This window comes from Bradyrhizobium sp. I71, from assembly GCF_022354745.1.
GTDB classification, from domain to species: domain Bacteria; phylum Pseudomonadota; class Alphaproteobacteria; order Rhizobiales; family Xanthobacteraceae; genus Bradyrhizobium; species Bradyrhizobium liaoningense.
The window spans coordinates 6,517,387-6,748,072 of record NZ_CP059398.1 but is presented as its reverse complement, the minus strand read 5'-3'; the positions used below and the strand labels follow the sequence as shown (position 1 = coordinate 6,748,072).

Annotated in this window: 184 protein-coding genes and 2 pseudogenes (1 of these 186 cut by a window edge); 72 read left to right on the top strand and 114 right to left on the bottom strand. The window is 63.2% G+C overall.

The window, feature by feature from the left end; all coding sequences use genetic code 11:
* The first annotated feature begins 33 nt into the window (after positions 1-33).
* From FJV43_RS32000 to FJV43_RS31975, 6 genes are read left to right on the top strand one after another with little or no spacing between them, the layout of a single operon-like run.
* Complete coding sequence (locus FJV43_RS32000; protein WP_239629706.1) at positions 34-840, top strand: ABC transporter ATP-binding protein; 807 nt, start codon at positions 34-36, stop codon at positions 838-840.
* On the top strand, positions 837-1,634 hold the full coding sequence (locus tag FJV43_RS31995) for an ABC transporter ATP-binding protein (RefSeq protein ID WP_239622985.1): 798 nt from the start codon (positions 837-839) through the stop codon (positions 1,632-1,634). Before FJV43_RS32000 ends, FJV43_RS31995 begins: the two co-directional genes overlap by 4 nt.
* Positions 1,634-3,568: an AMP-binding protein gene (locus FJV43_RS31990; RefSeq protein WP_239622984.1), complete on the top strand. Its 1,935-nt coding sequence runs from the start codon at positions 1,634-1,636 to the stop codon at positions 3,566-3,568. The genes FJV43_RS31995 and FJV43_RS31990 overlap by 1 nt, the downstream gene beginning before the upstream one ends.
* Complete coding sequence (locus FJV43_RS31985; RefSeq protein WP_239622983.1) at positions 3,569-4,441, top strand: branched-chain amino acid ABC transporter permease; 873 nt, start codon at positions 3,569-3,571, stop codon at positions 4,439-4,441.
* 4 nt (positions 4,442-4,445) lie between these two features.
* On the top strand, positions 4,446-5,492 hold the full coding sequence (locus FJV43_RS31980; protein WP_239622982.1) for a branched-chain amino acid ABC transporter permease: 1,047 nt from the start codon (positions 4,446-4,448) through the stop codon (positions 5,490-5,492).
* A 49-nt stretch (positions 5,493-5,541) separates the two neighbouring features.
* A complete protein-coding gene (locus tag FJV43_RS31975) occupies positions 5,542-6,687 on the top strand; it encodes an ABC transporter substrate-binding protein (RefSeq protein ID WP_239622981.1) in 1,146 nt (381 codons plus the stop codon).
* Positions 6,688-6,719: 32 nt separating this feature from the next.
* Here the strand turns inward: FJV43_RS31975 and FJV43_RS31970 are convergent, their stop codons facing one another.
* The 11 genes from FJV43_RS31970 to FJV43_RS31920 all read right to left on the bottom strand — a co-directional run bounded on the left by FJV43_RS31970 (position 6,720) and on the right by FJV43_RS31920 (position 18,181).
* A complete protein-coding gene (locus tag FJV43_RS31970; protein ID WP_239622980.1) occupies positions 6,720-7,829 on the bottom strand; it encodes an enoyl-CoA hydratase-related protein in 1,110 nt (369 codons plus the stop codon).
* A 104-nt stretch (positions 7,830-7,933) separates the two neighbouring features.
* A complete protein-coding gene (locus tag FJV43_RS31965) occupies positions 7,934-9,127 on the bottom strand; it encodes an acyl-CoA dehydrogenase family protein (protein ID WP_239622979.1) in 1,194 nt (397 codons plus the stop codon).
* Entirely contained in the window at positions 9,124-10,059 is a 936-nt protein-coding gene (locus FJV43_RS31960; protein ID WP_239622978.1) for an alpha/beta hydrolase, read from the bottom strand. The genes FJV43_RS31965 and FJV43_RS31960 overlap by 4 nt, the downstream gene beginning before the upstream one ends.
* A 1-nt stretch (position 10,060) precedes the next feature.
* Positions 10,061-10,813 carry an SDR family oxidoreductase gene (locus FJV43_RS31955; protein WP_239622977.1) on the bottom strand — a complete coding sequence of 251 codons (753 nt, stop codon included), beginning with the start codon at positions 10,811-10,813 and terminating at the stop codon, positions 10,061-10,063.
* A 2-nt stretch (positions 10,814-10,815) separates the two neighbouring features.
* Entirely contained in the window at positions 10,816-11,610 is a 795-nt protein-coding gene (locus tag FJV43_RS31950) for an enoyl-CoA hydratase-related protein (protein ID WP_239622976.1), read from the bottom strand.
* 15 nt (positions 11,611-11,625) lie between these two features.
* Positions 11,626-12,120, bottom strand: coding sequence for an aromatic-ring-hydroxylating dioxygenase subunit beta (locus tag FJV43_RS31945; protein ID WP_239622975.1), 495 nt, complete (start codon positions 12,118-12,120; stop codon positions 11,626-11,628).
* Positions 12,120-13,379: an aromatic ring-hydroxylating dioxygenase subunit alpha gene (locus FJV43_RS31940; RefSeq protein ID WP_239622974.1), complete on the bottom strand. Its 1,260-nt coding sequence runs from the start codon at positions 13,377-13,379 to the stop codon at positions 12,120-12,122. The genes FJV43_RS31945 and FJV43_RS31940 overlap by 1 nt, the downstream gene beginning before the upstream one ends.
* A 1,164-nt stretch (positions 13,380-14,543) precedes the next feature.
* Positions 14,544-15,287, bottom strand: coding sequence for an SDR family oxidoreductase (locus FJV43_RS31935; protein WP_061879152.1), 744 nt, complete (start codon positions 15,285-15,287; stop codon positions 14,544-14,546).
* A gap of 14 nt (positions 15,288-15,301) precedes the next feature.
* On the bottom strand, positions 15,302-16,096 hold the full coding sequence (locus FJV43_RS31930) for an SDR family oxidoreductase (protein WP_061879153.1): 795 nt from the start codon (positions 16,094-16,096) through the stop codon (positions 15,302-15,304).
* 32 nt (positions 16,097-16,128) lie between these two features.
* A complete protein-coding gene (locus FJV43_RS31925; protein ID WP_061879154.1) occupies positions 16,129-16,467 on the bottom strand; it encodes an NIPSNAP family protein in 339 nt (112 codons plus the stop codon).
* Positions 16,468-16,477: 10 nt separating this feature from the next.
* Positions 16,478-18,181, bottom strand: a complete 1,704-nt coding sequence (locus tag FJV43_RS31920; RefSeq protein WP_061879173.1) for an FAD-dependent oxidoreductase — start codon at positions 18,179-18,181, stop codon at positions 16,478-16,480.
* Between FJV43_RS31920 and FJV43_RS31915 the strand changes: the two genes are divergently transcribed.
* Positions 18,102-19,292 carry a helix-turn-helix domain-containing protein gene (locus FJV43_RS31915; protein ID WP_239629704.1) on the top strand — a complete coding sequence of 397 codons (1,191 nt, stop codon included), beginning with the start codon at positions 18,102-18,104 and terminating at the stop codon, positions 19,290-19,292. The two genes, FJV43_RS31920 and FJV43_RS31915, sit on opposite strands and share 80 nt — an antisense overlap.
* On the opposite strand, the gene FJV43_RS31910 is transcribed toward FJV43_RS31915, so the two are convergent.
* From FJV43_RS31910 to FJV43_RS31895, 4 genes are read right to left on the bottom strand one after another with little or no spacing between them, the layout of a single operon-like run.
* A complete protein-coding gene (locus FJV43_RS31910) occupies positions 19,276-20,106 on the bottom strand; it encodes a sugar phosphate isomerase/epimerase family protein (protein ID WP_239622973.1) in 831 nt (276 codons plus the stop codon). The genes FJV43_RS31915 and FJV43_RS31910 overlap by 17 nt on opposite strands.
* Complete coding sequence (locus FJV43_RS31905) at positions 20,103-20,996, bottom strand: SDR family oxidoreductase (RefSeq protein WP_239622972.1); 894 nt, start codon at positions 20,994-20,996, stop codon at positions 20,103-20,105. The genes FJV43_RS31910 and FJV43_RS31905 overlap by 4 nt, the downstream gene beginning before the upstream one ends.
* 21 nt (positions 20,997-21,017) lie before the next feature.
* Positions 21,018-21,884, bottom strand: a complete 867-nt coding sequence (locus FJV43_RS31900; protein WP_156504988.1) for an IclR family transcriptional regulator — start codon at positions 21,882-21,884, stop codon at positions 21,018-21,020.
* Positions 21,881-22,936, bottom strand: coding sequence for a Gfo/Idh/MocA family oxidoreductase (locus tag FJV43_RS31895; RefSeq protein ID WP_239622971.1), 1,056 nt, complete (start codon positions 22,934-22,936; stop codon positions 21,881-21,883). The genes FJV43_RS31900 and FJV43_RS31895 overlap by 4 nt, the downstream gene beginning before the upstream one ends.
* Before the next feature lie 189 nt (positions 22,937-23,125).
* On the opposite strand from FJV43_RS31895, the gene FJV43_RS31890 reads away from it, so the two are divergent.
* The 9 genes from FJV43_RS31890 to FJV43_RS31850 all read left to right on the top strand — a co-directional run bounded on the left by FJV43_RS31890 (position 23,126) and on the right by FJV43_RS31850 (position 34,349).
* Positions 23,126-24,388, top strand: coding sequence for an ABC transporter substrate-binding protein (locus FJV43_RS31890; protein WP_239622970.1), 1,263 nt, complete (start codon positions 23,126-23,128; stop codon positions 24,386-24,388).
* Between the two features lie 78 nt (positions 24,389-24,466).
* Positions 24,467-25,336 carry a branched-chain amino acid ABC transporter permease gene (locus FJV43_RS31885; protein WP_061879160.1) on the top strand — a complete coding sequence of 290 codons (870 nt, stop codon included), beginning with the start codon at positions 24,467-24,469 and terminating at the stop codon, positions 25,334-25,336.
* Positions 25,333-27,864: a branched-chain amino acid ABC transporter ATP-binding protein/permease gene (locus FJV43_RS31880; protein WP_239622969.1), complete on the top strand. Its 2,532-nt coding sequence runs from the start codon at positions 25,333-25,335 to the stop codon at positions 27,862-27,864. The genes FJV43_RS31885 and FJV43_RS31880 overlap by 4 nt, the downstream gene beginning before the upstream one ends.
* Positions 27,865-27,882: 18 nt before the next feature.
* Positions 27,883-28,692, top strand: coding sequence for a ThiF family adenylyltransferase (locus tag FJV43_RS31875; RefSeq protein WP_239622968.1), 810 nt, complete (start codon positions 27,883-27,885; stop codon positions 28,690-28,692).
* A 5-nt stretch (positions 28,693-28,697) separates the two neighbouring features.
* Positions 28,698-30,422 carry an FAD-dependent oxidoreductase gene (locus tag FJV43_RS31870; RefSeq protein ID WP_239622967.1) on the top strand — a complete coding sequence of 575 codons (1,725 nt, stop codon included), beginning with the start codon at positions 28,698-28,700 and terminating at the stop codon, positions 30,420-30,422.
* Positions 30,423-30,444: 22 nt separating this feature from the next.
* The gene (locus tag FJV43_RS31865; protein WP_239622966.1) at positions 30,445-32,172 is read left to right on the top strand and encodes an FAD-dependent oxidoreductase; all 1,728 of its coding nucleotides are present in this window, start codon (positions 30,445-30,447) and stop codon (positions 32,170-32,172) included.
* A gap of 17 nt (positions 32,173-32,189) precedes the next feature.
* On the top strand, positions 32,190-32,804 hold the full coding sequence (locus FJV43_RS31860; protein ID WP_061879176.1) for an NIPSNAP family protein: 615 nt from the start codon (positions 32,190-32,192) through the stop codon (positions 32,802-32,804).
* Positions 32,805-32,814: 10 nt separating this feature from the next.
* A complete protein-coding gene (locus FJV43_RS31855) occupies positions 32,815-33,645 on the top strand; it encodes a TIM barrel protein (RefSeq protein ID WP_061879164.1) in 831 nt (276 codons plus the stop codon).
* Complete coding sequence (locus tag FJV43_RS31850) at positions 33,642-34,349, top strand: SDR family NAD(P)-dependent oxidoreductase (RefSeq protein WP_239622965.1); 708 nt, start codon at positions 33,642-33,644, stop codon at positions 34,347-34,349. The genes FJV43_RS31855 and FJV43_RS31850 overlap by 4 nt, the downstream gene beginning before the upstream one ends.
* Before the next feature lie 632 nt (positions 34,350-34,981).
* On the opposite strand, the gene FJV43_RS31845 is transcribed toward FJV43_RS31850, so the two are convergent.
* The 18 genes and pseudogenes from FJV43_RS31845 to FJV43_RS31760 form a co-directional block, all read right to left on the bottom strand.
* Positions 34,982-35,164, bottom strand: coding sequence for a hypothetical protein (locus FJV43_RS31845; protein ID WP_239622964.1), 183 nt, complete (start codon positions 35,162-35,164; stop codon positions 34,982-34,984).
* Positions 35,165-35,216: 52 nt separating this feature from the next.
* The gene (locus tag FJV43_RS31840; RefSeq protein WP_239622963.1) at positions 35,217-36,332 is read right to left on the bottom strand and encodes a WD40 repeat domain-containing protein; all 1,116 of its coding nucleotides are present in this window, start codon (positions 36,330-36,332) and stop codon (positions 35,217-35,219) included.
* 25 nt (positions 36,333-36,357) lie between these two features.
* A complete protein-coding gene (locus tag FJV43_RS31835; RefSeq protein ID WP_239622962.1) occupies positions 36,358-36,666 on the bottom strand; it encodes a hypothetical protein in 309 nt (102 codons plus the stop codon).
* The gene (locus FJV43_RS31830; protein WP_239622961.1) at positions 36,663-37,109 is read right to left on the bottom strand and encodes a hypothetical protein; all 447 of its coding nucleotides are present in this window, start codon (positions 37,107-37,109) and stop codon (positions 36,663-36,665) included. The genes FJV43_RS31835 and FJV43_RS31830 overlap by 4 nt, the downstream gene beginning before the upstream one ends.
* Before the next feature lie 14 nt (positions 37,110-37,123).
* The gene (locus FJV43_RS31825) at positions 37,124-39,172 is read right to left on the bottom strand and encodes a sigma 54-interacting transcriptional regulator (RefSeq protein ID WP_239622960.1); all 2,049 of its coding nucleotides are present in this window, start codon (positions 39,170-39,172) and stop codon (positions 37,124-37,126) included.
* A gap of 119 nt (positions 39,173-39,291) precedes the next feature.
* Positions 39,292-39,786, bottom strand: a complete 495-nt coding sequence (locus FJV43_RS31820) for a hypothetical protein (protein WP_239622959.1) — start codon at positions 39,784-39,786, stop codon at positions 39,292-39,294.
* A gap of 264 nt (positions 39,787-40,050) precedes the next feature.
* Positions 40,051-41,682 carry a molecular chaperone GroEL gene (locus tag FJV43_RS31815; RefSeq protein ID WP_239622958.1) on the bottom strand — a complete coding sequence of 544 codons (1,632 nt, stop codon included), beginning with the start codon at positions 41,680-41,682 and terminating at the stop codon, positions 40,051-40,053.
* Between the two features lie 84 nt (positions 41,683-41,766).
* Entirely contained in the window at positions 41,767-42,603 is an 837-nt protein-coding gene (locus FJV43_RS31810) for an iron-sulfur cluster assembly protein (protein ID WP_239622957.1), read from the bottom strand.
* Between the two features lie 5 nt (positions 42,604-42,608).
* On the bottom strand, positions 42,609-43,631 hold the full coding sequence (locus tag FJV43_RS31805; protein WP_239622956.1) for an amidohydrolase family protein: 1,023 nt from the start codon (positions 43,629-43,631) through the stop codon (positions 42,609-42,611).
* 119 nt (positions 43,632-43,750) lie between these two features.
* On the bottom strand, positions 43,751-44,122 hold the full coding sequence (locus FJV43_RS31800; RefSeq protein WP_212433623.1) for an MmoB/DmpM family protein: 372 nt from the start codon (positions 44,120-44,122) through the stop codon (positions 43,751-43,753).
* Positions 44,123-44,128: 6 nt separating this feature from the next.
* Positions 44,129-45,199, bottom strand: coding sequence for an aromatic/alkene monooxygenase hydroxylase subunit beta (locus FJV43_RS31795; RefSeq protein WP_239622955.1), 1,071 nt, complete (start codon positions 45,197-45,199; stop codon positions 44,129-44,131).
* Between the two features lie 56 nt (positions 45,200-45,255).
* On the bottom strand, positions 45,256-46,296 hold the full coding sequence (locus FJV43_RS31790; RefSeq protein ID WP_239622954.1) for a 2Fe-2S iron-sulfur cluster-binding protein: 1,041 nt from the start codon (positions 46,294-46,296) through the stop codon (positions 45,256-45,258).
* An 82-nt stretch (positions 46,297-46,378) separates the two neighbouring features.
* On the bottom strand, positions 46,379-48,049 hold the full coding sequence (locus FJV43_RS31785; protein WP_239622953.1) for an aromatic/alkene/methane monooxygenase hydroxylase/oxygenase subunit alpha: 1,671 nt from the start codon (positions 48,047-48,049) through the stop codon (positions 46,379-46,381).
* Positions 48,050-49,629: 1,580 nt separating this feature from the next.
* The gene (locus tag FJV43_RS31780; protein WP_345946209.1) at positions 49,630-50,682 is read right to left on the bottom strand and encodes an NAD(P)-dependent alcohol dehydrogenase; all 1,053 of its coding nucleotides are present in this window, start codon (positions 50,680-50,682) and stop codon (positions 49,630-49,632) included.
* A gap of 561 nt (positions 50,683-51,243) precedes the next feature.
* Positions 51,244-51,507, bottom strand: a pseudogene (locus FJV43_RS31775) (branched-chain amino acid ABC transporter substrate-binding protein); the annotation flags it as partial.
* 129 nt (positions 51,508-51,636) lie between these two features.
* The gene (locus tag FJV43_RS31770) at positions 51,637-52,446 is read right to left on the bottom strand and encodes an N-acyl homoserine lactonase family protein (RefSeq protein WP_239622951.1); all 810 of its coding nucleotides are present in this window, start codon (positions 52,444-52,446) and stop codon (positions 51,637-51,639) included.
* A gap of 27 nt (positions 52,447-52,473) precedes the next feature.
* The gene (locus FJV43_RS31765) at positions 52,474-52,863 is read right to left on the bottom strand and encodes a carboxymuconolactone decarboxylase family protein (protein ID WP_239622950.1); all 390 of its coding nucleotides are present in this window, start codon (positions 52,861-52,863) and stop codon (positions 52,474-52,476) included.
* 28 nt (positions 52,864-52,891) lie between these two features.
* Positions 52,892-54,244, bottom strand: coding sequence for an MmgE/PrpD family protein (locus tag FJV43_RS31760; protein WP_239622949.1), 1,353 nt, complete (start codon positions 54,242-54,244; stop codon positions 52,892-52,894).
* A 252-nt stretch (positions 54,245-54,496) separates the two neighbouring features.
* On the opposite strand from FJV43_RS31760, the gene FJV43_RS31755 reads away from it, so the two are divergent.
* From FJV43_RS31755 to FJV43_RS31700, 12 genes are all read left to right on the top strand, one after another.
* Complete coding sequence (locus FJV43_RS31755; protein ID WP_239622948.1) at positions 54,497-55,390, top strand: NAD(P)-dependent oxidoreductase; 894 nt, start codon at positions 54,497-54,499, stop codon at positions 55,388-55,390.
* 31 nt (positions 55,391-55,421) lie between these two features.
* Positions 55,422-56,816 carry an MmgE/PrpD family protein gene (locus FJV43_RS31750; RefSeq protein WP_239622947.1) on the top strand — a complete coding sequence of 465 codons (1,395 nt, stop codon included), beginning with the start codon at positions 55,422-55,424 and terminating at the stop codon, positions 56,814-56,816.
* Between the two features lie 113 nt (positions 56,817-56,929).
* Positions 56,930-57,865 (top strand): branched-chain amino acid ABC transporter permease, encoded by a 936-nt coding sequence (locus FJV43_RS31745; protein ID WP_239622946.1) that lies wholly within the window; start codon positions 56,930-56,932, stop codon positions 57,863-57,865.
* A gap of 2 nt (positions 57,866-57,867) precedes the next feature.
* The gene (locus tag FJV43_RS31740) at positions 57,868-59,637 is read left to right on the top strand and encodes a branched-chain amino acid ABC transporter ATP-binding protein/permease (protein ID WP_239629703.1); all 1,770 of its coding nucleotides are present in this window, start codon (positions 57,868-57,870) and stop codon (positions 59,635-59,637) included.
* The gene (locus tag FJV43_RS31735) at positions 59,624-60,331 is read left to right on the top strand and encodes an ABC transporter ATP-binding protein (protein ID WP_239622945.1); all 708 of its coding nucleotides are present in this window, start codon (positions 59,624-59,626) and stop codon (positions 60,329-60,331) included. The genes FJV43_RS31740 and FJV43_RS31735 overlap by 14 nt, the downstream gene beginning before the upstream one ends.
* A gap of 34 nt (positions 60,332-60,365) precedes the next feature.
* Complete coding sequence (locus FJV43_RS31730; RefSeq protein WP_239622944.1) at positions 60,366-61,613, top strand: ABC transporter substrate-binding protein; 1,248 nt, start codon at positions 60,366-60,368, stop codon at positions 61,611-61,613.
* A 34-nt stretch (positions 61,614-61,647) separates the two neighbouring features.
* Entirely contained in the window at positions 61,648-62,886 is a 1,239-nt protein-coding gene (locus tag FJV43_RS31725; protein WP_239622943.1) for an ABC transporter substrate-binding protein, read from the top strand.
* 40 nt (positions 62,887-62,926) lie between these two features.
* Positions 62,927-63,307: a carboxymuconolactone decarboxylase family protein gene (locus FJV43_RS31720; protein WP_239622942.1), complete on the top strand. Its 381-nt coding sequence runs from the start codon at positions 62,927-62,929 to the stop codon at positions 63,305-63,307.
* A gap of 15 nt (positions 63,308-63,322) precedes the next feature.
* A complete protein-coding gene (locus FJV43_RS31715; RefSeq protein ID WP_239629701.1) occupies positions 63,323-64,093 on the top strand; it encodes an SDR family oxidoreductase in 771 nt (256 codons plus the stop codon).
* 24 nt (positions 64,094-64,117) lie between these two features.
* Entirely contained in the window at positions 64,118-64,858 is a 741-nt protein-coding gene (locus FJV43_RS31710; protein WP_239622941.1) for an SDR family oxidoreductase, read from the top strand.
* Between the two features lie 23 nt (positions 64,859-64,881).
* A complete protein-coding gene (locus FJV43_RS31705) occupies positions 64,882-65,598 on the top strand; it encodes a GntR family transcriptional regulator (protein WP_239622940.1) in 717 nt (238 codons plus the stop codon).
* Positions 65,599-65,622: 24 nt separating this feature from the next.
* Positions 65,623-66,597 (top strand): tripartite tricarboxylate transporter substrate-binding protein, encoded by a 975-nt coding sequence (locus tag FJV43_RS31700; protein WP_239622939.1) that lies wholly within the window; start codon positions 65,623-65,625, stop codon positions 66,595-66,597.
* Between the two features lie 439 nt (positions 66,598-67,036).
* Here the strand turns inward: FJV43_RS31700 and FJV43_RS31695 are convergent, their stop codons facing one another.
* Positions 67,037-67,279, bottom strand: coding sequence for a flavin reductase (locus FJV43_RS31695; RefSeq protein WP_239622938.1), 243 nt, complete (start codon positions 67,277-67,279; stop codon positions 67,037-67,039).
* On the opposite strand from FJV43_RS31695, the pseudogene FJV43_RS31690 reads away from it, so the two are divergent.
* Positions 67,197-67,514, top strand: a pseudogene (locus FJV43_RS31690) (flavin reductase); the annotation flags it as partial. The gene FJV43_RS31695 and the pseudogene FJV43_RS31690 overlap by 83 nt on opposite strands.
* A gap of 61 nt (positions 67,515-67,575) precedes the next feature.
* On the opposite strand, the gene FJV43_RS31685 reads toward FJV43_RS31690, so the two are convergent.
* The 5 genes from FJV43_RS31685 to FJV43_RS31665 form a co-directional block, all read right to left on the bottom strand.
* Positions 67,576-68,829 (bottom strand): Zn-dependent hydrolase, encoded by a 1,254-nt coding sequence (locus FJV43_RS31685; RefSeq protein WP_239622937.1) that lies wholly within the window; start codon positions 68,827-68,829, stop codon positions 67,576-67,578.
* A gap of 3 nt (positions 68,830-68,832) precedes the next feature.
* Complete coding sequence (locus FJV43_RS31680; protein WP_239622936.1) at positions 68,833-69,714, bottom strand: alpha/beta hydrolase; 882 nt, start codon at positions 69,712-69,714, stop codon at positions 68,833-68,835.
* Positions 69,715-69,725: 11 nt separating this feature from the next.
* Positions 69,726-70,871, bottom strand: a complete 1,146-nt coding sequence (locus FJV43_RS31675) for a pyridoxal phosphate-dependent aminotransferase (protein WP_239622935.1) — start codon at positions 70,869-70,871, stop codon at positions 69,726-69,728.
* Between the two features lie 7 nt (positions 70,872-70,878).
* Positions 70,879-71,658: an SDR family oxidoreductase gene (locus tag FJV43_RS31670; RefSeq protein ID WP_239622934.1), complete on the bottom strand. Its 780-nt coding sequence runs from the start codon at positions 71,656-71,658 to the stop codon at positions 70,879-70,881.
* A gap of 67 nt (positions 71,659-71,725) precedes the next feature.
* Entirely contained in the window at positions 71,726-72,439 is a 714-nt protein-coding gene (locus FJV43_RS31665) for a GntR family transcriptional regulator (RefSeq protein ID WP_239622933.1), read from the bottom strand.
* A gap of 227 nt (positions 72,440-72,666) precedes the next feature.
* Here FJV43_RS31665 and FJV43_RS31660 point away from each other — a divergent pair, with 227 nt between their 5' ends.
* The 6 genes from FJV43_RS31660 to FJV43_RS31635 are packed head-to-tail and all read left to right on the top strand — an operon-like array spanning position 72,667 to position 78,246.
* Positions 72,667-73,530 carry an ABC transporter ATP-binding protein gene (locus tag FJV43_RS31660; RefSeq protein ID WP_239622932.1) on the top strand — a complete coding sequence of 288 codons (864 nt, stop codon included), beginning with the start codon at positions 72,667-72,669 and terminating at the stop codon, positions 73,528-73,530.
* Positions 73,527-74,318: a class II aldolase/adducin family protein gene (locus tag FJV43_RS31655; protein WP_239622931.1), complete on the top strand. Its 792-nt coding sequence runs from the start codon at positions 73,527-73,529 to the stop codon at positions 74,316-74,318. Before FJV43_RS31660 ends, FJV43_RS31655 begins: the two co-directional genes overlap by 4 nt.
* A 23-nt stretch (positions 74,319-74,341) precedes the next feature.
* Positions 74,342-75,358, top strand: a complete 1,017-nt coding sequence (locus FJV43_RS31650) for an ABC transporter substrate-binding protein (protein WP_239622930.1) — start codon at positions 74,342-74,344, stop codon at positions 75,356-75,358.
* A 56-nt stretch (positions 75,359-75,414) separates the two neighbouring features.
* Positions 75,415-76,170 (top strand): ABC transporter permease, encoded by a 756-nt coding sequence (locus tag FJV43_RS31645; RefSeq protein WP_239622929.1) that lies wholly within the window; start codon positions 75,415-75,417, stop codon positions 76,168-76,170.
* Positions 76,167-76,925: an ABC transporter permease gene (locus FJV43_RS31640; protein WP_239622928.1), complete on the top strand. Its 759-nt coding sequence runs from the start codon at positions 76,167-76,169 to the stop codon at positions 76,923-76,925. Before FJV43_RS31645 ends, FJV43_RS31640 begins: the two co-directional genes overlap by 4 nt.
* A 16-nt stretch (positions 76,926-76,941) precedes the next feature.
* Positions 76,942-78,246: an LLM class flavin-dependent oxidoreductase gene (locus tag FJV43_RS31635; RefSeq protein ID WP_239622927.1), complete on the top strand. Its 1,305-nt coding sequence runs from the start codon at positions 76,942-76,944 to the stop codon at positions 78,244-78,246.
* Here the strand turns inward: FJV43_RS31635 and FJV43_RS31630 are convergent.
* The 10 genes from FJV43_RS31630 to FJV43_RS31585 form a co-directional block, all read right to left on the bottom strand.
* A complete protein-coding gene (locus FJV43_RS31630; protein WP_239622926.1) occupies positions 78,243-79,169 on the bottom strand; it encodes a dihydrodipicolinate synthase family protein in 927 nt (308 codons plus the stop codon). The genes FJV43_RS31635 and FJV43_RS31630 overlap by 4 nt on opposite strands.
* A gap of 18 nt (positions 79,170-79,187) precedes the next feature.
* Positions 79,188-79,979: an amino acid ABC transporter ATP-binding protein gene (locus FJV43_RS31625; RefSeq protein WP_275973691.1), complete on the bottom strand. Its 792-nt coding sequence runs from the start codon at positions 79,977-79,979 to the stop codon at positions 79,188-79,190.
* On the bottom strand, positions 79,976-80,707 hold the full coding sequence (locus FJV43_RS31620; RefSeq protein WP_239622925.1) for an amino acid ABC transporter permease: 732 nt from the start codon (positions 80,705-80,707) through the stop codon (positions 79,976-79,978). The genes FJV43_RS31625 and FJV43_RS31620 overlap by 4 nt, the downstream gene beginning before the upstream one ends.
* Positions 80,708-80,726: 19 nt before the next feature.
* The gene (locus FJV43_RS31615) at positions 80,727-81,563 is read right to left on the bottom strand and encodes an ABC transporter substrate-binding protein (protein WP_239622924.1); all 837 of its coding nucleotides are present in this window, start codon (positions 81,561-81,563) and stop codon (positions 80,727-80,729) included.
* A 121-nt stretch (positions 81,564-81,684) separates the two neighbouring features.
* Positions 81,685-81,987: a DUF4286 family protein gene (locus FJV43_RS31610; protein ID WP_239622923.1), complete on the bottom strand. Its 303-nt coding sequence runs from the start codon at positions 81,985-81,987 to the stop codon at positions 81,685-81,687.
* Between the two features lie 16 nt (positions 81,988-82,003).
* Complete coding sequence (locus tag FJV43_RS31605) at positions 82,004-82,954, bottom strand: dihydrodipicolinate synthase family protein (RefSeq protein WP_239622922.1); 951 nt, start codon at positions 82,952-82,954, stop codon at positions 82,004-82,006.
* Entirely contained in the window at positions 82,951-83,382 is a 432-nt protein-coding gene (locus FJV43_RS31600) for a MaoC/PaaZ C-terminal domain-containing protein (protein WP_239622921.1), read from the bottom strand. The genes FJV43_RS31605 and FJV43_RS31600 overlap by 4 nt, the downstream gene beginning before the upstream one ends.
* 3 nt (positions 83,383-83,385) lie before the next feature.
* Positions 83,386-83,793: a MaoC/PaaZ C-terminal domain-containing protein gene (locus tag FJV43_RS31595; protein ID WP_239622920.1), complete on the bottom strand. Its 408-nt coding sequence runs from the start codon at positions 83,791-83,793 to the stop codon at positions 83,386-83,388.
* Between the two features lie 10 nt (positions 83,794-83,803).
* On the bottom strand, positions 83,804-84,967 hold the full coding sequence (locus FJV43_RS31590) for an acyl-CoA dehydrogenase family protein (RefSeq protein ID WP_239622919.1): 1,164 nt from the start codon (positions 84,965-84,967) through the stop codon (positions 83,804-83,806).
* Positions 84,964-86,154 carry a CoA transferase gene (locus FJV43_RS31585; RefSeq protein WP_239622918.1) on the bottom strand — a complete coding sequence of 397 codons (1,191 nt, stop codon included), beginning with the start codon at positions 86,152-86,154 and terminating at the stop codon, positions 84,964-84,966. Before FJV43_RS31585 ends, FJV43_RS31590 begins: the two co-directional genes overlap by 4 nt.
* A gap of 193 nt (positions 86,155-86,347) precedes the next feature.
* On the opposite strand from FJV43_RS31585, the gene FJV43_RS31580 reads away from it, so the two are divergent.
* Positions 86,348-87,250, top strand: coding sequence for a LysR family transcriptional regulator (locus tag FJV43_RS31580; protein WP_239622917.1), 903 nt, complete (start codon positions 86,348-86,350; stop codon positions 87,248-87,250).
* A 5-nt stretch (positions 87,251-87,255) separates the two neighbouring features.
* On the opposite strand, the gene dapA is transcribed toward FJV43_RS31580, so the two are convergent.
* Complete coding sequence (gene dapA, locus FJV43_RS31575; protein ID WP_239629698.1) at positions 87,256-88,167, bottom strand: 4-hydroxy-tetrahydrodipicolinate synthase; 912 nt, start codon at positions 88,165-88,167, stop codon at positions 87,256-87,258.
* A gap of 184 nt (positions 88,168-88,351) precedes the next feature.
* Here dapA and FJV43_RS31570 point away from each other — a divergent pair, with 184 nt between their 5' ends.
* From FJV43_RS31570 to FJV43_RS31545, 6 genes are all read left to right on the top strand, one after another.
* Entirely contained in the window at positions 88,352-89,437 is a 1,086-nt protein-coding gene (locus FJV43_RS31570) for a LacI family DNA-binding transcriptional regulator (RefSeq protein WP_239622916.1), read from the top strand.
* A gap of 3 nt (positions 89,438-89,440) precedes the next feature.
* Complete coding sequence (locus FJV43_RS31565) at positions 89,441-89,809, top strand: hypothetical protein (RefSeq protein ID WP_239622915.1); 369 nt, start codon at positions 89,441-89,443, stop codon at positions 89,807-89,809.
* Between the two features lie 13 nt (positions 89,810-89,822).
* Entirely contained in the window at positions 89,823-90,965 is a 1,143-nt protein-coding gene (locus FJV43_RS31560; RefSeq protein WP_239622914.1) for an acyl-CoA dehydrogenase family protein, read from the top strand.
* Positions 90,966-90,981: 16 nt separating this feature from the next.
* Entirely contained in the window at positions 90,982-92,565 is a 1,584-nt protein-coding gene (locus tag FJV43_RS31555; protein ID WP_239622913.1) for a CoA-transferase, read from the top strand.
* A gap of 9 nt (positions 92,566-92,574) precedes the next feature.
* Complete coding sequence (locus FJV43_RS31550) at positions 92,575-93,057, top strand: MaoC family dehydratase (protein ID WP_239622912.1); 483 nt, start codon at positions 92,575-92,577, stop codon at positions 93,055-93,057.
* A gap of 71 nt (positions 93,058-93,128) precedes the next feature.
* Complete coding sequence (locus FJV43_RS31545; RefSeq protein ID WP_239622911.1) at positions 93,129-93,965, top strand: ABC transporter substrate-binding protein; 837 nt, start codon at positions 93,129-93,131, stop codon at positions 93,963-93,965.
* A 430-nt stretch (positions 93,966-94,395) separates the two neighbouring features.
* Here the strand turns inward: FJV43_RS31545 and FJV43_RS31540 are convergent, their stop codons facing one another.
* Positions 94,396-94,767: a hypothetical protein gene (locus tag FJV43_RS31540; protein ID WP_239622910.1), complete on the bottom strand. Its 372-nt coding sequence runs from the start codon at positions 94,765-94,767 to the stop codon at positions 94,396-94,398.
* A gap of 18 nt (positions 94,768-94,785) precedes the next feature.
* Complete coding sequence (locus FJV43_RS31535; RefSeq protein ID WP_239622909.1) at positions 94,786-95,385, bottom strand: hypothetical protein; 600 nt, start codon at positions 95,383-95,385, stop codon at positions 94,786-94,788.
* 45 nt (positions 95,386-95,430) lie between these two features.
* Between FJV43_RS31535 and FJV43_RS31530 the strand changes: the two genes are divergently transcribed.
* The 18 genes from FJV43_RS31530 to FJV43_RS31445 all read left to right on the top strand — a co-directional run bounded on the left by FJV43_RS31530 (position 95,431) and on the right by FJV43_RS31445 (position 115,590).
* On the top strand, positions 95,431-96,207 hold the full coding sequence (locus tag FJV43_RS31530; protein WP_239622908.1) for an ABC transporter ATP-binding protein: 777 nt from the start codon (positions 95,431-95,433) through the stop codon (positions 96,205-96,207).
* On the top strand, positions 96,204-96,926 hold the full coding sequence (locus tag FJV43_RS31525) for an ABC transporter ATP-binding protein (protein WP_239622907.1): 723 nt from the start codon (positions 96,204-96,206) through the stop codon (positions 96,924-96,926). The genes FJV43_RS31530 and FJV43_RS31525 overlap by 4 nt, the downstream gene beginning before the upstream one ends.
* Positions 96,927-96,928: 2 nt before the next feature.
* Positions 96,929-97,843: a branched-chain amino acid ABC transporter permease gene (locus FJV43_RS31520; RefSeq protein ID WP_239622906.1), complete on the top strand. Its 915-nt coding sequence runs from the start codon at positions 96,929-96,931 to the stop codon at positions 97,841-97,843.
* A 3-nt stretch (positions 97,844-97,846) separates the two neighbouring features.
* Positions 97,847-98,917: a branched-chain amino acid ABC transporter permease gene (locus tag FJV43_RS31515; RefSeq protein WP_239622905.1), complete on the top strand. Its 1,071-nt coding sequence runs from the start codon at positions 97,847-97,849 to the stop codon at positions 98,915-98,917.
* 28 nt (positions 98,918-98,945) lie between these two features.
* Positions 98,946-100,133: an ABC transporter substrate-binding protein gene (locus tag FJV43_RS31510; protein ID WP_239622904.1), complete on the top strand. Its 1,188-nt coding sequence runs from the start codon at positions 98,946-98,948 to the stop codon at positions 100,131-100,133.
* Between the two features lie 89 nt (positions 100,134-100,222).
* Positions 100,223-100,951, top strand: coding sequence for a LamB/YcsF family protein (locus FJV43_RS31505; protein WP_239629697.1), 729 nt, complete (start codon positions 100,223-100,225; stop codon positions 100,949-100,951).
* A 38-nt stretch (positions 100,952-100,989) separates the two neighbouring features.
* Positions 100,990-101,232 (top strand): acetyl-CoA carboxylase, encoded by a 243-nt coding sequence (locus tag FJV43_RS31500; RefSeq protein ID WP_239622903.1) that lies wholly within the window; start codon positions 100,990-100,992, stop codon positions 101,230-101,232.
* Between the two features lie 16 nt (positions 101,233-101,248).
* Positions 101,249-102,649 carry an acetyl-CoA carboxylase biotin carboxylase subunit gene (locus FJV43_RS31495; RefSeq protein ID WP_239622902.1) on the top strand — a complete coding sequence of 467 codons (1,401 nt, stop codon included), beginning with the start codon at positions 101,249-101,251 and terminating at the stop codon, positions 102,647-102,649.
* A 43-nt stretch (positions 102,650-102,692) separates the two neighbouring features.
* The gene (locus tag FJV43_RS31490; protein ID WP_239622901.1) at positions 102,693-103,568 is read left to right on the top strand and encodes an allophanate hydrolase subunit 1; all 876 of its coding nucleotides are present in this window, start codon (positions 102,693-102,695) and stop codon (positions 103,566-103,568) included.
* The gene (locus tag FJV43_RS31485) at positions 103,558-104,535 is read left to right on the top strand and encodes a biotin-dependent carboxyltransferase family protein (RefSeq protein ID WP_239622900.1); all 978 of its coding nucleotides are present in this window, start codon (positions 103,558-103,560) and stop codon (positions 104,533-104,535) included. The genes FJV43_RS31490 and FJV43_RS31485 overlap by 11 nt, the downstream gene beginning before the upstream one ends.
* 234 nt (positions 104,536-104,769) lie before the next feature.
* Complete coding sequence (locus tag FJV43_RS31480; protein ID WP_239622899.1) at positions 104,770-105,735, top strand: LysR family transcriptional regulator; 966 nt, start codon at positions 104,770-104,772, stop codon at positions 105,733-105,735.
* Between the two features lie 128 nt (positions 105,736-105,863).
* Positions 105,864-106,826: a helix-turn-helix domain-containing protein gene (locus FJV43_RS31475; protein ID WP_239622898.1), complete on the top strand. Its 963-nt coding sequence runs from the start codon at positions 105,864-105,866 to the stop codon at positions 106,824-106,826.
* A gap of 168 nt (positions 106,827-106,994) precedes the next feature.
* Positions 106,995-109,019: a hydantoinase/oxoprolinase family protein gene (locus FJV43_RS31470; protein ID WP_345946208.1), complete on the top strand. Its 2,025-nt coding sequence runs from the start codon at positions 106,995-106,997 to the stop codon at positions 109,017-109,019.
* A 3-nt stretch (positions 109,020-109,022) separates the two neighbouring features.
* A complete protein-coding gene (locus tag FJV43_RS31465; RefSeq protein ID WP_239622896.1) occupies positions 109,023-110,984 on the top strand; it encodes a hydantoinase B/oxoprolinase family protein in 1,962 nt (653 codons plus the stop codon).
* Between the two features lie 26 nt (positions 110,985-111,010).
* Positions 111,011-111,865, top strand: a complete 855-nt coding sequence (locus FJV43_RS31460; protein ID WP_239622895.1) for an FAD binding domain-containing protein — start codon at positions 111,011-111,013, stop codon at positions 111,863-111,865.
* Positions 111,866-111,881: 16 nt separating this feature from the next.
* Positions 111,882-112,340 (top strand): (2Fe-2S)-binding protein, encoded by a 459-nt coding sequence (locus FJV43_RS31455; RefSeq protein WP_239622894.1) that lies wholly within the window; start codon positions 111,882-111,884, stop codon positions 112,338-112,340.
* 14 nt (positions 112,341-112,354) lie between these two features.
* Positions 112,355-114,724 carry a xanthine dehydrogenase family protein molybdopterin-binding subunit gene (locus FJV43_RS31450; protein WP_239622893.1) on the top strand — a complete coding sequence of 790 codons (2,370 nt, stop codon included), beginning with the start codon at positions 112,355-112,357 and terminating at the stop codon, positions 114,722-114,724.
* Positions 114,725-115,275: 551 nt separating this feature from the next.
* The gene (locus FJV43_RS31445; protein WP_239622892.1) at positions 115,276-115,590 is read left to right on the top strand and encodes a hypothetical protein; all 315 of its coding nucleotides are present in this window, start codon (positions 115,276-115,278) and stop codon (positions 115,588-115,590) included.
* Positions 115,591-115,919: 329 nt separating this feature from the next.
* Here the strand turns inward: FJV43_RS31445 and FJV43_RS31440 are convergent, their stop codons facing one another.
* A complete protein-coding gene (locus tag FJV43_RS31440) occupies positions 115,920-117,113 on the bottom strand; it encodes a serine hydrolase domain-containing protein (protein WP_239622891.1) in 1,194 nt (397 codons plus the stop codon).
* Between the two features lie 56 nt (positions 117,114-117,169).
* Entirely contained in the window at positions 117,170-118,810 is a 1,641-nt protein-coding gene (locus FJV43_RS31435) for an NAD(P)/FAD-dependent oxidoreductase (protein ID WP_239622890.1), read from the bottom strand.
* 378 nt (positions 118,811-119,188) lie between these two features.
* Between FJV43_RS31435 and FJV43_RS31430 the strand changes: the two genes are divergently transcribed.
* Positions 119,189-120,079: an AraC family transcriptional regulator gene (locus FJV43_RS31430; RefSeq protein WP_239622889.1), complete on the top strand. Its 891-nt coding sequence runs from the start codon at positions 119,189-119,191 to the stop codon at positions 120,077-120,079.
* A 112-nt stretch (positions 120,080-120,191) separates the two neighbouring features.
* Here the strand turns inward: FJV43_RS31430 and eutC are convergent, their stop codons facing one another.
* The 13 genes from eutC to FJV43_RS31365 all read right to left on the bottom strand — a co-directional run bounded on the left by eutC (position 120,192) and on the right by FJV43_RS31365 (position 133,939).
* On the bottom strand, positions 120,192-120,950 hold the full coding sequence (eutC, locus tag FJV43_RS31425) for an ethanolamine ammonia-lyase subunit EutC (protein WP_239622888.1): 759 nt from the start codon (positions 120,948-120,950) through the stop codon (positions 120,192-120,194).
* A gap of 1 nt (position 120,951) precedes the next feature.
* On the bottom strand, positions 120,952-122,343 hold the full coding sequence (locus tag FJV43_RS31420) for an ethanolamine ammonia-lyase subunit EutB (protein WP_239622887.1): 1,392 nt from the start codon (positions 122,341-122,343) through the stop codon (positions 120,952-120,954).
* Positions 122,344-122,347: 4 nt separating this feature from the next.
* On the bottom strand, positions 122,348-123,136 hold the full coding sequence (gene hisN, locus FJV43_RS31415) for a histidinol-phosphatase (RefSeq protein ID WP_239629695.1): 789 nt from the start codon (positions 123,134-123,136) through the stop codon (positions 122,348-122,350).
* On the bottom strand, positions 123,136-124,071 hold the full coding sequence (locus FJV43_RS31410; protein ID WP_239629694.1) for a choline/ethanolamine kinase family protein: 936 nt from the start codon (positions 124,069-124,071) through the stop codon (positions 123,136-123,138). The genes hisN and FJV43_RS31410 overlap by 1 nt, the downstream gene beginning before the upstream one ends.
* A gap of 17 nt (positions 124,072-124,088) precedes the next feature.
* Positions 124,089-125,054, bottom strand: coding sequence for a phosphotransferase (locus tag FJV43_RS31405; protein ID WP_239622886.1), 966 nt, complete (start codon positions 125,052-125,054; stop codon positions 124,089-124,091).
* Positions 125,051-126,331, bottom strand: coding sequence for a Zn-dependent hydrolase (locus tag FJV43_RS31400; protein WP_239622885.1), 1,281 nt, complete (start codon positions 126,329-126,331; stop codon positions 125,051-125,053). Before FJV43_RS31400 ends, FJV43_RS31405 begins: the two co-directional genes overlap by 4 nt.
* Positions 126,324-127,085 carry a DeoR/GlpR family DNA-binding transcription regulator gene (locus tag FJV43_RS31395; protein ID WP_239622884.1) on the bottom strand — a complete coding sequence of 254 codons (762 nt, stop codon included), beginning with the start codon at positions 127,083-127,085 and terminating at the stop codon, positions 126,324-126,326. The genes FJV43_RS31400 and FJV43_RS31395 overlap by 8 nt, the downstream gene beginning before the upstream one ends.
* Before the next feature lie 67 nt (positions 127,086-127,152).
* A complete protein-coding gene (locus FJV43_RS31390) occupies positions 127,153-128,997 on the bottom strand; it encodes an ABC transporter ATP-binding protein (RefSeq protein ID WP_239622883.1) in 1,845 nt (614 codons plus the stop codon).
* Positions 128,994-129,914, bottom strand: a complete 921-nt coding sequence (locus FJV43_RS31385) for an ABC transporter permease (protein WP_239622882.1) — start codon at positions 129,912-129,914, stop codon at positions 128,994-128,996. Before FJV43_RS31385 ends, FJV43_RS31390 begins: the two co-directional genes overlap by 4 nt.
* Positions 129,914-130,894 carry an ABC transporter permease gene (locus FJV43_RS31380; protein ID WP_239622881.1) on the bottom strand — a complete coding sequence of 327 codons (981 nt, stop codon included), beginning with the start codon at positions 130,892-130,894 and terminating at the stop codon, positions 129,914-129,916. Before FJV43_RS31380 ends, FJV43_RS31385 begins: the two co-directional genes overlap by 1 nt.
* Before the next feature lie 70 nt (positions 130,895-130,964).
* Positions 130,965-132,548: an ABC transporter substrate-binding protein gene (locus tag FJV43_RS31375; protein ID WP_239622880.1), complete on the bottom strand. Its 1,584-nt coding sequence runs from the start codon at positions 132,546-132,548 to the stop codon at positions 130,965-130,967.
* A gap of 528 nt (positions 132,549-133,076) precedes the next feature.
* Positions 133,077-133,337: a 2Fe-2S iron-sulfur cluster binding domain-containing protein gene (locus FJV43_RS31370; protein ID WP_239622879.1), complete on the bottom strand. Its 261-nt coding sequence runs from the start codon at positions 133,335-133,337 to the stop codon at positions 133,077-133,079.
* Positions 133,337-133,939, bottom strand: a complete 603-nt coding sequence (locus tag FJV43_RS31365; protein ID WP_239622878.1) for an FAD-binding oxidoreductase — start codon at positions 133,937-133,939, stop codon at positions 133,337-133,339. The genes FJV43_RS31370 and FJV43_RS31365 overlap by 1 nt, the downstream gene beginning before the upstream one ends.
* 116 nt (positions 133,940-134,055) lie before the next feature.
* On the opposite strand from FJV43_RS31365, the gene FJV43_RS31360 reads away from it, so the two are divergent.
* Positions 134,056-134,646: a hypothetical protein gene (locus FJV43_RS31360; RefSeq protein ID WP_239622877.1), complete on the top strand. Its 591-nt coding sequence runs from the start codon at positions 134,056-134,058 to the stop codon at positions 134,644-134,646.
* 167 nt (positions 134,647-134,813) lie between these two features.
* Here FJV43_RS31360 and FJV43_RS31355 read toward each other — a convergent pair whose 3' ends face one another.
* The 3 genes from FJV43_RS31355 to FJV43_RS31345 all read right to left on the bottom strand — a co-directional run bounded on the left by FJV43_RS31355 (position 134,814) and on the right by FJV43_RS31345 (position 139,073).
* Entirely contained in the window at positions 134,814-136,112 is a 1,299-nt protein-coding gene (locus FJV43_RS31355; RefSeq protein ID WP_239622876.1) for a lysine N(6)-hydroxylase/L-ornithine N(5)-oxygenase family protein, read from the bottom strand.
* Positions 136,113-136,134: 22 nt separating this feature from the next.
* Positions 136,135-137,196 (bottom strand): GNAT family N-acetyltransferase, encoded by a 1,062-nt coding sequence (locus FJV43_RS31350; RefSeq protein ID WP_239622875.1) that lies wholly within the window; start codon positions 137,194-137,196, stop codon positions 136,135-136,137.
* 179 nt (positions 137,197-137,375) lie between these two features.
* On the bottom strand, positions 137,376-139,073 hold the full coding sequence (locus FJV43_RS31345) for a cyclic peptide export ABC transporter (protein WP_275973690.1): 1,698 nt from the start codon (positions 139,071-139,073) through the stop codon (positions 137,376-137,378).
* 304 nt (positions 139,074-139,377) lie between these two features.
* On the opposite strand from FJV43_RS31345, the gene FJV43_RS31340 reads away from it, so the two are divergent.
* Positions 139,378-140,439 carry a siderophore-interacting protein gene (locus FJV43_RS31340; protein ID WP_239622874.1) on the top strand — a complete coding sequence of 354 codons (1,062 nt, stop codon included), beginning with the start codon at positions 139,378-139,380 and terminating at the stop codon, positions 140,437-140,439.
* The gene (locus FJV43_RS31335) at positions 140,436-141,290 is read left to right on the top strand and encodes an ATP-binding cassette domain-containing protein (RefSeq protein WP_239622873.1); all 855 of its coding nucleotides are present in this window, start codon (positions 140,436-140,438) and stop codon (positions 141,288-141,290) included. Before FJV43_RS31340 ends, FJV43_RS31335 begins: the two co-directional genes overlap by 4 nt.
* Before the next feature lie 21 nt (positions 141,291-141,311).
* Here the strand turns inward: FJV43_RS31335 and fhuB are convergent, their stop codons facing one another.
* From fhuB to FJV43_RS31215, 24 genes are all read right to left on the bottom strand, one after another.
* The gene (gene fhuB / locus FJV43_RS31330) at positions 141,312-143,318 is read right to left on the bottom strand and encodes a Fe(3+)-hydroxamate ABC transporter permease FhuB (protein ID WP_239622872.1); all 2,007 of its coding nucleotides are present in this window, start codon (positions 143,316-143,318) and stop codon (positions 141,312-141,314) included.
* Positions 143,305-144,141: an ABC transporter substrate-binding protein gene (locus tag FJV43_RS31325; RefSeq protein WP_239622871.1), complete on the bottom strand. Its 837-nt coding sequence runs from the start codon at positions 144,139-144,141 to the stop codon at positions 143,305-143,307. The genes fhuB and FJV43_RS31325 overlap by 14 nt, the downstream gene beginning before the upstream one ends.
* A gap of 161 nt (positions 144,142-144,302) precedes the next feature.
* Positions 144,303-145,283 (bottom strand): alpha/beta hydrolase, encoded by a 981-nt coding sequence (locus tag FJV43_RS31320; RefSeq protein ID WP_239622870.1) that lies wholly within the window; start codon positions 145,281-145,283, stop codon positions 144,303-144,305.
* A 4-nt stretch (positions 145,284-145,287) separates the two neighbouring features.
* Positions 145,288-161,730 (bottom strand): non-ribosomal peptide synthase/polyketide synthase, encoded by a 16,443-nt coding sequence (locus tag FJV43_RS31315; RefSeq protein WP_239622869.1) that lies wholly within the window; start codon positions 161,728-161,730, stop codon positions 145,288-145,290.
* The gene (locus FJV43_RS31310) at positions 161,723-168,163 is read right to left on the bottom strand and encodes a non-ribosomal peptide synthetase (protein ID WP_239622868.1); all 6,441 of its coding nucleotides are present in this window, start codon (positions 168,161-168,163) and stop codon (positions 161,723-161,725) included. Before FJV43_RS31310 ends, FJV43_RS31315 begins: the two co-directional genes overlap by 8 nt.
* 125 nt (positions 168,164-168,288) lie before the next feature.
* Positions 168,289-178,038, bottom strand: coding sequence for a non-ribosomal peptide synthetase (locus FJV43_RS31305; protein ID WP_239622867.1), 9,750 nt, complete (start codon positions 178,036-178,038; stop codon positions 168,289-168,291).
* A gap of 57 nt (positions 178,039-178,095) precedes the next feature.
* The gene (locus FJV43_RS31300; protein ID WP_239622866.1) at positions 178,096-179,064 is read right to left on the bottom strand and encodes a TauD/TfdA family dioxygenase; all 969 of its coding nucleotides are present in this window, start codon (positions 179,062-179,064) and stop codon (positions 178,096-178,098) included.
* Positions 179,033-179,788 (bottom strand): alpha/beta fold hydrolase, encoded by a 756-nt coding sequence (locus FJV43_RS31295; protein WP_239622865.1) that lies wholly within the window; start codon positions 179,786-179,788, stop codon positions 179,033-179,035. The genes FJV43_RS31300 and FJV43_RS31295 overlap by 32 nt, the downstream gene beginning before the upstream one ends.
* 20 nt (positions 179,789-179,808) lie before the next feature.
* Positions 179,809-180,036: an MbtH family protein gene (locus FJV43_RS31290; RefSeq protein ID WP_061882183.1), complete on the bottom strand. Its 228-nt coding sequence runs from the start codon at positions 180,034-180,036 to the stop codon at positions 179,809-179,811.
* Between the two features lie 372 nt (positions 180,037-180,408).
* A complete protein-coding gene (locus FJV43_RS31285) occupies positions 180,409-182,748 on the bottom strand; it encodes a TonB-dependent siderophore receptor (RefSeq protein ID WP_239622864.1) in 2,340 nt (779 codons plus the stop codon).
* Positions 182,749-183,286: 538 nt separating this feature from the next.
* Positions 183,287-184,216 carry an urease accessory protein UreD gene (locus FJV43_RS31280; RefSeq protein ID WP_239622863.1) on the bottom strand — a complete coding sequence of 310 codons (930 nt, stop codon included), beginning with the start codon at positions 184,214-184,216 and terminating at the stop codon, positions 183,287-183,289.
* Complete coding sequence (ureG, locus tag FJV43_RS31275) at positions 184,213-184,863, bottom strand: urease accessory protein UreG (RefSeq protein ID WP_239622862.1); 651 nt, start codon at positions 184,861-184,863, stop codon at positions 184,213-184,215. The genes FJV43_RS31280 and ureG overlap by 4 nt, the downstream gene beginning before the upstream one ends.
* Positions 184,860-186,566, bottom strand: coding sequence for an urease subunit alpha (ureC, locus tag FJV43_RS31270; protein WP_239622861.1), 1,707 nt, complete (start codon positions 186,564-186,566; stop codon positions 184,860-184,862). Before ureC ends, ureG begins: the two co-directional genes overlap by 4 nt.
* 2 nt (positions 186,567-186,568) lie before the next feature.
* Positions 186,569-187,321 (bottom strand): urease subunit beta, encoded by a 753-nt coding sequence (gene ureB, locus FJV43_RS31265; protein ID WP_239622860.1) that lies wholly within the window; start codon positions 187,319-187,321, stop codon positions 186,569-186,571.
* Positions 187,284-187,964, bottom strand: a complete 681-nt coding sequence (locus tag FJV43_RS31260; protein WP_239622859.1) for an urease accessory UreF family protein — start codon at positions 187,962-187,964, stop codon at positions 187,284-187,286. The genes ureB and FJV43_RS31260 overlap by 38 nt, the downstream gene beginning before the upstream one ends.
* The gene (gene ureE, locus FJV43_RS31255; RefSeq protein WP_061020436.1) at positions 187,954-188,406 is read right to left on the bottom strand and encodes an urease accessory protein UreE; all 453 of its coding nucleotides are present in this window, start codon (positions 188,404-188,406) and stop codon (positions 187,954-187,956) included. Before ureE ends, FJV43_RS31260 begins: the two co-directional genes overlap by 11 nt.
* Before the next feature lie 33 nt (positions 188,407-188,439).
* Positions 188,440-188,742, bottom strand: coding sequence for an antibiotic biosynthesis monooxygenase (locus FJV43_RS31250; RefSeq protein ID WP_239622858.1), 303 nt, complete (start codon positions 188,740-188,742; stop codon positions 188,440-188,442).
* Complete coding sequence (locus FJV43_RS31245) at positions 188,742-190,256, bottom strand: amidase (protein ID WP_239622857.1); 1,515 nt, start codon at positions 190,254-190,256, stop codon at positions 188,742-188,744. Before FJV43_RS31245 ends, FJV43_RS31250 begins: the two co-directional genes overlap by 1 nt.
* An 84-nt stretch (positions 190,257-190,340) precedes the next feature.
* Complete coding sequence (locus FJV43_RS31240; protein WP_239622856.1) at positions 190,341-191,042, bottom strand: ATP-binding cassette domain-containing protein; 702 nt, start codon at positions 191,040-191,042, stop codon at positions 190,341-190,343.
* Positions 191,039-191,767, bottom strand: a complete 729-nt coding sequence (locus tag FJV43_RS31235) for an ATP-binding cassette domain-containing protein (protein ID WP_061882174.1) — start codon at positions 191,765-191,767, stop codon at positions 191,039-191,041. Before FJV43_RS31235 ends, FJV43_RS31240 begins: the two co-directional genes overlap by 4 nt.
* Before the next feature lie 2 nt (positions 191,768-191,769).
* A complete protein-coding gene (locus FJV43_RS31230; protein ID WP_239622855.1) occupies positions 191,770-192,834 on the bottom strand; it encodes a branched-chain amino acid ABC transporter permease in 1,065 nt (354 codons plus the stop codon).
* Positions 192,834-193,700: a branched-chain amino acid ABC transporter permease gene (locus FJV43_RS31225; protein ID WP_061020378.1), complete on the bottom strand. Its 867-nt coding sequence runs from the start codon at positions 193,698-193,700 to the stop codon at positions 192,834-192,836. Before FJV43_RS31225 ends, FJV43_RS31230 begins: the two co-directional genes overlap by 1 nt.
* A 62-nt stretch (positions 193,701-193,762) precedes the next feature.
* Positions 193,763-195,001 carry an ABC transporter substrate-binding protein gene (locus tag FJV43_RS31220; RefSeq protein WP_239622854.1) on the bottom strand — a complete coding sequence of 413 codons (1,239 nt, stop codon included), beginning with the start codon at positions 194,999-195,001 and terminating at the stop codon, positions 193,763-193,765.
* Positions 195,002-195,066: 65 nt separating this feature from the next.
* Entirely contained in the window at positions 195,067-196,116 is a 1,050-nt protein-coding gene (locus tag FJV43_RS31215) for a substrate-binding domain-containing protein (RefSeq protein WP_239622853.1), read from the bottom strand.
* A gap of 246 nt (positions 196,117-196,362) precedes the next feature.
* Here FJV43_RS31215 and FJV43_RS31210 point away from each other — a divergent pair, with 246 nt between their 5' ends.
* Together FJV43_RS31210 and FJV43_RS31205 are read left to right on the top strand one after the other, a co-directional pair.
* Positions 196,363-196,818, top strand: a complete 456-nt coding sequence (locus FJV43_RS31210; RefSeq protein ID WP_239622852.1) for a MarR family transcriptional regulator — start codon at positions 196,363-196,365, stop codon at positions 196,816-196,818.
* Positions 196,819-196,933: 115 nt separating this feature from the next.
* The gene (locus FJV43_RS31205; RefSeq protein WP_131873151.1) at positions 196,934-197,833 is read left to right on the top strand and encodes a LysR substrate-binding domain-containing protein; all 900 of its coding nucleotides are present in this window, start codon (positions 196,934-196,936) and stop codon (positions 197,831-197,833) included.
* Between the two features lie 177 nt (positions 197,834-198,010).
* Here FJV43_RS31205 and FJV43_RS31200 read toward each other — a convergent pair whose 3' ends face one another.
* The 9 genes from FJV43_RS31200 to FJV43_RS31160 all read right to left on the bottom strand — a co-directional run bounded on the left by FJV43_RS31200 (position 198,011) and on the right by FJV43_RS31160 (position 208,040).
* The gene (locus FJV43_RS31200) at positions 198,011-199,501 is read right to left on the bottom strand and encodes an amidase (protein ID WP_239622851.1); all 1,491 of its coding nucleotides are present in this window, start codon (positions 199,499-199,501) and stop codon (positions 198,011-198,013) included.
* 15 nt (positions 199,502-199,516) lie between these two features.
* The gene (locus FJV43_RS31195) at positions 199,517-200,314 is read right to left on the bottom strand and encodes a xanthine dehydrogenase family protein subunit M (RefSeq protein ID WP_239622850.1); all 798 of its coding nucleotides are present in this window, start codon (positions 200,312-200,314) and stop codon (positions 199,517-199,519) included.
* An 11-nt stretch (positions 200,315-200,325) separates the two neighbouring features.
* Complete coding sequence (locus tag FJV43_RS31190; RefSeq protein WP_239622849.1) at positions 200,326-202,713, bottom strand: xanthine dehydrogenase family protein molybdopterin-binding subunit; 2,388 nt, start codon at positions 202,711-202,713, stop codon at positions 200,326-200,328.
* 2 nt (positions 202,714-202,715) lie between these two features.
* Positions 202,716-203,207 carry a (2Fe-2S)-binding protein gene (locus tag FJV43_RS31185; RefSeq protein WP_197488783.1) on the bottom strand — a complete coding sequence of 164 codons (492 nt, stop codon included), beginning with the start codon at positions 203,205-203,207 and terminating at the stop codon, positions 202,716-202,718.
* A 21-nt stretch (positions 203,208-203,228) separates the two neighbouring features.
* Positions 203,229-204,335 carry an ABC transporter ATP-binding protein gene (locus FJV43_RS31180; protein ID WP_239622848.1) on the bottom strand — a complete coding sequence of 369 codons (1,107 nt, stop codon included), beginning with the start codon at positions 204,333-204,335 and terminating at the stop codon, positions 203,229-203,231.
* A gap of 2 nt (positions 204,336-204,337) precedes the next feature.
* Complete coding sequence (locus FJV43_RS31175; RefSeq protein ID WP_239622847.1) at positions 204,338-205,243, bottom strand: ABC transporter permease; 906 nt, start codon at positions 205,241-205,243, stop codon at positions 204,338-204,340.
* Positions 205,240-206,118, bottom strand: coding sequence for an ABC transporter permease (locus tag FJV43_RS31170; protein WP_131873139.1), 879 nt, complete (start codon positions 206,116-206,118; stop codon positions 205,240-205,242). Before FJV43_RS31170 ends, FJV43_RS31175 begins: the two co-directional genes overlap by 4 nt.
* A gap of 83 nt (positions 206,119-206,201) precedes the next feature.
* Positions 206,202-207,551: an extracellular solute-binding protein gene (locus FJV43_RS31165; protein WP_239622846.1), complete on the bottom strand. Its 1,350-nt coding sequence runs from the start codon at positions 207,549-207,551 to the stop codon at positions 206,202-206,204.
* Between the two features lie 159 nt (positions 207,552-207,710).
* A complete protein-coding gene (locus FJV43_RS31160; protein ID WP_239622845.1) occupies positions 207,711-208,040 on the bottom strand; it encodes a hypothetical protein in 330 nt (109 codons plus the stop codon).
* A 968-nt stretch (positions 208,041-209,008) separates the two neighbouring features.
* Between FJV43_RS31160 and FJV43_RS31155 the strand changes: the two genes are divergently transcribed.
* Positions 209,009-209,236 (top strand): cold-shock protein, encoded by a 228-nt coding sequence (locus FJV43_RS31155; protein WP_239622844.1) that lies wholly within the window; start codon positions 209,009-209,011, stop codon positions 209,234-209,236.
* Between the two features lie 40 nt (positions 209,237-209,276).
* Here the strand turns inward: FJV43_RS31155 and FJV43_RS31150 are convergent, their stop codons facing one another.
* The 4 genes from FJV43_RS31150 to FJV43_RS31135 all read right to left on the bottom strand — a co-directional run bounded on the left by FJV43_RS31150 (position 209,277) and on the right by FJV43_RS31135 (position 214,150).
* Positions 209,277-210,044 carry a hypothetical protein gene (locus tag FJV43_RS31150; protein WP_239622843.1) on the bottom strand — a complete coding sequence of 256 codons (768 nt, stop codon included), beginning with the start codon at positions 210,042-210,044 and terminating at the stop codon, positions 209,277-209,279.
* Positions 210,045-210,433: 389 nt separating this feature from the next.
* A complete protein-coding gene (locus FJV43_RS31145) occupies positions 210,434-211,642 on the bottom strand; it encodes a glycosyltransferase family 4 protein (RefSeq protein ID WP_239622842.1) in 1,209 nt (402 codons plus the stop codon).
* A gap of 17 nt (positions 211,643-211,659) precedes the next feature.
* Complete coding sequence (locus FJV43_RS31140) at positions 211,660-212,793, bottom strand: radical SAM protein (RefSeq protein ID WP_239622841.1); 1,134 nt, start codon at positions 212,791-212,793, stop codon at positions 211,660-211,662.
* Position 212,794: 1 nt separating this feature from the next.
* On the bottom strand, positions 212,795-214,150 hold the full coding sequence (locus tag FJV43_RS31135; RefSeq protein ID WP_239622840.1) for a glycosyltransferase family 4 protein: 1,356 nt from the start codon (positions 214,148-214,150) through the stop codon (positions 212,795-212,797).
* 346 nt (positions 214,151-214,496) lie between these two features.
* Between FJV43_RS31135 and FJV43_RS31130 the strand changes: the two genes are divergently transcribed.
* Positions 214,497-216,638: a type I secretion system permease/ATPase gene (locus tag FJV43_RS31130; protein WP_239622839.1), complete on the top strand. Its 2,142-nt coding sequence runs from the start codon at positions 214,497-214,499 to the stop codon at positions 216,636-216,638.
* A 69-nt stretch (positions 216,639-216,707) separates the two neighbouring features.
* Complete coding sequence (locus FJV43_RS31125; RefSeq protein WP_239622838.1) at positions 216,708-218,741, top strand: HlyD family type I secretion periplasmic adaptor subunit; 2,034 nt, start codon at positions 216,708-216,710, stop codon at positions 218,739-218,741.
* Positions 218,742-219,386: 645 nt separating this feature from the next.
* Here FJV43_RS31125 and FJV43_RS31120 read toward each other — a convergent pair.
* The 3 genes from FJV43_RS31120 to FJV43_RS31110 all read right to left on the bottom strand — a co-directional run bounded on the left by FJV43_RS31120 (position 219,387) and on the right by FJV43_RS31110 (position 222,762).
* Positions 219,387-220,748 carry a DUF4910 domain-containing protein gene (locus FJV43_RS31120; RefSeq protein ID WP_345946108.1) on the bottom strand — a complete coding sequence of 454 codons (1,362 nt, stop codon included), beginning with the start codon at positions 220,746-220,748 and terminating at the stop codon, positions 219,387-219,389.
* A gap of 27 nt (positions 220,749-220,775) precedes the next feature.
* Positions 220,776-221,948 carry a class I SAM-dependent methyltransferase gene (locus FJV43_RS31115; RefSeq protein WP_239629689.1) on the bottom strand — a complete coding sequence of 391 codons (1,173 nt, stop codon included), beginning with the start codon at positions 221,946-221,948 and terminating at the stop codon, positions 220,776-220,778.
* Positions 221,949-222,180: 232 nt separating this feature from the next.
* Complete coding sequence (locus tag FJV43_RS31110; protein WP_239622837.1) at positions 222,181-222,762, bottom strand: dTDP-4-dehydrorhamnose 3,5-epimerase family protein; 582 nt, start codon at positions 222,760-222,762, stop codon at positions 222,181-222,183.
* Between the two features lie 568 nt (positions 222,763-223,330).
* On the opposite strand from FJV43_RS31110, the gene FJV43_RS31105 reads away from it, so the two are divergent.
* Positions 223,331-224,740 carry a glutamate-1-semialdehyde 2,1-aminomutase gene (locus tag FJV43_RS31105; RefSeq protein WP_239622836.1) on the top strand — a complete coding sequence of 470 codons (1,410 nt, stop codon included), beginning with the start codon at positions 223,331-223,333 and terminating at the stop codon, positions 224,738-224,740.
* A 231-nt stretch (positions 224,741-224,971) separates the two neighbouring features.
* Here the strand turns inward: FJV43_RS31105 and FJV43_RS31100 are convergent, their stop codons facing one another.
* From FJV43_RS31100 to rfbF, 4 genes are all read right to left on the bottom strand, one after another.
* Positions 224,972-225,634 carry a helix-turn-helix domain-containing protein gene (locus FJV43_RS31100; protein ID WP_239622835.1) on the bottom strand — a complete coding sequence of 221 codons (663 nt, stop codon included), beginning with the start codon at positions 225,632-225,634 and terminating at the stop codon, positions 224,972-224,974.
* Positions 225,635-226,372: 738 nt separating this feature from the next.
* On the bottom strand, positions 226,373-227,143 hold the full coding sequence (locus FJV43_RS31095) for a response regulator transcription factor (protein ID WP_239622834.1): 771 nt from the start codon (positions 227,141-227,143) through the stop codon (positions 226,373-226,375).
* A gap of 258 nt (positions 227,144-227,401) precedes the next feature.
* Positions 227,402-228,460 (bottom strand): SDR family oxidoreductase, encoded by a 1,059-nt coding sequence (locus tag FJV43_RS31090; RefSeq protein WP_239622833.1) that lies wholly within the window; start codon positions 228,458-228,460, stop codon positions 227,402-227,404.
* Between the two features lie 13 nt (positions 228,461-228,473).
* Positions 228,474-229,316: a glucose-1-phosphate cytidylyltransferase gene (gene rfbF / locus FJV43_RS31085; RefSeq protein WP_239622832.1), complete on the bottom strand. Its 843-nt coding sequence runs from the start codon at positions 229,314-229,316 to the stop codon at positions 228,474-228,476.
* Between the two features lie 339 nt (positions 229,317-229,655).
* Between rfbF and FJV43_RS31080 the strand changes: the two genes are divergently transcribed.
* Both FJV43_RS31080 and FJV43_RS31075 read left to right on the top strand, forming a co-directional pair.
* Positions 229,656-229,937: a hypothetical protein gene (locus FJV43_RS31080; RefSeq protein ID WP_239622831.1), complete on the top strand. Its 282-nt coding sequence runs from the start codon at positions 229,656-229,658 to the stop codon at positions 229,935-229,937.
* Positions 229,938-230,638: 701 nt separating this feature from the next.
* Positions 230,639-230,686 carry the beginning of an Ig-like domain-containing protein gene (locus FJV43_RS31075; protein WP_239622830.1) on the top strand. It continues 2,442 nt past the right edge of the window, so only the first 48 of its 2,490 coding nucleotides appear in the window; its start codon is at positions 230,639-230,641; its stop codon lies off the right edge, out of view.

Below are 230,686 nucleotides of genomic sequence, written 5' to 3'. Positions count from 1 at the left end.
CGGACACCGACCTCCTGCCCTGCGACGCAAGCGATGCCCGCGCCGGATGGCCTGCTCGAATTCCGCAACATCCGCATCGTCTACGACAACGCGATCGAGGCCATTCGCGACGTCTCGATTGCGGTGCCCGAGGGTCGCATCGTCGCCCTGCTCGGCTCCAACGGCGCCGGCAAGTCGACGCTGCTGAAGGCGATGTCCGGCATCCTCTACACCGAGGAAGGCGTGATCGAGAACGGCAGCATCCGCTTCCACGGCGAGGACGTGCATCAGCTCGCCCCCGACGAGCTCGTACGCCGCGGAATCGTGCAGGTACCCGAGGGCCGTCGCGTCTTCGCTGCGTTGACGATCGACGAAAATCTCCAGATGGGAGGCTACACGAGGACCGCTGCGGAAGCGCGCGAGCGTCGCGACAAGGTATTCTCGCTGTTCCCGCGACTCCACGAACGGCGCGACCAGATCGCCGGCTACATGTCCGGCGGGGAACAGCAGATGCTGGCGATCGGCCGCGCGCTCATGACCGATCCGGTCCTGCTCGCGCTCGACGAGCCGTCGCTGGGGCTCGCACCTTTGATCATCGACCGCATCTACGAGGTGATCGCCCGCCTGCGCGACGAATTGAAGATGACGGTGCTTCTGGTCGAGCAGAACGCGCAGCGAGCGCTCGACCTCGCCGACTGCGGCTACATCCTCGAAACGGGGCGCGTCGTGCTCGACGGCACTGCCAGCAAGCTCACAGCCAACGAGGATGTCCAGGAATTCTACCTCGGCGTCTCCTCGGCCGGCCGCAAGAGCCTGCGCGAGGTCAAGCACTACAAGCGGCGCAAGCGGTGGCTATCGTGACCGCGCTCCTCACCGTCGAAAACCTCAGCAAGCGTTTCGGCGGCCTCCAGGCCATTGCCGACGTCAGCCTCACGGTCGCGCCCGGTGAGATCTGCAGCGTGATCGGCCCGAACGGCGCCGGCAAGACCACCCTGTTCAACATGATCTCCGGCGTGCTGCGGCCGAGCGGCGGGCGCATCGTATTCGAAGGCGTCGATGTTTCGACCATCTCGCCCTGGAGGTTTGCCGCCGCCGGGATCGGCCGCACCTTCCAGAACCTCGCTCTGTTCAAACACGGCACGGTGGTCGAGAACATCCTGACCGGCCGCCACACCCACCTGCGTTCCAACGTGATCGATGCCGTGGTCTTCTTCGGCCGCACCCGCCGCGAGGAGATTGCGGCGCGGCAACGGGTCGAGCACATCATCGAGTTCCTCGAGATCGAGCATGTCAGGGACGCCGTCGTCGGGACACTGTCCTATGGCCAGCAGAAGCGCGTCGAGCTTGCACGCGCGCTCGCCTCGGAGCCCAAGATACTGCTGCTCGACGAGATGGTCTCGGGCATGAACCAGGAGGAGACGGAGGACATCGCCCGTTTCGTCCTCGACATCAGAGACGAGCTCGGCATCACCGTATTGATGATCGAGCATGAGATGCGGATCGTCATGGACATCTCCGATCGCGTCCACGTGCTCAATTTTGGCCGCAAGATTGCCGAAGGCACGCCCCACGAGATCAGGCACCACCCGGCCGTCGCCGAAGCCTATCTCGGCGGCAAGCGCCCCGGCGGCGCCATTGCACAGGCGGGATCGTGATGTCGACGCTCGACAGCCTCCGCTCCACACTTCCGCCGCTCCAGGCCACAGCCCCCCGCAGCGCGCCAGCGAGCGACGCGGCGCCCTTCCGCGCCTCGCTCCGGGACGGCGCCATCACCATTCCGCAACTCTTGCGCCAGCGTGCCGCCATGCATGGCGAAGCGCGGGCCTTGCGCGAAAAGGACTACGGCATCTGGAATCCCCACTCCTGGCGCCACTATCACGAGACGGCGCGTGCGGTGGCGCTGGGCCTGCTGTCGCTCGGCATCAAGGCGGGAGACCGCGTCGCCATCGCCGGCGAGAATACGCCGGAATGGTTTTACGCCGATCTCGGCGCGCAGATGATCGGGGCCGTGACCGTCGGCATCTATCCAACCAACCCCTGGGTCGAGCTGCAATACATCGTCAAGCATTCCGGCGCGCGTGTCGTCGTCACCGGCGACCAGGAGCAGACCGACAAGGTGCTGGACGCCATGGCCAACAATGGCGGGCTTCCCGGTGTCGAGGCCATCGTCTGCATCGACATGAAGGGCCTGCGGCACTACCGCCAGCCGGCGCTGATGTCGTTCGACGCGCTGTGCCAGCGCGGCCTTGCCCATGCGCGTGAGACTCCGGACGCGAACGCGACGCTCGACCGCCTAATCTCGCAAGGCGCGCCCGACGACGTCTGCATCCTGGTCTACACCTCCGGCACGACGGGCCCGCCCAAGGGCGCGATGCTGACGCATCGCAATCTCGTCTACGCCGCCTTCACCTACGCAGAAGCCGTCGGCATCGCCGACAAGCCGTTCGAGGCCGTCAGCTACCTGCCGCTGTGCCACGTCGCGGAGCGTTGCTACGGTATGGTGACGCATCTGGTGCTCGGGGGCACGGTGAGCTTTGCCGAATCGATCGACACCGTCGCCACCAATATCCGCGAGATCGCGCCGACCTTCTTCGTCGGCGTGCCACGCATCTACGAGAAGCTGCAGCACGGCTTTCTGTTCCGGCTCGGCGAAAGCGGCAGGCTGCGGCAAGGCCTGACCAGGGCCTGCCTCGCCTGGGGCCGCACACTTTCCGACCGCCGGCAGGCGGGCAAGGAAAGTCTCATCGATCGTGCCGCTTACGGCCTCCTCTATCTCCTGATGTTCCGGAATCTGCAGCGTCACCTCGGCTTCGCCTATAGCCGCCATCGGCTCTGCGCAGGCGCGTCGATCTCACCCGAGACCCTGCGCTTCTTCGACATCATCGGCCGCCCGGTCTCGCAGGGCTATGGGCTCACCGAAAGCGGCGGCGTCGCCTTCGTCCAGTCGGCAGGCCACCACCGGATCGGCGGCTGCGGCCTGCCCCTTCCCGGGACGGAATGGAAACTCGACGACGACGGCGAGATCCTGCTGCGCAGTCCCGGTGTCTTCAAGGGCTACTTCCTCGACGAAAAGGCCTCGACGGCCTCCCTCGAGGCCGGCGGCTGGCTGCGCAGCGGCGACATCGTCGAGGTGCTCGACGATGGCGAGATCGCCGTGGTCGACCGCAAGAAGGCCATCATCATCACCGCCGGCGGCAAGAACATCGCGCCCTCCGAGATCGAGAACGCGCTGAAGGATTCCGAGTTCGTCAAGGAAGCGATCGTGGTCGGCGAGGCCAAGAAGTATCTCGGCGCCATCATCCAGGTCGACTACGACAATGTGGGCCGCTGGGCGCGCGACCGGGCGCTGACCTACACCAATTACAAGTCGCTGTCGCAGCTTCCCGAGGTGCACGAGCTGGTCGAGCGCATCGTTGGCGAGACCAACAAACGCTTTGCCCGGGTCGAGAACGTCAGACGGTTCGCGATCCTGGAGAAGGAGCTCGACCACGATGACGGCGAGCTGACCGCCACGCAGAAGGTACGCCGCGCCATGATCGAGAAGAAGTTCGCGCGCGAGCTCGCCATCATCTATCCCGCGGAGGACTGAATGCAGTATCTCCTGCAGCTCCTGATCTCGGGCCTTGCGATCGGCGCGATATACGGCCTGATCGCGATGGGCTTTGCGGTCATCTACAAATCGACCGGGCTGGTCAATTTCGCGCAGGGCGAGATGACCATGATCACGGCCTATATCGCCTGGACCATCTCGACCACCGTCAGCGGAAACGTCGTCATGGTCGCGTTCGGCGCCATTCTCGCCGCGGTCCTGCTCGGCCTGATCATCGAGCGCGTCGTGATGCGGCCGATGCTGGGCGAGCCGGTGTTCGCGACCGTGATGGTGACCATTGGGCTCGCGGTGATCCTGCGCTCGACGATCAACTTCGTCTGGGACGCCTATCCGCATGGCCTCGACGTCGGCATGGGGCGCGACATCGTCCGCCTGGGTGGAATTGGCGTCCGCACCGGCCAGATCGCCGTCATCGCGACGCTGCTGGCGCTGCTCGCGGCGATCTGGGCGTTCTTCCGCTACAGCAAGATGGGGGTCGCGATGCGAGCGGTTGCGGCCGACGACCGGACCGCGTTGCTGATGGGCATCAGCGCCACCCGCGTCCATGCACTGGCCTGGGCGGCCTCTTCGGTCATCGCCGGGATCGGCGGGGTGTTCTTCGCGCTTTCCTACGATCTGTCGCCGGCCATGTTCCAGCTCGGGCTCAAGGCCTTTCCAGCCACCATTTTGGGCGGGCTCGATGCCGTGCTCGGCTCCGGCCTCGGCGGCCTTTTGATCGGCATCACCGAAAATCTCGCCGGCGGCTATCTCGGCTCCGGCATGAAGGAGATCGCGGGCTTCGCGATGATCATCGTCGTGCTGATGATCCGCCCGTTCGGCATGTTCGGCGAACGCGACATCGAGAGGGTCTAGGACGATGCGCACCGGCGACTACAAGCAGACCTATGGCGAACTCGTCGCCCTGATCGATTCACCCCCGGTCTGGCTGTGGTCGGCGGTGCTGATGCTGGCGCTGATCGCCGCGCCCCACGTGCTGAACGCCTACGCGCTGTCGTTCCTGATGATCATCCTGATCACCGTGACCGGCGCGCTCGGCCTCAACATCCTGACCGGCTACACCGGATTGATCTCGCTTGGCCACGTCGGCTTCCTCGTCACCGGCGCCTATGCTTACGCCATCCTGGTGTCGAAATATCACATGCCGCCCCTGGTCGGCTTCCTCGGCGCGGGGCTCGTCCCGGCGCTGGCCAGCCTGATCGTCGGTGCGCCGTCGCTGCGCCTGAAGGGCCTCTACCTCGCGATCACGACGCTTGCCTTTTCGTTCATCATCAACACGGTGATCCTGGAGATGCGCTGGCTCACCAACGGCGCCCGCGGCATCTCCGTGCAGCGGCCGGAGATTCTCGGCATCAGCTTTGACGGCGACGCGGCCTTCACCTACCTTTGCCTCGGGATTGCCACGCTGACCCTGTTCGCCACGCTCAACATTCGCCGCAGCCGGGTCGGTCGGGCTTTTGTCGCGATCCGCGACAACGACACCGCGGCCCGCGTCATGGGCATCAACCTGCATGCCTACAAGCTGCTCGCCTTCGTCACGTCGGCCTTCATTACCGGCCTCGCCGGCGCCCTTTACGGCATCTACCTCTCCTTCGTCAGCGTCGAAGGCTTTCCGTTCCTGCTATCGATCGAGGCGCTCGCGATCCTGATCGTCGGCGGCCTCGGCTCGGCGCTCGGCGCCGTGCTCGGGACCGTTCTGATCGTGCTGCTTCCCGAGGCGACGCGCCTCGTCTTCAGCGTCTTCAGCGCGCAGCTCGACGCGGTGTTCACGACCGGGGCGCAGGAGCTGAAGAGCATGCTCTACGGCCTCGTCATCATCCTGTTCCTTCGCTTTCAGCCGCGCGGCCTGGTCGGTGCCTGGCACGACATCCGCCGCGCCTGGGTGAACTGGCCACTGCGATACTGAATACAAAGATCAATTTTTGAGGGAGGACAGAGACATGAGAAATCATCCAATGACTGCGTCCCTGCTGCTCGCAGCGGCCCTGCTCGCCGGCGGCAGCGCGTTGGCTGCCGACCCTGGTATCACCGACACGGAGATCCTGATCGGCGACGTCGAACCGCTCACCGGTCCGCCGGCGCTCCTCGGCGTCGCCGCTTCGATCGGCCACAAGATCGCGATCGCGGAAGCCAACAACGCCGGTGGCATCAACGGCCGCAAGATCAAGTACGTGCTGGAGGATGACGGCTACGTCACTGCGCGCACCATCCAGGGCGCCAAGAAGCTGATCGAGGTCGACAAGGTCTTTGCCATGCTCGGCATGTCCGGCTCCGGCCAGTCGATCGCCGTGATGCCCGTGCTCGAGAAGGCAGGCATCCCGACGGTGATTGACGTCGCGCCGGTCAAGCTGCTGTGGGAGCCGCCGCGCAAGAACGTGTTCGTGGTCGGTCAATCCTACGAAGAAGGAATCATTCATCTCGTCAACTACCTCGCGGAAAAGAACCCTGGCAAGAAATGGGGCCTCATCACGCAGGACGACGACTACGGCATCACGGTGCGCGATGGCTTCGATTCCGTGGTCAAGTCGAAGAAGCTGAACGTCGTCTACAGCGGCAATTACAAGAAGGGCCAGCAGGATTTCTCGTCCGACATGCTCCAACTGAAGGATTCCGGCGCCGAAGTATTCTTGGCCGGCGGCATAATCGCGGAGAATATCGCGATGATGAAGGAGCTCGAGAAGCTCAACGTCAAGCCGGTGACCGGCATCTTCTGGCCCGGCCGCGTCGAGCCGGTGCTCAAGCTGATGGGACCGGCCGGCGATGGCATCTTCGCGGTGGACTATGTCGAGCCTTTTGCCGGCGAAGCCGGCAAGGCGTTCCTCGAGAAGGCAAAGCCGCTCGTGTCGGAAGCCGAGTTCAAGGGGATCAATCGCTACACGATGAGCGGCTATGCCGCGGCCAAGGTCCTGATCGCGGCGATCGAGCGTTGCGGCAAGCAGCCGACCTGGGCCTGTACGATCAGCGAGCTGGAGAAGACCAAGAATGTCGAGACCGGCGTGATGGCTCCGATCAGCTTCGGACCCGGCGTCCGCTTCTCAAACCAGAAGCTGCAGATCATGCAGGCCGACACGGCTACGGTCAGCTTTAAGCCGGTGAAGTGATCACCACCGGCGGATGGCCGTGCAGCGCCCGGTCATCCGCCTTTGAAGACGGGCCGACGCCTGGCCGCGAAGGCGGCGATGCCCTCGCGCGCATCGTCGGACTGGCTCGCGCCGACGATGGATTGCATTTCGGCTTCGAGTTGATTGCCGAGGCTCGTTTCAAAGGACTGCCGTAGCATGCGCCGCATGGCGCCAAAGGCCCGCGTCGGCCCCACCGCCAGCTCGCGGGCGATGGCAAGTGCTTCCGCTTCCACCGCATCGTCCGGCACCAGGCGGGAGACCAAGCCGAATTCTAGGGCCTCCTGCGCCGACAGGCGGCGATTGAGCAGGAACAGTTCCTGCACCCGCCGCATGCCGACCATCCGTGGCAGGAACCAGGTGTTACCGCCGTCGGAGGTCAGGCCCAGCGCGCCATATCCGAGCGCAAACCGCGCGTCGGTGGATGCGACCACGATGTCCGCAATGTAGAGGAGGCCCAATCCGCCTCCGGCCGCCGCGCCGCGCACCGCCGCCACGACCGGTGCATCGATGCTGGTCAAGCGATCGATGGCGCGATGGTAGCCATCGATCATGCGACGAAGCTTGCCCGGCAACTCGGCGGACGGCGTGCCGGCGAAGAGAGTGACATCGCCTCCCACGGTGAAGTTCGAACCGTTTCCTGCAATCAGCACGGCGCGCAAGCCCGGGGCTTCGGCAATTCGCACTGAAACTTCCTCAAGATCCGCGGCCATCTCTTCGTTGATGGCATTGCCCTTGTCGGGACGATTGAGCCTAAGCGTTGCAACACCATCCGCGATATCGAGGAGGACGGTCTTGAACGGGCTCGCGGCATCATGCCAGCGAGCCGTATCGGTATATTGCTCGAGACGCGTGATGCGCTCGCCCTCGAACGTGATGAGGTGCGCGAAGGAGGCGTCGAGAGAGGCTCCTCCATGCCTGCCCTCGCCACGATACCGGCCGGTCACGAGCAGGCACGCCTTTCCGACCTCGAGAAAGCGCTCCGGCTCCGCACGTGCCGCAAAATGCCGGGCGATCGCGCCCCACCCATTGCGGCGCATCGCAGAGGAGCCCTCGTGCCGGCCGCCAATGCCGAAGGGCATTCCCTCGGCGATCTCGCCGACGAAATCCGGATGGAGCAGCATCTCGAGCTGCTCCCTGTTTCCGGCCGCCAGCGCCGCGTAGAGCGCCCGCGCGGTGTCGGAACGCGTGTTCTGCATTCTCGTGCTCCCCGTCAGCAAGGGTCCGGCTATATCCGTTTCGCGACTTCTTCCAGCATGACTTCGGTGGCGCCGCCGCCGATGGTCAGGACCCGCGCGTCCCGAACCATACGCTCGATCGGCGTGCCGCGCATAAAGCCACTGCCGCCGTGCAACTGCAGACAGCCGTGCACGACTTCGTGCAGCACCTCGGGCGACAGCGCCTTAACCATCGACACCGCGCGCAAGCACGGCTGCCCGGCCGCGGCGAGCTCGGCGGCGTGATAGGCAAGCTGGCGCGCGGCGGCGGCCTTGGCCGCGAGCTGCGCGAGCTTCAGCCGCACGGCCTGCTGATTCCAGAGCGGTCCGCCGAACGCCTGCCGCGTCTTCACGTAGCTTGCCGTCAGCTCGATCGCCTTGGCGGATTCGCCGGCACAGATGCCGCCGATGCAGATGCGCTCGTTCTGGAACGTCTCCATGATGCCGTAGAAGCCCTTGTTCTCCTCCCCGAGCAGGGCATTCGCCGGTACACGGACGTCCTGGAAGGCGATCTCGGCGGTGTCCGAGCAGAGCCAGCCATGCTTGTCGAGCTCGGTCACGGCGATGCCGGGCAAATTGCGATCGACGATGAATAGCGAAAGACCGCGGCTGCCTTTGGCATGCGGATCGGTACGGGCCGCGACGATCAGGATGTCGCCGTAGACCGCATTGGTGATGAACATCTTGGAGCCGTTGATCACCCAGCCGTCGCCATCGCGGGTCGCGCGGGTCTTCAGACCGGCGACGTCGGAGCCGGCGTCCGGCTCGGTCACTGCGATCGAGCAGATGGTCTCGCCGCGGATGATTGCCGGGAGGTATTTCTGCTTCTGCTCCGGCGTGCCGCGCAGCGAGATGTGCACCGCCGACATGTCGGTGTGCACCAGGATCGACGACGTGAAACCGCCGAAACTCGAGCGCCCCAATTCCTCGGCGAACACCATCGAGGCCAGCGGGCCCATGTCGGTGCCGCCATACTCCGGCGCGTGGCGCATGCCGAGGAATCCGAGCGCCCCCATGCGGCGAAAGATCTCGCGCGGGATCTTGCCGTCGCGCTCCCAGGCGTCGCCCTGCGGCACGACCTCCTTCTCGACGAAGCGGCGTACCTGCTCGCGCAGCATGCGAAGCTCTTCGGGCAGATTGGGCTGCTCCGAAAATTGGAATTCGGCGTCAACCGGCTGGCGGGAACCTGAAGTCATGACGTTCATTGTGCCGCCCTCCCATCTTCGATGTGCAGATGTCCGCGCAGGAAATTTGCAAGCGCGGCGATCGCTTCTCCAGCCTGCGGGATTTCCGGGAACATCTGGAACACGTGGATCATGCCATCGAAGATCTGCAGCTCGACGTTGACGGCGGCAGCCCTGGCTCTTGCAGCGAGCTCGGTCGAATCGTCGCGCACCGTCTCGCGGTCGCCGACCTGGATCAGAAGCGGCGGCAAGCCGGACAGATCGGCGTAGAGCGGTGAGCCCAGCGGATGACGCGGATCGCCATCCCGGCCCAGATAGTTCTTCGCAAGCGCGAGGATCATCGCACGCTGATGGATCGGGTCGGCCTTCGCGCGGCTTTCGTAGCTCGCACCTGTCGCGGCGAGGTCGGTCCAGGGCGACATCAGCACGGCGGCAGCCGGCAGGGGCTCGCCGCCATCACGCAACGCCAGCATGGCGCCCAGTACGAGATTGCCGCCGGCCGAATCTCCCGCGAGCGCGATGTCGGCCGGCCGCAAGCCTTGGTCGAGCAGGTATCGATAGGCGCTCAAGGCATCGTCCAGCGCGGCTGGAAAGCGATGCTCCGGCGCCAGGCGGTAGTTGATCGCCAGGAGGCGGCAGCCGCAGGCGTGAACGATGCGCGCGATCAGATCGCGGTGCGAGGCGATCGAGCCGACACGGAAGCCACCGCCGTGCAGATAGAGGATGGCTCTCTCCTGCAGCGCGGCGGCCGGCACGATCCACTCGCCCTCGACACCGCCGGCGGAGACCTGACGGCAGGTCACCGGCACGGAGCAGCCCGCGAACGCTTCATCCCAATCGCGACGCATCTGCTCGACGCCCGTATCGCGCGTCCATTTGCGGTAAATCGACTGCAGCCGCTCGACCGCACGATCCACGGGGGTCACCGCAATATCGCTGGCCGCATCCTTCATCTCAACCGCCGATCCCCATGCCGCCGGACACGCCGAGCGTCTCACCCGTGATGTAAGCGGCCTGGTCGGAAGCGAGGAACAGCGCGGCCGCTGCCACCTCATCGGGCTCGCCGAGTCGGCCCAGCAAGGTTGCGTCGGTCATCGCGCGAAGAATCCTGTCGCCACCGCGGGCGACCGCCTGATCCAGCATTGGCGTGCGGATCGGGCCGGGCGCAATCGCGTTCGCCGTGATGCCGTAGCGCGCGTTCTCTCGCGCCATGCTCTTGGTGAAGGCGATGACCCCGCCCTTGGCGGCGGAGTAAACCGCCCCGCCCCTGGAGCCGAGCCGGGCGGCTTCGGAAGTGATGTTGATGATGCGGCCGTACCTTGCAGCCTGCATCGCCGGCAGGACGGCGTGGGTGCAGGCCAGAACGGACGTGAGATTGACCGCGATCAGCTTCGCCCAGTCCTGCGGCGTTGTTTCCGTGAAAAAGGCGTGCTGGTCGATCCCGGCATTGTTGACCAGGATGTCGAACGGCCCGTGCTGCGCCATCGCCGCCTGCACCGCGCCCGCATCGCTGACGTCGAGACGAACCGCCACGGCGCCCATCTGCCGCGCTGTTTCGGAAGCCTGAGCCATGTCGAGATCGGCAATCACGACATTGGCGCCCGCGCCGACGAAGTTCTTTGCAATCGCGGCGCCAATGCCGCGCGCGCCGCCCGACACGAAGGCGCGCCGGCCGTCCAGACGTCCGAATGGAAGCGTATCGGCCACGCTCAGCGTCCCGCGAAGACGGGCTTGCGCCGCTCGATGACGGCGGCAAGGCCCTCGCGCGCGTCGGCCATGCCCGACAGCTCCGAGACCGTGCGCGCCTCTTCGGATAGGCATTGCTCGATACTCGTCCCGGTGCCGGCCCAGACCAGGCGCTTGGTCGCGGCAAGCGCCTTCGGCGCGCCGGCGGCGAGCTCGCGCGCCAGCGCCAGCGAGGCCTCAGTGAGTTCGTCGTCAGGAACGACCTTGGTGACGATTCCCATGTGTAGCGCCTCGGCCGCCGTAATCACGGGATTGGTGAGGAGGATCGACATCGCGCGCCGCAGGCCCACCAGGCGGGACAGCGTGACGGATACGCCCGCATCCGGCGCCATCGCCACCCGCGTCGCCCCCGCAAGGAACCTGGCCGACTCGGCCGCGATGACGATGTCGGAGGCGCAGACGAGGCCGAAGCCGCCGCCGCCCGCCGCAAAGCCGTGCACCGAGGCGATGACGGGCGCTTCGAGCCGCAGCAAACCGCTGACCGCATTCTGCAGATAGGCCGTCGCCTGGCGGATATAGTCCGGCAATTTCTCGCCCTTGGATGCAAAGGCACGCACGTCGCCACCGGCGCAGAAGTTCGCGCCCTCGCCGCTCAGCAGCACCACGCGCAGATCGGGGTGGCCGTGACACGCCATGATGGCATCGCAGAGCGCGCCGAGAAGCTCGACGCTCATCCCGTTCGCGGCATCGGGCCGGTTGAGACGCAGGCGCGCGATGCCGTCGTCGATGTCGAGCAGAACGGGTCCCTTGTCGATCATGGCGCGAGAGCTTTCCTAGACCAGGAATGACAGCGTGTAGATCGCCTTGTCGTTGTTGACGAGCACCACCTTCTTGTAAGCCATGCGCAGGTCGCCATCGACATGGCGCAGTCGATACTCGTTGCGGGCGGCCCACAGCGTGTCGTCGCGCAAGCTCGATTCGAAGATCAGGCTGTTGCTGGCCACCGCAATGTCGCCGCCCGGTCGCTCGTCCATCAGCTCGATGTTGGAGACGAGCCGGCGCAGGTTCGATTGCGGAGTCTGGGTGAAATGCTTGCCTGTCATGAGCTGGCGCACGCGCAGGGCTATCCGCGAGCGGTTGTCGTAGATGATGGACATCTCCCGCTCCGGATCGATATTGGCGCCGTTGGCCGGCACCCAGTAGACGCCGTCATCGGTCCAGAGCCTTTCCCAGGCTTCGTATTGATGCTCGTCCTGCAGGCGCGCCTCGCGATTCAGGAAGGCGGTCACCGCGCTCATCAGCGTGGCGCTGCTCTCGCGCGACAGCATCAGGCGGCCTCCATCAGCTTGCGATAGTGGGCCCAGATGCCGCGCGACGGCACTTCGTCGGTGACGTGGCCGACCTTGAAGCCGAGCTCGTCCCGGCGCTCGCGCTTTTCGCCGCGGCCGAGAAAGACCCATTCCGGATTGCGCGCCAGCACGCCGCGATGGCAGCGCTCGTACATCTCGGAATCGTCGGCGAGCAGGAAGCCGGCCGGGCCGACGGAGCCCATGGTCTGCTGGCGCAGGCGGCGGTTGAGGTCGGGCGCCCCCTTGAACTGGAGCGCAGTGACGTGCTGCACACTGTCGTCGACACCGAGCGGCTGAATGACGAACATCTGGATTTCGGCAATGAACAGGTTCGGGAAGATCATCACATGCGGCGTGCCGTCGATCATGATCTCGCGCGCGGACGTATCGCCATAAGCCGCCTTCATGCGCGCCGCGTAGGCGGGCAAGCGCTCTTCACTGGTGCCGAACCAGCTCATCGGCAGGTCGCGCTTGCGGAACTCCGGCCGCAGGTCGATCTCCGTGTGGCCGTTGCCGTAGTCGCGGGTCAGTGCGGTCGAGGTCCCGCCATAGAGCTTGCCGATCATGCTGTCGGCGACGCCGAAGATCGAGGTGTGAACGAAGGCCGGATGATAGCCGTCGCACTCGTTCTCAAGGATGAACTTCCAGTTCGCCTTCACGCGATGCTTGAGGAAGCCCGCCGTGATCTCGACCTCGCCCTCCGGCGACGTGCGCGCCAGCCGGTCGATGGTCTCCGTGGCGCCCCCGAGATGCTCCTTCAGCGTTGGCCCATCGGCGGCGAAGGAGCCGAACACAAACCCGCGGTAGGATTCGACGCGCGTCACCCGACCGAGCGCGAGCTCGGCCCTGTCCTGTCCCTCGTAACCATCGGGGAAGGCATAGCCAACCAGGCGGCCGTCATTGGCGAAGGTCCATGAGTGGAACGGACAGGTGAAGGACCGCGCATTGCCGCGCTCATAGGAGCAGACCTGATTGCCGCGATGGGAACAGCGGTTGAGCAGCAGGTTGACCTTGCCCTGCTCGTCGCGCGTCATGATCACGGATTGCGGGCCGATCGACTTGATTACGTAGTCGTTGGTCTTCGGGACCTCGCTCTCGTGGCCGACGTAGACCCAGGTCCGGTACCAGATGTTCTGCAGCTCCGCCTCGAAGATGGAACGATCGGTGTAGAGCGAGCCATGGACCCGATCGGGGTGGATCAGCTCGTTCCATTGCGCCATCCGTCGCACAACGTTCATCGTCCGGCCCTCGAGCGAATAATAATCCGACTGACCGTTTAACTATTAGCAGAGCTACCGCCGTCAGGCAAGTTCGAATGCACGGTCTGACGCCATTGCCCCCGGCGATAGGGTGCAACTGCCAAGGCCGGTCGGCCAGCGCCGGGGTTCAAACGCCGCTGCCGGCAGCCGGAGCAGAAGCCCTCGCGGAGAGCCGTTCGGCGCGCAAAGGTTCGGGTTGCCGTGTCAGCGGCAACCGAAACTCGAAGGCTGAGTTGCCGGCCCGCTGCCGTTCCATCTTTCATCAGCGAAGACACAGGCCGGATAGCTTACGCTGTTGTCGCGCGACTCCAGCAGAATCCCCTCCGGAGGCGCGGTCGCGCTTGCGCGCAGTATCGAGGATCATCGACTTGAAATCTCGGTCGGGCAGTCGGCGATCATCGCCTGAACAAGTTGGTAGTCCGCGACCGGCTCGCTTCAACTGAACGCGGCTGCTGGTTTGGCGGATCGCCGTGCCGAGCATCCGGAACGCCGCGCTCGAAGTGCGGCCACGTGAACGCGCTGCTCGTTCAGGGCCTTCATGGTTGTTCTTTTCGCGCTCGAGAGCTCTTGGTAGCAGATGTAGCCGGACATACGCTCTCTGCGTCGGGGGCACAACTCAACTAAAAATTGTAGAATTGATCAAATGCGTTTGCCACTCTCGGGCGTTGGGCCGGGCTCGTCGAAATGGAACCGTTGAGCGAATACTTTCGCCCATTCTCGCGTCTTTGACCGTGGAAGAGATGGACATTCTCGAGGGGACAGAACGGATCGACTGACTGACCGTCGGCCCTCCCTCGGCGCTTCTAAGTTTGTGGTCGTCGGCCCGCTCTGGTTTGAGCAATTCATCAGACGCTCATTGAGGCTGCCACATCGGCAGGGCCCCGGCGAAGACATACGCACGTCAATCCTATCGCACGAAACTACCTCCCGAGCCCCATCATCGCTCCAAGGCCGCTTGCCAAAGCTGGCTAATGATGGATTTTTCTTGATCTACCGGTGCACACGTCGTGCACACGCGGCCTTCTAACTGGCTGGAATTACTAAACTCTCGCTCCAATCCATCATGGGCCAATTTGAGCCAATTTGGTCCAGCGAACACCAGAGGGAGCACACGTCATCCATTCTGTGGCGCAAATGAACAGACTAGATCGCCGTGTAGCCCCCGTCGGCGTTGATGCAGGCGCCGGTGATGATCGATGCCTTGTCGCTGGCGAGAAAGGCAACAACCTCCGCGATCTCCTTGGGACGGGCCAGACGGCCGATCGGCTGGCGCACCAGCATCGCCTGCCGGGTCGCTTCGGGAAGCTTGGCAAGAAGCGGCGTATCGACATAGCCCGGCGAGACGCAATTGACCCGAATGCCGCACTTTGCATAGGTCAGGGCGACGGAGCGGGTTAGATTGACGACGGCGGCCTTTGCGGCGGAATAGGCGTTGCTGTTCTCCTGGCCGACATGGGCAAGGATCGACGCCATGTTGACGATCGCACCGCCGCCTGCCGCCAGCATGGCGCCGGCCGCGAACTTGTTGCAGAGTGCGACGCCGGTGAGATCGACGTCGATCACGCGACGCCAATCGGCAAGATCGAGCTCATGGATCGGCGACTTGCGCTCGGGAATGCCGGCATTGGCGACAAGAATGTCTAGCCGGCCAAAGCGGGATGTCGCGAATTGCATCAGCGCAGCAACATCAGCCTCATCGGTCACGTCGAGGCGCTGGAACGTAACGGAAAATCCGTCGTCGGTAAGCTCCGCCGCGAGGCCCGCACCGCTTTCGGCGAGATCGCCAATCACGATTTTCGCGCCCTCGGCAACGAACAGCCGTGCGATCGCCGCACCGATCCCGGAACCGCCGCCGGTGACGACCGCGATCTTTCCCTCCAGCAGCATCGCTGCGCTCCCTATCAATTGTCCTCGAACCCCGGTCGCGGAACGATGCCCATCATTGTCCTGGTGAAGCCGCCATCGACGACGATCTCTTCGCCGCTGATGTAGCTCGCACGTTCGCTTGCCAGAAACACCACCGCATCGGCGATATCTCCGGACCGGCCGATCCTGCGCAACGGCACGAGCTTTTGCCGCGCGGCCTCAACACCTTGCGCCCGGTAGATGGCTTCGGTCATCGGGGTGCGGATCATGCCTGGACTGACGACGTTGCTGCGCACGCAGCATGGTCCCCACTCGGTCGCGAGCTGACGGGAGAGCATGACGACGCCCGCCTTGCTCACGCTATAGGCACCACTATGTCCTTGCGGAAAAGAGGCCGCGATCGAGGCGACGTGGACGATCGCGCCCGCCATCCGCGCCAGCATCGGCGCGCCGAACGCCCGCGCACAACGCAGATAGCCGGTCAGGTTGAGCGCAAGAATCTTGTCCCAATCCGCCATACTGACGGCGTCGAGACCGCCAGGCAGCATAGTGCCTGCATTGTTCACCAGAATATCGGGAGAACCGACCTTCGTCCCGACATGCTCGGCGATGCGCGCGACATCGTCATCGCCAGTGACATCACAGACGAAGAACTCTGCCTGCCCTCCCCCTTGGCGAATCTCTGCCGCGACGGATGCCCCCGCCTCATCGCGATCGAGCACCACCACATTCGCTCCGACCGCGGCAAGACCATGCGCGATGCCTCGCCCGATGCCGGCACCGCCGCCGGTGACGATCGCAATTTTTGCGGTGAGGTCGATCCATGTCATGCAAATCTCCGGGAGTTGAGGACGCCGGCGCGTCAGGTCGTCAAGCCAGCCAGCGACGGCAGTTCGATCCTGCGGATCAGCCGGTTCTCCTGCGCCGTGATGAGATGCTCTGACGCCTTCAGGTAAGCCGGCCAATCCGAGTCCTTGTCGCGCGCAGCGTGCCGGCGCTCGAACTCGCCCATGTCGGGAAAGCCCCAGAGGTGCACGATCTGGTTCAACGGCCCGACCGCGCTCGTGAACATTCCGAGCGGCCGACCGAGATAACGAAGCTGGACCGGCATTGCGAGCCGGTCGAACACATCGATGAACTCCGCCATCTTGCGCAGGCGAATGGTGTAGACGCGCAAATCGACGATCGCAGGTTCGGTCATCGGATGTCCTTCAGGCTTGCTGGCCGGCCAGATGGCGGCCGGTGATGTAACCGAATGTCATGATCGGCCCGAGCGTGATGCCGGCGCCGGGATAGTTGCCGCCCATGATCGAGGCGCGGTCGTTGCCGACGGCGTAGAGGCCCGGTATGGCGGCGCCGTCGCGGAGCAGTACTCGGCCGACCACGTCGGTGGTCAATCCATCGAATGTTCCGAGATCGCCCATGATGATCTTGAGCGCGTAATAGGGCCCGGCACCGATCGGAGCGACATTCGGGTTCGGCTTGTGCTCGGCGTCGCCGAGATAGCGGTTGAAGGCGGTGCTGCCGCGCTTGAAAGCGCGGTCGATCCCCTGGACCGCGCTCTCATTATAGGCGCGCACGGTCTGTTCCAGACCATCGGCATCGATGCCCACTGCCTCCGCCAGCGCGCGCAGGGTCGCGGCGCGCTTCAGATAGCCGTTGCGCACGAAGATCCCGACCGGCACCGGCGCCGGCTTGGCGTAGCCGAGGCCGTATTTCCGAATGGTGGCGTGATCGCAGATCAGCCAGGCCGCGGTCTCCTTTCCGCCGGCGCCATCGGCAATCATGGCCGCGCCGACATCGTGATAGGACTCGGATTCGTTGGTGAAGCGGCGTCCCTGCCGATTGACCGCGATGACCCCAGGCTTGTAGCGATCGACGAGATGGGGGAAGACGCCAGTGCGCTCGCCCAGCGGAACGCGCGACACCGGCATCCAGGCCGAGGCATTGCTGAAGCGGATGTCGCAGGTGCCTCCGGCCTGCTCTGCCATGCGAATGCCATCGCCGGTGTTGGCCGCGGGCGTCGGCGACAGATGCTCGCCGCCCCTTGCCAGGTGAGGATAGGCACGGGCGATACGCGCGGCGTCGTGTGGGAAACCGCCGCTCGCCAGCACCACCGCACGGCGCGCCGTGATCCGGTACTCTCCCTTTGCATCGCGCACGACCGCACCGGTCACGGTGCCGCCCTCGTTGATCAGCCGTTGTGCCGGCGTTGCCGTGAGCAAGGGAATCCGGAGATCCAATGCCGTCTTCGCCAGGCGCGCCGCGAGCGCATTGCCGCTCGTGATCTTGACGCCGCGACGATACAGCAGGAGATCCCAGAGGTGGCTCGCGAGCCGCTTGGCGACATAGACCGCAGAGGTCAGCGAGCGCGTTACGCGGAAGAAATGCTTCAGCTCGTCGTTGGACGAGTTGAACATCATGCCGATGAAGGTGATGGTCTCGAGCGGCGGCCGCAACCGCTTGATGTCCTCTCCCAGCGCCCGGGCGTCGTAGGGAGCCGCCGTCACCGAACGGCCTTGCTGCGCGCCGCCCTCGACGTCAGGATGATAATCGGGATAGCCCGAGAGGATGAATTTCGCCTCGCTCTCCCGCTCGAAGAAATCGAGCATGCGCGGGCCGGCGTCGAGGAACGCATCGATCGCCGCATCGTCGAAATGGTTGCCGGCCTCGTGCTTGAGGTAGGTCCGCGCCGCCTCACGGCTATCGGATACACCGGCATCGCGCGCGTGCCGATTGCCGGGGATCCAGAGCACGCCACCGGAGAACGCAGTGGTGCCGCCGAAATACTCATCCTTCTCGATGATGATCACATCGAGCCCGGCCTTGCGCGCGGTGATCGCGGTGGACAATCCGCCGGCACCGGAGCCCACGACCAGCACGTCGCACGACAGATCACGCTCCTGTCCCGGCATTGGCAGTCCCTCCCGCGACATCCCGGAGCGCTGCTTGCTGCAGGCTTTGCGGATGCGCACGTTCTGGATAGGCGCGCTCAACCGCGACGCCAATGGACGAAACTTGTTTCGTATTGTACTTTTCGTAAGCGCGGCGCAGCGAACGGCACGCGCGCCCGATGCCGCAGAGGGAACCACCGGCATGATCCCGCACTATTTTCTCTATGAGGAGGCCGCTCCCAAGGTCGAACCCTCGTTCCTGCATATCGAGCCTATCCCGGTGCGGAGCGGCCGCCACGATTGGACAATCCGAACGCATACGCACCCGGACCACCACCAGATCCTGGTCATCAGCAAGGGCGGTGGGGCGATCGAGGTTGAGGGCGAGCGCTGGGACTTGAAGCCCCCGGCCCTTGTGATCATCCCTGCGCTCACGATCCACGCCATCCGCTTCAAGCCCGGCACCGACGGCTACGTCACCACCGTGGCCCCGCCCTTCCTGCAGTCCGCGCTCGACGACGATCCTGAACTCGTCGACGGCTTTCACCTCCCGGCCCGGTTTCTTTCGCACCAGATCGGTGACGATATCGACCTTGTCGGCATGGCCGCCTCGCTCGAACATGAATTCGTCTGGTCCGCGCCGGGCCGGCGGGCGGCCATCCAGGCCTATCTGCAATTGCTCGCGGTGGCGGTGCGCCGCCTGCGCGAGCAGGAACGCGAGCGGCCCGTTGCCCTCGCACGCGATGCCGACACGGTGATGCGCTTTCGCGAGCTGGTCGAGCAGCAATATCGCGATCACACCCCGCTCGACCTCTACGCCCGCAAGCTCGGCGTGACGACGGCGCGCCTCAATGCTTGCTGCCGGGTCACGACCGGCCGGTCATCGCTCGAGCTCATCCACGATCGCCTGCTCACCGAGGCCAAGCGCAATCTGCTCTATTCGGACATGAGCGTGAACGAAATCGGCGCCATCCTCGGCTATGAGGACCCGGCCTATTTCAACCGGTTCTTCTCACGCAATGTCGGCATGCCGCCCGGCCGTTTTCGGGAGAGCCTGTTACCAGACGCGTCCCGCGCCGCCCGCAATGGCGGGTCTACACCGCCCGTCGGAGCGATCAAGAGCCGAGCGTGAAGGCCAACCCCTGCTCTTTCAACCTGGCAGTGCCCGTTTCGAGATCTGCGAGCGGCCGGTCGGACAGGATCTCGAGGACGATCTTGCCTCCGTAGCTCCGCTGCTTCAACAGTGCGGCAATGGCCGCGAAGTCGATGTCGCCTGTGCCGATCGGATCGTGCCGCCACTGCCCCTTCGGGCTATCGGAGAGATGAACGATACCGAGGCGCGGCCACAAGCTGTTAAGACCCTCGACCGGATCTTCGCCGATCGCAAGCGCGTTGGCGACGTCGTAGATAACAGGCATGTCGCCATAGCCTTCGGCATCGAGGAAGCGGACGATATCGCTCGCGCTGGCCAGAAGCCCCTGCGGATGATTTTCGAGAATGATCGGGATTCCAGTGCGCTGAGCCTTGTCATGGATGCGGGCGAAGGCCGCGCGAAAGCTCGTCATGAGGCGATCGTTCGCCTTGGCCAGCAGCGCATGCCGCCGTCCGGAGCCGACGCAGATCCAGTGCGCGCCAAGTTCGGCGGCACGATCGATCGCGGACATGTAGGCCTCGACGGCGAAATCGACCACGTCGGCCGACGGGCTCGCCAGATTGATGTCGCTGCTGGCGAGATCGAGTGCCAGCAAGAACAGACCGTGGCGCTCGATGAGCGCGCCGATCCGCTGCGTGCGCCCGGCGTCCTGTCGCCAGGGATCGAAATGCGGTGGCGTCGCCATCAATTGAACGGTGCGATAGCCAGCATTGGCGAGTTGCGCCACGGCTTCCTCCGCGACGCAATCCCAGGCGAAGCCGAACGTGTGAGCACCAAGAACCGGGATCGTCATGACGTCGTCCGATAAAGTTCGATGGTACGGCGAATGCCGTCCCGCAGCGAAGTCGCAGGCAGGTTCGGAAATACGCGCCTGAGGTCGCCCTCTCCGATATCCTCGGCGAAAGGAAGCTCGGGTCCGTCGATGCCGATCTTCGCATCCGGGACCACGGCCCTCACGGCGGCCACGACGTCGTCGTTCGATACCACCTCGCCAGGCAGGTTGAAGACGTGCGCGCCGTCAGGCTCGCGCAACAATGCGGCCTCGTAGGCAGCGACCACGTCGTCGACAAACACGAGACCTGCGGTGCTGGCATAAGGGATCACGTAGCTCTCTCCCCGCGCGGCTGCGCGACAGGCCAGCGATGGCCCCGCGGTCGAGCCGGTCTCGCGGCCGAAGCCATAGACGATGTAGGGCCGGAAGCCGACGCTGGCGATGCCGTGATCCGCCCAATAGGCCCGCGCACTGCCCTCGCAGGCCAGCTTGAAGGTGCCGTAATGGGTGATTGGACGCGGCGTCGTGGCGTCGTCGGGACCGTACACGCCGGCGCTGCTCGTGAACACGATGCGCCGGATGCCCAGCCCCTGCGCCGCATTGAAGACGTTCAGCGTTCCAACCAGATTGATCATCGCGCCGCGAACGGGATCGGCCTTGCATGCCGGCGTCAGGACGCCGGCCAGATGAATGATGCCATCGCATCCCTCGGCAGCCGCGCGCACCGCATGCGCATCGGCGATATCACCGAGGCGCCACTCCACCGCCGCCGCGGCGCCTCCCACGATCGCGCTGAACAGCGCCGTACGATCGACCGGCTCGAAGATTTGAAGCTGATGCCCGCCATCGACAAGACGGCGCGCCAGCCACGCACCAATGAAGCCACCACCGCCCGTAATCAGAATTCGCATCGTACTCGGGACTCACATTGTTCAGGAAGCGTTCGTGTCGAAAAAACTGCCGTGCGGCCGCCCGCCCTGGAGGCCGGGCGAGGCCAGCGTCGCCATCGAAAGCTCCTGCGCGGTCTGGATCAGCGCCGGCGCCAGCTCGAGCATCCGCTCTTCAGTGAGGCGGATATGCGGGCCGGCGATGACGACGGCACCGGTCACCTCCTTGGTCTTGGGATGGCGGATCGGTGCGGCGGACGCGTTCATCCAGGGCGTATAGGTCTGCAGGCAGAGGCTGACCCCGCGCTTGCGGGTTTGGCGTAGATATTTTTGCAAAGCCGGCCAGCTTTCCGGAGCGCGCGGTCCATAGTCCTTGCGCAATCCATACCCCTGCTTCTCGACAAGCGCGCGTGCGTCGTCGTCGGAGAGACAGGATAGCCAGGCGTGACCGCTCGCCGAGCAGGACAGCCGTCCGACCTGTCCCATGTCAGGGTCGTAGCGCAGGCCGGCGGGCGAGCCTTGCGCCTTGGCGACCCAGACCAGCTCGCGCCCGTCGATCATGGCAAGGCGCACCAGCTCGCCGCTTTCCCGCGCCAGGCGATCGAGCAGCGGCTGGGCAAAATCGGTGATGCCGCTGCCGGCGAGGAAGGTGAAGGCAAGCGACGCGATCTTGGCAGTGAGCTGATAGGCGCCCTGCTCGCGCTCCTGCTTGACGTAGCCGTGCTCGATCAGGCTGGTCAGCACGCGGTGCGTGGCGCTGCGCGGGATGTGCAGGGAATCGGCGATCTCAAACAGCAGCATGCCATGGGCGTTGGTCGCGAGCAGCTCGAGCACGCCGAGCGTGCGCTCCAGAAGGCCGCTCGGCGCCTCGCCGGTTTCCGGGTTTTTCAGCATCAGGGCTTCCTGATTCACAATTCGATCTCCTGATCAGGGCGCACTATCTGGCCGGTTTTGGCGGCTTTGTGAACTGCCATTGTGGCCCGCAACGTCAGCGCGCCATCGCGCGCGGTAATCAGCGGCCGCTCCTCGCCGCGAACCACCCGCGCCAAATGGTCGAGCTGCGCGCGGTAAGGATCGCCGCGTTCGAACCTCACGCTGTCACGCGTGATCGGGGCGAACCAGCTTTTGCCCGAGGCGTAGTGCCAATGGTCGAGCGTCGGCAGCGCGAGCGAGCCTTCGGTGCCACTCAGGAAATGAGTCTGCACCGCAACGGGCTGGGGCGGATAATTCGGACTCTCGCCGCTTGCAAGGTCCCAGCTCCAGGGCGCGGCCGCGGTGTCGCTGAGGTTCAGCGTCACCAGCGCGCCATTGGCGAGGCGCAAGAGAACCGCGGCACTGTCCTCGACGTCGAAACCGCGGACCGCGTTCGACGCGATCGCCTGAACCGAGACGATCTCGCCGCAGAGATGGCGGATCAGGTCGATCTCGTGAATGAGGTTGATCAGCACCGGCCCGCCGCCGGGCTCGCGCCGCCACGCCATTTCGAAATAGTCGGCGGGCTTGTAGAAAGTATAGAGCACGGTCGCGTTGGTCAGGCGGCCGAGCGCGCCCTCGGCGATCATCGCGCGCGCCCGGCGGATGATCGGATTGTGCCGCCGGTGATGCCCGACCAGGACCGGCAGGTTCGCGCGCTCGGAGGCGACCGCAATTGCGGCCGCATCGTCAAGCGTGCTCGCGATCGGCTTCTCGACCAGCGGCACGATGCCGCGCTCGATGCAGGCGATGGCGAGTTCGCGATGCGTCGCGTTCGGCGTGGCGATGACGGCCGCCTGTGGCTTCACCTCGCGCAGCAGATCGAGCGGATCCGCATAGCAGGGAACACCGAGCCCCTCCGCATAAGCCCTTCCCGCAGCTGAAGGTTCGGCGATTGCCGCAAGCGCGCAGGAGTCCAGACGACGCAGGGTTTCGACATGCGCCCGCCCGATCGCGCCAGCGCCGAACACTGCCACCGCGACCTCAGACATTCGACGCTCTCCCATCATCAGCATTGCTTCGGGACGGCTTCTAGCACGCGCCTTCTAAAATTGGAATTGGATTCCAATTTTCAATTTTGGATATTGGAATTCAATTCCAGTCGTGTTAGGGCCTCCGGCAAGAGCCGCATGTACGGCCAACCGGCAATGACTGGTTTTTGGGAAAGGGGAGGATCGAAAATGACCGAACAGAAGAAGACGATCGCAACGACAGGGTTACGGATCGGCCGGCGCGGGTTGCTGCTGGGCGCCACATCGCTCGCCGCATCACGCCTCGGCATGCCCTATATCGGCAATGCCGAGGCCGCCGAACCGATCAAGATCGGGATGATCTGGGCCAAGACCGGCTCGATCGTCGATCAGGCGGAATATCTCGCCCAGGGCGGCATGCTCGCGCTGGAACAGCGCAACAACACGCTGCTGGGGCGGCCCGCGGAGATCGTCTGGCTGGACGAACCCAATCCGCAAGGCGCCCAGCAGAGCGCGGAACGCCTGGTCGGCGAGCAGAAGGTCGTCGGCATGGTCGGCGGTGCGCTGTCCTCGTTCGCGCTAGCGATCTCGTCGGTCGCCAAGAAAGCCAAGATTCCCTACGTCGCCGCGAATGCCGCCACCGGCGATCTCACGGGCAAGTCGTGCAACAAGTATACGTTCCGCCTGCAGCCGCCCGTTGACGTACATGCCCGCGTCCTCGCGCCCTATTGCGCGTCGATCGGCAAGAAGTGGTACCTGCTGACCGCGTCCTACGCCTTCGGCCAGGACATCAAGCGCTCCTTCACCGACTACATCACCGCCAATGGCGGCACTGTGGTCGGCGCCGACGAAGTCCCGGTCGGTACACCGGATTATTCGTCGTTCATCCTGAAGATCCGCGCTGCGAAGCCCGACGTCGTGATCGGCGGCATTGCTGCCAGCGACCTCACGACGTTCCTCAAGCAGTGGAACGAACTCGGCATGAAGGGCAAGATCCCTTTTGCTGAGATCGCGGTCGGCAATACCGACTTGTGGGGCGTGGGACCCGAAGCTGCTGACGGCCTGTTCACCCTTAGCTGGTGGTACAAAAACCCCAGCAATACGCCCGAAGAACAGGCGATGGCCGCAGCCTACGAGAAGAAGCACAACAGGCCGGCCGCCGACAAAGCCTGGATGGGCTGGCTCGGCATGAAGAGCCTGCTCGATTCCATCGAGATGGCGAAATCGACCGAGCCGGGCGCCATCGTCCAGGCACTCGAGAACTGGAAGTACCACCGCGGCGACATCGACCTCGCTTACCGGGATTTTGATCACCAGATGATCAGCCGCCTCCTGGTTGCTGGCATTCATCCGAAGATCACCGACAAGTGGGACTATTTCGACGTCAAGGCCGAACTGCCGAAGACGCCGGACGATATCGCCAAGGCCTTCGGTACAAAGGCCGACAGCGCCTGCAAGATGGACACGCTCTGACGTCGTTTCAAAGCCTCGCGCTGTGTCGCGGCCGACGGCCGCGGCATCGTGCGGGGCAAACCAACAACGGATGACGCCATGCTCGATATGATCCTGTCGCAGGCCGTCAATGGCCTGGTGCTGGGCTTTCTCTACGTGCTGATCGCGATCGGCCTGTCGATCATCTTCGGGATGCTCGGCATCGTCAATTTTGCCCATGGCGCCTTCTTCGCGATCGGAGCCTATCTTGCCTATGCCCTGAACAAGGAATTCGGCTGGTGGGCCGCGCTCGCCGCTCCCATCCTGACCGGCCTGATCGGCGTGGTCGTCGAGATGGTCCTGATCCGGCATCTCTATGGCAAGGAGCCGCTGCTCGGATTGATCCTGACCTTCGCGCTCGCGCTGCTGGCCGAGGCCGCGCTGCGGCTGGTGTTCGGTGGCGCGCCGGTTCCGTTCGCCGCGCCAAAGTTCCTCGCAGGCTTCGTCGAATATGGCCCGATCCTGATCACGAAATACCGGATGTTCGTGCTCGCGACGACGGTCCTCGTGCTCGTGCTGTTCTGGGCGTTTCTCGCCTATACACCCTATGGCCGGATCATCCGCGCCGGATCGCGTGACCCTGAAATGGTCGGGCTGCTCGGCATCAACCTGCCGATCGTCTTCACCGGGGTGTTCAGCATCGGCTGCCTGCTCGCCGGCCTCGGCGGATTGCTGGCGGCACCGCTCTGGACCATCACGCCGTCGATGGCCGCCGGCGCCATCATGCCGGCCTTTGTCATCGTGACCATCGGCGGTCTCGGCTCCTTCCTCGGCGCCATTGTCGCCGGCCTTCTCGTCGGCATCACCACGGCCATGACCATTCAGTTCCAGCCGGAATGGTCGGGAGCCGCCATGTACATTCTGATGGCTGCCATCCTCTTGATCCGCCCGCGCGGGCTGTTCGGTGAACGCTGGGAGAGGTTCGAGTGACACATCTGTCTGCGCTACGTCATCCGGCGTTCGTCGCCGCCCTCGTCCTTGCCGCACTGACCGCGCTCTGGTCGCTGCTCGGCTCGCCGATCTCGCTGATCACGCAGATCGCGATCTACACGCTCTATGGCGCCGGCGTGAACCTGCTCGTGGGCTACACCGGCCTCGTGCCGTTCGGCGCGTCGGTGTTCTTCGGCTGTGCGAGCTATGCGGCGGCCTTCTTCATCCTCGGGCGCTACGGCAACGACCTCGTGTCGCTGCTGTTCGCAACGATATTCTCGGCCCTGCTCGCGCTCGCGATTGGGGCGATCATCCTGCGCCGCAAAGGCCTGTATTTCTCGCTGCTCACCCTCGCCTTCTCCCAGATTGCGTTCGAGATCGCGTTCAAATGGACGGCCGTGACCGGCGGCGAGAACGGACTGCAAAGCGTTCAGCGCACCACCTTCACCAGCGCATGGTCGTTCCACGTCTTCGTGGTGGCGGTCACGGTAGGCTGCATCTGGCTGCTGTGGCGGATCGCGCATTCCCCCTTCGGCCGCGTCTTGCAGGCGATCCGGGACAATGAACAGCGCGCGAGCAGTCTCGGTTACGACGTCCACCGCTTCCGTCACGGCGCATTGATCCTGACCGGGACCTTCGTCGGCTTCGGCGGCGCATTGCTGACCCTGATGCTGGAGGGCGTCTACGCCAACAATCTGAGCTGGCAGCATGCCGGCGATTCCCTGCTGATGACCGTGCTCGGCGGCGTTCATCACGTCCTTGGGCCGCTATGGGGCGCCGTTGCCTTCATTCTGTTGGAAGACCGCCTGTCCGCCATCACCGAGAACTGGTGGCTGGTGTTCGCACCGATACTGATGCTGTTCGCCCTGACCTCACCCGAGGGCATCCAGGGTCTCTGGCAGCGGCTGTTCGGCCGCCAGCGCTGGACGCTCGTGCGCCCAGATATCCCGCCGCGTCCTGCCGCGATCGTCCCGTTTGCGAGCAGCGCGGCCGGGTTCGAGCGTGGCAAGCTGTTGCTCCAGACGCTCGGGCTGAGCAAGAATTTCGGCAGCCTCGTCACGGCCAAGAGCATCGACCTAGAGGTCCGTTCTGGTGTGCTTCACAGCATCATTGGACCGAACGGCGCCGGCAAGACCACGTTCTTCAACATGCTATCCGGCGCGCTGAAGCCCAGCGGCGGGCGGATCGTGTTCGACGGCACCGAGGTGACGCAACTGCCGATGCATGCGCGGGCCCGCCTCGGTATCGGCCGCTCGTTCCAGATCCTGTCGATCTTCCCGAACCTGACCGTCTTCGAGAATGTCCGCGTCGCGGTGCAGGCCCAGCGCAAGGGATCGAGCCAGTTACTCACCGATGCCTATGCCCTGGATGCGACCAACGCCCGGACATGGTCCATCCTAGACGCCGTCGGTCTCGCCGACGTCGCGGCCGAGCAATGCGTCAATCTTCCGCACGGCGCCAAGCGGCTGCTCGAGATCGGGATCACGCTTGCGATCGATTCCAAGCTGCTGCTGCTCGACGAGCCGCTGGCAGGGCTCGCGGAAGCCGACCGTGTCATCGTCGCCGACCTGATCAAGAAACTCGCGCAGACCCACGGCGTGTTGCTGATCGAGCATGACATCGACCGCGTGCTCGCGATCTCCGACCGCATCTCGGTGCTGCACCAGGGACGCATGATCGCCGACGGCAAGCCCTCGGAAGTTGCCGCCAATCCCGACGTGATCGCGGCCTATCTCGGAGCCGCCAAGGACGGCGCGCAGGCCGCGCCTCCGGCGATCGAGCGCATCGCCCATGCCCGCGCCGCGGTCCTGCTCGAAGCCACCAGCGTTTCCGCGGGCTACGGCGGTAGCACGGTGCTCGAAGCGGTCGACCTCACCGTGCACGTCGGCGAGGCCGTCGCCCTGCTCGGCCGCAATGGCGTCGGCAAGACGACTCTGCTCCGCAGCCTCTGCGGGACGCTGACCATCAGCAACGGCGACATCGTCTTCGAAGGCAGGCCGCTTGCACGCCTCAAACCCTATGAGATCAACCGGCTCGGCATTTCGCTGGTGCCGGAGGGACGCAGGCTGTTCCCCAACCTCACCGTCACCGAAAACCTGCAGCTCGCGGCGCGCGCGGGCGGCCTCGGACTGGAGGCGGTGTTCGAGCTGTTCCCACGTCTGCGCGAGCGTCGTTCCGCCAAGGCCGAAAGCCTGTCGGGCGGCGAACGCCAGATGGTCGCGATCGCGCGTGCGCTGATGGTTCCGAGCAAGCTGATCCTGCTCGACGAGCCCTTCGAGGGCCTTGCACCAGCCGTGGTCAAGGAGGTCATGGACGCCCTCATCAAGCTGCGCGGCAAGGTCGCCATGGTCATTGTCGAGCATCATGCCGAGCTCGTCCTTCCCATCGTCGATCGCGTCTATGTCCTGGTGAACGGCCAGATCGCCTTCAGCGGCGACGCGACGATCCTCGAACGCGATCACGAATTGCAGGCCCGGCTGCTCGGCGTCGTACAGACCGAAGCAGCTCAGGCCCGCGGAGCGGCTTAACAACAAGAGAAAAAAAAGATGATCAGCCTGAACCTGACCGGGGCAACCCGCCTCAACATCATTGTCGGTGACCCCATCGCACAGGTGAAGTCGCCCGGCGGCGTCACCAAGGCTTTCGTCGATCGCGGCTATGACGGAATTCTCGTCCCCGTTCAGGTCGACGGGGCCCATCTGAAGGGCCTCCTGACGGCAGCAACGGAGATCCGCAATCTCGACGGCATCATCGTGACGGTGCCGCACAAATTTGCCTGCTTCGAGTTCTGCGCCAGCTCTACCGAACGATCCCGCCTGCTCGGCTCCGTCAACATCATGCGCCGGCGGCCCGAAGGCGGCTGGCACGGCGACATCGTCGACGGGCTCGGCTTTGTCGGCGCTGTGCGCGCCAATGGCGGCGATCCCTCCGGCAAGCGCGCGCTGCTGGTCGGCGCCGGCGGCGCCGGTTCGGCCATCGCCATGGCGCTGGTCGAAGCCGGCGTTCGCTCGCTCGCCATTCACGACAACGACGTCACCCGCCGCGACCAGCTGATTGCGAAGCTGACGACCCTGCGCCGGGCTGAGATCCATGCCGGCTCTGCCGATCCGTCCGCTTTTGATCTCGTCGCCAACGCAACTCCGCTTGGCATGAAAGCCGGCGATCCGCTTCCGGTCGACGTCTCGAAGCTCAAGCCCGGCACGTTCGTCGGCTGCGTCATCACCAGCCCCGCGGTCTCCCCGCTTGTCGCGGCGGCGCGAGGTCTGGGGTGTCCGACCTCGACCGGCACCGACATGTACAATGCGCTGCAAAGCTCGATGATCGACTTCCTGCTTGTGCGCGACGGATCGAGGTAAGCGCCATGTTCAAAACCATCGACGCAATCTCACAAAATGCGCGCTACGACCTCATCGTGATCGGCTCCGGCGCCGCCGGCATGGCCGCCGCGCTGTTCGCGGCGATCGAAGGACGCAAGGTCCTCATGGTGGAGCGTACCGAATATGTCGGCGGCACCAGCGCGATCTCGGCCGCGACCACCTGGATGCCGAACTCGCATCACTCCAAAACCGTCAATCCCGACGACAGCCGGGAGAAGGTGCGCAAGTTCCTCGACGGCGTGGTCGGCAACCATTCGCCCGCGGCGATGCGCGAGGCGTTCCTGGACAGTGCACCTGCGGCGGTCGCAACGCTCGAGGCCAACAGCGAGGTCAAGTTCCGTCCCTATGCGACCCATCCCGATTACGAGCAGCAGTTCGAGGGCGCAACCATGCGCGGCCGCGCATTGGAACCGGTCCCGTATGACGGCCGCGGCCTCGGCGCCGATCTCGATAAGATTCGCCCGCCGATTCCGGAGTTCACCATTTTCGGCGGCATGATGGTCGATCGCACTGATATCGGCCACCTTCTCGCTATCAAGAAGTCGGCGCGCTCCTTTGCCCACGCGGCGAAGATTCTCGCGCACTATGCTGGTGACAGGCTGAAGGGTCGGCGCGGATCGCGGCTGGTGATGGGAAACGCGCTGATCGGCCGTTTCCTCGCATCGCTGAACGCCCGTGGCGTCGACATTTTGCTCCGGACCGAAGTGCAGGACATCGTCACCGAGAACAGCGCCGTCACTGGCGTGAAGCTCAGCTCGGGTACCACAACGCGACAGGTCACGGCGACACACGGCGTCGTGCTGGCCGCCGGCGGGTTCAACAGACATCCGCAGCGACGCGGCGAATTGCTGCCGCAGGGCGAGAGCCACAGCCCAGCGGCACCGGGGCACACCGGCGCCATGCAGGACATCGCGTTGCGACTTGGCGCGCGCCTCGGCGAAGGCAATCTCGACAGCGCGTTCTGGGCTCCGGTCTCGATCCGGCGCCGCCCCGACGGCAGCACCGCGAGCTTTCCGCATTTCGTCATGGACCGAAGCAAGCCCGGCACCGTCTGTGTCGACCAGACCGGACGACGCTTCGTCAACGAATCCGTCTCCTATCACCTGTTCGGGCGCGCGATGTTCGAGCACAACAAGACCGTGCCTTGCATCCCCTGCTTCATCATCACCGATGCGGTCGGCCTGAAGAAATACGGCCTCGGCATGGTGCGCATGGGGACGGGCAACCTCGCTCCCTATCTCGCCGACGGTTACCTGACCGAGGGAGCGACGGTTGCGGAACTCGCCGGCAAGATCGGCGTGCCCGCGGCCAACCTCGAAGTCACCATCGCCGCGATGAACCGCTATGCCGCAAGCGGCAAGGATGACGAATTCGGCCGCGGCACCACGCCCTATCACCGGGTCAACGGCGATGCCTCGGTCGGTCCCAATCCGACGCTCGGCCCGATCGCGGCCGCGCCCTACTACGCCGTGCGGCTTTATCCCGGCGATATCGGCGCTGCGACCGGGCTTGTCATCGACGAATGGGCGCAAGTGATGCGAGCTGACGGCCGGCCGATCACGGGGCTCTATGCGTGCGGCAACGAGGCAAACTCCATCATGGGCGGGACCTATCCTGGACCGGGTATCACCATTGGCCCGGCCATCACCTTCGCCTACCGCGCCGTGCGCCATGCCCTCGGCGGTGCACAAGCGCGCAACGCCGCTTAAGCGGGCCGAGAGACAGACTTTCATGGACAACAGTCAACGCCTCGACTGCGACCTGCTCGTCATCGGCTCGGGCGCCGGAGGCCTGTCCACGGCGGTCACCGCCGCCGTGCTCGGCCTCGACGTCGTGGTGGTCGAGAAAGAGGCGCAGCTCGGCGGCACCACCGCCTGGTCCGGCGGCTGGATGTGGATTCCGCGCAACCCGCTCGCGCTGGCCGCTGGCATCGTCGAACCGCATGACCAGCCGAAGCGCTATCTGAGCAACGAGCTGGCCGAGGGATATGACCAGAGCCGGATCGAGATGTTTCTCGATCAGGGTCCGCGCATGGTCGATTTCTTCAGTAGCGAGACGCAGCTCGCCTTCATCGACGGCAACGCCATCCCGGACTTTCACGGCAAGACACCGGGCGCCGCCACCGGCGGGCGCTCCGTCTGTGCCGCGCCGTTCAACGGCCGCGCGCTCGGCCCGCGCATCCGCGATCTCAAACCGCCGCTCGCTGAGACTTCGCCCTTTGGCATGGGGATCGCCTCAGGCGCGGATCTGCGGCACTTCCTCAACGCGCATTCGTCGCTGACCTCGTTCCTCCACGTCGCGCGCCGCCTTGCCCGTCACCTGCTCGACGTCCTGCGCTTCGGCCGCGGCATGCATCTGGTCAACGGCAATGCGCTGATCGCGCGGCTGGTGAAATCCGCCGACGATCTCGGCGTCAGTATCATGACGTCGGCTCCGGCACAGACACTGCTGTCGGAAGGATCCCGCATCGCCGGCGCACGTATCATCCATGACGGTACACCGCTCGACATCCGCGCCCGGCGTGGCGTCGTCCTCGCCTGCGGCGGCTTCCCGCACGACACCGCGCGCAAGGCGGCCATGTTTCCGCATGCGCCGACCGGCCGCGAACACTGGTCGGCCGCACCGGAGAGCAACACCGGCGATGGCATCAATCTCGGCGAGACCGCCGGCGGACGAACGCGAACCGACCTGTCCGACAATGGCGCCTGGGCGCCGGTGTCACTGGTGCCGCATCGCGACGGTTCGGTCGGCCGCTTCCCGCATCTGATCGAGCGTGCCAAGCCGGGCCTGATCATGGTGCGAGACGACGGAACTCGCTTTGCCAACGAGGCCGATTCCTATCACGACGTGATGAAGGCGCTGTTTGCCGCCACGCCTGCGGGCCAGCCGGCCGAGGCCTGGGCGATCTGCGACGCAAGATTCCTCAGGCGCTATGGGCTCGGCCGCGTTCGCCCGATCCCGTTCGCGATCACGCCCTGGCTTCGCAACGGCTATCTGAAGCGAGGCGCGAGCATCGAGGCGCTTGCCAGTGCCTGCGGCATCTCGGCTCCCGGCTTGCGCGCGACGATCGAGCGCTACAACGGCTTTGCCGCACGTGGCGAGGATCCTGACTTCGGCCGCGGCGACACGCCCTATAATCGCGTGCAGGGCGAGATGACGCATCAACCAAACCCATGCGTCGCGCCGATCGAAGCCGGCCCGTTCTACGCCGTGAAGATCGTTGCCGGCAGCCTCGGCACCTTCGCCGGCCTCGACACGGACGAGCACGCCCGGGTGCTCGATGCCGAACACAGCCCGATCGACGGCCTCTATGCCGTCGGCAACGACATGGCGAGCATCATGGCCGGCCGTTACCCCTCCGGCGGAATCACGCTCGGTCCGGCCATGACGTTCGGGTACGTCGCCGCTCATCACGCCAGTGGAATTCCGCTCAAGAACAACAGGTCGGCAGCCGCATGACCGCAAGGAGAAACAACATGCTCTACGAAATAGCAACGCTGACAGTGAAGCTCGGAACCGCGGCAAAGGCTGTAGCCGGTATTGGCGAATATGTCGGGGCATCGGAAGCCAAGGGCACGCTGCTCGGCTGCTGGGCCAGCGAGTTCAGTGACCTCAATCAGCTCCTGGTGCTGCGCTCCTTTGCCGATCACGAAGCCTGGCGCAGCGAGCGCGAGGGGGCGCTGCGCACATCCAATCCCTTTGGCGCCGGCGAAGCCATCACGCAGATGAACTTCGACACCTATGCGCCCTTCCCGTTTTTGCCGCCGGTCGTGCCGGGCAAGTATGGCAGCGTGTATGAAATCCGCACCTATCGGCTCAAGCATGGCGGTGTAGCTCCGACGATCGCGGCGTGGGAAGCCGCGATACCCGAGCGCGTCAAGCTGTCGCCGCTCTCGATCGCCATGTACTCGCTCGACGGACCGCCGCGCTTCACCCATATCTGGCCGTTCGCGAGCCTCGATGCCCGCGCCGCGGTGCGCGCCGAGTCCGTCGCCAAGGGTGTCTGGCCGCCGAAGGGCGGGCCCGATTGGCTGACCGGCGACATGCGCTCGGTTATCGCGCTGCCGACCGCGATTTCGCCGCTGGCTTAAGGCGATCGCCATGACACACATCTATTCGCTCGCCTATCTCACCTCGACACCGCTGGCGCCGCCCGAGGCCGTCGTGCTGGCCAACAAGCTCGGCTACCAGGCGATCGGTGTTCGCATCGCACCCGCGGCGCCCGGCGGCGACTTCTCGCCGCTTCCGACCGACGCCGCGATGCTGCGCGAGACCATTCGCCGGATCGACGACACCGGCGTGCCCATCTTCGACGTCGAGATCGCGCGGCTAAATGCGGACTTCAAGGCCGACCACTTCGCTTCGTTCCTCGAGACCGCCGGCAGGCTGAAGGCTCGCGCCATCCTGGTCGCGGGTGATGATCCGGACGAAGCGCGCCTGACGGAGTCGTTCGCCACCTTCTGCCGCGCCGCGGCGCCTTATGGCTTGACCGCCGACCTTGAATTCATGCCGTGGACCGCGGTGAAGAACGCAAAGGCGGCGCTCCGCATCGTGACCAATGCCGGTGAGCCGAACGGCCGCATCCTGGTCGACTCGCTGCACGCCGGCCGCTCGGCGACCACGCTTGACGACATCGCAAGCATGCCGCGGCAGCTCCTCAGCTACGCCCAGCTCTGCGACGCACCGGCCGGCATTCCCGCAACCAATGAGCAGCTCATCTACACCGCGCGATGCGCCCGGCTGCTGCCGGGAGACGGCGGCATCGACCTGCGCGGAATGGTGCGTGCATTGCCCGGCGATCTGCCGCTGAGCATTGAAATCCCGAATGACGAATGGCTGCCCAAGCTCGGTGCGGAAGAATGGAGCCGGCGTGCGCTTGCTGCGGCCCGCCGGATCGTGGCCGAGACCGCGGAAGGACAAGCCACAGCATGACCAGCCTCGATTTCTTATCACGTGTCGCCGTCATCGCGGGCGGCTGCGGCGGCATCGGTCAGGCGGTTCGCGCGCGGCTGGCTGCCGCCGGCGCAACCGTGGTCGTCTGGGATCTGGCTGACCGGGCCGACGAACGCATCGACCTCACCGACGAGGCCGCGGTCGGTGGCGCAATGGCGCGCCTGCTCGATCGTTTCGGCAGGATCGAGGTACTGGTCAATGCCGCGGGCATCACAGGCCCCACGGTCAACATCGAGCACTACAGCCTCGCCGATTGGAAACGCGTGCTCGACGTCAATCTCACCAGCACCTTTCTGTGCTGCAAGGCGGCCATCGCGCCGATGCGCCGGCAGAACGCCGGACACATCGTCAACCTGGCATCGATCGCCGGCAAGGAAGGCAATGCCGGCATGACCGGCTACTCCGCAGCCAAGGCCGCCGTGATCGCGCTGACGAAATCCCTCGGCAAGGAGCTCGCGAGCACCAACATCCGCGTCAACGCTATCGCGCCGGCGGTGATAGCCACCGACCTCGTCAAGCAGATGTCGGAGGAGACTTACCGCAACGTGCTGGCCAAGATCCCACTCGGCCGCGCCGGTCGCCCCGAAGAAGTGGCCGCCATGGTCGCCTGGCTCGCCTCCGACGAGTGCTCGTTCTCAACCGGGGCCGTGTTCGACCTGTCCGGAGGACGGGCGACATATTAGACGAGAGATCAGCAAGATGAGATGTCGTGGCTTCTCTTTTTGTGCGCATCGCCCGCTCTCACGCAGACGTCACGCGACACCCGACAAGGACTGCAGATGCTGGCTGGTACTGGATTTTTCTTGATCTCCCGGTGCACACGTCGTGCACACACCGCCTTCTAACCAATTGAAAAACCTAAACTCTCGCTCCAATCCATCATGGGGGCCACGGAAAAGCGATAGTCTTGATATCCCAACAACTTAATCCTGCGTCGCGATCGAAAAAGCAATGTCAGCGTATCAATGCTTGCTGCCCTCTTGAACCTGCTCGCCAAGTATCATTCGCCCGAATACGCCTGCCATTCAACTACAATAAAGGTGGTGGCGAGCCAGGAAGCTCAATGCCGAGCACGAATGCCCTAACGAGATGGATCTGGGTCTAGCGTTGGCGCGGATGGTCCAACTGTCAACAGAGTGTGAACGACCCGATCAAATTGGACAAACCTTCAGATCGAGCCGACCGGAAGCCGCCAAACAGGAAATTGAAGCGCAGAATGCCCGCAGGAGAAGTCCATCGTCCCCAAAAAGTCTCTCTAACATATCGTCCCCCCTCAATCGCCCACCACGAATTTCGCCTTTAGCAGAAGCGCGGATCACTGCGTTGCTGCGCTTCGCTCGAAGGGCCTATTTTCAGCGATGAACCTCGCGGCCAGCACCAAAGCGCCCATCGAAAATTCCTTTCCATGCGCAGCGATCATGCGCTCCGAGAGTTCCGCCAGTTCTTGAAAGAATTGATCCTTGCTTTCGGCTTCGTTGAGCGATCGGGTGGCTGTCATAACTTGTCTCCTGATGATGCTGGCAGAGCTCTCCGGCTTGGCACCGGGTTAACTACTTGAAAATGTACGGAGGAAACGTCACGATCGCCGCTTCCCCGTCGCTTGTTCCGATTGCAAGATGCTCGCCGTCGCTGGACCAACGCAGGATGTGGGCGGCGCCTCGACCAGGCGGCCTGACGACCAATTCGTCGGATTGTCCGATCCTCGCGACCGCGACCATGCCGTCGGCGTAACCCGCCGCAACCAGGCGACGCTCTGGGTGAATATCTACCGTCTCGACAAGGACGAACCGGGCGCGCCCCGTAGCGAGGTTCGTCGGCTGCTCGCTTTCGTCGTCAAGGCTGGAAACGTCCCATGCGATCATCCGATAGGCTCCGCTCGTAACAAGGACGCGGGAATCCGTGCTCCACGAAAGGGATGCAACGGTTGCAGGATAGGTCGGAATACGGACGATCCGCGCATCGGCAAGACGCACCAAAACAATGCCTGCTTTCCCGACTGACACCGCCAACCAGTTCCCATCGGGGCTCCACGACAGGGCTGAGACTGAGCCCAACTCAAATGAGGCGGAGGGTTCGGGTCCTGGTCCAAAGCTGCGGACGAGCAGACAACCGTCGGTTCCAATCGCAAAGCGCCGGCCATCTGGCGATACAGCCATTGCCGACGCATGCCCTCCGACCCGCTCTTGGAGCCAGGCGACTTCACCATTGGAATCGTAAAATATGATTGACCCGCCGGATGCTGTCAGGATGTCCCCCGCCGATACCGGGGCAATGACATCGATAGGCGCCCCGTTGCTCGAGACCACCCGTGTGACACCGGACGCCGACACACGAAGCAAGCGGCCGTGATCACTGACCACGAAATCCGAGGTCCCGAGCGGAGCGAGATGAAGCGGGGCATCGCTGATTATCACTTTCGTCAATGGAGGCACCGGTCTCCGTCGCGGTGAAATCGTCGTCCGACCTTCGTCGAGCGCCACGCGACAGCGATCTTGCGCCGGCTCGACGTCAGTTAGCGGAGCTATCGCCAACGCGCCATCGGCGAGCGCAAACGCAACTACCTGTCCCGCTGGATCGAAGGCCGTATTTGTAACGGCCGCACCCACCGTCCAATGCCGCCCAAGCAATTCATAGAGCGTCGCGATCTCTGCTTCCATCGTATCCATCGAGTCGCCTCACGTTCGGGTCGTCTCAACTACTAGCGGCAATCCGCCTGTCCAGTTCTTCAAGGCGCTGCTCCAGCACGGCGCAATGAGCGTCGCATTCTGCCATCTCGGCATTTGCCTTTCGTAAGCGCTCGCGCGCATCCGCGAGGGTTCTGGCGAGTTCACGCGAACAGCCGGAGGCCGCAATCTCTTGCTCGATGCACTGAATCTCGAATTCGGCGCCGCCCCCAAGCTGACGGTTGAGCAAATTGCGCGATTGGGCCGCCGATATCTCCTGAACGACCTGCAGCCGCTGGGTCAGCATTTCGACAACGGTCGGCGGGCCGGCCCTCATGCACCAGTCTCGATCTGGACCAGGATCCGCCGCAGGCCACCCACGCCCGATACAAAGTGACGCTGCGCATCATTGATGTGAGATCCCAGCGAGTCCCATAGATCGATCCTCAGCAACCGCGACGGATCACCAGCCATGTTCTCTAGCGCCTGCAGACCGAACTGATGCCGCAAACCAATGCCTTGCAAAACAAACTCCGTCAATTCACGCGCATGCGTTTCGATGAAAGGACGCAATAGCGGATGCGCGCCATAGCTGATGCCGCGATTCACGAGTTCGGTCTCAATGAACACTACGAAATGCCTAACCAGCATATCTTGGCTTTCGCCAACCAGGTGCACCATGAAGGTTACGTCGCGGTCCGCACGCGAAAGGATCTGCGACGCGAGCGCCGCAGCGGCAGGCTCCTCTGCCCCCATTTTTCCGCCCCAGGCCGTCGCCATGCGTGATCCTGTCCTCATATCCGCGAACGATATTGATGCAATTTGCGATACAGCGTGGCGCGCGAAAGGCCGAGCTTCTCGGCGGCGGCTGCAATGTTGCCACCTGCGTTTGCGACGGCTCTTTCGATGGCACGACGCTCTATATCGTCGAAGCGTGCGATCTCTTCGGCTTCTGGTCCCGTGGTGCCATGCCTTGTCTGCAAGGCGCCCGGACTTGGCAGGACCGATGCTGCTTCCAGGAAATCCTCGGGCAACTCCCTGGGCGTCACCACGCCGGTGAGCGTCATCAGCACCAGGTTTTCGATCAGATTGCGCAGTTCCCGAACGTTGCCCGGCCAGCTATAGCGCCGCAACAATTCCATTGCGGCTGCCTCGAAACGTACCGGTTCGGTGCTATAGGTCTCCGCGAATTGTCGATTGAAATGATCGATCAGAATCTCGACATCACCCAAGCGCGCGCGGAGCGGCGGGATAGTGATCTTGACAACGCTGATCCGGAAATACAGATCCTTGCGGAAACGTCCTTCCGCCACTTCCTGCTTCAAATTCCGGTTGGTCGACGCCACGAGCCGGACGTCCACCGGACGCGGCTTGTTGTCGCCGAGGCGGTACACCGCACGCTCTTCCAGCACGCGGAGCAGATACGGCTGCAGATCCAGCGGCATCTCGCCGATCTCGTCGAGGCTGAGCACGCCGCCATTGGCAAATTCAAAACGGCCTGACTTTCCTTCTCGCGTCGCGCCGGTATAGGCACCTGGGGCATGTCCGAACAATTCACCGCCAAGAAGCTCTTTCGAGACCGCACCGCAATTGAAGGCGACGAAAGGCTCCTTGCCGGTCTTCTGGCTGGCGGCGTGAACGAGACGAGCAAACAGTTCCTTGCCAACTCCCGTCTCGCCCTCGAGCAGAATAGCCGTTCGGCCGAGTGCCGCCCGTTCAACCTTTTCGACCGCTTGCATCAATGCTTCGCTGCATCCGACAATCGCGTCCTTTGCTGACATGAGAGCTGCGCGCGCTATCGGCGAAACTTGGGACGCGGCGGAATTTATCCGCGGCCTCGATGCGAGCACGAGCATTGCCCCCTTCACAATACCGTCGACGAGCAGTGGCTCAATCCGCTGTTCCTGCAATTCCTCCGGCAGCGCATTGGCCAGGTCTTGAGCCAAACGACCATCGCTGCTTGGAAGAATCCGATTTCCGACGCTCAAGTCGCCGGACTGCGCGATCCGTCGCCAACGAACCGACGCCATGTCATTGTGATGAACGACCCTGCCGAAGCGGTCGAGAATCACCACTCCGTCGCCGCTGCCCATCCCCGGCATCCGCGAAATGCTGGCCTCGAGCAGCCGTATTCTTTCAAGGCGTATCTTTTCCGAGAGCGCAAGCTCGATGTGGTTGGCCGCAATCACCGCCAGTGCGACGTTATGCCGGTGAAAGATCGCCTGAGGTCCGGAAAAATCAATGATGCCGATGATACTGCCGTCGATGGGGCTGCGAATGGGGCTACCGACGCAAGTCCAGGCTTTGATGCCTTCGGAAAAATGCTCGGCTGCATGGACGTGGACCGGTTTTCCCGTGATGAGCGCAGTGCCGATGCCGTTAGTGCCTGTCACCGTCTCACCCCAGGCGGCGCCAACCTCGAGGCGAATATCGTGCCCTGCATCAATCGTCCGCTGATCACCGCCCACATCGAGCACGACGCCGTTCCTATCGGTGATAACCAGCATGGTCGCGGCGTCACCAAGCACTTCGGCGACGCGGCGGAACGTCTGAGCGCTCGAACCCAGCAAGTCATCGTTCTTCAGACGAAGCTCATAGAGATGGTCCGGCGAGGCCACGAGATTGCTGCCCTTACAATGGGCATTGACTCCGGACTTGACGCTGCGCTTCCATGATTCCTCAATGACACCGCGCACCAGCGCATTCTCGCGCCTGAGGTCGCCGGACGTCAGAAAATTTTCCCACGCTCTGTTGGTCTCTCGCTCATCGTATGGCTGTCCCTGCTCGACATCCGTGACGCCCGGAACCTTGTAGCCTTCCAGCGAAAACGGCGGCTTAGCCATGAGCGTTTCCGTCAGCATTGGAGCACCATACGTAAGTTGGCAAACAACCCGATCGGCAGAAACGACCTGAACCGGACCTGATCGGGATCGTCATCCCCACAAGGCCCGGCTCACGGAGATCATTCGGCGCTTTTGGCGACGGCATCCAAGCCGAGACGGCCTGCGATGACTTCTTCCAGACTCTGCTCGGACGTCTCGTCGGGCACGCTCACGCCCTCAAGATCGGCGAGGACTTTCCGGATTTCCTCATCCAGCGGATCGAACATCCCGTTCTCCCGCGTCGCCAGGGTGAAGTATCGCGATTGGCCCTTTCCACGCACTTCGCCGACAAAATGGAGTTGTCGCCCCGACCCGAGATCTGCGATCACGACCCGGCCGTTGAGGCTGATCCGCACATAGGGTTCCGCCTCTCTCGGACGGCCCGGCGGCGTGTACCACAGCTTGCCTGATGGCTGGGGCTGAGCAGGAGGCGTGGGATCGCGCAACTCCTGCCAGCGCCCGCCGGTCAGATGATTGGCGACCGCGTCGATCTTCGTGCGGTTCTTCTGAATGAAATCCTTCGCCGCAGCCTCCTCGCGGTGCGGACCGTCGCGCTTCGAGATGATGTGGACCATGGTCTCCTCCTTCCCCGGTCAGTCGGATGGCCATGAAGGCTTGTTGGACCGCCTCCTTCGGCCATGCCGGAGCTTCCAAGATTGTAGCCCGTTCTAGGTCGTTGTCACCGTCCAATCACGCGATCGCGGAGCTCAAGCTGTCGACACCATATTTCGATGTCGAGGCCGTTGATCCGCCCGTCTCTGTCCGGTCTGGTTTGCGATTGATCCGAGTATCCGGCCACGGTATCCAGCGCGGCGGAATACGGACCGCATACACGTGCCTCATGCGCGCCCAAGCTTCTCTGCCCCGCCGCCCAATGCTGGTCCCTGTGTCGGATCGATGTACTCCGGCACGTCTGCAACCAGCGTGTTTGTAGTCAGGACCAGGGTGGCGACGGAAGCCGCGTTCCGAAGCGCCGTATATGTCACTCGGACCGGGTCGACGATGCCGGCCGAGACCATGTCGAGGAACTTGCCGTTGGCGGCGTCGAAGCCGACACCCGCCGGCGCGCCCTGCAAGTCGGCCACGACCTTTGCCGCATCGTGCCCCGCGTTCCGGGCAATGAACGCGGCGGGCCGGGACAGTGTCTCGCGTACCAGTTTGATGCCCTCGCCCAGGTCGCCATTGATGTTGCCGAGCGTGCGGGCGACCACCGGCGCGCATTGTGCCAATGCGGTGCCACCACCCGGCACAATGCCCTCCTCGGCTGCAGCACGCGCTGCACTGAGTGCATCGTCGATCAACTGGATCGTACGCTTTTGCTCGACAGGAGTGACGCCCCCCGCGAAGATCACGGCAGTGCCACCTGAGAGCTTCGCCAGCCGCTCCTTGAGCTTGTCCTGTTCGATATTCGGCGGTGCCAGATCGTATTGCTTAGCGACCTGCTGGCGCCGCGCGGCGATCGCCGCATTGTCGCCGGCGCCGCGAATGATCACCGTTTCGCGGGCACTGGCCCGAACCTGGCGGGCGGTGCCGAGATCGGCAAGGCCGGCCTCTTCCAGTCTGCCGCCAAGCTCGCGAGCGATCACTCGTCCTCCCGTTATGATGGCGAGGTCGTCCATCATGGACTTGCGCCAATGACCATAGTCGGGCGGATTGACTACCAGCACCCTGCCGCGGTTGCCGTCGCCAAGCAGCGTCGGCACGACTTCTGGCGCTATCTCTTCCGCGACGATGACAAGCGGCCGCCCGGTCGAAGCGACCGCTGCGCGCACCGCCGACAGCTCGCCCGGCGTCCTAATCTTCAGATCCGTCAGAAGAATGTAGGGCTGATCGAGCACCACCTCCATCTTCTCGACATCGGTCACCATATGGTGTGAAATGTAACCACGGTCGAACGACATGCCTTCGACGACCTCGAGCGTCGTGTTCGTCGTCAGCCCGTAATCGGAACTGATGATGCCATCCTTGCCGACGCGCTCCACGGCCTCCGCAATCAGCCCGCCGAGATGTGCATCGGTCGACGCAATCGTCGCTACCGCCTGGAGCGTCTTGCGGTCCGAGACAGCAATTGCCGAGCTCTTCAGGCTCTCGACGACGACTTCGACGGCCCGGTCAATACCTTTGCAGAGATCCACGGCCTTGGCGCCGCGCTCAAGGGCAGCAACCCCTCCTTGAATGAGACCATTTGCAAGCACCATCGCCGTCGTCGTACCGTCCCCGGCGACTTCGTTGGTCTGCATCGAGGCCTCGCGCACCACCTGGGCGCCCATGTTCTCGAAGCGATCGGGCAGTTCGATTTCAGACGCGATGGTGACGCCATCGCGTGACACGATCGGTGTACCGATTGGCCTGTCGACCATCGCATTCATGCCCTTGGGACCAAGGGTCGATTCGACGGCAGCGGCGAGCTTCTGGACTCCACGCGCAAGGGCGCGACGGGCCTCTATGTCATGCAGCAGAACTTTTGGCATTGCGTTCACTCCCCACGTGGTCTCGTGTTTGTCAGATCGGGCGGACTTGCTGACCGCTCCGTTGTCGGCAGTCCCAGACGCGTCTCACGCGGGCGCGACGACATGTTTCTCGGCAGTTGCCGCCAGTCCGATGGTCGAGCCGGCACAACCATTGCCACACGCACCGCAGGTGGATGCCCGTTCCGGACTACCACCATCGAATTCGCGATCGCGGGCAGCTAGAAGGCCCCTGCACAGCGAGCTGTTGAACTCCATGTTTATCCGCACTCCTCGCAGCCGCTGCAGATACGAAACGAGCTCCTGAGGAATGATCGCGAAGCCCTCGCAAGTGACGAAGGCGCGATCGTCGGGGAGTTGGGCCAGATGCCGTTCAACCAGGAGCTCGCGGTAGCGCAGCTTCTGGCGCGCGACTTCTCCCGGTCCAAAGTCGACTTCGTCGTAAGCGCCTAGAGTCATTCGGCAGATAGCCGAATCCTCATAACCCAGTCCGCGCAACGCCAGCATCATGCACTCCTGGCGCCGCTCGAACGCCTTCCGGCGGAATTTCTCGCGGAGGTCGTCAAGAGATCCTCCAGGCGCGAAGTCCTTGAGTGCCTCAGCGAATGACTTCCCCTCGCTGACGCCACGATTGATCTCGTGGGCGACCATGTGATCCCGGAGTTCCGGTCGCGCTTCCCGCACCCACGGTAGCTCTGACACAGACTGACGCATGTCGTCGGCCATGAGGAAGGCGAAGCTCGCCGAACACCAGTAGGTCGGCAGGCGAAAGACGATATCGACCCCGCCATCGTCATGGACAGTGACGAGCTCGACGAACCCGAGGTCGGTCACGGACTCGTCTAATTCAGGATCCGTGACCGTTGCGAGGCGCGTCCACACCTCGCCGGTTCTTCGGTCGCGATGTGGGATGACCTCGTCCATCCCCGTCATTCCGCCGCGATCGCGTGAGCTGTATTCCCGAGCTTCGCCTTCTGCGCCTCGACGTCGACGCCATAGAGGCGCGCGGCGTTGAGTCCGAGGATCTTCTTTTTCGCCTGCGGAGTGAGATCGACACCATGCTCCTGCTTCAGATCCTCCGGCAGCTCGAAATTCCAGAACTTTTCGACCAGCCAGCGGGGCGTCCAGATCGCGTAGTCGCTGCCGAAAAGAAGCTTGTCTTCGCCAACCCAGAACAGGAGCTCGCTGATCACTTCGGCGAAATAATGGGGCCGCCCATGGATGAACGGCAGCGCTACCGCCAGGCCGCCATAGACGTTGGTCTCCTGCACTGCGATCCAGCAGAAGTCATCCAGTCGAGGCAGCCCACAATGCTCGATGATGAAATTGAGGCCCTGGAAGTCGGTCGCCGCATGATCCACGTCGTGAACATCGAATGCATCCTTGTCGAGCGGAATAATGGTCGGTCCCTTGTGGACATGAATGTTCCTGATTCCGAGCTTCTCGCAGAGCTCTAAGCAGCGATAGGCGTTGGGATCCGTTAGCTTCCAGCCGCGCGAATCACCCTTCCACTCCGCCGTATAGAGCTTGACGCCCTTGATACCGAACGTCTCCTTCATGTAGTGGATGTATTCAAGCGCCCGCTCGCCATCGCGCGGATCGAACGCGCCATTGACGATGAAGCGATCCTTGTACTTCTTCGCCATCTCAGCGTTGCGATCGATCGTGTTGAAGCCGTTCTTGTAGAAATCCGTCAGGTAGGTCGACTGCACGATGGCCATGTCGTCCGGGCCATCGACGAACAGATCGCGATACATCTGCTCGGCGCTGTACTTTTCGAACTGCTCCTTGGGCCAAAGCTTGTCCTTCGGACTGAGCGACGTGTGGTAGGCATAAAAGCAATCAATGAACTGCTTGCCGTGGATGTTGAGCTGATTCGCCGGGCTACCGTCCCAAAAATGGGTGTGACCGTCGATGACGAACACTTCCTCGCCAGTGGGAGTTATGAACATGAAAGTCTCCAACGTTTATAGGTGCTTTTCCATCGATGTCGGGGAACGACCGTCCGCGCGAGAAGATGGTGGAGCTGCAATCCGGACAGACGCAGCCCACCTAGTCTCGGGAGACAGGTTCACTCGATGTATTCGAAGACCTCGTCCATGTTGCCGAACAGCGTCACCGTGTTGTCGTCGATGCGCACCATTCGGCCGTAGTGGGTAGAGGTGTTCACTTCGAATATCTCGGCCGTCATATCCTTGCCGAGAATTTCGCTGATTTCATCCATCTTGAAGATCAGCTTGCCCTCGCCGTCGATGCGGATCAGGGCCGGCTGATAGGTCACGGTTACGTTCGGCTTCTTCCCCATGAATTCGGCGATGGCGCGCGCCTCAACGCTGTCGTTCATGGTGACCCCGCACTGATGGGAGATCGTCTGTTCGAAACGAAGGTCTCCCATCTTCTGGAAGATGTTCTGGTTGGTGGCAGATCTGGAAGCAACGGACATTGCAATTTACTCCTTGGGAAGGGTGAGGCCGAGTTCGCCGAGAATCTTCTTGATGCGCTCGACCGACTGCGCGCGGGCATCGGCGTACTGCACCGGCTTCGAATGCGGCTGCGACCAGATCGGCTGCAGACCTGCTACCGCCTTGTTCGCGAGCGCCACATGCTTGTTCACCCAGCCCTGGAACAGCTTCTTGTTGTGAGCTGCGTGCTGATTATCGGTGACCAGCAGATGCATCAAGTCGATCGTATTCGCGAGATTGCGCTCATAGTCAGCCTCCGCCGCCGAGATGACGGACGGCGTGATGAAGTCACCGTTCGACGAGGCCGCCTGCATGAGGAAGCCGCTGCGGAACAGCTCGCCGACGAGCGGCTCGAACACGATGTTGGTGGCAAAGTACTGCTCAAGATAATCGGTCGAGCCCATGATCGACTCGATCGCTTCCCGGGTACCCTGCCAGCCCTTGTCTTCGAGCCAGGCGTGCTTGCCAGCTGCGTCGTCGAAGCCCGAAATATCCATTCCGATCTCGGCCAAGTAGAGCGTGATATCTTGGGCAAGGCGGAGCTTGTAGGACGAGTTGGTCAGCGTCGCGTTGTTGATCATCTGGGTGTAGCCGTAGCGCTGAGCCTGCATCAGCGAAGTGCCGAGCCCGAACTCGACGTGCTTCCACGCGCCGAGGTGATGCTGCAGGATCTTGATCCATGCCTTGTCGAACGACTTCGGCGCACCTGACTTGCGGCCGTTGGCGATCACCGCTTGAACCATCGCCTCGATCTTGGACTGCCGCTGATAGTGCGTGCGCTCCCATTCCTGGTCCGGAGCACGGAAGGCATGCCAGTTTGAGCTCAGCGCCGCCGTGTTGTCCTTGGTATAGGCGCCCTTTCCGTTCGGGAAAGATATGATCCAGTCCTGCAGCAGATAGCGCTCCGGATCAGGCTGTACGTCAACGGTCACGTCCTCGTAGTGCGTGGCCCGCTTGCTGCGTGGCTCGAAATAGCGGTACTTGCGGCTGTCGGAGTCAGGAAATACTGCAGCGCCGGCTGCGCCGGATCCGACTGAAACACTTGGAACGGCAGTCATAGTCTCTCTCCTCCCATTGGTGGCTCTACATTCGTTGGGTCGACACGCAGAACGTCTCAGTTGGTGGCCGGTGTGAACTTGTCGAAGAAGACACGCTCCGGTTCGACATCATTCATCTGCAACACTGGCGTCAGCGCCTCGATCATCGGCGATGGCCCGCAGGCATAAACGTCGACGTCCTCGCCATAGCCTGAGCTGCGCAGGTGTGCCCCGACGGCCTCATGCACGAAGCCTTTTTCGCCGTGCCAAGTCGCGTCGTCGGCCGAATGAGAAAGTACCGGCACGAACTTGAACTCCGGATGCTTCTCGGACAGTCCGGCGAAACGATCGAGATAGAATAAGTCGTTTTGCGTGCGAGCCCCGTAGAAGAAATGTACGGGACGCACCTCACCGGAGTTGAGGTGATCATGCAGGATCGACCACAGCGGCGACATTCCGGAGCCGCCGCCAACCAGGATCATGGCTCCGGTTTTGTTTTCTCGTCTGAAGCAGGTGCCGTACGGTCCCTTGATTCCGACCTTCGTTCCGACGGCGAGGTTTCCGTCGAGCCGGGAGGAGAAGCGTCCGTTCGGGTACTTCTTGATGATAAATGAGAGTTTTTGGCTTTCGCCCGGCGAATTTGCCATGGAAAACGAGCGCGTAATCGTCTCTGTCCCCGAGAGCGTGATGTCGACATATTGACCCGCCCAGAACTTCAGAGATTGCTCCAGCGATATCTCGAGGTACCTGATATCGTGGGTCAGCGCGGAGACGCCCGTCACCGTGCCGGTGAAATCCTTTACCGGAATTGATTTGGACAGCACCTCCTCGTCGTAGTTGAGGAGTTCCACCTCAAGATCCGAGTAGGCCAATGTTCGGCACAACAGGATATAGTCCTGACCGCGCTCCATTTCGTTAAGGGCAAAGGTCGAGTATTTCTTCAGCTCTACATCACCGCCGGTGAGCACGCATTTGCACGCCGAGCATTGTCCCTCCTTGCAACCGTGCGGCAGCGCGATGCCCTGGCGAAACGCGGCGTCGAGAACGGTTTCGTTCTCCTCGACCTCGAACTCTATTCCTACCGGTTGCAGGCGAACGACATTAGCAGGCGCGCCCATAGGGGCCTCCTCAAACCAAGGCTAGCAGATTTGCTCAGGGGGGCGGGAAGGAGCCAGCCAGAGCCGGCTCCTTCCGCTTCGCTTAGTTGCAAGGATTGATCGTGAATCCCTTGCGATAGTCGGCGAGGTGCGCCTCTCGGTCGGCCGGGCTCATCTCCCGCAGGGTGAGCAGCGGGCTCTTGAGAATGTGGCCGCGGACATCGTCGAGCGTCCACATCTCCTTCTCGTCGAAGCGCAGGTGCGGCTGGGCGACCAGGGTCTTGCCGTCCGTACGCACGAAGCCGAGATCCTTGATGGCATCGGCGATGTCCACATTGTGATAGACGCTTTCCCACTCGCGACGGCCGCTAAACCGTCCCATCGCCGGGGTCGGACGCCCCTGATACTCGCCGGCGAAAGCTTCCACCGCCGTCCAGCGATCGATCTCATGGGCGAAGGTGTAGAGCTCGCCGTCGATCTCATCTGTGACGATGTCCTCTCGGATCAGACAAGGCACCAGGCACGACCAGCAACGATGCGGATAGACATAGCCGACATCGCCGTTGAACAGAATGTTGGTCTGGCCGCGGTACGACAGCTTATCGTACCACTTCCAGAATTCGCCGAACTGAGCATACCAGCCCGGGTACTTGTGCTCGAACCATTCGAAGTCCTTGTCGGTCTGAGCCTCGATGCGCCAGAAGTTCGCCGACCAGCCGACCGCGAAGAACTGCGCGACTTTGTGGACGTAGTGCTTCTCGGTCAGCCGTTTCCAGGCGGTCTGCACGTCGTCATGATGGATCTTGATGCCGTACTTTTCGAGCGGCAGCATGTAGGTCCGATAATAATCCTCGAAGATCCAGCGGTGCCACATCTCCGCGTAAGACTCTTTGGTCTTGTCGCGGTTGGTGGTTCCATACTCGATGAAGGTTCCGATCGCGGCATCGACGATGGCGTGATTCTGCCAGAACGCATAGCGCATGTCGCGCTCGAGCAGCAGATGGTTCTCCGGCTCCTTCAGCATCGACATCAGCATCGAGTGGCCGTTGCCGATATGGCGGCTCTCGTCCGACTGAACCGAGAGGAAGACGGTCGGCAGCGCATAGTCGCCGTTGCGGGCGGCTTCCGATGGCATCGCGACGAACAGCGTATTGGTGAACGCGGTCTCGGCAACCACGGTCAGGTAAACGTTCGCTGACGTGATCGCGTCACCGGTGATGAAGCCTTCACCGAACTGACGGCCGATGGTGGTGGCGTAGCACTTGCCGAACGCTTCTTCGGTGATGTCGAACCCCGCCGGGTCGATGTAGTTCTCCATATACCATTTCTTCAGGTTCATCTGGATCGTCGAGTGACGAAACTCGTCGACCATCTGCATGGTGAAGCCGGTGCGGAGATCTTCGCCGGGCGCAAGGCGTCCGACCATGGCCATCGACCGGGCAGCGGAGATTTCCGGGAACGGGATGATCGCCAGGAACAGCTTCATCCACTCGACCCATCGAGGCTCGACGTTGCGGAACATGTCGCCGCGCAGGGCAGCATCGAGCGCGCCATAGACGCGGTTGTCCTTTTCTTCCTGCATCGGGAAGTAAGAGCGAAGGACCTGCTTCATCGGATCCTTCGGCGCCTTCGCGATCTTGTAGTCCGTGGGGAAGGTCATCGCTTCCTGGACGTAGGAAGGATTCCACCCGAGGTCTGCAATCTTCTTTGCAGCCTCACCGACGGAAATGCCGCGCTGAGCGGTGATCCTGTTGAGTGTCAAAGTTCCAGACATCTAGCCTATCCTCCTGATCGGGTCAGAGACCACTTCGATATTCCGCCTGCCGAGGACCTCGTCGAGCCGGGCAGTGCTTACCCGTGCGTTACGGGCCACCTCGCGGCCGCTCGCGCGACCGGACGTTTGATATCGGCAAGGGTCTAGGATGACTGCGGAGCCCTCCGGGGATGATCAGGGACGATCTTCGGACCCAGCGGCCTGCCGATCGCAATTGTCCCATCCCGCATGAAGCGCGCCTTCAGCTGAGCATCCCCTTCCCTCGTTCTTTTCGCGGCTCGCCCCGGACGGAGCAGTCTGCGTTGTTGTGCCCAGGAGCTTTGCAATGGGCGTGCCAGCACGTCCTGGGGCCCGGCCAAGTGATTTCTGATTGGGTAAGTGGAAGATCGGGCGAAGGCAGAGGCATCGCATGCTTGGGTCGCAACTGCCTGAGATGCAATTTGCGACACGAATTGCAGAATGAGAATCTCAGCGCGCGCATAGCCAGCGATTTTGCACCGCAACGTTTGCGTCGCAATATCGATCTGTCGGCTCTCTTGGATGCTGAAATTGTTTTTGTTCGCCGTTAGTCGGGACTGGCAACCGGTGCAGCTTCGCACTTGGCGATCGGCGTTATTGTGAGCTGGCTCCTTGTTCGCCCGCTCGAACTAGCGATAGTCTTCCACAACGGTTGAATTCCTTGATTGCCCAGCTCGAGACATCCAGCGGCCGGAATAGAGGGCGTAACAATCATGATCGCAAAAGGGCAGTCCGGTGCTGAATTCTCTCAGATAGCTTGCGTGAATTGGCTCACAGCAAAACATGCAAAACGTTATTTGACATGGCGTCCTGCCGTTTACCAGAATGAACCTCACGTGGCGCCTCCCAATGCGAAGCATGACGATGCCACCATGTCATCGTTGAACACCTAGGCGACTCGCAAACAGCGGAGCCATCTATGGTCGGCCTCCCTACGTACTCTGAACCGGTCGACGCACTTGCCGGAGCAAAGGGCCGTTGGCCAGCAGCAGTAACGGATAAGGTCACACGTTCCGCCGCAGACGGCGCAGCAACTCGCTAAACCGTGGTGTGGATTCTTGGAGCTCTTGCCCATTCCGGCCTCCTGTTGATATCGCGTGAATAGTTCTCCGAGCTTTCACACAGCACCGCGGTCACACGCGAAGTGCGGCGTCGGCGATGGTGCTGGCTTGCCATGTCTCGCGGCGGATACGGACGCCAGGCGCAAGAGTTTGTCTCTGATGTGCGCCTGAAGGCGAAGCGGCTCGTTCTTGGCCGTATCGGTGCGCCTCGCCGGCGAGTACCTGCACAGGAGGTGTGCAACGGCCGTGCCAGATCGTTCGATGGCCTCTTTTGGATGGTCTTCCGAGCAGCGGAAGACGGAGCTGGGCAACATTGGGGGATGGCGATATCGCCCTGAGACCGGTCGCGTTGCAAATTGCGACGACGACGCAAACTGAGACTCTGTGCGACCCTCGCGTTTGCGCCGCAACATGAGTGGTCTGCGCGAATGCTTGGACAGCCAGAGGACGTCAAATCCATCGCGAGGAGCGCATTCTCGCGATGGATGACCTGGTTCTGAATCAAGGAATCAAAACAGCACGTCCGTGGATCTTGCCGGCGTTGAGATCGTGCAACGCCTTGTTTGCATCCGCGAGGCGATATTCGGCGGTGGCGAGTTCGACCAAGCCTCGATCCGCGAGCGCCATCAACTCCGTTAGCTCGGCCCATGTGCCGACCAAATTTCCGATGATGTTCTTCTCGGTAATCACCATGTCGACGGTCGGAACACGGATGTCCTCACCATAGCCGACAACGTAATAGCTGCCCATCGGACGGGTCATCGCCAGGCCTTTGGATGTCGTGCCCTTCTCCCCGACGAAATCGATCACCGCTTCCGCACCGTTTCCGGCAGTCAGAGCCAGCACTGCTGCCACTTCGTTGCCGTCCGCTTTCACAAGATGATCGGCGCCGGACTTTTCGGCCAATTTCAGCGACTCTTCGGACTTGTCGACCACGATAACGTCGGCCGCGCACATCGCCTTGAGACACTGGATTCCGATGTGGCCCAAGCCACCCGCTCCGATAACGACGCAGGATTCGCCTGGCAGAAGGTGTCGCGTGGCCTTCTTGATTGCGCGATAGGCCGTAAGGCCCGCATCCGCGTAGGGCGCCACGTCCTTCGGAGCAAGCGTCCGCGGCAGCGGCACGATGTTGCGTTCCGAGGTGCAAAGGAATTCTGCGTAGCCACCGTTGCAGTCGAGACCCGGAAAAGTGCCGGGACCGTGCATGTCGAAGCCACGGCGACAGGCGAGACACGTGCCGCCGGTGATCTTCGGGTGAACAATGACCGGGTCACCTTTCTTCAGGCCATCAACTTCCTTGCCAACTTCTTCGATCCAGCCCGCATTTTCGTGGCCCATGATGATGGGCAGCAGTTTATCGCCGGTCGGATCCATGTGCGGCTTCCAGACGCCTTCGATGATATGAAGATCGGTCCTGCATACGCCCGCGCCGCCGATACGGACGATGACGTCCGTCGATTTGGTCAGCTTGGGATCCGGCACTTTCTCCTCGCTGACCCACTGGTCGTTGGACAGCTCTTCATCATACGCTCTCAATACTTGGGCTCTCATGTTGTCCTCCGTCTGCCCAGCGAACTTCGTGCTCGCCATCGCCGAGGCGCCTCAGCATTTTTCGTGCCAGCGGATCTATTATTGCAGCGCAAACGACGGTTTCAACGGGCGACAAGCCGCGTGTCGATGTGGCAGCCGTAGATCGCCCGCGCTTCAACGGATGCATCTCGGGCGCCCGCTCGGGATGTCCGGGAGAGGATCTTGAAGCGTTCTGACCGCATCAAGTTGTACGGTGGGTTGAAGCGGGTCTACTCCAGATCGTGCGGATCATGAGTTGCCAGTACGCATCTGGACCAGCGTCTCATGGCGATCGTCGCCTATCCGACTGGCCAACAAGTTCAAGTTGGGAAGGTCTCTATTGGCGATAGCTGAAAGGCGAACGCCATGTCGGATGCTGACTTGCGCCGATACAGGTGGCCAATGCAGTTGAACAACTCGAAAGCACAACGACTACGACGATCTCTCCCAAGGGTTGGAGACAGAACTGGATCTCTGCAGATCACATCCACAGTTTGCCCACCATGAATTTTCTGTATCTCGCGGTGCACACGCCGTCTTCTAGCGGATCGGCTGCCAGCTGATTTTGTGCAGCTTTCGCAGAGCCTGCGAACAGGCTTTGGGAGTTACCCCGTAGATTATGAGTGCGTCCGCGCCGGTCGCTTGCAACGTAAGAATCTGGGAATCGACCGTAGGATCCAACACCTCGAATGACACCGCGCCTGCAATGACTTGGTCTGCGGCAGCCCCGAGCGCTTCTTTTGTTGCTTTAAGATAATCCTTTCCGGCGTCATCATTCTGGTAAAGGATGGCGATGCGCGTGTCGGGCTTTCCTTCTTGCCCCATATAGTGGCTAGTTCCTCCGGAACGCTGCCGACCCCAAGCAGACTTTCGTTGGCCTCGAGCTGCTTGATTGCACCGGACGGCCTCTACCACCGCCGCATCCTTACCAGCGTCCTACGAATGAGCAGCGCCGAACGGCGCCAAGTCGAGGCGAACGGCAACGCCATCCAGGTCCGGGCTTGGCGCCGGATAACGTTTCATCACCAGCGGATCATGGCCGGGAACGATGTGATCTTCGTCCGGCGCTGCGGCTCGCAGCTTGTCAAACCCCACGAGCATGTCTCCGACATGAAACGCCGTCGTGAACGGACGCTCGCTCGTCATATTCTCGTAGAAGTGACTGACGTCGGAGGCGAGCACGACGGGGCCGCGCCGCGTGTTGACGCGCACGAACTGAAGGCCGGCGGAGTGTCCACCGGCCGCATGGACCGTCAATCCCGGCGCAATCTCGGCATCGCCGTCGTAGAACAGCACCCGGCGCGCGTAGTTCAGCCGTACGATCCCACAGACGTCCTCCACCTCGAAGGAATGCGACAGACGCGGATATTGCATGTATCGCCCGGTGGCGTAGGCCAGCTCGCGCTCCTGGAGATGAAACCGCGCGTTCGGAAAACGGTCGAAATTGCCGGCATGGTCGTAGTGAAGATGGGTGAGGATCACGTCCTTGACGTCGGCAGGATCGATTTCGAAGGCGCGCAGCGTCTCCACCGGACAGCGCAGGTAAGTCCGCCTGCGCTGCTTGGCGACGTCCGCGTTGAAGCCGGTGTCGATGACGAAGGTGCGCCCGCCTCCCCGCGCCAGCCACATGAAATAGTCCATCGGCATCGGCCCGTCATGCGGGTCGCCGCCGATGAAGTGCTCGCTGCGCTGCGCCTCGCGCGTGGCGTAGCGGATGGCGAAGAGCTCGTAGTCCGGGTCGGCCATGAGACTTCCAATCGAGCGGACAGGTACTCAGGAGCCGGCCGCGTCGACATCGTTGAAGGCCTCGCGCGCGTTGCGGAAGGCGTCGATGCCGGCGGGCACGCCGCAATAGACCGCGACCTGGAGCAGGATTTCCTTGATCTCCTCCTTGGTGAGCCCGTTCTTCAAGGCGCCCTTGACGTGCAGCTTCAATTCGTGCGGGCGGTTTAGCGCGCCGAGCATCGCGAGATTGACGATCGAGCGCGTGCGCCGGTCTACGCCGGGCCGCGTCCACAATGCGCCCCAGCAGAACTCGGTCGACCACTCCGCCATGGTGCGTGTGAACTCATCGGCACCCGCGATTGACTTGTTGACGTAGTCCTCGCCGAGCACCTCTTTACGAACCTTGAGGCCCTTTTCGAACAGTTCGGTCTTGCTCATGATCGTCCCTTTCAGGTCTTGAGAGATTTCAGTTGGAGATTCTGTGGTGCAATGCCGGCGGCGGCCATAGCGATTGCATGAGATTGCCGACGTCATCGGCCGCATCGAGCCGCCAGATTGCGTCGATGACGCGGTCCGCATCCCAGTCGCTCCGACCGGTGCGCACGCCGTCGCGCAACTTCTCTTCGATGTCGCTGTCCGAGAGCGGCGCAGCCTGGCTGCCGCGCGGCGAAATGACGGCCTCCGTGAGCACATCGCCGGACGACAGGCGCAAGGTGACGCGTGCGGCGCCATCCGGCATCTCGCGGTCGAGCTCTGCCCTGACCTTCCCCCGCAATTGCGCGATATCGGGCCGGACCACGGTCTCCTGCTCGAACTCGGTGACGCCGGCCCTGCCGAGCAACAGGCCGCACGCCACGCAATGATGGATGCTGACGCGCGCATCGCGCGCGTTGTTGACGGGACGGTCGCCACGGGCAAGCAGCAGCGCCGAGCCCTGTACGATCACCGATTCGATCTGGTCGGCGCGCCGACCAATCCGCTCGCGCAATAGCAGACAGGCGTCGATTACCGCGTGAAAGACGATGCCGGCCGGATACGGCTTGTAGGTATTCTCGGCGATCTCCCAGGTCTTGCCGAGACCGTCGAGAAGCCGCGCGAGATCGGGCTCACCCCCCATGGTGCGCGCCCAACCGAGCGGCCCCTCGATGGCGCGGGGCGCGGCCTCAAAGCCCTGCTGCACCAGCAGCGCGGCAAACAATCCGTTCCGCGCGGCGTTGCCGACGCTGACATTCTTGGCGGCACTCGGCAGGTTCTCGACATTGCCGGCCGACTGGCTCGCCGCAATTCCGATGGCGTTCGCAACTCCTTCCGCCGAAAGGCCCAGCAGCTTCGCGCATGCCGCGGCGGCACCGAAAATCCCGCAGGTCGAGGTGATGTGCCAGCCGCGCGCGTAGTGGTGCGGCGACACCGCATTGCCGATTCGGCACTCGACGTCGACACCGAGGATGAAGGCCGTCAGCACCTCGCGCCCGGACATCCTGCGCGCCTCCGCCAGCGCCAGCACCGGCGCCGCGACCGGCGCTGCCGGATGAATGATCGTGTCGGGATGGGTGTCGTCGAAGTCGAGCAGATTCGCCGAGATGGCGTTGAGAAACGACGCGCACAACGCATCCATTCGCTCGGTATGGCCGATGACCGTCGAAGTCGCCACGCCGCTGAATGGCGACAACGTCCGCATCGCGGCCTCGACCACCGGGTCGCGGGCAGAGCCCAGCGCCGTCGCGAAGAAATTGAGAATCGACCGTCGCGCCTCGTGACTCTGCGCCTCCACGTCCGCCCATGACGAAGCGGCGACGAAATCGGCGAGCGTCTTGCTCACACTCGGAATCGGATCTTGCGGCACGCGGGACGTCTTTCCTCGCTTTCTTTCGACCTTAAGCCGATCCGCGGCAAACTGTCGACCCCAAATGTTATGCTTGACAGCTTGTCTGACAATCATAACAATCCTCATCGGTGGCGCGGGATCCCCTCGCCGCAACGACGGCGGTCGGCATGGCCAGCCGCCGAACACGATCGACCAGAAAGTCAAGAAGGCGCGCCCGTCACGGGACCGCGCGACAGGGAGTGAACGATGGCGGGAGAGACGCTCGGCGTGATCGGCACGGGCCGCATGGGTGGTCCCATGGCGGGACGATTGATGGACGCGGGCTATTCGCTCGTCGTCTTTGACACGCAGGCCGAGGCAACCCAGCCGCTGGTCAAGCGCGGCGCGCTGCTCGGCAAGTCGCCGGCCGACGTCGCCTCGCGCGCCGACATCGTGCTCGCCAGCCTGCCGACGCCCGACATCGTCAAGGCCGTCATGCTCGGCGAGAACGGCATCAGCAGCGGCACCCGCGCCAAGATCGTGATCGATCTGTCGACCTCGGGTCCCGGCGCCGCGAAGTTCGTTGCCGAAGGCCTAAAGGCCGAGGGCATGACGCTGGTCGACGCGCCCGTGAGTGGCGGCATCAAGGGCGCCGTCAACGGCACGCTGGCAGTGATGGTGTCCTGCCCGCGGGCGACCTACGAGACGGTGCAGCCGATCCTGAAGAATTTCGGCAAGCTGTTCTACACCGGCGACAAGCCCGGCGTGGCGCAGACCGCCAAGCTCGCCAACAATCTGATGGCGGCCGCAGCGCTGGTGATCACCTCGGAAGCCGTCGCGATGGGCGTCAAGGGCGGCGTCAACGCCAAGGTCCTGATCGACATCATCAACGCCAGCAGCGGCCGCAACAGCGCCTCGGAAGACAAATTCCCCCGCGCGGTGCTGCCCGGCACGTTCGATTTCGGCTTCACCACCGGCCTCTCCTACAAGGACGTCCGCCTCTGCGTGGACGAGGCCGAGGCAATGGGCGTCCCGATGGTCTGCGGCGCAGTGGTGCGGCAGATGCTCGCCATCACCAATGCCAAATACGGCGCGTCATCCGATTTCACCTCGATCGCAAAAGTGCTCGAGGAGTGGGCCGGGGTAGAAATGCGCGGCTGATCGCGCAAGCTGTCAGGGAGAGAAGCCCGCGATGACGATCGGCCCGACGGGATCACGCAAAGTACCGCTCGCGCGCCAGATGGCGCGGAGCACGCTTGCCATCGATCTCGGTGATTTTGGATCGGACGTCGTCGCCAAGGCAAAGCTCTGCCTGCTCGATTTCCTGTCATGTGTCTTCGAAGCCGGCCAGCATCCCTGGAGCCGTCAGGCCGTTGCGATCGCGCATGGCTGCGGCGGCGCGACCATCATCGGCACCTCGCAGCTCTCCTCGCCGGCCGACGCAGCCTTCGCCAATGCCGTGATGGGGCACGGCCTGGTCCGCGAAGACATGCATGCCGCCAGCATCGCACACCACGGCGTCGTGATCTGGCCGACCCTGCTTGCACTGTCCGAGCAGGTGCCGCTGCACGGCGCCAAGCTGCTCGCAGCTGCCATCATCGGCTACGAGACCGGCGCGCGGATCGGCCGCGCGCTGCTGACCTCCGACCTCGCGCGTCTCTATCGCCCGACCGGCCTCGTGGCCCCTCTGGGCGCCGCGCTCGCGGGAAGCTTTGCGCTGGGCCTGTCCGAGGATCAGGCAGTCAGCGCCATTGCGATCGCGGCCAACACATCGGGCGGGCTCAACGAATGGCCGCACGCCGGCGGCTCGGACATGTATTTCCACCCGGGGTTTGCCGCGGGCAACGCGATCAGGGCGATCGGCCTTGCCGCGGCCGGCGCGTTCGGCTCGGAAACGATCATCGAGGGTGAAGCCGGTCTGTTCGCCGCCTATCGCCGCCAGGCCGCGCCCGACAGCATCGTGCTGTTCCCCAACGGCGCGTGCGAGATCATGGCGGTCTACAACAAGCCGGTCCCCGCCTGCAATTTCGCGCAGACTGCTGCGCAGGCGGCGCTTCGCGTTGCGCACGAGCTCGCCAGCACGGAGGAGATCGACCGGATCGTCATCCGCGCGCCGGACGCCGCGGTTCGCTATCCCGGCTGTGATTCCATGGGACCCTATCGCAACGCGCTTCAGGCCAAGATGAGCATCCCGTTCAGCGTGGCGGCGACGCTGGCGCGGGGCGAGATCGAGGAAGAGAACTACGCCGGGCTCGATGATGCCGACATCGTCCGCCTGGTTGCGGTCACGGAGCTGAAGGCAGACGCCGTTTTCACCGCCGCCTTCCCGGGCAAGCAGGGCGCGGAGGTGACCGTGCAGTTGCGCGACGGCCGGACCATTCGGCACGGTTTGCCCGACGTCGTCGCTGCAACGCCATCAGATATTCGCGCGCGCTTCCGCGCCGCCGCTAGCCGCGTGCTTGGCGAGGACCGCGCGCACCGGCTCGAGCAACTCATCGACGATTGCGAGCAGCTCGGCGATGCCGGCGCGATCGCAGCACAATGCCGTCTGGACGCACCGGAACGGGTTTTACGATCGGCATCATAAGAAGTGCCGAAGAGTAACGGGGGAAACATGGTCGACTTCGAGACCAGTCTAGCATCGTCAGCAGCCAGCGATCGCCGGCAAGCCTGCGTGACCGCCGCGTGGAGGCGGGGCTGATGGAAGCATTTCTGCAAGCGCTGGCCGCGGGCCTCTTGATCGGCGCCGTCTATGGCCTGATGTGCGTCGGGCTCGGCCTGATCTTCGGCGTCATGCGCGTCATCAACTTCGCCCATGGCGACTTCATGATGCTCGGCATGTATGCCGCGTTCTATCTCTTCACCGCCGCCGGCATCCAGGCGCTGTTCGGCAACACGGTGGGGCCGTTCGTGGCCATCCTGCTGGCAGGACCCGTGCTCGCCGTGTTCGGCTATTTCGTCCATCTGACCCTGATCTCGCGCGTCTCGGGCACGCGCACCGCGTCGCTGGAAGGCGACGGTCACTACGCCCAGCTCATCCTGACGCTCGGCATCGCGCTGATCCTGCAAAATGGCGGCCTCATCGTTTTCGGATCCGTTCTGGCCTCGATCCGCACGCCGCTTTCGAGCTCGGCGTGGGAGCTCGTTCCCTTCCTCGACATCAGCATCTTCCTCAACAAGGCGCGCAGCATCGACGCGATCGTTTCGCTCGCGATCATGACTCTGCTTTCGCTCCTGATCACGCGAACGCGGATCGGCAAGTCGCTGCGCGCTGCCGCGGACAACCCGACCGCCGCGACCTATATGGGCATCGACGTCGACCGCGCGCACCGAACCGCCTTCGCGCTCGGCTGCGGCATCACCGCGATTGCCGGCGGCCTGCTTGCCACCAACTATCCGTTCCATCCCTTTGTCGGACTCGAGTACGTCATCGTGATGTATGCCGGCGTCGTGCTCGGCGGCATGGGCAGCATCATCGGGGCCTTCTGGGGCGGCATGACGATCGGCCTCGTCCAGCAGATGTCGACGCTGATCCTGCCGACACAGCTGCAGAACGCCGCGATCTTCGCCGTCTTCCTTCTCATCATCTTCTTCCGACCGCAGGGCTTCTTCGGGCGGATGGTGGAGAGGACGTGACCATGCTCCGGATGCGCTCCTTTCTGCCTCCCCTCCTCTTTACGCTCGTCTACGCCGTCGTGTCGCTCGGCGTCACCAATTCGTACTACCAGCTGATCCTGACGCTGGTGCCGGTGTGGGCGGTGTTCGGCCTGTCGTGGAATCTGCTCAGCGGCTATACCGGCCTGATCTCGTTCGGCCACGCCGCCTTCTTCGGCATCGGCGCCTATGTGACCGCGCTCGGCCAGATCTATTTCGACATCTCGCCCTGGCTGCTGATTCCGGTCGCCGCCATGCTCGGCGGCATCGCCGGGCTCCTGATCGGCTTTCCGACCTTCCGCTTGCAGGGCCACTACTTCGCGCTGGCGATGCTCGCCTATCCGCTCGCCATTCTCTACGTGTTCGAATGGCTCGGCTTCCAGGAGGTGACGCTTCCGATCAAGCGCGATGCGCCGATCGCCTTCATGCAGTTCACCGATCCTCACGTCTACACCTTGCTGGGGCTGGCTATCATGCTCGGCACCATCGTGCTGACGCAACTGATCGAGCGCTCCCGCTTCGGCATGGCGCTGCTCGCGATCAAGCAGAACGAGGCCGCGGCCGAGGCCGCCGGCATCGACACGCTGGCCTGGAAGCTGCGCGCGATCACGCTCAGCGGCGCCATTGCCGCCGCGATCGGCGGCTTCTATGCACAGGTGCTGCTGGTCGTGACGCCGCAATCAGTGTTCGGCATGCTGGTGTCGGCGCAGGCTCTGACGGTTGCGATGTTCGGCGGCGTCGGCACGGTCTGGGGACCGGTGATCGGCTCGGTGATCCTGATCCCCCTCGCCGAGATCCTGCACGCCGAAGCCGGCGCTCGCTTTCCCGGCATCCAGGGCGTGATCTTCGGCTTCGCCATCGTCTGCGTCATCCTGATGGCGCCGGAAGGCCTGTTCTGGAAGCTGCGCGATCTCCTGCGCAGGCGCACTGCACCCAAGGCATCGGTCAGCGATACAGCGGAAGCTGTCGCCAACGTCACGACGCTGAAACCGGCTGCGCGTCAGCGCGCCGCCAAGGGTGAAGTGATGCTCGAGGTCAAGAACCTGTCGCGCTCCTTTGGCGGCCTCAAGGCCGTGCAGGACGTCAGCTTCAAGCTGCACAAGAACGAGATCCTCGGCATCATCGGCCCGAACGGCGCCGGCAAGACCACGCTGTTCAACCTCCTCAACGGCTTCCTGAAGCCGAGCCAGGGCGAGGTGCTGATCGACGGCCGCAACATGTCGGGCCAGCGGCCGCATGTGATTTGCGAGGCCGGCATCGGCCGCACCTTCCAGGTGATGCGACCGTTCCTGCGCATGTCGATCCTCGACAATGTCGTGGTCGGCGCCTATGTCCGCGCACGCACCGACGACGAAGCCCGCAAGCTTGCCGCCGATGCGGTCGCCCGCGTCGGGCTTTCCGCCGTCGCCGACCGTGTCGCCGGCGAGCTCTCCACCAAGGAGTTGCGGCTGATGGAGCTGGCCCGCGCGATTGCCGGTCAGCCGCGCATCCTGCTGCTCGACGAGACGCTCGCGGGCCTCGGCCATGGCGAGGCAGACGAGGTCGTCGCCGTGATCCAGCAGCTCGCGCGCGACGGCATGACCATCGCAATCATCGAGCACACCATGCAGGCCATGGTCCGCCTGGTCGACAGCTTCCTCGTGCTCGACCACGGTGCCGTCATCACCGAGGGCCTGCCCGAGGTGGTGACGCGCGACAGTCGGGTGATCGAGGCCTATCTCGGCAAGAAATGGGTGGGCCATGCTGCGAATTGAGGGATTGAGCGCGGGTTATTCGGCCAAGCCCGTCCTGAACGACGTCTCGATCGACGTCGGTGCCGGCCAGTTCGTCGCCATCGTCGGCCCCAACGGCGCCGGCAAGACCACGCTGTTCAAGACCATCTCCGGCATCGTCAAGCCCAGCGGCGGGTCGATCACTTTCGACGGCGTCGACCTGCTCGCGGTGCCGCCGCCGCAGCGCGCCCATCTCGGCATCGCCCATGTCCCCGAGGGACGCCAGGTCTTTCCGTCCCTGACCGTGATGGAAAACCTGGAAATGGGCGCGATGACCGAAAGCGGCCGGCGCGACTGGCAGGCCAATATCGAGCGCATCTTCGAATGGCTGCCCGTGCTGAAGGAACGCTGCAACCAGTTCGCCGGCACGATGTCCGGCGGCCAGCAGCAGATGCTCGCGATCGGCCGCGGCCTCGCCTCCTCGCCGCAGCTGTTGATGCTGGACGAGCCCTCGATGGGGCTCGCTCCCTCGACCGCGGACTTCATCTTCGAGCGGCTGATCGAGATCCGGCGCCAGTCCGGGCTGACCATGCTGCTGGTCGAGCAGCGCGTCGCGGAGGCGCTGGAATCCGCCGATCACGGCTATGTCCTCGAAGCCGGCCACGTCGTGCTCCAGGGCAACAACGCCACGCTGCGCGCCGACGATCGCGTGCGCAAGGCCTATCTCGGCATGTGACAACCATAAAAACAGGGATCAGGGAGCAAACAACATGAACAGGATATCGAAGAGCAAATCGACGGGCCTGACGCGCCGGACCGTGCTGTCCGGTGTCGCCGCCGTCGGCCTCGCCGGCGTGGCGCGCGCGCAAGGACCGGCAGAGATCAAGGTCGGCCTGATCGTGCCGCTGTCAGGCATCTACACCCGCCCCGGCCAGGTGATGAAGATGGGCGCCGAGATGGGCATCGAGCACATCAACGCGCAAGGCGGCATCAAGGCGCTCGGCGGCGCCAAGCTGAAGCTGGTCGTGATCGACTGCGGCGACACCACCGAGAAGGCCAAGAACGCGGCGCAGCGCATGGTGGCGCAGGAGCCCGATCTGGTCGCCGCAACCGGCGCCTATCTCTCCTCCTTCACGCTGGCGGTCACCGAGGTCACCGAGCGCGCCGAGCTGCCGGTGCTGACGCTGTCCTATTCGGACCTTTTGACCGACCGCGGCTTCAAATACATCTTCCAGACCGCCGCGACCGCGAGCCGCCAGTCCGAGCTCGGCCTGCCGACCTTGATGAAGCTCGCCGAGAATGCCTCCGGCAAGAAGCCGAAGACAGTTGCGATGTTGATGGACAATACCGCGACCTCGGTCGCCACCGCCAAGGCGCTCAAGGAGAAGCTGTTCGCGCAGGAAGGCCTCCAGCTCGTGGTCGAGGAGGTCTGGACCCCGCCTTTGTCGGATGCGACGCCGCTGATCCAGAAGGTGCGCTCGGCCAAGCCCGATCTGCTGCTATTCATGCCGAATGCGGTGTCGGACGCCAAGCTCGGCCTGGAGAAGATCAGCGAGTTTGGGCTCGGCCAGGGCAAGATCCCGACCGTGTCCTTCAGCATCACCATCGCCGAGCCCGACATGCTGCAGAGCGTCAGCCCGGAGACGGTGCAAGGCATCATGACCATCGTCGCCAATTGGGGCTCGAAGGGCCACGAGGCGCTGATCGCCGAGCTCACGGCCAAATACAAGGAGCCCTGGATGACGCAGAACGTCATCTCGACCTATGGCGACATGTGGTTGATGAAGGAGGCGCTGGAGAAGGCCGGCAAGGCCGATCGCAATGCGGTCGCACAGGCTTTCCGCACCATGGATGCCGGCCCGTCGAAATATTACCCGGGCGGCCAGCTCAGGTTCGATGAGAAGGGTCGCCGCGTCGGCGCCGGCGTCGTCATCGTGCAATGGCAATCGGGCGTGCCAGTCACCGTTTATCCGCCCGAGCTCGCGCAGGCGCAGCCGTTCTGGCCGAAGAAATCCTAAAGCGTCGCGCGATTTTTCAGGGAGGGGAAACGTCATGACTGCAAAGAGCAAGACCACGATCTCTCGCCGAATGCTGCTGGCCGGCGCCTCCGGCACGCTGATCGCATCCCGTGTTGCCTGGGCGCAGCAGCCTGCCGAGGTGAAGGTCGGCCTGCTTGTGCCGATCTCCGGGCTCTACGCCCGCCCGGGAACGGTGATGCGCGAGGGCGCCGAGATGGCGATCGACCACATCAACGCGCAAGGCGGCGTCAAAGCGCTCGGCGGCGCCAAGCTGAAGCTCGTGGTGCTCGATTCCGGCGACACCACCGAGAAGGCCAAGAACGCGGCGCAGCGCATGGTGGCGCAGGAGACCGATCTGGTCGCGGCCAGCGGCGCCTATCTCTCCTCTTTCACGCTCGCGGTGACCGAGGTGACGGAGCGCGCCAACCTGCCCATGCTCACCCTCTCCTACTCCGACCTGATCACCGAGCGCGGATTCAAATACGTGTTCCAGACCGCGGCCACCGCGGGATCGCAGGCCAAGCAGGCATTGCCGCAGATCATCAAGCTGGCGGAAACGGCCGCGGGCAAGCGACCGAAGACGGTCGCGATCCTCACCGACAACACGGGGGCCTCGATCGCCTCCGCCAAGGCGATGCGCGAGGGTCTGCTGGCGGAAAACCAGTTGCAGCTGATCGTCGACGAGACGTTTACGCCGCCGCTGGCCGATGCAACCTCGCTGGTGCAGAAGATCCGTTCGGCCAAGCCCGACCTGCTTTTCTTCCTGCCGACAGTGATCTCGGACGCAAAACTGCTGCTCGAGAAGATGAACGAATTCGGCCTCGGCCAGGGCAAGGTGCCGACGATCTCGTTCGGCATCGCGATCGCCGAGCCGGACATGCTGCAGACCGTCAGCCCCGAACTGCTCCAGGGCGTCCTGACCTGCGTCGCCAGCTGGGGCGCCAAGGGCCACGAGGCGCTGATCGCCGAACTGAAGACCCGCTACAAGGAGCCGTGGATGACGCAGAACGCGATCTCCACCTATGGCGACATGTGGGTGATCAAGGACGCGCTGGAAAAGGCCGGCAAGGCCGATCGCGTCGCCGTCGGCGAAGCGCTACGCACCATGGATGGCGGGCCCTCGAAATATTACCCGCTCGGCGAGATCAAGTTCGACGAGAAGGGCCGCCGCGTCGGCGCCGGCATGACCATCGTGCAGTGGCAATCCGGGGTGCCGGTGACTGTGTTCCCGCCGGAACTCGCGCTGGCAAAGCCGTTCTGGCCCAAGAGCTGACCTAACAGCTGACAACGCCGAAAGAGAAACGGAGACCACAATGGACAAGGCGACGTACGACCGCGGCCTCGAAATCCGCAAGAGCGTGCTCGGCAACGAGTTCGTCGAAAAGGCGATCGCATCCGCCGACGAGTTCAACCGGCCGATGCAGGACCTCACCACGGAGTATTGCTGGGGCTACGTCTGGGGACGCGAGGGCCTGACGCGAAAGACCCGCAGTTTCCTCAACCTGGCGATGCTCTGCGCGCTCAACCGTCCGCACGAGCTGAAGACGCATGTCCGCGGCGCGCTCGCCAATGGCGCCACCAAGGAGGAGATCCGCGAGGTCTTCATGCAGGTCGCGATCTATTGCGGCGTGCCGGCCGGTGTGGATGCGTTCCGCAACGCGAAGGAAGTCTTCGCCGAGCTCGACAAGAAGTAATCGAGCGTGATCGCGATGAAGGGCAAATGGGCACTCGTGACCGGCGCGACCGCGGGCCTCGGCTTCGCCATCGCGGAAGGCCTTGCCGGAGCGGGCGCCAACATTGTCCTGCACGACCTCGCTCAGCCGAAACAGGCCGCAGATGACCTGCGCGCCCGCTTCGGCGTGGAGGTTATCGCGGCCGGTGCCGATCTATCCCAACGCGAGGCAATCGAGGCCATGATGGCCGATCTGCTCGATCGCTGCGGCGCTATCGATATTCTGGTCAACAACGCCGTTGTCAGGCATTTCTCCGCCATCGAGCTGTTTCCGCCCGAGAGGTGGGAGCAAGCGCTGGCCGTTAACCTGTCGGCGCCATTCCATCTGATCCGCCTGGCGCTGCCAGCGATGAAGCGGCGTGGCTTTGGGCGGATCATCAATCTGGGCTCGATCTATTCGAGCCGCGCGGTCGAGGACCGCATCGACTACGTCACCACCAAGACGGCCATCCTGGGCATGACCCGCGCCGTCGCCATCGAGACAGCGCGCAGCGGCGTCACCAGCAACACGCTCTGCCCGGGCACGCTGCCGACCCCTGCGATCATTAACAAGATCGCCGGCATTGCTGCAAACAACGGCCGTCCCGTCGAGGACGTGACCCGCGACTATCTCGGCGAGCGCCAGCCGACGCAGCGCTTCGTCGAAATGGATGCCGTCGCCGCCATGGTCGTCTTTCTCTGCGGTCCCGCCGCAAACGACATCACCGGCGCCAGCCTGCCGATCGACGGCGGCTGGTCGGTCGCATGAGGACACTGGAATGGGAGTGCTGCGATGACTGAACAATCGGGCCAGACCGCCGTGCTGACGGGCGCCGCTGGCGGCATGGGACGCGCCATCACCAGGGCGCTGCTGGACAGCGGCCGCCGCGTCGTGCTGGTCGATCGTGACGCCAAGGCGCTGCAGGAACTGGCGGCGACGGGCGGAGACGCGGTGTTTCCGATCCAGCTCGACATCAGCGACGCGAAGGCTGTGGATGGCCTGCCAGACGCCATTCCCGGTCATTTCAAACCGTTGGACGTCCTCATCAACAATGCCGGCCACGATATCGGCGGGCGGACCCGCTTCGACATCGGCTCCGCGGACGACTGGTCCAACATCATCCAGACCAATCTGATCGGCCTGATGCGCGTCACCCGCGCGATCCTGCCTGAGATGGTCCAGCGCAACGCCGGCCATATCGTCAACATCAGCTCCATCAACGCGGTGCGGATCGTGCCCGACATGGCCGCGTACAGCACCAGCAAGGCGGGCGTGCACATGTTCACCGAGACCCTCCGGGGCGAACTCGCGGAAACCGCGATCCGGGTCACCGAGCTTCAGCCCGGCCTGACCCGGACCAACATCATCCTGACCCGCTACCGCGGCGATCAGCAGAAGGAAAGGGACTATTTCGACCAGTTCAGGATGGCGCTCGATCCGGCCGATATCGCCCGTTCGATCGTGTTCGCCCTCGACCAGCCCGCCCACGTTCAAATTGCCGAAATGATGATTCTGCCTGTAAACCGGTACTGATTTTTCCCGAACAGGATCAGAACATGGAAAGACGCCGCGAATTGCAGTCGACACTCCGCATCGACGACGTCCCGACCGTCCGGGCGATGGTGGCGCAGAAGCTGCGTGCGGCGATCATGTCGGGAACGCTGAAGCCGGGCCAGCGCTTGGTCGAGCGCGAGCTCTGCGAGATGATGGGCGTCAGCCGTCCCTCGATCCGCGAAGCGCTGCGTGCGCTCGAAGCCGACGGGCTGGTCAGGATGGTCCCGCACCGCGGCCCCGTGGTGTCCACGATCAGCCTCGAAGAGGCGCGGCAGCTCTACGCCGCACGCGCGGTGCTCGAAGGCTTCGCCGGCCGCGAATGCGCCAGGCTTCACGACCCGGACGTCGCGCGCCGGATCGGGGATGCCCTGACACGGCTGAAGGCGGCGGCGGCCAAGCAAGACCTCGTCGGATGCCTCGAAGCCAAGACCGATTTCTACGCGGCGCTGATCGGCGGCTGCCGCAATGCCTTCATCGAGCGCATGCTCAAGCCGCTGCACGACCGAATTCAACTGCTGCGGATTACATCAATGTCGCAGCCTAAACGGATCAACAAGAGCCTGCGCGAGGTCACCGCGATCTGGCGCGCGATCCAGAGCGGCGATCCGGATCTCGCCGAGCGCTGCTGCGTCGACCACATCAATGCGGCCGCCGTGGCCGCGCTCGACATGATCGAAAAATCGTCGACGGCCAAGGAGGCGGCGCCTTCCGACGACTAGAACAATGCCGCCAGGGAGTGTTCGATGACGTATCTCGTACGATCGCTGATCCTGTTTTTCCTGCTCTACCCCTGTGGCGCCGCGATCGCGGATAACTATCCCAATCGCCCGGTCACGATGATCGTGCCCTTCTCCGCCGGCGGTCCCGGCGACGTCATTGCGCGCATCCTCGGCAGCGCCATGAGCGCAACGCTGAAACAGTCCATCGTCATCGAGAATGTCGTCGGCGCCGGCGGCACGCTCGGCACCAACCGCGTCGCCAAGGCGGCTCCTGATGGCTACACGCTTCTGCTGATGCATGTCGGCCAGGCCACGGCCCCTGCCCTCTACGCCAAACTGCCGTTTGATCCCGTCGGTGACTTCGCCCCGATCGGTCTCGTCACTGACGTGCCGATGATCCTGGTGGCGCGGCCGGATTTTCCGGCGAAGGATTTGAGCGAGATGATCACTCGGATCCGAAGCGAGGGTGACAAGATGACTTTCGGCAATGTCGGGCTCGGCTCGGCCTCACAGCTATGCGGCCTGATGTTCATGAGCGCCACCGACACGAAGCTCTCGCAGATCTATTACAAGGGTGGCGGACCGGCGCTGAACGACGTCATCGCCGGCCATATCGACGTCTATTGCGATCCCGCGACAGGGCCGACGCCATACATCCAGTCGAAGACGATCAAGGGGTATGCCATCACCAGCAAGACACGTGTCGCAACGCTGCCTGACGTGCCAACCTCGGCAGAGGCCGGCGTTCCCGAGTTCAACGTCACGACCTGGTACGGCCTCTACGCGCCGCGCGGCACGCCTAGGCCGGTGGTCGACCATCTGGTCGGCGCGCTCCGGACCGCGCTCAAGGATCCGGCCTTGATCGGCCGCTTTGCCGAGCTCAGCATGGCGCCGGTTGAGCCCGCGCGCGCAACGCCGGAAGCTCTCGAATCTTTCCTGAAAGCCGAGATCGGCAAGTGGGGACGGATCATCAAGGCCGCGGGGATCGAGCCACAGTAGATTTCACCATCAAGGGATCGAAGAGAGGCTTTCGGATAAAACACAAGTGACGATAATCCGCGTTGAACACATCAGGTTCGCTATTGGCCAGCAATCACGTTGGCTGCCGCATGATTTTTCTTGATCCCCCGGTGCAAACGTCGTGCACACATCGCCTTCTAACCGATTGAAAGACTTAAACTCTCGTTCCAGTCCATCATGGGCTAATTTGGGCCACCTCCAGCCAAAGATCGCCAAATAGAGCACGCTTCAAGAGACAGTCGCCGTGTGGCCCACGAGATAATGTGCCGACCTTTGCACGTCGATGGCTATTTCTGAAGCGACGATAGCCAGCTGCGACCGCCGACATCCCCCGCAAGGGATAGGCTTGCTCGGGCGATGATCTCTGCCCATGGCGTAGAGGCTGTTGAAACGGTTGGCGATACACACGCGCTCCCCATTAGGATCGGCGAAGAGCGGTTTCGGCTCCAGCCCCAGCCGGACTGGTCACCCCGACAGTGTGGTAGGCTCGACCGAAATTGATCAGATTGTCCGTGCAGCCGGATCTTTGCACGGCTACCACGCGGCAAAACAGCACGTCATGCGTCCCGACATTGACCATGTCGGCAATCCGGCAATCGAACGCAACGGAACAGTCAGCGAGCACCGGCGCCCCTGTTGCGAGTGTCGCTGCCGTCAACATCGTTACGACCGACGGTGTCGCGGGCCGCGCCGGACTTACCGCATCCGCGATCTGCAGCGTCACCGACGATCCGCCAACTCTTCTGGTTTGCATCAACCGCGGCTCCTTCGCCTATGCCAGCGTGATGCGCAATAAAGTCGTCTGCGTCAACGTGCTCCCGGCCCGGCACGAGCCGCTGTCCCGCCTGTTCGGCGGCAAGGCGCCGGCCGAGGAACGCTTCGCCGCAGCCGCGTGGTCGCCGAGACAGGCCATCGCGTCACGATAGTCCCGAGGGGTCACATCTTGCATTGACGTCCTCATGCCTCGATAACAGGCGCGAATGCGAGTTCGCGCAGCACCTGTGCCAGCACGGATGCTCCTGCGGCGACATGATCGGGCTCGGCCCATTCGTGCTCGACGTGGCTCACCCCGTCGCGGCACGGGATGAAGATCATCGCGGTCGGGCAGACCTTGGCGAGATGACGGGCATCGTGACCGGCGGCGGAGAGGATCGCCATAGCGGAATACCCCTGCTCACGCGCGGCCGCCGCAATGCGCGCGCGCAGGCGCGGATCGAATCCGTTCGACGGCGCGTCGACGAGCGGCGTCACCGTAACCGAGCACGGCGGCGCCTTCTCCTGGCAAAGAGCTCCGATGTGCGCGCCCGCGGCATCCAGCACCGCATTGTCGGGATGGCGCAGATCGATGCTAAAGCTGACGCGCAAAGGCACCACTGACGGTGCGTTCGGCACGACGGCGACCCGGCCGATGGTGAACTTGATGTCGGCATCGATTCCGCCGATCTCGGCATGGAGTGCGGTCGCCATCCGCGCAAAAGCCGCGAGCGCGTCTCGCCTCTCCTGTTGCGCCAGCGTGCCCGCATGGCCCTCGGCACCCTCGACCACGACCTGAAACGTCTTCTTGCCCTGGATGCCGGTGACGACGCCGATCGTGCAGGCGGCCGCTTCCAGCAGCGGTCCCTGCTCGATGTGCAGTTCGAGATAGGCCCCGGTGGCAAAGCCGAGCGGCCGGCGCGGCATATCAGGAAACGCCTGGTGCAGGCGATCGAGCGCCTCGCCGACGCTGATGCCGTTTGAATCGCGTGCGATGCGGATCGTGGCCAGGTCGCGCTCGCCGGTGAAGGCCTCCGAGCCCATCATGCCCGGCGCGAAGCGCGAGCCCTCCTCGTTCATCCAGGCGACGACGATGACGTCGCGCGCAGGCTTCTCGTCTTGGCCGGCGAGCGAGACCACCGCTTCGAGTGCCGCCATCACGCCAGCCGCACCATCGAACTTTCCGCCGGTCGGCTGGCTGTCGAGATGACTGCCAAGGAGAAGCGGCGGCACGCCGCGATCGCGGCCGGCCAGCGTCAGGAACAGGTTTCCCGCAGCGTCGGTCGACGGCGTCAGGCTCGCCTCGCATGCCCAGCCGATGACGCGATGCCAAGCGGCGATCTCGCCGTCGCTCAACGCCTGGCGGTTGACCCCGCCGGCCGGCGTCGCGCCGATTTCGGCGAGCGCCATCAGCCGCGTCCAGAGCCGATCGGCGTTGATCAGAGGCAGGCTAGTCATCGACTACTTCGTGCGCATGATCTGGCCCGGCAGCGCGCGGGGATCGCGCGGCAGCCAGTGTCCGGCCTCGACCTGGGCGATGAACTCGGCGAGCAATGCGTTGAACGCCGCCGGCTCTTCGAGATTGAGCGTGTGGCCGGTCTTGGGGAAGACCGAGAGGCCGCAGGCGGGAATGGTCTTCTTCAGGAAGATGCCGGGCTGGAGACAGTGGTCGTCCTCGTCGCCGACGATAACCAGCGTCGGCACCATCATCTCTTTCAAGCCGTCCTCGAGATCATAGAACGACGGCCGCCGCGCCTGGACGCCGCGCATGGTGTTGGCGGCGCCGCGATCGGAATGGGTGGCGAGGCGATCGGCGAATTCCTGCCAGCCGCGCGGATCCTTGTTCTGGAACTGCACCCGGCTCGCACCGAGTGCATAGATCCTCGAGAATTCCCTGGCGCCCTGCTTCTCGAAATTGTCGGCGACTTCGAGCGAAACGTCGCGAAAATATTCCGCGAACTCCTTCTCGCAGCCATAGCCGGCGCCGGCCACCGTGAGAGACAACGCGCGCTCCGGCGTACGCAAGCCGAAATGCACCGTGCAGAACCCGCCCATGGAGAGGCCGACGATGTGCGCCTTCTCGATCTTGAGTGCATCGAGCACGGCGACCGCATCGTCGGCGGCGATCACCTGCGAATAGGCCTCCACGCTGTCGGGCACGTCTGACGGCGGATAGCCGCGTGCGGCGTAGCTGATGCAGCGGTGGCGCCGGCCGAAATAACGCAGCTGCGGCTCCCAGCTTTGGTGATTGCCGCCGAACTCGTGGATGAAGAGGATTGGCGTTCCCTCGCCCGCTTCCTCCACGTGCAGCTTCACGCCATCTTTTGCTGTGATCGTCGTCATCGGCATCGTCCCTAGAATTGCGGCGGCAGGTCGTTGAGCGTGCGCGCCTGCGCGACCATCTCCGGCAGCAGCGTACAGAACTTCTCGACCCAGGTTTGCGGCACCGAAGTGCTGATCTTGACGAAGCGGTCGCCGAAGCGCTGGGTGTGATAGGTGCCCTGCCGGATCATGATGCCCTGGCGGCGATAGCATTCGACCAGCGCCTCCGGGCGGATGCCCGCCGCGATAGTCTCGAGCACGAGGAAGTTACCGTGCGAGGGCATGATCGGCAGCCCGAGCCCGTCGATCGCGGCGGCGGCCTCCTGGATCATCGCCTTGTTGGCCCGGTCGGTGCTGCGGACCTTCTTCATCCATTCGGCCTTGACCGACAACCCCGCCTGCGCCGCGCGTTGGGCGATGACGCTGGCGCCGAGCACGCTGGTGGAGGTGTGCGCCAGTTCCTCGAACAGGTCGGACGCGGCGACGAGGGCTCCGATGCGGAGGCCCGCGAGCCCTAGCCATTTCGAAAAGCTGGTCGAGACCACCGAGCCTTTCGGGGCAACATGCAGTGCCGGAGTATGGCCGTCGGCAAAATCGCGATAAGTGCAGTCGTGCACCAGCAGCGCGCCGCAATCGCGCGCGATCGCTGCAAAGCTCTCGATCTCCTCGCGGGTGTAGCGGATGCCGAGCGGATTGTTGGGATCGACGAGGTAGATGATCGCGGTGCGCTCATCGACATTCGCCTTCAAGGCCTCGGGCGTCAGGCGGTAGTTGCAGGCGGGATCGTAGATCGGAATCTCGATCACCTCGGCGCCTTGCTGGCGCGCGAACAGGCACGGCCATTTCCAGGTCGGGTCGGTCGTGACCAGCGTGGTGCCGGGCTTGCAGCGCGCGCGGCAGATCATCGCCAGCGCGTTGACTCCGCCCTCGGTCACCAGCGCTTCTGCGCCGGGCGCGCCAAGATCGGCGACGATCGCCGCGCGCAGCGCCTCGAAGCCGAGCGGCGGCGCATAGGCATTGAACTCGCCCGCCTCGATCGAGCGCAGCATCGCCTCGCGCACAGCGGGATGGCTCTCGATGTGGTTGGTATTCTGGCCGAGCCAATAGAGCCCCGGCGTCGCCGAGAGCTCGTCGAAATAACGGTTGCGGACCAGCGCGGCGGATTGAGGCTTCGACATCTATGCCTCAGATCACCGAGCCGCGCGCGGCAATGCCGCCGTCGATCGTCACAACGGTGCCGGTGATATAGCCGGACCGCGGCGAGGACAGGAAGGCGACGAGATCGGCGACCTCTTCCGAGGTCGCAGGCCGTTTGCCCGGATATTTGTCGAACAGCTCCTCCCAGCGGCCTTCGTCGCCGAGCATGTCGATCGCCTTGCGCTTCATGATCTTGAGCATGCGGTCGGTGGCAACCGGCCCCGGATTGATGGCGACGACGCGGACGCCGTGATCGAGGCTGCGGCCGCCGAGCGCCTTGGTGAAGGACATCAGCGCCGCATTGCCGGTCGAGCCTGCGATATAGCTCGCGTCCCAGTTCTCACCGGAATTGCCGATGATGTTGATGATAACGCCGTCCTTGCCCTTCATGCGCGGGTAATAGAGACGCGACAGCGTGATGTAGCCGAACACCTTGAGATCGAAGCCGCGCCGCCAGGCGGCATCGTCGAGGATTTCAAGCGAGCCGGCCGGGATGTCGCCGGCATTGTTGATGAGGATGTCGATATCGCCGACCTCGGCAGCGAGCTTCTCCATCGCGGATGTGCTCGACAGGTCGAGTGCATGGATCGTGATCTTCACGCCATGGCGGGCTTCGAGCTGCTTCTTGGCCTTGAGCATTGCCTCGCCGTTGCGGGCGGCGAGATGCAAATGACACCCCTCCGCGGCGAAAAGCTCGGCCACCGCCAATCCAATCCCTTTCGACGCGCCGGTGATGAGGGCGGTCTTGTTCGTCAGCTTCAGGTCCACTCCGGGTCTCCAGGATGCAAGCTAGATATACAAAGTCTAGCAATTTGCATACCAAGAGACCGGAAGGTCACTCGAAGGCGGCCAGAAAGTCCAGGAGGTTGTCGCCGAGCAGGTTGACGTGGTCGCGCATCGCGCTGTGCGCCCGCTCGGGATCGTGGGCCAGGATCGCCTGCATGATCGCCTCGTGCTCGCGGACGGTATCGGCGATCCGGTTCGGCATCCGCGTCACCCGGCGGCGATAGGCCGCGACTTGATTGCGCAGCTTGCGGGTTTGATCCGCGAGGAAGGTATTGCGCGAAGCCTCGTAGATCGCTTCGTGGAATTCCTGGTTGATGTCGTAGAAGACGTCGATGTCGCCGGTCTCGCCTGCGGCGACAAGCCTCTGATGTATCTTGCCAATTTCAGAACCCCAGGCCTGGGACACGCGCCTTGCGGCAAGCCGCGCGCAGAGCCCTTCGAGCTCCGCCATGACCTGAAACATCTCGATCAGCGCCTGCGCCTTGATGCAGCGGACAGTCGCCCCCTGCCGGCCGCGCAGCTCGACCAGATTATTCGCAGCCATCAGGCGGAACGCCTCCCGCACCGGCGTGCGCGAGACGCCAAAACGCTGGGCGATCTCCTGCTCGTCGAGCCGGCTGCCCGGTTCGAGGTGGCCTGCCGCGATCGCCCCTTCGAGCTTCTGGCGCAAGCTCTCGGCGAGCGTCGTACCGGGGCTTGCGGCGAGGGTTTCGTGCCCATTTTTCACGCGCCTGCCGCCGGTATGTGCACCAATATCCGCCATTATGTTTCTCCGACGCCAAAAAACGTATACATAATAGCATTCTCACCCTAACGAAACGACCTACTTTCGGTCGGAGACCCACGTCTCTCCGACCTTTTCACCGTCGATCTCGCAAGTCTTATGCCTGATTTGCTCGGAAATGGCACTGGCACACGAGTTGCTAAGAGATTTCGACGCGGTCCGATTTCGTATGCGAATGACCGCCGCCATTATACAAGGACATGCTGGTGCAGGCCGCCCGCCTCCCCGATCCCGGACCGATCATTGAAGCCCCGCCGGCTCACCCGAAGCCTGAGCCGCTGCTCGAGCTGCGCGCAATCAACAAGACCTTCGACTCCGTCGCGGCACTCTCGGGACTTCAGGCAAGCGTTGTCCCCGGCGAGTTCGTCACCGTCGTCGGACCGAGTGGCTGCGGCAAGAGCACCCTTTTCAATATCGTCGCCGGTCTCGAGGAGCCCGATGCCGGCGGCATTCTGCGCTTCGAGGGCAAGAGTTGCCATGCCGCCGATCTGCTCGGCCGCGTCTCCTTCATGCCGCAGCGCGACCTGCTGTTTCCCTGGCGCAACGTGGTGGACAACGCCATTCTCGCGCTCGAAGTCGAGGGCATGCCGCGCGACCAGGCGCGCGCCAAGGCGCTGAAGATGCTGCCCGAGTTCGGGCTGGCCGGCTTCGAGAAGCAGTACCCCAATCAACTGTCCGGCGGCATGCGCCAGCGCGTCGCCCTGATGCGCACCTTCCTGTTCGAGCGTGACCTGATGCTGCTCGACGAGCCGTTCGGCGCGCTCGATGCGCTGACGCGGGCGATGATGCAGCGCTGGCTGCTCGATGTCTGGCAGAAATACCGCCGCACCATTCTTTTCATCACCCACGACGTCGACGAGGCGATCTTCCTCGGCGACCGCGTGCTGGTCATGACGGCGCGTCCTGGCTCAGTGAAGCTCGAACAGGCTGTCGATCTTCCGCGCCCGCGCCGGCCCGAGATCGTCACCTCCCCCGAATTCGTGCGCCTGAAGCGCACGCTGCTCGATGCGATCGAGGAGGAAAGCATGAAGTCGTTTCAATCCTCCATCGCGCAGGAGAAGTCGCAGTGAACGCGATGCCAGCGAAAGAACCGCAAGCCGCACCGCGCGGGATCGATCCGGCCGAATGGGATGCCCGGATAAAGCTCGCGGCCTGCTATCGTCTGGTCGCCAAGCTCGGCATGGACGATTTGATCTACAATCACATCTCCATGCGTGTGCCCGGCCATGACGATCAGTTCCTGATCAATCCCTATGGCCTGTTGTTCGACGAGATCACGGCGTCGAGCCTGGTGAAGATCGACACCAAGGGAAACAAGCTCGACGACACGCCGCAGGCCGTCAACGTCGCCGCTTTCGTCATCCACGCCGCGATCCACACCTCGAACCACGACGCGGCCTGCGTGCTGCACACCCATTCCGACGCGAGCGTCGCGGTTTCAGGACAGGAGAAAGGCCTGTTGCCGCTCAGCCAGTTCGCGATGCGCTTCTACGACCGCCAGGCCTTCCACGACTACGAAGGCGTCGCCATCGACCTCGACGAGCAGATCCGCCTGGTTCGCGATCTCGGTCCGCACAAGGTGATGCTGATGCGCAACCACGGCATCCTGACCGTCGGCCGCACGCCGGGCGAGGCCTTCATGCTGCTTTATTATTTCGAGCGGGCCGCGCGGATTCAGCTCCAGATGCAGGCCGCCGCAGCAGCCGGCGCCAAGCTGGTGATGCCGCCGCACGAGGTTTGCGAGAAGGCCGCCCGCCAGTTCTGGGAATTGCAGGGCGACATCCTCGTGCCCGGCGAACGCGAATGGCCGGCGCTGATGCGCCAGCTTGACCGCACCGATCCATCCTATCGCAATTGATTTTCACCGTCTGGAGTATGACCATGTTGAGCCGTCGCCACGCCCTCTTCGTCCTCTCCGCCATCGCACTGGCGACCGGCTCGCTTGTCACGGCTGCGCCCGCCGCAGAGTTGCAGAAGGCAAGCCTGCGGCTGAAATGGCTGCCGCAGGCGCAATTCGCCGGCTTCTACGTCGCGGCGGCCAAGGGCTACTACAAGGCCGAGGGCATCGACCTCACCATCAATCCCGGCGGGCCCAACCTGCTGACCGAAAACCTGGTCGCGACCGGCGCCGACACATTCGGCCTGTCCGGCGGCACCGACAGCGTGTTCGCTGCCCGCGACAAGGGACTGCCGATCGTCTGCATCGGCGTGTCGCACCAGATCACGCCCTTCATCTTCGTCACCCGCAAGGACGGGCCGGTGAAGACGATCCAGGATTTCAAGGGCAAGACCGTCACCACCTGGTTCACCGGCGCCAACCATGTGCTCAACGGCATGCTGGCCAAGGAAGGCATCAAGCCGGACGAGCTGAAGATCCAGCCGCAGCAGGTTTCGGTGACGCCGTTCGTCGATGGCAACGTCGACGTCATCACGGCGACCTACTACAACGAGTTCTACACCATCCAGTCGCGCATGCCGAAGGACAGCCTGAAGACCTTCGTCGCCGAGGACTACGGTATCACCTTCCCCCGCGACACGCTGATCGTGGCCGAGGCGACCGCCAAGGAGAAGCCGGAGCTGGTCAAGGCGTTCCTGCGCGCTTCGCTGAAGGGCTGGAAGGACGCCTTCTCCGATCCCAAGGGCGCCGTCGACACCGTGATGGCTGCAGCCCCGACGCTCGATCGGACGCAGCAGGAGTTCATGCTCACCGAGGTTAAGCGCCTGATGACCGCAGGCGCGGCCGCCAAGAACGGCATGTTCTGGATTGACGCCGACGCGGTCAAGACCGCCCACGACTTCTTCCTGAAGTATGGCGTGATCTCCAAGCCGCTCGATCTTGCCGCCGCCTATGACGCAAGCTTCATCCAGAGCGTTCCGGCGGCAGACCGCCTGCCGTGAGCAGCCCTGCCGCGTCATCGATTAGTAGCAGCCGCGCGACCGCACGGCGGATCGCAATGCCGGATTTCCTGCGCAAGCTGATCCGGCTCCTGCTCGGCCTCGCCATCGCGGCAGTGATCTGGGAAGGCGCGGTGCTGCTGTTCGGTATCCGGCCGTATTATCTGCCACGCCTCAGCACAATCCTGATGGCGATGGCGGCGACGCCTCGCGCCTATATCGACGGCTTCCTGCGGACCCTTGCCGAGACGCTGATCGGCTTTGCTTGCGGCGGCGCCTTCGGCGTGCTCATGGGCATCCTGTTCTTCCGCGTCCGCGCGCTGCGTGAGATGATCTTTCCGATCTTCGTGGTGTCGCAGACCATTCCGGTCATCGCCTTCGGCGCGCTGGTGGTGCTGTGGTTCGGCAACACGCTGCTCGCCAAGGCGATCATCGCATTCTACCTGACCTTCTTCCCGGTGACCGTTAATACGCTGCTCGGTCTCGAGACCGTCGATCCCAAGCAGGTCGCCCTGATGCGCAGCTTCGGCGCCTCCAATCGCCAGCTGCTACTGCGCCTGCAGCTGCCGACCGCGCTGCCGCAGATCTTCGTCGCGCTGCGGCTCGCCGCATCGCTGAGCCTCGTCGGTGCCATCGTCGGCGAATGGTTCGGCGACACCACCGGGCTCGGCGTGCTGCTGCTCCAGGCCATGTTTACCGAGAATGTCGTCGCGATCTGGGGCGCCCTGCTCGCCGCAGCCCTGCTCGGCACGGGCTTCTACGCAGTCGTCGCCGCGGTCGAACGACGGCTGGTGTTCTGGAGCGCCGAGCAATGAGCCGCGCGCTCGCCTCACCTTCGCTCGCCGTCCAGCGCGGCATCCTGGGCGCCGTCCTCCTGGTCGCATGCTGGGAGGGCGCGGCGCGCGGACTGCATCTGCCGGCCTATGTCCTGCCCGCCGTCAGCGACATCCTCGCAGGCCTCTGGTCCAAGCGCGCGACGCTCATTGACGCTGCCGGCTACACCCTGCTCGAAGCGCTGGTCGGCTATGGGCTCGGCTGCCTGATCGGGATCGGCCTCGCCGTCGCCATCGCATTGGTCCCGGCATTGCGCAGCGCGATCCTGCCGCTCGCCACCGCGATCAATTCGGTGCCCGTGGTCGGCTATTCCCCGCTGATCCTGCTCTGGTTCGGCATCGGGGTCAGCTCCAAGATCGTCATGGTGGCCATGGCCGTGAGCTTCGCCATCCTGCTGTCGATGCTGGCCGGGCTCGACCGTGTCGATCGTCGCGCTGTCGACCTCATGCGCAGCTTCGGGGCAAGCCGTTTCGGCGTGCTGTGGCGCCTGCGCCTGCCGACCGCCCTGCCGCTGCTGCTCGCCGGCATGCGCGTCTCCACGGTGCGCAGCGTGATCGTGGCGATCGTCACCGAAATGCTTGGCGCGCATGGCGGACTCGGCTGGGTGATCTATCAGGCCGTGCTCCAGATCGACTTCGTCCAGGTCTGGGCGGCGATCTTCGTCGCATCCGCGGCGAGCCTCGCCTTCTTCGGCCTGATCGGTTTCCTCGAACGCAAGATCCTGTTCTGGACGTGACGCCTGGAAACACACCATGAAACGACAGATGCATCTCGGCCTGTTCATCCTCGGCACCGGCAGCCATGTCGCGGGTTGGCGCTATCCCGGTGCGGTTGACAGCTTTCAGGACTTTGCCGCGATCCGGGAGATCGGCCGCTCCGCCGAGCGCGGCAAGTTCGACCTGATCTTCATGGGCGACAACCTCTATGCCGACGCTGCCGCCCATCCCTCCTACACGCTGCGGCTCGAGCCATTGACGATGCTCGCCGCGCTCGCGACCTCGACCAGTCATATCGGGCTCGGCGCCACCGTCTCCACCACCTACAGCGATCCCTTCTCGGTCGCGCGCGTGTTTGCTTCGCTCGATCACATCTCGAACGGTCGCGCCGCATGGAACGCGGTGACAACGGCCAATCCGGCAACCGCGGCGAATTTCGGCACGACCCATCCCGACCATGCCCGGCGCTATGAGATGGCGGGCGAGTTCCTTGACGTCGTCAAGGGGCTCTGGGACGGCTGGGCGGATGATGCGATCGTCGCCGACCGCACAACCGGTCTCTACATCGATCCCTCGAAACTGCGCGCAATCGACCACGAGAGCGCATTCTTCAAGGTCAAGGGCCCGCTCAACATCGGCCGCAGCCCGCAGGGCCACCCGGTCGTGCTCCAGGCCGGCGGCTCCAAGGCCGGACAGGCACTTGCCGCGCGCACCGCGGACATCGTGTTTTCGGTGGTGCAGGATATCGACGAAGCCAAGGCCGGTTACACCTCGCTGAAGATGCGGCTGCCTGCGTTCGGCCGCAAGGCCGAGGACGTCACCGTGCTCCCGGGAGTGATGCCCGTGGTCGGCCGCACCGACAAGGAGGCGTTCGAGAAGCTCAACGTGCTCCAGAGCTTCGTCAGCGGCAGCAATGCGCTCGCGATCCTGTCCGACCGTTTCGGCCGCGACATGTCGGCCTACGATCTCGACGGGCCGATCCCCGACATCGCACCGTCGGACAACTATCACAGCTTCGCCAGCGTCATGCTTGCCAAGGGCCGTCGCGAGAACATGACGCTGCGTGATCTCTACAATCTCACCGCCGCCGCCCGCGGCCATTGGGTGCTGTGCGGCTCGGCCGAGCGCATCGCGGACACGCTCCAGCTCTGGTTCGAAGAGCATGCCGCCGACGGCTTCAACGTCATGCCGCCCTATTTCCACGAAGGGTTCGAAGATTTCGTCCAGCTCGTCGTGCCGATCCTGCAGGAGCGCGGGCTGTTCCGTGCGGACTACGGGGGAACGACATTGCGCGATCATCTCGGCCTCGCGCGGCCGGCCAATCCGTTCTTCGCGGCTTAGAGCACGCCGGCAGTTCGCAGTGCCTGCTCGAGTGCCTGCAACTCGCCGCGTGTCGCTGGCGGCTGCGGCGGCCGCGCCGCATCGCATGACAGGCGTCCGAGCAATTTCAGGCACGCCTTGAGCCGCACGGTCGCCCGCCCTCCGGGCGCCTCACGATAGATCGCGACCGCCAGAGGATACAGCTTCTCATGCGCGGCGCGCGCCCGCTCCCAATCGCCGGCCTCGGCGGCAGTCCAGAGACCGACCACAAGCTCCGGCACGACGCAGGCGAGACTGACCTGGCTGCCGGCCGAGCCCACGATATAGCTCGTCATCAGGTGCTCATCGCCCGAGCCGAGCACGACGAACTCCGGTCGCAGTTTCCGGATCAGCCTGAGATTCTGTTCGTAGGTTGCGACCTCCCAGCTGCCCTCCTTCACCGCAACGAAGCGAGGATCGGCGGCAAGCCGCGTCAGCAGCGGCGGCGCGTAGGCCATCGCGCCCGCGCCGACGGGCGCAGCGTAGAGCATCAAGGGTACCGTCGTGGCATCGCGGATGTGGCGGTGATGTTCGATCACGCAATCATCGGCATGGCCGAGCGCCCAGCTGTTGGGAGGAAACACCAGCAGCCCGTCCGCACCGGCCTGTTCCAGCGCGGCCGCCTCGCGCGCGGCCTCCAGGCTGGATTCATGATTGACCCCGGAGACGATCAGGCATTCCTTCGCGTGCTGACGCGTCAGCTCCACCACGCGCCGCTTCTCCGACAGCGACAGCATGAAATTCTCGCCGGCGTGGCCGTTGACGAGGAGCCCATTGATGCCTGGCGTGGACGAAACCGAGATGACATGGGCTGCGAGTTGCGCCTCGTCGACCTCGAAATCGGGTGTCATCGGCAGGATGGTGGCGGCGTGAATGCCGCGCAGGCGATCGCTGAATGTCCGCATCGTGGCCGACATCGCCAGCTAGCGAATGATCTGGTCGAGGAACGTTCGCGCCCGCTCCGACTTCGGATGCTTGAAGAATTCCTCCGGCGCGGCCTGCTCGACCACCTTGCCCTCGTTCATGAACACGATGCGGTCGGCGACCTCGCGGGCAAAGCCCATCTCGTGGGTCACACACAGCATGGTCATGCCCTCTTCGGCGAGCTTCTTCATGGTCTCCAGCACCTCCTTGACCATTTCCGGGTCAAGCGCCGAAGTCGGCTCGTCGAACAGCATGATCTTGGGGCGCATGCACAGCGCCCGCGCGATCGCAACGCGCTGCTGCTGGCCACCCGAGAGCTGCCCGGGAAATTTCTCCGCCTGGTCCGGAATCCGCACTTTTGTGAGAAAATGCATGGCGAGATCCTTGGCCTCGGCCTCACTCATGCCATTCGCGGTCATCGGTGCCAGAGTGCAGTTCTCCAGCACCGTCATGTGCGGGAACAGATTGAAACTCTGGAACACCATGCCGGTGTCGCGCCTGACCGCGTCGATGTTCTTGCGCTGATGATCGAGCTCGACGCCGTTGACGTAGATCAGCCCTTCATCATGCTTCTCGATATGGTTGATACAGCGAATGAGCGTTGACTTGCCCGAGCCGGAGGGACCGCAGACCACGATCTTCTCGCCCTTGGCGACCTTGAGATCGACCTCGTTCAACGCGGTGAAGTCGCCATAGTGCTTGTAGACCGCCTCCATCCGGACCGCGGGCACCTGGCGGAGCTGCGGTTGCACTGTTGCACCTTCCGTCGTCGTCATCGACGCCTCGCTCATGCCCGGGCCTCCACGCTCGCCTGTGCGACCGGCGCCCTCGTCGCGACCTTCCTGGATTTCGCAACGCTCGATCGACCGAAATGTTTTTCCAGGCGGCGCTGGACCGCATCCCAGACCGATGTGAGGATCAGGTAATAGGCCGTTGCCGCCGCATAGACCTCGAGGATCTGGAAATGCTCCTGCATCAGCATGTCGCTGCGGCGCATGAGCTCCTCGACCGAGATCACGGAGGCGAGCGAGGTCGCTTTCAAGAGCGAGTTGATGGAATTGCCAAGCGGCGGGATCATCAGCCGAAACGCCTGCGGCAGGGTCACGCGGCGGAACGTCACCCAGGGCGACAGGCTGAGCGCCCAGGCGGCCTCACGCTGCCCCGCCGACACCGCCATGAAGCCGCTGCGTACGATCTCGGCGAGATAGGCCGCCTCGTTGAGGATCAGGCCGACGAGCGCGCAGATGATCACGCTGAACTTGATGCCCAGCTGCGGCAAGCCGCTGTAGATCACCACCAGCTGGATCAGAAGCGGCGTGCCGCGAAAGAACCAGATGTAAAAGCGCGCCGCTCCCGCGAGCACCGGATTGGACGACATGCGCAGCAACGCGATGCCCAAGCCGAGGATCAATCCGCCGACGACCGCCGCCACCGTCAAGCCGATGGTGACGAGGACTCCCTTCATCAGGAAGTAATTGAAAAAGTAGCTGACGGCGGCCGTCGGACTGAAATGGCTCATCGGCTCTTCTCCGTGGGTATCAGGCCGGACCGGGGCCGGCGATCGCAAGCGGCTGATCGGCCGGCATACTGGTCAGGCCGAACTTGTCGAACAGGGCCTGGTAGCTGCCGTCGGCGCGCATCGCGTTGAGCGCCTTGACGACGGTATCGGCGACCGTCTTGTTGCGGAAACCAAGCGTGGTCCTGGCCGTGCCGAGCCCGCTCAGGACTTCCTTCACACGACCACGGCCGACCAGATCGCGTGCCACGCTGTCGACCAGCAGCGCATTGTCGACCTGGCCCGCAAGCAGGGCGCTGATGACGTTGGTCGCAGTCGGGAACGTCCGCATCTCGACGGCCGCTCCGCCTTTCGCTACGCTGGCATCGCTGAGCTTCTTGAGCCAGTTCATCTGGTAGCTGCTGACCTCGACGGCGGATGATTTTCCGATCAGATCGTTTTCGGTAGCAATTTTTGTGCCGCTGTCGGGAGCCACCACGACCGAAATGGCCTGAATAGCGTAAGGCACCATGTACATCAGCTTGGAGCGCTCCTCGGTCCAGAACATGCCGGTATTCACGCCATCGATGCGCGCTGCGCCCAAAGCAGGAATCATCGCTGGAAAATCCATCCGAACGAGTTCGACCGGAAGACACAACCGTTTGCCGAGCTCGGCGGCGAGCTCGACGTTGAGGCCCTGCAACTGGCCGTCCTTGTCGACGAATTGCTGCGGCGGATTGGTCGGGTTGATGGAGAGCTGCAATTTGCCGGGCGCAATCAGTTTGTCATCGGTGATTACGGGCGTACAGGCGGCATGCACCGCCGTGGATGCAAGAACGAGTGCGGCGGCCGCACTCAAGCGAAACAGTGTCGAGACCATGGATACCTCCAGTAAGACGCCAATGACCGATGCAGTTCCTCGCCCGGGATTCCCCTCGACATTTCTTGGATGCGGCCGGCCGGATCTCGCGACACGGCAGGCAGCACCGGCTTCGATCTGCTCAAGCCGATCCCGACATCGGCCTGAGCTGAATGCGCATGAAATTCTTCACCAGGGATTCGAACGGACCAAAGCCCTTCACCTTCAGGAACTCCGGCGTCTCGAACGCCCAGCTGCCCGCGACCTCGTACATGGCGGCGTATTTCGGCCCGTCGCCGACGGTGACGAAGCGCTTTGCCGAGAGCCAGCCGGGACAAGCGAGCAGATCAGGAAAATGCTTCTGCTCGTACCAGGCGTTGAACGCCGCCTCGTGCTCGGGATCGATGTCGACCCGCACGATGTGGATGAAGGCGTCGTCCGGCATCGGCTCGCCCCTCATGCTAAGTGCGGATGTCGCCGGCCGCGCGCGCCGCGCCGACGATGGTTGCAATGGCATCGCACAGCGCTGGAAGAACCGGCAGCAGCGGCGGCCGCGGATCGGCGTTGCGGATCAGGCCGAGCGCCTTCAGCCCGACCTTCATGCGGGTGTGCATGTCCATGATCGGGGCAGGCCCGTAGATGGCGCGGACGATCGGATAGAGTCGCTCGTTGACGGCGCGCATCGTCTTGAGGTCGTCGGCGAGCGAGGCCTGCCAGAGCGCTGCGAACAGATGCGGCGCGAGGCTGACAAGGCCGGAGAGAATGCCGTCACCGCCGACGGCGAGCTGCGGCAAGAACCAGTTGAAGTTCGACGGCAGGATCGCGACAGAGCGATCGGCCTGGTTCACCGCTCGCCGGTTCTCGTCATAGGCCAGCATGGTGTCGCTGCCCTCCTTGATGGCGATGACGCTGTCGAGCGCGGCGATTTTCGCGAGAGTCTCCGACGAATAGCCAAACCCGGACGCAAGCGGGTACTGGAAGATCGACACGGGAATTCCGATCGCGGAGCTGACCGCCTGCACGAAAGCCAGCGGCGCGCGTGAGGTCGTCGAGGCGCCGCCGCCTAGCGGCGCAGGCGGGAACAACACGGCGCAATCGGCGCCGGCCGCTTCCGCGAGCTGGGCCTGGTGGATCGCTTCCGCCGTCGAATGCGCGATGATGCCTGAAAGCAGCGGCTTGGCGCCGATCTGCCGGCGCGTCCGCTCGATCACGGCCTGACGCTCGTCATCCGAAAGCGATCCGCCCTCGCCCGCGTGACCATTGACGAACACCGCCGCGATGCCATCAGGGCAGGCGCAATAGTCCAGCACGCGGGCATAGCCGTCCCAGTCGATCGAGATGTCGTCCTTGAAGGGCAGCACGGTAGCCACCGTGACGCCACGCAGATCAAGTTTCTTCATCGGCTTGCTCATGACGGTTTCCGCCGTGGAAATTTCAGGCTTGCGCGTGCCTTCAGCACTTCGAGGCCGCCCTCGTTGCGCGCGCTCGCCTCCCAGATGATGGTGCGGGTCTCATCGTGCTGCTCGGCGATCCAGACATCGAAGGTGAGCGTGTCGCCGTAGAAAACCGGACCCGTGAACCAGAACCGGTCCTCCACGGAGACGCCGATCGTGCCGACGAGCTCAGAGGTGAGGATGCTCGTGCAGAGGCCGGCGACCATGATCCCCGGCGCCAGCCTACGGCCGAAGCGGGTCGCGCCGGCATAGATCTCGTCGACATGGACCGGGCCGAAATCGCCGGTGGCGGCGATGTAGAGCGCGCCATCAGCCTCGGTGATGGTCTTGCTCAGGCTGACCCTGTCATTGACCTTGAGATCGTCGAAGGATTTCGGCTCGTACATGGCTCAGGCCTTCGCGAAGGGAACCAGCGTCGCGGTGCCGTCCACCACGGTGGCGCCTGAGGGCGACAGCGTGCAGGTGACCCGGCAGACTGCGTCGTCACCTGTGACCGAAACGATCTCGGCCCTGGCCTCGACGGACTCGCCAACGATCACGGGCGCCGCAAAATTCAGCGCAATGCTACCGATCCGCCGCGTGGGACCACCGAGCTGGCTCAGGCAGGTGGTGGCGAGACCGCCAACGGCAAGCTCGAAGGCGACCATGTTCGACGCGCCGGCCTTCTTGGCGCGCACGGCATCGACATAGAGGCCGCCGAGATTGCCGCTGATGCCAGTGAACATCGCCTGCTCGGCCACAGTCATGGTCTTGCGGAAAGCGAAGGCGGCGCCGGGGTTGAGAGGTGTGTGGGACATCGATCGTTTCCTAGAGCTGCAAGCCGTTCTTGATGGTGCTGCGCGCGACCAGCATGCGGTGGATTTCGGAGGTGCCGTCATAGATGCGGGTGACGCGGGCGTCGCGATACATCCGCTCCAGCGGCAGGTCTTTGCTGAAGCCCATGCCGCCGAACACCTGGATGGCACGGTCGACCACGCGGCCCTGCATCTCGGACGCCGCGACCTTGATCATCGAGACCTTGTCGCGCGCATCCTTGCTCTGGTCGATGTCCCAGGCGGCGTTCATCACCATCATCTTCACGCCGAAGATCTCGGTGGCGGAATCGGCGATCAGCTTCTGCACCATCTGGAAATCGCCGATCAGCTGGCCGAACTGGCGCCGCTCGCCGGCGTGCCTGCGCATCATCTCCAGCGCGCGCTGCGCCATGCCGACGGCGCGCGCGCCGATATGGGCAAGCCGGATCTGAAGCACGCTCTGCATGATCAGCTTGAAGCCGCCACCGACCTCGCCGAGCACGGCCGTCTTCGGGATGCGGCAGTCCTCGAAGCTCAACTCAGCGTGGCCATAGCCGCGATGGCCCATCATCGGCTGGGTGCGCGCGACCTTGAAGCCGGCCGTAGCTCGGTCGACCAGGAACAGGGTAATGCCGCCGCGGGCGCGCTTGTCCTTGTCGGTCAGCGCCATCAGGATGATGTAGTCGGCGATGTCGCCGTCGCTGATGAAGTGTTTGGTGCCGTTGAGCACCCATTCGTCGCCGTCGAGATGCGCGGTCGTGCTGATCGACGCGGCGTCGGAGCCGGCGCCGGGCTCGGTGATCGCCATGGCGCAGATCTTGTCCCCCTTCACGGTCGGCAGCAGGTAACGCTCGACCTGGTCGCCCTTGCAGGCCATCAGCATCGGATAGACCTGGCCGAACACGCGGCGGATCAGCGCATCCGAGGTCTTGCCGAACTCCTCCTCGACAAGGCAATGCTCGACGCAAGTTAACCCGCCGCCGCCGACATCCGCCGGCATGTTCATGGCGTAAAGGCCGAGCTTTTGCGCCTTGGCCTTGGTGACCGCCAGCGCGTCGGCCGGCACCTTAGCCGTCTGCTCGACGACGTCTTCGAGCGGTTGCACCTCCGTCTCGACGAAACGGCGGACGGTATCGACCAGCAGGCGCGTCTCCTCGGGGAGAGAAAAATCGATCATCGCGCCACTCCCACGGCCTTGCCGGCGATCATCGCGTCAATGTCGGCAGCGCCATAGCCGATCTCGCCGAGCACCTCGCACGTCTGCGCACCCAGCCGCTGCGGCACCAGCCGTACCTCCGGCGTCTGCCCGTCATAGCGCGCGGGATGGGCGACCATCCGGATTGGCGCGCCGCCTGCACTTTCGGCGCTCTTGAACACGCCGAGATGCCTAAGCTGAGGATCGGACTCGAGATCGCGATAGTCCTGCACCGGCGCATGCCAGACCCGCGCGGCTTCAAGCGAAGGCAGCCAGTCGGACGTCGACTTCTGCTTCAGCCTGATAGCAACGATCCGCGTGATCTCCTCGCGCTTCGAGAAGCTGTCGGTGTCGGCGAATTGCTGCAGCTCTTCGCTCTCAAGCGCGACCGCGAGCGCGCTCGGCGTCGCCATGGAGATCGCCATATGACCGTCCGCCGTGGCGTGGACGCCGTAAGGCCCGGGGCTGAACCACGCCGCGATACCGGCCGGACCGCGCGAGGTCGGCGATGGCGCGCCATTCAACCACGCCGTCAGCGGCTCGACCTGGAGATCCAGCGCGGCCTGATAGAGATTGACCTCGACGAGCTGCCCCTTGCCGCTCTTCGTTCGTGCGAACAATGCCGCCAGAATGCTCATGGCATAGAGTGAGGCGGCGTGCTGATCGACGATGACAGCGCCAACCGCCGTCGGCTCGCCGTCCGCCCGCCCGGTCCGCATCGCAAGGCCGGACATCGCCTGGAGCAGCAGATCCTGGCCGGGGCGATCCTTGTACGGCCCCTCCGATCCGAACCCGGTCGCCGCCGCATAGATCAGGGCGGGGTTGATTGCCTTCAGCGTGTCGTAGCCGAGACCGAGCTTGACCATGGTGCCCGGCCGGAAATTCTCCATTACGACATCGGCGGTCGCGACCAGCCTCTTCACCGCGGCGACGCCGTCGGGATGCTTGAGATCGACGGCGAGGCTGCGCTTGTTGCGCCCCGTAGCCAGATGATTGACGCTGTCGCCTGCGACAAAATGGTTGGCGACCGCCCAGTTGCGCTGAAACGCACCCTCGATCGGCTCGATCGCGATGACGTCGGCGCCGAGATCGGCGAGCGTCTGCGCGGCAAGTGGACCCGCGAGATAGTGATTGAAACTGAGGATCTTGACGCCGTCGAGCAGGTTCATGCGTTTACACCATGCTGGCGCTCAGGCTTTCGCATTTGAGAATGCTTCGTCCATCGCGCGATGTCTTCGCATGAAGCGTAAGCTGACACCTGAACGACCGACAACATCGCCATCAATTATTTTCCGAGCGAGGTTGATAACCGAAATCTATGATGCACACTGTCATCGCTCACTCATGACCGGACCATGCGAGATGAATCTTAGACAGCTTGAAATCCTGCGCGCCGTGATGCGCACGCGATCCACGGTCGCGGCGGCGAAGGATCTCGGCATGTCGCAGCCCGCCGTCAGCAACGCCATCAAGCATGCGGAGACCACGCTCGGCTTCCTGCTGTTCGACCGCGTCAACAAGCGCATGGTCCCGACGCAGGAGGCGCAGATCCTGCTCGCGGAGGCCGAGCCGCTGTTCCTGATGCAGGATCTGATCAGCCAGACGGCCGCGCATCTGCGCGCCGGCCGCAAGGGGCGGATGCGGATCGTCGCCACCTCCGAACTGTCGGAATCGCTCCTGCCGCAGGTGGTCGCGCGTTTCAGCAGCGATCACGGCGGGGTCGAGATCTCGCTGGAGACGCAGCGGCTCGACGACCTCCTGGAATATGTCGAGACCGGCATCGTCGACATCGGCTTCGCCATGGAGCCGCATCCGCGTCCGACGCTGGACTATTTGCCGCTGGCCCAGCTCGACATGGTCTGCGCCTGCCCGGCCGACAGTCCGCTGGCGCAATTGAGCTTCGTCAGTCCGACCGATCTGCGCGATATGCCTCTGATCAACGCCCGCACCTCGAGCCGCATCAGCAGCCTGATCCAGGAGGCGTTTCGCCGCAGCGCCGTCAACTTCGCGCCCGCCATTGAGGTGCGCTTCATGAATGTCGCCGGACATTTCGTCGAAGAAGGGCTCGGGGTGACCATCATGGACGAGCTGACGGCGTCCTCGACGCGCTATAGCCGCCTCAGTAGCATACCGTTCAAACCGAAGACCGAGGTCACCATATCTGCCGTCGTGCCGGCCGGCCGCATGCAGCAACGGCTGACGCAATCCCTGATCAGGCACGCGCGCGAGGAGATCGCGGCCCGGATTGCAGTGGCGCGGCAGTGAGGCCTTCATGCGCTCGCCCGCTTTGGTGCATCCGGCCAGGTCAGACCGAGGCGCCCGACCAACGCCAGCGCGGCAGCATCCTGTGCTGCGGGAAGTGGCAGTCGCGGCGGGCGCGGATGGCCGGCTGCAAAGCCCATATGACCGAGCAGCGCCTTGCTGCCGGCGACGTAGGCCTGGCCGCCGACGAACTCGATCACCGGCAGGTATTTGAGATAGAGCTCGCGCGCGTCCTTGATCGCGCCGTGGTCGGCGACGAGGCTGAAGATGCGGGCCATCTCCGCCGGAACCACGTTGGAGGCCACGGCCACCCAGCCCTGCGCGCCCTCGACGAAGGATTCGAAGCCGAGGATGCCGCCGAACACCGTCATCCTGTCGCCGCAGAGGCGGATGATGTCGCGCACGCGCGTCACCTCCAGCGTCGACTCCTTGATATAGAGGCAGTTGTCGATCTCGGCGATGCGCGCCACAAGTGACGGCTTGAGATCGACATTGGCGGTCGCGGGATTGTTGTAGACCATGATCGGCAGCGCGATCGCATCGGCCACCGTTTTGTAGTGATGAACGAGTTCGTCGTCGGTCGGCGTCGAATAGTATGGCGGGATGATCATCACGCCGTCGGCGCCCAGTTTTTCAGCACGGCGACTGAGGCGCACCACTTCGCGCGTATCCTCCGCACCGGTGCCGATCAGCACGGGGACGCGGCCCGCGGCCTGGCGAATGACGACCTCGGCAACCAGCGCCTTCTCGTCATCGTCCATGGAGAGGAACTCGCCGGTCGACCCGAGCGGGATCAGCCCGTAAATGCCCTGCGCGATCTGCCAGTCGACGAAGGCGCGCAATGCCGCGACATCGACCTCGCCCGCTGCCGTGAACGGGGTGATCATGACGGTATAGGTGCCGCGGAACGTCTTCATCAGGGTACTGCCGGGTGCTCGGGTGGATTCAGGCGATGGGAGCCCTCTGCGGAATATCCGCACGCTTTATGCAATCGTTTGCATAAACGGCTCTGCATTGGGCAACACCATCCATTTTTTGAGCTTGATCCGCGTGGAGTATGCTCATAACGTTTCTGCAATCGTTTGCACTCTATCGGCAGGTTTGATGAGCGTCACGCTCAAAGATGTGGCGCAGGCGGCCCGTGTTTCAGTCAGCACTGCATCCCGAGCGCTGACGGGAACCGGCCTGACCAGCGAGCGCACGCAGCAGCGCCTGGCGCGCATCGCGCGCGAGCTTGGCTATCGGCCGAACCCGATCGCACGCGGCCTCAAGACCGGACAGTCCCGGCTCGTCGCGCTGCTCGTCCACAATCTCACCAACGCCTCGTTCCAGGTAATGGCCGAAGTGGTGCAGGCGCGCCTGAAGGCGCTGGGCTATCAGATGCTTCTGTGCATCGGCGGCGACGATCCGCAGCAGGAGAGCGACACCCTCACCACGCTGGTCGACCACCGCATCGACGGGCTGATCGTGGTGCCGACCGGCAAGAACGGCCCGCAGCTTAAGGCGCTGGCGAAGGACATACCGATCGTCTGCCTGGTGCGGCGCGATGACGCGACCGATCTCGAAACCGTGCTTGCGGACGACCCGCAAGGCGCTTATCTGGGCACACGTCACCTGATCGAGCTCGGGCACAAGCGCATCGGACTGATCGTCGGCCGCCAGGACACGACGTCAGGCCGCGAACGGCTGTCCGGTTATGTCCGCGCGCTGCGTGAGGCCGGCATCGCCAGGGACGACACATTGATTCATGCCGGCCACTACGTGCCCGAGACCGGCGCGACCTGCTGCCGCAAGCTGCTCGATCTATCCCGCCCGCCGAGCGCGATCTTCGTCGCCAATCACGAAGCGACGCTCGGCGTGTTGCGCGTCACCGCGGAGCGGAACATCGCCATTCCCGATGATCTCTCGCTGCTCTGCTACGAAGACATGCCATGGTTCGAATGGCATCGCCCGGCCATCAGCATCGTCGACAACGGCGCCCGGGATCTCGCCAATCTCGCCGTCGACCGGCTGCTGCATCGCATGGATGCCAAGGGAAGCAGCAATGACGGCGTCCGCGAATATCGCGTCGGCGCCCGGCTGATCCAGCGCGACTCCTGCCGCCAGATCGACACCCCGGCCCCTGCGAAATCCGCAAAATCCAAATCGTCCTCACCCAAATCGTCTGCGGCCAAATCCGCGAAAGTCTGATCGATGCCCTATGTCGAAGTGCTCGCCCCGCAAGCTCCAGCCCAGCGCAAGGCCGCACTGGCGCAGTCCGTGACCGACGGCCTGATGTCGGCTTTCGGTGTCACCGCCGATACGGTCACACTCTATTTTCTGAACATTGCGCCGGATGACTACGCCCATGCCGGCAGGTTCGGCGCTCAGGTCACCGGCCAGCGCATCCTGCTCAAGGTGCACGCCTTCCGCCGCAGCGAGGCCGAGCGGCGCGCTGCCGCGATCGCGCTGACGCGCGCCGTTTGCAGCGCCTATGGCGTGCCGGGCGACGACGTCGCGGTCTATTTCTGCGATCGCGACCGCAGCGAGGTCTCCCACGATTCCAAGCTCGCCAGCGACTGACGGGAGCACGCCCATGGACCGCTTCTACAGCCAAGACCAGAAAGCCCTGCGCGAGACCGCCCGCCGCTTCGCGGAAGCCGAGATCCTGCCGCGCGCCGCCGCGATCGATCGCGAGGACCGCTTCGATCGAACGCTCTACAAGGGCATGGCTGATCTCGGCCTGTTCGGCATCTGCCTGCGCGAAGGCGCCGGCGGCGCCGGTCTCGATGCGGTCGCAGCCTGCATCGCGATGGAGGAGCTCGCGCGCTGCTCCGGCGCGGTCGCCAATGCCTTCGCGATCCCGGTCGAGGCCGTGCTGTTCTTCGACCATCACGGCACCGAGGCGCACAAGGCGCTGATCCCGCAGATTCTGAGCGGCGACATCATTCCCGCGACGGCGGTCTCCGAGCCCGATCACGGCTCCGATGTAGCTAGCATCCGCACCAACGCGGTACGCGAGGGCAATGGCTGGCGGCTCAACGGCACCAAGGCCTGGGTGACGCTCGGCGGCGTCGCCGACCGCATCATGGTGTTCGCGCGCACCGGCGCGGATGCGGGCCATCGCGCCATCTCGTGCCTCCTCGTCGACGGCGCCCTGCCCGGCATCGCCCGCGGCAAGAACGAGGAATTGCTCGGCATGCACGGCCTCGACGACTGCCAGATCACCTTCTCCGACGTGCGCCTGCCAGCTGACAGCGTGATGGGGCCGGAGAACCAGGCCTTCAAGATGGCGATGAGCAATTTCAACTTCAGCCGGCTGATGATGGCGTCGATGGCGCTCGGCATGGCGCAGGCCGCGTTCGAGGACGCGACCACCTATGCCAGGGACCGCAAGCAGTTCGGTCAAGCCATCATCGGCTTCCAGGCGGTGCAGTTCATGCTCGCGGACATGTCGACCGACATCGCCGCCGCGCGCCTGCTGATCCACCATGCCGCGCGCCTGCACGATGCCGGCGAGCCGATCGCCAAGGAGGCGGCGCAGGCAAAGCTGTTCACCACCGACATGGCGATGAAGCACGTCTCCAACGCGCTGCAGATCCACGGCGGCAACGGCTATTCGCGCGAGTATCGGATCGAGCGAATCTTCCGCGACGTCCGCCTCGCCCAGATCTACGAGGGCACCAACCAGATCCAGCGGCTGATCATCGCCCGCCAAGTCGAGAAGGAGGCCGCGTGATGCGGGAAGCGCCGTCATGCTGAGCATCATCACCGCGGCAGAGGCAGCCGGTTTGATCCGCGACGCGGACACGCTGATCGTCGGCGGCAATGGCGGCACCGGCGCTGCCGAAGCCATCCTCGATGCGCTGGAGCGACGTTTCATCAGTGGCCAGGGCCCGCACAATCTGACGCTGATCAACATCACCGGCGTGGGCGCCGTGACCGAGAAGGGCCTCTGCCATCTCGCCCATGAAGGCCTGATCGCGCGCGTTATCGGCGGCAACTTCGGGCTCCAGGTGCCGTTCATGCGCCTCGTACGCGACGAGCTGATCGACGCCTACAACTTCCCGCAAGGCGTAATGAGCCAGCTCTGCCGTGCCATGGCCGCGAAGCATCCGGGCGTGCTTACCCATGTCGGCCTCAACACCTACATGGACCCGCGCCAGGATGGCGGGCGCATGAACAAGCGCACCACCGCGCCGCTGGTCGACCTGCTCGAATTACACGGTCAGTCCTGGCTGCTCTATCGCGTCCCCGCTCCCCCCGACGTCGCCATCATCCGCGGCACCTCGGCCGATGAGGACGGCTATATCAGCATGGAGCACGAGGGAACGACGCGCGAGGATCTGTCGATCGCGCAGGCCGTGCACAATGCCGGCGGCACCGTGATCTGCCAGGTCAAGCGCATCGTGAAGCGCGGCTCGATCCATCCGCAGATGGTGAAGATTCCGGGCTTCCTGATCAACCACGTCGTGCTCGAGCCCGAGCAGATGCAGACCTATGGCACCGCCTATGATCCGGCGCGCTGCGGCGAGAGCCGCGTGCCGGTGGCGATGATCACGCCTGATCCGCTCACCGAACGTCGTGTGATCGCCCGCCGCGCCGCCTTCGAACTGCGCCCGCGCGACGTCGTCAATCTCGGCGTCGGCATCTCCGCGATGATCCCCAATGTCGCGGCCGAGGAAGGCATTTCCGACCTGATCACGCTGACGGTGGAGTCCGGCGTCATCGGCGGCGTGCCCGGGCACGCCCGCGAATTCGGCACCGCCATCAATCCGCGCGTCATTCTCGACCAGGCCTATCAGTTCGATTTCTATGACGGAGGCGGCCTCTCCTGCGCCTTCCTCTCCTTCGCCGAGGTGGACGAGACGGGCAATGTCAACGTCACGCGCTTCGGCGAGCGCCGCGACGGTTCGGGCGGCTTCATCGACATCACCCAGAATGCGCGGCGGCTGATCTTCAGCGGCACCATGACGGGCGGCAAGTTCGACATCGGCGTCGAGAACGGACGCCTCGCAATCCGGCGTGATGGCGCCTTTCGCAAATTCGTTCCGCAAGTCGCCCAAATCAGCTTCAGTGCAAGCCTCGCTGCCCAGCGCGGCCAGCACGTGAGCTACATCACCGAGCGCGCCGTGTTCGAGCTCGAGAACGGCAGCGTGACGCTGACCGAGATCGCGCCGGGCGTTCGGCTCGAGCAAGACATCCTTGCCCATATTGGTTTCCGGCCGCGCATCAGCCCGCACCTGAAAGACATGGACCCGCGTATCTTCCGCTCCGGGCCGATGGGGATCGCGCAGAGTTTCAAGGCGCTGCCAGCACGGCCGCGCAAAGTCGCCTGAGGAATTCAGATGGTCACGAGCGCTCTCATCAATCTCCGTTACGAGGACATTGCGCTCGGCGCGGAGTTCGAGACCGCCGTGCACACTGTGACGGAGGCCGATATCGCAGTCTTCGCCGATGTCACGCGTGACCATCATCCGCTTCACGTCGATGGCGCCTACGCGCGATCGCGCGGCTTTCCCGCGGTGATTGGCCATGGGCTGTTCGGCTTGTCGCTGATGGAGGGGCTGAAGTCCGAGCTGAAGCTGTACGAGGAGACGTCAGTCGCCTCGCTCGGCTGGGACGAGGTGAAGTTCAAGGGCCCCATCGTTGCCGGCGACACCTTGCGCGTCCGCTTCCGCTTCGACGAGAAGCGGCCGACCAAAAATCCAGAGCGCGGCATCGTCATCGAGACGGTTGACCTCATCAACCAGCGCGACGAGGTGGTGACCGCGGCACGCCACATCTCGCTGATCCTGACCCGGCAAGCCGACGTGACGGCGGCCACCTGACGCGACAACGAAGAAGACGTCGGACCGGAGAACGGCTCCTCTGCCACCCACGATTTGATCGGAGTATTCACATGCGATTTCCCAAGACCTTCTCCGCCCTCACCGTTCTGATCGGCCTGTCCCAGGCGGCCGGTGCGCAGACCTGCACGCCAAAGGTGCCGGCATCGAGCCTGATCGAGGCGCCGAAATGGCAGATGTCGATCAACCCGACGCTGCCGCCGCAGCAATTCGTCGACGACAAGGGCGAGTTGCAGGGTCTCAATGTCGAGCTCGCCAGGGAAATCGCCAAGCGCCTCTGCATCGAGGCTGTCTTCCTGCGCATGGACTTCCCGCCGATGATCCCGGCGCTACGCTCCGGGCGGTTCGATGCCATCAACACCGGCCTGTTTTGGACCGAGGAGCGCTCGAAGATGCTCTACCTCGTGCCTTATGCGCAGCAGGCGATCAGCATCTACACCGATCCCTCCTCAAGCCTGAAGCTCGAAAAGTTCGAGGATCTCGCCGGCCGCGTCGTCGGCGTGGAATCGGCGACCTACACCGAGCGCAAGGCGCGCGAGTTCAGCACCGCGATGGAGGCCAAGGGCCTCAAGCCGATCGAGCTGCGCACCTTCACCACCGTCACCGCCACCTCGGCGGCGCTGCGCGCCGGGCAGCTCGAGGCCGCGCTCAACATCAACGAGACCGCCGACTCGCTCGAGCAGAAGGGCATCGCAAAGATCTGGGTCCGCGACATCGCCGGCACCGACATCACCTTCGCCTTTCGCGACAAGCAGCTCGCGCAGGCCGTCGCCGATGCCCTCACTGCGATCCGCGCCGACGGCACCTATGACAAGCTGTTCGACAAGTTCGGCATGACCAAGCTGAAGGCCACGACGTTCGCCATTCGCGGCGACGGGCCGACGAATTGACAAGCTTGCACTGTCTCATGAGTGGCCGCGCACATACGACCGACCCGATCAACAACAGCCGTTGATGGGGGAACAGCATTCGCCCGCTATACTCATTGGTCGCGGGGAACGCGACCAACCCACACCCTATAGGAACGGTTTGACCTCGGATCGATCAGCACGACCATGCGATTACGTGGCGATTGAGTGACAATTTTCATCTTCGAGAACTGAGGTTGCTCGTCAGCACTCGCACAGTCTGCGGTCACCCCCGAAAGTTCTGGAGGAGAGCGTGAAGACGGAGTCACCCGGCGTCAGCAACAGGCCGCCGAACGCATCGGCGCGGGATGATGCGAAGAGATCATAGGCGCGAGTCTCGCGCGGCGACTGAGAGAATTCCGAAGTGCCGTACAGCTGCTGCAGCACGCCCACCGACCCGATGTCGATCTGGCTATGGCCACGCAGATTGGGTGACCACACCGTTGTAAATGCTGTTGGCATTGGTCGCAGCCGGATTGAGCGCTCCGCCGACACGCAGGTCGAGATCGCCGCCGCCAGTCGATGTCAGGCTGCCGTCTGCGCTGACCCGGCCGGCGCTGCCGACCGCGAGAACGATGCCCTGGGTACGCTGGTTGATCTGCTGATCGTTTTCGCTGGTGAGCGGCGAAAGAATGCCGGCATCGCCACCGACCTCGACGCGCAAATCGCCGCCACCGAGCGTGCCGAAGCCGGTGAAGCCTATCATCTTGTCGTGCCCAGCGTTCACATAGCTACCGAAATTGATCCACCAGGCCGTGGCCTGATCCTGCGATCCGCCCAGCATCGTGACGGTTCCCTGACGTCACAGCCAGTTGCCGACCGCCGCGCTGTTATAGCCCGAATCCGCCGAATTGGGGCGACCGCCGCCCGATACCGGGAGGGTCATGATATTGCCGATGAGGTCACCGCTGGCCTTGATGGTCAGGTTGCCGCCGCCGGTCGGATACCACGCCCGCGCCAGACTGTCGGCGCCGCCATCGACAAACTTCTCATAGGCGCCATCGGCATCGCCGAGGAACGTGTTTTGCAAATTGAGGACACGCGGCAGGTTATACGGATCGCTGCTACTGGTCGCCGTCGACGATGTACCGGCGGTGTAGACGCCGAACAGCGAGGACATATTGAGGCCGCGCGCCGACAGCAGATCGAGGTCGGCCGCCCCTGTGCGCACCACGCTGAAGCGCGTGCTGCCGGGCGTGGGCTCAAACGTATCCTTCGCCGTGTTCAAGCAATAGGCGGGGTTATCCGTGCAGAAGGCAGCGGCGGTAAGGACGGGGCTTAGAGCGTCTAAAAACGCGTCGGTAATCACCGCTCGGCCACAAAACATTCCCGGAACATTAACGTCATCACAATTTCCGATATCGGCGAACGATATTTCGAATTTTACAAGCGCCTCTCCCAACGCAAAACTCCGTCCGTGATGGGTGGCGAGTGAGAAGGCGTTGAGATGACTTCCGGTGGCTTGGAGTTGGGCGCGCGCGACGTCAGCGTCCAATTCGAAGGCTTGAAAGCGCTGTCAAACGTTACGCTCACCATTCCACGGGGACGCATCACCGGACTGATCGGCCCCAACGGCGCCGGGAAGACAACACTTATCAACGTGCTGACCGGATTCCAGCCCGTCAGTACCGGAACCGTCGAGCTGGAAGGCGAGGTGCTCAACGGCATCGCGGCACACAAGCTTCGACGCAAGGGCGTCGCGCGGACCTTCCAGTCAGGCCGACTTTTCCGCGACCTTCCCGTCGTGGACAATCTCGAGGTCACGGGCGTGGGGCTGGGTCAGGCGCGGCGCGAGGCGATCACGGAGGCCGAGCGCGTGATGACCTGGCTCGGGATATCGCACCTCGGCAGCACGATCGCAGGCGCCCTGCCCTACACCGACGAGCGCCGCGTGGCCATCGGCCGGGCCATCATGTGCAGACCGCGCTACCTGCTGCTGGACGAACCCGCCGCAGGCATGTCCGAGCATGAAAGCCACGATCTGGCCGATATTATCAGGCGGATCGCCGGTGAACTCGGCGTCGGCGTCCTGCTGATCGAGCACAATATCGGGCTCGTGCTCGAACTCTGCGAGCGCATCTTCGTTCTCGATTCCGGCGAGATTATCGAAGTCGGCGACCCCGCGCAGATCCGCGGCAGCGACGCGGTCCGGCACGCCTATATGGGCACGCAGCACGACGAAGTGGTTCCGGCGCTCGCGGCCGAGATGGACGCCGCATCATGACGCTGCTCGCCGTCGAGGACATCACCGTCAACTATGGACGCCTGACCGCCCTGCGCGGCGTCACGCTAAAAATTGCCGAGGGTGAGGTCCTGTTCGTGACAGGCCCCAACGGCGCGGGCAAGTCGACCCTGCTGAACGCGATCGCCGGTGTCGTGCCGCCTGGCTCGGGGTCCATCACGATCGACGGCGCGAAAATGACGGGCGCCTCGCCGGAGGACATCGCCCGGCGCGGATTCTCGCTGGTGCCGGAAGGACGCAACGTGTTCGGCGCACTGAGCATCGAGGAAAATCTGAAGGTCGGCACCGGCATGCGGGCCGACAGGCACAAGATCGCCGATGACCTGGAGTCCGTCTACGCCGAATTCCCGATGCTGGCCGATCGCCGTCACACTGCGGCCGGCATGCTCTCCGGCGGCCAGCAGCAGATGCTCGTCATCGGTCGTGCGTTGATGACGGCTCCGCGCATCATGGCCATCGACGAGCCGTCGCTCGGACTTGCACCCAAGATCATCGATCAGGTCTACGAAATCCTCGTGCGGCTGCGGGCTCAGCGCAAGCTGACGCTGCTGATCGTCGAGCAGAGCTCGACGCGGGCCATGATGACCGGCGGCCGCATGATCCTGATCCGCGGCGGGCGCATCATCCTCGAGGGTGCGGCAGCCGACATGATCAAGGACGATCGTCTGAAGCAGGCCTATTTCGGCTTCGGAGACCACTGAGAATGACGGCGGTCCTGCAAATCATCTTCGACGCACTGAGCCTCGGCAGTCTCTATGCCCTCGGTGCGCTCGGCATCGCACTGATCTTCGGAGTCATGCGGCTCGTCAACTTCGCCCATGGCGACTTCATAGCCTTCTGCGTCTTCGCGATGCTGTGGCCGTCGATCGATGCAACGGCGGTCGTGTTCGCCGGCTTGCTGCCGTTCTATCTCCTGATTCCGCTGTTGCTGATCATCGGGGCGCTGCTGTCGATCCTGTCGGAGATCATCGTATTCCGTCGTTTCCGCAACACCAATCCGGCAACGATGATGATCGCCTCCTTCGCCCTCGGCTTCGTCATCCGGCACCTGCTGCTGATGCTCTATTCGAGCCGGCCGAAATCAATCACGCTCTGGCCGAGTCTCGGCTTGCCCGTCGATTTTCTCGGCGCCCATATACCGATGCTTCAAGTCGTGACCATCGTGATCACGCTGGCCGCGCTTGCCGTCCTCGTGCTGTTCCTCAAGCGCACGCGCTATGGCCTCGAAATGCGCGCGGCTGCCGAAAACTTCACCATGGCGCGCATGCTCGGAGTCCGTGCCAACGGCGTCATCCTGCTGGCCTTTGCCATCAGCGGCATGCTGGCCGCGGCGATCGGATTGATTCTGGCCACCATCTCCGGCACCGCCGACATCAACATGGGCGCCAACGTCATGCTGATCGCCTTCATCGCCACCGTGATCGGCGGTCTCGGCAGCGTGCCCGGCGCTGTCGCCGGCGGCTTCATCATTGGAGCCGCCAGCGTCGTCTTCCAGGCAACATTGCCGCACGACGCGCGCGTCTTCCGCGATGCCTTCGTCTACGGCGCGGTGATCGTCGTCCTCCTGGTGCGGCCACAAGGCTTGTTCGCGCCGAAATCCGCCAAGCAGAGGGTCTGATCGATGCCAAAGCGGCCGTCTGTCATCCGGCAAACGATCCTGACACCGATCGTTCTGATCGTCGTACTGCTCGTCATGGCTGCCCTGACCTATCAATTCGGCAGCCGCGCATTCAACCGGACCGCCGTCGAGATGTTCATCAACATCATGGTGGTCGTCGGCCTCTACGTCTTTGTCGGCAATTCCGGCCTGCTGTCGTTCGGGCACATCAGCTTCATGTGCCTCGGTGCCTACATGACCGCCTGGCTCGCGATTCCGCCCGTGATGAAATCGATCACACTCAAGGGACTGCCCACCTGGCTGCTGCATACGCAACTGCCAATGTGGGTCGCCACACCCATCTCGGGTGCGTTCGCGGCCTTGTTCGCGCTCGTCGTCGGGCGCGTCATCATGCGCCTGTCGGGGATCGCCGCCTCGATCGCGACCTTCGGCCTGCTCGGGGTCGTCAACAACGTCTATTCGAACTGGGATTCGGTTACGGGCGGACAGGGTTCGATCGTCGGCATACCACCGACCATGAACGTGTGGGTCGGCTGGCTGGGCGCGGCGGTTGCCATCGTGATCGCCTATCTCTACGCGATCTCCCGCTCCGGGCTCGCGCTTCGCGCCACACGCGACGAGTCTGTCGCCGCCAGCGCCTCGGGAATCGATATTGTACGCGAACGACTGATCGCGTTCGTGGTCAGCGCCTTCATCATCGGCATCGCCGGCGCGCTCTACGCCCACTTCCTGAGTATCGTCAATCCGGGTGCCTTCTATCTGCGGACGACCTTCATCACCCTGTCGATGCTGGTCGTCGGCGGCATGTACAGCCTCAGCGGAGCGGTCACCGGCGTGGTCGCGATCTCGGTGCTGATCGAATTGTTCCGCAACCTCGAAAAGGGCGTCAGCCTCGGCGCGCTCAAGGTCGCACTGCCCAACGGGGTCCAGGAGATCGCGATCGGCATCATCACCATCGTCATCCTGATGTATCTGCCGACCGGACTCACCCGTAATCAGGAGTTCTCCTGGCGCGGCTGGCCGATGCTGCGGCGATGGTCACGCCCCGTGCGGACGGCAAAGGAACTGAACTGAACTTCCCTGCACAACTGGAGGAATGGTTATGCGTCTTGCGAGAATACTGGGCGTCCTGACTGGAGTATCCGCGCTCTGGTTCGCGCCAGTGAAAGCGGCCGACGAGATCGTCATTGGATTTGCGACCGCAGCATCAGGCTTCATGCAGGCCTATGACAAGCCGGCACAAGATGCGGCGATGATCCGCATCGACGAGATCAACAAGGCGGGCGGCTTGCTTGGCAAGAAGATCAAGGCCGTGTTCGCCGACACCAAGACTGATCAGGCTGAGGGCGCGAAGGCTGGCCTTGCGGTCCTCGACCAGGGCGCCGACCTCGTGGTCGTCTCCTGCGACTACGACTTTGGCGCGCCAGCGGCGCTTCAGGCACAAGCGGCCGGTAAGGTCTCGTTCTTCCTCTGCGCCGAATCGATCAAGGCCGGCATCCCGGGCGTCGGTCCTTACTCCTTCTCCGGCTCCGTTCTGGCGGCCGTGCAAGGCGCGACCATGGCGGAATGGGCATACAACAAGAAGAATGCCCGCACATTCTATCGGCTGCTCGACAGCTGGACCGTCTACAACAAGGGTATCTGCGACGGCTTCGACTGGATGATGCCGAAGCTGAAGGAAGCGAAGCTGGCCGGAAGCGACACGTTCAAGAATGACGACGCTTCGATCGCGTCCCAGATCACGCGCATCAAGAGCCTGCCGAAGGAGCCTGACGCCATCATGGTCTGCACGATGATGCCGGGCGCTGTCTCGGCCATCAAGCAGATCCGGGCCGCCGGCATCAAATCGATGATCCTCAACGGCTCGAGCATGGACGGCAGCTATTGGCTGAACGCCATCCCGGATCTGTCGAACTTCTACGTTCCGGTGCAGGGCTCAATCTACGGCGACGATCCCAATCCGAAAGTCAACGAGTTCAACAAGAAGTACAAGGACGTGACGGGCGGCGATCCGTCCAGCCAGTACGTCTATCCCGGCTACGTCCTGATCGAGGTCTGGGCCAAGGCGGTCGAACGCGCCAAGACCACCGACGCCCCGGCCGTCGTCGCCGAGCTGGAAAAGATGAACAACGAAGCCACCCTGTTCGGGCCGCGCACCTTCACGAAGGACATTCACCATCAGAATCAGGGCCGTTACCTGATCATCGACACCGAGGGCGGCAAGCCGAAGATGGTTGATCAGTGGACGATCTCGGAAAAGATCCCGGTCGATTATCTGGTGTCGAAGTAAATCGGCAGTGTGCCGCCCGCGGTGCCTGTCGCACCTACGGGCGGCCCTACCCCTTTGATCGAACGCAAGCCGTTGAGAGGAAGCAGGAGATGGTCATGATTAATTGCGACATGGGCGAGGCTTACGGTCTCTACAAAATGGGCGACGACAACGGGCTGATGCCTCACATCGATGTCGCCAACGTGGCCTGCGGCTTCCATGCATCCGACTTCAATCACATGCGCAAGACGGTGCAGCTCGCCAAGCAATTCGGCGTCAAGGTCGGCGCCCATCCATCACTGCCGGACTTGCAAGGCTTCGGAAGGCGGGAGATGAAGATCGACCGCGAAGAACTGACCAACTGCCTGCTTTATCAGATCGGCGCGCTCAAGGCATTCCTGGATGCCGAAGGCATGCCGCTCAATCACATCAAGCCGCATGGCGCCCTCTATGGCATGGCCGCGCGCAATGAGAACATCGCGGAGGCAGTCGCAGACGCCGCCGATGTCTACAAGGTACCGCTGCTCGGCATGAAGGGCACGCTGCATCAGATGGTCTATGAACGGCGTGGCCACACCTTCGTCGCCGAATACTACGCTGACCTCGACTACAACGCCGATGGCAGCCTCATCATCACGCGCGAGCACGAGGCCAAGGATCCGGCCGATGCGGCGACGCGTTGCACGCGAGCCGTGAATGAAGGCAAGACCCGGTCGGTGGCCGGGAACGACGTCCTGGTCGGCGCCGACTCCATCTGCATCCACTCCGACACGCCCAATGCCGTCGCGATCGCCCATGCCGTTCGCGAGGCCGTCCGCCCCTACCTCACCGCACGGTGAGGGCGGAAGGCGAAAAGAACATCCACCAGGAGGACCCCATGGCAACGCAGCAGATATTCTCGCCCCTACCCGGCATATTCTATCGCAAACCGGCACCCGACAAGCCAGACTACAAGTCCGACGGAGACAGCATCACGGAGAACGACACGATCGGGCTCATCGAGGTCATGAAGTCATTCAACGAGGTGAAGGCCGGCGCGACGGGCAAGATATTGCGCTTCCTGGCCGAGAACGAGGAAGCCGTGATGGCCGGCCAGCCGATTGCCGAGATCGACGTTTGAGACGGCTCGCGCGTCGATGACGATCCAGAAGCTCCTCATAGCCAATCGCGGCGAGATCGCCGTCCGCATCATTCGTGCGGCGCGCGAACTCGGCATTGCGACGGTCCAAGCTTACAGCAAGGCCGACAAGGACTCGCTTGCCGTCCGGCTCGCCGACGAGTCGATCGAGATCGGTCCGCCGCAGGCTTCGAAGTCATACCTCAACCAGGCGACGATCCTCGCCGCCGCCAAGGCGACCAGCGCCGACGCCATCCATCCCGGCTACGGCTTCCTGGCCGAGAACGCCGAGTTCGCGGCCGCTGTCGAGGCGGAGGGATTGATCTTTGTCGGCCCGACGGCGCAATCGATCCAGCTGATGGGTGACAAGGTCGCGGCCCGGAAGGCTGCGGCTGCGGCCGGCGTGCCGACAGTCCCCGGCAGCGCTGGGCGCCTGGAATCTGCCGAGGCCGCCTTCGCACTGGTCGAGAAGACCGGCTTTCCCGTGATGATCAAGGCCGCCGCTGGCGGTGGCGGACGCGGCATCCGCATCGCGCGTTCGGCCGAGGAATTCCATCATCTGATGCCCCAGGCGCAGGCGGAAGCGCTCGCTGCTTTCGGCGATGGCGGGCTCTATGTCGAGAAGCTAATCGAAGGCGCGCGGCACATCGAGGTGCAGATTCTCGGCGACGGACGCGACGTCATCCATTGTTTCGAACGCGAGTGCTCGCTGCAACGACGCCGTCAGAAGGTTTGGGAAGAAGCTCCCTCGCAGTCGCTGACGCCTGCCGTTCGCGACAAGCTGTGTTCGTCCGCCGTCGCGCTCGCCAAGGCCGTCGACTATCGTGGCGCCGGAACGCTCGAATATCTCTATGACGACCGCAGCCACGAATTTTACTTTCTCGAAATGAACACGCGCATCCAGGTCGAACATCCCGTGACGGAGATGGTCACCGGTATCGACCTCGTGGGCGAGATGATCCGGATTGCCGGCGGTGAGCCGCTTCGCATCCGCCAGGATCAGGTTCGCGTCCGCGGTCATTCGATCGAAGTCCGCATCAATGCCGAGGACCCGGCGAAAGGCTTTCTTCCGAACCCCGGCACAATCAGCGGACTCACCGTGCCTGCCGGTGACGGCGTGCGCTTCGACAGCATGCTCTATCAGGGCTACACGGTGCCGCCGTTCTACGACAGCCTGCTCGGCAAGCTGATCGTGCACGACGAGGACAGACCGCGTGCGATCCGGCGGCTCGAGCGGGCCCTTGCGGAGCTCAGCGTCGAAGGCCTGGCGACGACAAAGCCCCTGCATCAGGCGCTCGCACGTGATCCGGATGTCCTGGCCGGACGCTTTCATACAGCTTGGCTCGAGCCATGGCTGGAGAACCATGCAGCGTCGCTCGGCGCTGCAGCGCTGTCACCGACCACCAAGGTCGCATTATGACGGCGAGAGAACCCGCCCCGTCTGCAACAGGAGGCCGCTAGTCGTGCAAACCCGATTTTCCTACGGCGGCGATGAGCACATCTTCGCCGAAGTCGCTGAGTCCATGTCGCTGGAGGCTTTCTTCAAGGGCCTCTTCGTCACCAATGCGGTGCGCGACGCTAGGATCAAGGGCGTGACCGAGATCTGTCCGGCCAACGCATCCTATCAGGTCAAGTTCGATCCGGATCAGATCAAGCCCGATGACTTGCTCGCCGAGCTGAAGCAGCTCGATTCCGCATCCGAAACATCCGCACCGGTCATCAAGACGCGGATCATCGAAATCCCCGTGCTCTACAATGATCCCTGGACGCACGAGACCTTGATGCGTTTCCGCGAACGCCATCAGGATCCGAACGGCACCGATCTCGAATACGCGGCACGCATCAACGGACTCGACGGCGTCGATGCGTTCATCGAGGCGCATTCGAGCGCGCCCTGGTTCGTCTCGATGGTCGGCTTCGTCGCCGGCCTGCCGTTCCTCTATCAGATGGTGGAGCGCCAGCGGCAGATCCAGGCTCCGAAGTATCTGCGCCCACGCACGGACACGCCGAAGCTCACCGTCGGACACGGCGGATGCTTCAGCTGCATTTACTCGGTACGCGGCGCCGGCGGCTACCAGATGTTCGGCATCACGCCAATGCCGATCTACGATCCCAACCAGAAGATCAGCTACCTGCGCGACTTCATGTGCCTGTTCAAGCCGGGCGACATCGTGAAATGGAAACCGATCGACCGACCGGCCTACGACGCTGCGGTGGCCGACGTCGACGCGGGCCGTTTCGCGCCAATCATCCGCGATGTCTCGTTCTCGCTGACCGAGTTCAACAACGACATCGACGCCTACAATCGCAAGCTCGAGGGGGTTCTCCATGGCCATTAAAGTCTTGAAGCCCGGCCTTGCCACAACCGTGCAAGATCTGGGACGCCCCGGCTACTATCACATTGGCATCCCGCTCTCCGGCGGCATGGATCGTCACGCGCTTGTCGCTGCAAACCTGCTGGTCGGCAACGAGGAAGGCGCTGCGGTCCTCGAGGCCGTCTTCATGGGGCCCGAGCTCGAATTCACCGATGACGCCCTGGTCGCGATCACCGGAGCCGAGCTACCGCCGAAGCTCGATGGCGAACCACGCGAGACCTGGACGAGCTTCAAGGTGAAGCGCGGCCAAAGGCTCTCCTTCGATTTCCTCAGGCAGGGCGCACGCGGCTATATTGCAATCGCCGGTGGCATCGACGTGCCGCTTGTTCTGGGCTCGCGTTCCACCTATGCGCTGGGCGCACTTGGCGGCTTCAAAGGCCGGAAGCTCGAGGCGGGTGACGAACTTCCCATCGGCAAGTCCTATGCATCCGTCAAGGATGGCCGCACGGTCGCGAAAGATCTGCGAGGCCTGCCGGCAGCAATGCCAACCGAATTGCGCATGATGCCCGGGCTTTACTGGCACCGCATTACCGAGACGGCCGGCGTTGGGTTTTTCGACGACACCTGGAAGGTGGCACCGGAAGCTGACCGGATCGGCTATCGCTTCAAGGGCGGCAAGCCTCTCGCATTCGTGCCGCGCGAGCCGCCCTTCGGGGCGGGTTCCGATCCGTCGAACATCACCGATGCGTGCTATCCCTACGGCTCGATCCAGGTTCCCGGCGGCACTGAGCCGATCGTGCTGCATCGTGACGCGGTCTCAGGCGGCGGCTATTTCATGGTCGGCACGGTCATCGCAGCAGACATGGATTTGATCGGCCAGCTCCAGCCCAACACACAGGTGAAGTTCGTCAAGGTCGGGATGGATGAAGCCCTTGCGGCACGCAAGAGCCGGGCCGAATTGTTAGGCAGGCTTCGCAGCACTTTGGCGTAACCGCCTTTGCAACCCGGCGCCGAAGGTCGCGCGGTAGCTGGTTGCACCTGGGCTGCCAAGGGCCGAAGCGAAGGCGTCTGGTCGCTCGGACCGCGCGCCGTTCCACGCATTCTATTCCTCAGGTTGTTCATCCTCCCGTTAGGCACGAGAGTTGCACTGAAAAGCTTGCGCTCAAAAACAGCGCTCAACCACTGCTCGTGCGTTAGGCAAAACTAAAATATCGGATCGACCACGATGTCCGTTTCTCTGAAACAAATCCGCTATTTCGTCGCCGCAGCCGAAACTGGACGTATCAGCCAGGCAGCCATCGACCTGAATGTCTCGCAATCCGCGGTTACCGCCGCGATCCAGCAACTCGAGGCCACTGTCTGCGCCCGCCTGCTGGAACGTACGCCGACCGGGGTAACCGTCACCATGGAGGGTAGCCGGTTCCTGTCGCAGGGACGCCAGATCCTTGCTTCAGTCGCCGAAGCCGTGCGCGGGACGCACATATCCGCCGGCCCGCTATTCGGCACGGTTCGCATCGGCGTCACCTATACCGTATCCGGCTATTTCCTGCCGCGCCATCAAATGCGTTTCCAGGCAAGTTTTCCCGGGATCACGGTGGAGCTGTTCGAAGCGCCGCGGGACGTACTCGAACGTGCCGTCGTCGACGGTGCGCTCGATCTCGCGGTTATGCTGGTATCGAACCTGCACAACAACGCCATGCTTGCGAGCGAGACGTTGTTGCGGTCGCCGCGCCGGTTGTGGCTGGCTCCCGATCATCCGTTGACGCGCGCCGAGCGGGTCCATCTTGCTGAGATCGCGACCTACCCTTACGTCATGCTCACCGTCGACGAGGCCAAGCACACGTCGATGCGCTACTGGAACGCATTGTCGCTCGAACCGAAAACGATCTTCCGCACCTCCTCCGTCGAAGCCGTCCGATCCATGGTTGCGGGCGGAATGGGCATCACCATCCTGTCCGATCTCGTCTACCGGCCCTGGTCGCTCGAGGGACAGCGGATCGAGACCCGCGTCATCGAGAACGAAGTGCCCAGCATGGACGTTGGACTGGCCTGGCGCCGCGACACCCAGTTTTCCGAGGCCGCGAAGGCGTATCGCGACTTCATGCGCTTTGCCGTGGCGGGAGTCGGTCCGGCACGTCCCCCGGTCGGCAGCGACCACCGGCAACGATCGGACGAGGCCATCGAAATCTGAGATACCGTCGCCCGTTTAATTCGATTTGACGCCGTCGGCGTCGTCCTCGCCAAGCTTGGAAAAATCATGGCCGTCGGCGGCAGTGAAAGAGAAGGCCCGAACGGGCAATAGCAGGGACGGAGTGCGGCATGCAGGCCACCTACGCGACCAGCGATGTTCCCTCGCAAAATCGGCGGCATTTCTGGCAGGACATCGTCTCCAAGACCTACTTCCCGCTCGATCTCGTCTTTCCGGGCGGCCGCGACTTCCACGCGAGCCTGGGCGCCTGGTCCATGGGCCCCCTCTCGGTATCCCGCAATGTCTCGAATGGCCTGCTCTACAGGCGCCGCGAACGGCACCTCGTGAACGAGCGGGAAGAATGCTTTCTCATCACGGTCCCCGAGCTCGCCGAAATCCGTTTCGAGCAGGACGGCAAGGACGTGCGGTGCCAGCCGGGCGCTTTCGTGATCGAGCGAAGCCATTTGCCCTATGAATTCAGCCATCATGATCCGGCGGCGCTCTGGGTGCTCAAGGTTCCAAGCGCCGTCCTGCGGGCCCGGATATCCCGTCCCGAGCGCCTTGCGACGCTGCAGTTCGACGCCAGCCGCAGCGTGGGCGCGCTTTTCGTCGACACGCTGCGGCTTGCCGGCGAACGCATCGCCGACATGGACGACGCGGCCCGAGCCGTAATGGGCAAGCATCTCATCGATCTGCTCGCGATGGTGATCGAGGCCGACGACCGCGTGCTGGTGGGCCATTCCTCCTCCGTTCGCAACGGCCATCTCCATCGCTGCGAACAGTTCATTCGCACACACCTCGGCGACATGCGGCTCACGCCACAAACGGTCGCGGACGGCTGTGGCATCTCGCTCAGATATCTGCATCAGATCTTTGAGGGAGAAGGTGTCACCGTTTGCACCCATATCAGGAACCAACGGCTGTCGATGTCAGACGCCATGCTGCGTGATCCCGGCTGCCGCAAGAGCATCTCGGAAATCGCCTACCAATGGGGTTTTGGCGACCAGGCGCAGTTCAGCCGGAATTACCGCAGCCGGTTCGGCTGCACCCCGAGCGAAGCCCGCGCCGCTGCGCGCGGAGCCCATCCCCGATGACGCATCCCGGCGCCGCTACCTGACCGATTCCCAGGCATCCGGCGGTCGATCCCGACGGACCGATCGTTCGCGCTCTCTCGCACAAATCTTCCTGCGCTTAGCGTCAAGAAGTGATGCCGCCGATCTGCCTATGATCCGGCGGAGCATATTTGATGAGGCAGGCGCATGGTGCAGAACCTTCGTGTGGCCGTCGACGTCGGCGGAACCTTTACCGACATCTGCATCATGGACGAAGCAACCGGCCTCATCCGTATCGAGAAGACGGCGTCGACGCCCGATCCCATCGACGGGATCATGGGCGGCGTATCCAAGGCCGGCGTCGACCTCGCCGAAGTGGCACTGTTCTCCCACGGCACGACGGTTGCGACCAACGCCCTGATCACGCGCCGCCTGCCGCGCACCGCGGTGGTCACGACCAAGGGCTTTCGCGACGTCATCGAGATCCGGCGCGCCAACAAGGAAGACCTCTGGGATACCTACAAGGACGTCGTCAAGCCTTACGTTCCGCGGCGCGACCGCCTCACCGTGCCGGAGCGGGTCGACGCTGCCGGAACCGTGATCGAGCCGCTCGATGTCGAGGCAGCACGCAACGTCGCACGCATTCTCAAGCGCCGCGGCGTTGCGGCCATCGCGGTCTGTTTCATGAACGCCTATCTCAACGGGGCAAACGAGCGCGCCATGCGCGATATCCTCGTCGAGGAGATGCCCGATATCCCGGTCTCGGTCTCCTCGCAGGTGCTCCCCGAAATCTTCGAGCACGAACGATTCTCGACCACCGTCGCCAACGCCGTCGTGAGCCCGGTCGTAGTCAGTTACACGAGCCGGCTCGGCGATCGGCTCGCCGAAGAAGGCTACACCCGCGATCTCCTGCTGCTGCACACCGGAGGTGGCGTCATGACGCCGGCCAGCGTCAAGGACTTCGCCGCGCGTCTGGCTGGTTCCGGAATCGCCGCCGGTGCCATCGCCAGCCGCTACATCGCCGGGCTCTGCGGCTTTCCCAACTCGATCGGCCTCGACATGGGCGGCACGTCGACCGACGTCTCGCTGGCCTATGAAGGGCAGTCACGCATCACCAAGGACTGGTACATCGAGTTCGGCTATCCTATCCGCTTTGCGTCCATCGAGGTCCTCACCATCGGTGCCGGCGGCGGATCGCTGGCCTGGACCGACTCGGCCGGCTCGCTGCGTAACGGCCCGCAGTCGGCCGGCGCCTTTCCGGGTCCCGCCTGTTACAGCAACGGCAACACGCAGCCCACCAATACGGACGCCAACGTCACGCTGGGCCGGCTCGGCACGAATCTCGCCGGCGGCAAGGTGACGCTCGATCCCGCGCTGGCACGCCAAGCGGTCGAGGACGGCGTTGCAAAGCCGTTCGGTCTCGGCTTGCAGGAGGCTGCTGACGCAATCGTCAAGGTTGCCAACGCCAACATGTCGGACGCGGTCCGGCTGATCTCGATCAGCCGCGGCTACGATCCGCGCGACTTTGCCCTGGTGGCGTTCGGCGGCGCAGGTGCACTGCACGGCGTCGATGTCGCCCGCGAACTGGCGATCCCGGTCGTGATCGTGCCGCCCAATCCCGGCGTAACCTCGGCGCTCGGCTGTCTCTTGGTCGATATGCAGCACGATTTCTCCCAGAGCTGCATGGTCGGCGCCGATGAGGCCGATGCCGCCGACATCGAGGCGCAGTTCGCAGCGCTGGAAAAGGACGCACTCGCCCGGCTTAGCCACGAAGGCATCGCGTCACAGGATATCGTGCTGCAGCGATCGATCGACATGATGTATCGTGGCCAGTGGCGCTCGCTCGCGGTACACGCGCCCAGTCCGATCGGCGCGATCACCGACCTCGTCCAGAGTTTCCACGCCGAGCACAAGCGTGAATACAATTTCCGCCGCGACAGCGCCCCGGTCAGCTTCTTCCGTCTCAATCTGAAGGCCGTGGGCGTCGTCCCCAAGGCCGAGTTCGCCGTCCGCGAACCAACCGGTGTGATCCCTGAGCCGGTCGGACGCCGCAGGGTGTGGTTCGGCGGCAGCGGGTTGGACACGCCCGTCTACGAGCGCAACGACCTGCCGTGCGGCTTCTCCTTTCGAGGCCCCGCGATCGTCGAGCAGGTCGACGCGACGACCGTCGTGCCGCCGGGCGCGAGCGCCGAGGTCGACAAATATCTCAACATCATCATTCGCGTGAAGGAGTGAACCATGGCCGGAGATCTCCCGCTCGACCCCGTGACCTTCGAGGTGCTCAAGAATTCCTTCATTACCAGCGTCGACCAGATGGGCGAGCAGGTGCTCCGGACCTGCTACTCGTTCGTCATCTACAACCGCGATTTCTCCAGTGCCCTGCACGACGCGCACGGCGAATGCGCCGCGCAGGGCAACCAGGACATCGCGGTCCATGTCGGCACCCTGCATTTCACCTGCAAGGACGTCGTGCGTTTCTTCGGCGACGATATGCATGAGGGCGACGTCTTCGCCATCAACGACCCCTACGCCGGCGGCACGCACTTCCCGGATGTACGGCTGATCCGGCCGATCTTCGCCGACGGCAGGATCATCGCTTTCAGCCAGTCCAACGGCCATTGGTCGGATGTCGGCGGCAGCGTGCCGGGATCGTTCGACGTCGCCGCCCGCGAAATGTTCCGAGAGGGCCTGCGCATCACGCCGATCCGCCTGTTCGACAAGGGCCGCTTCTGCAAGGACGTCGCGCATCTGATCGCCTCCAACACCCGCGATCCGGCGTCGATCATCGGCGACATCCAGGCCCAATCCCAGGCCACCCAGGTCTGCGAACGCGAGATCCTGCGTCTCGTCAACAAATATGGCCGCGACACGGTCGAGACCGGCCTTGCTGCCGTGCAGGACTATGTCGAACGTTCCGTACGGCAGCGTATCGCGGCGCTACCCGACGGCGAATGGGAGACAGTCGACTTCATCGACCGCGATCCTGCCGGCGGCGAAGGCATGATCCCGATACGCATCAAGCTGACGATCAGGGGCGACCGCGCCATCTACGACTTCACCGGTAGCCATCCGACCATCAGTTCGATCTACAACTCGGCGTTCGGTACGACATTCTCCGCCGTCGCGGCCGGAATGAAGACTTTCTTCCCGGATCTCCCGCTCAATTCGGGCTTCTACCGCTGCTTCGAGATCATCGCGCCGGAGGGATCGATCGTCGATGCCAAATGGCCGATCGCGGTCACCGGCTTCCTGATGCCGTTCGAGAAGATCATGAACTCGATCTACGAGATGTGGTCGAAGCTGATGCCGGAGCGCGCACTCGCCTGCGCCTTCAATCTCGAATATTTGCTCACCGGGGGGCTCGACGCCAGAAGCTCCGACAAGCCCATCTTCATGTTCTACGACTGGCTGCCGGGCGGCTGGGGCGGACGCAACGGCAAGGATGGCAGCAATGTCACGACGGCTTGCTTCGGCACCGGCCTGATGTCGCAACCCGTCGAAGGCCAGGAGCGCGCCAATCCGATCCTGACCACGGAATGTGAAATTCTCAAGGACTCGCCAGGCCCTGGAAAATGGCGCGGCGGCGCCGGTGTCGTGAAAACCTCCCGCATGCTCCAGGCGGAGAAGACCGTGATCTCCTATATCTGCGACCGCGAGCGCGCCGTCGTGTGGGGCATCGAAGGTGGCTTGCCGTCCATGCCGCACGGGCTGACGTTGACCCGCGCCGACGGCAAAGGCGAAGAGCGACTCGGCTCCATCTTCTCGGATGTCCCGATCGGTGAAGGCGATATTTTCTCGCGCCCGACCGCCGGCGGCGGCGGGTTCGGCGATCCGCTCGAACGCGACCCGGCCCTCGTGATCGAAGACATCAAGGACGACTACGTCTCGGTGGAACGCGCTGCCAAGGACTATGGCGTTGTGGTGCGTACAGTCGATGCCGAACTCTGCGAATATGAGGTCGACAGCGCCGCGACCGCGGCACTTCGCGCCAAAATCAGGGCCGAGCGTGTCGCAAATGTGCGGATCGACCCCGAGGTCGTGGCGGAGAATTATCGCAGCGGGGCCATCGACGCGTTCGACGTGATCCGCCAGTACGCCGTGATCCTCGACTGGGGCACTGGAGCCCTCCTTCCGCAATCCACAAGCCAGTTCCGCGAGGTTTTCGAGCGTCGCTCGGTGGCGAAATGGAGCACAGGCTGACCGATCGAACCGGGAGCGCCGACGCCATGGAGACGTTCGCTTCAGGATCCTTCTATGTCGCGCCATCGCTGATGGCCGCGCTCGATGCACTCGACGAAGGCGGCTCTGAAGCCGCGCCGTTCGCCGGTGGTACCTGGATCATGCGCGCTCCGATCCGACATGAGCCGCTCAAGTCGCGCTACGTCGCAATCGGGAAAATTCCGGAACTCCACGCGATCAAAGTCGATGCTGATGTGGTCGAGGTCGGCGCGGCGGTCACGCACGCCGCATTGGCCGCATCACTGGCGGACCTTGCGGAGTTTGACGTGCTCACGACCGCGGCCGGCCGTTCCGCCAACCCGGCCATCCGGACGATGGCAACCGTTGGCGGCAACCTCGCAACAGCCGCGTTCGCCGCGGCCGATTGCGTGCCCGCGCTGCTCTGCCTCGATGCCCAAGTCGAGATCGCGAGCCGAGCTGGGCGGGAGCGAACTAGCCTGGAGCAGTTCCTAACGATGAGATCGACACTTGCGCCCGGGCGGCTGCTGCAGCGGATCATCGTGCCCCGGCGCGGGCGCAAGACCGTTCACGTCCGCCTGCCGCTGCGGCAGGCCGGAGACTATCCAACGGCCATCGTCAGTCTCGCCGTGAGCCTTGACGATGCCGGGCACGTTCAGACGGCATGTGTCGCCGTCGGTTCAGTTGAGCCGGTCGCGCGCCGATGGCACCGCCTCGAGGCCGCGCTCGCCGGGCGTCCGTTGAACGCGGCGAGGGCTGCGGAAGCCGCGGCCGCATTGGCGGGTGAATTTACAGGCCGCGACGGTGCCGACGTGCCCGGCTGGTACCGGGTGCGCGTGCTATCCGGCCTCGTCCGCCGTGCAGTCGCCGCGCTTGGCTCTTGAACGGTCGGGGATGAACATGCGCCTCAGCCTGACAGTCAACGGCGATCACCTCACCTCCGGTGCCGAGCCCGTCACGCCTCTCGTCGACGTCCTGCGCGAGGAGTTTTATCTGACAGGAGCCAAGCCGGTGTGTCGCGAGGGCTTTTGCGGCGCCTGCATGGTGTTGATCGACGGCAATCCCACACCGTCATGCCTGATGCCGGTCGCCCTCGGCCAGGGCTGCGATATCCGCACCGTCGAGGGCCTGACCGCAAACGGCGGGTTGAACCCGATCCAGGTAGCGTTGGAGGCCTGCGATGCCGTCCAATGCGGTATGTGCTTTCCCGGCATGGTGGTGAGCTTGACGCATCTCCTGACGATCCGCCCCGCCGCAACGCGCGACGACATTCGTGCCGCTCTCACCGGCAACGTGTGCCGTTGCACCGGATACGAACGCATCATCGAAGCCGCACTGCTGGCGCTTGCGACGAAATGACGGGAGAGGCAAACGTGTCCGACGCTTCCGCAATCATGAATTTCGCGCGGCGCGACGCGGCGGACAAGCTGCGCGGCCGCACGCGCTACACTATCGATCGTTACCTGCCCGGCATGCTGCACGCGGCGATATTCCGCGCCAGTGTGCCGTCGGGCCGGATCGTGCGCCTCGACATCACCAGGGCTGCCCGCATGCCCGGTGTGCGCGCCATCGTGACCGCTGCGGATGCGCCCGGCATGATCGGAATTGGCATCGCCGACCACCCCCTCTTTGCCCGCGACGTGATCCGCTATGACGGCGAGCCAATCGCCGCGATCGCGGCGGACACGCTGATGCAGGCTCACGCCGCGCTTGCTGCCATTGACGTCGAGATCGAGCCGCTGCCCGTTGTCCTTACGATGGCGGATGCGCTTGCTGTGGACGCTCCGCTCGTGCATCCCGATTGGCGCAACTACGAAGTTCTGCTCGAAGGCGGTGCCCGCGGGGGCAACGTCGCCTGGGAGGCGACCGTTGTTCGCGGCGACGTCGACGCCGCCTTTGCCCGGCCCGATGTCGAAATCATCGAAAGCTCCTTCCGGGTTGGTCGTCAGAACCATGTCGCCTTCGAGCCGCGCGCGGCGGTCGCAAGTTATGAAGACGGACGCTTCCACATCGAGACGTCCACCCAGGTGCCCTGGACCATCCGAAACGCAACTGCGCGCCTGCTTGACGTGCCAGCCTCCCAGGTTCGCGTCACCGTACCGCCGGTCGGCGGTGGCTTCGGCCTCAAATTCGATCTCGCGATCGAGCCGTTCGCCGCCTTGCTTGCACGGGCGAGCGGACGGCCGGTCCGGCTGGTCAACTCGCGCGAGGAGGAGATGCTTACCTGCCTCTTTCGCGAAAACGCCGAAATCCGCATACGCTCGGCGGTGACGCGCGATGGCAGGATCGCCGGACGCGAGGCCGTCGTCCTGATGGATTGCGGCGCCTATGGTGGCGAACAGATTTTCCTGACCACGATGACCGCCCACACCCTCGGCGGAAACTATTCCCTCGGCGCGGTACGGCTGGTCTCGCGCGCGGTCTATACCAACACCGCCCCGAACGGCGCTTTCCGCGCCTGCAACGGCGTCTACAATACTTTTGCGCTCGAGCGGCATACCGACGAAATCGCAGCCAGGATCGGCATGGATCCCCTCGCCTTCCGCCGCCGCAACGTGCTCGGCGACGGCGATCTCGGCGCCACCGGCCAGGTGTTCGAGGGCGATGTGCTGGGACCGATGCTTGACCGGATAGATACGATGCGGAATGCCGCAACAAAGCCGCCAGCGCGTGCCGATGGCCGGCTCCATGGACGCGCGACCGTTGTCGGCACATGGTTCGTCTTTGTCGGTCCTTCGGCCGCGACCGTGAACATGAATGCCGACGGGACGGCAACGCTGGTGACATCGGGCGTCGAGATCGGCTCGGGCTCCATGATGCAGGGTCTGCCTCAGATCGTGGCCGGCACGCTTGGCCTCAGCCCTCACGATGTGATCGTCCGCGCAGCCGACACGGATGCCGCCGGCTACGATGTCGGTGTCGGAGGCGGCCGAACCACTGTTTCGCTTGGTGCAGCCAGCCTGTCGGCGGCGCAAGAGGTACGCACGAAGCTGCTGAAGGTCGCCTCCGAGATGATCGAGGCCGCGCCCGAGGATCTTGTGATGCGCTCTGGCCGAATTGAAATTGCTGGAGCGCCCGGCTCCGGTCGCCTGATTTCCGAGGTTGCGACGCGCGCCCAGGCGCAGATCGGCCCGATCTCCGGCACCGGCGCCTTCACAGGAGCCGGCGTGCCCGCGATGCCCGGCTGCGTCGCCGGCCATTTCATCGGCGCGATCGACATCCCCGTGTTCGCCGTCCATGATTGCGAGGTTGCCGTCGACACCGAGACAGGGCACGTCGAGGTGTTGAGTTATCGCGTCATCCAGGACGTTGGTCGCGCGCTGAACGCGCGCGCGATCCATGGCCAGATCCAGGGCGGCGTGGTTCAGGGATTGGGTTATGCCCTGCATGAGGAAGTGACGATCGGCAGCAACGGCCGCGTCCGTCAAAATGGCTTCGAGAGCTACCGCTTGCCGCTGGCCCTCGATGTCGTGCCAGTCGAGATCGAGCTGTACGAAGGCGCGCCGTCGATCGGACCGCTGGGGACGAAGGGCGCCGGCGAAGTTCCGATCCTGAATGTCGCAGCCGCCGTCGCATGTGCCGTCGCTAATGCAACCGGAAAGCCGGTCGAGGAACTGCCATTGACTCCGCCGCGGGTCCTCGCGCTTCTCGTCGACCAAAAGCTAGCCCTCTCCCTGCCCCACATTGCCGAGGCCTGGACAAACAATCTGCTGCGCCCGCACGGCGCTGGCGGGTCGAATTGAACGATTTTTGATTTTCTATCCTAAGACGAGCACGCAAGTGACCGCATTATCAGGAAGAGACAGCGACGTGGATGATCCATGACATTGTCCACGCGATGCGTGACGAGACGATCCGTTTCATGATGTTCGATGCCTACCTGATCGACATCCCTTCTCTTTCCTCGTCGGTCAGCCTCTTCTTCTGATCCTCGCTCAAACTTCCGCTGCCGACGACCTGAAACACGCTGTTCGGATCATAGCTCTGTCGCTCCTCGGGTCGGCGACGCTTGGGCGCATCGCCCGAGGACGGTTAAATAGCGGTCCGGCAGGCCCCGCCTCCCTACACTGCAGGTACAACAGCAATCTCTCAGCCGCCGACGCCCGACCTCGCCGCGGGTGGCGGCAGACCTTCTCGGCCCTGCCTGCAACCCTGATCCGCACGATAATGTCATGACCCGGTCCTCGCTACTGCTCCGTCTCCATCCTGCGCCAGGTATTCAGGGCCAGCCCCATGGAACCATTCTCTCGCGAACCTATTGGCTCACTGACACCATTACTTTTGGAGAAATTTGATGAAAGCTCTCACAATCATTCTGGCTGCCACGGCAAGCACGTTTGTTGCGGCCGCCGCATCAGCCGCACCACTTTCCACCAATGCAACAGTTGGACCGGAGAGCCACCTACAGAACGTTCGCATGGTCTGCAACGAGGACGGTCGCTGCTGGCGCCAGCGTGGCGAACGCCGCGTCATCATCCGCGACGAGCGCGATTCTTACGGATATGCGCCCCGCGACCGCTACATCGAACGGCGCGGCTATGAGGACCGTGGCGGCATCGGCTTCAGCGCACCCGGCGTGAGCGTCGGGATCGGAAGCGAGCGCTACTGAAGGAGAACGAAATACCCCAGAAAGATGGCCGCGGAGCAATCCGCGGCTTTTTCATTGGGACCCATCCTCAAATGGCAAAGATCGAATGCGTCAGCGTCGAAGTGATCGACTCGATACCACCGACCAGACCTAACTGACATGCCACGGGACCTATGAAGCGCAGGCGCATGCCAGGCATCCACCGCCCGCTGCATCAATGGGAACTTCACTCATGACAGGAATTCAGGCGCATATCCCGGTGGCACGCAACGACCTGACGAACGGCCTCAGTGCGTGAGCCGTGGCTTACTTGCATACGTGCCCCGGGATGCTACTCCGTCGGCGAAGTCCTAGCTCGCCATTCGCTGCGCAAGACTGCGGTAGAACGCCGTCTCGAAGCTCATGTAGCCGATGAACGACGTCGGATCGCCAAACGGAAGAATTTGGGTGGCCCAGAATCCGCCGAAGCCATTCTGCCGGTCGATCCAATAGAACAGGTTCGCAAGACCCGCCCAGCCCAGCGCGCCGGCCGGACGCCCGGTGGGAGCCTCCTCGTCGTTGATCATGAAGCTGAGCGCCCAGGACTTTGATTGGCCTGGGAAAAACTCCGCATCGTTGCATAACCACGGAATCACGCCGGTGATCGCCGTAACCTTCTTGTCGCCCAGATGGTTCTTTTCCGCCATCTGCACCGTCTCCGCCTTCAGTACGCGGCCGTACTCACCCTCTCCGTCGTTCAGCCACATCCGGATGAAGCGCATGTAATCGCCGACCGTGCCGTACAGGCCGTGACCGCCCATGTGCACCTCGGGCTGGGCCGGAAGCTCGAAATCCATCGGCGTCAGCGAACCGTCGGCGCCGCGCGCATGAATCCCGGCCAGTCTGCCGCGCATCGCTTCAGTGAGCTCGAATGCCATGTCCTTGATTCCAAGCGGCTCGAAAATCCGTGCCTTGAACACATCGCCAAGCCGGTAGCCCGTCACGGCCTCGACGATCTGACCGCACCAATCGAGGTTCGTCCCGTAGTCCCATCGTTCGCCCGGGTCGAACAGCAGCGGCGTCATCAGGCAGGCCTTACTTGCCGTGATCACGCTGGGCTGGCCTTGCTCCTGCGCGAGGCGGTTGTAAGTATGGTTGATGAAGTCGTAACTAAGCCCCGCCGTATGCGTCATTAGCATCCGCGTGGTGATGTCGCGCTTCGGGGCGCGGAGGATTGGATCGCCTGCAGCGTCGAAGCCCTCGATCACCTGGAGCTTGCCGATGTCAGGTGCGTAGCGCTTGGCCGGCGCGTCGAGATCGAGCTTGCCCTGCTCGACGAGCTGCAGCACGGCCGTACCGGTGATGGCCTTTGTGGTGGAGAAGATCGCGAAAATGCTGTCTGTCGTCATGTCCTCCGGACGGTCGAGCCGGCGTTTTCCAGCTGCGCCTTGATAGATGGTGCGATGGCGGTCTGTCACCATGGCGACGACCCCGGGCACGCACGGCGTTGACGTCACGACATCACCGAGAACGGCATCTGCCGCAGCGCTGAAATTGGTGCTCATGTGCTTGCTCCGGTCTGCTTTCATTCTGCTCTCATGGTCATGCGCTTCGTGCGAGCTCAATGCATGGCGAAGCCAGGGTAACCGTTGGCCGCGACCTCATCGCATTTCTGGCGATAGGCACCGACGCCGCCGCAATAGGACAGAACGCGGCGCGGCTTGCCCGCGACGTTGGACCCCAAGTACCAGGAGTTGGTCTTCGCTATCAGCGTCGCGTTGGCGATCTCGTCGTGGTGCGCCACCCAGCCGTCCTCGGCGTCTTTCGTCGGCTCGACCACGCGCAGATTCTTCTCGCGCATATAACCGATGCAGCCATCGATCCATTCGACCTGCTGTTGGAGACAAGTCGTCATGTTGCAGAGCGCCGCCGATGGTGCAAGCGGCACGGCCGTCGTGAAGAGATTGGGATAACCATGGACCTGCAAGCCCATCATGGTGCGGATGTCCTTGCTCCACTCCTCCTTCAGCGATCGTCCATTGCAGCCCCTGATGTCGATGCGCGTCAAGGCGCCCGTGCCGGCGTCGAAGCCGGTCGCCAGGATGATGACGTCGAGTTCGTGTCGCGTACCGTCAGCAGTCTGAATGCCTGTGGGCGTCACGCTTTCGATCGGATTGTTCTTGACGCTGACGATCTCGACATTGGGCCGATGGAAGGTCTCGAGGAAATTCTGCTCGAGCGGCACCCGATGCGTCCCGAAACCATACTCGGTCGGGATCAACGCCTCGCAAAGCTCCGGGTCCTTGAGCCGATCGCACATCTTCCCGCGCACGAATTCGGAGATCTCGGCGTTGACGACCGGATCGAAGAACAGTTCGCCGAAAGAAGAGATCCAGAGCTTCAGCGAGCCGTCGTTCCAGCAATCCTCGATCACGGCCCGGCGGCGCTGCGGCGTGAGGTCTGCCCAGGCGTGCTCGAAATCATATTCGAAGCCGGTGAAGGTGCGCGGCAGGCGCTCCGTGAACGACTCGAATTTGGCTTTGTAAGCGTCGACCTCGGCAGGGCCATATTTGGGATTCTTCATCGGGATGATGTATTGCGGCGTGCGGACGAACACCTTGAGATGACCGACCTCGCCGGCGATGGTCTGGATGACCTGGATGCCGGTCGCGCCGTTCCCGATGACGCCGACACGTTTGCCGGCAAGATCGACTGGCTGCTTCGGCCAGCGCGCCGTATGAAACAACTGTCCCTTGAATGTCTCCTGGCCCGGAAACGACACGTACGGCGCCGATAGCATGCCGCAGCACGTCACCAGGAACTGGGCATCGATCGTTTCGCCTTGGTCGGTCATGACCAGCCAGCGCTGCGTCGTCTCATCGAAATGAGCGCTCTTGACGGCAGTGTCGAACTGGATGTCCCTGCGAAGCTCGAGGCGGTCGGCGACGTAGTTCAGCCAGCGTTCTATTTCCGGCTGGCCCGGGAATTTCTCGCTCCAGCTCCATCCCTTATAGAGCTCCTCTGAGAACAGGTATTGATAGATGTAGGCTTCCGAATCGAACCGCGCGCCGGGATAGCGATTCCAATACCAGGTGCCGCCGACCCCTGAGGCCGCATCGATCGCCCTGACATTCAGTCCCTGCTTGCGCAGGCGATAGAGCGCATAGAGGCCGGCGACGCCGGCCCCGATCACGACGGCATCGAGCCTCGTCCTCGCATGCGCACCATTGCTTCCGTTGGATTTGGTTTCGACTTTCGTCATTTTTTGTCCCTTCTCCTGCGTTTCCTGAGCACGCACGACCTTGCCCGTCCGTTGTGTCATCGGACGGTGCTGCAGTGCGTCATTGTCAGTCCCGGCATCGTGATTGGGCGGATGCGTTCGGCCCGCGGCTCGCCTCCGCTTCGCTTTCACGCCTGTCTGGACGTGAGAAAAGCTAGGCGGAGACGGGCCGCTTGGGCTTGAATGAAATTGACAATCCTTTGGACGTAGCCCGAGGACGCCCGCAGGGCGCGCTCAAGCGGCGCCAGCAGATCGCTTGGCAAATGACAAAACCGGCTTATGCTGCTTCGCACCTGTTCGGCCAATGAGAAGCAGAAGCGGTAAGCCGCGCCCGACATTCCAGGGAGGGAGGCCTGCGCGATGGGCCAATTGATCACGGTAGAGGAGCTGCCGCGTTACGCTCCTGGCGAATTAAAGTTGGACAGCCAGGAGGTCGGCAAAGCCGACTTTCGGCTGCGCGTCTTTCGCTATGCGCCGTCGGACATCTGGGTGCCTCCGTCCGAGAACTATTTGATTGTCGTGTATCGCGACGGCAGGACGGCGATGAATCGCCGCGTGACCGGCGCGTGGAAACAGGACCATGTCGGCCGCGGCGTCACGACGTTGCTCACGCGTGCGGAGGCTTCCAACTGGCGCTGGAGCCACGACATCGAGGTCAGCCATTTCTACATTTCCCCGAATCTGATGGCGAAGACTGCGAGCGAGGCATTTGACCGCGATGCCGAGAGCATCGAACTTCACGACCTGCTCAGGATCGAAGATCCCGTGCTGACTTGGATCAGCGATCGGATGGTCCAGGAAGTGACCGACGGCGGCCCGGGCGGCCGGCTCTGTTACGATGCATTGGCGCTGCAGGCGAGCGTGCACCTCTTGCGAAGATATGCTTCGGTAGAATTCAAGACGCCCTGCTCGCAGGGACGCTTCAGACCAGCGCATGCACGGCTAATCGAAGAGTACATCGAGCAGAACATTTCCAGGAACATCACGCTCGAGGAGTTGGCGAATATCTGTAACTGCACGTCGGTTCAGTTCGCGCGCAAGTTCCACATGCATTACGGCATGAGGCCGCATGCCTATGTCCTGAACCAGAAGGTTGAGCGCGCCTGCCAATACCTGCGCAGGGATCGGCTGGCACTGAAGGAGATTGCGCTCCTCAGCGGCTTTTCCGATCAGAGTCATCTCAATCGGATCTTCCGCCGCCATATGAACATCACGCCGGCGGAATATCGCAGGCAGGTCGCTCTCAGTTAGCCAAACTGGCGATACGCGAAGCGATCGATAGCATTCTTACTGCTGCTACCACCCACCTGCTGGGACAAAGGTTAACTTGAGGCGTTGTCCGCGAGGAAAGACCGTCTGAACGTCAGTCGTGCGACAGTCTCGCCACGGCATCCTTCAATCCAACTCCGCTGATGCTTGTTCTCAGCATATCCGTAACCAGCGATGCCACGCCATCGGCAGCACTGTCGATGGCAAGCCCGCCATTGCGGATGTTGGATATGCAGTTTCGCCTTGAATCGGGCGTGCCCGGCCGCGGCGCGTAGGTCACATAGACCCCGAGACTGTCGGCGGCCGAAAGGCCCGGACGTTCGCCGATCATCGTGATGGAGATTCTCGCGCCGGCGATCTCCGAGACGGGATCGCCGAGCGCGACGCGCGCCTGCGAGGCCAGAACCAGAGGAGCGATTGAAAGTTGCAGCGCTGAAAGGCGCTTGACGATCGCCTGCGTCAACGGCACCGCGTTGGTACCGATCGCGCTCGCAGACAGTCCGTCAGCAACGACAATCAGGATGTCATAGTCCGAACGGATGCCGGTGAGCCGCTCCGCCGCCTGCAACGAGAGTTTTCGGCCAAGGTCCGGACGACGGACATAGGTGGCCCGGTCTGGTGCCTGGCTTTCGACCTCGATGATTTCCAGCTCCAAACCCGCCAGGCCGGCTCGCACCGAGAGCCAATCGACCTCCGACCAGACGGCCTGCCTTGCCCGCGCATGATCGAGCAGGAAGGCCTGCGCTGCGGAGGTCGGCAGTCCCGCGCCGAACCGGCCGAGACGCACCCGAGCCTGGGTCATTTTCCGGAGATCGAACGGCACTGCCGGCTTTCGATCTAGCTCGTGCGTCATGTCACCCTCCGAGCAGTCGGGCATCGGCCATATGATCCAGGAGCCGCGGCGGCGCCTCCAGAAGCCGGCCCTCGCCGTCGGTCAGCCCGATGTCGAAGAGCCAGCGCTCGAACTCCGGCGCGGGAGGCCGTTTCAGGATCTCGCGGCAATAGACGGCATCGTGATGTGACAGCGACTGGTAGTTCAGCATCACGTCATCGGCACCTGGGACGGTAATCACGAAATTGACGTTGGCAGAACAGAGAAGCGTGAGCAACGCGTCCATGTCCTCCTGATCGGCATCCGCGTGGTTGGTGTAGCAAACGTCGACACCCATGGGTAAGCCCAGCAGCTTACCGCAGAAATGATCTTCGAGACCTGCGCGGATGATCTGCTTGCCGTTGAAGAGATATTCCGGCCCGATAAATCCAACCACCGTGTTGACGAGCAGCGGATCGAACTCGCGCGCGACGGCGTAGGCGCGGGCTTCCATCGTCTGCTGATCGACGGCGAAGTTCGCATCCGCAGACAGCGCGGCTCCCTGCCCTGTCTCGAAGTACATCAGGTTGGCATGGATCGCCCCGCGGCCAAGCCCACGCACGGCCTCATGAGCCTCCTTGAGCAGGGAGAGGCTGACGCCGAATCCTTCATTCGCCTTCTGCGATCCGGCGATCGACTGGAACACCAGATCCACCGGCGCGTTCGCCGCGATCGCTTTCATCGCGGTCGTTACGTGACCGAGGCAGCATGTCTGCGTTGGAATGGACAGGCGGGCGCGGAGCTCATCCAGCAGCGAAACAATGCGGATGTAGTCATCCACCGTATCGGTCGCCGGGTTGACGCCGATCACAGCATCTCCTGATCCCATCAACAGGCCATCGATCGCTGAGGCGGCGATGCCGTAGGAATCATCGGTCGGATGGTTTGGCTGGTTACGTGTCGAAAGCCGCCCCTTCAAGCCGATGGTCGACCGGAAGCGCGTGACCACCTCCCGTTTGGACGCCACCGAAATCAGGTCCTGAAGCCGCATGATCTTGGAGACGGCAGCGACCATCTCGGGCGTCAATCCGGGCGCCACCGCTTCGAGCTGCCGCTGGGACGTGTCGGGCTTGAGCAGCCATTCGCGGAATTCGCCGACCGTCAGCGACGAGACGATCGAGAAGGCGTCTCGATCGTGCCGTTCCATGATCAGGCGCGAAACCTCGTCTGTCTCAGCCGGGATCAGTTCCTCCGCGACGAAAGTCTTCAGCGGCATGTCCGCGAGCGCCATCTGCGCCGCCAGCCGCTCGACAGGGCCGTCCGCGGCGATGCCGGCAAGCTGATCGCCCGAGCGCTCCGGCGTCGCCTTGGCCAGGAGGTCCCTGAGGTCGGCGAAGCGATAGACGGTCCCGTCGATAGTGGTCTTGTACGGCATCCCGTTACTCTCGGATCAGCGCCAGTGCTTCGGCATGAAGCCTCGGCGTGGCGGCCGCAAGTACACGTCCCTCCGATCGGAGCGTCAGCGGGCGCCCTGCCCAATCGGTGATACAGCCCCCCGCCCCCTGCACGACCGGAATCAGTGCCATGTAGTCATGCGGCTGGAGGCCAGTTTCGAGGACGATGTCGCAGTGTCCCGACGCGAGCAAGCCGTAGATGTAGCAGTCGCCGCCGAAACGGCGCACTCGTGCGGCCCTCGAAACCCTCTCGAACGCCTCAGCCTCGCGTCCCGTGAACATGTCCGGCGAAGTCGTGTAGAAGCGCGCCTGTGCGATGCTTTCGCACGCGCTCGTCCGCGCCAATCCGCCGTTGAAGAGAGTCCGGCCCGGTCTTCCAACCCACCGCTCCGCAATAAACGGAATGTCGATCAGGCCGCAGAACGGTTGCTCCTCATGGGTCAGCGCGATCAGCGTGCCAAACAACGGAAAGCCCGTGATGAAGCTCTTGGTGCCGTCGATCGGATCGATGATCCAGGTGAATGCGCCGCCAGGCCGTCGCCCGATCTCTTCACCGATGATGCCGTGCTCGGGGAAGCGCTCCGCTATCCGCTCGCGGAGGCGCAGCTCAACCGTACGGTCGGCAATCGTCACCGGACTGCTGTCCGGCTTCGAGATCACGTCCAGCGGGGTGCGGAAATAGGACAGCACGACGGGCCGGACCAGATCCGCAAGCTCCGCCGCAAAGGACACATATGTGTGGGCGTCGTCGGCCGCGACGGCGGGGACTCCCATCACAGATCCTTCAGGAACAGCGGCCATCGCGGATCGTGGATGATGGATCGGGCCCGCATGTGTTTCCATATTCCGTACTTGTAGAAATCGAAATCGAGCGTCGAAACGCGGTTCTGCACCATGGCCCATGTGCTCCACTTGATGTCCGCCAGCGCCTTGTGGACGATGAAGCGCGCGTGCCACTGCTTTCTGTAAGAGCCGAAATATTCTTCGATGATCTCCTGTTCGATGTCCTCGGAGAAGAAATGCTCGCCGCTCCAGATCGCAAGGTCATAGAGCCTGTCGTTGTTGGAGGCATATTCGAAGTCGATGAGCTTGATCGACCTGTCTTCCCCGATCAGGAAATTCCCGGGCATTGGATCATTGAAGCATGGCACGAGATCCAGTCCGGCCGCTTCGAGTGCCGCGCGGGCCTGCCTGTACTGATGATAGAGCCACACGTGATCTTCCGGCGAGTGGCCGCCGAGTTGCCTCACCTGCTCATAGTGTTCGTCGATCATCTCGAAGACGGTCTTGGTGAGAGGAAGCGGCGGGCCCTCGTGGAAACGGCGATACATCTGCACGACGCTCGCACGAAATGACGGATCGACGCAGTCCCGATGCGTGGAGGCTCGCCTGTCATCCAGAAACTCGGATATTTCGATGTCCAGGTGATCCAGATAGTCGAAGGTCCGGGGGCCGACCGCGATCATCTCCGCCTGCTTGCTGGCCGCACGCGCCGCGCGACGGTCTATGAACATCTCGGTCCCACGCCCGGGAATCTTGACGAAATAGCCTACCCCGTGGCCTTCGACGGCAACCCGGAAATTGGTATTGCTGATGCCGCCCGAGACCGGCCTGTAAGTCAGGCGAGATCCTTTCCAGGCATCCACCTGGACGATGGCCGCCTCCAGCGCGCGCTCGGCTTCGGTCCGACCCGAACCAAGTTGCATCATCATTTCGCCCACCTTCGCTAGAGAGACCGCAACCGCTCTTCGAAGCCGGGGTGCCCGAGCAGCATCCGGCATCGAAGAAATCGCCACGACGCGTATTTCAGGAACTCCAATCCCTGAATCGGCGACCGCACATCCTGCAACAGGCTTCGGAGAGCCCAGTAGAGATCGTCCGCGGCTGCGTAGAGACGGCATCGGCTGAACGCCTTTTCGCTGAACCGGCCGTCATGCATTTCCAGAAGCGGCTTCATCTGGCTCTCGAACTGATAGAGTTCGTTCATCTGAACCCCGAGCTGATAATAGGGATCGATATCGCCGGCCATGTCGAAGTCGACCAGCATCATGGCGCCGTCCGGACCGAGCATCACATTGGAGGAGTGCGGGTCGCCATGCGCCGGCTTCAGGTCGACACCGGCCGCCGACACCGCATCGCGGATCGAGCTCATCCAGGCCAGCATCCAGCCGAGGTCGCCGGGAAGGACGGCGCTCGTATTCGAAATCAAGGACCAAAGATGGTCGATGCCATCGAACACGGACCAGGGGCGTCCGAACGTCTGCCCGGCGGCAATCGTCTTCTGCATGACGACGAGCCGCGCCACCGCGTCCTGCTGCATCAGATCATCGATCTTCGCCGTCCTCCAGGCGCTCCCGAGGCGCGTGAACAACACCGCCCTCTCGGCCGGTGCGCGGCCGGCCGGTAGCGGCGAGAACCCCAGTTCGTGAAACCGCTTCGCCGCGGCAAAGGCGATCTCGTCGTCCACCAACTCGACGACCTCGTCATTCGCAAGCCGAAGGAAGAACTCCGCCTCCTGGCCGCGCGGTCCGACATCAAAACTGGTCGACTCGACCGCATGATAGGACGGCGAAGCCACAGGAAACGCGGACACTGCGTAAACCGCCCTGGTCGCGTCGACGACCGGCAGATTTCCGATCGCGCGTTCGATCCGCGCGTCCATGGCCGTTTCCGGATAACCCAGCGTTTTCATGCGGCGGCCTCGATCGCTGCGAGGCCTTCGCTCGCCAGCGCATAGAGCATGTCGGCAAGCACCTGGGTCCCGAATGCCTGGTCTTCCGCGCTCGTGAATTCGGTCGGATGGTGGATCACACCGTCACGCGAACGAACCGCAAGAACGACCGAGGGACAGACGGCGGACAGGGCCACCGCATCGTGACCGCCGATCGTATCGAGGTGGCGTGCCGTCTCGCCGAAGCTCGCGGCCGCTCGCTCGGCAAGCGACACCAGTCCTTGCGAGAATCGGCCTGCCTTGCGGCGATCGATCGACCTCACTTCGAATGAAACGCCGGCGTTCGCCGCTGCGGCTTCCATCCGGAGCTTCATCTTGCGTTCGGCTTCGGCCAGAATCTCCGGCGACCCCGAACGCAATTCGATGAACAGAACGGCCTCGGAGGGGACCGTGTTGGGCGAGTTCGGAAACACCTCGAGCCGTCCGACGGAGGTGTGGAGATCGAGGTCATGTTCGCCGGCGATCTGCCTCAAATCCGCAATAAGGTAGGCAGCGCCCAGCACGGCGTCCTTGCGCTGCGCCATTGGCGTCGGACCGGTGTGAGCCTGCCGTCCGAGGAAGGCGACACGATATTTGGTCGCCCCCCAGTACCTGGTGAAGATTCCGAACCGTTCGCCGGCCTCGAAGAGTTCCTTGTCGCCCTCGATGTGAAGCTCGAGCAGGGCGCTCGGCCGCGCCACGTTGTCCGTGCCGGCATACCCGATCGCCGCGAGGGATTCGCGCACGCTGACGCCGCTCCCGTCCTTGCGATCGAGAGCCCATTCGCGCTCGATCGCCCCTGCAAACAGGCTGCTGCCCAGAAGGCTCGGCTGGAAGCGCGCCCCCTCCTCGTTGGTCCAGTTCACGACCTGGAAATTGCAGACGGGCAGCTTCTTTTCCGCCTTCAGCTTTTCCGCCACGGCCAGCACCGCCTCACACGCAGACGCCACGCCGAGCGCGCCGTCGAAGCGGCCGCCGTTCGGCTGGCTGTCGAGGTGAGAACCGACCATGACGACCGGCGCGTTGGCTCCGGCCACCGAGAGTGTACCGAACTGGTTGCCGATCACGTCCACCGATTGCGCGAAGCCATTCCTGGCGAACCAGCGGCCGAGCCAGTCGCGGGCCGCCCCGTCCTCCTTCGAAAGAGCGAGCCGCATCATGGACCCGTCGGGGCCGCCGCCGAAGGCCGAGAGTTCATCCATCATGGCCTGAAGGCGCGATGGATCGATGGGAGCGCGGGCGGAGGAGACGTCAGGCATAGATGATGTCCACGTGGGATTTGTTGAACTGGTCGGTGAAGTCCCTGGTCAGGGCCCCACCCGTGATGACGGCATGCACGTCCTGCAGGCCGAAGGTGTGGATCGAGCCGAGACGGCCGAACTTGGAACTGTCCGCGACGATGACCGAACGCTTCGCCTGCGCACGCGCGACGCGGCGGATGATCGCTTCGTCTTCGCCGTAGTCCATGAAGCCGCGTTCGGAATGAACGGCGCTGATCGCGATGATGGCGAGATCGAAGAAGTGCTCCTTCATCGCCGCCACCGTTTCGGGACCGAAAGTTGCCTGATAATCCGGCCGCAGCCGCCCCCCGAGCACGCGGACGCTGGGCGTCGATGCGTAGTAGAAATGGGCCGCGACCGCGAGCGAGTTGCTCACGATCGTGAGATCCTTGCGACTATCGAGGTGCTTCAGGCACGCAAGCGCGGTCGTGCCCTCGTCGACGAAGATCTTCATGCCGTCCTTGACCAGGGCCGCCGCCGCCTCGCCAATCCGCCCCTTCTCTCTCGCGCCGACCCGCAGACGGTCGGCGAAGGGCTGGTCGCTTTCCTGGCGGTCGAGCACGGCGCCGCCATAGACGCGGCGAGCGAAACCTTCGGTCTCGAGCTCTCTGAGGTCTCGTCGGATCGATTCCTGGCTGACCTTGAGCTGATCCACCAGATCCTTCACGTGGACCCGCTGATGCTGGCGCAGCAGATCCCGGATCAACTCAAGTCGCTGTTCCGTAAAGCTCATGGACATTCCCTGCATGTCACGGCACTGGCGGCCGCTTTCTGGCATGTGTCCGCTTTCACCACCTGCCTCATACCGCGGTTGGACTCGCTTGGCCGAGGCCACCGGTCGCAGTCGCCGGCAGGACGAGATGGCAGGCAGCGAAATCCTGCCGCGATCGGACCGTGAGGCTCGGCTGGAGCCTGCCGCATTTGTTCAAGGCTTGCGGGCAACGCGATCTGAAACTGCAGCCGTCGGGGATCTCAAGGGGGCTCGGCGGTTCTCCTTCCAGCAGGCATTCCTCGGGATTGTAGCGACGCTGCTCGAGCGTCGGCATCGCGCTCAACAGCGCCTTTGTATAGGGATGTCCGGGATCGAAGAACAGGCGCTCGTTGTCGGCGAGTTCGAAGACCTCGCCGAGATACATCACCGCGACCCGATTGCACGCTTTCCTGACCATCGCGAGATCGTGCGAGATGAAGATATAAGTGAGGTCGTACTCCTTCTGCAGCTTGTCGAACAGGTCGAGGAGCTTGAATTGCTCGGCCTGATCCAGCGCCGAAAGCGTTTCGTCCATGATCAGGATTTCCGGCTCGAGCACGAGGGCACGGGCAATGTTGATGCGCTGGCGCTGTCCTGCGCTCAGGCCGAGCGGAAGCTCCTCATAGAGCTCGGCAGGCAGGCCCACCTCTGCCATGACCTTGAGGACGCGCTCGCGGATCGCGGCCTTGTCGCGCCTGCCATGCGTGCGCAGGGGATCCTCGAGCATCTTGCCGATCGACGTCCGCGGCGGCAGGGAGCCGAACGGATCCTGCAGCACCATCTGGAGCTTGCTGCGAAACTCGAGCAGCGCCCTCCCCTTGAGCGATGCGATGTCCTTGTCCGCGCAGATGATCTGCCCCGAGCTCGGAAGTTCGAGCCTGCATAGCAGCCGCATCAGGGTCGACTTTCCGCAGCCGGATTCGCCGACGATGGCGAAGCTGTCACCGCGACGAATGTCGAAGGTGACGTTGCGGACGGCGCGAACCAGATCGACGCCGCCGAACCCGGTCTTCTTCCTGACCTTGTAGACCTGCGAAGCGTCGCGCAGACTGAGCACAACCTCGCGACGCTCGTTCCGATCGGGCGCCGTCGCGGCCCCATCGCCCCAGATCTTCGGCGTCTGCCGTACGAGCTCGCGGGTGTAGGGATAGACGGGCCGCGCCACCAGATCCTCGGTCGCCTGCTCCTCGACGATGCGGCCTTCGTCCATCACCAGGATGCGCGTGCAGGCTTCGCGCGCGACCGGCAACGAGGATGAAACAAAAAGGACGGCCGTGTCGAAAGTCGCCGTCAACTCCCTCATCAGGCGAATGACCTGCGCCGCGACCGTGACGTCGAGCGGTTGCGTGACGTTGTCCGCGACGAGGAGCGCGGGGTTGGTCACCAGCGCGTCCACGATCAGGGCGCGCTGCATCATGCCGCCGGAGAACTGCGAGGGATAATCGTGAAAACGGCTGCGTGCCGAGGGAATGCGCACGGCCTCCAGCAGCTCGATGACGCGGCTCTCGGCCGCCCGCCGCGACACCCCCGGCACGACGGCGCGCATCTTCTCGACGATCTGCGCGCCGACGGGCAGAGTGGGATCGAGCGCTCCCATGGGGTTGGCACCGACATAGGAAATCCGCTGCCGCAGCAGCCGCATGTCCGCGCCGCGCAACGCGTAGATGTCGCGTTCCTCGAACAGCACCTCCCCGGACCGCTTGGTCAGCGGAGGCTCCAGCCAGTTGACGACGGCCTTCGAGAGCACGGTCTTGCCCGAGCCGCTGGCGCCCACCACGCCCACGATCTCCCGCGGCGCCAGATTGAGCGACACACCGTCGAGGATGGTTCTTGCTGACGCCGCGCGGCCGGCCGCGACGGTGAGGTTCCTGAGCGAAAGAAGTGGCTGCGTCATGCTTCCGCTCCCCCATGGATCGTATTCCGCGCGCGTTCGAGCGAGGCGCCGATCAGGTTGATGCTGGTCAGCGTGAGGCCGAGAAACAGGCCGGGCATGGTGGCGATCCACCATGCGTTCAGCAGGTACTTGCGCCCGTCCGCGATGATGTTGCCGAACGTCGGCGTCGGCGGCTGCACGCCGAGCCCGAGAAACCCGAGCGTCGACTCGAAGATCATCATCCGCGCCACGTCCAGAACGGAGGTGAACAGCACCGGCGGTAGCAGCAAGGGAAGCAACAAGGTCAGGATGATCCGCAGGTCGGTCGAGCCGCCGATTTTCGCGGCACGAACATATTCGCGCTGGCGCTCGGTCATCACGATGCTGCGCATGATGCGCGCATAGACGGGCCAGTTCGAAACTCCGAGAACCAGAACGATCGCCGGGATGGTGGGCCGCGAGACACCCAGCACGGAAATGGCAAGGATGATCATGGGGATCGACAGCTGCGCATCGGTCAGGCGCATGATGACCGAGTCGATGCGCCCGCCGAAATAGCCCGCGATCGTACCCAGCGCACACCCGATCGCCAGCATGACGATGACGGACGCAACGCCGATCAGAAGCGAGTAGCGCAAGCCGACGAGCGATCGAACCAACATGTCACGGCCGATCTGATCGGTGCCGAGCGGATGGGCCCAGCTCCAATTGCTCCCGACAAAAACCGGCGGCAGCAGGCGGGCCTTCACGTCCATCTTCGTCGGATCAAGGCCGCTCAGTTCGGGATACAGCGCGGTGGCGAGGGCCAGCACCACGAAGATGCCGAGACCCACACGGAATCCCGGAGTCGAGACCGCCTTGTCGAAGATGCGCCGGACGATCGAGCGTTGGGCCGGCTTGTGCACGAGCGGCCCGGCCGCGGCGGTTGCAACGGACATCAATATTCGAGCCTCGGATCCATGGTGGTGGCGATGAGATCGACGACGATGTTGATCAACACGAATATGGCGCTGGTGACGATGGCGATCCCCTGGATCAACGGAAAGTCGCGCTGCAGCACCGCATTGATCGTCAATAGCCCGAGACCCGGATAGTCGAAGATGTACTCGACGATGATGACGCCGCCGAGCAGGCTCGAGAACTGGATTCCGAGCAGATTGAGTAGCGGCACCGATGCATTGCGTAGCGCATGGTTGGCGATGATGCGGCTGCGGCTCAGCCCGCGCACCTGTCCCACTGCCACATAGGGCTCGGTCATCTGGGCCGCCACCGAGCTGACGAGGGTCCGTATCAGGACCGGCGACAGTTCGACCGCGAGCACGATCGCCGGAAGGATGGTGTAGGCGAATCCCTTGTAGCCAATGGCAGGCAACCAACCGAGCTTGACGGAGAACAGCAGCGCCAGAACGATGCCGAGCCAGAAGTTCGGCAGGGAGATGAAGATGGAGGAGATGTAGAACGCGAGCTTGTCCGGCCATCGGCCGATCGCGAGACCGCCGGCGATTCCCACCACGGCAGAAAAGACGAGTGCAAACACCAGAGTCACTGCTGCGAGCTGCAGGGTCATGGGAAGGGCTTCCACGATGAGGCTCAGGACCTTTGCGCGTTCACCCCGCGTCGTGTCGTTGAAGGTCGCGCCTCCCGTAGCCGCGCCATTGGCGGGCCGCACGAATGATTGGCCAAGATCGCCTCGCACGACTCCCGCCATGTAACGGCCAAACTGGACGACGATCGGATCGCGCAATCCCATGTCGGTCGCAATCTTCTCGATCAGGGCCTCCGGCGCCATTCCGCCCGCCATCAGGCGCACGGGATCCCCCGGCACGACCCTCAGCAGCGTGAAGATCAGCAGCGAGACGAGGAAGATGATCAAGACGCCCTGAGCCATTCGGCGCATCAGGAAGTTCAGGACGAACATTAGCAGGGCTCCGTGAGCAGCGCGGGCAACCGCGCACCGCAGGAATGCGGTACGCGGCCGCGATCCATGATCAGGCGATGGGCTTGGATGCGTCCATCGATCCATCCGGATAGATGTAGAGGCCTGCGAAGTCCTTTTGCATCGCGTGAATCATCACCGACGTGAATAGCGAGAGCGCCGGCATCTTCGATGCGAGCAAGGGCATCGTCTCGGTCTGCAGGATCTTCTTGCGCTCATCCAGCGTGGGGGCACTGCGCTCCTTGTCGAGGCTGGCATCGATGGCCGGATCCTCGATGCCGCAGATGCGGTGCGACGACGAATGGAAGTGCGTGCGAAGAATCAGGTCCGGCTCTGGCGAACCGGTCGACCACCCGCAGTCGACCATATGGCCCGGACCGCCGCCCGGGCGATGATACAGCCGCTCGTTCCAGGCCGCCGGCTCCAGCACCGTCAGGCTGACATTGAAGCCCTGCTCGTTCAACATCGCGGTGATGATCTCGCCGTATTCCTTGGTCTTGGGATAGAAGCCCACCGAGGTGATGTACTCCAGCGGGGGCAGCCCCTTGCCGTTCGGAAAGCCGGCTTCCGCGAGCAAGGCCTGGCACTTCTTCGGATCGAACTTCGGATAGTTCTGAAGGTCGACATAGCCGAACTTCACCGGAGAGACGAAATTCGAGGAGGCATGGCCGGCCGAACCCAGCACCTCCAGGATGAGATCGCGATTGATGGCGTGGCACGCCGCGAGACGGATGCGCGGATCATTGAAGGGCGGCTTGGAGCAGCGGAACCAGAGGTATTTGTTCTCGACGGACACCACCCGGTTGATGTGGATGTTGGAATTGCCCTTGAGGGTGTCGACTTGCTCGGGCTCCAGCCGCTCGACGATCGAGGCCTGGCCGTTCATCAGTGACAGCATGCGCGTCGTGCTGTCACCGGTGAAGACGAAATTGATTCCGGCGATGGCGGGCTTGCCCTTGAAGTAGCCATCGAAGGCCTTCATCACGGTATCATTGCCGCGCTGCTCGACGAACTTGAAGGGGCCGGTCCCGTTCAGCCTTTGCGACAGCACGCCGCCAGGACCGCCCGCGATGTCCTTTGCCGACATGATCGGCAGGAAGGCCGCAAGGAACATGAAGAGATGCGCGGGATATCCACCCTTCGACGTATCGACGATCACGGTGTAGTCGTCGGGGGTCTCGATCTTGAGGGTTTCGCTGGGCCCGGGATACCATTGCGCCGGACGATCGGCCTTCGGTCCGTATTCGAATGTGGCCTTCACATCCTCTGCCTTGAACGGCTTGCCGTCGTGGAACACCACTCCCTCGCGCAGCTTGATCTGCAGGCGATTGGGATCAAGCAGTTTGATGTCGGTTGCGAGCTCGTAGACGACCTCGCCCGGATTATCGAGCTTCATCGGTGTCCGGGTCAGGAAGCCCATCACGAAGCCTTCGATGTTCTTCTGCGACAGCGTCGTGTGGGCGGTCGGGTCCCAGTTGCCGGTGATGTTCTCGGCCGACAGGAAAGTCAGCGTCTTGCCGGCTTGAGCGCGCGCGGCCGAGATGAAGAAGTCTGGATTGATCTGCGTGTAACCCGCAGCAACCGCGGCTGCTGCCGCACCTTTTAGAAGCTGGCGGCGGTCAAATTTCGAATGCATCGATACTCCCCTTCTTTCAGAACAGCCGGCAAATCGGTCAAAACGGTCATGCACGGGCTGTGCCAGTGCAAAGCGTGGCGATTTTTGCGCACAGATTTGTGGTTTTTGACCGGTTATCTGGCAGAGTGCCTCTCGCGGGAGCTAGCCCTGCGCAATAATGTGCCGTCTGGCGAAACAAGGGCGCCTATGGCGCATGCACTGCGTGATCAACGCGCTGCCTTTTCTGCCGCCGGAAGGCGGGCCTGCCGCAAGCTGGTAGATGTCCGACCGAATGCCGTCGGCTCTTCGCAGCATTTGTCCGCGGCCTGTTTCGAGCAGCTCACGGGAGTGTGCCGCCTAATGGCGCCTGCCCGAATGGCTGGCGCTGTTTACCGAAGATGCCAGATACGAGGTGCCCCGCCGATCTACCGGCGGATGCGTCGTCGGCCGCCAGCCCGTTCCACATCGCGGACGACCTGAAGCAAGCAGCGACGGCCTGTGCAAACTCGGAGTAGCAGCCGAAAATAGACGCGACTTCGGCAGACCACCTCACGCGTCGATGACGACGTCGGAAAGCGGTATTGCCTGACATGTCAGGCAATATCCCTCATCCAGCTCCGGACAATCGATGAGATGAGGAACCTCGCCACTCTTTACTGCCACGGCGCAACTCTCGCATTGTCCGACGCGGCAACCACTCGGAAGTGTGAGACCGGCGCCTTCGGCTGCCGCGAGAATGCTGGTAAGCGGTGCCTGCGGCGACCATGTCAGCGTGCGGCCAGAGCGAGCAAAATGAAGCTGGCGCGGCATCAGGCATCGAGCACAGGTGGCGCGGGCGAACGGAAGCGTTCCCCGAATATCTCGAAGGCAGGCACGCCGCACGCCTCAAGTCCCGCGTTGACTTCTTCCATCATCGCATCGGATGCGCACATGTAAAAGCGCGCCCGCTTGCGCAATAGTTCAGGATCGATGTCCGACACTGTGAATTGGCCCGGCCGGTCGAAGCGGTCGCCGCTTTGCAGCCGGCTCAAATGGGTGACCAGCGTCAGGTTCGGCAGCCTCTGCTGCAGCGCCTCGAGCCGATTCTGGAACGGCCGGCTCCGGTCATCCCGGCAACCATAGTGCAGCGCGATGCGCGGCTGGCCGGCATTCCCCTCCAGCGTTTCGAGATAGGACAGGAACGGCGTGATGCCGATGCCGCCGGCGATGAGAACAACCGGGAATTCGTTGCGCAGCGGCAAGACGAAGCCACCTTTCGGTGACTGCAACTCGACGACGTCGCCGGGCGCGAGCGCGTGCCTGATCGCTGTCGAGACCTGTCCACCCTCGATATGCCTGACCCCGATGTCATAGCCATCGGGCGATGCGACCGCGGCTCCGGTGAGCGAATAGGAGCGGATCGCATCGCCCATCCAGAGGCTGATATGTTGGCCCGGCCGGAAGGACGGAAGCGGAGCGTTGTCCACTGGCCGCATTTCAGCGCCACCATATCGGAGCATTCCTCGCGGCGCTCCGAGCGTGACTCATCGTGAATCGGAAGCGTGATCTCGGCGGCGCGATGGGTATTCTTGCGCAGCAATTGTCTGTCTTGCAATTCGACCGGCCCCTGCGCTTCACCCTGGTGGACGTTCAGGGAATGAGCAACCATCAGTCGCGGGTCACCCAGTCGGGATATACTCCTGGACAGCTACCAGCGATTTTACGGAGCCGCTTCGCGCGATCGCTCATGTACCAAGGTGGTTACCGAGGAGAGACAACGACGACTACCCTTCCGCACGAAAGAACGTTGGAACGCAAAACGGCAGATGACGCTATCGAGACTCTCGTTGACGTCGCGCATGTGATGCCCGTGAAAGGCCATCCACTTCTCGATCCGGCGCACGCCCGTGCGGCCCAGCCCCGGCTGCGCAAGGAGTTCGGCCCTGGTATGGAGCGACGCAATTTCGAAGAGATAGTTCATGCGCGTCGACGGCTCCCTGCCGATCAACGCCGCAAGTGGGCTGTGGACCAATATGACTGCGATCCGCTCCGGCAAATGACTCTGGCTTTGCTTGAGAGCGAAGGCTTTCCTCACGGTCAGTTCCACCCGAACCTACAAACATTCCAAAGATCGTTCTAAGAACATCTCTAGCAGAGCCGTTCGGCGTTGTCCCCGGTGCACATCCCCTGGTTGATCTCGATTAGACAAGTTCTAGATCGAGGCCGCTCCGATGCGGGGTCCTCGCCGGCCGTGCTTGCCGTGCCGGATTCGCCTGGTTCGGCACAGCAATGGCGTGTCACCGCGGGCTAAGCAATGAGTTCCCGGCGCGATATGGTCGAGAGGAGAGACTCCGCAATCTCCTGGGAACGCACGGCAAGAACCGAAAGCAGCGTATCGCTCAGGCCGTGGGAGGACTCCGAATAGCCCTGGAGGTGGATCTGCGGCCGGAACGCCGGGCTGGTCACGAGCCTGTAGTTGCGATCCAACGCCGCATCGCGAATGTAGCAACGGACCGGTTCGAGAAACCTGTGCGGCGCTTCCCTGTCGTATCCCGTCGCCAGGACGACAGCGTCATAGGTCGACCGGCGGCTTTCGCCACGGAACTTGTCGATCACGCCGATATCGATACCGTCCGGTCCCGCGTCCACAGTCGTGATCTCGCTGCGCGGACGCAGCACGATCCTTTCGCCGCCACCAACGCGCTGCTGGTAGAGCAGCCGGTACAGCTGGTCCAGCAGGTCGGAATCGACCACGGCGTAGTTCGTATTCCGGAAGTTGCGGACGATCGCGTCCCGCCGCTCGGCAGGCTGCGCGTAGACAAAGTTGGTATAATCGGGGTTGAAGATCTCGTTGACGAAGGGGCTGCTGTCGGACGGCTTCAGGGCATGGCCGCGGAAGATCAGATCGATGTGCGCCTGGGGACATCTGCCATGGAGATCGACGGTCACCTCGGTCGCGCTTTGTCCGCCGCCGATGATGGCCACGCGCACGGCCCGACCGCGCGGGACGACGCGGTCGATCAGGTCGAGATAGCGGCTGGAATGCAGCAGCCTGCGGTCGTCAGCGGCCGTGGCAAACACCTGCGGGATATTCGGCTGGCCTCCGACCGCGACCACGAGATTTCGTGCGAGCCGCACGGTCTCGCCGCCGGCCAGCGATCGTGAATGCACCCGCAATGACGTCACTGTCTGACCGGCCGTCACCGGCTCGATGGCAACGATCGTCTCGCCGTAGGCAGCTTGCGACTTGAAATGGCTCGCCACCCACTGGAGGTAATCATTGAACTCGACCCGGCTCGGATGGAACGTCCGGCAGTTGATGAACTCCAGCAAGCGGCCGCGCTTGTGCAGATAGTTCACGAAAGTGAAGGGACTGGTCGGATCGCGCAAGGAGACAAGATCCTTGAGAAACGATATCTGCATGTCGCTGCCTGGAAGCAGCATGCCGCCATGCCAGGTGAAGTGCGGCTGCTTCTCCACGAACAGCGGCGTGCATTTCAGCCGCGATCGCTTCGCGCATTCGTCCAGTGCGATGGCGAGCGCGAGGTTCGAAGGCCCGAATCCGACGCCGATGACGTCGTGCTCGATCGCAAGTTGATGAGACATGAAGCCGCACTCCGCTTGCGCTTTAGGACGAGACCGCCGGGCCCGCAGGAGCCGGAAGCCACAGCCGATCGGCGAAGAAGCGTTCGCGCAACAGCATCACCAGGGTCGCCCGTTTGTGAGGAAAGTCGAAATTCTTGATCTTGGCGAACCCCGAGCGTTCCAGATTGCGAAGCTGCTGGGAATGCGCCGCGGCCGGCTCCCCCACGATCCGCTGCGTACGGCAATCGTCGAGGAACATGTAGTGCATCAACGAGGGCAGCCACGCGCTGATATAACGACGGCCGCGAAAAGCGTCCTCGCCCACGACCACGTGCCATCCCCGATCGTAGTCCCCGGCATCATAGAACGGCGCAATCCGATTTTCCTTGGCCCAGTACAGCTCGAAATAGCCAAACGGCTCATCACCGAAGCAGCCTATCAGCGGCAGCATATGAGGATCGGCCAGGATGCCGGCCAGATAGCGTCGATGCTTGTCGAGATCGCCCGCCTCGTTCCAGAACGCATCGACGCGGGGGTCATTCATCCAGCGATGCAACAGATGGAGATCATTCTCGAGAGCGGCCACGCGAAACGAGATGATCTGCGACAGCCAGGGGATGAACCGGCCATATACTTTCCCCGTCGGCTTTGCGGCGCGCCGCGGATGCCGCCGTCCGTCCGTCATGACGTGGAGTTGCGGAAATGGCGGTCGTCCGGGGTTCACCAGCCAATTGTCCCGTCGCTGCATGACAAGTTCGGGAAGCATCACCAATTGTCCTTCGGACAAGAAAGCAAGGCCGCTATCCATCAGTTCCCGTGCAAGCGACGCTCCATCAGCGAGACCGAGAACGAGCCGATCAGCGCCCGGCCTCCAAGCGAACACCGCTTCGGCGGACGCCAACACGGCCCGTGCCGCAAGCTGACTGTCCTCCGACGCATTCAAGACCTCGAGGTGATCGACGCGATCCCGAACACGCAGTTCCAGTGCCGTTACGTCGTCGGCAAGGACGCGAAGGCGATCGGCCTCCTGGAAAACGGTCAGAGCGGAATAGGGGCCGACCGGAAACGCACGAGGTCCGGTCCCGGAATCCGAAGCCTTGTTCATCCGGCCCTCGCATCTCGATCATCGTTGACGCGTGGTGTAAATCACTCGCCTACAGGCTGACAAGAAATGCGCGCACACGCAGATTAGATTCTCTACAAATCTGACAACCTGTCGCAAAGCGGCTCGCATGTCGTCGTTTACATGCGACAGAAAGGCATCGGCACTTCATCACAAGAGATCTAAAGTGGCGCGTTGGTTGGAACTGCGGAAGCCCCCGCGACGTTATCGGCCCTCGCCTCACTTGCGACGATCTTGCCGTCGCGCAGCCGCACCAGATGATCCGCAATCCCGAAATAGCGATCATCGTGGGAAATCACGATGATGGTCTTTCCGAGACGCTTCAGATCCGGCAGCAGCTCCGTATAGAAGATGTGCCGGAAGGCCGGATCCTGATCCGCCGCCCACTCGTCGAACACGAGAACGGGTCTTTCCTCCAGCCACGCATTCATCAGGGCCAATCGCTTGCGCTGTCCGGTCGACAGGTCCGTCGTCGTGAACACGCCGTTCTCGACGGAGACCTTGTGCGCGACCTCCAACCGTTGGAGGTAGCGCTCCGCGACGTCGGGAACCGGGCCCTCTCCACGTATGAGATCCTCGAACAGATAGTAGTCGGAGAAGATGGTCGTGAAGAGCTGGCGGTAATCGTCCCGCGTCTCCGTCAGGACGGGCGAGCCGTCGCGAAGCACCGTGCCGCCATGAGGAGCATATAGGCCCAGCAACAGCTTGATGAGAGTCGTCTTTCCGCTTCCATTCTGCCCCACGATGAAGACGATTTCTCCCTGCCGGACAACCAGATCAACCGGCCCAAGGACGAAGGGGGCACTGCCCGGCACGGCGCGAAAGGCATAGGTTACGCCGCGGAGCTCGATCGATTCGATCGTCGTCTTGCCGGGCGGAGCGGGAGCAGTGGCCAGAAGATTGTGCTCGGGGGTCGAGAACTGCTCCGAGAGTTCCGCAATGCGGCGCATCGCGACCTGGGCGCGGCCCAGCGCCGGCAGGATACCGATGACCTGATCAATGGGTCCGCGCATGTAGAGCAGGACCAGCACGAAGCCACTGGACACCGCGGCAGGGCTGTCGGGCCATAGGAACGGACGCAAGGTCAGCGCCACGCCGATCACGACAAAAAACAGCATCGTGCCGAACGCCCGCGCCGTCACGAACAGATTGATCGACCTGATCTGCACCGAGCTGATCCGGTCGACGGTCTGCTGGAGTTGCTCCGCATAGACGCGCCAACGGCGGACGCGATTGAGACGCAGCTCCTTGGCGCCCTCGGCGATCGCGCGATACTGCTTGTGCAGCTGATCCTCCGCATCGCGCGCCACGTTGAAGCCGTGGACGCCTCTGGTTCTTGCATAGCCATGCGCCAGCGACCCCAGAACGATGACGGCCCCCGTGATCAGGAACAACGGCCACGACAGCACTGCCAGGTAAACCATGCAGCCGAGCGCGATCACGAGCGAGACGAAAAAGGACGAAAGGAAGAACGCGAAATCGCTGATCGTGTCGACGTCCTGCGTGAGGACCGGGATTAGGCGATGGGTCCGGTAGATTTCGAGCTGATCGATGGGCGCGGCCAGGATTTTGGCGGCCAGCGACTTGCGAAGTTCGGCGATGATCCGCTGTCCGACATAGTTTGCGCTGACATCGGCGCCGATGGACCCGATCAGGATCAGGAGGCACAGGCCGGCAAACGCGAGCAGCAGCGTGATGACGTCGGCCTGCGTGGCATAGAGCCCGTGATTGACGACCGCGAGCAACGCCGCGACGCTGGCGCCGCCGACCAGACCCAGAACGATGCCGCCGAACACGAGCGGCCAGTAAGGCCGCAGGAGGTGCAGAATCTGCGCCATCAGGCCGCTTCGTGAGTTCATGATGAGAGCCGCGCTGGAGGAGACCTGAAGCGAACCTATACGGTCCGTCACGATCAGAACAAGCCGTGCCGATGTGATGCGAATACATGATGGCAGCACCGCTCTTCCAGAGCTTATTTCGTCGGCTCTTTCGATGGATTCTAATTTGGGATCGCCAATGCCTTTAATATGATGCGGGTAGTACCGCTTTTGCAGCGCAGCCGGCGAGCGAGCAGGATTTTGATCCAACGCCGTGCCTGGCCGCGACATCCGGACATCGAAGCACTCGAAGGCCAGCATCGGACCGGCCCGATGGAGAATGACTTTGGACCCGCTTATCTCCGAAACCCGCATCGCGCTTCCCGATGCCGCCGGCCTCGCTGCGCGGATGATCGATCATCTGGCCGAGCATGACATCGCCTTTGAGGAACGCGGCGGCCTTATGGTGGCGACACTGCCGTTCGGCACCAGTTCCCTCACCGTCGAGGCCGAAGTGCTCAAGATCCGCGTCGAGGCCGACGACAAGGGCAATCTGGAGATGCTGCGCGCGGTCGTCGCCTCGCATGTGATCGAATTCGCGGGCGATATTGCCCCGACCATCGTTTGGTCCGGTCATGAGTCCAACGGCAGCACGCTGGCCAACTTCCGCGAGGTGCGGCTGACGGCCGCGATCACCCTGACGCCGCACATGCGGCGGCTGACCTTCACCGGCGACGACATCGCCCGTTTCGTGAACGACGGCGAATTGCACGTGCGGCTGTACTTCCCGCCCGAAGGCCTCGCCAAGCCAGAATGGCCGTGGCCGGCGCCGGACGGACGTATCCTTTGGCCGGAGCCCGACCGCAGGCCCGTGACCCGCTATTACACGATCCGCCGCATCGACTTGCAGACCCGCGAGATCGATATCGATTTCGTGGTTCATGATCATGCCGGACCGGGCTCGGCCTTCGCCGTCAACGCAAAGGCTGGCGCCATCTGCGGCATGGCCGGCCCGCTCGGCCGCGGCATTCGTCCGGCACGCTGGTTGCTTCTCGCGGGCGACGAAACCGCCCTCCCCGCCATCGCGCGAATTCTCGAGACGCTGCCGACGACGACAACGGGTGAGGCCTTCATCGAGGTTGCCGATCGAAGCGAGGAAGTTCCGCTGGTCGCGCCGAGCGGCGTAGCGATCCATTGGCTGCATCGCGGGGGCCGTCCGGCCGGAACGACGCAGCTCCTGGTCGACGCCGTCAGGGCCGTGCAATGGCCCGACCATGGCGAGGTCTTCGCCTGGGTCGCATGTGAGGCGCAGGCTCTAAAGGCCCTGCGAAACCATTTGCGCGACGAGCGAAAGCTCTCCCGCGATCAGCATCTGGCCGTCGCCTATTGGAGCCTGCGCCAACCATGACGTTCCAACACGCGCAGACGGGCGAAAGCACGCTCGCGGCGCCGACCAGCATCACGCAGGCCTCGCCGGAATTGCCCGCCTCGTTGTTCGAACTCGACCAGGTCGGCTTCGCGGTGGCAGGGCGCGCGCTGCTCGAACCGCTCACCCTGTCCCTTCCCGCGCGCAGCGTCGTCGGACTGATTGGGCACAACGGCTCCGGCAAATCGACCTTGCTGAAATTGTTGTCGCGCCAGCAGCCGAGCTCGTCGGGAATGATTCGTTTCGAGGGCCGCGCGCTAAGCGCCTGGAGCGATCGGGACTATGCCCGCAAGGTCGCCTACCTGCCGCAGCAGACGCCGCCCGCTGCCGGCATGCTGGTCAAGGAGCTGGTCGCACTCGGCCGCTATCCCTGGCACGGCGCGCTCGGCCGGTTCAGCGAGATCGACCGCGAGAAGGTCGAAAGCGCCATGGCGTTGACCCATATCCAGCCATTCGCGGACCGCCTGGTAGATACGTTGTCCGGCGGCGAGCGTCAGCGGGCCTGGATCGCCATGCTGGTGGCGCAGGATGCCGAGTGCCTCCTGCTCGACGAGCCGACCTCTGCGCTGGACATCGCCCATCAGATCGAGGTGCTGTCGCTGGTCAAGCAGCTCGCCCGCGAGCGCAATCTCGGCGTGGTCGTCGTGCTTCACGACGTCAACATGGCCGCCCGCTTCTGCGACGAGATCATCGCGCTCCATTCGGGGAAGCTGATTGCCCGCGGCAAGCCAGACAAGATCATGACGCCCGCCGAGCTCGAAACCATCTACGGCATCCCGATGGGCGTGATGCCGTCGCCGGATCACGGCCACCTCATCAGCTTCGCGCGGTAAGCGGCATCGCTTGGACCGCAGTCATCGCCGCTGCGGCCCCAGCAGCCAGATGAGGTAGGGTCCGGCGAGCATCATGGCGAAGATACCGGCCGGCATCTGGAACGGAAATATCACCATGCGTCCGGCCCAATCCGCCGTGACCATCAGAATCGCCCCGATCAACGCGGCCAGCGCCGCCTGATGCAGCGCGCGCTGCGCGCCCATCATCCGCGCCATGTGCGGCGCGATGAAGCCAACCAGGCTCAGAAGGCCCACCATCAGTGTCGCCGTTGCGGTCAGCAATGCCGTGAGCAGCATGATGATGATGCGGCTTCTCGCCAGCGAGATGCCGACCGAACGCGCAGCCGTCGGTCCGAGCGGCAGCATGTCGAGCCAGCGCGACAGCAGCGGCACCAAGATCAGCAGAACGAGCGCCGCCGCAGCGAGGACCGCGGCCTCGGCCGGCCCGATCTGGTAAAGCGACCCGGTCAGCAACGACAGCAGCGTGCCGATCCGCGGATCGCCCGTCGCCAGCGCCATGGCGATGATCGCGCCGAACGCCGCGCTCATGGCGACCCCGGCCAGGAGCACGCGCTCCGGACTGAACTCGGACCGCCGGCTGAACAGCAGCACCAGCGCCAGCACGATGAAAGCGCCGATGCCGGCCGCCGCAATCTGCGCCAGCCGCGTGTGCGCGGGAAAGAGATAGAGCAGAACGATCACGCCCATCGCAGCGCCGTAGCTGATGCCCATGACCTCCGGCGCGGCCATCGGATTGCCGGTCATCCGTTGCAGCAGCGTGCCGGCGACCGCCAGCGTCGCGCCCGCGGCCAGCGCCGACACCACGCGCGGCCAGCGCCACGGCCAGAACTCCTGCAAGCCGAACAGACCGCTCCAGCGCCAGCCGTCGGCACCGACGCCGAGAGCGAGTGCGATCCAGACCACGAGCAGCAGCAAGACAATAGCGAACAGGATCACGCGCCAGGGGTGATCGAGACGCGGCGGAGCGGATGGCGTGAGGTTACCCATCGGCATGGCCGCACGCAGCCGCGGCAGCAACAGGAGCAGCATCGGCGCGCCGATCAGGGCCGTCACCGCGCCGGCCGGCATTTCGCGATAGCCGGGCGGAATCAACAGCACGAGCTGATCCGTCAGCCACAACAGCAGGGCGCCGCAAAGAGGCGCCCAGATCAGCCGGTCGCGAAAGCGACGCGCGCCCGACAGCATGACGATAGCGGGCGCGGACAAGCCGACGAATCCCATGACGCCAACCACGCTGACGACCGAAGCGCTGAGCGCGATCGCAATGATGAGCGCGAAGATCCGCGCTCGCGTCAATCCGAGGCCCAGATTGCGCGCAGTCTCATCGTCGAAGCCGAGCAGGGTTAGCGGGCGAACCATCATCGCGATCAGGACGATCGATATCAGGAGCCGCGGCGCCAGGAACGTGACGTTGCTCCAGTCCTGCTGATTGAGGAAACCGGCACCCCAGATGAACAGCCCGATCAGATATTCGTGGTTGAGCAGCACCAGCGCCTGGGTGGTCACGGCGCAGTAATAACTGACGATCAGTCCCGCGAGCACCAGGACGACGGGCGACAGCGCACGTTTCCAGGTCAGCCCGAACACGCAGAGGAACGCGGCGAACCCGCCGAACAGCGCAATCCACTCCCGGCCAAAGGCAAGCAGCGACGGCGCCCACAGGGTCGTCACAGCCAGCGCGAGATACGCGCCGTTCAGGACACCGAGAGTGCTCGGTTCAGCGAGCGGATTACGCAGCACCTGCTGACAGACGGCGCCGGCGAGGCCGAGAGCTGCGCCGGCCAGTAGCGCCACTGCGATGCGCGGAAACACCGTGTAGTGCACAAGCATCTGTTGCGGATCGGTGATCTCCGGCCGCCACAACACAGGCAGCCAGGCGCTCGCGGGCAGATATCCCGACAGGTTCCGCCAGGTGAGCGCGGCCGCCGCCGCTACCAACAACCCGATCAGCATCGCCGGATGCATTTCGAAGCCGGATCGGGTCGGCAGCGCGTCAACCTTGCTCATGGCTTTCCCGCGGCAGCCGTTCGGCGAGAAGACGAGCGAAGCGCTCGGCCGCCGGCACGCCGCCATAGAAGAACTGATTGTCCAGGATCGTGAGCCTGTGCGACCGAAGCGACGGCAGGGTCCGCAGCACCGGGCTAGCCTTCAGCAAGGCCTCGACGTCGGCGACCCGCGAGGTCATCAGGACCAGTCGCGCATCCGGTACCGCGGCGAGCACTTCGAGCCCTACGCTGGTATATCCCCATGGGCCGCTCTGTCCGGTCCAGGCATTCTTCAATCCGAACTGGTCGAGCACCTCCTGATAGAGGCTGTTCGGACCGAACACGAGCGCGCGGTTACGCGCGATCTCGCTGACGAGATAGAGCGGCTTGCCGCCGCGATCGCGAAGCCGCTCGCGGTAGCCAGCCATGGCAACATCGAAGCGCGCGAAATAGGCTTCGCAGGCCCCCTGCACCCCGAGACGCTTCGCAAGCTCCATCGTCGAACGGCGTGCCGTGTCGAGGGGATGGCCGCCGGGTCTGAAGATCGTGAACATTTCGACCGGCGCGATCAGCTTGAGCCGGGGTACGACGGCCGCGATGCTGGGATCAATGATGATGATCTCAGGCGCGAAGCTCTGCAGCAGCTCGAGATTGGGCTCCGAACGCAGGCCGATCTCCTGAACGCCGGGCGGGACAGCCGGCTCGACCACGAGTCGGCCATAGCGCTCGATCTCCGGAATGACCAACGGCACGACGCCAAGCGCCAGTATCGTCTGGGCACAGGCCCAGCCCAGCGCGGCGATCCGGGGCCCGGCTGGCGATCCGCTGGTTTGGGCAAATGCCATCGGCCATGCACCCGCGAGCGCCGTGCCTCCGATCGCCGCGCCCGCGCGGAGAAGCGCGCGGCGGGACAGCCTGTGGTCTGGGACGAACGTGCTCATGGAATGCAGTTCAGGAGAGGACGATGACAGTCATGACATACCCTCGTTCGCGCCGCGTTTCCATATCAAGCTGCCCTTTCGCCACCGGAACGAAATGCATTGGCCAGCGCCTGGCCGATCGCCGCCCTCGCTTGCAAGGCATCGGCCACGACATTCCCCATGCGCAGGAATTCATGGATCATGCCGGGATAGACGCGCAGATCGACCGGAACGCCGGCCGCCGCCAACCGTACCGCATAGTTGCGCCCTTCATCCACCAGAGGATCGAACTCGGCGAGGACGATGAATGCGGGAGCGAGGCCCGACAAATCCGTCGCGGCGAGCGGTGCAAAGCGCCAATCGTCGCGATCTGACTCATCGCGCAGATATTGCCGGAAGAACCAGTCGACGGTGCTGCGTTCCAGGAGATGGCCGGTACCATATCGTTCATAGGACGAGGAGGTCTGCCGCGAGCTGAGGCCGGGATAGGCGAGAACCTGAAGCACCGGTTGCGGAAGGTCCTTGTTTGTCTTCGCCTCGATCGCGAGAGCGGCGGCAAGCGTCCCGCCGGCGCTGTCGCCGCCGACGGCAACGCGGCGGCCGTCGAGCCCTATTGCTCGGCCCTCGCGGCCAATCCAGGTCAGCGCATCGACCGCATCCTCGAAAGCCGTCGGAAACTTGTGTTCCGGCGCAAGCCTGTAGCCGACCGACAGCACAGCCGCGCCACTGTCCTCGGCAAGGCCGCGGCACAATGGCTGATGCGAATCCAGGCTGCCGACGACGAAGCCGCCGCCATGCATATACAGAAGTACCGGCATCGGAAGGCGATCGCTCGGCGCCTCGCTCGCATAGAGCCGCGCCTCGATCACCGCGCCATCCCGCGTCGGCAGCGAGAGGCGGCGCTCATGGGGGAGCGCCGGCGGATCGACATCGAGCAGCGGCGAGGATGCATCGAAATCGGCCCGCGCCTGCGCGGCGGTCAATTGCGGAAACGGAGTTCGCACGCCGCTTTCGGTGCCGGCCTGAACCATCTCGAGCAATGCTGCGATATCAGGATCAAGGCTCAAGGGCTTACTCCGCCGGTTCCGGCACGGTATCTTGTGCGATCGTCGACGCCGTCGCCGGCACGAGCAGATCGCAGATCTCATCGAGCAGGCCGGCCTCCTTCAGGATCGTGAAATGGTTGTGGCCTGCGACGCCGCGATCGGTCGCCTTCGGCAGCTCCAGTTCCAGCCGACCGCGCTGCGCCAGACGAGCCGACGTCCACCAGCAGAGCGGCGTGGCTTCGAGGCCGCGCGGCAGCGTGGTGTTCTGCGCCAGCCTGTTGAGATGTCGTCCGACAGCGAAGGCGGCGGACAAATCGTCCGCGCCTAGCGACGCATCATCTGCCCTCACGCTCCTGCCCTTCTCTACGACGGCCGCGACCAGATCGCGAATGGCCTCAGGAGTCTCCGGCAAGTCAGCTCGCTTCGCTGCCTCGACTTGCGCCTTGATCCGAGAGGCCGCAGCGGCCGGAAGAACCGCCGACAGCAATCCGGCGAGATCATCCGCCCAGTGGGCGATCGCTTCCGGCCGGCTCGATCCGTCCGGCTGCCGCGGCACGAAGCTGTCGACCATGGCAAGACGATCGACACGCTCACCACCGCGCTCGAGCTCGGCCGCAACGAGACCGGCCAGCATCCCTCCCAGCGACCAGCCGACGAGGCTATAGGGGCCGCGCGGCTGCATCCGCCTGATCTCGGCCGCATAGTCCACGGCCATCGCTTCGAGCGAGCTGTCGGTCCAGGTTGGATCGACCAACATTCTCGACTGCAACCCAACCACCTGCCGATACCCTTCGAGGCGGCGCGCCAACGGTCCATAGTCGAAGACCGTGCCGAAGCCACCATGCAAACAGAACACGGGATTGACGCCGGCAACCGCAGCATTCAGCGGCAGCAGCGCCGACGGTGCCGCAGCGACGGCAGAGCCCGTAGAGGCGCTGCCGTCGAGCAACGCACGGATCGTCGGCTTCTGAAGCAGATCGCGCAGCTTGATCTCGATCCCGAACGCCTTGTCCTGGCGGAGCCGCGCCACGACCTTGAGACACAGGATCGAATTGCCGCCGAGCTCGAAGAAATTGTCGGTGACGCCGACCTGCGGCACGTTCAGAATGTCGGACCACAGGTAAGCCATCGCTATCTCTGCCGGACCTTGCGGCGCAACGAAGCTGCGTATCAACTCATCGGGAGCCGGCAACGCGCGACGGTCGATCTTGCCGCTCGACAATGTCGGCAGCCGCTCCAGCACCATGATGCGAGCCGGCACCATATAGGCCGGCAGGATTCGCCTCAGGAAGTCGCTCATGCGGTCGACCAGAGCCTCAGCCGCACCTCGCGCGGCGTCGCGTGCCACCTTCGGCGCGACATAGGCGATGAGCTGGTTTCCGGCCGCGTTTGGGACTGCCACCACCGCCGCCTGCGCGATCGCCTCGTGACGGAGCAGCGAGGTCTGAATCTCTCCGAGCTCGATCCGGAAGCCGTTGACCTTGACCTGATCATCGCTGCGCCCGAGATATTCGACGGTCCCGTCATTGCGCCATCGCGCCAGATCGCCGGTGCGGTACAGCCGGGCGCCCGGCACCGTCGATAACGGGTCAGGCACGAAGCGCTCCGCAGTCATGCCAGCCTTAGCGTGATAGCCGCGCGCCAGCCCGAAGCCGCCCAAATAGAGTTCGCCGGCAACACCCGCAGGAATGATGTCGAGTGCGCCATCGAGAATGTAAGCGCGGCGGTCACCGACCGGAACGCCGATCGGCGCATAGGGCGTGTCGCATTCACCCGCCCCGTCGACCTTCCAGACCAGCGGCGTGACCACGGTTTCGGTCGGGCCGTAGCCATTGATCAGGATACGGGGCTTGAGAACGCGCCTGACCTTGTCGAACGCAGCCTTCGGCATTGCCTCGCCGCCGAACGAATAGAGCTTGACCGGCGGCGGGTTGCCGTTCTGCTCGACGCATTTCGCGACCTGCTGGAGGTAGGCCGGCGGCAATCCGATATGGCTGACGCAATGGGCATGCAGGTTTTCGACCGTCTGCTCCGGCGTCCACAACTCGGCGTCACGCATCAGCAGCTGCGCGCCGTGCGACAGAACCGTCAGCCAGCGCTCATGAGCGCCATCGAAGGCCAGTGACAGGAAATGCAGCTCGCACGAGCTTTCGTCGATCTCGTAGAGACCGCCCGTGACGTGACAGTGCATCGCCAGCGGCCCATGGGCGACAGCGACACCCTTTGGTGTCCCCGTCGAGCCCGAGGTGTAGATCAGATAGGCAAGGTTTTCGCGATGCAGCTCAGGGCGCGGCGGATGGTCGGGTCCCGCGTCGAAGTCGAAGGTGGCCAGCGAGACTTCGTCGATACCATCCAGCCCGCCCTCGATCTCGAGCCGTCTTGTCAGCAGGAACGCGATTGCGGCATCGCGCATGACGAACGCACGCCGCTCCGATGGCAGCTCGGGATCGATCGGAACGTAAGCTCCGCCGGCCTTGAGGACGGCCAGCAGCGCGATCATCGTGGCTTCCGTTCGTTCGGCCACCACGCCGACGCGATGCTCGGGCTTGAGCCCGCGGGCGATCAAATGATGGGCCAGACGGTTGGCCTTGCGTTCGAGGTCCCCGAACGAGAGCACCGTGCTGCCTACGGTCAATGCCGTCCGCTCCGGATGACGCTGCGCGTGACTGCTGATCGCCTCATGCACCAGCGGCAGCGGAGCACTCGCCGCGGCATTCCGATTGCAGCGATCTGCCAGTGCGGCGTCGAGCTCCGTAACAGGATCAAGGTTGCCGAGCAGGGCCATCGCGTCCCGCGTCAGAGCCGTTAGCAAATGCTCGAACTGCGCCTTGATCTGCTCCGCCTGCGCGGCCGTAAAGTGGCTCGGCATATAGGTGTATTCGACCTGCAGCGCATCTTCGACGAGCACCGACAGATCTATCGGATAGTTCGTCACGTCGACATTCTTTAGACCGCTGAATTGCAAAGCGCCGTCGCCGCGATGCATGCTGCGTTCGATCGGATAGTTCTCGAAGACGATGATGCTGTCGAACATCGTCTGGCCGGCGCGGCCGGCCCAGCCCTGGATGTCGTAGAGTGGCGTGTGCTCGTAGTCCCGGATCGCCGAGTTTCGGTCCTGGAGCGCGCGCAGCCATTCTCCGATGGTGCTGGCGGGCGGAAGCGTTTCGATCACGGGCAGCGTATTGATGAAGAGCCCGAGCATCTGCTGCGATCCGTCGAGACTGGCCGGACGACCGGCCACCGTCACGCCGAACGTCACGGTGCTCTGGCCCGTATAGCGCTGCAGCAGCAGCGCCCACACGCCTTGGACGATGGTGTTCAACGTAACCCGCTCGCGGCGCGCGAACGCCTTCAGCTCCGCGGTCGCGCTCTCTCCTAGACGAGTGTAACAGCGTTCGTGGCCGGATGCCTCATGGCGGCGCGGGCCGAAGGCGTCGGCGAGCTGCGTCGGCTGGTCGAAGCTTTTGAGCTGCTCGCGCCAGAAGCCTTCGGCTGCCTTTGTATCCTGAGCCAGCAGCCAGTCGATGTAGTCGCGGTAGCGCGTCGCATTCGCGGCGGGGGTCCCGCCGTAATAACACTCCAGGACGTCTCCGACGAACCTCGCCGAGCTCCACCCATCCATCAGGATGTGATGATAGGTCCAAATCAGCCGGTACAGGTCGTCCTGGAGCCGCAGCAGCCGCACCCGCTGGAGCGGCGGCGCCTGGAGATCGAACTCGGCGGCCCGCTCATCGGCAAGAGCAGCCGCAATCCGTTCATCACTGACCGCCTGCCCACGCCAGTCTTCCTGCTCGAACCGAGCGATGGCATCACGATAGACGACTTGCAGCGGAGAACCGGAGAGCTCCCGCCACAGGAAGCCGGTCCGAAGCATCTGATGACGCGCGCTGACCTCGCGCCACGCTCTGCCGAGCCGTTCCGGATCGAGACCGCGTATCTCGACACTGACCTGGTTGACATAGACGCCGCTGCCGGCATCGCGCAAGCTGTGAAACAGCATGCCCTGCTGCATCGGCGACAGCGGATAGACGTCCTCGATGCGGTCCGAGTCGAGACCGAGCCGTTCGGCTTGCTCGACTGAGAGTCCCGCGAGCGAGCCGCGCTCCGACGCCGCGGCGCCTTTGCCGGGGCCGACATCGCGGCACGACGCAATCAGCGCCTCGATGGTCTGATGCCGGAACACGTCGCGTGGCTCAATGAGCACGCCTTCGCGCCGCGCGCGGCTCACCATCTGCAGCGAGATGATGGAATCACCGCCGAGCTCGAAGAAATTGTCGGTGACGCCGATGTCGGGCTGGCGCAGCAGATCGGCCCAGATCGCAGCCAGTGCCGCCTCGGCCGGCGTGCGCGGCGCGACATGCACGGCGGAGGCCGCAAGCTGATCCGGCGCCGGCAGCGCCTTGCGATCGATCTTGCCGTTCGGCGTCAGCGGCAGGCGCTCCAGCACCATGATCCGCGCCGGGATCATGTAGTCCGGCAGCACCGAGGACAACGCCGTCTTGAGGGCGGCTCCGTCCAGTGCCTCGCCGCTGACATAGCCGACCAGCTGGCGGCCGGCGCCGGCCTCGCGCGCCACCACCACCGCCGCGCGGACGCCCTGCTGCGCCTGTAGCCGCGCCTCGATCTCGCCGAGCTCGATGCGGAAGCCGCGGATCTTCACCTGGTGGTCGGCACGGCCGACATAGTCGAGCACGCCGTCGGACAGCCACCGCGCCACGTCGCCGGTGCGATAAAGCCGCGCACCGGGTGGACCGAACGGATCGGGGATGAAGCGCTCCGCCGTCAGCACGCCGCGCCGCCAATAGCCGCGCGCCAGCCCGGCGCCCCCGATGTAGAGTTCGCCGGCAACGCCGACCGGCGCCAGGTTGAGATCGCCGTCGAGAACATAAAGCGTGGTGTTGCCGATCGGGCCACCCAGCAGCGGACGATCGTCCGCCGCATCGAGCCGGTGGCGGGCCGACCACACTGTGGTCTCGGTCGGGCCGTACAGGTTCCAGACCTCTCCGGCCTGCTCCACCAGCCGCCGCGCCAGATCCGGCGGCAGCGCCTCGCCGCCGCAGAGCACCCGGCAGCTCGCCGGCAGCGAAGGACCTTCGTGATCGAGCAGCATCCGCCAGGTCGACGGCGTGGCCTGGATCAGGGACACGCCGTGTCGCTCCACGATCGCCTTGAGCCTGCCAGGATCATGCGCGGCCGCACGATCCGCCAGCACCACGCAGGCCCCGATCGTCAGCGGCAGCCACAGCTCCAGAACAGCGATGTCGAAGGACAGCGAGGTCAGGCCGAGTACCCGGTCGCTCGCGGTCATGCCGGGCTGCTCCGCCATGGTCGCCAGGAAATTGGTCACGGCGTCGTGGCGGACCATCACCCCCTTGGGCAGGCCGGTCGAGCCCGAGGTGTAGATCACATAGGCAAGGCTCTCGCCGTGAACGACGACATCGAGATTGCCGGCATCCCCGGCCCCGCCGTCCTGCCCGTCGAGCAGCCAGGCCTCGGCTCCGGTCTCCGCCAGCACGGCGGCGAACTGATCGCGCAAGTCCGTCTGCGTCAGCACCAGCGCCGCGCCGCTGTCGCGCAGCATGTGCGCCAGCCGCTCGGGCGGGTAATCCGGATCGAGCGGCAGATACGCCCCACCGGCCTTCAACACGGCCAGCAGTGCAACCAGCATCTCGACGCCCCGGTCGAGCGCCAGCCCGACCACCACGTCGGTTCCGACGCCGTGATCGCGCAAGCGCCGCGCCAGCCGGTTGGCTCGCGCATTCAGCGCGGCGTAACTCAGCTCCGTCTCGCCAAACACCAGCGCCATCGCGTCGGGTGAGTTCCGGACCTGTGTCTCGAATTGTGCGACGATGCCCTTGCGCGGCACATCCCTGCGCGTGTCGTTCGCCCGTGCGAGCAGGACGTCATCCGCGGGATCGCGGGTCGCAATCATGCCGACCGGTCGATCGGCATCAATGCTCAGCGCGTCGATCTGCCGCACAAAAGCCCGCTGTAACCGCGCGATCCGCACCTCGTCGAAATGCTTGCGCTGATAGTTGAAGACGAGGCGCAGGCGCTCGTCGATGCCAATGCTTGCGAACAACGGGTAATTGCTGGTCTCGACGATGCGGGTCTCGCCGACCTGGATCTGCCGGTCCTTTCCGATCAGCGCGCGGTCAACCGGGTAATTCTCGAACACCAGGATGGTGTCGAACAGCGGACGTCCGGGACGCCCCGCCAGGCGCTGGATTTCGTAGAGTGGTGTCGAACCGAACTCGCGCAAGGCCAGATTGCGATCCTGCAGCTCGCGCAACCATGCGCCAACCGTCTGCTGCGGGCTGACGCCGTCGACGACCGGCAATGTGTTGATGAACAGGCCGACCATTTCTTCAGCGCCGCCAAGCTCAGGCGGCCTGCCCGATACCGTGACACCGAAGCAGACCGTCCTCTGCCCGGTATGCTGTCGCAGCAGCTGCGCCCATGCCGCCTGCACCAGCGTATTCACCGTGATCCGCTCGCGCGCCGCAAATTCCTGCAACCGTCCAGTCGACGCAGGATCCAGCTCCAGCGCAAGCGAGCCGTGACCGGACGAGTGCGCCTCCGTCCGTTCGGCCAGGCTTTCAGCCAGGAAACTTGGCTCGTCCAGCCCGGCCGTCACATCGCGCCAGAACCTTGCCGGCGCGTCGCTGTCATGGCCCTTCAGCCACGCGATGTAGTCGCGGTAACGATACTGCAGCGCCGGGAGACGTCCCTCGCCGTTATGCTGCATCACCTCAGCGACCAGCCGCGCCGAGCTCCACCCGTCGAGCAGGATGTGGTGATGCGTCCAGATCAGCCAATGCCGGTCTTCGCCGAGTCGGATCAGCCGGACGCGCTGCAAGGGCGGTCGCGACAAGTCGAACCCCGCGGCCTGCTCCTGCCGCGAGACGTCGGCCAGCGCCGCGTCCAACCGTGTGTGGTCCCACCCATCAATTCGCTCACGCCAGTCGTCTTCGACAAAGGGCACTTCCGCACGGCGATAAACGACCTGTTGCGGCGCGCCGGACAGGTCACGCCAGACGAATCCGGTCCGCAGCACCGCATGGCGATCGCTGGCTGCCTGCCAGGCGCGGCGCAGTTCTCCGGTATCCAGGCCGCGGATATGCGCCGCAACCTGATTGACGTAGAGCCCGCTCTCGCCGTCATGCATCGCATGGAACAACATGCCCTGCTGCATCGGCGACAATGGATAGATGTCCTCGACCTCACGCCAATCGAGCGCAAGCCTGTCGAGCTCGGCCTGACCGAGTCCCGACAACGCCACGTCGGATGGCGTCAGACCGCAGGCGCCGCCGGTGCAGTGTTCGACCAGCTCACGCAGTGCAGCCTCGTACAACGCGGCCAGTCGCTCGACCGTCTCGCGCCCATAGCGCTTGCGGCCGAAACCGAACGACAACCGTAGCCGTCCATCGCGGACCGTGCCGTTCACACTCAGCCAGCGTCTCAGCGGGCTCGATGCATCGCGGGATGGACCGGCGCTTTCCGCCGCCATCGTGAACAGCGCCGCTTCAGCGTCACCGCCGTCGATCTGGCCAAGATAGTTGAAGGCGATCCTCGGCTCGGCAACACGCGACAGCGCCATGCGCTGCTCCTCCGAGCCGAGATAGCGCAACACGCCATAGCCCAGTCCGCGGCCGGGAACGCCACGAAGCTCCTCCTTCACCGACTTGATCAACCGCGAGGACTCTTGCGAGCCACCGGCCAATCGCACGGGAAAAGCTGTCGTGAACCAGCCGACCGTGCGCGAGAGGTCGAGATCGCCGGACAGGTGTTCGCGGCCATGACCTTCCAGCTCGACGAGGACGTCGTCCTGTCCGCACCACCGCCAAACGGCGCGTGCAAGGCCGGCGAGAAGGAGATCATTGATCTGCGTGCGATAAGCCGACGGAGCTTCCGCGAGCAGCCGCCGCGTCCATTCGCTTTCGAACGTCAGCAGGACCTCATCGGCATCTGCAATGCGATCGACGCCATCATGATCGTCGTCGCAAGGAATGTCCGCCTCTGCATGGCGGCTGGCCCAGTAAGACAGTTCCCTCGCGAACTCAGGCGATGTGGCGTAGGCTCGCAAGCGCTGTCCCCACAGCGCGTAAGCGTGGGTCTTGGGCGCAAGCGCGACCGTTGCATCACCTTGCGCGAGCTGCGTGTATGCTGAGGCGATGTCCTCCAGCAGAATTCGCCAGGATACGCCGTCGACCACCAAATGGTGGATCACGATCAGAAACCGTTGGCTGCCATCGGCGACATCAATGCCGACAGCTCGCACCAGCACTCCGCTGGAGATCGACAGGCTTTCCTGCGCCGACGATGCCAGCGCAGTCACAGCGTCGCGGTCGGCCGCGTGCCGGCCCCAGAGCATCTCATCCGCCGCCGGTGCGGCACCGTGCTCAGCATGCCAGCTCCCCCGCCTCCCCTCGAAGCGCAGGCGCAGCGCGTCGTGATGGTCGACCACAGCGACAAGTGCGCGCCGCATCACGTCCCAGTCGAGATGATCTTTCGGCTGCAGCAGCACCGCCTGGTTCCAATGATCGCGATTTTCCATGTCCTCCGCAAAGAAGCGGGACTGAATCGGCAAGAGCGAATGCGGGCCGGTGACCTGCCCTTGGTCGGCGAGCATCTCGCTACGCTGCTCGGCCCGCGCCGCGAGCGCGAGCGCCTCCAGCGTCTGATGCTGAAACACATCGCGCGGTTCGATCAAGTAGCCGGCGCGCCGGGCGCGACTCACCATCTGGAGCGAGATGATGGAATCGCCGCCGAGCTCGAAGAAATTGTCGCGGAGGCTGACGGCGGGCTGACCGAGCAGCTCGGCCCAGATCGCCGCAAAGGCGATCTCGGCCGGCGTGCGTGGCGCCTGGTGCTCCGCATTCCCATGGACCATGTCGGGCGCCGGCAGCGCATGGCGATCCACCTTGCCGCTCGGCATCAAGGGCAGCCGCTCCAGAACCGCAATTCTCGGCGGCACCATGTAATCGGGCAGGACGGCCGACAGCGCCGTCCGCAGCCCAGTCTCTTCCAGTTCACCCGTGCCGGCGACGTAGCCGACCAGCTGGCGGCCGGCGCCGATCTCCCGCGCCACCACGACCGCGGAGCGGACGCCGGGCTGCTCGAGCAGCCGCGCCTCGATCTCACCGAGCTCGATGCGGAAGCCACGAATCTTGATCTGGTCATCCGCACGCCCGACATAGTCGATCGCACCATCGGCCCGCCAGCGCGCCAGATCTCCCGACCGATAGAGCCGCTCCCCCGCTTCGCCGAAGGGATCGGGAATGAAGCGCTCCGCCGTTAGGCTTTCGCGCCGCCAATAGCCCCGCGCCAAACCTGCCCCGCCTATGAACAGCTCGCCGGTCACGCCTGCCGGCACCAGGTTCAGATCAGTGTCGATGATACGGATCGTCACGCCGGGAATGGGCCGTCCGATCGGCACGCGCGCCGCACCTTCATCACGACAGGTCCAGTAGGTCGCGTTGATCAAGGCTTCGGTCGGACCGTAGCGATTGTCGAACCGGACGCCGGGGAACGTCGCGAGCACGCGCGTCATCAGGTCGAGCGACAGCGCTTCGCCGCCCGCGAACAGGCGCTTGAGCGAGGTGCAGCGCACTGCGCCGGGCTCGGCCACGAAATGCTCGAGCATCTGAGGCACGAAATGCAGCGTCGTCACGTCATGGGCGATGACGGCTTCCACGAGACGCCGCGGCTCGCGATGCGCCCCCGGAGCCGCGATCGCGAGCCGCGCGCCGGTCGCAAGCGGCCACAGGATTTCCCAGACCGAGACATCGAAGCTGAACGGCGTCTTGTGCAGGAAGGTCTCGCCGGCATCGAGGCGATATTCCACCTGCATCCAGCCGAGCCGCGCTGCAAGCGCGCGATGAGAACAGGCCACGCCCTTCGGCACGCCGGTCGATCCCGACGTGTACATCACATAGGCGAGGCTGTCCGGATGGAGCGCTGCATCGGGATTGCCAGCGCCGTCTTCGATGCGAGCTTCGTCCTCTCCATCGATGGTCCAGGATTCGGCGTTCGCATCCGCGATCACAGGCTCCAGATGCGTCAAGAGCCGCTCCTGGGTCAGCACCAACGCCGTTCCGCTGTCACGCAGCATGTGAAGGAGGCGATCGGACGGATAATCTGGATCGAGCGGCAGATAGGCGCCGCCGGCCTTCAGAACAGCCAGGACGCCGACGACCAGCTCGATGCTTCGCTCGAGCGCCAAGCCGACCAGCCGGTTGCGACCGATCCCATGATCTCGCAGCCGCCACGCCAGGCGATTGGCGCGCGCATTCAGCGCGCCATAACTGATCTCGCGGCCGCCGAAGACCAACGCGACCGACGACGGCGAAGCCTCGGCCCGTGCTTCAATCTGCACGACGATACTCTCACCAAGCTTCGGAGCCCGCTCAACGCAGCCGCTCCAACCGAGCACCTTCTGGGTCTCGTCGGCATCGAGGCCCTCGAGCACGCCAAGCGGGCGAGACGCGTCCTCCACGATCCTGGCCAGCAGCCGCGACAGCGAGGCTTGCAGATGCCTTATCTGATCGTCATCAAAGCGGCTGCGGTCGTAACGAAAGCCCAGATTGATGCCGTCGGGCTTGGCGAACACCGCCACCGTCAACGCATAATTGGTGATCGAGACCTGCTCGACGCGGCCGAACCGGCTGCCGCTCTCGCTCTCGTCTCGCAGCGCCTGATCGATCGGGTAGTTCTCGAACACGAGGATATTGTCGAACAGCGCTCGCCCGGAGCGCCCGGCAAGACGTTGAATTTCATAAAGCGGCATCCAGCCGTAATCGCGCAGATCCATGTTGCGCGCCTGGAGCTCGCGTAGCCACGCCCCCACCTCCTCCTGCGGGTTGGCCTGATCGACGATGGGCAGCGTGTTGATGAACAGGCCAACCATGTCCTCGACGCCACTGATCTCGGCGGGTCGGCCGGAGATCGTCGCGCCGAAACAGACCGCGCGCTGGCCGGTGTGACGACGCAGCAACTGCGCCCACGCGCCTTGCACCAACGTGTTGAGCGTGACGCGCTCGCGCCTCGCGAACGCTTGCAAGCCTGCCGTCAGCTCCGCCGTGAGAAGCAGGTCCAGCGAGCCATGGCCGGATGCTCGCCTGATTGCTGGTCCTCCCAGCGCGTCCGCGAGGAAACCGGGCTCGTCCAATTCCGCTAGCGCGGTGCGCCAGAACGACGCCGACGCGACACGGTCCTGCTTTTGCAGCCATTCGATGTAATCGCGATAGCGGCCCGTCGCGGCCAGCAAGCGCTCGCCGCGTTCGTGCTGCAGGATCTCGGCCATCAGACGCGCCGCGCTCCAGCCGTCGAGCAGGATATGGTGGTGTGTCCAGATCAGCCAGTGGCGTGTCTCGTCGAGCCTGATCAGCCGCACCCGCTGCAACGGCGCCTGCGACAAGTCGAATGCCCTGGCGCGCTCGGCTTGCGCGGCGCGCGCCAACGCGGCCCGGAGCTCTTCATCGTCCCTGGCGACCGCCTGTGTGCACCAGTCCTCCTCCTCGAACGGCAAATGCGCAGAGCGATAGACCACCTGCTGTGCCGCCCCCGACAGCTCACGCCACGCAAATCCGGTTCGCAACACCGCATGCCGTAAGCTGACCTCGTGCCAGGCTGCGCGCAGCCGGCCAGAATCGAGGCCACGGATCTCCAGGCCGATCTGGTTGACGTAATTGCCACTTTCGCCGTCACGCAGAGCGTGGAACAGCATGCCCTGCTGCATCGGCGACAGCGGATAGATGTCCTCGATCTCGCGACAGTCGATCGTTGCGACCAGCACGTCGAGATCAGCCTGGCTCAAGTCCGACAACGGGAAGTCCGACGGCGTCACGCCGCGCGCGCCACCCGTGCAATGCGCGACGAGTTCGCGCAAGGCCGCAGCATAATGCTCTGCGAGACGCTCGATCGTCGCCCTCCGATAGCGCCTGCGGCCATAGCTGAACGACAGGCGCAATTGTCCTTCACCGACCTGGCCGTTGATGCTGACCCAGCGGCCAAGCGGTGCGCTATCGCTGCGCATCGGCCCGGAGCTCTCGGCCGCGAGCTGGAACGGGTTGCTCCCACCGATGCTGGAATCGAACTGGCCAAGATAGTTGAAGACGATGCGCGGCTCAGGCAGCGCCTCAAGCGCGCTGCGCTGCGTCTCCGTGCCGAGATGGCGCAGGACGCCATAGCCCAGCCCGCGGTTGGGAACGGCGCGAAGCTCCTCCTTGACCGATTTTATCAGCGCAGCGTCGTCACCCGATCCGGTCCGCAAGCGCACCGGAAACGCTGTGGTGAACCAGCCAATGGTGCGGGACACGTCCATGCCTGCGAAGATGTCCTCCCGGCCGTGCCCTTCGAACTCGACGACAACATCATCAATCGCGCCCCAGCGCGCGACCGCCCGCGCGAGCGCCGCCAGCAGGAGATCATTGACTTGAGTGCGATAGGCGGACGGCGCTTCCTTAAGCAGCCGCGTCGTCAGTTCTGCGTCGAATGTCAGCAGGATTTCCTCACCGTCCGCAACCCGGTCGATGCCGCCATGATCATCGTCGCAGGGAAACGCTGCGTGCGCTCCTCGATCAAGCCAGTAACCGAACTCGGCGGCCAGCTCGTCGGTCGCGGCATAGGCCTGCAACCGCGCACCCCAAGATGCATAAAGCTCACTCCTCGCCAGCGCGACCGAAGCCGCGCCTTGGCGGAGCTGATCGTATGCCGTCGCAAAATCCTCGAGCAGCACGCGCCATGACACGCCGTCGATGACGAGGTGATGCACCACCACCAGAAGCCGCTGGCTGCCGTCCACGATGTCCATACCGACCACGCGCAGCAACGGTCCGGCCAGCGAGAGGCTGGCCTGGGCTTCAGAAGCGACGTTCGTGACTGCGGCAGCGTCGCGGACGTTGTTGCGAATCCACAGCAGCTCCGATATTGGCGGCGTTGCGCCATAAATCGCACGCCAGGTGCCATCCATGTTCTCGAAGCGCAAGCGCAAGGCCGCGTGATGAGCGACGAGAGCGCCGACCGTGCGCTCGACAAATCGCCAATCGAGCCGCGACTTCGGTCTCAACAGGACAGCTTGGTTCCAATGATGGCGGTCCCCTGCGTCCTCGCCGAAGAACCGCAACTGGATCGGCAGCAGCGGATGCTCGCGGCCCTCGATATCGCCTTCGACGACGACATCTTTCGCCTTATCTTCACGCCGCGCGACGCGCGCCAGATCCTGCAAGGTCTGATGCCGGAAGACGTCACGCGGCTCGATCAGCAGTCCCGCCTGGCGGGCGCGGCCGACCAGTTGCAACGAGATGATGGAATCGCCGCCGAGCTCGAAGAAATTGTCCTCGACACCGATGACGGGCTGACCGAGCAGTTCTGCCCAGATCGCGGCGAGAGCCGTCTCGGCCGGCGAGCGCGGCGCCACGTATGCGGCGGTCACCAGGAGCGTCTCGGGTGCCGGCAAGGCGTCGCGATCCACCTTGCCATGCGCGGTGAGTGGCAGCCGCTCGAGCCGCACGATGCGGGCCGGCACCATGTAGTCGGGCAATTCGTCCGCGAGTGCCGCGCGCATCGCCGCTTCGTCGAACGGTCCATCACCGGCGACATAGCCGACCAGCTGACGGCTGACGCCGGCTTCGCGGGCAACGACGACAGCCGACTGCACCCCGGCTTGCCGCATCAGCCATGCTTCGATCTCGCCGAGCTCGATCCTGAAGCCGCGGATCTTCACCTGGTGATCGGAGCGGCCGACATATTCGATGACCCCGTCGGCGCGCCACCGCGCCAGATCGCCGGTGCGATAGAGCCGCGCGCCCGGCGTACCGAACGGATCTGGGACGAAGCGTTCAGCCGTCAGCTCGGCACGCCACCAGTAGCCGCGCGCGAGTCCCTCGCCGCCGATGAACAGCTCGCCGGTCACGCCGACCGGCACGATATTGAGATCAGTGTCCAGAATATAGGCCGAGCGGCGCCCCACCGGACGACCGATCGGCGCGTAATTGCCGTCAATCTCCTCGCTGGCATCGACTTTCCAGACCAACGGCGTCACCACGGTTTCGGTCGGGCCATAGCCGTTGATCAATGTCCGCGGTTTGAGCGCACGCTTGACCTTGTCGAAGCCGGCCTTGGGCATCGCTTCGCCGCCGAACGAGTAGAGCTCCACCGGCGGCGGATCGCCGCGCCACATCGCGAATTCGGCGAGCTGTTGTAGATAGGCGGGCGGGAAGCCGGCATTGGTGACGCGTTGCCGGCGCAGGACATCGAGGGTCTGCTCGGCCGACCATAAATCTGCATCGCGCATCAACAGTGCGGCGCCGCAGGTCAGTGCCGTCCAGAGCCGCTCATGTGCTCCATCGAAGGTGAAGGATAGGAAGTGCAGTTCGCGCGAGTGCCGGTCCATGTCGTAAAGCCGGGCCGTCACCTCACAATGCATCGCGAACGGGCCGTGCTCGACCGCGACGCCTTTCGGGATACCGGTGGAGCCCGAGGTGTAGATCACATAGGCAAGGCTGGTCGCAGCCAGCGCAATCTCCGGATCGCTTTCGCTCTCCCCCGCGAGGTCGATCCCACCGAGGTGAACGACCTCGATGCCGGGCGGCGACGGCGTGAGCGCCGAACCATCCGCGTCGATCAGCACGATACGCGCGCCGGCATCGCGCATGGTGCCGACCTGCCGCCTCGCCGGATGCTCGGGATCGAGCGGCAGATAGGCGGCACCCGTCTTCAAGACTGCGAGCAGGGCCACGACGAGATGTGGTGAGCGGCGCGCCGAGATGCCGACGAGGTCGGAGCGCCCGACGCCCAGGCGCATGAGATGGTGCGCGAGGCGATTGGCGCGCCGGTTGAGCTCGGCATAGGTGATTTCATCCCCCCGGAAGACCAGCGCCGGCGCATCGGGCGTTTCGGTCGCCAGCCGTGCGACAGTCCGGTGAACCGGCATGAACGGCGTACCGGTCGTTCCATCAACCCCGTCGTTCCACTGGCGCAGCCTCTCCAGTTCCTGTTCGGAAAGCAGCGCCACATCGGCGATCGATTGCATGTCGTCGGCAACCATCGCCTTCAGTATCGTGGTCCAATGCGTGGCAAGGCGCTCGATCGTGGAGGCCTCGAACAGCGCCTTCGCGTAGGTGAAGATCGCGCGGATTTCGCCCGACGGCCCCTCTTCGGTATCGAGCGCGAGATCGAACTTGACCGTATCAACGTCGGCGTCGATCTTTTCGATCTGAAGGCCGGTCCGATCCGGTGGATTGCCCGACGCCCGACGGTGCTGGTGATTGTAGAGGACCTGAAAAAGCGGGTTCTGGCTCAGGCTGCGCGTGGGCTGGAGGATCTCGAGCAGTCGCTCGAACGGAAGGTCCTGGTTCTCCTGTGCCTCGATCGTGGCCGCATGGACTTTCGCAATGAAGTCCGCGATCGCCGCCCGGCCGTCGATCTGTGTGCGAAGCACCTGGGTGTTGACGAACAAGCCGATCACGCCGCGCGTTTCGTCGCGGTGCCGATTGGCGACGGGTACACCGATGTTGATATCGGACTGGCCGGTGTAGCGATAGAGCAGCAGCTTGAAGCTCGCCAGCATGACAACAAACAGTGTCGTACGGCGTCGCCGCGCCAGAGCGCGCAAGCCATCGGCCAATACCGGATCGAGCGGAATGTGCCGTGCTGCTCCCGCAAGATCGGGGACCGCCGGCCGCGCCCGGTCGATCGGCAGCTGGAGCACGGCCGGATCGGCAAGACGCCTGGTCCAGTAATCGGCCTGCCGCGTGCCGTCGACCGCACTCATCCAGAGCCGCTGCCATTCGGCATAGTCGGCACAATCGATCTCCGGCTCCGGTAGAGCGGGCGTTTCACCGTGTGCGAATGCCGCGTACAGCTTCCAGAATTCGTCGACCAGCACGCCCATCGACCAGCCGTCGGTGACGATATGGTGCAGACTGACGACGAGGAAATGGTCGCTCTCGTCCAACGTCAGCAATGCCGCACGCATAAGCGGGCCGGCTTCGAGATCGAACGGCAGCGAAGCTTCTCGCCGCGCCAGCGAACGCGCCTGCCCCTCGCGGTGATCGCCATCGAGCGACACCTGCCGCAATACGACGGGCTGAGGGTCGCATATGCATTGCTCGGCGATCTCGCCTTCCTGCCGAAATACCGTGCGAAGCGCACTGTGGCGGGCGACGAGCGCATCGAACGCCTGTTGCAGCGCGCGCGGTTTCAGCGTGCCGCGCACGCGCACGGTCGCAGAGATGTTGTATGCGGCGCTCCCCGGGTCCATCCGCCACAGGAACCAGAGGCGCGATTGCGCAAAAGACAACGGTGCCCGCTTGCGCTCCTGGCGCACGATCGGCAGCATGGCGAGATTGACGCCCTTCGCGGCGAGCTGCGAAAGGAACGCGTGCTGCTTGTCGGCATCGAGGCGCATCAGGCGCCGTGAGATGTCGCGCAGCTGCTGCTCTTGCGTGGTTGCCGTGTCACTCATCGGACAGTTCGACTTCCTTCAACATGTCGAGCATCGCGGCGATGTCGTCGCCTCGCTTGTCGGTTTCGCTCTCCTGGCCCAGCGCAGCCGCCATGGTTTCAACGGTCGTCATTTCAAACAGACGGTTGAGCGGCAGGTCGTGGCCGAGATCGCGCTTGATGCGGCTGACGAGCTGGACGGCGATGAGGGAATCGCCGCCGAGCTCGAAGAAATTGTCGGTGATGCCGATGTCGGGCTGGCGCAGCAGATCGGCCCAGATGGCGGCCAGCGCCGCCTCGGCCGGCGTGCGCGGCGCGACGTGCTCGACTGACGCTGTGAGCTGATCCGGCGCCGGCAGCGCCTTGCGGTCGATCTTGCCGTTTGGCGTCAGCGGCAGGCGCTCCAGCACCACGATCCGCGCCGGGACCATGTAGTCCGGCAGCACCGAGGACAACGCCGTCTTGAGGGCGGCTCCGTCCAGTGCCTCGCCGCTGACATAGCCGACCAGCTGGCGGCCGGCGCCGGCCTCACGCGCCACCACCACCGCCGCGCGGACGCCCTGCTGCGCCTGTAGCCGCGCCTCGATCTCGCCGAGCTCGATGCGGAAGCCGCGGATCTTCACCTGGTGGTCGGCACGGCCGACATAGTCGAGCACGCCGTCGGACCGCCACCGCGCCACGTCGCCGGTGCGATAAAGCCGCGCACCGGGTGGACCGAACGGGTCGGGGATGAAGCGCTCCGCCGTCAGCGCGCCGCGTCGCCAATAGCCGCGCGCCAGCCCGGCGCCCCCGATGTAGAGTTCGCCGGCAACGCCGACCGGCGCCAGGTTGAGATCGCCGTCGAGAACATAAAGCGTGGTGTTGCCGATCGGGCCGCCCAGCAGCGGACGATCGTCCGCCGCATCGAGCCGATGGCGGGCCGACCACACCGTGGTCTCGGTCGGGCCGTACAGGTTCCAGACCTCGCCGGCCTGCTCCACCAGCCGCCGCGCCAGATCCGGCGGCAGCGCCTCGCCGCCGCAGAGCACCCTGCAGCTTGCCGGCAGCGAAGGACCTTCGTGATCGAGCAGCATCCGCCAGGTCGACGGCGTGGCCTGGATCAGGGACACGCCGTGTCGCTCCACGATCGCCTTGAGCCGCGCAGGATCATGCGCCGCCGCACGATCCGCCAGCACCACGCAGGCCCCGATCGTCAGCGGCAGCCACAGCTCCAGAACAGCGATGTCGAAGGACAATGAGGTCAGTCCCAGTACCCGGTCGCTCGCGGTCATGCCGGGCTGCTCCGCCATGGTCGCCAGGAAATTGGTCACGGCGTCGTGGCGGACCATCACCCCCTTGGGCAGGCCGGTCGAGCCCGAGGTGTAGATCACATAGGCAAGGCTCTCGCCGTGAACGGCGACATCGAGATTGCCGGCATCCCCGGCCCCGCCGTCCTGCCCGTCGAGCAGCCAGGCCTTGGCTCCGGTCTCCGCCAGCACGGCGGCGAACTGATCGCGCAAGTCCGTCTGCGTCAGCACCAGCGCCGCGCCGCTGTCGCGCAGCATGTGCGCCAACCGCTCGGGCGGGTAATCCGGATCGAGCGGCAGATACGCCCCACCTGCCTTGAGCACGGCGAGCAGCGCCACCAGCATCTCGACGCCCCGGTCGAGCGCCAGCCCGACCATCACGTCGGTCCCGACGCCGCGATCGCGCAAGCGCCGCGCCAGCCGGTTGGCACGCGCATTCAGCGCGGCGTAACTCAGCCTCAACTCGCCGAACACCAGCGCGATCGCTTCCGGCGACGTCCGGACCTGCGCCTCGAATTGCGCGACGAACGACTGGTCTGGCGGATAATGCGCCCGACTCCGATTCCACGCCTCCAGCAAGAGCCGGCGCTCCTCTGCAGGCAGAATGTCGAGCTCTCGGACCGGCGCGCGCGGCGAGCGTTCCAGTGCCTCGGCCAGTCGATCGAGCGCCTGCTGCATCAAGGCGCAGATGCGGTCAGGCGAGAGCGGACGGACGATCTGAGCAGTCAGCCCGAGCGCCTGACCATAGTCCTCTACGGCCAGCATCAATGGATAATTCGTGCGCTCCTCGCCACCAAGCCATTCGATTCCGGCGCCGTCCCTGTCGTCGGCCAAATCGGCCGGCATTGCATTGTGCCGATAGTTCAGGATCGAGCTGAACAGGGGCGCCGGCGCCGCGACGCCGCTACATCTTTGCGCGAGCGCCAGCGAGGCGTGCTCGTGCGCCATCAGCTCGGTCAACCGATCATGTGCATTTCGAACGCTGTCCTCGACCGCCCTATCATCGAGATCGAGCCGCAGCGGCAAGGTGTTGATGAACAGGCCCATGGTGCGATCGCCGCCGGCGCCGGCCTGCATGCGGCCGAACAGGACCGTCCCGAACACGACGCGCTCGCGCCCGCTGGTTCGTGCCACCGCCTGCCCCCAGGCGAGATGACAAAGGCTGGCCAGGCTGACGCCCAGTCGCCGAGCCTGAGCACGAAGCCTTGCGGCCAATTGTTCGGGCAATATTCGTCGAGCTTCCGCAACGCTCCCGCCGTCCCCGTGCACCCGGTCCAGTCCAAACGGCGCGGTCGGCTCATCGATGTCGGCGAGCATGCCGCGGAAGAAACGCTCGTGCTCCGCGCTCGCCGCCGAGCCGCGTGACTGCGCCACCAGATTGCGGAACGGATATGGCCGCGGCAACTCATGACTCCGTCCCGACAAGATCTTCCCGACCTCGTCGTGCATCACCTCCAGCGCGGAGTGGTCGCCGATCAAGTGGTGCAGCAGCACCAAGAGCAGCCAGCGCCCGCCCTCGGGATCGGCGGCAATTGCAAATCGCAGCAGCGGTGGCTGACCGAGATCGATCCGATGGAGACGCGGGTCGAATCGTCGCACGAGCTGTTCAACCGCAGCACCTTCGCCATCCAGCACGACCTCGCTGACAACCAGCGGAGCCTGCCGCCAAACCACCTGTGCCGGCGTGGACAAACCGTTCCACACGATGGACGTTCGCAGAATGTCGTGGCGGTCGATCACCTGCCGGACAGCGTCGAGATAGCGATCGAGCAGGCCGCGGCTTGCAAATGCCATCCGGCCGACCAGCAGATATGGATCGCCGTCTTTCGACAGCAGATGGTGAAAGAGGATGCCATCCTGAAGCGGCGACAGGCCGTAGACGTCCTGGATGTTGGCAACGCCGCCCGGAACGCTGGCCACGATGCTGTCGATGTCGGATTGCGTCAATCCGATCAGCGGCAACAATTCAGGCGTGATCGCCTTCGTCTGCGGAGTGATCCGGTTGACGGGAACGTCGACTGCTCCGTCGCCACCGAGGCCGGCAGCAAAGTCTGCCAGCATCGGCTTTGCGAACAGCGTGCGCGCGTCCGCTCTCAGCCCGTGCCGCTGCAACCGCTCCAGCATGCGGACGGCGAGCAGCGAGTGGCCGCCGAGCTCGAAGAAGTGGTCGCCGCGTCCAACGCGATCGACGCCCAGGAGCTCGGCCCAAACATTCGCGACGATCTGCTCAACATCGCCCCGCGGCGGTTCGAATCGGCGCCGCGCAAATGCATCGTCCTCCGGCGCCGGCAGCGCCTTGCGGTCGACCTTGCCATTTGGCGTGAGCGGCAGTGCATCGAGGCGCACCAACGCTGACGGCAACATGTAATCCGGCAAGCACGTACGCAGGTGATCGCGCATCGCGCCGGCAAATTCACCGGCGTCGAGCCGCGCGCTGTTACCGCGACGCGCGGCCACATAGGCAATCAGCCGCATGTCGCCGCCACGATCACGTTGAGCCAGCACGACGGAATCGGTCACGTCGGCGTGCTCGTTGAGCCGAAACTCGATCTCGCCCAGCTCGACGCGAAAGCCGCGGATCTTGACCTGCTGATCATTGCGACCAACAAACGCGACATTGCCGTCCGGCAGATAACGCCCGAGATCACCGGTGCGATACATGCGCGCATCCGCATCGCCGCGGAAGGGATCGCGCACGAAGCGCTCGGCCGTCAGGTCAGCGCGATTGAGATAGCCGCGCGCAACACCGACTCCGCCAATGCAAATTTCACCCATCGCGCCGAGCGGAACGGGCGCCCCAAACCGGTCCAGAAGATAGATCCGCGCATTCGGCAACGGACGACCGATCGGGGCTACATCACCATCAAAACCCGGTGGCCGCAACCAGCTCGTGGCGCAGACCGTTGCTTCCGTCGGCCCGTAACCATTGAAGACGGCGATGCCAGGAGGCAATCCCTTGATCAGCTCGGTCTTGGGTAATTCACCGGCAAGAACAAGAACCCGCAGCGAGGCCGAGCGGTCGAGATCGGCGCGCCCGTGCAGCATCGCCGGCGGCAGGGTCGCATGCGTGATCGCGTTGTCCGTGAGGTAGCCGAGCAATTCCGAGGTGTCCTGATGCTCGCGCGGGCCAGCCAGAAACAACGAGGCGCCCGAGCACAGCGCCATGACGATTTCCCAGATGCTGGCATCGAAGCTGAACGAGGCAAACTGCACGATGCGGCTGTGCGAATTGACCTCGAACAGCGCCCGTTGCGCCAACGCCAGATTCACCAGGCCGCGATGCTCGACCATCACCCCTTTCGGCCGGCCAGTCGAGCCGGAGGTGTAGATGATGTAGGCGAGGCTACGCGACGTCAGTCCTTCGACAAGGCCGCCCGGATCGCCTGGCGTTGTGACGGCGGAGGCATTCGCCTCGGGATCGACGATCTCAAAGGTCCCATTCGGGAATATCGCCCTTCCCGCCTCCTCGGCTATCAGCACGCGCGGCTCGGCATCGTCGACGATCTGACGCAGCCGCTCTGCTGGATAGGCGGGATCGAGCGGCAGATAGGCCCCGCCCGCCTTCAGCACGGCGAACAGGCTCACGACCATGGCGATGCCGCGCGGCAGACAGATTGCGACGGGCTGATCCGGCACCACGCCTAAGGCCATCAGGTGCCGGGCAAGCTGGCCCGCTTTGGCATCGAGGTCACCATAGCTCAGGCGGACGTCATCGTACACCAGGGCGACGGCCTCCGGCGTCCTTCTCACCTGCTCCGCAAACAATTCATGAATGCAGCGCTCCGAGGGAAATGGCACGGTGGTCTCATTCCACATGTCGAGAACGCGTCTGCGCTCCGCGGCACCAATGATATCGATGCGATCGATCACTTGGTCCGCATCGGCAACCATCGCCCGCAGGAAGGACAACAAATAGTCCCTGTGGCGCCTGATCGTCGCTTCGTCGAACAACGCGGTCGCATAGTTCAGGAAGCCGACGATACGTCCGCCCAGCTCGCCCAGATCAAGCTCCAGATCGAACCTGACCTGTTGGAGCGGGATATCGGCGGTCTCGGCCTTCAGGCCCGGCAGCTCGAGAGTCCCCGTCTCGTTGCTCTGCCAGGCGAACGCGACCTGGAAGACCGGCGTATGCTCCCGTCCCCGCAGCGGCTGGGTGATTTCGACGACCTGCTCGAACGGCAGATCCTGATGATCCTGCGCGGCAAGCGCGGCAATGCGCACGCGACGGAGCAGTTCGGCGACGCTGGGCTCGGCCGAAAGATCGATGCGGACAGCCAGCATGTTGACGAAGAATCCGATCAGGCCCTCGATCTCGGGCCTGTTTCGATTGGCCGTCGGCGTTCCGATGACGATATCCGTCTGCCCGGAAAGCCTCGACAGCACAGCCGCCCAGGCCGCCAGCACGATCATGAACGGGCTGGCGCGATGCGACTGGCTCAGTCGTCGGATGCCGGATGCGAGCTCTGCATCGATCTCGATCGGCAAGGACGCCGCTGTAAGGGACCTGACCGGCGGACGCGGCCGATCCGTCGGCAATTCGAGCACGGCAGGAGCATCCGCGAGCGCCTGACGCCAATAGTCTACCTGCCGCTGCGATCGCTCGCCCGTCAGCCATTGTCGCTGCCAGGCAGCATAGTCCGGATACTGGATCGCCAATGGCGGCAAGAGATCGTCTTTTCCGGCGGCGAAAGCCCGGTAGAGGGCACCCAGCTCACGCACGAGCACGCCGATCGACCAGCCGTCGGAGACGATGTGATGCTGGGTGAGCAGGAAGAAATATTCCCTCTCCGCCGTTCGGATCAGCCGGCCGCGGATCAATGGTCCTCTGGCAAGATCGAACGGCGTCGCAGCCTCCTCGCGACAGAGGCGCACGAGCTCCTGCTCGCGATCGGCCCGGCCGCGCAGATCCTGTTCAAGCAGCGGGACACGTTCATCGGCGGGCAGCAGCACCACGCACGGCTGCTCGTCGATCACGCGAAAGACGCTGCGCAGCGCCTCGTGCCGCGCGAACAACCGGTCGATGCTCCGACGCAACGCGTCGACATCGAGCTCGCCGGAGAGCCGCAATGCTCCTCGAATGTGATAGCTGGAATTGGTGCCGTCGAGTTGCGCCAGCAGCCAAAGCCGTTGCTGCGCAAAGGACATCTCCAGTGAGCCGCCACGCGTCACGACAGGAATCGCATCTGCGCCGCCCCTGTCGGCATTTCGACCGCGTCCCCGGGCCAAGGAGACCAGCCTCCTCATCTGGGCCGGATCCATCTCTCGCAAACTCGGCTTTGCCGTGTCGGCCATGCTCACTGCTCCACTCCAACCAGTTCCCGGAGCTCTTCGGCATCGAATTCCTGTTCGATCAGCCTGATCGACACGACACGCGCAAACGATGCCAGATCGGGATGAGCGAACAGATCCGAGACCGCGATCGATATGCCGATCTCTTGCGAGACGCGGCTGAGCACCCGCACTGCGAGCAAGGAATGCCCGCCAAGCTCGAAGAAGTGATCGTTACGTCCGATCCGGTCGACATCGAGCAACTCCGCCCAGATCCTGGCCAGCGCGAGCTCGATCTCATCCTCGGGCTCTTCATAGGAGTGGCGCGTCAGCGCATCCTCGCCCCGCGCGGGCAGCGCCCGTCGATCGATCTTCCCATTCGGGGTGAGCGGCAGTTGCTCCAGCACCGTGACCGTCGACGGCACCATGTAATCCGGCAGAATGGCGGACAGTGCATCACGTAAATCGCGACCATCGAGCGTGGGTTCACCGCTGGCATAGGCAAACAACTGGCGTCCGGTCCTGCCCTCGCCGGCCACCACGGCCGCCGCACGCACGCCGCGCTGCTCGAGCAGGCGCGCCTCGATTTCCCCGAGCTCGATGCGGAAGCCGCGGATCTTCACCTGCTGGTCGGCACGGCCGACATAGTCGATCACGCCATCGTCGCGCCAGCGCGCGAGATCGCCGGTGCGATAGAGGCGCATGCCGCTATCCCCGAACGGATCGGGGACGAACCGCTCTGCGGTCAATGCACCCCGGTTCAGATAGCCGCGAGCCAGGCCCGCCCCGCCAATGAACAGCTCGCCGGTCACGCCAACGGGAACGATGTTGAGGTCGGAATCGAGAATATGCGCCGATCTCACGCCGACTGGCCGTCCGATCGGTGCGGACTGGCCAGGCTTCAACGTCGTGTCGTCGACGATCCATGCGGTCGGGGCGATCACCGTCTCGGTCGGACCATAGGCGTTGACCAGAAGGTCGACATCGGCAGCACCACGCAAGGCCTTGATCCCGATATCCGACCAGGCCTCGCCGCCGACGATGCAGGCCCTGATCGCGAGCTTTCGCCCCTCCTGCCGCAACGCCGCGCTCAATTGATCCGCATAGGCCGGCGGAAGAAAGATCGAGGTCACCGCATGGCGCGCGATCTCGCTGACGAGGTCGTCGACCAAGAGGCCGGGCTTCGAGGGCAGGACCAGCGACCCGCCCGTCATCAGCGGCACCAGCCAGCGCTCGTGGGCGATATCGAAACTGATCGACGCCGTCTGGAACTCTCGGTCGCGGGAGGTCATGCGATACAGCCGACCGATCGCTTCGCAATGCATCGCAAGCGATCCGCGCGCGACAGCTACCCCCTTCGGCATTCCGGTCGATCCCGAGGTGTAGATGACATAGGCCAGGCTCTCGGGATGGACTTCGACGTCGAGATTGCCGCTGTCGCCGTCAATGGATGGCGATGGCCCATCAATGCAGAGCACTTCGACCCCGGCTTCGCGCAGCACCGGCGCGAGCGGCTCCAGCAGCATGCCTTGTGTCAGAACCAACGTCGTGCCGCTGTCACGCAACATGTAGGCAAGCCGGTCGGACGGATAGTCCGGATCGAGCGGCAAGTAAGCGACGCCGGCCTTCAGAATCGCGAGCAGCGCAACGATCATGTCCGGGCTTCGGGTCAGTGCAATGCCGACCAGCCGATCCGGACCGAGGCTCCAGAGGCGAAGCCGCCGCGCAAGCGCGTTGGCACGCCCGTTCAACTCGCCATAGGCGATGCGCTGGTCGCCCCAGACGATGGCGACGGCGGACGGCGCTTGCGCGGCTTGCACTTCGATATGCGTCACGACGTCGGCACAGTAAGATGCCGCGGTTAGCTGCGCTGCGCCGCTCCAATCGAGGATTCGTCGAGCGTCTTCATCAGACGCCGACCGGAGGTCACCGAGCACGCGCTCCGCGTTCGCCACGATCCGCACCAGCAGATCTTGCAGAATGTCGCGAAGACGCAGGATATCGGCCTCGTCGAACTGGCGCGCGTCATAATTGAACTCGATATTCAGCCTGTCGCCTACGGCAAACACCGCCACCGCCAGCGCATAGTTCGTCGGCGTCACATGCGCCACACGCCCAATCCGAGGGCCGCCCTCCCCGCCTCGCAGCAGTCCCTCGTCGATCGGATAATTCTCAAACACCAGGATGCTGTCGAACAGCGGCTGCCCGGCATGGCCGGCGAGGCGCTGAACCTCGTAGAGCGGCGTCCAGCCGTGCTCGCGTAGTGCCAGATTCTGTTCCTGCAAGGCGCGCAGCCAATCGCCGACGATCGCCTCTGGGTTCGGCGCATCGACGATGGGCAGCGTATTGATGAAGAGGCCCACCATCTCCTCCGAGCCGGGCAATTCGGCCGGACGACCCGAGATGGTCACACCGAGGCAGACAGCGGGCTGCCCCGAATGTCTGCGCAATAACTGTGCCCACGCGCCCTGTATGAGCGTATTGAGCGTCACCCGTTCGCGCTTTGCGAACGACTTCAGCCGTTCGGTCAGTGCCGCATCCACGGCAAGGCCGATGCTGGCGTGGCCTTCGGCGCCGGACGTCTTGGTGGCCACCAGCGCATTCGCGAGTAGCGTCGGCGTTCCGAGCCCCGCCAGCACCTCGCGCCAGAATCTCTCGGAGCTTTCGTGATCGCGGCTCCTTTGCCATGCAATGTAGTCACGATAGCTGCCCTGCTCGGCCGGCAGCGGTTCACCGCTCGCCTGCTGCAACACCTCCGCAATCAGCCGGGCCGAGCCCCAACCGTCGACGAAGATGTGATGATGGGTCCAGATCAGCCAGTGACGGTTTTCGTCGAGCCGTATCAGGCGAATGCGCTGGAGCGGCGGCTGCAGAATGTCAAAGCCCTTCTCCCGCTCGTGTCGGGATATCTCGGCGAGCGCGGCATCCAGCTCCGCAGGTGGGGTGTCGCGCCAGTCCTCCTCGACGAATGGCACGGTCACATGGCGATGCACCACCTGCTGCGACGCGCCTGACAGGTTCTGCCAGACAAACCCGGTCCGCAAGGCGGCATGCCGGTCGCTGGCCGCCTGCCACGCAGCCCGCAGCTTGCTGGCATCGACACCGAACAGCTCGAGCCCGACCTGGTTCACATAGGAATCAGTGGGACCGTCACGCAGCGTATGGAACAACATGCCCTGCTGCATGGGCGAGAGCGGATAGATGTCCTCGACACCGCGAAGATCCAAGGTCGTGGCTAGCCGATCGAGGTCAGCCTGTGCGAGTCCGGACAATGGAACATCCGATGGCGTGAGGCCGACTGCTCCGTTGCAGCAGTGCGCGATCAATTCGCGCAACGCATCTCGATATTGCGCCGACAGGCGCTCGATCCTGGCGTGCCGGTAGCGCTTGCGTCCGTAGCTGAAAGACACTTCCAGCCGGCCCTCGCGCACGAGAGCGTTGATGTTGAGCCATCCGCGCATAGGCGCCGCGGCGCTGCGCGAAGGACCCGCGCTCTCAGGTGCGAAGGAGAAGCGACGTGTGGCGCCAACACTCGCGTCGAAGCGGCCCAGATAGTTGAAGACGATCTGCGGCTCCGCCAGTTGCGCGAGAGCATGACGTTGCTGCTCGGAACCGAGATAGCGCAGCACGCCATGACCGAGCCCGCGATTTGGAATCGCGCGCAGCCTCTCCTTTACCTCCATGATCAGTGAGGCCTCGTCGAAGCCTGCATCTCTCAGTCGGACCGGAAATGCCGTCGTGAACCAGCCGACGGTACGGGATATATCCGCGCCCGGAAAAATATCCTCGCGGCCGTGGCCTTCGAGCTCCACCACCACCTCGTCGTGCTGGCTCCAGCGCGACACCGCTCGCGCGAGACCGGCCAGCAGCAGGTCGTTGACCTGGGTCCGATAGGCGGCAGGCGCCTGTTCGAGCAGCCGCGCCGTCAACTCGGCATCGAACACCAATGATACTTCGCCGGCATCGCCGACGCGATCGATGCCGCCATGGTCGTCGTCACATGGCAAGCGCGCACCGGCACCGCAATCCAGCCAATAGGGCAGTTCGGCCGCGACCTCCGCGGTCGCCGCATAGGCACGCAGCCGCTCGCTCCACGAGCCGTAAGACTCGCTCTTCGGGGGCAGCGTGACGGGACCGCCATGCTGCAGCTGGTCATAGGCCGACGCCAGGTCTTCGAGCAGGATGCGCCAGGACACGCCATCGACGACGAGGTGATGAATCACAAGCAGCAGTCGTTGGCTGCCGTCCGCAAGGTTCATGCCGACCGCGCGCAGCAGCGGTCCCGAAGACAGCGAGAGGCTCTCCTGCGCGGCGCGGGCAAGCCCGACGATCTCCGTCGGGTCGCCGACGTGTGGGTGACTCCACAATAGTTCGGAGGACGCCGGCGGCGGCCCCTGCTCCGCCCGCCAGACGCCATCCACCTGCCTGAACCGCAGACGCAACGCATCGTGATGCTCTACGATGGCAGCGAGCGCACGCCGCAGCGTCTCCCAATCGATCTGCATGTGTGGCAGCAGCAGAACCGCCTGATTCCAGTGATCCCGGTTGCCGATATCCTCGTCGAAGAAACGCATCTGGATCGGCATCAGGTGACGCATGCCGGGATCGGCATTGCCGCCAGCAGACGGCTTCGTGTCCGGCTTCTCCTTCTTCGCGCGCGTCCCGGTCGATATGACGGCGACGGTCGCCAATCCGGCAACCGTCTGCTGGCTGAATATCTGCTTCGGCGTCAGCCGGATGCCGCGCTTGCGCAGGCGGGCGATGATCTGCAGGCTGAGGATGGAATCGCCACCGAGCTCGAAGAAATTGTCATTGCGGCCCACACGCTCGCGACCGAGCACCTCGCACCATACCGCCGCGATCGCGACTTCAGTATCTCCCGCGGGTGCGGCATAGCCGGCGTACACCCCGTCTTCCGCCGGTTCGGGCAAGGTGCGACGATCGACCTTTCCATTGGGCGTCAGCGGCAATCGCGCCAGCATGACGACGTGTGACGGCACCATATAGTCCGGCACGATCGCAAGTAGCTGTTGCTTGATCGTATCGGCCTGCGGACTGGCATCGCGCGATGGTACACAATATGCAACCAGCTCCTGCCGATCGGCATTCGCCCCGATCGCGCGCGGGAGCACTACCGCATCGTCGATGCCCGGCAGTGTCTTGATGACGCGCCCGATCTCTCCGAGCTCGATACGATAGCCACGCAACTTGATCTGATCATCGGTGCGGCCCAGGAATATCAGCCGGCCCGCTTCATCGCAGCGGACACGGTCCCCGGTTCGATAGAGGCGCTCGCCTGCTGCCCCGAACGGATCCGGGACGAAACGTTCCGCAGTCAGACCGGCCGCGCCGCGATAGCCGCGCGCCAAGCCGGCGCCGCCGATATGGAGTTCGCCGGTAACGCCGATCGGCACTTCGTTCAGCGCGTCATCCAGGACATGGGCGCTCAGATTGGCAAGTGGCAAACCGATTGGAACCGGGTTGCTCTCGCGCTCGGCCGCGCATTCATGCGTTACCGCACCGACGGTCGTTTCCGTAGGCCCGTAGTGATTGAGAATCCGGCATTGCGGGCGCAAGCGATGGACTTCGTCCAGCAGCGCCCGGTCGCAAGACTCTCCGCCAAGGATGAGCGCCTCGCGGGGCAGAAGATCGGCCGACCGCGAGGCCTTCAACAGCCCTCGCAGATGGCTCGGCACGATCTTGAGAATGTCGACCTCGCCTTCGCGCATCGCTTGCGCGAAGGCATCCGCGTCGAACACGGCGTCTGGAGACAGCAGATGCAGCGTCCCGCCGGACGCCAGCGCGCCGAACAGGACGGTGTGGCCGAGATCGGCCGCCACCGTCGACACCATCGCCATGTTCGCTGATGGACGCGGCTCCAGGCGTAGCAGCAGGGCCTGAACGTAGTTGGCCAAGGCGCCGTGCGAGATGCTGACGCCCTTCGGCGCGCCGGTCGATCCCGATGTATAAATGACGTAGGCGGTCTGCTCCGGATGAATGATCGTGTCGACCGGCAGGCTCGGGATCTCCCCGCGCGCGGCTTCGGCTTCAGCATCGAGCACCAGGCAATCGAGCCCACGCGCATCCCCGAGCTTCTCACCCGCCGCCAGCAAGATCTCGATGCCGCCGTCCGCCAGGATGCGGCGGACGCGCTCCATCGGCCATTTCGGGTCCAACGGGACGTAAGCGCCGCCGGCCTTGACCACACCGAGCAAGGTGACGACAAAAACCGGCGAGCGCTCGATCCACAGCGCGACCGGCGTCTCCCGCGCCAAGCCCCTGGCGCTGAGCACCTGCGCGATACGGTTCGACCTGCGCTCGAGTTCCGCAAAGCTCAATCGCTCCCGGCCGCATTGGATGGCCGTGGCGGTCGATCGATCTGCGGTCGCCGCACGGTGAAGGCTGATGACATCGGTGAAGCCGAATGCGGCGGTCTCACTTGGAACGGCCTGCCGGTGCCCATCGTCAATGGCAAAGTCCGATATCCGCCGCTCGGCATTGTCGGCAATCTGGCGTAGGTTCGAACCGAACTGCGCCGCCAGCCGCCCGATGGTCGGACGATCGAACAGATCGGTGGCGTAGTTGAACGTCACCTTCATGCCGCCGCCGGCGCTATCGATGACGTCGAGCGCGAGATCGAAATGCGAACCTGCGAGATCGATGATGTCGATTTCGGCAGTGAGCCCTTCGATGCCGGCAAACCCGCCCGGCGCAGTCATGTAGTTGAACTTTGCCTGGAACAGCGGATTGTGGCCCCCGCTGCGTTCCGGCCTGAGGGCTTCAACCAGCATTTCGAAAGGAAGGTCCTGGTGCGATAGCGCCTCGACCACCGATTCCTTGACCTGCTGCAGCACGCTCGGGAAGGTCGCATCGGCTGCAATCTCAGCCCGCAGCACCAGCGTATTGACGAAACATCCGATCAAGCCCTCGAGCTGCGTGTGCCGGCGTCCTGCGATCGGCACACCGACGCGCAGATCACTCTGTCCAGTGTAGCGATGGAGCAGCACCTGATATGCGCCGAGCAGTAGCATGAAGACGCTGACGTGCTGCTTGACAGCGATCTCCCGGAGTCGGGACGCAAGCGCGTCGTCGATGATAAGACCGATCGTCTCGCCGGCATGGCTCTGGATGGCCGGGCGCGGCCGATCATGCGGTAACGCCAAAACGGGATGAAAATCGCCGAGCTTCGCGCGCCAATACGCGAGCTGCCGCTCGGCCTCGCCTGCCGAGAGCCAGTTTCGCTGCCAAGCCGCAAAGTCGGCGTATTGAATTGCCGGAATCGGCGGCGCGCCTCCGCCATGACCAATACCGCTGCGATAGAGCGCGGCCAGTTCGTCGAGCAGCACGTCGAGCGACCTGCCGTCGACGATGATATGATGGGCGAGCAGCAGCAGCTCGTGCGCATCGTCCGCGAGCCGAAGCAACACCGCGCGCAACAGCGGACCGTTCACGAGATCGAACGGCTTGGCGAGCTCGGATCGCTTGAGGCTCTCCGCGCGCTCGGCGCGTTCCCCTACAGAATGGGAACGAAGATCCTCGTCCCGGATGCCGATGCTCATGACATCGTGGATGAGCTGCGTTCCGCGGCCGTCGCTGGCTCTGAACGTGGTGCGCAATATCTCGTGACGGCGGACGATCTCGCCGAGCGCGCGCGACAGGACGGCATGATCGAGCCGCCCCTTCAGACGGATTGTACTTGCGACGGTGTAGGCGGTCCCGGCCGGGTCCATGTTCCAGAGGAACCAGAGCCGCTCCTGCGCGTGCGACAGCATCGCACGATCGGCCGCGGCGGCCCACGGGATCGGCGGCAACGTCCGGCCGGCACCAGCGCCCGCCAGGGCATCGATCCGGCCGGCGAAGGCCGCGAGCGTCGGCGCGTCGAAGAAGGTGCGCAGCTCGACCTCCACGCTTAGGCGATCGCGGATCGCCGCGGCAACCTGGCCGGCTGCGATCGAATTTCCGCCGAGCACGAAGAAATCGTCCTCGCGATGCATTGCCGCGACGCCAAGCGCATCGCACCAGATCGAGGCGACGGTGCGTTCGGTATCGGTCGTGGGCTTCGTCAAGGATGCGCCGCCACGGCGACGCCCCCTCTCGAACACCATGAAGCTGTCGAGCGCATTGTCGGCGAGGCGGGCGGCGCAGGCCGAGCGTTGCAGCTTGCCGCTCGTGGTCAGCGGCATCGCTTGCGGGTTCAGCAGAGCGATCACGGCCGGATATTCCTGCGCCTGCCGGAGGACCGCTTCGCCGATCGCATGTGCGAGCGCTTCCGGATCGCTGAGCCTGAGCACGGCGCGGCTGAACTCCGCCGCCACGCCGATGGCTTCACGCCCGTCCATTTCGACCGGAAAGACGGCAACCCGCCCGCTACGGACAGTCTCGACGTCGGCTTCGATCGCCTGCTCGACGTCCGTCGGATAGACGTTCTGTCCCCGAACGATCAGCAGGTCCTTGAGGCGCCCGGCCACGACCAGCGCGCCATCACGAATGAAGCCGATATCGCCGGTCCGCAGCCAGCGCGCGTCATCCCGCTCGACGAAGGCCTGGTGCGTGGCCTCGGGGTTGTTCCAGTAACCGAGCGCGACGCTGGGACCCGCGACCCAGATCTCACCCACCTCATTCGCCTCGGCCACCGCCGATCCGTCGACACGCATGATGCGAGTGTCGTGGCCTGCGGCGGTTCGACCGCACGCTACGAGATCGGTGCCTGTGCTGGCGCTGGCGATACGACCTGCGGCGAGTTCCGCGGTGTCGAGCGTATAGCTGACGGTGTCAGCGGTGATGTCGCCGGCCGTGACCAGCAGCGTCGCTTCGGCGAGGCCATAGCAAGCGGTCAACGCCCGTCGATTGAAGCCAGCCCGCGCAAACCGGTCACCGAACTTCTCGAGGGTGGTCCGGCGGACAAACTCCGAGCCCGAGAACGCGAACTTCCACCGACTCAAGTCCAGTCGACTGATCGTCTCGTCCGAGATGCGGTCGGCGCAGAGCGAATACGCGAAATCGGGACCGCCGCTCATCGTGCCGCCGTGACGATCGATCGCCTCGAGCCAGCGGCGCGGCCGTTCCAGGAAATTCCGCGGTGACATCAGGACGCCGGTAAAACCCGTGAACAGCGGGTTCAGGAGCCCGCCGATCAATCCCATGTCGTGATAGAGGGGCAGCCAGCTCACAAAAACGTCGTCCGGCGCACCACCGGCAACCGCTTCAATGGCTCGCTCGTTGGCAACCAGATTACCATGGGAAACACAAACCCCCTTTGGCTGCGAGGTCGACCCGGACGTATACTGGAGGAACGCGATCGCATCGGCCGCGGGCCTTGTCTCGCGCCAGTCTGCGGCGAGTTCGGGCGGGATGGTATCTACCGTGACGATGTGCACGTCGCCCAATGCGGGCAGCGTTGCTGCGATGAGATCGTGCAGGGCCGTCTCGCCCAATATGAAGCGCGGCGCCGCATCCCGCAGGATGCCATCGAGACGTCCTGCATAGCGCTCCGGGCCGCCCTCCGGCGGATAGGCCGGAACAGCGATCACGCCCGCATACAGGCAGGCATAGAACGCCACGGCATAGTTGATCCCGCTCGGAAGCAGGATGACCGCCCGCTCGCCTGCACCACCCATCTGCTGCAGCCATGCCGCCAGCGCCCTGATCCGACCATCGAGCGCGGCAAACGTCAGCTCATCGGCGACGTCGTCGCCTTCCAGGAACCGCAACGCCACCTTTTCCGATCGCAAGGTGGCGTGCTCCCGCAAGCGTTCGACGAGGTTGGCTCTGTCCATGTTCTCGAATCCCTGTCCGGCCGCGAGCCGGAAATCACCACCGACGATTGCCGCCGATCACCCCTGCCGATGGGCCTCGGCCATGGCGACAATCACCTTGCGTGGTCCCTTGAATGGCGCGCGCGCATGCGCGGTGAGCATGTTGTCGAGCATCACGACGTCGCCAGCTTGCCAGGGAAAGCTGATCTTGTGCTTCTCAAGAACGGCCCGAACCGATGACAGCGTCTCATCGTCGATGGCCGAACCATCGCCATAGAAGACGTTGCGTGGCAGATCGGCTTCGTCATCGACCACGTCGAGCAGACTCTCGCGGACCTCAGGCTCGAGATTGGAGACGTGGAACAAATGTGCCTGGTTGAACCAGACCCACTCACTCGTGACGGGATGCTGCGCCGTCCCCTGACAGATCTGGCGCGTACGGAGCTCGCCATCCTCCTTCCATTCGCATTCGATGTCGTGGCGAGCGCAGTAAGCCTCCACCTCCGATCTGGAGTCCGTGCCGAACACCTGTTGCCAATCGACGTCGAGGCCGTTGCCGTAGTTCCGCACATACATCACGCCCTTGCCGGCAAACCGTTCGCGAATGGCCGGCGGCATGTCTCGATAGATGGCCCGGCTGTCGGCGATCGGCGTCTCCCCGCCCTCCAGCGCCGGCTGCATGCAATAGAACCAGATCTTCATCGGCCAATCGCGGGTATAGGCCTGCTCGTTGTGCAGCGGAATATGCTGGTGCGGGGGGTATTCCGTGGAGGTGTAGACCCCGGAGGTCACCTGCGAACGCGGCGTCGATCCGAATTCGTATGTGAGCAGCGGGTGACCGAAATCAGCCGCGAAGGCCCGAAACGCATCGGGGCCATCGAGCGAGAAATCGCGGAACACAATGCCGCCAGTTTCGATCAGGTGCCTGTCGATCGTCTCGCGTAGCATGGGAAGTGCTTTGCCGAGCGGCTGCCCGGCCTCACCGGCCTTGAGCAGCAGAGGAAGAGTTCTGCCCTCAATGAGTGGCTGGACGGAGAACGTGCTCATGATCCTCGCTCCGATGCAGATCAATCGATCGCCCCGATCGGCGGGCCAGCGCCGCACCGATCCGCTCGATCAGCTCGGCCTGCTGCGTGTGAATGAAGAAGTGATGGCCGGGCAGCACATCGAGCGTAAATGACGCGGAGGTCTCCCGCCGCCAGGTCTCGAGCGCTTCGCGGCCGGTCTCGTCGTCCGCTCCGGCAAAGACGTGCACGGGGCACGGCAAGGGACGACGCGGTCGATAGACATAGGCCCCGCACATCAGGAAGTCGGCGCGGAGCACCGGCAACGCAGATCGCATCAGCTCTGCATTCGACAGCGCCTCATCGGGCGTGCCCTGAAGATTGCGCAGCTCCTGCATCAGCGCATCGTCGCTCAGCGGCTCGCGCCACCTGCTGCCGTCCCGAACCGCAGGCGCTTCCGCACCCGAGGCGAAGAGAACGGCCGGCGCAGCCGCGCCGCGATCGAGCAGGCCGTGTGCGAGCTCGAATGCGATCACGGCACCGAGGCTGTGCCCGAACAACGCGTAAGGCCCGTCCAGCTGGCCGCCGAGCTCGCCAGCGAGCTTCGCGGCCAATACATGCGGATCGGTAGCCAAAGGCTCATCCATGCGCGCGCCGCGCCCAGGCCACTCCACCGGCCTCACGTCGATCCACGATGGCAGCAGCCTGCGCCACCGCGCGTAGAACATGGCGCTGCCGCCGGAGTAAGGCAGACAAAGAAGCCGCATGGAAGACCAGGCTCCGCCGACTACGCCGACCGCTGAGGCGTCGCGTCGTCCATGAACTTGCGCAGGCTGAGCGGGCGCATGTCGGTCCACACCTGCTCAATGTGGTCGAGACATTCCTTTTTGCTGCCGGTCTTCCCCACCGCCTTCCAGCCCGCCGGAATCGTCTTGAACGTCGGCCAGATGGAGTATTGCTCTTCGTGATTGATGACGACGGTGAAGGTGACGTCGTCTCTGTCGAACACCATCATGGCGCGATCCCCTTTCAGCAAGCGAAAGTAGAGACGTTTGACTAGGTCAGAAGCAGACGATGGTCAAAGCAATATCGACGCGACTTTTTTTAAGACCTCAAAACTGGCGACGCGGAGACACAATGCAACCTCCGCGCTTGCGCGCCAACGCGCGGGAAAATATCGAGATTTCAGGACACGTCGCAGTTTGCTGCAATTCTAACTGGACAAGCAGGAACTTTTCGGATGCAGAATGATCGCGCGGTCTGTCGCGGGCCATCCTTCATCGCATTGTCATCAATTGCGACAAGCGCGCCATTGCTGACGATAGAGCATACAAAAAACCGCCGCGGACAAGATCCGCGGCGGTACATATCTGAAGCGTCGTGGTGCTCAGAAATTGAACGTCGTCGATAAAAGGTATGTACGTGGCGCACCTAGTGAAATCGCGCTGCTGACCGTCCGATAGGAATTCCAGTACGCTTCGTTGAACACGTTCTCGACACTGGCACGAATGACGATCGGCTTGCCGTTCCACGGCGACAGGAAGGTGTATCGCGCACCAAGATCAACCCGCGTCCAAGCAGGAAGCTCCTGCGTATTCGCATCGTTGGCGTAACTTTCGCTAGTGTAGATGACGCGACCTGTCATAGTCAGTCCCGGCAGGAACGGAGTATCCCACTCGGCTCCTAGGTTGAAGTTGATCGCAGATACGCCGACAGGGATCTTGCCGTTATAGCTGACAATGATCGATCCAACCGAGACTGCCTGCCTCACCACCTCGCCGTCAATGAAGGTCACGCCACCCAGCAACCGAAACGTCGGCGTCAGCTCGCCGAAGGCGAACAGTTCAAAGCCCCGATTGCGCTGCTCACCGGAAAGTCGCCTCGCGGGCAAGGCCTGCCCCGGAACGGCGACCGAGATAATATTCGGACTGGTGATGTCGAATACGCTCGCGGTAAAGCCGATCCGGCCCATATCGACCTTCATCCCGACTTCCTTCTGCTTGGTCTGAGCGGGAGGAATGATCTCGCCGACGTTCGAGTACGACGTGGCTCCGACAACGACTTCCGGCGCCTTCAGGCCTTCGATGTAGTTTGCGTAGAGCGCAATATTCTCCACCGGCTTGACGATAACCGCATAGCCGGGGCTCCAGGTCGGAACATCGACACTTGATTTGGCGGAAGTCAGTAGATTCACACTATCTACACCCGCGGTCTGTCGCCTCGCCCCGATGACGAACTGAAGCCTGTTGTCGAGCATAGACATCGTGTCAGCGACACCGACGCTGGTAAGCTTTGTCTGCGTCTCCAAATTTTGCACGACTGTAGCGAAATTCGGATAGGGGATCGGGAGCGGATTATACAGATTCGAATTGATGGCAGCACCTGCCTTGCCGAACGAACTGTAATCCCGTTCGAAGGCTGAGTAGTTGACGGTCAAGAGATGATTGATAGGACCGGTATCCACAGAGGCGCGCAGCCCGACCTCACCCGCGTAGTTGTCATAGACATCGCGTCCACTAAACGGAGCCGCCGTCCAGTTGCCGTTCGCGCTCGTTATGCGAGGAGACGGATAGACGTAGTCTATCTCACTCTTGTGATATCCAGCCGCACCATATGCAGTTAGCGACTCCGTCAGATCGACTTCGCCGCGCGTCATGGCGAACGCATCTCTCGGTTTCCATGTCGCCCAGTCCGGCATGTAGTTTGCGCCGGGCTTCGGAAGGGCTGGAACCGGAATCGTGGTGGCGAAGGGAGGACTGGTGGTAAACGTCAAGAATCGGAGCGGTGGCTTGAGATTTTCAGTTTGGTAACCAATGTCCGTTGAAAAGCGGACACGCTCACCGCGATAATCGAGATTGAGCACAGCGTTGCCGAACTGATCGGTCTGCCGGTCATAAGCGGTCGACCCGCCCCGCGCTTCGCCGTTGAACCGAACTCCCCATTCCTTATGTTCGCCGTATCGCCGGCTCACATCCGTCTGCAGTCCGAATTGCGACTTCGATATATAGAGTGCGGTCAACTGCGTTATGTCGAAGTCGGGTGCGCGTTTCGTCACTAGGTTGATGCTGCCGCCATTAGCTCCCGCAGGGGGCATACCGCTGAGAAGCACGCCCGGCCCCTTCAAAACCTCGACACGTTCGAGGAAGTTCGCCGACGTTGAATAGAACGGCGCCATTCCATACAGGCCGTTCATGGCGTAGTCACCACTGTCGTGGTAGAATCCTCTGATGTAAACGCCATCAATGCCGTTGCCTGCTGGCGTCTTCGTCCGAACCGAGGGATCGTTGAACAGCACGTCGCCGACAGTTCGAGCTTGCTGGTTCTGTATCAGCTCTGCCGTATAGCTTGTCTGATTGAACGGCGTGTTCATCACACCGCGATTGCCGAGAAGACCGAGACTGCCGCCGGTCGCGACCTGGCCGCCTGCATAGGCCGGCGGGACGGTGCCGATCGTTCCGGTCGACGGTACGACATAGGGAACGGGCGCGGCCTGGCGCGGAGCCGCCGCGGCGACGGATCGCTGTCCCCGCGATGCGCGCGTCGACTGGGATCTTTGAACCGACTGTCGTGTTCTCGGCTTGGGTGCATCGACGGTCACCGGCGGCAGGTTCGTTTGCGCAAACGCTTGCTGAAGGTCACCCGACGATTCCAGCGATAGCGCAAGATAGCTCACCGCTCCCAGCGATAGCGTACGCACAATTTTCCTAGCCGAGAGTTCACGCGTCATTCCTGCACCCCAATTCCACTACAGGTCCCCGCGCTTCCTAACATACGCGGGTGCTCCGAGAAGGGATGGAGAACTAGAAGTTATCTAAGGTTGCACGACAAACCGTCGCGATTGGACGATCGTTGCCGGCCTCGAATGACGCCGCTCAATCTTTGAATGTTTCTATTTTCAAATCGTTCTAATCTCAGTCCGCATGCGGCATCTCGGCAAGACTCCGTTGCTCCGTCTCGGATTTCCGACCGTTCCGAGCAGGTTGCGTATCGCCCGTTCCCAGCAAGTCCATTGCCGCCTTGGATCGCACATCAATACACTCGAAGTCCTCAGACTCGCGCAGCGGAGGACCATGCGCAGGATGTCGCACCTCTTTCCAAATCTTGTGCGCTTCTAAGATGGGCAAGCGGTGCGGACATCATTTGCGCAATGATCGAACACGTCGCCATGGGCGATGTCCACTTTCACCCCTGATCGGACACCACATCCCGAATCAAGGCTTCTGCTTCCAGATGGGCTCGCTCCATCATCGCGTCGGTCGCTGTTCTCAGCGTCGCTCACAGCTCGCCGCGCCCCGGTGCGATACCGACGCCGGCTCTTCAAGCCTCGCATCGTGACCTGCATTTCTTTCGGTGATGGACAAGTTCTCGGAACGAAGTCCGTCAATCCATTCCGAGAGCGTTTCGCGGTAGATTAGTTTGATCCTCTCAAAAGCTTGACGGATATATCTTAGGTCCAGGGCGGCGAGACGGATCGAGAGCCCCGCCTGTGCCGGCGACGCGCTCACTGCGCCATAGAGCCCTTTGATTCGCTGTAGCGTTCCTGCCAACTTCCCTTGCAGCTTCCCCAGATCATGTGCAGAGGGCAGCACAATGAATGCCGATCCGAAGGCCCCGTAGCCACGAAAGAGGCTTCGGTCTGGGCGAAATAGGCGCGTCCGCTCCACCAGCAGCGGCTCGCCACCCGATCTTCTCAGGCAGAACGTCGACTCCAGCTCGCGGAAGTAGCTCGTTCTACCACTGGGGTCGTGCATCGTGAATGCATCGACGATCAACGCATAGGCGTCGGGCGCGCAGTCAAGCTCGATCGTCTGTGACAATGCCGCCTCGGGAAACAGGATGCGCGGCTCCGGCAGATATTCGAGACTGGCCCTGCTCGCGACATCAAGCTCCACCGTCTCGACAGCGCGCGCAGCGGGGTGGGCGCGATGAACCGACGTCGCGCCCTGGTTGGTCAGGCAAACGGCTGTCCCGGGGCCAAGCATGAGGCGCTGCGCAAGGCTGTCCTCTCCGTGAACCGCTCCGCTCGCCGTCTGCACAATCACACTGAGGCGATCCGGACGATCCGGATCGACATGAAAGCTGCGCGTCAGCACGAATGGCCAAGCGAAGTTCCGTCGGTCGATCACAGTACGGTTGGCACGCCGAACGAAGCTAAGGTCGAGCCGCGCTGCGTCGCTCGCCGTTGCATCATTCATGTCTTGAACAACACTTCGCGCTCGAGGAGGTCGACGATCGATTCGATACCGTCACCGCGGCGACAATTGGTGAGCAGTACCGGGCGATCTCCTCGGACGTTCAATGCGTCTCGATGCATGCACTCCAGATCTACGCCAACGTGAGGCGCCAGATCGACCTTGTTGATGACGAGAAGATCGGCGCGAATGACACCCGGACCGCGCTTGCGCGGAATATCGTCGCCTCCGGCCACATCGATCACGAACATCCAAAAGTCCGTCAGATCGCGCGAGAACGTCGAGGCGAGATTGTCACCACCACTTTCGAGCAGGATCAGCTCGACTCCCGGGAAACGGCGTTCGAGCTCATCCGCGGCTTCAATGTTGAGTGTGGGATCCTCGCGAATTACGGTGTGCGGACACGCACCCGCCTCGACCGCCGACACCCGTGCCGGATCGATCAGCCCGGAACGCCTGATCCGCTCGGCGTCTTCAGCCGTGACGAGATCGTTGGTGATGACGGCGATATCGATGCCCCGCGCAGTGAGTGCTGGAATCAAGCATTCCACCAATGCAGTCTTGCCTGAACCGACCGGTCCTCCGATTCCAACCCGTGCGGCCGCGATCCGTGGCTGCGCCACTCCATTGTTGAGCGAGAGCCGGCTCATCGGAGCATATACCGTCTTGCCAACGGCACCTTCGTCGCCGGCGGGCACATCAGAAGCTTCCCATCAGCCCGAACCTCGAACGTTTGCGGGTCGACCTCGACATGCGGTGTCGCGGCGTTGCGCAACATGTCTGCCTTCCGCAATTTCCGTACATTCTTGATCTGGACGGGGGCGCGCTCGAGGCCGAGCTTGCGGGTCACATCGGCATCCATGGCGAGCTTCGACATGAAGTTGACGCCCAGCCTTTGCGGTGCTGCACCGAGCGCCCCCCACATCCGCTTCTGGATCATCGGTTCCGACAGGCCGAGGCTGCCATTGCCGTCGCCCATGGCTGCCCAGACGACAAAACCGTTCTTGATCACCATATAGGGCTTGATGCCGAACGAAGCGCGCGGCCAGAGAACGAGATCGGCCATCTTGCCGGGCTCGATCGAGCCGACGAGGTGATCGATGCCCACCGCAATGGCGGGATTGATGGTCAGCTTGGCAATGTAGCGCTTGATGCGCTCGTTGTCCGCACGTGCCGTCTTTTCCTCGGGCAGGCGGCCGATCCGGTCCTTCATCACGCTCGCCAGCTGCCAGCACTTCGCGACGTTCTCGGCGAGGCGTCCCATGCCTTGCGTATCCGTGCCGAATATCGAGATCGCCCCCATGTCGTGCAGAAAGTCTTCCGCCGCCATCGACTGGGCGCGCACCCGTGCCTCGCCGAACATCACGTCTTCGGGCGCGTTGTAATTGAGCTGATGACAGATCATCGTCATCGGCACGCCCTCCTCCATGCCGTAAGACGTGTACGGATTGGTCGGATTGGTCGACGAGGGAATAACGTTGTCCCACGACACGACCTTCAGCAGGTCCGGGGCGTGACCGCCGCCGGCGCCCTCCACGTGATACATATGGATGGTGCGACCCTCGACGGCCGCCATCGTATCCTCGCAAAAGCCGTATTCGTTGATCGAGTCGGTGTGGAGGTGAACAGCGAAATCATTGCGATCTGCCGCAATGAGGCTCTGATCAATCACCGCGGGGGCGGCGCCGAAATCCTCGTGAATCTTCACGGACATGCCGCCGGCCGCAACCGCTTCCTCGATCGCCTCGGGGTTGGACCCCGCACGTCCGAACAAGGCGAAATTGAGCGGCGAGAATTCGATCGCTTGCAGGAAGCGCGCGAAGGTCGAAGCGGCCCCGCTGCCGACGTCAAAAACGGGTCCTGATCCGTTTCCGACCAGGGTGGTCGTCCCGCCGGAAAGCGCATGGTCGGATTGCTCGGGCGAGATGAGGTGCGCGTGGGACTCAATGGCGCCGGCGGTGACAATGAAAGGACCGCCAGCAATCGGCGCCGTCGTGTGACCTACGACCATGTCGGGATGCACGTCCGGCATCACGTCGGGATTGCCGGCCTTGCCGATGCCAACGATGCGCCCGTCACGGATGCCGATGTCGGCCTTCACGATGCCGGCGACTGCGTCGACGATGGTGGCGTTCTTGATGACAACGTCAAGGGCCTTGTGCGAGGCAGTCCTGTAGGCGTTGACGCCTTCGCCATCGCGCAGGTTCTTTCCTGCACCAACCAGCAGTTCGTGCCCGTAGGTGGTGTAGTCGTGCTCGATCTCGGCGAGCAGACTGGTGTCGGCCAGTCGCACGAGGTCGCCCTTGGTGGGCCCGTAGAGTTCGCCGTAGGCCCTGCGTGACAGTGTGGCCATGGTCAGGCTCCCAGATAGCCGCGGGCGCGAGCCCGCTGAAGCGCATCATCCCTCGCCGACGGCGCATCCAACGAACCGTTGACGAGGCCTGCCTGCCCATGCACGACGCGATCACCCGAGATCGGGACCAGCCGCACGGACTTGGTGACCCCCGGCTCGAAACGGATACCGGCCCCCGCGGGACGGTCGATTTTCCTGCCCCAGGCCGCCGCGCGATCGAAGAGCAAGGCGCGATTGACCTCGAAGAAATGGGTGTGGCTTCGAACCTGAACGTCACGGTCGCCGGTATTCGTGACATCGATGGTGATCGCAGCCAAGGTTGCGAAGCTCTCAATGTCTCCGTCACCCGGGATGATCTCACCGGGCACGATATCGTCCACGACAGATGTGTCACTGGGACCGACCGGCTCGAAAAGCGCCATCACCTTGGTCCCTTCCGCGAACATGCATTCGATATAGAGCATCGGAATCATCTGCCCGACGCCGGGCTCGACATCGTCCCATGTCAACAATCGGCCTGCCATGTCGCGGATCTCTGCGTAAGGCATGTTACGGCGCGCCGCGGTCATGACCTCGTCTGTGATGTAGGCGACCGCCTCCGGATGGCTCAGCCGGATTCCAAGCGACCGATTGCGGCGCGCCATTTGCGCGGCATTGAAGATGACGAGGCGGTCCATCTCGGTCGGTGAAAGGCTCATCATGGAAAAGCATCCTCTCTCAAGTCGTGAACATGCGGACGTGTCGCAGCGGTCCACGCGAAACCGCGATGTCGATAAACGGCGTGAAGCTCGCAGGCAGCGCATCGGGCGGCGGGGTTTCCTCGAGCAGTCCCGCCAGCAACATGCGTGCGGCGTCCTGGCTGCGCTGCGCCTCGATGTGGCCGATGATCCCGAGCCTTACGGCTGCGCTGACAAGGCCGGTCACGAGCGTCCAGCCCGAGACCAGTTCTGCGGCCTCCAGGCTGAGCCCCGCGTCCCTGCCGACGACGGCCTGCACGACGGCCAGATGGCCCAGCCTCGTGTCCGACGACACCAGGCCACGGTAGGCGACCGATAGCGGTCCATCGAGCTTGAACCATACCCCGAGTAGCGCCCTGCCCGCCCGCCGCGATCCTTCCCGCATTTCGGCGGAAGGTGTTGCCGCCTCGGCCAGGCGATCCACGCGCGCGATGGCCACACAATCCTCTGCCCGAAAGGCCTGGCGCAGCAGGACACGGTCCATGCTTGCCCAGCGCCGCTCGAGCTGGTCCGCGATAGTCCGGTCGAGCTCGCTGCGATTGGCAAGCATGCCGTCGGCAGCAAGTCCTTCCAGCCCCCAGGAGAATGCAAAGCCGCCGGCCGGGTAGGCACTGTCCCCGAGCTGCAACAAGGCCAGCGTCTGCAATCTGTCAAACAGCATCGCTCTCCACGATCTCGCCCGCCTCGAGCAGCGGTCTGATCCGTGCCCGATAGGTGTCGAGCGGCCCGTCCAGCAGGACAACAAGGAGATCGCCCTCGAAACGGACCCGCCAATGCAGATTTCCGGCATTCCAGCCGAGCTTCAGCGCAGCAGCCTGGTTGACGGGCTTCAATCGCCAGCATTCCTGCTCACCGAAGCGGACGATGATGGCGCGATCATGTGCGAGAAACAGCAGTGCCCCGTCTACCAGGTCCTCGTCCCGGTCCAGGCTGACGGCGCAATCGGTACCGCGATCGGTCGTCAAGCGAAAGCGCTTGCGGCCGACGTCGGACGGCGGCACGAACAGGAGTTCGATCCCGCCATGATGCTCGACGTGGTGGAGACGGCCTGCATAGGCCGCGTCGTCGGATCGTCCGATGATGCCGTGAAGCCGTAACGTCACGATACCCTCCCGCAAATGACAGATGGACCCGGCTCACCGCATCGTTGCCGACACCTCCCTCGAGGTCACCAAAGTGACCTCGCCATCCAGGATGGGCTTGGCAATTCCGAAGAAGGTCGCGACGACCGCCGAACTGTTGTGGCGATCCATCGCGGCCTTGTCGGCAAATCGCTCATACGTCGTGAACACACCCGGGTCCTCCTCGCTCTGCGAGATGAAGAATCCGATCGTATCAGGCTCGTTGGCCGCAACATTCGCGGCGACGGCCATCAACGCGTCGCGCATCGTGGTCTCATGCCCGGACTTTGCCCTGATGACGGCGGTGATGGTGATCATCAGAATTTCTTCCAATCACCGTCGGCTTCGAAGGCGCTCGCCGCCTGGTAGATGGTCGCCTCGTCATAGTCCTTGGCGATCAGCATCAGGCCGACCGGAAGGCCGTCCGACAGCCCGCAGGGAATGGTCATCGCGGGATGGCCGGTTACGTCGAACGGACTGGTCGTGGCCGTCATTTCAAAGGCACGCTGGACAATCTCGGCGAGCGGCGCATCCTTGGCCGGGATCGGCGTGGCGACACAGGGCAAGGTCGGCATCAGCAGCAGATCGTAAGAGCCGAATACCGCATCATAGGCCGCCTTGGCAGCGATCGCGATGTTGCGTGACTTGGCATAGTAACGACCGCGATAGTGGCTGACGCCCCACTGCCCGACCAGCATGGTGAGCTTGAGCGTTTCCGACAGGTCGTCGGCACGGCTACGCCAACCGGAATGGGCGTCGAGCAGGCCCACGTCATAGAGGCCCTTCCAGTTGAAGCCCATGCCGTTGCCGATCATCATCTGGACCAGGAATCCTTCCAGAGTGATCGGGTTCCAGGCCGCGAGTGCATGTAGGTGTTCGGGAATCGAAACTTCCGACACGCTGGCACCGAGCTTCGCGAACCGCTCCGCGCCGGCCTTCACCTTGGACGCAACGCCTTCCTGCATGTTCGCAACGGCAAATCCCTCCTTGAGGATGCCGATCTTCATGCCCTTGACGCCCCTGCGGAGCATCTCCGTGTAGCTCGTGACCTTCGGCGCATATTGGCGCGGATCGAGTCCGTCGGGGCCTGCCAGCACTTCCAGCAACAGAGCGTTGTCGGCGACGTTGGCCGTCATCGGGCCGGTGTGGTCGATGGTCGATTCGATCGGCATCACGCCCGTATACGGCACGAGCCCGTGCGTCGCCTTCATGCCGTAGATGCCGCAATAGGATGCCGGGATCCGGATCGAGCCGCCCTGATCGCCGCCGATCGCCATGTCGACCTCGCCGGCTGCGACCAGCGCCGCACTTCCCGACGAGGAGCCGCCGGCCGAATAGCCCATCTTGAGGGGATTGTGAACCGGTGCAGGATTGGAGGTATGGCTGCCGCCCGACAAGCAAAAATGCTCGCACACAGCCTTGCCGACGATGGTGCCGCCGGCATCGAGTATGCGGGTCACGATCGTTGCGTCGGCGGCGGGAATGAAGCCCTCGAGCGTGGTCGAGCCGTTCATCATGGGGACGCCGGCCAAGGCGACGTTGTCCTTCAGCACGATGGTACGACCCGCGAGCTTGCCGGTGGCTGCGCCCTTGACCTCGGTCTTGATCGCCCACGCGCCGTACTTGTTGTCCTTCGGCATCGGCTTGGAGCCCGGCATGCGCGGATATTTGACCGGCGGCAGCGGGTTCGGCAGCTCGTCGATGACGTCGTAGGCGTCGAACATCCCGCCCATGAGGGCAAGATAGCTTCCGGCTTCTTCGACCGTCATGTTCATGTGCAGGCTCGCGGCGAGCTCGGCGACATCTTCGGCAGTCGGGCGTTTGATAGACATAAGTCATCCTTTCTTGTGAGGACAAGCCGGCAGCAACAGAACCAGCGATCGTAACGACCGGCGCAGCCGCGCCGGAGATTGAACTTAGTTTGGATGCATCGCGCCGTCCCGAGCCAGAAGGCTTTCTCGGTCGAGCTCTCCGGTGATGCGCCCCTTCTGGATATTGAGGATCCGGTCCGACAGTGAGGTGATGAACTCGAGGTTCTGCTCGACGACGATCAGCGACATGTTCCACCGCTTCTTCAGCGCGAGCAGCGTCTCGACGATCTCTTCGATGATCGAAGGTTGGATACCCTCGGTCGGCTCGTCCAGCAGGATCAGTCGGGGCTTCGTGCAGAGACAGCGCGCCAATGCCAGCAATTGCTGCTCGCCGCCCGAGAGGGCCCCACCGCGTCGGTCGAGCAGTCTCACCAGGCGCGGAAAGTCCTGAAGCACCGCGTCGATCACCGATCGGTCCTCCTTCGGCGCCGCCGCCAGGCCCATTCGCAGGTTCTCAAGGACGCTCAGGTCGGGAAATATCTCTCGTCCTTGCGGCACAAGCCCGATGCCAAGCCTGGACCGCTCGTGCGGCTTGAGATGGGTGATCGGCTTGCCGGCGAACGTGACGGTGCCGCCCGTCGTCGGCAAATGCCCCATCAGCGCACGCAGCGTCGTGGTTTTGCCCATGCCATTGTGGCCGAGAATACCGAGATACTCGCCATCCTGAACCGTCATGTCGAGACCAAACAAGATTGGGATGCGGCCGTAGCCCGATCGTAGATCCCGGACCTCGAGAAGCGCGCTCATGCCGCCACCTTCTTGCCGAGATAGACGTCGCGCACGCGCTGATCCGCCAAGACCTTGTCCACGGTGTCTTCGACCAGCACCCGCCCCTGATGAAAGACCGTCACCTTCTTTGCGATCTGCTTGATGAACTCCATGTCGTGCTCGACGACGATGATGGCGCGGGTCTGGTTGATCTCGCGGATGATGGCGGCTGTGTGCAGTGTCTCCTCGTCGGTCATCCCGGCGGCCGGCTCATCGAGCAGGATCAATTCCGGCTCAGCCGCAAGCACCATGCCGATTTCGACCCATTGCCGTTGGCCGTGTGACAGCGTCGCCACGATGCGATCGGCATGATCCGTCAACCGGATCATCTGCAATACCGCATCGACCGCGGGCCCCTGGGCGCGCGGCGTCGCTTTCCGCCGAACAGCGAGCCAGATGTTCTCTCGCACCGAGAGACCGTTGAAGACGTTCGGCACCTGGGTCTTGATGCCGATTCCCATGCGGGCGATCTCGTGCGACAGCTTGCCGGCGATCGGCTGACCGCGAAACGCAATTGCGCCCGAAGTTGGAACCAATTGTCCAGTCAGCGTCTTGAAGAACGTGCTCTTGCCGGCGCCATTGGGTCCAATCAGGCAGCGCAGCTCCATCTCTTCCAAAGTGAAGGTAATGTCGTCATTGGCGACTACGCCGCCAAAACGCATCGTGAGGTGCTCGGCCTTGAGCAGAGGTACGAGGTCCGCCATGGTCATTCGGCTCCGGCCATGTGGGACGCGGCCACTGATGGCGGCACCTGATCATCTACGGGCTGCGCCTTCGCTTCTGGAGCTGGCACGAGCCGCATCAGCAGGTCGCGCGCCGTCGGCACCAGTCCCTTGGGGAGCAGCAGCACAAAGACGACCAGCACGGCACCAAGCACGAGGTTGGAGTTCAGGGCCTGTTGCGAGCCGATATAGGCGACGATGTATTCGATGAGCACACAGCCAACGATGGGACCCAGCAACGTGCCGAGCCCGCCCACCGTGATCCAGATGATGATCTCCGCCGACAATGACAGGCTGAAGATGGTCGGCCCGACGAACGCGCCCCAGTTGACGTAGAGCGCACCAGCGAGCCCAGCGATCGCGCCGCTCAGAATGAAAGTGAGCAACTTGACCTTCCGCGGGTCGTAACCGAGCAGCGAGGCACGAACCTCGTTCTCACGCACCGCCACGATGACGCGTCCAGCCGGTAGAGACAGCAGCAAACGGAGAAGCAGAAATGTCCCGAGCAACGTCCCACCCGTCACCCACCAGGATTGTTCGGGCGACAGGATTTGGTCCGGATAGAATGGAACGTTGAAGGTCGGCACCGCCGGCATGCCATTGAAGCCGCCGAGTAACGCCTTCCCAATCCTGTACTCGTCGCCCGAGGTCGAGTTGACGCAGTTGAACAGGATCAGAGTCACGGTGAGCGTGATCACACCGAGATAGACGTCGGAGATACGGCCGAAGAAGATGAAGTAGCCGAGGATCGCGGCGAACAACGCGGGAATGATAATGGCAAGCAGGATCGACGGCGTGGAATCCTGAAAATTGATCGCTGATATCGCGTAGGCATAGCCGCCGAGGCCGAAGAAGGCCGTCTGTCCGAAGGACAGGATACCGCCGAAGCCCCAGATGAAGGCGAGGCTGAGCGCCAGCACCGCCATTGCCGCGAACAACGTCAACTGCATCATTGCGAACAGCTCGATGACGCTCGGGATCAGCACGATCGCGATGATCGCGATGAGGACGGCAACCGCCTGAGCCACAAGGCGAAAGCGGATGGTCATTACAGATTCCCCTTGAAGAAGCGGCCGGAAATTCCCTGCGGCAGCAGGCGGATCAGCACGATTGCGGCCGTGAACACCAGGACTTCGCCATAGACCGGCGTGGTGAAGAAGGCGCCGACCTGATTGACAGCACCGAACAGGCTCGCCGCCGACATCGTCCCCGACAGAATGGCGGCGCCTCCCCCGACGACGGTCATGAAGGCCTTGGCGACGTAGGCGCCACCCATGCCGGGCGTGATGCCCGAAACCGGAGCCAGCAGGCCTCCGGCGAGCCCTGTGATGGCCGCTCCGACCGCGAACGTACTCATGTAGACCCGCGCCGGATTGACTCCCAGCGTGGCCGCCATCGCCGGGTTCTGCATCGTCGCGCGGGCGATCAGGCCGAAGCGGGTGTAGCTCATCACGCCGTAGACCACGGCCATCATTACCACCGCCATTCCGGCCAGGAACAGCGTGTAATAGCTCGACTGATACGAACCGATGGAGAAGCCGCCAAGCGGGGTCGGCACGCCCTGCTGAGTATTGCCGTAGATCGTAGTGACGATCCCGATGATGAGAAGACTGAGCCCCCAGGTCGCGAGCATCGAATCGACGAGGCGACCGTAGAGAAAGCGAATAAGACACCGCTCGATGACGAGACCGACGAGACCGACGAAGAGCGGAGCAACGACCAGCATCGCGATCCAGATATTGACGCCTGCATTGGCCGATATGACAGTCGCATAGGCGCCGAGCATGATGAACTCGCCATGGGCGAGATTGATGATCTTCATCATGCCGAAGATGATCGCCAATCCAAGGCACAACAGGAACAGCGACGATATCCCATTCAGGACGTCGAGCGCGACGATGAGGTAGATCGCCATTCTTGGATTCTTCCGGTCCCCTCGAGGTCACGGGCCCCGCCGATGGCGAGGCCCGGCAAACGTCAAAGATTGATGATGTACTGCTTGGTGTCGTTCGGATTTTTGACGAGATCGCAGACGCTCGCCGTGTCGGCCGGCTTGACGTCGGAGTAACTCTCCAGCACCGACCATTTGCGATCCTTCACCTCGGCGAGGAACGCATTTCGGGTGGTATGATGGGTCGGCTTGTCCAAGGTGACCTTGCCGCTCGGGCCATCGAAAGCGATCCCGTCCTCCAGCGCGGCAATCACCTTCATGCGATCGATGCTGGCAGCTTTCTTCACGCCGGCAGCCCAAAGCATGACGCCCTCATAGGTGCAGGCAGCCAGCTCGCTGACATAAGGGGAGTCGGGATGGGCCTTCTTGATCTTCTCGACGAAGCTCTTCGAGGCCGGCGTGGTAAGCTCCTCGAAGTAGCCGTAGGCGCCGAGAATGGAATCGCTTTCGGCCGCATCGAGTGTGGTCGGCTCGTTGACGAGACCGAAAGTGGTCGACGCGATCGGAATCTTGCCCTTCATGCCGGCCGAGGTCCATTGCCGGTAGAAGGCCGTATGATTGCCGCCGACCAGTGCCGACAGGATGAGGTCGGGCTTTGCCGCCTGAATCTTCGAGATGGTCGTGCCGAAATTGGTGACGTCGAGCGGGAAAAAGTCGGTCGCCAGCACCTCGCCGCCATTGTCCTTGACGTACTTCGTCATCCACTTCGCGGTGATCTGACCGTAATTATAATCGGCGGCAATGATGTAGGCCTTCTTGCCGGACTTCTTCATCGCGCTCGGCACCAGCTTTTCCACGGTCTGCGCAGGCGTGGTACCGGTGCAGAAGGTGTTGCGATCGCAGACACCCCCCTCGTAGAGAACGTTGTAGAAGTACAGCACCTTGAATCGGTCGAAGGTCGGACGCACCGCCTCGCGCGAGGCCGAGGTGATGCCGCCATGAACGACATCGACCTTGTCTTTCACCGCAAGCTGCTGCGCGAATTGCGAGTACATCTGAATGTTCGACTGCGTGTCGTAGTGGATGACCTTCAGCGGCCGCCCCAACAATCCTCCGCCGGCATTGATCTCATCCACGGCAAGCTGGAGCGCGTAGACCATGGGCGTGCCGGACGCTGCGATCGGACCAGACTGGTCATGAAGGCTGCCGACGACGATCGGGTTTTCGGCGCCAAAGGCGCCGGAGCGGAAGATTGCAGGTGCAGCAATCAACGTGGTCGTTGCAATTGCTGAGCGCTGCAGGAAGCGACGGCGGGAGAAAGTCATAAATGTCCCCTCAATCTTTGAGATGGAAAATATTACTAATACAATATTTGAAAAGGCAAGCGTTTTTATCGCCGCGCGATGATGGAGAAATCGTACCCATCGAGCTGAGCCAGATAGATAGGATGGCGGCCGCCGACCACCGATTGCGCCAGGTCGCCTCGTGCCGTGCGTCGCTGGAACGTCCTTCCGTACAGGCGCGTCAATTTGCGCGCATCGAGACTGGCGGCCTCCTCGATCAGGGACGCGAGCGAGTAAATGCCTTCGTAGCAGGACTCACCAAAGGCATTCACGGGAGGTGGACTATCGCCGAACGCCGTATGATAACGCTCCAGAAACGCGCCATTGTTACGTGAGCGGATCGACCCGTAGTAGCTCGAAGCGGCGTAAAGATTCTCGGTTTCATCTACATGGAGGCCGTATGCCACGGTCTCGTCGATCGCCGAGGAAAACCGCAGCGTGCGCGAACTCAACCCGGCCGCACAGAAGGCGCGATTGAATGCGATGCAGTCAGAGCCCAGGAAATACGGAAGAACGACGTCCGAGCGCGTTGCCTTGATCCGGTCCAGCATCTCGTCGAAGTCATGCTGGCCGACCGGCAGATAATATTCACCCGTCACCGTGCCGCCGAAGCGGGCAATCAACCTGCGCGCAATCTGAAGGGATGAGCGAGGCCATACGTAGTCATTGCCGCAAAGGAAATATCGGCGCGCACGCCTCGTTTCCGAAAGCCATTGAATCGCGGGAGAAAGCAGCTCTTCGGCGGTCTCACCGGTCGCCATGACGTCCAGCGTCGATGAGCGGCCTTCGAACTGCGGCGTATATATAAACGGAACGCGACCACGGGCCGCGCGCGCCACGAAATCGCGCGCGAAGCTCGGCAACATTCCGACGATGCCGTCGACACAATCGATGTCAATTGCATCGCGCGCGGCCCACCCCGCACTTGGGCCGGTTTCTCCGGCGTTCACGACGTGCAATTCGACGGGACAGCGCAGGACACCGGACATGGCGTTAATCTCGTCGACGGCCAAGCGTCCGCACGCCTCGGCTGACGGGGCCCAAAGCCCCGCGGCGCCGCTCTGCGGGATGAGCAGACATATCCGGACGCTACGCAACGATGGTGTCTCCGCACTTTCCGTGCACAGAACACTCACGAATCGTGCCAACGGCAATCCTGTGCCGGGACGGCCCGTTTGACGACGCGAACGCTCGATCCTGAAGGGAACATGCCCTTTTTCAGGGCGCCAGCCGATGCATTAGCCCCTTCCCTAGGCAGTTGCGCGCAAACCTGCTTTTCGCTTGCCCCTCGTTACGTTCCAAGGCAAATATTGAAATATCAAATAATTCGCTAAGGGTGCAACGTGGACCTCCCCGAACTCATCCGAGGTGTGAATCGCCGGCTTGAGCAGATGCTGGAAGCGGAGCTCAAGCCACGAAGCCTATCTCTTCACCAGTACCGCGTGCTCGAGGCGCTGACCGAAGGAAACGGGCTGCCGATGGGCGATCTGGCAACCCGTCTCTTGGTCGACGGTCCAACGCTCACAAAGATCATCGACAGAATGGTCGAGTCGGCGCAGGTCTATCGCGCGCCCGATCCACAGGACCGGCGCAGGGTCCTGATTTTCCTCTCGCAGCGAGGAGCAGAGCAATTCAAGGACATCGGCCCAATCATCAAATCCATTCAACAGAACCTTTTGAACAGGCTGGGCGCATCAGATGCCACAGTTCTGACGAGCCTGCTCTCGGAGTTGCTTAGCGACCGTGCCTCCGCGCATTCATACCCTGTTCGCGGACGAGAAACACTGATCCACGATTGATGGCCTTCGCCCGCGGGCTACTTCGTACGCCGGCGCATTCCGACAAGACCGTCATCGACAAGCTCGCGAGAGGTAGCACGGAACTTGCATAAATTCTGGGCGACATGGACGCCGCATGAACCTCATCAGTCTCGACATCCGCATGCTCCGGTCGCTGATCTCGGTGGTCGAGACCGGCAGCATCACCGAGACCGCGCGCCGGCTTGGCCGCACCCAGCCGGCGATCACCCTTCAGTTGCAGCGGCTGGAGGAGCTGACCGGCAAGCAGCTGTTCGAGCATGGCGGCCGGCGGCTGACGCTGACTGACGACGGCACCACCGTCCTCACCTACGCCAAATCCATCCTGAGGTTGCATGACGAGCTGATCTCGCAGCTGGCGTCACAGGAGATCGAGGGCCAGGTCGTGCTCGGCACGCCCGATCTCTACGCCGCGTTCATGCTGCCGCAGATCCTCAGCGTGTTCCGGAAATCCTTTCCGCGCGTGCAGGTGGAGCTCAACTGCGCCCTTTCGACGCCGCTGGTCGGCCTCGTCAAGCGCGGCGATGTCGACATCGCGCTCGTCACCCGCATGAACGATTTCACCGGCGGCCAGGTGGTTCGCCGAGAGCAACTGGTGTGGATGACCGGCGAGCAATCCGCCGCGCATCAGGAACGTCCGATCCCGCTCGCGCTATTGCCGCCGGGCAACATCTATCGCGACTACGCCATCGATACGCTGGAACGCGCAAACCTGCGCTGGCGCATCGCCTGTGTCAGCGAAAGCGTCGGCGGCCTTCAGGCCGCGGCCTTCGCAGGCATGGCGGTTACCGTGCTCGGGCGCAGCGCGCTGGTGCCGGCGATGCGCGAGATCGGGCCGAACGAAGGCCTTCCACCGCTGCCGAAGATCGAGCTGCTGCTCTACAAGTCGAGCGGCGCGACCTCGAAAGCAGCAACCGCCCTGCACGACTACCTCGCGCACTATCTGCGCCTGGACGAAGAGCTCAGCGGCAGGGGTATGCCGATCGAGCTGTCCTGAGACGACAAGATTGCGCGCGTCCCGCGCTCTCCCACAAAAAGTGGGAAAACAACCCCATGCACAGTAGGCGGAGCTAGTCGGATCAAGGACTTACGCGGGCAGCAAAGAGGCCATCCACTGGCGGCAGCGTGGTTTGACATGTCGGGCAAAACAGCAGCAGGATCCCACCATGGCCCGTCACGCCTTGGTACGCGCTCGGTCCAATTCACGTAAAGCCAGCGGCGGCCAGAACCTGGCCCAGGGTTGCGCCTGCTCGAAGGCGGCGGCGATGCGGAAGATCGTGGGTTCGTCGAGCCAGGGCGCGACGATCTGGAGACCGACCGGCAGGCCGTCGCGGTCGAAACCGCAGGGCAACGTCGCCGCCGGCAGGCCGGCAAGGTTGATCGGCCAGGTGAAGGGCGACCAGCCGAGATGCGAGTCGACCTTGCGGCCGTCGATCGTATCGACACCGATCCGCCCGGCCTCGAACGCGGTCACCGCGACCGTCGGCGTCACCAGCGCATCGACACGCTCGAACAGCTTTACGAACGCGTTGCGCGCCTGGCCGCGGCGGTAGCCGGCCTCGATGTAGTCCGTGCCGCTGAAACGCCGGCCGGCCGTGACGACATCACGGTAGTCGGCCTCCGAGCTTGCGAGATCGGCAGCGGTCTTGGTCGCCACCGCCGCCGCCTGCTCGGTGAAGGCGATCGGCTTCAGCGTGTGCTCCAAAATGCCGGGATCGAGGCCAGGACCGTCCAGGGTGATCTGCGCACCGCAACCGTCGAGAACGGCCAGCGCTTTACTGAACGCGGCCCGCACATCCGGGCTGACAGCGGCGTAGCCGAGATCGGCGCTGGCGCCGATGCGAATGCCATCCAACGGCGCCGCGTTGGTGTCGAAGCGGCGTGGCGACACCGGCAGGCTCGCGGGGTCGCGCAGATCGTAAGCAGCGATGATCTCCAAGGTGAGCGCGGCATCCGCGACAGTGCGCGTGATCGGCCCGGTATGGGCGAGCGAAGCCCAGGACGGCGGCGAAAAGCCCGGCGAGCGCGGCACCAGGCCGAAGGTCGGTTTCAGCCCGACCACGCCACAGAAGGACGACGGCACGCGGATCGAGCCGACGCCATCGGTGCCGATCGCGATCGGCCCGCAACCGGCGGCAACACCGGCTGCTGCGCCGCCGCTCGACCCGCCGCTGGTGCGGCCGGGATTCCAGGGATTCCGCGTCGTGCCGGTGACCGGGCTGTCGGCCGTCAATTTGTAGCCGGACTCGCAGGTGGTGGTCTTGCAGGTGATGATCGCGCCGGACGCCTTCAGCGCCGAGACCACGGCGGCATCGACGTTGGGCACGAACGCCTTGTTCATCGGCGAGCCGGCATAGGCTGGCACGTCCGCGACGAAGACAAGATCCTTGATCGTAACTGGCACACCGGCAAGCGGCCCCTTGGCCTCGCCCGCACTCATATCCCTGGTGAGCCGATCGGCCTCGGCCCTCGCCTGCTCGTACATCGGCGTCACCACCGCATTGCAGGCCTCGTTCGTCGCCTGAAGCGCAGCGATGGTGTCGTCGACCACATCGCGCGGGGTGAACGCCTTGCGCCGGTAGCCGGCCATGATCTCGGCAACAGAGAGCGCACCAAGGCCAGTCGGCGCCGGCGGGAAGGCCGTTCGGCCGGAACCATCAGTCATCATCAATCCTAAAGATTAGCTGAGCGCCGCGTCGACGGCGCGCTTGGCCATGACCGTGACGAGATGCGCCCGGTAATCGGCTTCGGCATGAATGTCGGAGGTCAGACCGTCCGTATCGATCTTGATCGCAGCGATGGCCGAGGGATCGAAATTGGACGACAGCGCGGCCTCCATCGGCGGCACGCGAAAAACGCCAGGACCGGCGCCCGTCACGGCGACGCGGACACCATCGGCGAATTTGGCGACGAACACGCCGACCAGCGCATAGCGGGAGGCTGGCGCCTTGAATTTGGCGTAGCCTGCCTTGAGCGGCACCGGGAAGCGGATCGCGGTAATGATCTCGCCCGGTTGAAGTGCCGTCTCGAAGAGCCCAAGAAAGAACTCGTCGGCAGCGATCTCACGCGTGCTGGTGATGACAGTCGCGCCGAGACCGAGCACTCCGGCGGGATAGTCAGCCGCGGGATCGTTGTTGGCGACCGAGCCGCCGATGGTGCCGCGGCTGCGCACCGCCGGATCGCCTATCATCGAGGCCAGCGCGGCGAGCCCCGGGATTTTCGTCTGGACCAGCTTGGAGGCGGCGACCACCGCATGCGGGGTCATTGCGCCAATCGTAATCGTCGCGCCGCCATCGGTGATGCCCTTCAGCGACCCGAGCTTCGACAGATCGACCAGCGCAGGCGGATTGGCCAGCCGTTGCTTCAGCGTCGGAATCAGCGTCATGCCGCCCGCAACGAGCTTGCTGTCCTCGATCGAGGTCAGAAGCTTGGCCGCATCGGGAATCTGGTCAGGCTGGTGATAGGCAAACGGCTTCATTGTTGTCCTCCCTATTCCGCGGCGACCGGCAGCGACGCGTTCTGCAACAGGCGCCAGATCCGGTTCGGCGTGGCCGGCATGTCGACATGGGTGACGCCGAGATGCGAGAGCGCGTCGACGACCGCGTTGATGACCGCCGCCGGCGAGCCGATGGTGCCGACCTCACCGCACCCCTTCACGCCCATCGGCGTATGCGTGCACAGGGTGGAATGGGTCGCCACCTTCATCATCGGCAGATGATCGGCGCGCGGCATGCAGTAGTCCATCAGCGAGCCCGACAGCAATTGCCCTGAACCTTCGTCGTAGACCGCGTTCTCGAACAGCGCCTGGCCGACGCCCTGCACGATGCCGCCGTGCAACTGCCCTTCGACGATCATCGGGTTGATCACCGTGCCGACGTCGTCCACCGCGGTATAGTTGATCAGCGTCACCGTGCCCGTCTCCGGATCGACCTCGACCTCGGCGATGTGGCAGCCGCCGGGATAGGTGAAGTTGACGGGATCGTAGTAGGCCTGCTCCTCCAGCCCCGGCTCCAGCACTTCCAGCGGATAATTGTGCGGCACATAGGCAGCGCCAGCGATCTCCTCGAAGGTCTTGCTGCGGTCCGTGCCCGCGACCGAGAACTTTCCTGCCTCGAACTGGATGTCGACCTCGGCCGCCTCGAGCAGATGGGACGCGATCTTCTTGCCCTTGGCGATCACCTTGTCGGTCGCCTTCGACAATGCGGCGCCGCCGACCACGAGGGAGCGCGAGCCATAGGTGCCCATGCCGAACTGCACCCGATCGGTATCGCCGAACACGATGTCGACATTCTCGAAGGCAACGCCGAGTTTTTCCGAGACGATCTGCGCAAAGGTCGTCTCGTGGCCCTGGCCGTGATTGTGGGTGCCGATCATGACCGTGACCTGGCCGGTCGGATGCACGCGCACCGTGGCGCTCTCGTAGAGGCCGCCGCGCGCGCCGAGCCTCCCCGCGAAGCGCGACGGCGCAAGGCCGCAGGCCTCGACATAAGTTGAGTAACCGAGCCCACGGAACTTGCCCTTGCTGGCGGAAGCCGCCTTGCGTATGCCGAAATTCTTGACGTCGGCGGCGACCAGCGCGCCGTCGAGACATCCCATGGGATCGCCGGAATCGTACTGCACCAATACCGGCGTCTGGTACGGATAGGCCTCCTTCGGGATCATGTTGCGACGGCGGATCTCGACACGGTCGATCCCCATCTCGCTGGCTGCGACATCGACGATGCGCTCCAGCACGAACGTCGCCTCGGGCCGGCCAGCGCCCCGATAAGCGTCAACCGGCACGGTGTTGGTGAAGACCACCTTCACGTTGCAGTAGATCGCGGGCGTGGTGTAGACGCCGCCAAGAAGCGGCCCATAGAGATTGGTCGGGATGTTGGGCCCGAAGGTCGAGAGATAGCCGCCCATATTGGCGAGCGTGTTGACGCGGAAGGCGAGGAATTTTCCGGTCTCGTCGAGCGCAAGCTCGGCCTCCGTGACATGGTCGCGGCCGTGACGGTCGGAAACATAGCCCTCCGAGCGGCTCGCCACCCATTTCACTGGCCGCCTGACGCGCTTGGCGGCCCAGGTGATCACGGCCTCCTCGCCGTAATGGAACTGCTTGACGCCGAACCCGCCGCCGACATCCGGCGCCACCACGCGCAGCTTGTGCTGCGGGATGTTCAGCACCAAGGCACCCATCAGGAAGCGCACGACATGCGGGAACTGGCTTGTGGTCCACAGCGTGAAGCGATCGGTGCCCGGCTCGTATTCGGCGATCGCCGCGCGCGGTTCCATGGGGTTGCCGATCAGGCGGTTATTGACCAGGCTGAGCTTTGCGACATGCGCAGCCTTCTTGAACGCGGTCTCGACCGCGGCCCTGTCCCCGAGCTCCCAGTCGCAACAGATGTTGTTCGGAACATCGTCGAAAAGCTGCGGCGCATTCGGCCTGATCGCCTCGAGCACACCAACCACGGAGGGCAACACCTCGTAGTCGATCTTCAACAGCTCGGCCCCGACATTCGCCTGCTCCGGCGTCTCGGCGACGACGAAGGCCACCATGTCGCCGACGAAGCGCACCTTGCCCTGCGCCAGCATCGGGAACGGCGGCTCCTTCATCGGAATGCCCTTGGCATCCGAGATGCCCCAACCGCAGGGCAACGAGCCGAGCCCATCGGCCTTGACGTCGTCGCCGGTCAGCACGGCGATGACGCCGGGCGCAGCCAGCGCCGCGCTCTTGTCGACACCACGCAGCACCGCATGCCCGTGCGGCGAGCGCACGAACACGCCTGCGGCCGTGCCGGGGCGCTTGATGTCGGAGACGTAATTGCCGCGGCCAGTGAGAAAGCGCTGGTCCTCTTTCCGCTTCGGCGCGGCGCCAATGCCGATCACATTGCCCATGGTCACTCTCCCTTGGCGGCGTTCATGGCGGCAGCGCCGGCCATCACGGAAACCACGATGTTCTGGTAGCCGGTGCAGCGGCAGATGTTGCCTTCGAGGCCGTGACGGACGTCGGCCTCGGTCAAATCAGGCTTCTCGGCAGCCAGCGCTACCGCCGTCATCAGCATGCCCGGCGTACAGAAGCCGCATTGCAGGCCGTGATGCTCGCGAAACGCCTCCTGCATCGGATGCATCAGGTTCGAGCCCGGCGCGCCTTGCAGGCCTTCGATGGTCAGCAGCGTCGCGCCGTCGAGCGCGGGCGCCAGCAGCGTGCAGCTCTTCACCGGCAGGCCGTCGAGATGCACCACGCAGGCGCCACATTGGCTGGTGTCGCAGCCGATATGGGTGCCGGTCAGGTTGAGCTGCTCGCGCAGCAGCTCGGCGACGAGCGTCGCCGGTTCGACATCCACGGTGGTGGGGCGGCCGTTGAGGGTAAAGGATATCTGCACGGTCATGCTCCTGTGCGCGACGGGTCTTCAGGCGAGTGGCAACGCGCTGCCGGCGGCCCATGTGGCCATCACGACATCGCCTACGGCGAAGGGATCTGCGAAGAAGGTCTTCTCCGGCACGTAGGCGACGAACTCGTCGTCCGGCACCGTGTCGAGCATGACCTTGACGAAATAGCCCTGGTATTCGATCGCGAGCACGCGGCTCGGCAGTGAAGTTGTGCAACCCGGAGGCAAGTCTCTGCCGGGCCGGACCAGCGCGACGTCGTCGCGGCGCACAGCGATATCGACCTTGTCGCCGACGCTGACGGCCGAGCGTGGCCGCAACGGCACCTCGATGCCATCAGGCGCTGCCTGCGCGAGCGTGAAGCTCGCGCCGTTGACCTTCTCGACGCGGCCCGACAACACGTTCTGGCCGCCCATGAATTCGGCGACATAGCGATCGTGCGGATGCGCGTAGACGTCGCGCGCCGGGCCCGCCTGCTTGATCCTGCCCTGCTCCATCACGACGACGAGGTCGGCCAGCGCAATCGCCTCGAGCTGGGTATGGGTGACGTGGATGAAGGTGATGCCGAGCTCCTGCTGCATCCGCCGCAGCTCCTGGCGCATCTGGACGCGGAGCTGCTCGTCGAGCGCGGACAGCGGCTCGTCGAGCAGCAGCACCCGCGGCTCGGTGATCGCGGCCCGCGCCAGCGCCACACGCTGCTGCTGGCCGCCGGAAAGCTGGGCCGGCAAGCGGTCGGCGAACTGCGTCAGCCTGACCTTCTCAATCATGGCATCCGCTGCGCGCAGCCGATCGGACTTGGACTGGCCGCGCACGCGAAGTGCAAAGGCAATGTTCTCCCGCACGGTCAGATGCGGGAACAGCGCGTAAGACTGAAACATCATCGCGGTGCGCCGTTGCACCGGCGCAAGACCGACGACGTTCTGGCCACCGATCACGATCTCGCCGGCGGTCGGGTCGTCATGGCCTGCGATCATGCGCAGGATCGTGGTCTTGCCACAGCCGGACGGGCCGATGAAGCAGCAATAGGCGCCGTCCGCGATCTTCAGATTGACGCCGTCGACCACGTAGGTCGCACCGTCAAAGCTCTTGCAGACGCCCGCCAGTTCGATATCGCCGCGATCGCTCTTCATTCCTAACCCTTTGTCGCGCTCCCGCGCCTTTTCTGGATCAGCACGATGGTGCCGAGGCTCGCACCGATGACGACGAAGGAGACGATGGTGGTCACCGTGCCGAGCGCGTAGAGCGAGGGCGAGGTGACGTTCAGCGTCATGCTCCAGATTTCCAGCGGCAGCGTGTTCAGCGAGCCTGCCGTCTGCAGGCTGCGCGCAAACTCGTCGTAGGACAGCGTGAAGCCGAACAGCGCAACCGCGACGAGACCGGGCGCCAGCACCGGGATCATCACCAGCCGGATCGACTGCCAACGGCTGGCGCCGAGATCGTACGCCGCCTCCTCCCAGACGTGGTTGAAGCGCGACATCACCGCGAACATCACGAGCACGCCGAACGGCAACGTCCAGGACAGCTGCGCGCCCAGTGCCGACGTGTACCAGCTCGCATTCAGCCCGAGCGCCTGGAACAAAAGTCCCGTCCCGAGACCGAGCACGAGGCCGGGTGCGACCAGGCTGCCGATCATCATGTAGAAGACAAAGGTGTCGCCGCGAAATCGCTTGCGAAAGCCGAGGCCGGCGAGGAACGACACCACCACAGTGATGATGGTGACGATGACCGCAAGCTTGATCGAGCGGTCGAAAGACCCCATGACGTCGCCTGTCCGCACCTGCGTGAAGAGGTCGACGAACCAGTGCAGCGAATGACCCTTCATCGGAAACACAAGTCCGCCGCGGATGTCCTGGAACGAGAGGATGTAGATGCAGAACATTGGGCCGTAGAGCGCGATGACATAGAAGGCGAACAGCGTCGCCAGCACGTAGAACGTCCAGGGCCGGCCGCCCTTGCTCGGCGCGATCGCTTTGGTCGTCGCGGGCGCGACCGTCTTCGACACGTCGGACTTTGGCGTGTCGGCGAGAACCGCGCTCATCGCGTGATCTCCTGCCGGATATCCACGGTGCGGAGGATCAGCGAGACGATCGCGACCAGCACCAGCGTCAGCAGCACGGCACTGGCCGCCGCAGTCGGATATTGCAGCACGCCCACGTCCTCGTAGAAGGCGCTGACCACCGACGCCGATCCGCCGCCGGACATCACCTTGACCACGAAGAAGTCGCCCATCACGATCGAGACCACGAAGATGGTGCCGAGCGCGATGCCGCTCTTGGACATCGGCACCACGACCAGGCGCATGATGTCGAAACGGCTGGCGCCGGCGTCGATCGCGGCCTCGATCAGCTTCTTGTCGATCCGCGCCATGGAATTGAAGATCGGCACGATCATGAAGATCGTGAGCTGATGGACATAGGCGATCACCACCGCGAGATCGGAGAACAGCAGCACCTCCAGCGGCTGACGGATCACGCCCATTCCAAGCAGCGCCTGGTTGATCAGGCCTTCCTTGCCCAGGAGCGGAATCCAGGAAATCATCCGGATGATGTTCGAGGTCCAGAACGGCACTGTGCACAAGAGGAACAGGCCGATCGCGAGCAACTGGTTACGGACGTGGAACACCAGGAAGTAAGCGACGAAAAAGCCGATGATCAACGTGAAGATCCAGGTCAGGACCGTGAACTTGATCGTCGCCAGATACAGCTTCAGCGTCAGCGCCGAATGCAGGACCTCGACGTAGCTTGCCAGCGTGAAGCCCGGTGTCAGCCCGCCAAAGCCGTCGGTGGCGAAGAAGCTCGCCGCCAGCACCACCAGGATCGGCGCAACGAAGAACGGCACGAGCACCAGGACAAGCGGCGCGACATAGAGCCAGCCGGCGAGATTTGCGCGTGGCGGAGTTTGACTGGACTGCATAGCGGCAAACGCCTCGAAGTCGGTCTTCTCGCACCGGCGCGTGACGGCGCCGGCGCATCGCTTCAGGTCGGGGAAAGCAGGTTTCAGGCCACCTTGAAGTCGTTCCAGCGCTTGTTCATGTACGCCGCTTCGTCCATCAGCGTGTTCCAGCACGAGATGTTCTTGACGCGATCGAGGAACGAGCCGCCGTCACGCTTGGTGCCGGCCTTCTCCATCGGCACACCGTAGGGATCGTTGACCACCTCCGGCGCCGGCTGCCCCTCGTACCAGAACGCCCATTCGGCCGGGGTCAGGAATTTCTTCGCGGTCGAGGGCACCGGGCTGTAATAGCCGTAGCGCGCGACGAAGCCGCCCTGCCAGCCGGACAGGTACCAGTTGAGATATTCATAGGCCGCATCGAGCTTCTTGCCGGAGAGATGCTTCATCAGGCCCATGCCGTTGCACCAGCCCCGATAGCCTTCCTTGCCGTTCTTGACGTTGACCGGCGCGTAGACGCAGGGAATTTCCTTGACGCGCACCGCCGCGACCGCCGGCGACCACATCGACTGGATGACCACTTCCCCCGCAGCCATGAGCTGCACCGACTGGTCGAAGGTGGTCCAGGTCGCACGGAACTGGCCCTGCTTCTTCAGCTCGATCAGCTTGTTGCAGGTGAAGTCGATCTCCTCCTTGGTCATGTTGCCCTTGTTGCCGTACTTGATCAGTCCGGCGCTTTCGAAGCAGAGCGCGGCGTCCATGATGCCGATCGCGGGCACGTCGAGGATCGCGGCCTTGCCCTTGAACTTGGGATCGATCAGGTCCTTCCACTCGGTCACCTCGTGGCCGACGAGGTCGGGACGATAGCCGATGGAATCGGCGTTGTAGACTTGCGGCAGGAAGGTCGCCCACTCGGTGACGCCGTCGTGCAGATCGGTGGAATCGGGCTTGGCGATATACATGGCCTCATAGGGCGAGATGCCCTGGCGCGGGATCTTGTGGCCATCGATCTCGCCCTTGGTGAAGATCGGCAGGATGTTGTCGAACTCCTTGATCTTCTTGACCTGAATGCCCTGGATCACGCCGCGCTTGGCGGCGAGCTTGGCCTGCCAGCCTTCGAGGTCGGCGATGTCCACCGTATTAGGCTGGCTAATGAAGCGGTTGATGGCGGCGGAGGTATCGAGGTTCTGCATCGTCACCTTGAAGCCGAGATCCTTGGCGGCCTGGTCGCCTATCGCCTTCACCACCGAATAGGAGACGCCGACGTGGCGGAGCTCGATGTCCTTGATCTCCTGCGCCCAGATGGTCGGGAAGCCGCGGATCGCGTCCGAGCCGACGGCCGCGCCTGCGACCGCTGCGGCACTCTTCAACAGGCTGCGGCGGCTCAGTTTTCTTACTTCCGCCGGCTCCGCTTCGGCCTGGTTGGCACCAACATTCCCCTTGTCCCTGTCAAGCATGGCAACCCTCGTTGGTTACGATGAGCGGCCGCAACGATCTTCAGCGATCCCTGCGGATGTGATCAATTGCGCTTGAGGCTATTGACGGGATTTCGCGAAGTAAAATTGGAAGTAAATATTCGCGACATAAGCGCGCCTAATGGCTCAACTCTCTGCATTTCATTCCAGCACGCAGCTTACGAAGGCGGCAGGCAGGCAAACCGCGTCGAGCCCCGCTCGGCTGTCATCTCGCGGACCATCCAGATCCTTCAGCACGCGAGTGATCGTCGCCGCCACCGGCTTCATCTGCGAGAAGGCGAGCGCGCTCGCAGCGAGCAGCGCAAGATGCACCGATACGACTTTGTCTGCACTGTCAAAGCTTGCTGCTCTCGCCCCATCGCGACAACGGCGCAATTTGCGCCGACACCGACCGAACGGATTCTCGGTGAACACGCCGCTCAGCGACGCGGGAGGGCGGAACCGATCGCGCACAAATCGGCGATCATTCACACAGGAGAATTTTCCTGCGCCGGCAACGGTTCCTGATCATCGCGAAGTCGACATTGCCCTCGCAGCGCCATCGCACGTAGGCTATCGACGCCGGCGGCCATCCTGCAACTTGACGGTGATCAGATTCCGCACCGCCTTGTTCCGATAGCTTCCTTCGCGCAAGGCAGTCCGGGAGCATCGGGAATAGTGCGAGGGCACCTCCTGAGCCGCCGGAGCAAACAGCAAAGACGCAGCCGCGAGGAGTTGCGCAACCGAGATCTGCTGCGCTGCCCCTTCGGCAAACGCCCTCTCAACCGCCTGAAAAGGAGCGAGACAGTGTCGTCCCTGCAGACCAACAAGCAGAAGCTTGCTCCGCCATGGAGCCATCACGAAATCGAGCAGGTGAGGTTGCTCATCTTGGAAGGGAAGAGCTTGTACGCTGTCTCGCGACGTCTTGGACGAACGCCACAAGCGGTGAGAAAAATTGCCAGCAGGCTGAAGCTCCCGCTCCGATCTTTTCATCTCATGAGCTGATTTCCGTCTCAATGTCCGCCACTGACTGACACTTCTCTCAAGCGCACAGTTGCGGACCGCCCTCGCCCCGCCGGTTGCGCCGGTGAGGTATGCTGAGAGGCCCTCCATATTCTCTTTTGAATTTACCTGACCCATTGGAACGCAATCAATTTTCAATGAGTTTGCATCCAAGAGCGAGATGCGGCGTAGCCCTCTGGGTTATCGGCCGACGCAATGTATTGAGGCGCTTGCGCCCACAGCGTAGGCAAACCAGAAGGCGCGTTGCGCATCAGCGCAGGATATTCGCACGGCAGGGCTCGGCATATTGAGAATGTGAGGATACGAGCTTTCGACGCAGAGTTCCGGTTGTGCGCGGCATTTTGCAGCACCGGCTCAATCCAGATGAACGAAGCTCAGCCCCTCCCCCGACTAAGGCGTAGCAGCGGTTGAAGCAAGCAGAGGCCTGGGCTCGACGTATGGCTAACGGATTCGTAGTCTGGTTCAACAAGTTCAAGGGCTACGGCTTCATAAGGCCCGACGGCGGAGGCAAGGACATATTCGTTCATATGTCCGCCGTCGAAGAAGCTGGGCTGCCAACGCTCATCGAAGGGCAAAGAGTGAGCTACGAACTCGTTTCCGTCGCGGACAGGGTAACGGCCAGTCGCCTGCGAGTCGGAACCCATGAAGCCAAATCTGAAGGATGAATGGAGCTTTCGTATTATCGAAAGTTCGAACTTCTTCGTGTCACTTTCGGGGCTGGATGTTCTCGATCATGTCGTTGTAACGACCAATGAGGTCGACCAGCTCGGCCCCGTGGCGCGACAAGAAACAAGCAATGCTGGAACCAACGATTCGTATCGTCGCGTCGATCTGTTCCAATAGATCGCGCCGCGCAGCGTCACAATACTCGGCAACGACTACGTCAGTCGACAACTCGCTTGCAATCCTCATGGTCGCCGACGCTGACGCTCCAGGTTGCGGCATGACTTCGAACCAGCGATCTGCCCGTGCGCTCCGCTCAACCGCTTCAGGAGAGCCATCAGCAACGTCCCTTTCGACGTCGATAGAAAGCAACTCTAACGTTTCGTTGTGAAGGCGATCAAGCTCGGTCCTGGAACGATCGAACATGCTGCTCAGCTGCGTGAGCTGAAGCCACGCGAGCCTCAAATGTTGATATGGCGATAACTGGTTATGGATCCAGGGATAGTCGCCGGCAACAACGCGACAAACAATCAGATCGCCGTATACGGTCCGCAGATTGAGGAGCGCTGCAAGCTCTGCTTTCAGGCGCTGATGAACGGTCAAGATCCCCCCTCTCATCCGCTCGGGCACGAACTCGAACGACGGATCGGACTGGCGCATCAGCTCTTCACCGGCCAGTTCGATGATCGAAACGATCCGCTCGTCAATCTCACCGGGCGTTAGCCCATCCACCCTGTTCATTTTCACATATTCCAGCAACGCCCGGCGCTTCGACACCTGACCAGCATCATCGGGCCTGCGAATCCCCAACGCGGAGCCTCTCAGGGTCCAACGGCTTTCGGAAGCCCCAATCTATGTCTATTATTTAGGCAATGGAAGAAATCCAGCTCGTGCCGGGGGCCGGTCGAGCGATCGGATCCGGTCGCAGAGCTGGTGGCTCGCCAGGATTTCGATCGCGGGCAGCGGGCTTTGGACGCCGGCCCATCGATCGTGACCGGCACTATCGCCAATAGTTGGGACGGTAACAAAAGGCCGGGATCTCAGCAACGAGAACGAGGCCGCCCGGCCTGAAATCAGGCTCCGAGCAGCCGCCACAATCCTCTGCGCCGCCAGCCCGGGCGCGGCGTCACTTCAGCCGGACAGCGCAAGGCGCGCACCAGTATGCTGCCAGACTTGTCGACGAGGTCGCTGGCAGGAGCTCAATTGTTGGCGGGCCTGCCGTATACCGATTGTCGCGACCTTGCGCTGCTGCCGGCCCAGCCTGCGCGCGACAGATTGCCCTGCTGCCGCTTGCGGCCGAGCAGGTCATCGTAAATCTCCAGCGTGCGCAATGCGATATCGGACCAATCGTACCGCACCGCACTCTCGCGGCGTACGATTTCGCGTTCGGTTGCACTCGGACGCGTCTTCGTCAGCGCCAACAGCTTCGCACCCAATTCCTCGCAATCACCGACATGGAAGATGTGCTCGGGATCAGCCACCACCTCCAGGTTGGGTGCGATATCACTTACCAGCACCGGCAATCCATAGCTGAGCGCTTCGAGCAGCACGATCGGCAGCCCCTCATGCGACGACGGCAGGACGAACAGCGCGGCGTGGGCGTAGAGTTGTCGCAAGCCATCGCCGGTCTGGAATCCGGCCATGACGACGTTCTGGTGGCCGGCCGCTTCCCTAGCCAGCTGATCCGCGTACTCGTTCCGGTGGTCGATCTTTCCAACTATGGCGAGCTTCCATCCGGGCAGCGCGGTCGCCAGGAATGCGCGCAACAGATCGAGTTGTCGCTTCTCGGGAACAAGCCGGCCGACCGTCAATACGTATCGTCCCGGCTCCAATCCCAGCTCGACCACCTTCTCGCTTTGCTGTGGCATGTCCGAGAATACCACGCCATTCGGCACCACCTCGCAGGGTTTGCCATATTTGGACATGACAAGCTCGCCGATGCTGCGGCTGACCGCGATGCGCTTGCTGGCGTAGCGCATTCCGAGAGCTTCGCCGGTCCTCAGCACCGTGCGCGCCGCCCAGCCCCATTTCTCCCTGTTGTAGTCCTCGCCATGATGCGTGACGACGACCCGCAGGCCGACGGCACGAAGCAATGGCGTTACGATTGCAGGCCCAATGCCATGGATATGGACCAATGCCGGACGCCGAACCATTGCAACAATTGCGCAGACCACGGAATGGAGCAGAGTCTCGAGGTACTTGTTGCTCAGAGTCCACAGCCGCAGTACCCGCACGCCCCTCCACACCTTGGGGACGTCCGACGCAACATAGGGCGACCGCATGCAGACGGTAACCCGTCTGCCGAGCTCCACCACCCTTGGTGCAAGATTCTCTGCGTGTGTCTCGATACCACCCTGAATTTGAGGGAAGCCACGGAAGCCGAACATGTAGATCTCACGCCTGCTCATCTGGACTTCCTTCCAATCTAATTGTTCATAAAGGTTCGCAACGGGTAATGCTCGTCCGGCGTCACGCGGCCCTTGACCAGCCGGGCCTTGACGGTCTTGTTCAAGAACGACGTTCGCTCGACGTGCGGCGACGGGCGCACGTCGGAATAATTGATGTAACTATCAAAGCATATGCTCTTGCCCATCGAGACCTTGAGCTTGTTCTTGAGGACCCACAGCAGCGGCTCGCTCTTCGGAAACTGAGGGACCAGGTTGGATCGCATCGCGGTCCGCGCGGTGGTCACCATCCAGCAGTTCTGTTCACAGCCCGCGACCTTCTTCCGTGTCTGCTGAGCGACGTCGCTGTTCATGATCTCGTCCCACGATTGCCGCGCAAGATTTCCCATCGGCAGATCCGAGCGGACGTTGCAGGCCCAGACGTCCGACCAGGGGTCGATAAAAGCGAAATCCTTGCCCGCGCTGCATGGGATCAGCCGATCATGACCAAGAATCTTCTCGATCAGGCCAAGGTTCAGGTAGGCCCGAAACCAGTTCTTTGGCTTCGGACTACGCAGCATCGCCGAAATGAGCCCCTCGACCTTCCGGGCCACTGCCTTCCGGTCGTAGAAGTAATTGTCGTTCTTGTAGAACTGCCACGCATTGTGGAGCGTCGACGTCGCCAGCTCGAATCCCTCCTTGCGAGCGAACTCGTAGACATTGACGAGCTGATCGACGTTTTCGTCCTGGATGACCATGGCGAAGCCAAGGTCGGTGCCCCCTGCCTCGCGCAGCATACGAAGCCCGGCGATCTTGGTGTAGTAACCGTCCTTCTCGCCGCGAATTCTGTCGCTCGTCTCCTGATCGCCCTCGAGCGAGAAGCGCACCTTGATGTTGGGGTGCTTCTTGATGATCGGAACGAGGCGCTCAGGATGCAGCCCGTTCGACGATATCTCCGTCACTCTTGCCTTCGGATAGAGAAGATCGATGATCTCTCCGAGGTCCTTGCGAAGCGTCGGCTCTCCACCCGACACGTTCAGATTGTCGAAGCCCGACGGAAGCTTCGACAGCGTGGCCAGCGACACCTCTTCCTTCGGCTCGGTTGGATTTTGCCAGATGTAGCACATCTGACACTTGGAGTTGCAGCGGAACGTCGAAATGACGGTGAGGTCCATTTTATGATCCAACTTTCCTATGTAAGCCAGCTGTTGCAATCAGATTCTCGTACAACGAGAACAATGCCGAGCCATGATCTTCGAGCGAGTACTCGTCCTCGACAATTCTCCGTGCGTTGCGACCGAACGCTTCGCGCCGGCTGCGATCGAGGAGAAGATCGCTGACTTTTTCGGAGAGTTGAGACGCATTGCCAGGATCGAACAGCAGACCTGTCGTCCCTTCCCTGACCATCTCGGGAATTCCGCCAATGCGCGAAGCAATGATCGGCTTACCGTGCGCCATCGCCTCGAGGATCGAGAGCGGGCTGTTCTCGTGCCAGACCGAAGGCACCACGATCACCCCGGCTTCGCTGATCGTTCGTTCAAGGTCGCTGCCCGTAAGGTGCCCCCTGAACTCTACCGCCGGGTACTTCCGCCGAAACTCATCAAGAAGCGGTCCAGTGCCGGCGACCACCAACCGCCAGGCACCCTGAGCTGCGGCATGGGCTTTAAGGAGATCCTCGACGCCCTTCTCGGGTGACAAGCGACCAAGATACAGCGCGTATTCATCGTCGCCGACGGACGTTTCGATACGCGATGCATCTATCCCATTGGGAATATGAATCACCTTGGCCGCACCGAACCTGCGGACGATGGCTTCATACATGAACCTGCTCGGCGCAATGAACTTTTCGACGCGATGATAGCTTCCGAGCAGCGCGTGATAGCGCGCCTCCGCCCAAAGCAGAGCGCTGCGCCCGAGAGACCCGTCGGCGCAGCGGCGCGCGAGAATCGTCTCGAACGCGCCATCCCCGCATCTCGTACAGACCTGCCCGTTGCTAAGCTGCGTGTATACGGGGCACACCGGTTTGTAGTCGTGGAGTGTGAGAACGACGGGAACCCCCATATCCGCGGCCGCCGTGACGATTGAGGGGGTCAGCTGGTGATAGATATTGTGACAGTGCAGTACATCCGGCTTCTGATCTCGGATGAGGCGCCTGATCTGCGAGACAGCTTCGGATGAATGAATGAAGGACAGCGCCGATCTCAGCTTTTCGCGCCTGGATGATGCGCGATACGATTTCTGCGAAACGAAATACGATTGGAAGCGTGATGGAATATTTCGATCGTCATTCATGGAGAACTCGATGACGTCGACATTCCGCCTGCGCATCAACTCCATCTCGTCGAACATCACGACTTCGGAGCCGCCGTTACGAAAGAAGAACTTGTTCGCGAACAACACTTTCAGAGCGCGTCGACCCGATCCGTCAGTCCGTTCTCGTCTCCAAGACGGAACCTGTGTCTCCGGACCCAGCCGCGAGCGCGCCACCGAAACAGCGACATCGTCGGTGAGATCGAACGAAGGCTCCGTCATCGCCGCGGTCCTCGTCTGGAGATCGAAACAGGCCGCGCTGCAAGGCGGACACCAACGCCTGCAGAATGGTGTTCGGCGGGGCGGTGCAAGGCTGATCTCGTTGCAACTACAACCATCAGCAGGATGATAGGCGGCCGCTATGCGCCGATATTGACGGCCGTCAACTTGGTACCGGTGCGCGGCCTAGGATAGAGATGGCCCTTTTCGAGTCGGAATGCTGCCCAATTCTGCGGATACCGGCTGCGTCTGGGACGCGCTCGAGCGTCAAAACGACATATCTTCATGATCAGCGAGAACTGCACCGTGACTGCCGGAGCGCAACTGCTCGATACCATGCGGAGCGCGGATGCCCGAGCACCTTGAGCCAACTGGCGCAGCCCCCGATCAGGGGTTGATCGCGTTGGTCATGATGCTCCGATTTAACGGCCTTGCCGTGGATCCCGAGCGCATCCGTCATCAATTCGGGACTATTATCAGGGTCGCCGAGGTTCTCCGCTGTGCCAAGGAGCTCGGCTTGAAGGCCCGTGTCGTCAGGACCAATTGGACTAGGCTTTCCCGTCTACCGATGCCCGCGCTCGCCATCCTTCGTGAGGACAGATTTCTCATCTTCGGAAAGGCAACCGACGAGCGGGTCATCGCGCTGGAGCCGGGTCGTCCACAACCGGTCATGATGTCGCGGATGGAACTCGAAGCCATCTGGGACGGCGCGGTCATTCTGATGACGCGTCGAGCTTCTCTTTCCGATCTTGCGCGGCGTTTCGACATAACGTGGTTTCTCGGCGCAATTCGAAAATACCGACGACTGCTCCTCGAAGTCCTTGCGGCCTCGTTCTGCCTTCAGCTGTTTGCCCTCGTATCACCGCTCTTCTTCCAGGTGGTTATCGACAAGGTTCTCGTGCATCGCAGCATGAGCACGCTGGACGTACTCGCCATCGGCCTCGTCGCGACCGCGCTGTTTGAAACGATCCTTGGAATTCTGCGCACCTACCTTTTCTCTCATACCACCAACCGCATCGACGTCGAACTCGGCGCTCGGCTGTTCCGTCACCTGTTGGCGTTGCCGATCGGCTACTTCCAGGCACGGCGGGTGGGTGACTCCGTCGCGCGGGTCAGGGAACTCGAAAATATCCGCAACTTCCTGACGAGCTCGGCTCTGACCTTGATCATCGACCTGTCCTTTTCGGTTGTCTTCATTGCCGTTCTGGTCTTCTACTCGCCGACGCTAGCCTTGATCGTTCTCGCCTCGCTTCCGGTCTATGTCGCGATTTCTGCCGGAGCGACGCCTTTGTTCCAGCGGCGGCTCGACGAAAAATTCCAGCTGGGTGCGGAGAACCAGGCCTTTCTCGTTGAGAGCGTCACCGCCATGGAAACGCTCAAGGCGATGGCCGTGGAGCCTCAGATGCAACGTCGCTGGGAGCAACAGCTGGCCGGGTACGTCGCGGCGAGCTTTCGTGTCATCAGCCTGGCGAACGTATCCAGCCAATCGGTCCAACTTGTGAACAAACTGGTCAGCGTGGCCATCCTCTATTTCGGCGCCCGGTTCGTCATGTCCGGCGATCTTACCGTCGGCGAATTGGTTGCCTTCAATCTGATCTCCGGTCGCATCAGCGCTCCGGTCCTTCGATTGGCTCAAACCTGGCAGGATTTTCACCAAGCGAGGCTCTCGATCGCGCGCCTCGGCGACATCCTCAATACAGAACCGGAGCCTGTCTACAGCCCCGGAAAAATGGCGCTGAGTACCATCCGAGGCGATATTGCGTTCGAACAGGTGACCTTTCGCTACCGCATCGATGGGCCCGAGATCCTTCGAGATGTGCAGCTGCACATTCCGGCAAGGCAGGTCATTGGAATAGTGGGCTCCTCGGGATCGGGAAAGAGCACTTTGGCCAAACTGGTGCAGCGCCTGTATATCCCGGAGCGAGGCCGGGTTCTGGTCGATGGGATCGACCTGACTCAGGTGGACCCCGCCTGGTTACGCCGACAGATCGGTGTGGTTCTCCAGGACAGCGTCCTCTTCAACTGTTCGATCAGGGACAATATCGCTTTCGCGGATCCCGCGACATCGACGGAGCGTGTAATTGAAGCAGCCACGATGGCCGGTGCGCACAATTTCATTCTACAACTACCGAACGGATACGACACGGTCGTCGGAGAACGCGGGAGCAGCCTGTCCGGCGGACAGCGTCAGCGCATTGCGATCGCACGCGCGCTCGTGACCGATCCCCGGATCCTGATCTTTGACGAGGCGACCAGCGCACTCGACTATGAGAGTGAGCACATCGTTCAACAGAACATGGCAAAAATCGTACAGGGCCGCACCGTACTCATCATCGCGCATCGGCTATCGGCCTTGCGAATGGCCGACCGGATCATCACGATTGAAGAAGGCCGCCTGGTCGAGGATGGTCCTCATCAGGATCTGGTCAAGCGCGGAGGACGTTATTCAAAGCTCTACCGCCTACAGTCGGGCTTCCATGACCTTACATAGTCCGCATTTCGCGAGCGCCGAGACCAACAGGCGCCACGATGGAGCTCACATCAGCATCGACGAGGCCGCATGAAACAAACAACCGCAAGAACGTTCGACGATCCGGGGTTGTTTGTGTTCGACCTCCTGCTCCGACTGCGTGGTGTCGACAGCAGCCTCGACCATATTCGCCAGCGCTTCAATCAAGCGCCTATCGATGTCCCGGAGATGCTCGCCTACGCGAAAGAGCTTGATCTTTCCGCAAGCTGTGCCCTGACCGATTGGGATGGACTGTCGACATCGACCTTACCTGGCATCCTGCCGATTCGCGGCGGAGGCTTTCTCTTGCTTGGAAGGGTGCATGGCCACGAGGCTGTGGTGATGACCTCTGGCGCCGAAAGGCCGTCTATCATTTCAAGACACGAGCTCGAGGCCAATTGGGACGGGCGACTGGTCGTGGTCGCCCAACGACGCGCCGTCACCGTTCGGCTCCTGCGCTTCTCGCGATACTGCCTGGAGTTCATTCGGCGTGCAAAGGAACGCTCCCTGATCGTCGGGGCACGACTGGCTGGTATGCTTTCGTCTCTCGCCGATCGCGCGCCGGCAATGTCCAAGCAGCAGTCGGCCGCGCCGACGGAGCCTCCCCGGAATGCGAACAGCGGGAGCGCTGTCATTGTATTCGCGGATCACGCACGCAAGCTCGGACGCGCCGTCGCGGGGCTGACACCTTCCCGCGGGTCTCATCCGAGCGAAGCACTCGCATTCCTCCCAGCAGCGCTCGAAATCGTCGAGAGCCCTCCTTCGCCGATTGGACGTACCATCGTCATCAGCATCGCGGCCGGCTTCGTTGTCGCCTTGCTGTGGGCCAGCCTTGGCACCATCGACATTGTTGCTGTCGCTCCGGGCAAGATCATCCCGAGCGATCGAACCAAGACCATTCAGCCATTCGAGACCGCCGTTGTGCGTGCAATTTACGTTCAGGACGGCCAGACCGTCAGGGCCGGAGAGCGCTTGATCGATCTGGATGCGACCATTACGGCCGCAGAACTGAACCGCCTCAAGAGCGACCTGACGAGTGCGCAGCTCGACGCCGCCCGTTTGACGGCGTTGCTGTCAAACAAGACTGATCCAGCTTCGGCGTTCAACCCGCCACCGTCGACCACACCTGCCCTGACCGAGATGCATCGTCGCTTTCTCGTCAGCCAGAACACCGAGCAGGCCGCCAAGATTGCCGCGATTGATCGCCAGATCTCGCAAAGGGAAGCTGAACGAGCCACTTCCAGGGCGTCGATCGACAAGCTGAAGGCTACAATCGGCCCGCTCCAGCAGCGCGTCGAGATACGCGAGCAGCTGTACCAGAAGGAACTCGGATCCAAGCTGCAGTATTTGACGGAGTACCAGGAGCTGGTCGGCCAACGGCAGGAAATACTCGTTCAGCAAAGCCGTTTTAGCGAAGCGGATGCCGCCATCGCGGTCCTGGTGGAGACCCGCAACAAAACCATTGCCGAGTACGAACGCGCATTGTTCGAGGAGCTCGCAAAGGCGGAACAGAAAGCTGCCGGCCTGAGCCAGGACGTCATCAAGGCCGAACGGCACACCGGCCTACAAAATCTGACGGCACCGATCGACGGCATAGTACAGCAGCTCGCCGTTCACACTGTTGGCGGTGTGGTCACTCCGGCGCAACCAATCATGATGATCGTTCCAATCGACAGCAATCTCGAAGTCGAGGCCATGATCTCGAACCAGGATATCGGCTTCGTCGAGGCAGGCCAGGACGCGGCCATAAAGATCGACACCTTCAATTTTACCAGGTACGGACTGCTACATGGCAAGGTCCTTAACATCTCCCAGGACGCCATTCCGCGCAACAAGCCACCGGAGAACAATAACGCGAAGTCCTTCGGTGCCGGGACAGCAAGCAGCGAACCCATTGGACAGGAGCTTGTCTACGCGGCGCGGGTGTCGCTCGACCGCAGTTACATGAACATCGAGAACAAGCGTGTCAGCCTTTCTCCCGGCATGGCCGCCACCGTCGAGATCAAGTCTGGATCGCGCAGTGTCATCAGCTATCTCTTGTCACCGATCATGCGGTACAAACAGGAGAGCATGCGGGAGCGGTAGCATGCGAGCACTATGCAAGCGCATTGGCTGCCGAGCCGGTAATGAGCGCCGCCCTTTGGATCACGAGCTCTCGCTGGTCCGGGAATGCTCAGATCCGACGTGCTGGCGAGCAACCTCCAGCGGACGCCCTCGTCACCCCTTCAGCAGTCTCAACCTCTATCGGCGACGAAACACCACCCGCCCTGACGAAACTAAAGCAGCTTTAGGTTCAATCGATCGCCGCGGGCCGTTCACCTCCCGCTCGCGGGAGAGGTCGGCGCAAAGCGCCGGGAGAGGGCTTGCTCCTCTCGGAGATTGTCCCATCTGGGATACACCCTCTCCCCAGCCCTCTCCCGCTGGCGCAGGGCAATCGCATATGGTGCGCACGGTGCGGCGGCATCGGCACTAGGCTCCCTCCCCCGCTTGCGGGGGAGGGTTGGGGAGAGGGTGTATCCGCGCTGAGATTATTGAGATTAACTGAGGACGTCCCTGCGTAGCGAGAGCCCTCACCCGCCGCGCTCTGCGAGCGCGTCGGCCTCTCCCGCAAGCGGGAGAGGCGGAGCAAAGCCAGCGGACAATCCCCGTGAAATCCATATGCGATTGCCCTGCCCGCTGGCGGGAGAGGGAGGGCACCGCCGTCGATGCAATCAAGCATCCAGGCGCGCTTTAGCTTGTCAGACCGGGCTCGGCTTGCTTGATGAGACCAGCCCGGCTGAGCGCGGCGGCGGCTTTCTTGATCACCTCCCAGGGCAATTTGGATCGTTCGGCGATGTCGAGAAGTGAATGATCCCCGTCCGACATGTTCAGGATCCACAGCAGCCCCATCTGGAAGTCTCCGGCCGCGAGCCCGCCCAATCCACCATAAAGGCCATAGTTGCCCAATTTTGGCTCGCAGAACGGCTTTTCGTTCCGAAAGCAGGCGTTGTTCTCGATGACATCGATCGCCGCTATCGCCTTCGCTAGAGTATCGTACAGCGCAGCAGGGCGAACGAAGTCCAGATTATCGGCAGAGCTGTGATACTCCGCGAACTGACCGAAGGGCGTTCGCATCACGGTCCCAACCGGCAGGTTAAAGCCAGGCGAGCAATATTGCCGCTCATCGTAGCCGTAAGGTGAGAACTCCTGAATTTCGTGCGGTTGGCCGCTCTGCTCAAGCACGTAGGACCAGGCACGATCAATCTCTGCGTTGCCGCGGCGGCTCCTTTTGTAGGTCATCGCCCCCGAATCGCCGACGCAGGTCAACACAAATCCGTGCTTCACCCGACCGACATGAGCCTGGTTGAGCGCCAACCAGGTGATCGCTCCGATAGTGCCCGGTATGAAGACGAAGCGATAGGTATACCTGAGCTCCATCCTCCGCAGATACTGCGCCAGCGCGGTTGCGACCGCGATCCCGGACAGGTTGTCATTGCAGAGCGACGGATGGCAGATATGGCAGGAGATCAGCACCTCGTCCGAGGTCCGGCCGAGCAATCTCAAATCCCCATACGTCAGATGGCCTGCGGCAAGATCCGCATCGACACAGACCTCGTATTCGCCGTCGGGCATTGCCAATAGTTGATTGTGCGGAAGACAGAAGCCCCAGGTCTTCTGGTAGTAGCTTGTCCGATAGGGGATCCAGTCCGGCTTTTCCGGGTCCGAGTAGAGGTGAGGCCTAAGCTCGTCGAGCGTCATGCGCGCCCTCACCGGGACGCTGTAACCAAGAAGGTGCAGGTTCGACTTCTTGAAGTCGATCACGCGCTCGCCGGCGCTGTTCTTGACGTATGCATCACGCACGTTCCACTCCGGTGGAACGGTCCAATCGAATACCTGCAGGCCGGACGGTACTTCGCACGTGGTAAGCGGGATATAGTTTCGGATGAGATCGATCGTTCTTCGGGTCCCCGCTCCCGTTATGCTGCGGGAGATGGGATACATCTCTGCAATGAACTCGTGGAGTGCACGTCCGGTCTTGTCCGCCGACAGGTCAACGGCCGCGTCACTCTCCCTGAGATCCGCGAGGTCTGCATGCCTTGCGATATCATCCATGCGCCCTCTCCCTCGGATCCAATGGGCTCAATCCACGATCCTGGGCTCGGGAATCGGCACTACGAACTGAGCTCCCCAGCTGCGGGCGAACGACAACTGGCTGACGATCTCCCGCTTCAGGTTCCAGGGTAGAATGAGTATGTAGTCCGGCTTCGTCACGTTGATGCGTTCAGGCTCGAAAATTGGAATGTGAGATCCCGGCAGCAACGACCCCTGCTTGTGCGGGTTTCGGTCGACCGTATACTCAATGAGGTCCGCGGTAATGCCGCAGTAGTTCAAGAGAGTGTTGCCCTTGGCAGGGGCGCCGTACCCGACGACGCGCTTGCCCTGTCGCTTTGCCTCTTCAAGAAACGACAGAAGCTTCTGCCTGGTTTCCAAGGCGCGCTCTTCGAACGCGTCGTAATGATCAAGATTGGCGTATCCGGCGTCGATTTCGCGACGCCTGAGGTCCAGGACGCGATGGGAGATCGGATGCCATCCCTTGTTGGCGTGCTGCGCATAGATTCGCAACGAACCACCATGGGTCGGCAACTCTTCGACATCAAACAACGTCAAGCCATGTGCCGCAAAGATCTTCTCGACGGCGATGAACGAGAAGTATGAAAAATGCTCGTGATAGATCGTGTCGATCTGACATTCGTCGAACAGACGCATCAGATGGGGGAATTCCATCGTGATAACCCCCGCATCGGCGAGAAGAAGGCTCATGCCTTTGACGAAGTCGTTCAAGTTCGGCACGTGAGCCAGGACATTATTTCCAATCAAGAGATCAGCGCGCAGCCCCTCGCGTCGCAAGGTACGGGCTGCGCGTTCGCCGAAGAATTCCACACGCGTCGGAATGCCCTTCGCGCGCGCCACGGCAGCGACGTTCTGAGCCGGCTCGATGCCTAGAACCGGCACATCGGCCTCGACAAAGTACTGCAGCAGGTAGCCGTCGTTGCTTGCGATCTCGACGACCTTGCTGTGCGCCCCGATACCGAATCTGTCGATGACTCGAGTGACGTAGGACTTGACATGCTGCAGCCATGAATCGCTGTAGGATGAAAAGTAGGCATAGTCTCCGAAGATATTCTCCGGCGCCTCCCATTCCTCGAGCTGGACAAGGAAGCACTCTCCGCAGACGTAAGCCCGCAAGGGAAAGAAGCGCTCGTCCTGCTTGGCTTGCTCGTTCCGAAGATAGGAATTTGCCAACGGAGACATTCCGAGATCGATAAACACACGTTCAAGAGGCGCACTGCAGAAACGACAGCAGCTCAACTCAGTTGCATGCGCGGTTGGTGCCTTGACGTTGAGGGTGGATGTCGCTTCCTTCAGCATTCTATGGCTCCTGCCGTGGCAATCTGTGAAGTCGCCGACACGCTAACGCTGGTCGGGCCAGAGCAATTGACGGTCGTCAAGTCACGTTTGGCTTTTGCGAACGTGGAGCCCTCACCTACGACCTGTTGTGGACTGCGACGTTCATGCGGGCCTTCAGCTCGTCCCCGATATTGCTGTGAGGCTTCCATGCCCTGTCACGATCCGAGAGCACGCGCACCTCCGCCGGCCAGGATATCCCAAGCGACGGATCATCATGCGGCAACCCGCCCTCCGCGCCTGGCGTGTAGTAATTGCTGATCAGGTAGATCAACTCCGTATCGTCAGTGAGCGTGACGAAGCCATGCGCGAAGCGCTCCGGAATGTAGAGCCCGCGGCCATTGTCCGCGGAGAGATTAACGATGACATGTCGCAGGTAGGTTGCCGATTCCGGCCGCAGGTCGACGATCACGTCGGCCACGGCCCCCTTGGTGCATCGGACATACTTGTTTTCCGCCGCGGGCGGATACTGAAAATGCAGGCCCCGCAGGGTACCGCGTTTTGCGTTGTAGCTGATACTTGCCTGCGCGACGACAGGCTTGAGGCCATGCGCCAGGAACGTGTCGGCGCAGAACACCCGAGCGAAGTATCCTCGGTTGTCCTGATGCCTGTCTATCTCCACGGTGTAGGCGCCCGCGAGGATTGTTTCGGAAAATATCATGCGGTGAATGAGATGGCTGGGCTGCTACAGGAACACGATCCAACAAAGTTTGACGGCAAGCCACAGCAGGGCTAGGTCCCACGCAACGACGCTAACCAGCGCAACTGCGATACCGAGGACGGGCCAGTCGAGAGCCCGGCTCGCAGCTTTCGCGGCCCTGAACTGGGTTGCATAGCTTGCGGTCCTGAGTCGATCGAATTCAGACATTGCCCGCTCAATCTGTGACGTGACCTCACGGCACCCTAGCCAGACCGTGGCTCGATAACCTGACGAAGCTCAATAACGGCGGGCTATGCTACGGTGGCATCCAAACGATGCTGTGGGCAGCGGGTGATGCCCCCGCCCCGGCCGCTGCGTCCGTCCAGCCAGGCGCTGCCAAAGGGTCGAGTATTCTTGTGCGTCGCCCGAACGCACCTGCAGCAATTCGAAAGATCGCCTGGAATCCTGGTCACCGCTGATAGCAAAGTTGAGAACCCTCAACTTCGGGAACCTTCTTGCGTCCTGAAATGCGACGCGGGCGGCGCGTAACAGCATTCTTCAACAATCACGCGTTGAGAGGGATTTGACAATGAATATTCGGTCGCGTTTTTTTTCCAAAGAGAATCAGGACAACTTCGGAAGGTCAGGAGAGCTGCGGCTTCGAGCGCGGGCTGCGATCCCAGGCGGAGCACATACTTACGCGAAGGGCGACGATCAGTATCCGCTCCTCGCGCCAGGCTTCATCTCGAGAGGCTTGGGCTGCCATGTATGGGACGTCGACGGCAACGAATTTATCGAATACGGAATGGGACTGCGCGCGGTGTCGCTGGGCCACGGCTTTCCAGCTGTCGTGGAAGCAGCAGTTGAACAGCTGTCCCGAGGCACGAACTTTACGCGGCCTTCGGCACTCGAGGTCGAATGCGCGGAGCGGCTGATCGCGCTTGTCCCCGGCGCCGACATGGCAAAGTTCACCAAGGACGGATCGACGGCCACGACGGCTGCAATCCGGCTTGCCCGAGCTTACACGGGCCGGGACATGATAGCGGTTTGCTCCGATCACCCCTTCTTCTCTTACGACGACTGGGCGATCTGTATGACACCGATGAACGCCGGCATTCCCCAGGCCATGGCGCAGCTGACACAGGGATTTCGGTACAATGACCTGTCCTCGGCGGAGGCGCTCTTTGCGCAGCATCCAGGTCGGATAGCAGCCCTGATCCTCGAAGCGGAAAGAGAGGTCCCGCCGGCGCCGGGATATCTCGCCACGCTGCGTGAACTCTGTCATCGGAACGGCGCTCTCTTGATATTGGACGAGATGATCACGGGCTTCCGATGGCCGGAGTGCTCCGCCCAACGGCACCATGGAATTGAGGCCGATCTGTCGACCTTCGGCAAGGCGATGGGCAACGGCATCGCAATCTCTGCGCTGCTCGGCAGACGCGAGATCATGGAGCTGGGCGGCCTCGACCATGATCGCGATCGCGTCTTCCTGCTTTCGACGACACATGGTGCCGAGACTCACGCTTTGGCCGCAGCCCTGGCCGTCATGAACACCTATCGTGACGAACCGGTCATCGAGACGCTACACCGCCAAGGAAGTCGCCTGAAGGCCGGCATCGAAAGCGCCGTGCAGCGCCGCGGACTAGCCGGCTATTTCCGGCTCGTCGGCCGGACGTCCAATATGGTCTATGCCTGCTGTGATCGTGACGGAGTGCCGTCGCAGACGTTCCGCACATTGTTTCTCCAGGAGACAATCCGCCGTGGCGTGCTGGCGCCCTCACTGGTCACAAGCTATTCGCACACCAACGATGATATCGACCGAACCATCGAGGCCATCGATGGCGCATTCGCCGTATATCAGAAGGCGTTGGAGGACGGGCCGGAAGCCCATCTGATCGGCCGACCGGTGGCGCCGGTGTTCCGCCGGCGAGCCACTTCGACTTCGGCCGGAACGCCGAGAACGAAAGTTCGCGGTTCAAGGAAAGCGAAAGCCAGCTAGTCAATCAATGCCCGGCACGCAGCGGGTTGTATCGGGGTAGCCGAACTCTGATCACGTCGGCATCCGGAGCACCCGCCGCGACCGCAAGGAACGGTTCGATGCGGGATGCTCGAGACATGGATCGGTCTAGAGCATGATCCGGAGAAGTGCGTAGCGGTTCTCCGAAAAGATCATGCTTAGACAATAACCGAAAGCGCGATGACGATTCATCCTGATCGCATCGCGCCTTAATCAAACTGCTCGCCCGTTGGAAATCCTCGCGAGCCCCTCGATATCGGTGAACTTGATCGTCTTGCGATTTGGAAGGTCGATGACCTTCTTCGCCTTGAACTCGGCCAGCGTACGACAAACCGTTTCGAGCGACGTTCCAACGTGGTCTGCGATATCGGCCCGGGGCAACTGAAGTCGGAGTGCACCAGGCCGCTTGGGGTCTGCAGGCAAGTGTGGCCGAATGCGCAGCAACAGCCAGGCGATACGCGCCACACAATTCTTCTGGCTCATGGTCATCACCAAGGTGAGGGTATCTGCCAGGACCTGGTGGGCACCACAGGGCTCATCGCTCCGGCAAACTCCAGAAGTTCTCGATCGAATGACGCGACAATCTGTCACGGCTTCCGCAGTAAACTGCTGATGGGTTGAATGGGTCGGCATGACGACATCGCCGGGCCAGTAGAAAGCGAGGATTTGGCGATTTCCGTTCTCCAGAAGGCGGACCGCCCGTACGACGCCCTCGACGATCTCGATCTTCTGAGCTTCTTCCTCTCCTTCCCAAAAGAGAGCTCTGCAGCGAGGTACGAAGGACGTAGACGGGCGTCGGAAATCGGGAAGTTTGTTCGATTTATGAAGTTGTGAAGGGGGTTTTGTGTTCTGGAGAAATGTGGATTCTGTAAGCATTTGAAATCACCTCAGCACGTAATCCAATACCCTTCAGTGTAGACGTACTTAATTCGAGGGATATTCAGGCTAAAGCGTTAGGATTATACGGGTTCCACATAGGCCGGTTGGACTAGTCCCGTTAGTCGTAAAACTATCCGCTGCCTATGCGGCATTCAAAAGCGCAAAAAGCTCGTGCTACTTCGCGGAAGAACTGCTCACGCGTGCGCCACCTTTGCCCAACTCAACAGCGCCTTCCCTGGGTCGATCTTGGGAAGAATTACGCTTGAGAACGAGCCTCACGAGAGGTTCCTATGAATCCCATGGTAGCCAGCCGCCCGCGCCAGGGCAATGCTCAGGAGTTGACACGGCAACGCTTGCCAGGCCTGACGATGCATCCCTGGCGCAGCGCCTTTCACCGATGTGACGTCGATCCACCGATGCAGCCAGTCACGCCTCGACCCGAACGACAAGGTTTTGATCTTCTCGTCCGCACGCGTGCGGAGCTGCATGATACTGCGGATCACCGGCGGCTCCTCGGTTGCGCTGGCGCATGGCAACCCGATCCTACTGGTGACACTCCAGTGTCCACCACAAGGCAGCTGAACCGCAACGACAGATGTCAGGGGGGCGGGAACGGCTTTGCTGCAGGGAGCTTACGCCATCACCGGAGACGTGGCCTCCATGAGGCCATCTCCAGTAGGCCGCCGCCGAACGAGACTCGATTGCTGAGCACGCTCAGGCCAGGGAATGCGCCGATCACCCGGCTGGTCTTCGAAAGGCAAACCTGTCCGTGGACTGCGCCCATCGATCGCCAACGATCAACTCGGAGCCAGGGCCTGAGCCATTCCCCTGGTCCATCGAGAACCTCTTGCTTGTCATTTTACGAGCCAGCCTGTCCTTGGGACCGACCAACTTCGCAGCGATAAAGGCCGCCTCCGTCCGATTGCGCGCACAGAGCGCGCGCAGGAGCGCCGCTGTATGGATCTTGCTGGTGCCTTCCGCGATGCTCAGCTCGCGCGCGATCTCTTTGTTCGACATTCCCTGAGCCAGCAGCGGAAGAATTTCGCGTTGCCGACGTGTCAATCGCAGAGCTTCCAAATTGAAGTTAACGGTCTGAGGGGGCTCCGGTCGGCTCACATCATCATCCGCCAACCATCGCGGAACATAAATGCGCCCAGACAGCAGATCGCCGACTGCCGACAGCAATTCCTCATCCGCCTGAAGCTTGGGCAGGAATCCGTGAAAGCCAGCCGAAAGACATTTCAACACGTCCGTTCGGCTGCTCGAAGCCGACATCACCGCAATACGAGTTGCGGGTCTTAAGTCGACGATTTCCGAGAGGACCGCGAGCGAACTTTGGTTAAGACTACCCAGATCGATCAGGATCAAATCGATGCTTGTCTCAAGCTCGCAATTCTCAAGCTGTGACGCGTCTATGACGCGGGACTTCTTAAAACGGGCCTCGATCACATCTCGGAGGCCACTGCGATAAACACTATGCTGATCAACAATTAGAATAACAGCCACTGCGCAATCTCCGAACAATCCCGTACTCTTACCCGGGACTCTCACATCGTTGGCAGTCTGAACCAATGAAACGACAATATGACTTCGATATTCTGCTAGGTGTTCCTTCTCTTCTGCATTGCGGAAAATATTATGATTTGTTGGGAAAGAGTCAACTGATTATAAATATTCGTTTCCAGACACTGCTGCGCCGATGGCCCCATATGGTTCCATCGGCGTCGGCAGACAAATGCGTGAACCTTTTCGCAGCAGAGAACACTAAGTGCGCGCAATCGCCGGAAGGAATTCAGGAATTGGCGTCCAGCGCAAATGAGGGTCCAACTGCTCAGTATGCTGCAAGTGGCGAAGCTCCGACAGGCGCGTAAATGGCGCGGAATTGAAGGTCGCCTCATCCAGTTGGATGCGCTGGAACACTCCCTTTAGCTGTCGCGCACCACGTTGCGCATTCCACTGGCAACGGAAATCCGGCATGTGGGCCTTGATCTTCGCAAAGGACACCCGATAGCTGCGATTGTCCGGGCCACTGGGGCCGAAGGAAAGATCGCAGCCGGTGAACGTGTCGTTCACGATCTCCGCGATCTCTCGCACCGTATAGTTCTGACTTTCATCGCCGACATTGAACGCCTCGGCGCAAACCGCTTCGCGCGGCGCTTTCAGAGCGCACAAGATCGCCTGGCAGATGTCCTCGATGTGGACCAATGGGCGACAGGGCGTGCCGTCGCTCATGACGCGAATCTTCCCCGTCGTGAACGCCCACCCTGCAAGGTTGTTCAGGACGAGATCGAAGCGCTGTCGGGGAGACGCTCCGAACGCGGTCGCGTTACGTAGAAACACGGGCGTGAACCGGGAGTCGGTCAGTTCGACGAGATCGCGCTCGACGAGCACTTTGCATCGCGCGTAGGCCGTCTGAGGTTCGCAAGAGGACGTCTCGGATTTCACCTCGCTGCCGGCCGCTCCATAGATGCTGCATGAGGACGCATAGATGAATCGCCCGATGCCCGCCTGCTTGCACTTGCGGGCAAACTCTACAGAGCCACGATGGTTGATCTCCATCGTGATCGCAGGATCATTCTCCCCCAGCGGATCATTGGAGAGCTCCGCCAGGTGAACCACGGCGTCAAAGCCCTCCAAATCAGACGGCGACAGCTGCCGCGTGTCGCGCGACATGACCATTGGACGAGTCCTGCCGTCATCGAACAGCCAGCCGCGGCGGTAGAGACCCGTGTCGATCCCGACCGCATCGTAACCCTGATCAAGCAGTCTCGGGCCGAGCACCGCCCCGATATATCCGTCAGCTCCAGTGAAGAGAACGCGCATGTGATTCATCTCCTCAAAGGGTCGCCCGATCCGGGATTGCGGGGTGCTGTACCTTGGCGCTTCCATTCGCGACGGCGTCCTTATTCCAGACGCACCAGGGTGGATTTCCGCTATCCCAGAGATCCTGCAGAATGGCCTTGTCGCGCAGGGTATCCATATTCTGCCAGTAGCCGCGGTGCCTGTAGACAGCCAGTTGGTCCTGCTCGGTCAGACGGGCAAGAGGCTCGCTTTCCCAGCTCGTGCTATCGTCGTCGATGAGATCGAGGGCCTGAGGTTCGATGACGAAGAACCCGCCGTTGATGACCTGACCGTCGCTCGCGTCCTTCTCGCGGAAGCCGGCCGCGCGGGGGCGGTCAGACGAGAGATTGATCGCGCCAAAGCGGCCCGGCAACTGGACCGCGGTGACCGTCGCCAGGGCGCCCTGTTGATGGTGAAATTTGATTAGCGCACGGATGTCGACGTCGCCGACGCCATCGCCGTATGTCATGCAGAAGGTCGAATTCCCGAGATGCTCGCGCACTCGCTTGATGCGTCCCCCGGTCATCGTCTTCTCTCCGGTATCGACCAGCGTAACCTGCCAGGGCTCCGATCCGTTGCGATGCACTTCGACGCGGTTCCGCTGAAGGTCGATCGTGAAGTCTCCCTGATGGGACAAATAGCTCATGAAATAGTCTTTGATCACCGTACCCTTGTAGCCACAGCAAATGACGAACTCGTTCAGGCCGTGGTGGGAATACAGCTTCATGATATGCCACAGGATCGGACGACCACCGATTTCAACCAGCGGCTTCGGGACCACCGAAGTGTGCTCGCTCAATCTCGTACCGTAGCCACCGGCGAGAATAACAACCTTCATAGGGATCTCCTATCCTGGGTTCCCCACCGAACATGCGCGGATGCATTTTCGGATGGCGCAGCCCGGACCGTAGTTCGCTGCGGCACGACCGAGTTGATGACCGTCAACTCGGCAAAGCGGCCTCGCTCGATGCGGCACCTCTCGTCATCACAAGCGTTCGCGCACGTAACGATCCGACGTTCGTCAACTTGCCGATCCGAGCTGCCAATGTTCGAAGTTCGAGGCGAACGCCTACTACCCTGGCGGGCACGCGACGAGGTCGATTGGTGACAAGTGGGAAGCGGCGAAGGGACGACCCGCAGGATTCGATCTCCTGCGCGCCTGTGCGGAGTGGCGCTGTTGCTCAATCGAACCCGGATCGCTTTTTCGCGCCGGCTGCTTCTCGTCAGCCTTGTCGGCTTCGTTGCTTCCGTGCTCGCCTCGAACCGCACCGGAGAGGATCTGGCCGCACTCCTCGTCAGCTATCTCGCGATGTATCCCGGACCGCTCAATTCCAACGTCGGACCCGTCACTCGGCGGCCGATTACGCATGGCATCTACCTTACGCATTTACCGTTCAGAGAGACGCCATTCTTCTCACTTGGCTCCAACGTTTCCGATCGAGTTGACGATGCTCAATAGTGAGCGGCGCAATGGTAGCGGACACGGCAACCTCTCGTCGCACCGATTCTGGCCACCACACTCCGATGTCCGAAGTCTCAAATGTCAGAGGCGGCACGCGCCTCGCCAAGGCGGGACAATTCGACGCAACGCGCTCCCCGTACGACCACCGCACAGTGCGCGAAAGACAAGAACGGCCGATATTTCCTCGCGATAGCAGGGCTGGCTATCCGTTTGCTCCTGCTGCTTCGAGAAGTAAACGCGGCCATATGACGGCAATGATAGGAGAGCGCCTCACTGACACCCCATTCGGCAACAAATCAATCACATTGACGACAGATTCTGTTGCAAGCGTGAAATCGCGAAATGCGCCGGAATACATTTGCAGGTCGTCTCTCTGACGACCAATTGCTCGAAATGAGTGCAGTCACAGAAGCTGCGAAGAGTTCGCCGCGACATGGTCGGTTGAACTTTTTCTGGCTTGGTTCATGCTTATGGGGAAGGCTCAAAGTGATTCGGTAAGTCCGATTCGGTGGTGCAAGAGATGGCCGCAGGGCGTCCGGCCCCAGCTCTTGCAATTCTCGAGTATCAGCAGAAGCAGCAGGCGAGCGGCGTGAGGTCGAGCATGCGTTCTGGCTGTCCGCCTTCGCGGTCGGCGTCGAACGTATGCCGCACAACACAGTCATCTCACATCACAAATTCGAACGACTAGGAAAGGTGAAATGGGGATTTCGTTATCAGAGCTGATCAAACAAAACACGCTTGGGCAG

Coding starts and splice junctions, on each gene's coding strand:
- FJV43_RS32000 (WP_239629706.1), top strand. CDS start 34: ATGCCCGCGCCGGATGGCCTGCTCGAATTCCGCAACATCCGCATCGTC.
- FJV43_RS31990 (WP_239622984.1), top strand. CDS start 1,634: ATGTCGACGCTCGACAGCCTCCGCTCCACACTTCCGCCGCTCCAGGCC.
- FJV43_RS31985 (WP_239622983.1), top strand. CDS start 3,569: ATGCAGTATCTCCTGCAGCTCCTGATCTCGGGCCTTGCGATCGGCGCG.
- FJV43_RS31980 (WP_239622982.1), top strand. CDS start 4,446: ATGCGCACCGGCGACTACAAGCAGACCTATGGCGAACTCGTCGCCCTG.
- FJV43_RS31975 (WP_239622981.1), top strand. CDS start 5,542: ATGACTGCGTCCCTGCTGCTCGCAGCGGCCCTGCTCGCCGGCGGCAGC.
- FJV43_RS31970 (WP_239622980.1), bottom strand. CDS start 7,829: ATGCTGCTCCATCCGGATTTCGTCGGCGAGATCGCCGAGGGAATGCCC.
- FJV43_RS31965 (WP_239622979.1), bottom strand. CDS start 9,127: ATGAACGTCATGACTTCAGGTTCCCGCCAGCCGGTTGACGCCGAATTC.
- FJV43_RS31960 (WP_239622978.1), bottom strand. CDS start 10,059: ATGAAGGATGCGGCCAGCGATATTGCGGTGACCCCCGTGGATCGTGCG.
- FJV43_RS31950 (WP_239622976.1), bottom strand. CDS start 11,610: ATGATCGACAAGGGACCCGTTCTGCTCGACATCGACGACGGCATCGCG.
- FJV43_RS31945 (WP_239622975.1), bottom strand. CDS start 12,120: ATGCTGTCGCGCGAGAGCAGCGCCACGCTGATGAGCGCGGTGACCGCC.
- FJV43_RS31940 (WP_239622974.1), bottom strand. CDS start 13,379: ATGAACGTTGTGCGACGGATGGCGCAATGGAACGAGCTGATCCACCCC.
- FJV43_RS31935 (WP_061879152.1), bottom strand. CDS start 15,287: ATGCTGCTGGAGGGAAAGATCGCGGTCGTCACCGGCGGCGGTTCCGGG.
- FJV43_RS31930 (WP_061879153.1), bottom strand. CDS start 16,096: ATGACATGGATCGACCTCACCGCAAAAATTGCGATCGTCACCGGCGGC.
- FJV43_RS31925 (WP_061879154.1), bottom strand. CDS start 16,467: ATGACCGAACCTGCGATCGTCGATTTGCGCGTCTACACCATTCGCCTG.
- FJV43_RS31920 (WP_061879173.1), bottom strand. CDS start 18,181: ATGCCGGGACAGGAGCGTGATCTGTCGTGCGACGTGCTGGTCGTGGGC.
- FJV43_RS31910 (WP_239622973.1), bottom strand. CDS start 20,106: ATGACGATCCCGGTTCTTGGTGCTCACACGTTCGGCTTCGCCTGGGAT.
- FJV43_RS31905 (WP_239622972.1), bottom strand. CDS start 20,996: ATGCGAATTCTGATTACGGGCGGTGGTGGCTTCATTGGTGCGTGGCTG.
- FJV43_RS31895 (WP_239622971.1), bottom strand. CDS start 22,936: ATGTCTGAGGTCGCGGTGGCAGTGTTCGGCGCTGGCGCGATCGGGCGG.
- FJV43_RS31890 (WP_239622970.1), top strand. CDS start 23,126: ATGACCGAACAGAAGAAGACGATCGCAACGACAGGGTTACGGATCGGC.
- FJV43_RS31885 (WP_061879160.1), top strand. CDS start 24,467: ATGCTCGATATGATCCTGTCGCAGGCCGTCAATGGCCTGGTGCTGGGC.
- FJV43_RS31875 (WP_239622968.1), top strand. CDS start 27,883: ATGATCAGCCTGAACCTGACCGGGGCAACCCGCCTCAACATCATTGTC.
- FJV43_RS31870 (WP_239622967.1), top strand. CDS start 28,698: ATGTTCAAAACCATCGACGCAATCTCACAAAATGCGCGCTACGACCTC.
- FJV43_RS31865 (WP_239622966.1), top strand. CDS start 30,445: ATGGACAACAGTCAACGCCTCGACTGCGACCTGCTCGTCATCGGCTCG.
- FJV43_RS31860 (WP_061879176.1), top strand. CDS start 32,190: ATGCTCTACGAAATAGCAACGCTGACAGTGAAGCTCGGAACCGCGGCA.
- FJV43_RS31855 (WP_061879164.1), top strand. CDS start 32,815: ATGACACACATCTATTCGCTCGCCTATCTCACCTCGACACCGCTGGCG.
- FJV43_RS31850 (WP_239622965.1), top strand. CDS start 33,642: ATGACCAGCCTCGATTTCTTATCACGTGTCGCCGTCATCGCGGGCGGC.
- FJV43_RS31845 (WP_239622964.1), bottom strand. CDS start 35,164: ATGACAGCCACCCGATCGCTCAACGAAGCCGAAAGCAAGGATCAATTC.
- FJV43_RS31840 (WP_239622963.1), bottom strand. CDS start 36,332: ATGGATACGATGGAAGCAGAGATCGCGACGCTCTATGAATTGCTTGGG.
- FJV43_RS31835 (WP_239622962.1), bottom strand. CDS start 36,666: ATGAGGGCCGGCCCGCCGACCGTTGTCGAAATGCTGACCCAGCGGCTG.
- FJV43_RS31830 (WP_239622961.1), bottom strand. CDS start 37,109: ATGGCGACGGCCTGGGGCGGAAAAATGGGGGCAGAGGAGCCTGCCGCT.
- FJV43_RS31825 (WP_239622960.1), bottom strand. CDS start 39,172: ATGGCTAAGCCGCCGTTTTCGCTGGAAGGCTACAAGGTTCCGGGCGTC.
- FJV43_RS31820 (WP_239622959.1), bottom strand. CDS start 39,786: ATGGTCCACATCATCTCGAAGCGCGACGGTCCGCACCGCGAGGAGGCT.
- FJV43_RS31815 (WP_239622958.1), bottom strand. CDS start 41,682: ATGCCAAAAGTTCTGCTGCATGACATAGAGGCCCGTCGCGCCCTTGCG.
- FJV43_RS31810 (WP_239622957.1), bottom strand. CDS start 42,603: ATGGACGAGGTCATCCCACATCGCGACCGAAGAACCGGCGAGGTGTGG.
- FJV43_RS31805 (WP_239622956.1), bottom strand. CDS start 43,631: ATGTTCATAACTCCCACTGGCGAGGAAGTGTTCGTCATCGACGGTCAC.
- FJV43_RS31800 (WP_212433623.1), bottom strand. CDS start 44,122: ATGTCCGTTGCTTCCAGATCTGCCACCAACCAGAACATCTTCCAGAAG.
- FJV43_RS31795 (WP_239622955.1), bottom strand. CDS start 45,199: ATGACTGCCGTTCCAAGTGTTTCAGTCGGATCCGGCGCAGCCGGCGCT.
- FJV43_RS31790 (WP_239622954.1), bottom strand. CDS start 46,296: ATGGGCGCGCCTGCTAATGTCGTTCGCCTGCAACCGGTAGGAATAGAG.
- FJV43_RS31785 (WP_239622953.1), bottom strand. CDS start 48,049: ATGTCTGGAACTTTGACACTCAACAGGATCACCGCTCAGCGCGGCATT.
- FJV43_RS31780 (WP_345946209.1), bottom strand. CDS start 50,682: ATGAGAGCCCAAGTATTGAGAGCGTATGATGAAGAGCTGTCCAACGAC.
- FJV43_RS31770 (WP_239622951.1), bottom strand. CDS start 52,446: ATGGCCGACCCGGACTACGAGCTCTTCGCCATCCGCTACGCCACGCGC.
- FJV43_RS31765 (WP_239622950.1), bottom strand. CDS start 52,863: ATGAGCAAGACCGAACTGTTCGAAAAGGGCCTCAAGGTTCGTAAAGAG.
- FJV43_RS31755 (WP_239622948.1), top strand. CDS start 54,497: ATGGCGGGAGAGACGCTCGGCGTGATCGGCACGGGCCGCATGGGTGGT.
- FJV43_RS31750 (WP_239622947.1), top strand. CDS start 55,422: ATGACGATCGGCCCGACGGGATCACGCAAAGTACCGCTCGCGCGCCAG.
- FJV43_RS31745 (WP_239622946.1), top strand. CDS start 56,930: ATGGAAGCATTTCTGCAAGCGCTGGCCGCGGGCCTCTTGATCGGCGCC.
- FJV43_RS31740 (WP_239629703.1), top strand. CDS start 57,868: ATGCTCCGGATGCGCTCCTTTCTGCCTCCCCTCCTCTTTACGCTCGTC.
- FJV43_RS31735 (WP_239622945.1), top strand. CDS start 59,624: ATGCTGCGAATTGAGGGATTGAGCGCGGGTTATTCGGCCAAGCCCGTC.
- FJV43_RS31730 (WP_239622944.1), top strand. CDS start 60,366: ATGAACAGGATATCGAAGAGCAAATCGACGGGCCTGACGCGCCGGACC.
- FJV43_RS31725 (WP_239622943.1), top strand. CDS start 61,648: ATGACTGCAAAGAGCAAGACCACGATCTCTCGCCGAATGCTGCTGGCC.
- FJV43_RS31720 (WP_239622942.1), top strand. CDS start 62,927: ATGGACAAGGCGACGTACGACCGCGGCCTCGAAATCCGCAAGAGCGTG.
- FJV43_RS31715 (WP_239629701.1), top strand. CDS start 63,323: ATGAAGGGCAAATGGGCACTCGTGACCGGCGCGACCGCGGGCCTCGGC.
- FJV43_RS31710 (WP_239622941.1), top strand. CDS start 64,118: ATGACTGAACAATCGGGCCAGACCGCCGTGCTGACGGGCGCCGCTGGC.
- FJV43_RS31705 (WP_239622940.1), top strand. CDS start 64,882: ATGGAAAGACGCCGCGAATTGCAGTCGACACTCCGCATCGACGACGTC.
- FJV43_RS31700 (WP_239622939.1), top strand. CDS start 65,623: ATGACGTATCTCGTACGATCGCTGATCCTGTTTTTCCTGCTCTACCCC.
- FJV43_RS31695 (WP_239622938.1), bottom strand. CDS start 67,279: ATGTTGACGGCAGCGACACTCGCAACAGGGGCGCCGGTGCTCGCTGAC.
- FJV43_RS31685 (WP_239622937.1), bottom strand. CDS start 68,829: ATGACTAGCCTGCCTCTGATCAACGCCGATCGGCTCTGGACGCGGCTG.
- FJV43_RS31680 (WP_239622936.1), bottom strand. CDS start 69,714: ATGACGACGATCACAGCAAAAGATGGCGTGAAGCTGCACGTGGAGGAA.
- FJV43_RS31675 (WP_239622935.1), bottom strand. CDS start 70,871: ATGTCGAAGCCTCAATCCGCCGCGCTGGTCCGCAACCGTTATTTCGAC.
- FJV43_RS31665 (WP_239622933.1), bottom strand. CDS start 72,439: ATGGCGGATATTGGTGCACATACCGGCGGCAGGCGCGTGAAAAATGGG.
- FJV43_RS31650 (WP_239622930.1), top strand. CDS start 74,342: ATGTTGAGCCGTCGCCACGCCCTCTTCGTCCTCTCCGCCATCGCACTG.
- FJV43_RS31645 (WP_239622929.1), top strand. CDS start 75,415: ATGCCGGATTTCCTGCGCAAGCTGATCCGGCTCCTGCTCGGCCTCGCC.
- FJV43_RS31640 (WP_239622928.1), top strand. CDS start 76,167: ATGAGCCGCGCGCTCGCCTCACCTTCGCTCGCCGTCCAGCGCGGCATC.
- FJV43_RS31635 (WP_239622927.1), top strand. CDS start 76,942: ATGAAACGACAGATGCATCTCGGCCTGTTCATCCTCGGCACCGGCAGC.
- FJV43_RS31630 (WP_239622926.1), bottom strand. CDS start 79,169: ATGCGGACATTCAGCGATCGCCTGCGCGGCATTCACGCCGCCACCATC.
- FJV43_RS31625 (WP_275973691.1), bottom strand. CDS start 79,979: ATGAGCGAGGCGTCGATGACGACGACGGAAGGTGCAACAGTGCAACCG.
- FJV43_RS31620 (WP_239622925.1), bottom strand. CDS start 80,707: ATGAGCCATTTCAGTCCGACGGCCGCCGTCAGCTACTTTTTCAATTAC.
- FJV43_RS31615 (WP_239622924.1), bottom strand. CDS start 81,563: ATGGTCTCGACACTGTTTCGCTTGAGTGCGGCCGCCGCACTCGTTCTT.
- FJV43_RS31610 (WP_239622923.1), bottom strand. CDS start 81,987: ATGCCGGACGACGCCTTCATCCACATCGTGCGGGTCGACATCGATCCC.
- FJV43_RS31605 (WP_239622922.1), bottom strand. CDS start 82,954: ATGAGCAAGCCGATGAAGAAACTTGATCTGCGTGGCGTCACGGTGGCT.
- FJV43_RS31600 (WP_239622921.1), bottom strand. CDS start 83,382: ATGTACGAGCCGAAATCCTTCGACGATCTCAAGGTCAATGACAGGGTC.
- FJV43_RS31595 (WP_239622920.1), bottom strand. CDS start 83,793: ATGTCCCACACACCTCTCAACCCCGGCGCCGCCTTCGCTTTCCGCAAG.
- FJV43_RS31590 (WP_239622919.1), bottom strand. CDS start 84,967: ATGATCGATTTTTCTCTCCCCGAGGAGACGCGCCTGCTGGTCGATACC.
- FJV43_RS31585 (WP_239622918.1), bottom strand. CDS start 86,154: ATGAACCTGCTCGACGGCGTCAAGATCCTCAGTTTCAATCACTATCTC.
- FJV43_RS31580 (WP_239622917.1), top strand. CDS start 86,348: ATGAATCTTAGACAGCTTGAAATCCTGCGCGCCGTGATGCGCACGCGA.
- FJV43_RS31570 (WP_239622916.1), top strand. CDS start 88,352: ATGAGCGTCACGCTCAAAGATGTGGCGCAGGCGGCCCGTGTTTCAGTC.
- FJV43_RS31565 (WP_239622915.1), top strand. CDS start 89,441: ATGCCCTATGTCGAAGTGCTCGCCCCGCAAGCTCCAGCCCAGCGCAAG.
- FJV43_RS31560 (WP_239622914.1), top strand. CDS start 89,823: ATGGACCGCTTCTACAGCCAAGACCAGAAAGCCCTGCGCGAGACCGCC.
- FJV43_RS31555 (WP_239622913.1), top strand. CDS start 90,982: ATGCTGAGCATCATCACCGCGGCAGAGGCAGCCGGTTTGATCCGCGAC.
- FJV43_RS31550 (WP_239622912.1), top strand. CDS start 92,575: ATGGTCACGAGCGCTCTCATCAATCTCCGTTACGAGGACATTGCGCTC.
- FJV43_RS31545 (WP_239622911.1), top strand. CDS start 93,129: ATGCGATTTCCCAAGACCTTCTCCGCCCTCACCGTTCTGATCGGCCTG.
- FJV43_RS31540 (WP_239622910.1), bottom strand. CDS start 94,767: ATGCTGGGCGGATCGCAGGATCAGGCCACGGCCTGGTGGATCAATTTC.
- FJV43_RS31530 (WP_239622908.1), top strand. CDS start 95,431: ATGACTTCCGGTGGCTTGGAGTTGGGCGCGCGCGACGTCAGCGTCCAA.
- FJV43_RS31525 (WP_239622907.1), top strand. CDS start 96,204: ATGACGCTGCTCGCCGTCGAGGACATCACCGTCAACTATGGACGCCTG.
- FJV43_RS31520 (WP_239622906.1), top strand. CDS start 96,929: ATGACGGCGGTCCTGCAAATCATCTTCGACGCACTGAGCCTCGGCAGT.
- FJV43_RS31515 (WP_239622905.1), top strand. CDS start 97,847: ATGCCAAAGCGGCCGTCTGTCATCCGGCAAACGATCCTGACACCGATC.
- FJV43_RS31510 (WP_239622904.1), top strand. CDS start 98,946: ATGCGTCTTGCGAGAATACTGGGCGTCCTGACTGGAGTATCCGCGCTC.
- FJV43_RS31505 (WP_239629697.1), top strand. CDS start 100,223: ATGGTCATGATTAATTGCGACATGGGCGAGGCTTACGGTCTCTACAAA.
- FJV43_RS31500 (WP_239622903.1), top strand. CDS start 100,990: ATGGCAACGCAGCAGATATTCTCGCCCCTACCCGGCATATTCTATCGC.
- FJV43_RS31495 (WP_239622902.1), top strand. CDS start 101,249: ATGACGATCCAGAAGCTCCTCATAGCCAATCGCGGCGAGATCGCCGTC.
- FJV43_RS31485 (WP_239622900.1), top strand. CDS start 103,558: ATGGCCATTAAAGTCTTGAAGCCCGGCCTTGCCACAACCGTGCAAGAT.
- FJV43_RS31480 (WP_239622899.1), top strand. CDS start 104,770: ATGTCCGTTTCTCTGAAACAAATCCGCTATTTCGTCGCCGCAGCCGAA.
- FJV43_RS31475 (WP_239622898.1), top strand. CDS start 105,864: ATGCAGGCCACCTACGCGACCAGCGATGTTCCCTCGCAAAATCGGCGG.
- FJV43_RS31465 (WP_239622896.1), top strand. CDS start 109,023: ATGGCCGGAGATCTCCCGCTCGACCCCGTGACCTTCGAGGTGCTCAAG.
- FJV43_RS31460 (WP_239622895.1), top strand. CDS start 111,011: ATGGAGACGTTCGCTTCAGGATCCTTCTATGTCGCGCCATCGCTGATG.
- FJV43_RS31455 (WP_239622894.1), top strand. CDS start 111,882: ATGCGCCTCAGCCTGACAGTCAACGGCGATCACCTCACCTCCGGTGCC.
- FJV43_RS31445 (WP_239622892.1), top strand. CDS start 115,276: ATGAAAGCTCTCACAATCATTCTGGCTGCCACGGCAAGCACGTTTGTT.
- FJV43_RS31440 (WP_239622891.1), bottom strand. CDS start 117,113: ATGAGCACCAATTTCAGCGCTGCGGCAGATGCCGTTCTCGGTGATGTC.
- FJV43_RS31435 (WP_239622890.1), bottom strand. CDS start 118,810: ATGACGAAAGTCGAAACCAAATCCAACGGAAGCAATGGTGCGCATGCG.
- FJV43_RS31430 (WP_239622889.1), top strand. CDS start 119,189: ATGGGCCAATTGATCACGGTAGAGGAGCTGCCGCGTTACGCTCCTGGC.
- eutC (WP_239622888.1), bottom strand. CDS start 120,950: ATGACGCACGAGCTAGATCGAAAGCCGGCAGTGCCGTTCGATCTCCGG.
- FJV43_RS31420 (WP_239622887.1), bottom strand. CDS start 122,343: ATGCCGTACAAGACCACTATCGACGGGACCGTCTATCGCTTCGCCGAC.
- hisN (WP_239629695.1), bottom strand. CDS start 123,136: ATGGGAGTCCCCGCCGTCGCGGCCGACGACGCCCACACATATGTGTCC.
- FJV43_RS31410 (WP_239629694.1), bottom strand. CDS start 124,071: ATGATGCAACTTGGTTCGGGTCGGACCGAAGCCGAGCGCGCGCTGGAG.
- FJV43_RS31405 (WP_239622886.1), bottom strand. CDS start 125,054: ATGAAAACGCTGGGTTATCCGGAAACGGCCATGGACGCGCGGATCGAA.
- FJV43_RS31400 (WP_239622885.1), bottom strand. CDS start 126,331: ATGCCTGACGTCTCCTCCGCCCGCGCTCCCATCGATCCATCGCGCCTT.
- FJV43_RS31395 (WP_239622884.1), bottom strand. CDS start 127,085: ATGAGCTTTACGGAACAGCGACTTGAGTTGATCCGGGATCTGCTGCGC.
- FJV43_RS31390 (WP_239622883.1), bottom strand. CDS start 128,997: ATGACGCAGCCACTTCTTTCGCTCAGGAACCTCACCGTCGCGGCCGGC.
- FJV43_RS31385 (WP_239622882.1), bottom strand. CDS start 129,914: ATGTCCGTTGCAACCGCCGCGGCCGGGCCGCTCGTGCACAAGCCGGCC.
- FJV43_RS31380 (WP_239622881.1), bottom strand. CDS start 130,894: ATGTTCGTCCTGAACTTCCTGATGCGCCGAATGGCTCAGGGCGTCTTG.
- FJV43_RS31375 (WP_239622880.1), bottom strand. CDS start 132,548: ATGCATTCGAAATTTGACCGCCGCCAGCTTCTAAAAGGTGCGGCAGCA.
- FJV43_RS31370 (WP_239622879.1), bottom strand. CDS start 133,337: ATGCCGCGCCAGCTTCATTTTGCTCGCTCTGGCCGCACGCTGACATGG.
- FJV43_RS31365 (WP_239622878.1), bottom strand. CDS start 133,939: ATGGGCGATGCGATCCGCTCCTATTCGCTCACCGGAGCCGCGGTCGCA.
- FJV43_RS31355 (WP_239622876.1), bottom strand. CDS start 136,112: ATGTCTCATCAACTTGCGATCGAGCACGACGTCATCGGCGTCGGATTC.
- FJV43_RS31350 (WP_239622875.1), bottom strand. CDS start 137,196: ATGAACAAGGCTTCGGATTCCGGGACCGGACCTCGTGCGTTTCCGGTC.
- FJV43_RS31345 (WP_275973690.1), bottom strand. CDS start 139,073: ATGAACTCACGAAGCGGCCTGATGGCGCAGATTCTGCACCTCCTGCGG.
- FJV43_RS31335 (WP_239622873.1), top strand. CDS start 140,436: ATGACGTTCCAACACGCGCAGACGGGCGAAAGCACGCTCGCGGCGCCG.
- fhuB (WP_239622872.1), bottom strand. CDS start 143,318: ATGAGCAAGGTTGACGCGCTGCCGACCCGATCCGGCTTCGAAATGCAT.
- FJV43_RS31325 (WP_239622871.1), bottom strand. CDS start 144,141: ATGGCATTTGCCCAAACCAGCGGATCGCCAGCCGGGCCCCGGATCGCC.
- FJV43_RS31315 (WP_239622869.1), bottom strand. CDS start 161,730: ATGAGTGACACGGCAACCACGCAAGAGCAGCAGCTGCGCGACATCTCA.
- FJV43_RS31305 (WP_239622867.1), bottom strand. CDS start 178,038: ATGGACAGAGCCAACCTCGTCGAACGCTTGCGGGAGCACGCCACCTTG.
- FJV43_RS31300 (WP_239622866.1), bottom strand. CDS start 179,064: ATGAGCACGTTCTCCGTCCAGCCACTCATTGAGGGCAGAACTCTTCCT.
- FJV43_RS31295 (WP_239622865.1), bottom strand. CDS start 179,788: ATGCGGCTTCTTTGTCTGCCTTACTCCGGCGGCAGCGCCATGTTCTAC.
- FJV43_RS31290 (WP_061882183.1), bottom strand. CDS start 180,036: ATGATGGTGTTCGACAGAGACGACGTCACCTTCACCGTCGTCATCAAT.
- FJV43_RS31285 (WP_239622864.1), bottom strand. CDS start 182,748: ATGACGCGTGAACTCTCGGCTAGGAAAATTGTGCGTACGCTATCGCTG.
- FJV43_RS31280 (WP_239622863.1), bottom strand. CDS start 184,216: ATGAATGATGCAACGGCGAGCGACGCAGCGCGGCTCGACCTTAGCTTC.
- ureG (WP_239622862.1), bottom strand. CDS start 184,863: ATGAGCCGGCTCTCGCTCAACAATGGAGTGGCGCAGCCACGGATCGCG.
- ureC (WP_239622861.1), bottom strand. CDS start 186,566: ATGGCCACACTGTCACGCAGGGCCTACGGCGAACTCTACGGGCCCACC.
- FJV43_RS31260 (WP_239622859.1), bottom strand. CDS start 187,964: ATGCTGTTTGACAGATTGCAGACGCTGGCCTTGTTGCAGCTCGGGGAC.
- FJV43_RS31250 (WP_239622858.1), bottom strand. CDS start 188,742: ATGATCACCATCACCGCCGTCATCAGGGCAAAGTCCGGGCATGAGACC.
- FJV43_RS31245 (WP_239622857.1), bottom strand. CDS start 190,256: ATGTCTATCAAACGCCCGACTGCCGAAGATGTCGCCGAGCTCGCCGCG.
- FJV43_RS31240 (WP_239622856.1), bottom strand. CDS start 191,042: ATGAGCGCGCTTCTCGAGGTCCGGGATCTACGATCGGGCTACGGCCGC.
- FJV43_RS31235 (WP_061882174.1), bottom strand. CDS start 191,767: ATGGCGGACCTCGTACCTCTGCTCAAGGCCGAGCACCTCACGATGCGT.
- FJV43_RS31230 (WP_239622855.1), bottom strand. CDS start 192,834: ATGACCATCCGCTTTCGCCTTGTGGCTCAGGCGGTTGCCGTCCTCATC.
- FJV43_RS31225 (WP_061020378.1), bottom strand. CDS start 193,700: ATGGCGATCTACCTCATCGTCGCGCTCGACGTCCTGAATGGGATATCG.
- FJV43_RS31220 (WP_239622854.1), bottom strand. CDS start 195,001: ATGACTTTCTCCCGCCGTCGCTTCCTGCAGCGCTCAGCAATTGCAACG.
- FJV43_RS31205 (WP_131873151.1), top strand. CDS start 196,934: ATGAACCTCATCAGTCTCGACATCCGCATGCTCCGGTCGCTGATCTCG.
- FJV43_RS31200 (WP_239622851.1), bottom strand. CDS start 199,501: ATGACTGATGGTTCCGGCCGAACGGCCTTCCCGCCGGCGCCGACTGGC.
- FJV43_RS31195 (WP_239622850.1), bottom strand. CDS start 200,314: ATGAAGCCGTTTGCCTATCACCAGCCTGACCAGATTCCCGATGCGGCC.
- FJV43_RS31190 (WP_239622849.1), bottom strand. CDS start 202,713: ATGGGCAATGTGATCGGCATTGGCGCCGCGCCGAAGCGGAAAGAGGAC.
- FJV43_RS31185 (WP_197488783.1), bottom strand. CDS start 203,207: ATGACCGTGCAGATATCCTTTACCCTCAACGGCCGCCCCACCACCGTG.
- FJV43_RS31180 (WP_239622848.1), bottom strand. CDS start 204,335: ATGAAGAGCGATCGCGGCGATATCGAACTGGCGGGCGTCTGCAAGAGC.
- FJV43_RS31175 (WP_239622847.1), bottom strand. CDS start 205,243: ATGAGCGCGGTTCTCGCCGACACGCCAAAGTCCGACGTGTCGAAGACG.
- FJV43_RS31170 (WP_131873139.1), bottom strand. CDS start 206,118: ATGCAGTCCAGTCAAACTCCGCCACGCGCAAATCTCGCCGGCTGGCTC.
- FJV43_RS31165 (WP_239622846.1), bottom strand. CDS start 207,551: ATGCTTGACAGGGACAAGGGGAATGTTGGTGCCAACCAGGCCGAAGCG.
- FJV43_RS31155 (WP_239622844.1), top strand. CDS start 209,009: ATGGCTAACGGATTCGTAGTCTGGTTCAACAAGTTCAAGGGCTACGGC.
- FJV43_RS31145 (WP_239622842.1), bottom strand. CDS start 211,642: ATGAGCAGGCGTGAGATCTACATGTTCGGCTTCCGTGGCTTCCCTCAA.
- FJV43_RS31140 (WP_239622841.1), bottom strand. CDS start 212,793: ATGGACCTCACCGTCATTTCGACGTTCCGCTGCAACTCCAAGTGTCAG.
- FJV43_RS31135 (WP_239622840.1), bottom strand. CDS start 214,150: ATGACGGAGCCTTCGTTCGATCTCACCGACGATGTCGCTGTTTCGGTG.
- FJV43_RS31130 (WP_239622839.1), top strand. CDS start 214,497: ATGCCCGAGCACCTTGAGCCAACTGGCGCAGCCCCCGATCAGGGGTTG.
- FJV43_RS31125 (WP_239622838.1), top strand. CDS start 216,708: ATGAAACAAACAACCGCAAGAACGTTCGACGATCCGGGGTTGTTTGTG.
- FJV43_RS31120 (WP_345946108.1), bottom strand. CDS start 220,748: ATGGATGATATCGCAAGGCATGCAGACCTCGCGGATCTCAGGGAGAGT.
- FJV43_RS31115 (WP_239629689.1), bottom strand. CDS start 221,948: ATGTCTCCGTTGGCAAATTCCTATCTTCGGAACGAGCAAGCCAAGCAG.
- FJV43_RS31110 (WP_239622837.1), bottom strand. CDS start 222,762: ATGATATTTTCCGAAACAATCCTCGCGGGCGCCTACACCGTGGAGATA.
- FJV43_RS31105 (WP_239622836.1), top strand. CDS start 223,331: ATGAATATTCGGTCGCGTTTTTTTTCCAAAGAGAATCAGGACAACTTC.
- FJV43_RS31100 (WP_239622835.1), bottom strand. CDS start 225,634: ATGCTTACAGAATCCACATTTCTCCAGAACACAAAACCCCCTTCACAA.
- FJV43_RS31090 (WP_239622833.1), bottom strand. CDS start 228,460: ATGCGCGTTCTCTTCACTGGAGCTGACGGATATATCGGGGCGGTGCTC.
- rfbF (WP_239622832.1), bottom strand. CDS start 229,316: ATGAAGGTTGTTATTCTCGCCGGTGGCTACGGTACGAGATTGAGCGAG.